Raw genomic sequence first — 219,784 nt, forward strand, 5'->3', positions numbered from 1 at the left:
CCATCGCGCGCTCGGTGATCTCCAGACATACCGAGCCGCTGTCGATGCCGAACTCGTCGATGACGTCGGCGACGGTGCGGACGAAGCCGCGGCTCACCAGCTGAGCCGGCGAGACATTGATACGCAAACAGGTGCTCTGGCCCAACCCGCGCGCCCGCCACCGGCTGAAGTCGGCGCAGGCGTTGCGCATTACCCATCGACCCAGTTCGCCGGCCAAATTCATGGATTCCGCTACACCGATGAACGCATCCGGTAGGAGCAGCCCGCGGTTGGGGTGGCGCCACCGGACCAGGGCCTCGGCCGCCACGATCGCACCGCTCCAAAGGTCGACCTCGGGCAGGTAATGAAGCACGAGCGAATCGTCGTCGATGTCGCCCTGCAGGTGGAGTTCGATGTCATTGCGCAGCGCGTTCTCGGCGGACACGTAGCCCTTGGACACTGCGATGTCGTTACCGCCGGCCCGCTTGGCCATCAAGACGGCTTCGTCTGCGCGGGCGAGCAGGCCGGTGGTGTCGTCGTGGCCGGGCAGTCCAACCGCCACCCCGATGCTGACGGTGGAGGTGATGCTGTCACCGGCGATGGCCAGCCGATAGCACAGCATCGTCCGAAGTCGGCGCGCCAGCGCTTCGGCGGTCTCGGTTGACATTGACCGTTCCGGGACGATCACGAACTCGTCGCCGCCCAGCCGGGCGATCATGTTGCGGCGGCCCGCGCTGGCACGCAGCCGTTCAGCGAACACCTGGATGTACCAGTCCCCGGCGCTGTGGCCGAAGCGGTCGTTGATCGATTTCAGCCGGTCGAGGTCGAGATAGAGCACGGCGACGGGCCCTTGACCTCGGGTCGCGAGCCGATCGGAAAGGTGCGCAATCAGGGCTCGCCGATTGTGCAGCCCGGTCAAGTCGTCATGACCGGCGAGGTAATGCAGCCGCTCCTCGGCGGACACACGGGCTTGAAGATGCGCGAACAGCGAGGCGACCGCCTCCAGCGTGTCGATCTCTTCGGGCTTCCAATTGCTGCGGCCGAACTTGACGAACGCCAGCATGCCGGTGGTCACCTGGCCGGAAATCAGCGGTGCGCATGCCACCGTAGGCGGAGCGACATGGCGGCTTCCCGCGATACGGTAAGCCCGCGCCTTTTGATCCGGCTCGATCACCACTGGTTTTTTGCCGTCTTCACAGAGCGCGAAGATGGGGTCGGCACTGTTGAAGGGGACGACGGCCAGCGGGTCGTGATCGGTTACCGGTCGCGGCGGCCATTCGGCGACCAATTCCGAAACTCGGAGTTCGTGATCGTTGTGCCGCAGGAAGCTGGCGTCCACGTCGAGCTTGCGAACAAGGTGAGCTAGCACCTGCTCAGTGACTTCGCGCACGTTGGCAGCGGTCGCCATCATCAGCCGGGCGGCAACGGATGTGACCAGGCTGCGCCCCACGCGTCCTCCTACCGATATGGCGCGCTGCGTGACGGTGGCCGCCACACCTGGTCGCCTGAGAGCTATTGCGCGCCTGTCTAATTAGTGATCTAAGACAAGCTTCGAGTGGCGCCACATGTCAATTAACTAGCGCGTTTATAAAACCACAAGCCCCCGGTTAGCTCAATGCCTCGAAGCTGGCGCTGTAAAAAGCCGTTCTGGTGCCGGACGTTTCACGTCGGCTAGGGTTGTCCTCCGCAATTGCACGGAGGACCGCAGCAGATGTCCATTGTCGACCCGGCCAAGCGGCGGCTCGCGCCCTTGGCAAAGGTAATAGCGCCGTGCCGGTTCGGGCGCCGCAAATACGCCATCTTGCAACCCCTTAGCCAACGCGACCCGAAAATGCAGCGGTGCAGTCGCTGTGCGACCCCAAACGCGGCTCGACGATCTGGGCTTGCGCAACGTCGGACTCATCAAGATCGACGTCAACTCGTTTTTTTCCTGCCGGAGTGATCTGGGTCACGCGATGTCACGTTCGCTGCCCCGGCGGTGTCTCAAGGGCACAACCCGCGAAAAGGAGACAGCTATGAGCGAGCAGCGCACCCACGTCGTCGTGGTCGGCGGCGGATACGCCGGATCACTGGCAGCCAACCACCTGCGGATGCGAGCCGATGTCGACATCACACTGGTCAATCCGCGCCCGATGTTCGTCGAGCGGATCCGACTGCACCAACTCGTCGCCGGCACGCATGCCGCCACGGTCGACTACGGCACCATGCTGGGCGAGGACATCCAACTGGTCGTCGACACCGCCGAGCGGATCGACACCGCTGATTCCACACTGGCGTTGGCCTCGGGCGCCACACTCGACTTCGACTACCTGATCTATGCCGTCGGCAGCACCACCGCCGCTCCTGAATTCGCTTATGCGGTCGGTGAATTCGAGCACGCCGAGCGGTTACGTGGTGCCCTGGCAGCGCTGGGTCCGCAAGCCCCGGTCACCGTTGTCGGTGGTGGATTGACCGGCATCGAAACAGCTTCCGAACTGGTTGAACAGGGCCGGCGCGTGACACTGGTTTGTGGCGGCGTGTTGGGGCCGTCACTGGCCCGCGTCGGCCGGCGCTCGGTAGCCAAGGCGCTGGCGCGATTCGGCGTCGAGGTACTGGAGACGGCCGTCGTGGCCGAAGTACGGCCGAATGCGGTGGTGCTGACCGACGGTGCCGTTTTGCCCAGCGCAGTCACGGTATGGACGGCCGGCTTCGGGGTACCAAACCTGGCCGCCCGCAGCGGCCTTCGCACCGACGGGTTGGGCCGGTTACTCACCGACGAGACGCTGACCAGCGTCGACGACATCCGCATCGTGGCGGCTGGAGACTCCGCCGCGCCGTCGGGCGCGCCGCTGCGGATGAGCTGCCAGGCCGCGATCCCCCTTGGCGCCCAAGCGGCCAACACCGTCCTGAGCCGCATCGCCGGCACCGAGCCCGCGCCCGTGAATCAGGCGTTCACCGGACAGTGCATCAGCCTCGGCCGGTCCTATGCCACTGTCCAATTGGCCCGCCCCGACGACGCCCCGATCAACGTCGCGATCGGCGGGCGGTTCGGCGCGCCGATCAAGGAAGCGGTCTGCAAGGGCACAGTTTGGGGCATTCGCCGCGAGGCCGCAAAGCCCGGCTGGTACCGCTGGCTCAAGGGCGGCAAGCGCCCGCAGCGGATCGCGGATGCGGCGGTCACGGTATCGTGACCGCCGCGCCCAGCGAACACGCCGAACGGTTCACCCTGCTGCGGCCGTTGCTGTTCACCATCGCCTACGAAATCCTCGGCAGTGCAACCGAATCCGACGATGTCCTACAGGACAGCTATTTACGATGGGCCGACGTCGACTTGTCGACCGTGCGCGATACGAAGTCCTATCTGGCCCGGCTTGTCACCCGGCAGGCGCTCAATGCGCTGCGGGCCGGTGCCCGGCGCCGCGAGGATTACGTCGGCCCCTGGCTACCCGAGCCACTGTTGCTCGACGAACAGGATCCATCGGCCGACGTGGTGCTGGCCGAATCGGTGTCAATGGCGATGCTGGTGCTGCTGGAGACACTGACGCCCGACGAACGCGCGGTGTTCGTGCTGCGGGAGGTGTTCGGCTTCGACTACGCCGAAATCGCCGACGCGGTCGGCAAACCCACGCCGACCGTGCGACAGATCGCCCACCGGGCCCGCGAACACGTGCAGGCCCGGCGCCGGCGCTTCACTCCGGTCGATCCGGAGCAGAATGCGCGCATCACCGCGGAGTTCATGGCGGCGGCCTCCACCGGTGACGTCACAGCCGTGATGTCGATGCTGGCGCCCGACGTGACCTGGACCGCTGACAGTGGTGGCAAAGCCAGCGCGGCGCGCCGCCCGGTGGTCGGCGCCGAGAAGGTCGCCAGGGCGGTCGTCGGTTTGGTGGGCCGGGGCATGCAGGTTCCCGATGTCCGGGTCCAAACGGTGGTGTGCAACGCCGCGCCCGCGGTGCTGCTCTACCGCGCCGGCCAGCTGGAGGGCGTGTTCACCGTCGAAATCATCGACGGCAAGATCACCAACTTCTATGCGATGCGCAACCCCGACAAGCTGACCAGGCTGACGACCCCACAGGAGATCAGCCGCGGCTGAGCGTCTGCAAAGCTGGGTTGGTGCGAATCGACCGGCTCGGCGATCTCGGCGGCGCCGCCGCTGTGCTGCGTGCCGTCGGTGCGGCCGCGCGGCGGCGCGGTCTTCCGCCGCCGGCCGCGCTGACCGGCGACTGGTTCGGCGCGCAGGCAGTCATCGCACCCAGCGTGTCGGTGCAACCGGTCGACGCCGCCGACGCCTTCGCCGTCCGCCCGGGTTCCGGCACCGGCGCGGTGGGCGGGGGCTGGGTGGGCTACCTGTCCTACCCCGATCCCGGCGCCGACGGGCAACCGCCCCGGATTCCCGAAGCGGCTGGCGGGTGGACCGACTGCGTGTTGCGCTATGACCGCGGCGGGCGGTGGTGGTACGAGAGCCTGTCGGGTGCGGCGATGCCGGGATGGTTGGCGGAGGCACTGGCCACGCCGGCGCCGGCACGGACGTGCCGGATCGATTGGGACGCCGGCGACCGGACCGCCCACCGCGCCGGAGTGCTGGCCTGCTTGGAGGCCATCCGCGCCGGGGAGGTTTACCAGGCGTGTGTGTGCACGCAGTTCACCGGCGCCGTCAGCGGGGCGCCGCTGGACTTTTTCGTCAACGCCGTCGAGCAGATGGACCCGGCCCGGGCGGCCTATCTCGCCGGGCCGTGGGGCGCCGTGGCGTCGCTGTCACCGGAGTTGTTCCTGTGCCGGCGCGGTGCCGTCGTGACCTCCAGTCCGATCAAGGGCACGTTGCCATTGGACGCGCGTCCGTCGGCGCTGCGGGCTTCGGTCAAGGACGTGGCCGAAAACATCATGATCGTCGATCTGGTTCGCAACGACCTGGGCCGGGTGGCTGTCACCGGAACGGTCACGGTGCCCGAGCTGCTGGTGGTGCGGCCCGCCCCGGGCGTCTGGCATCTGGTGTCCACGGTCGCGGCATTGGTGCCCGTCGACCTGCCGACATCGGCACTGCTGGACGCGACCTTCCCGCCCGCCTCAGTCACCGGGACTCCGAAACTGCGGGCCCGTCAGCTGATTTCGCAGTGGGAATCATCGCGACGGGGAGTCTATTGCGGCACAGTGGGTTTGGCATCACCGGTCGCCGGTTGTGAGCTCAACGTAGCCATCCGGACCGTCGAGTTCGATGCCTTCGGCAACGCGGTGTTGGGGTCGGGCGGTGGCATCACCGCTGATTCCGACGCCGACGGGGAATGGGACGAGTGCCTGCACAAAGCGGCGCCGATCCTGTCAGCTTCTCGACCGCAGGACCGCGTCGTAGAGCTCACGCCGTGACACCGACGTATCGCCGATTACCTGCGCACACGCATCTTTGACGCGAATCCCTTGGCGCGTCAGGTTTTCCACCTCAGCCACTAGAGCTGTCATGTCTGCCCGCGGCTGTGCACCGGCCAGCACTACGGTGATCTCGCCCAGCACGCCGTCGGCCGCCCAGGCCGCCAGCTCGGCCAGCGTCCCGCGCACTACTTCCTCGTGCACCTTGGTCAGCTCGCGGCACACCGCCGCGCGCCGTGTCTCGCCGAGCTGTTCCACGGCGTCGTGCAGACAGGCGGCCAGTCGGCGCGGCGACTCGAAGAACACGCAGGTACGCCGCTCCTGCCCCAGCGACGCCAACCAGGATCGGCGCGCCGACTGCTTACGCGGTGCGAACCCTTCGAAGCAGAACTTGTCCGACGGCAGCCCCGACACCGCCAGCGCGGTGGTCACCGCCGACGGCCCGGGCAGACACGTCACCTCCAGGCGGGCGTCGACACACGCCGCCACCAACCGGTAGCCCGGGTCGCTGATCACCGGCATCCCCGCGTCGCTGACCACCAGCACCGTCGCGCCGGCGGTGATCTCGTCGACCAGCGCGGGCACCCGGGTGTCCTCGTTCTGGTCGTAGAGGCTGACCACCTTGCCGGCGATGCGGACCTCGAGCGCGCTGGCCAGCGTCCGCACCCGCCGGGTGTCCTCGGCGGCCACCACGTCGGCAGACCCCAGGGCGGCGATCAGCCGCGGCGAGGCATCCGACGGCTGGCCCAGCGGGGTGGCGCCCAGCAATAGTCGGCCAGCGGTCATGGGCCACAGCCTACGATCGTTGTGATGACCGCCCCGCCCGTCGACGTCGCCGCCGAGCGGACAGTTCCCGTCATCAGCCCCGGCCCGCTGATGCCGGTGGCCGATTTCGGGCCCGTCGACCGCCTGTACGGCTGGGCGGTGACGGGAGCAATTACCGCGCTGGCGGCGGTGACGCGTTTTGTGAACCTGGGCTCACCGACCGATGCCGGCACCCCGATCTTCGACGAGAAGCACTACGCGCCGCAGGGCTGGCAGATGCTGCACAACCACGGCGTCGAGGACAACCCTGGGTTTGGCTTGGTCGTTCATCCGCCGGTCGGCAAGCAACTGATTGCGCTCGGTGAGGCCGTCTTCGGCTACAACGGGGTGGGTTGGCGGTTCACCGGGGCCTTGCTCGGCGTGATTCTGGTGGCGTTGGTGGTGCGGATCGTGCGTCGGATCAGCCGTTCGACGTTGGTCGGCGGAATCGCCGGATTGCTGCTTATCGCCGATGGTGTCAGCTTCGTGGCGTCTCGGACCGCACTGCTGGACGGCTTTCTGGCGTTCTTCGTGGTCGCGGCCTTCGGCGCGTTGATCGTCGACCGTGACCAGGTTCGCGAACGTATGCACATCGTTTTGCTCGAGGGCCGCAGCACCGAGACGATGTGGGGGCCGCGGCTGGGGGTGCGGTGGTGGCGGTTCGGTGCCGGCGTGCTACTCGGATTGGCTTGTGCCACAAAGTGGTCGGGTCTGTACTTTGTGATGTTCCTCGGGTTGATGTCGTTGGCGTTCGACGTCGCCGCACGCCGCGCCTATCGGGTGCCGAGGCCGTGGCTCGGGGTTTTGCGCCGCGACTCGGCGCCCACGGCATATGCGCTGCTGCTCATTCCGTTCGCGGTGTACTTAGCTTCCTATGGGCCGTGGTTTGCCTCCGAGACCGCGATCAATCGCCACGAAGTCGGCCAGTCGATTGGCCCCGAGGCATCCTTCCCGATGCCGGATGCCATTCGCTCGCTGTGGCATTACACGTTCAAGGCCTACCAATTCCATTCCGGGCTGACGAATTCCGCTGGGAACTACCACCCGTGGGAATCCAAACCGTGGGCCTGGCCGATGTCGCTGCGACCGGTGCTCTACGCCATCGACCAACAGAACGTCCCCGGTTGCGGCGCGCAGTCGTGTGTCAAGGCGGTGATGCTGGTCGGTACCCCCGCGATGTGGTGGCTTTCGGTGCCCGTGCTCTTTTATGCGGCGTGGCGAATGCTGGTGCGGCGAGACTGGCGCTATGCCGCGGTACTGGTCGGCTACTGCGCGGGCTGGCTGCCGTGGTTCGCCGACATCGACCGGCAGATGTATTTCTTCTATGCCGCCACGATGGCGCCGTTTCTGGTCATGGCTATCGCATTGGTGCTCGGCGACATCCTGTACAAACCTCGCCAAGGTCCCGAGCGACGCGTGCTCGGCCTGATCGTCGTATCGGCTTACGTGGCTTTGGTGCTCACCAACTTCGCGTGGCTATTTCCCGTGCTCACCGGTCAGCCGATTTCGCAGTCCACCTGGAACATGGAGATCTGGCTGCCCAGCTGGCGTTAGTGGTCTTTCCCGCGAGCCAGAAGCCACGGCTGCTAATTGGCGTTATCCACAGCCTTAGCTTCTGTTTGGCGGCTCGGCGTCGGTAACCGGGGCCATGATCACGCGCATGAGTGCACCCTTCATTGGAAGTGAAGCGTTGGGCAGCGGCTCACTAACCCGCGGCGAATTGCGCTGGAACTACCGGCCCATCTTTCCGGATATCTACGTCCCGAAAGAAATGTGTCGATCGTTAGAGGACATGGCGGCCGGCGCATGGCTGTGGTCGGGCCGTCGGGCCGTGATCACCGGGCGCGCGGCGGCCGCCCTGCACGGGGCGAGATGGGTTGATGAGCACGCGCCGGTCGAATTGCTTTGGCGGAACAACCATTACCCTCCCGGCACTATCGCTCGAGCCGAGCGATTCCAACCCGACGAGGTGACGTCTATTAGAGGCTTGACAGTTGCCACGCCGGCGAGAGCCGGCTACGACCTGGCTCGATACCTTCGGCGCACCATGGCTGTCGCCCACCTTGACGCGCTGGCCCGCGCAACAGGCATCACCCAAGCAGACCTGATGGACCTGATCCATCGCTATTCCGGTGCACGTGGGAACAAACGCGCGCGACCACTGATCAGCCTGATGGACGCCGGTGCTGAATCACCAAAGGAATCTTGGCTGCGGCTACTGCTGATCGATGCTGGACTCCCCCGGCCTAAAACGCAGATTCGAGTGTCCGATGGCCACGCCGTCGCCTATCTCGACATGGGTTGGGAAGAGCCGATGGTGGCCCTCGAATACGACGGTGACCACCATCGCACAGACCGACAGCAATATGTGAAGGACATCCGGCGAGCGGAGATGTGCGGCGGCCTAGGTTGGCGCGTGATCAAAGTGATCAACGAGGATCGGTCTTACGGCATCATCGAGCGGGCACGGAACGCGCTTGCCTGCCGCGGGTATCCGCTGCCGCCGCGAAACAGAAGCCAGGGTCGCGAAGCGGCCTGAATCACAGCCGTGACTTCTGTTTCGCGGACAACGAGATCAGAGCGGGTCGCGGGCGACGGGGCAGGACATACAGCGCGGCCCGCCGCGCCCGGTGCCCAACTCGGAGGCGGCGATGGTGAGCACCTCAATCCCCGCCTCCTCGAGGCGGGCATTGGTCCGCACGTTGCGCTCATAGGCGACGACGACACCGGGCGCCAGCGCCAACGTGTTGTTGCCGTCGTCCCATTGTTCGCGTTCGGCGATAACGGGATCCAGGCCGGTGTCAATGACCCGCAGCTTGTCGATGCGCATCGCCGCAGCAGCAGCATCGACGAACGGGGCCTCGTCGGAGATCTTCACGCCGTCAGGTGTGCGGGCAATGGTGAACGCCGCCAACGTGTCGACGATGTTGGCATACATCACCACCGCATCGGTGTCGACCATGGTGCAGACCGTGTCGAGGTGCATCTGTGCACGCTTCTGCTCGATCGGTACCGCCAGCACGACCTCGGCGAGATCATCGTCGAACAGGCTGCGCGCCAACGCTTCAGCACCTGCCGGCGTGGTCCGCTCCCCTACTCCGACCGCGACGACACCCGGGGCCAACAGCAGCACGTCGCCGCCTTCGACGGGCGCGGTGTGCGATTCGTAGGCCCGCCGCACCCCGGTGAACCGCGGGTGGTGGGCATAGATCAGGTCCGTCAACGACGCTTCGCGGGCCCGCGCCGGTAGCGCCAACGACGGGATGACCACCCGCGGCCCGATGAAGATCGACGAATCGCGGGTGAACACCAGATTGGGCAACGGCTCGATGACGTAGTCGGCGCCGTGATGCATCAGGCGTACCAGCGACACGTCCGACCGGGTATCCGGCGGCAGCTCGGCAAAGGTCATACCGGCCATCAACACATGGGCCAACGCCGCCGGCTCCAGTCCGCGCAGATAAGCTGAAAGCTCTTGCACCAGCGGCAATCCCAGCCGTCGTGCGTCAACGGCAGCGGCGATCCCCTGCATCCGGGCAGCACCACTTTGCAGAGCTTCGGTGAGCAGATCGGCCAGCAGCACCACTTCGACACCCCGCGACCGCAGCAGCTCGGCGAACGCGTCGTGCTCTTCTTGTGCACGTGCGACCCAGGGCAGCCCGTCGAACAGCAGCCTGTCGTTGTTGCCCGGCGTGAGCCGACGCAGTTCGGCACCCGGCCGGTGCAGGATGACCGTCTGCAGCGTCCCTGTCTCCGAATTGCAGCCCAGCTGGCCGGCACTCACAGTTAGCACCGTAACGCCTGACCTCACCTCAAGTATTGTTTAGGTATATGGATGCCCACGAGCTCCTTCCCGGCGAACTGGCCGCCCGGGCAGGCGTCGCAATCTCGGCTCTGCACTTCTACGAGCGGCAGGGACTGATCACCAGCCGTCGCACCTCGGGCAATCAGCGGCGCTATGGCCGGGAGACCCTGCGGCGCGTCGCATTCATCCGGATGTCGCAACGACTGGGCATCCCGCTGGCCCGGGTGCGAGAGGCACTGGCCACGCTGCCCACCGATCGCGTGCCCACCAGCAAGGACTGGGCGCGACTGTCGGCCGGGTGGCGCGCCGACCTCGACGACCGGATCCTGCACCTGCAGCGGTTGCGCGACAATCTCGCCGACTGCATCGGATGCGGTTGCCTGAGCCTGCGCAGTTGTGCACTGTCCAACCCTGGCGACGTGCTCGCCGAACAAGGCCCCGGCCCGGTCCGCCTGCAGTAGGCTTCGAACGTGCGTGCGATAAACTGGTAGCCGTGGCGATACCGGTACAGGAGTCGCTGTTCGACTGCAACGAGCGCAGAGCGCTCGGCGATGGCGCCTGGATCGACATTCGGTCCGGCTGGCTAACCGATGCCGATGCTCTGTTCGACGAGCTGATGAGCGCTGTGCCGTGGCGCGCCGAACGGCGCCGGATGTACGACCACGTGCTCGACGTGCCGCGACTGGTCAGCTTTCACGACCTGGCCGTCGAGGATCCGCCGCATCCGTCATTGGCGAAGCTGCGGCGCCGGCTCAACGACATCTACGCCGGCGAGTTGGGCGAGCCGTTCACCACGGTCGGGCTGTGCCTATACCGCGACGGGTCCGACAGCGTTGCCTGGCACGGTGACACCATCGGGCGCAGCAGCGCTGAGGACACGATGGTGGCGATCGTCAGCCTCGGCGCGATCCGCACATTCGCGTTGCGGCCACGTGGCGGCGGGCCGTCACTGCGGTTGCCGCAGGGCCATGGCGATCTGCTGGTCATGGGCGGATCATGCCAACGGACCTGGGAGCACTCGGTGCCCAAGACGTCGGGCTGCGCGGGCCCGCGAATCAGTATCCAGTTTCGGCCCCGCGACGTGCGCTAGGTCAACTCCGGACGGCGGCAACCGCTTTGACCAGCAGGTCACGGGCTCGCGAGGTGTCGACGGGAGCGACCGGCTTGTCCGGCACCACCAACGGGTTGGCGGTCACGATGACCTGGTAGTCGCCGAAATGCGCCGAGTAGTTATACAGCTCGCCGGTGCGCGCCTGCCCGTCGGTCATGGTTTGGACCTTGCGGTGCACCCCCAAGGTGCGTGTCCCGTCGATCTGCGGCACGTCGACGACCTCGACGAAACCGTGCACCGGGCCGCCGAAGAATTCGATTTTCGTGCAGTTTCTCCCCGGGTCGTTGAACGGCAGAGCTTGAGATGTCTGTAAGGCGATAGTGATGAACCGGTTGCCGCTGCCCTCGGCCGACACCGCAGCCATGTTGCCCTGCACCCCCGACGGCATCTGTTGGCCTACCACGAATTTCGCGCAGTCTGCAGGTTTGAACTGCAGTCCCTCGGGCAGCTTGTGCGAGGACAGCAGCTTGGGGTCGATCCCCGTCTTGGGAATGTCTTTGACGCGGAAATCAGGGCCGAAGCTCGACTTCACTGCGGATACCTTGGTGATGTCGGCGGAAACGGGGGCGTGGGAAGCGCAGGCAGCCAGCCAGCACACGCATCCGATTGCAATCGCCCAGCGCATCACCGTGGCAATCTAACTCACCGCGATCAGCTGCGTAACGCGGACACCGTCTTCACCAGCAGCTCGGCAGCTGTCTGCGGTGTCAGCGATGGATGCGGCGAGCCCGGGTCGGTGACCACCGCGGCGAATGCGTAGTAGTCCCCGAGATATGCGGTGAAGGTCGTTGTCCCGGAGCTGATTTCATTGCCACCTTCGACCGATGTCGTGGTCTCGGTAGCCATGCCGAGAGTCGCGGCGCCGTCGATGTCAGGCGCCGCGATGAGGTGTACTCGCGCGCTGGCGCGCCGGTGAGCCATGGTCCATTGCGGGCAGTCGGCCATTAGCGCGCGATCCAGCTGCACCGGTGCGGCGGTGACCACCGCGTAGATGATGCCGCCGGCGCCGGAACCCGACACGCCTTGCGAGGATTGGAAGTGACCGTCGACCGGGTCTGCCAGCGCGGCGCAGCGCGGCGGATCGGCAGTCCACTCGCCGGCCAGGCCCCAGATGGCCGGTGGTGCGGCGATATCCGAAACGCCACGCACTTCGTAGCCGGGCGGCAGCTCCCGGCCCACCCGTTTGATATTGGCGGGACGAACCGGGTGAGTCGACGTGCTCGCCGGCGGTGCCGGCCCGGGCCCTGGCGAGTGGGCGCAGGCGGCGGTCAATGCGGCCGCCGCCGCAGCGATCCACACTCGCCGCATGCGACGTTGATACCAGAGCCGAGAAGATATGGTTCGGCCATGTGCACCCGCGTCTTATGGAACACCAACGACCTCGCCGTGTTGACCGGACGCAGTATGGATTGGCCGGAGTCAACCCAGCCGCTGATCGTGGCGTTCCCCCGCGGGCGGCAGCGAGACGGCGGCGCGCTGGCCGGCACGACGATCGTCGACGAGAACGCGCTGCGCTGGACCAGCCGCTACGGCAGCGTGGTCAGCACGGTCTATGGCATCGGCAGTATCGACGGCGTCAACGAGCGTGGGCTCGGTGCGCATGGGCTGTATCTGAAGTCGACCAGCTTCGGCCAGCGGGATACGTCCCGACCGGGGTTGCAGACGGGCTTGTGGGTGCAGTATCTACTCGACCAGGCCGCCACCGTCGTCGAGGCGCTGAGCTTGATGGACGGTGTTCAACTGGTCATGGTCGGTGCCCACGGCCGCGACGCCACCATCCACCTCGCTATCGAGGACGCGTCGGGCGACTCGGCGATCATCGAGTTCGCCGACGGTACGCAGGTCGTGCACCACGGCCGGCAGTACACCTTGATGACCAATGACCCAAGTTACGACGAGCAGCTGGCCCTGCTTGGCAAGCAGGACTTTTCCCATCCCAGTCGGGATATGCCGCTGCCCGGCAACGTCAACCCGGTCGACCGCTTTCAACGTGCCGCCTATTACTCGGCGCTGTTACCCGAACCGGAAAGCCAACGCCAGGCAGTGGCGTCCGTGATGGCGATCATGCGGAACGTCTCCGTGCCCTTCGGCGCGCCCTACGGCGAGTTCGGCGTCTACAACACCGAATACCGCACGGTCACCGATCACACCCACAGAATGTATGTCTTCGAACTGTCCACCAGCCCTAACACCATCTGGGTCGAACTGGACGGACTTGACTTGACCGCCGATGCCGAGCCGCAAGCGATTGATCCCTACGACCACTCACTGATCGGCAACGTCACTGCGCATTTCATCCCGCACCAGTTACCGTTTTGATTTTCAGCCGACAGCCCTGATCACTTGGCGGGCAACGCGTTTGAGGTGACTGATCATGTCGCATTCAAGTGGCAGGTCGCTCGGATCGGGTACCTCGAAGACGGTGGTGACGACGCCGACGTCGTCGCGTTCCCAAAATGCGCCGTAGCGGTCGATGATGCTCCGCATCGGCAAGTTGTCGGAAAGCACTCGCGCGGTGAATTTCTCGATTCCAGCGACGTGCGCGGCAACCGATAACGCCGCGATCAAAAACGTGCCGATGCCGCGCCCCTGGTAAGCGTCGGCCACGGTGAACGCGATCTCCGCGACGACGGAATCGTGGTTGTCACGGACGAAGCGGGCGTCGGCGACGGGATGGCCCTCGGCGTCCGTGATCACCCACACGAAATGGTCGACGTAGTCGACCTCGGCCAGGTAGTCCATCAGCCCCGGGCTGGGAATCCGAGGCGACATGAACCTGCGGTACAGCGTCTCGCTGGAGAACCGGACGTGTCCTTGCATGGTCCTTTCGCTATCCCCGGGCAGCACGGGCCGAAGCAGAAGTTCCGTGCCGTCCGGGACCTGGATTCGCAGCGGCGTGATGAATGCGGCCAGCCGCTGGCGCACGGTGCGGACCAGTCGCTCCATGACACCGGGAATGTGCACCATTCGAACGAACGCATCGTTGTCGCCGATCCAACCGGTCAGCGCTTCGGTTGCGGTCACGGTGGCCGTGCGAGGGATGTCACGCAGCAGGGCGATTTCGCCCACGATCATGCCGGCGGAGACCTCCTCGACGGTGGTGACGCCGTCGTCCCCGACATGCTTGACCTCAACGGCACCGGTGGAGATCAACAGAAACGAGACCGCCTGCTCTCCTTGCTGCATGAGCACCTGGTTGGCGGCGGCGCGCAGGGGCTGCAGGCTGGCGGCTAACGGCATCAAGTTCTCGGTTGGGCAGCCCGCGAAGACCTCCATGGCAGCGAGTTCGTCGGCGCGCAACGCCGTCGCCTCGGTCGCCATGAACTGTCGCCCCCTATCCGGTGCGCCAGTTCGCACACCCCTGGTCGCAGCGCGATTGTTGCCCAGGTTATGGCGCGGGTTCGGGCCGCGGCAAGGACCGATAACCTTTAACGGTGCTGGACGAAAAGCTGCACGACGTCTACGACGAAGTGCTACGCCGTGACGCGGGCGAGACGGAATTTCACCAAGCTGTCTACGAGATCCTCAGCAGCCTGGGGCCGGTGGTGGCCAAGCACCCGCAGTACGCCGACGCTGCCGTCATCCGGCGGATGTGCGAGCCGGAACGGCAGATCATCTTCCGCGTTCCCTGGGCCGACGACGCCGGCGTCGTGCAGATCAACCGCGGCTTTCGGGTCGAGTTCAACTCCGCGCTCGGCCCCTACAAGGGCGGGTTGCGCTTTCATCCGTCGGTCTACCTGGGAATCATCAAGTTCCTCGGATTCGAGCAGACCTTCAAAAACGCACTGACCGGCATGCCGATCGGCGGCGGTAAGGGCGGGTCGGACTTCGACCCCAAGGGCCGCTCGGACGCGGAAATCATGCGCTTTTGCCAATCGTTCATGACCGAGCTCTACCGGCACATCGGCGAATACACCGACGTCCCGGCCGGTGACATCGGGGTCGGCGGCCGCGAACTCGGTTACTTGTTCGGCCAGTACAAGCGCATCACCAACCGCTACGAATCCGGCACCTTCACCGGTAAAGGCGTGACCTGGGGCGGTTCGCAGGTCCGCACCGAGGCCACCGGCTACGGCACCGCATTTTTCATCGACGAGGTGCTCAAAGCGGCCAATCAATCCTTCGACGGCAAGCAGGTGGTGGTGTCGGGGTCGGGCAACGTCGCAATCTATGGGATCGAGAAGATCCATCAACTCGGCGGCAATGTGATCGCCTGCGGGGATTCCTCCGGGTACATCGTCGACCACAAGGGCATCGACCTCGAGCTGCTCAAGGACGTCAAAGAAGTGCGCCGGGAGCGGATCAGTGCCTATGCCGAGTCCCGCGGCGGCGAGTCACACTTCATCGGCGGCGGTTCGGTGTGGGAGGTACCGTGCGACATCGCCGTGCCCAGCGCTACCCAGAATGAGCTCAACGGATCGGATGCCGCCCGCCTGATCAAAGGCGGCTGCCGCATCGTTGCCGAAGGCGCCAACATGCCCTGCACTCCGGACGCGGTCAAACTCTTCGCCGAAGCCGGGGTGGTTTTCGCGCCCGGAAAGGCGGCCAACGCCGGCGGGGTGGCCACCAGCGCGCTGGAAATGCAGCAAAACGCGTCGCGCGACTCGTGGACGTTCGAAGACACCGAACAACGCCTGGCCGAGATCATGCGCCGCATCCACGACCGTTGCCTGGCCACCGCCGATGAATACGGCAAGCCCGGCGACTATGTGGCCGGAGCCAACATCGCCGGCTTCACCCAGGTTGCCGACGCTATGTTGGCGCTCGGCCTGATCTGATGGACGTCAGCGACGATCCGATCGGAGCGACCCGCGATCTGCTGACTCTGCCCGCGTCCGAGCGCCATGGTTTCCTCGACGTGTTGGGGGAATCGACGGCGGCCCCGGTGCCCACGTTTGCCCAGCGGGCGATGAACAGCCCCTTGGTCGCGACGGTGTATGAACGACTGTGGCGGCCGGTGTCGTTCTATGTCGCCAGCGGGATCACCACCGGCGCCGAGCAACGCCGCGCGGCCGCGGCGTTGCAGTTGTCCTCGGCGACTAGGCTGCTCGACGTTGCCTGCGGCCCAGGCAATTTCACCGGTGAACTGGCGAGGCGACTGCCCGCCGGTGGCCTTGCCGTGGGGTTCGACATCTCCGAGCCGATGCTGAGCCGCGCGGTGCTCGACAACCGCGGGCCGGGCACCTGCTATGTCCGCGGCGATGCCCGCACGTTGCCGTTCGCTGACGAAACGTTCGACGCTGTCTGTTGTTTCGGTGCGCTGTACTTGATGCCCGAACCGTTTCGAGTCGCCGAGGAGATGCTGCGAGTGTTGCGGCCGGGCGGACGGATCGCAATCCTCACCAGCTATGCCGGGCAAGTAGCACCGCTCCGGAATGCCTTGGGGGCGGGCGCCCGCGTGATCGGGGTGCGCATGTTCGACCGCGACGAGTTCGTCGACTTTTTCACCACGGCCGGGCTGGTCGACGTCGAGCAGCAGACTCAGCGGGCGCTGCAATTCGTGACGGCAACTAAACCCGCGTAATGCTGGCCGACTAAGGAGATCTCATGCCCGGAATCACCGCAATGGCTCTGGCCGGCGCTCCCGTCGTCGGGGGTGCGCTGCTCGGCCTGGTGGCCGGCAACCTGCGCCCACCTGATCTTCGTGCCAGCATCAAAAGCGATCTGGAATTGCTCAAACTGCTGCCGCCGGAAGATGACGAGCGACGCGTCGAGTTGCAACGCGTCATCAACATGCGCATTGACGATCTGGTTACCAGTGTCGACCGCAACCGCGAGATCCGAGACTTGGCAACGTCGTACCAGGGCAATTGGCGCGACATCGTGGTCTTTGTCTGCGCCGTACTGTTCACTTTCGTGTGGTGGAACGTCAGCCACAGCCGCGACAACTGGCTGGTGACGTTTGTCGCGCTCATCGTGTTGTCGATCTTGGCGGCGATTTATGCTGCGCGCGGGATTGTCCGAGGTATCGCCACTTACCTGCACTCACGCCGGGGCCGCGTCAGCGGATGACGAGGCGTGCCGTAGAGGATGATGACGCCGTGATCTATAACAGGGACCGCACCGCGCTGGTCGTGATTGATCCGTACAACGATTTCATTTCCGAGGGCGGCAAAGTATGGGATCGCCTCCGGGGTGTTGCTGAAGCTAACCAGTGCGTGCCGCACATGAGTCAAGTCCTCGAAGCCGCGCGCACCGCTGACATCCGCGTCTTCTATGCGCTTCATCACCGGTATCGCCCTGGCGATTACGAGGACTGGGCGTACATTGCACCGATTCAGAAAGCAGCGTGGTCGCGAAAAAGCTTCGAATACGGGACTTGGGGTGGTCAGATCCGCGAGGAGTTCGAACCCCGTCCGTCCGATATTGTTGTCCAAGAACATTGGTGCTCCAGCGGTTTCGCCAACACCGATCTGGATCTTCTCCTCAAAAGGCACGGCATTCATCAGCTGATCATGATGGGGCTCATCGCGCATACCTGCCTCGAGGCGACGGTGCGGTACGGCGCTGAACTGGGCTACCAAGTCACCGTGGTCAAGGACGCGACCGCGAGCTACTCCGATACGGAGATGCATGCGGCCCTAGAAGTCAACATTCCCAATTACTCCACCGACGAAATCGTCGAGGCGCTGTCGTCACTGCCCGCGTAGTCGCTTTTCATTGACGGCCGTCATTGACGGCCGTCAGCGACGGGTATACGGTGCCCAGATGCGGTCGCTGCACGCCGCCCCGGAATCAAGTTCACCGGCTGGTGGCGTAAGAGAAGCCCGACGGCTCGAAACCCGGGCGCGTCTGTTCGACGCCGCGCTGGCCGAAATCGGCCGCTCGGGCTTGGCGGCCGCAGACGTCACTGCCATCGCCAACACGGCCGGCGTGGTGCGCGGAACGTTTTACTTCCACTTCCCGACCAAGGAACACGTCCTCGTCGAACTGGAACGAAACGAACAGGCCCAGATCGTCACCGAACTGCGCGACGCGTTGACCGACGACGACGACTTGATGTCAGTACTTCTACAGCTGGTGCGTCACGTCCTGGCAGCAGAACGCCGCTTGGGACCCGTCGTCTTTCGCGACATGTTGGGTTTGCACTTCTCATCGACGCGGCCCGTGGAAGACGAAGTGGCAGAGCACCCGTTGGCGCAGTTCGTGATCGGGGCGATCACCGCAGCGCAACAAGTGGGACGGGTTCCCTCGGATGCGCACGCCAATGAACTTGGCGTGTTCTTCCTGGCCGGACTCTTCGCGCTACTCGCAGCTGGCGTACAGGACTCTGCGACGGCGGATGCCGTGCTGAGCCGTTATGTGACAACGATCGTCAAAGGAATGGAGACACGATGACCACCACAGGTATCGAGGGCTACCGGGACTTCCTGCGCAGGCGCGACGGAGAAGCTGACCTGCTCAATAGACGCTTGGAAAACCGCGAACAGTTCTTCAGGCACCTTGAAACCCATCCGGTACGTTCGGGCCATCCCGCAGACCGCGCGACCTTCCTGCGCAACCTGCGCCGTCGAAAACCCGAACCGGGCTTGGACCGCAAGATGCTGTTCCTGTTGGCCACCGCCAAACTGAACCAAGCTGAGCGGTTCGGCGTAGGGCTTGGCGAAACCTACGGAATGAACAGCAACGAGGACCTGCCGCCCGAGCGGGTGTATCTCGAACTCGAAGAGCATTACCACACCCGGCTTCTCGCATACGTGTTGGACGTTTTCGACCTGACGTTCCAAGTGGTCCCGCCGCCGTTCGTGATGCGCCAATTCGTCAAGACTGGCGTCTTTCTCCCTGAGCGGCTTGGGATCTTGTTCGTCGGCGCGGCCGAGATGGCCGGGTGCGTGATGTTCGACGAACTGCGCCGCGCCGGTCTCGAACTATTCGCCGACGAGCCGGAAGTCTGCGAACGCGTCGAGCGCCTCTACAGCGAAATCCTCATCGACGAAGTAGGTCACGTCGGCTACTGCGCCTCACGATGCACTACCGCTGAGCGAGCGATCATGCGTCGGGTCTATCCACTGATCGGACGCCTGGTTGCGCGCCAGACCGCTGAAATCAACCTTCTCGTCGATCCCACGACACTCCGCGCTCGCCTCGATCGACCGTTTAATGTCGACGAACTCACCGCCGGACTGCACAACGAAACGTACCTCGTCGCCCATCCCTGACCCGTCGCGCAGCCTCAGTCATACGCAAGCTGTAGGCGCTCCAGGCGTCGCACCAGAAGACTCGGGAGCCACGTCCCGACATCGGCGGCCGCGATATTCGACGTCCGTTCGAGGAGCTGCGCGAGCACGATTCTCGCCTCCAGTCGGGCGAGCGCCGCGCCGACGCAGAAGTGGATCCCCTTGCCGAAACTGATGTGCCCCTTCCCCGCAGGCCGGTCAAGTCGAAACTGACCGGGATCGTCGAAGTGTGACGGGTCGCGGTTGGCCGCTCCCCACAGCAGCAGGAGTCGCGAGCCCGCGGGCAGTTCGACGCCGCACAGTTCGGTGTCGTTGACGACATGTCGGTAGTGACCCCGAAAAGGTGGTTCATAGCGCAGCACCTCTTCGAGAAACATCCCGAGCTGTTCGGGTTGATCGCGCACCTGCCACTGGATGTCCGGTTGCGTCGCCAGAACCCATGCGGCAGAACCGATCAGAGAAGCCGTAGATTCGCCGCCTGCACTGAAGAGGATGATCATCATGGCCACCGCCGCCAAGTCGTCCAGTTCGCCGGCGGCGCAGGCGTTGGCGAGGTCGCCCAGCAGATTGTCGTGTGGATTGGCCACCGCCTGCTGGAACTGTTCGGTGATGTAGCCGCTGAGTTCCATCACGGCGGCGGCCGCGGCATCCAGCTGTTCCTGGGAGACCAGTCCTTCGACTACTTGGGTCGCCGAGTAACCCCATTGGATGAGCTTGTCGACATCGGCGGCGGGAACCCCCCCGATGATTCTGCCGACGATCATCATCGGTAGCCGGTTCGCCATCGCGCTCATCCATTCGATACGTCCGTGCTCCGCACGGGTATTCCAGATCTCAGCGGCGGTATCGGCGATGAACGGTTCGAAGGCGCGGATGCGCTTGGCTGCGAGTTGCGGCAGCAGTAACTTCCGATGCACCGAGTGGGCAGGTTCGTCAGCAGTGGCCAATGCCTGGGAGGGTCCGCCAAGTTCCCCGACGTGGAACGCGGTGACGGAGCTTCCGGGCTGATACATCATCGTCGCGGTCAGGTTGGACGAGAAGTCGTCGCAGCGCGTAACCGCCTCGTTGACGGCGTCCCAACTACTCACGGCGTAAAAGCCCGACGCTCCGATCCGATGGACATGCCCGGTCTCGTGCATCTGCTCGTAGAGCTGGTGCGGGTTCTGGATGAATTGGTCGTCAAACAGCGCGAGGCCGAGGCCACCGTCCAGCGATGTCATTCCTCAACGCTGAGCGACAACGGCGTACCGCGTCAATCGGAGTCCATGAAGTTGCGAACCGCGGTGCAGGGCTCGCGTTAGGGCTGTCTCATCAGAGCCGAGCTACCAGTAGAAATGGCTGAGACATAGTGGCAGGATTGTCTCAGACTTGAGAACACATGTACTTCATGGCGCACGGAGGTGGGCGGCGATGGTTCGCGATGACTGGGTTGTCGGTGGCGACCGCCGAGCGGCAGCGGCCGATCGCATTTACGCTGCTGCCACCGATCTCGTAATACGAGAAGGCCTGGATGCGTTCGACATCGACACCTTGGCCAACCGGGTCCACTGTTCACGAGCCACCATCTATCGCTACGCGGGAGGCAAAGCTCAAATCCGCGACGCTGTGCTGATCCGCCTTTCAGCGCGGATCATTGAGACGGTTCGGCGTGCCGTCGATGGGCTGAGTGGTCCGGAGCGGGTCATCACCGCTGTCACCGTAGCGCTCCAGCAGATCAGGTCTGACCCGCTACGGCGCCTGATGGCAACTCCAGGCAGCCGCCCGGATCTAGACGAGTTGCATTCATCGCCGGTGCTCAGTCACCTTGCCGCCGAGCTCACCGGAATCACCGACGACGATCCGCAAGCGGCGCAGTGGATCGTCCGGGTGGTGCTGTCGCTGGCCTACTGGCCGATCGCAAGCCGTCGCGCGGAACAACAGGTGCTGCAGCGTTTCGTGTCTCCCGCCTTCACCTGATGAACGAGTCTCGAAGACGCGCAGCCAACGGGGGTCGAAAGTAACAACGGATCATCAGGGAGGCGCTAGGGGCCTGGCCATTCATAGCGACTGACGTCATCCCTTAGTTACGCCCATACGCCGCGGTTGTTTAGTGGGCGACGGACGTCGGCTCATTATCGTGAGAGCATTCCTTCCGTATTCGCGTATTTCTTCGGGAATTAATTGCCACGACCGGTGGCTTGGATCTTTCAGCTCTGCGGCAAGTAGCTGTATTCGACCTCTGTCACTGCCACGTTCGAGCCGTTCAACCTCACGCGACGGATCTTCGACTGTGCATGACAACAATGCGGCATCGTCCACGTGCCGATCACGGTCACGCGAGTCCTCCTTGTAGGCAGCACTTTTCAAGACCAATGCGCCAAGCGCATCAGGAATACTGAACGTTAGGTTGTTCTCGCCTTCGCGCTCAATCGTACAGTCCACAGTGTTTCGTAGTGCCGAGGTACCGCCCGGAACTTGGAATACCTGGTGCCCGAGCACTTTCGGTACATAATCTGGCGCGAGATGATCCGCAACCATCACGTCAACGCGATCAGCGTGCCCGCGCGCAAATCGATGTACTGGGTTCGCTTTCCGAAGTGGAAGTTGCATTTCGTAGCCGAGGCCCTCAAGAGCCTTCCTCGCGTCGGGGAAGGTGATTGCACCGGTCTCGATATGCAGGATCATGTCAATGTCCGTTGTCGTTCTCTGAACGGCAAGGCCCGCATGGGCAACATGCAACTGAACCATGAGGCCGCCAATTAGCGTCCATCGATCGCCTGGAATGACCCCAACCAACTCGACTGCTTGCGGCCACGGAGGACCCCAACCGCCCGCCGGCATCGGTATCGACCATTGCGGACGGTCAGGGGGAGTCGCCATGGGCGCTATGCCGCCACAGCGGCAATCAGAGCGCCTGCTTCTTGCAATCCCGCGACGCTTTCTCGTGTATTAAGAGAGCCTGCCAGATCCAAAAAGACTGCCGCACGGGGAGTGATGCCGTCTTCAAACGCATCCTCGACGCTCACGCCCCGTAGGGTCACGTTTCCCGAAGGATCCTCGACCAGCCCGAATTTTTCCTGCAGGATTTCCAACTCCGACAGCGGTATATAGCCGTCGAGATGTCGTGTCGCCCTGGTCAGTCCCAATATCCCCAGCTGTGCGTCATTCAAAGCTGAGCTACCCGTGGGAATTACGTACGACCCAAGGTCATCGAGCATGGATTCCCGACCGCGAAAACGCCTTACCCAGGCGCGATGCGCCGCAAGGTGGTCAAGGTCTTCGACCGTGACCCGCCGAAGTCGATGCATTAATCGCGTTCGCTCCGGCGACGACAGCCAACCCGCCTCTTTCCCCGACAAAAGGTTGAGAGCTGCCCAAACGACTCTCTCTGACCAGGGCCTTCCCTGGCGTCTACGACCGCGCGCTAGCCGATGCACTTCCGCTGCGTCGAGCACCAAAGTCCTGCCCATGTAACGCGAACCCTGAATCCGGCCTTCAGCAGCCAACCGACGCACTTCACGCGTCGACACACCCAGGATCTCGGATGCGACATGCGAGGTTATGTCAGTCATACACATATGATCCTTTATCGGATGATATGTGTCAATAATACGATGTCAGGCTATGTGAAATCGACCGGGCGGCCCTGGGGCCGGCATCTTAAACCGCTCGGGCGTGACGGCTGCGCCGTCTCGAGGCGCTCGGGCCGACGCACCTCCACCTACGACGAGGGCCTCCACGGTGTCGTTTTAGGACCCGTTGCGGCGTCGAACCGTTCCAACAAATCCGGACTGAATATCGCATTGCTCTCTGTGGGGGCCTATTAGAGCGTGAGGCACGTTTTAGGAGGACGTGGCCCAAGCGTGCAACCCATTCGTTAAGGCCGCAACTCAATTCCACAGTGCATCACGCGCTGCGGACGATTGAAGTTCCCTAACGGCCCGTATGCGCCCTGAACTGCTGAAACTCGGTGGAGCTAAGGGGAATCGAACCCCTGACCTACTCGATGCGAACGAGTCGCGCTACCAACTGCGCCATAGCCCCTGACCGCTAGCAGGCTACCAGTCGCCAATCGACTGGCCGAATTGTTACTGGCCGACCGCTCGCGGCAGATCGCGGTGCCAGCCGTAATCACGCGCGTAAGGCGCATAGTCGAGATGCTCGAAGATCGGGTCCTCGTCGTCGATCTCCAGCACGACCGCGCCCGGGCGTCGTAGCCGCGACGGCACCACGTCGAATTCCCGGTCGTAGGTGTTCTCGACGCCGAGCCGCGACCGCGCCATCCGCTGCGTCCGCCGGCGCCGCACCCGTGCCTCGATGCGGGTCTGGCGGCGCAGATACGCCAAATACAGCATCGTCACTGCGCCGGTCGATCCGCAGACCCACCACGCCGACGGCGTCAACATGAACGCCGCGGCAGCCGAGGCCGCCAGCATCAGCGCCATCGCCACCAGCATCCGCTTACGGAAGGCGTACTTGCGGGCGCTGACCGCCGCGGCCTTCCTCGCGTCGTAGCCGTGTCGCCGCGAGATCGCCGCGGTCGCTCTGGTTTCCGGCTCCTCGGCCACCGGTATTCCGGAGGTGTCGGCGACGTATTCGTACTCGTCGTCCTGGCCGTCCTCGTCGTCGTCGTATTCGGCGATCGCGTCCGCGACGACGGGCTCGTCTTCCTCGTCGACTACAACGTCGTCCTCGGAGACCTCGGTCTCCACCAGTTCGGATTCGGCTTCGACAACCACAGCCGCCGGCGCCGCGACAACAATTTCCGCCGTCGGCGACTCGTCCACGTCGTCATCGAGGTCGTCGAACGCGTCTTCCTCGGGCTGCCAATCGGGGTCACTGCGATGGCCCGCCGCCGGCCCGCCGCGCCTGAGCAGGCGCGCGGCCGTGCCACTGTTGAGCACACGGGTCGCCAATGCCACATCGCTGGTCCGTCGCACGGCGTCGCGTTTGCTGACCAGCATCGGGACCAGCACGAACAACCAGAGCACTACTAGCGAAATCCACAGCAGAGATTGCGGGATGCTTGGCATGGTGACCTGTCCTTTCCACGCCAGAATGGGCCGGTAGCCAGCGCGGCCTGTAAAGCGCGCCGAGCACAATTACACACCTGTAATTTGGCTGTGACAAGCACCAAACGCCACAAATGTCACATCTGTAACACATTGGTGGCAAAGTTTGGTGCGGGAGCCGAGCGGACTAAGCCCACCCGGCGTGCCCCCCGCGCACCAGGGTCGACGTCACCGATCCGTACACCTCTTCGGCGGTGAGCGCTACCAGCACATGGTCGCGCCAGGCACCGTCAACCTGGAGATACCGCCGCAGAAGTCCCTCCTCGCGGAAGCCGACCTTGGCCAGCACTGCCCGGCTCGCCACGTTCTCCGGGCGCACAGTGGCCTCCACACGATGCAGCCCCACCGGGCCGAAGCAGTGGTCAAGCCCCAGCGCCAGCGCCCCGGTGGCGACACCGGCGCCGGTCGCCTTACTGGACACCCAGTAGCCGATCCACGCCGAGCGCAACGCGCCGTGCGTGACGTTGCCGATGGTCAGCTGTCCACAAAACTGCCCGTCCAGCTCAATCACATAGGGCAGCATGCGGCCTTTGCGAGCTTCCGAGCGCAGGCTCGAACACACCGCCGGCCACGACGAAACCCCATGCCGTACAGACCAATCCGCCTCGGTGCTGGGCTCCCATGGTTCCAAGTGGGCACGATCGGCCAATCGGATACGGCTCCATTGCGCGGCGTCGCGCATCCGCACCGGACGCAGCCGGATCACCCCGGCCGCCACTCGCAGCGGGCCAACCACCATCGGCCAGCCGGGATGCTGGGAGCCGGAACGCCACAGGTTCACGAGGGACTGCCGCCGTGTCTCAGCCACGTTGAGCCAGGAACGCAACATCGACGATCTCGCCGGTTCGAATCTGCTCGGCCTCGCCGGGAACCACGACCAGGCAGTTGGCTTCCGCCAGCGTCGCCAACAGGTGCGACGAGGCGCCCGGTGCGCCACCCAGCGCCTGGACCAGGTATTCACCGGTGTCCTGGTCCCGCATCAACTGGCCGCGCAGATAGCCTTTGCGCCCCGGCACCGAGGTGATCGGTGACAGCGTCCGGGCCTGTACGACCCGCCGCATCGGCTGCCGCTTGCCCAGCGACAACCGGATCAACGGGCGGACCATCACCTCGAAGACCACCAGCGCACTGACCGGATTGGCCGGCAACAGGAAAGTCGGTATTCCTTCGCGGCCCAACTGACCGAAACCTTGTACAGATCCGGGGTGCATCGCGACCCGGGTGACTTCCATCTCGCCGAGCCGGCACAGCACCGAGCGCACCGCCTCGGCGGCCGCGCCGCCCACCGCGCCGGCGATCACCAAAATCTCAGCGCGGTTGATCTGGCCTTCGACGACATCGCGCAGTTCGCCGGGATCGTTGTTGACGATCCCGACTCGGTTCACCTCCGCGCCCGCGTCGCGACCGGCCGCCGCCAGGGCATAAGAGTTGACGTCGTAGACCTGCCCGTTGCCCGGAGTGCGCGAGATGTCGACCAGCTCACCGCCGACGGCCATCACCGACAACCGGGGCCGCGGATGCACCAGCACCCGCTCCCGCCCGACCGCGGCCAGCAGCCCGACCTGGGCGGCGCCGATGATCGTCCCGGCCCGGACCGCGACGTCGCCTGGTTGCACATCGTCGCCGGTGCGCCGCACGTAGGCCCCCGAGCGCACACCGCGCAGCACCCGCACCCGCGACTCCCCGCCGTCGGTCCAGCGCAACGGCAACACCGCGTCGGCCAAGGTCGGCAACGGGGCCCCGGTCTGCACCCGCGCGGCCTGCCGCGGCTGCAGCCGGCTGGGCGTGCGCGCGCCGGCCTCGATGGCCGCCATCACCGGGAGCGTCACGTCGCCGCGGGCGTCCTCGTCGTGACCGTTATCGGTATCACCGACGCCGAGCACGTCGACGCTGCGTACCGCATAGCCGTCGATCGCGGCTTGGTCGAAGCCGGGCAGCGGGCGCTCGGTCACTACCTCTTCGGCGCACATCAGTCCCTGCGCCTCGGCGATCGCCACGCGCACCGGTCTCGGTGCCACCGCGGCAGCCGACACCCGGGCCTGCTGCTCTTCCACCGAACGCACAGCGCGCCTTTCTGCCGTCGAGTCTCTGCCAGTCAGGCCCGACCCGATTGCCCGGGGCTATCCCTCGGGCAGGCCCAATCGCGCCACCAACCACCGCCGCAAGTCCGGGCCATAGTCAGCGCGGTCCAACGCAAAGTCAACCGCAGCCTTGAGGTAGCCGCCGGGATTTCCCAGGTCGTGTCGAGAGCCGCGATGCACGACGACGTGGACCGGATGCCCTTCGGTGATCAGCAACGCGATCGCATCGGTGAGCTGCACCTCGCCGCCCGCGCCGCGGTCGATGCGACGCAACGCATCGAACACCGCGCGGTCCAGGACGTAGCGGCCGGCCGCCGCAAACATCGACGGAGCATTCTCGGGCTTGGGCTTTTCCACCATGCCGTTGACCTTGAGGACGTCTTTGTCGGCCCCGGGAACCGGCTCGACATCGAACACCCCATAGGCGCTGATCTCTTCACGGCTGACCTCGATGGCGCACAACACCGTGCCGCCTTGCTCGGCCCGCACCTTGGACATGGTTTCCAGCACGCCCGTCGGTAGCACCAGGTCGTCGGGGAGCAACACGGCCACCGCGTCCTCGTCGTCCGAGAGCGTCGACTCCACGCAGGCGATCGCATGCCCCAGTCCCAGCGGCTCGGCCTGCACCACGGACTCGACCTTGATCAGCCCCGGCGCCCGCCGCACCTTGGCCAGCATCGCCTTTTTGCCGCGGGCCTCCAGGGTTCCTTCGAGCACCAGGTCTTCGACGAAATGCGCGACGACGCCGTCCTTGCCCTCCGACGTGATGATCACCAGCCGTTCGGCGCCGGCATCAGCTGCCTCGGCGGCGACCAGCTCGATGCCCGGAGTATCGACCACGGGCAGCAGCTCCTTGGGCACCGTCTTGGTGGCAGGCAGGAAGCGGGTGCCCAGGCCGGCAGCCGGAACAATTGCCGTGCGCGGAACGCGGATCTGTGCGCGTGACATCGTTCACACGATAACCATGTGAGGATGTGGCGCGCCGGAAGGTCGGGCTGTCATCGTTGATGCCATGGGCACCGCCGGCAAAGCCGCATTGCGACAACAGCTGTTGGCCGCCCGGCGCTCGGTTGCCGACGACGTCCGCGCCGACGAGGCGCGGGCGCTGAACGAGCATTTGAGCGGGCTGAATTCGGGCGTGAGCAGCGACAGCACGGTCTGCGCCTATGCCCCGGTCGGCGCCGAACCCGGGTCGATCGACATGCTGAACGTGTTGCTGCGCCGAGCCGGACGAGTGCTGCTGCCCGTTGCCCGCACTGCCGGCGACGACACGCCGTTGGCGTTGCAGTGGGGCGAGTACCAACCGGGGCGGCTGGTGGCGGGACGGTTCGGACTGCTCGAACCCGCCGAGCCGTGGCTGCCGCCCGCGGCCCTGGGGGAAGCTGCTCTGGTGCTGGTTCCGGCGCTGGCGGTCGATCGCGCGGGAGTGCGGCTGGGCCGTGGTGGCGGGTTCTACGACCGCTCGCTGCAACACCGCGATTCGCAGGCACGTGTGGTCGCGGTGGTCCGCGATGACGAACTCCGCGACGAGCTGCCCTGCGAGCCCCACGACGTGCGGATGACCCATGCGCTCACGCCGCAGGGCGGGTTTCTCGCTCTGGACACCAGTCGGGAATCATGCCGCGCCGATGGCGGTTCTAGCACTTGACACGGTAGAGTGCTAACGAATCTGATACCCCGGAGGTTTCTGTGCCGACTTACAGCTACGCGTGCACTGAGTGCGGCAACCGCTTCGACGTGGTTCAGGCCTTCACCGACGACGCCCTGACGACCTGCCGGGAGTGCTCCGGCCGGCTGCGCAAGGTGTTCAATTCCGTCGGCGTGGTGTTCAAAGGCAGCGGTTTCTACCGCACCGACAGCCGCGAGTCGACGAAGAGTTCGACCAATGGCTCCAGCAAGTCCGAGTCCTCGTCGAGTTCCAGCGACAAGTCGAGTTCCAGCGACAAGTCCTCGTCGAGCGGTGGCAAAGAGACGTCAACCAGCTCGTCGACGTCAAAGACATCGGACTCCGCGAAGTCTGCCGCGGCCAGCTGACAGTTATCCACAACCGGGTTTTTCTCGACCACACTCAACGTCCGGCCCGCTTAGCGTGGCGCCATGGGCGAATCGCTGAATCCGTCGCTGGCAGACCGCGTCTCGCAGTGGATACGCCCGGACTGGACGCGAACGGTGCTGGCCCGGCGGATCGCGGCCGGCGGGCTCGTCGTGTTGGCCGGTGTCGCGGCGTTTCGGCCCGATCCTGACGGCGACCGCACCGAGGTGGTGGTCGCGGTGCGCGACCTCAGACCGGGTGCGGAGTTGACCACTGAAGATGTTAAGCTCGAAAAACGTTTGGCGGCAACGATTCCCGACGGCTCACAAGACAACCTGGGAACAGTTGTCGGTGCGACGTTGGCCGGGCCTGCGCGTCGGGGAGAGGTGCTCACCGACGTGCGGGTGCTGAACAGCCGGCTGGCCGAGTCCACCGCGGGGCCGCAGGCGCGGATGGTGCCGCTGCATCCGGCCGACAGCGCACTGATCGACCTGGTGCGACCCGGGGACGTCGTCGACATCGTGGCCGCACCTAACGACGGCGTCACCGACTCGCACAGCAATCCTCGGCTCATCGCCAGCGACGCCATCGTCGTCCTGGTTTCCGCTAAGCAGAAAGCGCCGTCCGACGACCGGGTGGTGCTGGTGGCGCTACCGGCCGCCGCGGCCACCGCGGTGGCCGGCGCTGCGCTGGTTCAGACCGTGACACTGACCCTGCATTGAGCGCGTGGGAGGTGTCAGGCGGCCGCCGGCTGCTCGCTGGCGCAGTACTTGCACTTCTGCGCGGCCTCGGGGATGTCCGACATGCACTGCGGGCAAGCCTTGGTGGCGGGCTCGTCTCCGAACACCGTGACTCCGCGGCGTTTCTGAATGTGCTTGTACGGCAAGACAATCACGAAGTACACCACTGCCATGAAGACGATGAAATAGATGATCGCCGAAATGAAGGCACCGAAGTCGATGAACGTCGCCTTGTTTCCGGGGTCGCCGAGTTGCACACCCAACCCCAGGGTTGCATTGGGCTGCGCGGCAGCGACGAGCGGATTGATCACGCTGTCGGTGAAGGCCTTGACCAGATTTGAGAACGCCAGAGCCACCACCAAGCCGACGGCCACGGTGATCACGTCACCGCGCATCACGAAATCTCTGAAACCTTTGAACACCAGAGCCAACCTCCCGTCACAGGAATCATCGGAGCGACGCGAGGCCGCCCGAAAAAACCGTATGACGCAGAAGAGGCGATTGTGGGCGTTGCGCGCAATTAGTCATCGAGGATTGACCGCGCCGTGACCATCAATTGTGATGGGGCGGCACGTTCTCCTGAAGCCAGCGCTCGCGCTCTTCGGCGTCCCGAACATCGTCCGGATCGCGCTCGTCTGTGGTTTCGCTCATATCTCCAGACTCGACAGCTGACCGATGATCTGCGCCGCCAGCGGGTTCAGTGTCGCCATCCCGTCGCGCACTGCAGATCGCGAGCCGGCAAGGTTAACCACCAACGTGCTGCCCGAGATGCCGGCCAGACCGCGCGACAACCCGGCCTCGACGACGCCCGCCGACAATCCGGAGGCGCGAATCGCTTCGGCGATACCGAGGAGTTCGCGATCGAGGATCTCCCGAGTTGCCTCCGGAGCGACGTCACGTGGGGTCACGCCGGTACCGCCGACCGACACCACCAAATCCACCCCGCCGATCACGGCGGTGTTCAGCGCGTTGCGGATCTCCACTTCGTCGGCCGCGACGGCCACCACACCGTCGACGACGAACCCGGCCTCCGTGAGCAACTCGGTGACCAGCGGTCCGCTGTGGTCCTCTTCATCCCCGTGCGCCGTGCGGTCGTCGACCACGACGACAAGTGCCCGGCCTACCAAGTCCGCACGCTGTTCCATGGCTGCAACCGTATATCCGTGATCTGACCCGGGCGCGGCGACTCTCATCACCGATCCGCCTTGCCCAAAGTGACCTGCACTGTCCGGGTGTCACCCGACGGATCCAAAAACGTCAGGGTCACCTTGTCCCCCGGCGCCTTGGACCGCACCGCGGCCACCAGACCGTCGGCACTGTTGATCGTGCGGTCGTTGACCTTGGTGACCACTACCCCGCTGGGCAGGCCCGCGGCTGCCGCCGCACCACCGGGCACCACGTCGACAACCTTGGCGCCGTGGGCGCCCTTGTCGTTCATGACCTGGACACCCAGCGACGCGTGGGAGGCCGTGCCGCTGCGGATCAGCTCGTCGGCTATCCGCTTGGCCTGGTCGATCGGAATCGCGAAGCCGAGACCGATCGAACCGCTCTGCGCATCGGCGGAGTCGCCGCCGAGGGTGGCGATCGCCGAGTTGACACCGATCAGATCACCATTCATGTTGACCAGGGCGCCGCCGGAGTTGCCAGGGTTGATCGCCGCATCGGTCTGGATGGCGTCCAGCACCGTGTTCTGGTTGCCGGTGTCCCCGGTGGTCGACACCGGACGGTTCAGCGCGCTGACGATCCCGGTGGTGACCGTGCCCTCCAGGCCCAGCGGTGACCCGACCGCGATCACCGGCTGACCGACGCGCAGGTCAGCCGACGAGCCGATGCTGATCGGGGCCAACCCGGAGACGTCTTGTACCCGCACCACTGCGATATCGGTGGTGGGATCCGCCCCGACCACGGTAAACGATGCGGTGCGCCCGTCGGAAAAGGTCACCGTCGTTTTCGGCGCCTCGCCAGGGGGCGTCTCGCCACGGGCGCCCTTGCCGGCAGCGGCGACGACGTGGTTATTGGTCAGGATCAGCCCGTCAGCCGACAAGATGATGCCCGACCCCTCTTCGGACTGGCGCCCCAGATCCGTCTCCAGCATCACCACGCTGGGAACAACCTTGGTGGCCACCTGCTCCACGCTGCCTGCCGGCAAGTTAGCGGCCGGCACGCTGGGCGCGGGCCCGCCCCGGATGGTCGTGGTGCTGTGGGCGCCGCCGTGTCCGCTGTGTTCGACCACCGACGCCGCCGCACCACCGATGCCCGCCGAAACCACTGCAATAGCCAGCGCGCCGGCAGCTAATAGGCCTGCGCGCGAACGCTTTTGGGATGGAATGATCGGCGGGGGGGTGGCCGGGCCGGGCTGGCCGGCACCGAACGGCGGGTAGGGCTGGCGGTAGCCCTGCTGCTGGGCGTAACGCCAGTCGTATTGCTGGCCATACGTTTGCTGCTGGCCCGGAACGGAATAGGCTGGCGCCGCATGCTGATCGGACACCGGGCGGTATCCGGGCTGCTGTGGTGGCGAATACCTCGGGTGATTCGTCATGCGCTAGGTCGCTCTTCCTTCTAAAGATCAGTTCGGGCTCAACGGTAACTGCAACTACCTTGCCTGCGTGGACTGAGATTCCACTGAGACAACGTTCGCTGGGCCTTCAGAGTTTCCCCCATTTTGGCCCGCGCTAACATCCGGCTCCGGATAGGGCATAACCGGCAGCGGACGTCCGGGCAGCAACACGTATATCGAGGTCCCCGGCGGCTGGCCGCCGGGCACGGTGTCCTCTACGCGCAGCGCTCCACCGTGTTTGAGCACCACCTGCTTGACGATCGCCAGTCCCAGGCCGGAACCGGGCATCGCCCGCGCGGCCGCGGAACGGAAGAACCGTTCGAACACCAGTTGGCGTTCCTCCGGCGGAATGCCCGGGCCGTTGTCGGCGACCACCAGCTCGGCATGCGCGGGATCCAGTTGGGTCATCCGGACGGTGACCCGTCCGCCCGACGGACTCCATTTGGCGGCGTTGTCCATCAGATTGAGCACCGCGCGGGACAGGCCGGCAAGGTCACCGTAGACCTGCCACCCGATCACCTGTGCCTCGAAGTCGATGTCGTTGCGACGCCGCCGGACCCGCTCCAGGCTGCGGTCGATGACCTCACCCATGTCGACCGGCTCGTGCACGACCTCACCGGCATCGTCTCTGGTCAAGTCCACCAAATCGCCTATCAGCGTGGACAATTCCTCGATCTGGGCGATCACATCGGCGCGCAGGTCGATCATTTCCTGCTCCGGCAACCGCGGTGCGCCGGGCTGCATCGACGCCATCAGCAACTCGACGTTGGTGCGCAGCGACGTCAGCGGCGTCCGCAGTTCATGACCGGCATCTGTGACCAGCTGGGCCTGCCGCTCCCGCGACTCGGCCAGTGCCCGCAACATCAGGTTGAATGCCTCGGTCAGCCTGGCCAACTCGTCGCTGCCGAATACCGGGATGGGTCGTAGGTCGTCGGTACGGGCCACCCGCTCGGCGGCCTCGGTGAGCCGGCCTACCGGGCGCAGCCCGGCGCGGGTGACCATGCCCCCGGCCACCGCGGCCACCACGACGCCCACCCCGCCGACAATCAGCAGCACCCAGCGCAGTTTCATCATGACCGCATCGGTGGGCGCCAGGCTCTTGGAGATCAGGAGCGACGCGCCGTTTGGCAGGTGAATGGCCAGCACCCGCTGATCGGCCGCCGTGCGCCGGGACATGAACAAGTCACCGCGGATGACTGCCTTTTCCGGGTTGCCGACCGGCAGCGTCTGGCCTTCCTGGTTAGCGGTGTAGATCGATCGGCCCGGATTGATCAACATCGCGTTGACATCCGAATATGCAGTACCCTCAATGGCTTTGCCGGGGTCGGCGGACAGCGACCCGCTTGCGATCAGCAGTTGCGCCCGGCTCTGCAGTTGGTCGTCGATGTCTTTGTAGAGCGCTGCCGAAATCACCGCGTACACCGCGACGGCCATTAACACGACCACCATCGCGACCATCGACATCGCCAGGAGCATCACCCGCCATCGCAACGACAACGAGGGGGTCGCTCGCAGCGGAGCGCGCCTGCCGAACATAGACATCAGGGAGGCGTTTCGCGGAGCACGTAACCCACTCCGCGAACGGTGTGGATCAACCGCGGCTCGCCGTCGGCTTCGGTTTTACGGCGCAGATACCCGACGTAGACCTCCAGCGCGTTGCCCGAGGTGGGAAAGTCGAAGCCCCATACTTCCTCGAGGATGCGACTGCGGGTGAGCACGCGCCGCGGGTTGGCGATCAGCATCTCCAACAGCGCGAATTCGGTGCGGGTCAGGCTGATCTGGCGTTGCCCGCGAGTGACTTCACGGGTCGCCGGGTCGAGAGTCAGATCGGAGAACGTCATAGCCACCGACTCGGCGGAATCCTCGGGCTGGGTGCGGCGCAACAGCGCCCGCATCCGGGCCAGCAACTCTTCAAGCGCGAACGGCTTCGGTAGATAGTCGTCGGCGCCGGCATCCAGGCCGGCTACCCGCTCGGAGATCGCGTCGCGGGCGGTCAACACCAGGATGGGCAGATCATCGCCGGTGCTGCGCAACTGACGGCACACTTCCAGACCATCCAGCCGCGGCATCATGACGTCCAGCACCACGGCGTCGGGCCGGTCGGTGGTGATCATGTCGAGCGCCTCGACGCCGTCTTGAGCCAGCGTCACCGAGTAGCCGTTGAACGACAGCGAGCGCCGCAGCGACTCACGCACCGCACGATCGTCGTCGACGACAAGAATCCGCACGGCCACCAGTTTTAACCAATCGCCTGAGAGCGACCTAAGAGGTCCGCGGCCTTACTGCAATGCGCGCAGCCGCGTCACACTCGACGGGCTAAGTCAGCGCCGGTCGAGGTCGATGAGACCGAGCCGGGCGGCCTTGAGCAGCCGACGCGGCACCTTATGCCGTTGACCGGCCACCGTCACGCCGACGAGTTCGGGCTTGGCGGCCTTCCACTGGGCGCGCCGGCTTCGGGTGTTCGCACGCGACATCCTGCGCTTGGGCACAGCCATAATCGAGCCTTACTCCTGGTAGGGGGGTCGCCGCGCAAACAGATCGACAGCGACGATTGCTCCTCAGAATAGTCGGTGACCTGTTGAGCACCCAAATCGGGTGATCGGGCGGGCATCCTTGACGTATTGCCTGCCCCAACGGCTAACCTACCGGTTGCGAGGTTCCGGGATCGTCGTGCGCGCTGCCTGTGCGGTGGAGTTTGCTGCGGGTCGGTTGCGGGCTAGGCCGACCCGGCGTAGGGGGCGGTGGTTCAGGGTTCATATCGCGGCCATCGATCAGCCATTGCTCGGAGACATCGCACATCGCGGCGATCTGCTCGAGAATGAATCTCTTGGGTGGCGTGCCGACGTCGTTGCACCAACGCGAGACGGTTTGGCGGCTCACTTCGAATTTGCTCATCAGCTCCGTGTGGCTTAGCCCAGCATCGCTAAGTGCCATGCGAAGACGCCAGCCGAGGGTAACCGGGGGCACCCTCTTGAAGTTAACTTGGTGAGTCATAACCACAGTATGTGCATTTGTCCGTCATGCGTCAATACTTCGCGACACGCGCACAGTCGTCTCTAAGTAACGCTTGACCGTCATGAGTCAATGACGCATGATGATGCGGTGAGCCACAGTGATGAACTTCTCACTAGCACTCAAGCAGGTCTCATCCTCGGTAAATCCGGTCGAACAGTCGTCCGCATGGCCGAAAAAGACTTGATCAAGACCGCTGGAAAACTACCCGGCGACAACGGTGCATACCTCTTCCGCCGCGGCGACGTCGAAGCCCTACTGACCCAAGAGGCCACCGCGTGATGACGGCTGAGCCGCGCGCAGCCGGCTACCGCATCGTCGGCGACGACAACAGCCACGGCCAACGCGTCATCGCCGTCACCGCCGACGACATCGAAATCTGCGGCTCATTCAAACTGGCCCGCCTCAACGACTGGCACCTTTACGTCTCCAAGCTCGTCGCCGACACTCTGGACCTCACCCAGCCACACAACGCGCACATCTGTTCCCGCGACGACGCGATCCGCTGGGTCGACATCCTCGCCGCCCTCTACATGCAGGCGGTACGACCGTGATCACCTGGATAGTCCTACCGGTTTACGCCGCGGCAGCAATCCTCAACCTCGTCATCTGGTGTATCGGCGGCGACATGCGAAACGGCTCAATCACCGTGCTTTTCGTCGCTGTGAGCTTCTACGAACTGGCTTGCCGCAACTACCGCAAGATCATCGCGCAGCACCACTGTCCGCCACCGATCAAGCTCGACGACCTGTTTCTAATGCAGGAAAGGGAGTGGGCGCGTAGAGGATCGACGCAGCTAACGCTCCATGATGTGCCCGAGGGAAGTCATCGTAGGTGGGAATCATGACGCTACTTCGTCTCCTCGGTGCCGCGATCAACTACCTGTGGCCGATCGAAACTCAGCCGAGCTTGTCTGATTTCGATGAGGAAGCCGCAGCCAAATACCTGGCGGATCCGGATTGCTCACTGGGCGGCGACGACGATTCGACCATCGCGCGCATAGCAGCCATCGTCGAAGACATCCGAAACCTCCTGTACTACCAGCACTCCCTCGTCACCGGTGAGGCCGCACCGGCTCGCGGCCCCGTGACGGGGGAACGCCCCGGGGCTGATGTCAGCGGCCCCCCCGACGCGCCAGCCCCGGGGCACCCACTCGACGGCCGCCACGACCTAGCAGCCGCCGCGCGTAGCGTGCGCGCCTGGGCCGACGGCATCACCTGCCTCAACCCCGACGGTAACCGCATGCTCGCCGACCGTCTCACCCTCGCCTCAGAACTCACCCGCCCATAACAAAAAGCGGCCCGCACCGTTGTGTGCGATGCGGGCCAACGACAAAGGAGAACAGTTCCCGTGTCACAGCAGAGAATAGCTGACCACATCCGCAAATGGCTGCACCTACCCACACTCCCCACCCCGGACGGCGTCCTCTACCCCCAGCATGATGGCGACACCGCGCAACTCGCTGAACTGAGCGATCGCCTATTCGCCACCGCCGCACAACATCACAGCGCGCCACATTTCCTGGCCGCTGGCGAGCTGCAACGCCAAGCCATCCACGCCATGGGTATGACGGCGGCGCAGCTGCTGGAGTTGCAGCGGCCCTGGCCCGATCCGATAGCCGACTTGCTGGCGCAGTGGCCGACGCGCATTGTCGTCGAGGTGGTGTCATGAACGCGGCGCCGCTACGACTCGTGTGGACACCCGATGATGCGCGCGAGCTCGCCGCCCGCGCCGCACAATTCCCCACCGAGCCCGCGGCGCCCCAAGCCGCGGCGCGGTGTCCCGTGGTGGGTTTACGCCAGCACGTTCGGATTCCTGCTGGGCTTCGCTCTCTACTACTCGGTGCCGATGCGATGACCCGCCGTCAAGCTCAAGCCCTCATCCTCACCGTCATCAGCTACGCCGCCATGCTGATCGTCCTCGCCTGGGCCGTCACCCGATGAGCGCACTACCCGGCCGCCCACAAGCCAGCCATGCGCTGGCCCTGCTCCGCACAGATGACGAGTGGCGCGAAAACGCGTTATGCACCGAAGTCTCACCCGAACTGTTCTTTCCGAACAAAGGCGAACTCGACCTCTCCCGCGAAGCCAAACGCATCTGCGCCCAATGCGATGTCCGCACCGAATGCCTCGAATACGCGCTGAACAACGGTGAGCGCTACGGAGTTTGGGGCGGCATGTCCGAACGGCAACGCCGCGAACTCGAACAACGCCGCCGCACAAAGGTGTTCGCATCATGACGACCGCCGAACTCGGGCAAGAAGCCGTCGACGTCGCGAGCCCCGAAGACGACGACCTCCGCTTGTGGTCAGTCACCACCATCATCGGCGTACTCGACAAACCCGCACTGCTCTACTGGGCAGCCGAACAAACCGCCAACGCCGCCATCGACAACCTCGCCACGTGGCAAGCAATGCTTGAGGATCGCGGTCGGCGGGAAGCTGTAAAGTGGTTGAGGGACGCAAGATTCCGCATGCCGAAAACCCTGCTTAGTGCAACCGCTTTGGGAACTGTCACACACAAGGTGTGTGACACATACGCGCTCACCGGGAAGCGGCCCGATCGTGACTTCGTTGCCGATCTCGTCGCGCACGAGGGCGGCCCGCAGTGCGACATCGACCACGAGACCAACGTTGTCGGACGAATGCTCAACCAGTTCGACGGTTGGCTGCAGCGCTTCACCCCGGAATACCAGGCCACCGAGGTGTGCGTCTACTGCCCCGAATACGGATACGCCGGGCAAGCCGATGCGTTTCTCACCATCGATGGATGCCGGTTCATCACTGATTACAAGACCTCACGCGGTTCGGTCGATGGTCAAGGCCGACCGAAAACTCCGTACCCCGAGCAGGTCGGATTGCAGCTGGCGTTCTACCGATGGGCGGACTTTGCGGCGGTCTGGCGTCCCCGCCGATATGAGAAGTGGCGCCGCCGTTACTACCTGCTCGGCGCGGCCGAACGCGAATTGGCCGTGCCGGTCCCCGAAGTGGACACCGGACTGGTCATACAGATTACGCCCGAGTCATGCGAGGCATATCCGATGAACTGCGACCAAGAGGTGCACACTGCGGCGCTGTACTGCCTGGAGAACTTTCGATGGGTCCAAGAGACATCGAAGAACATCATGGGACATCCACTTGTCGAGGTGCAGTCATGATGTGCAAGTGGGATGGTTGCGCAGAACCGAAAGGTGCTGGTCGAGGCCGACGCTATTGTGAAGTGCACCAAGCCGAGTCACGCACCCGGCGTCGTACCGCCGCTAGTGAGCGGCTAAAAGCCTGGCGCAAGAAGAATTACGCGCACAATCGACTCACCGATCGTGTGCGCGTCTACGGGTTGACCAAGGACGAATTTCTTGAACTGCTCGAATTTCAGGACGGCCGCTGCGCTATCTGCCGCAAATTCGGCGGACTTAAACTCCACGTCGACCACGACCACGCGACAGGCATTGTGCGCGGTTTGTTGTGCTGGAGTTGCAACCAACTCTTGAAGCACGCGCGTGATCGCGCATTCATCCTGGATGCCGCCGCGTCCTACCTCGCACACCCAATCACTGTCCAAGCCAACGAATTGGTGCACGGGGAGGTCTCAGCATGATCATCGACCTTCAACGGCGTCTCGCCGAAGTGGGCCGTATCCGTATCGGCCAACAAGTACCAGTCGGCAACGGCAGCAGAAAGACCCGGCCCGCGAAGCTGACGACCTTTCGGCTCACCAGCCCCGATCGCAACCGTATCCAGCAGGCCGCGGTCCTCTACGGCGGCAGCCCATCCGAGTGGGAAGCACCCGCCGGCAACCAGTGGGAAGTCATCACTGAGACCGACGCGCTGAACGTGATTGTGCCGCCCTCGGATATGGCGTTCAGTCAATGGTTCGAACTGTGGTCCGGTGGCGGCTGCCAGCGCCGCTGCGACGGCCGCAACGAATCCCTCAGCGAGGGCCCTTGCGTCTGCGACCCCGACAAGCGCGAGTGCACCATCCACACCCGGCTATCCGTCATGCTCCGCGACCTGCCGGGCCTCGGCGTCTGGCGCATCGACACCAGCGGCTACTACGCCGCCGTCGAACTCCAAGGCGCCGTCGAGATCGTGCAACTCGCCGCTGGGCGCGGCCAGATGCTGCCCGCCCGACTCCGACTCGAGCAGCGAATGATCAAGCGCGCCGGCCAAACCACCAAACGGTTCGCCGTCCCGGTCCTCGACATAGAGGTCTCCCCCGCGCAGCTGCTCGGCGGCCAGGCCCCGGCGATGCTCGGCGATGGCACGCCGGGAACGATCGCGATCGAACCACCCCGCCGCGAAATCGACGCCTCTGCGCCGCTCACGCCCGTACCCGAGACAGTGCCCGAAGCGCCCGCCCCGTCGGTGGCCGAGCAAGCGTCCGCGGTCAAGGAACGTAAGCCACGCAAGGGGGCCGCACAGCCGGTCGCACGCGCCGGGATCAAGCCCCGCACTGCGCAGCAAGCCGCTGCCGGCGCACGGCCGCAACGCGACGACATCCCACCGCCACCGGAACCGACCGAACCCGCACCGCCACCGTCGCCGTCCGATCCGGATCCGCAGCCACAGCAGACCGCGCCGGGCGAGCCCGAGCCAGAAGCATCCGCCGCGCAAAACCGGAAGATGCACGCACTTTTCCGCGACGCAAAGATCGACGACCGCGACGACCGGCTCGCCGTCACCAGCCACATCCTCGGCTACGAACTCGACACCAGCGCCCACCTGATGGTCTCCGAGGCGTCGAAGCTGATCGAGACACTGCAGAACTGGCTCGACGGCCACGACGGCGCCGGCAACGCAGCCAACATCGACGACAAAGTGCGAGAAATCCTCAACGCCGCCACCCTCGCAGCCGAATCAACCACCAGCGCAACAGAACACGCAACAGAACAGGAGCCGTCGTCGTGACCGCCACCATCGCCAGCACCTGCCTCGTCGAACTGCTCACCGACGCGTTGCAAACCGCCGACACCGACCCAGACTCAGCCGGCATGGCGACAGCCGCAGTCCACATCGCCACACACCGCGCCGCCCACGGCGACGAACCCGGACTCACCGATCTGCTGGCAGCCACCAGCACAGACCGGTTCGTCATCGGCCACTCATGGATCTGCGTCGATGGCCAGATCATCCCGAGCGCGTGGCCTGTCGACTCAATCAAAACGGTTATCACCATCTGCAAGCAACTGATTGTGACGCGCGGCAAGGAACATACTGTCGACGTCGAGGTCGTCGAAGTGATTCCTGATGGCGAACCGTCCGGCGACGAGAAGGCAGAGCACCCCGGCTATGTCGTCACCCTCCGCGAGACGCCAGCACTTTTCGACACCGACACCGAATTCACCTTCCACGCCGACCACGAATCGAAGTTCCCTCTTGCCACCGTGCGCAAGGTGCTCGACGGCGACGCAGATCCCACCTCGAACTACGAGGATGGCCCCGAAACGCAGTGGACCGCGCGCGTTCTCGCACCGCTCACCGCGGTCGCGAAACGCCGCAAAGCGCCGATGCGGTTCTTCCGCTCGCCTGACCGACGACCACAAGTTGTGCAGATCGGGCCATTCTGGCTTGGCGCAGCGATACCGGCGACAGTACTCCCAGGTGAAGGCCTGACCGAACCGAGTATCGACCCACTGCTGCCAGTCGCCGCGGCGGTCAGCGAATCATGACCGCCAACATCGGGGAAGTCAAGGAGTACCCCATGCCAAAGAAACTCACCGAGCTCACCGCCGCACAACGCGAACGAATGGCATCCTTCGCCCAGGAATGGATCGAATACGGCTGCCGCACAACACCACTCACCGAAGAAGAATGGGCCGTATGGGAAGCCGGCGCACGCAAGTGCTACGAATACGCCAGCATTCCATGGCCCGGCGTCGTTGTCCGAGTCTCATCACCGATTGTCGGTGCATTCGCGGCTCCAATCGCCGGGCAAATCCTCGACGAACTCGCTAAAAGGAAAGGGGCCTCGGTCGGGGCCTCGGTCGGGGCCTCGGTCGGGGACTCGGTCTGGGACTCGGTCTGGGACTCGGTCAGGGACTCGGTCGGGGCCTCGGTCGGGGCCTCGGTCGGGGACTCGGTCTGGGACTCGGTCGGGGACTCGGTCAGGGACTCGGTCGGGGCCTCGGTCGGGGCCTCGGTCGGGGCCTCGGTCGGGGCCTCGGTCTGGGACTCGGTCGGGGCCTCGGTCGGGGACTCGGTCTGGGACTCGGTCGGGGCCTCGGTCAGGGACTCGGTCTGGGCCTCGGTCGGGGACTCGGTCTGGGACTCGGTCAGGGACTCGGTCAGGGCCTCGGTCGGGGACTCCTGGTCGCGTTACTTCTCGCGACATGGCTGGGCCGACTGGAATGCATTTGTCGCTTACTTCCGCGATGTCGTCGAACTACAACTCGATCAAGATATTTGGGACAGAGCACGCGCGTGCGAAGATGCTATGTCGGCTGGCTACTGGTGGCCCACGCGCGCCTTCGTCATGGTGTGTGACCTGCCCAGTGAGCTACACCTTGAATCGGCTGGCGGTCGAACACGGCTGCACTGCGAAACCGGTCCAGCCATTATGTGGCCCGACGGCTGGGGAGTCTATTCCTGGCACGGCACACGCGTACCGGCTGATCTGATCGAAACCGGTTGGGACATCGACCGGATCATGAACGAACGCAACACCGAGGTCCGCCGCTGCGCAATCGAACGCATGGGCTGGGACCAATTCGTCGACACCGCTGGCCTCGAGCTGGTTGATCAAGTCGACGATCCCGGCAACCCCGGGCAGACGCTGAGACTGTTCGACGTACCTGCCAATGTGCTGGACCTTCCGGTGCGCGTGCTGGTCGCCGTGAACGCAACATCAGAACGTGACGGCCGCCGCCACACCTTCGGACTAACAACTCCCGTCGAGTTCGACACCGCCCTGTCAGCCGCGGCATGGACGTTCGGCCTGTCCGAATCGGAATACAAACAACTGGCACGCGCAACCTAGCGAGCCGGAAACCAAGAAAGGAAACACGGAGATATGGCAACTACCACGGAGCTGATGGACGCCACCGGCGTGCAGGTGCTCACTGAGCAGGATTTCGATGTCGAGATCCCGGTGCTGGCTGGTGTGCAGCGTCAGGGCGACGTTCTGGTTCGCCCCGACCGGCTACAAGCGAAAACCCCTGTGCCGCAAACTGGGACCCCGGTAGTCCGCGGGGAGAACGGTGGCAACACCCACGCTATCTATGCCGCCGACGGCCCGGTCTTCTGCGATGTCGTCGCCGCGACGTCCACGCGTGATCTGCGGGTCGCCGTGCTGTCGGTGCCCGAAGGTTCGACCGCGTACCTGGGTCATCCGGAGCACGGCTATATGGGTATCGCGCCCGGTGATTACGAGATTCGGCGGCAGCGTGAGATGGCCGAAGAAATCCGGATGATCGCCGACTAGTCGCGGTGGCTGGTTTGGATTGGTTGGGTGACCGCGGCGACCCGAGGGTTGTCGCGGCGCTCAACCACAACTGCCCGATCTGTCATGTGGCGCCGGGGGTGGATTGCCGGCACCCGTGGGAAACCTCCGAGCCGCTCGGCCGGGTGGTCTACCAAGCGCGGGTTGAGCCAGACACCGATCATCTGCCGCTCCCGAAAGTCCGCGGATGACCGTCGACAAGATCCTGTCCGCCGCTGATGACATCGCCGCCCAAGCGCAGCGCGTCGAAACGCTCCAGGCCGCAGTCGACGAAATCCGGGAGCTCACCCAGCGCTACCCGTACAGCGACATGCGGCGGCGCGTCGTCGCCATCCTGGAACGGCGGGGACTGTGAAGCCCTGTCGCAACTACGGACCCACCGGCTACTGTACCGGCGGCCGACACAACCAATGCCCCTACGCGCCCGGCGGGGCGTGTGAGGGCGGCATATGGATGCCTGAGTGCTACATCACGGTCCCTCCGAAGGGCGGCCGGCGCGGCACCAAGCCGTGGCAAGGCGCGTTCCTGGACGGCATCTGCGCCACGTTGGAAGGCGTCGGGATTCTCCAGGTCGTCCGGCCGTCGCACCGCTCGGTATGCGGTTGCCAATGCCATGACGGCCACACGTTCACTGCGCAGCTGGAGCTGTTCGAGGCCGCATCATGACCGGCCAACTCACCATGTTGTCGACGTGTGTGGTTCCTGGCTGCCCCAACCCTGTTGCCGCCGTCGGAGAGCCTTGCGGCGACTGCCGGCGTGTGTTCGGGCCGATGCTGCGTCACAACCCCGACGTTCCACCTCTGACAGCTGAGCAGATCACTGAACGCGACACCTACGTCCACCGAGCTTACGCGGTCCAGCGACAGATCAAGCCCGCGTCCGGGGAGATCGACTGATGGCTGACCGCAGACCCCCTGGCTTCAACGTCGATCTGGACTTCTACGACTCATCTGAAGTCCTATCGATCCCACGCAAAATCCGCGCCGCCGCTATCGGCGTATGGACCCTCGCCGGCTCCTACTCAGCAAAGAAACTCAGCGACGGTTATGTGTCGGCTGAGAAGCTCCGCGAACTCGGTTGCACCCCCACAATCCGCGCGGCGCTCATGGCGACACGACCCGAACCGTTATGGGTAGATGGCGAACACGTAGGCGACATCCGATTCACACGTTGGACGAAGTGGCAGCGTACGTCCGGCGAGGTTAAGGCTTACCGGGAGGCTGAAGCGGAACGCAAACGAATCGCACGTAGTTCGAACAAACCGGCCACGAACAGCGGAAACGTTAATTTGTCCAGGCGGACAATCAGCGGACAAACGACGGATGTCCGCCCGGACGGTCGCAACCCCCGCGGACGCGCGCGCGCCCGTCAGACTGAGACAGAGACTAAGACAGAGAACTTTGGTTACGTTCCTGAGTCAGCTACAGAAAGCAACGCGCGCGACGCAATCGCCGCCACACCAGCAGCCGACCTCGTCCGCAAAACCATCCCCAGCGAAATCAACTCGGCAACGCAAACCGCGCTGCGAATAACCGCTGGCACACTCCTGCGCGAGGGCACACCCACCGACGTCGTCGAACAAGCCCTCCGCGACTGGGCCACCAAAACCGGCATCGGCCCCGGAATCCTGCCGTCGCTCGCCGCCGATGTCATCAAACGCCGCAACGGCCACACCCGAGACCCCAACAGCGGCAGCAAGCTTCGCTCCTACGCCGAACTCGCCCAAGCCGAACGCGCCCGCGAAAACGCCCAACTCGCAAACCACAACCCACCCAAGGAACTCCAATGACCAGCCGAGCCGATGCAATCGAAGTCATGACCATCGTCGCTGCCTGCCACCGGCGTACCGCCCCCCGAATGGACGACGAACAGGCAACCCTCGCGACAGCCTCAGTGTGGGCCGACCTGTTCAGCGAATACCGACTCGAGCTCACCGATTTGATCGCCGCGGTCAAGAAACGCGCGCTCACCCATGCTGACGCACCCGAACCGGCGGAGATCATCGCCTTCGCCCGCGAGATCCGCCGCGACCGAACCGAACGCGAATCCGACGCCGAACGCCAGGCACGCGAAAACCGCCGTGACGCCGAACTCGACTGCGCCACCCTGCAAGCAATCACCAACCGGGCGGGCTTCGCCGTCGGAAAGTCGATCAACGATGCCTGAACTCGACCCCGGCTACGCCCAACGCCAAGCCGAACGCGAACGCGCCTACAACGAGGCCTGCGCCGAGTACCGCCGCACCGATCCAATTGCACGCCAAGCCGCCACGGCAAAATGCACACTCTGCGACGAAGACGGCTACCGACCCAACGGACTGATCTGCGACCACGTCGACCGCACCGAAACCCACAAGCGCGGCATCGCAGCCTGCCGAGCCGCGCTCACCAAGCCTAAAGGCGACAACCAATGACTTGCCCCCGCATCACTCCCGACCTGCTCGCCTACGCTGACCAACTTGAAGCCGCCAACAGCGACATCCTGGACGCACTGATCAACGAGCTCGGCGCCCAACCGCGTTACCACGGACCTATCGGCATGCTCGGCCTAGCTCATACCATCCGCGAACACACCAACCAACTTGCAACAGAACAACCGGAATACGCGCCGTTCGAACTGCTCGCGCTCGCAGTCCGCCGCCTGGCGGTGGCACAGTGACCGCCAACCCCCGCATCGGTCTAGACGAAGACGGAACCCTCGACGACTTCGTCGCCACCGACGTCAAAGCCATCCACTTCGAAGCTCTCGACGACACCGCCTGGTACGCCACCATCGAACTGCACACCGGCGAGATTTGGCAGCTGAACTTCGGCGCCCACAACTCCCGCGCGCGCGGCTACTCCAGAGCAGAGCAAGTCCAATGACCGCACCCCAGATCGCCACCTCCGTCGAATTCTTCGTCCCAGGCAACCCCAGACCCCAGGGGTCCAAACGCCACGTCGGTCGCGGAATACTCGTCGAATCATCCAAAGACGTCGGCCCGTGGCGTGAACGCGTCGCAATCGCCGCGCACAACGCCATGCTCGACAACGGCGCAACAATCGCCACCACCGCTGTCTCTGTCCTGCTGAACTTCGTCATGCCCAGACCTAAAAGCGCCCCGAAACGATCCACACCGCCAGCGTCGAAACGACCCGACATCGACAAACTCACCCGGGCCTGCCTCGACGCCATCACCGGCATCCTCATCACCGACGACGCCCTAGTCGTCAACCTCCACGCCTACAAACGCCTCGCCGAAATCGGCGAAACACCCGGAGTGGAAATCCGCGTGGATGCCACATGAGTTGCCCACGCCTGGCGCCTGAGCTACTGGCGTGCCGCATGAGCATCGAAATCCGGTACCGCACCGAAGGCGACTGCGACTGCCCCACACCGAAGCCAATCGGGTACGAACGCACCTGCCGACACTGGTATGAATGCGATTGGGGCATCTTCAACAAGCCGACCCCACCCGCGGACTCCAGCACCTCATGATCGTCACAGGCGACTACATCCGACAATTGCTGGAATCAGGCCCCCGGCCCGGCCCGCGCGGCGGAACACACAGCGCTACCGTCGACGACCAACGCATCTTCGCCCACTGTGACTACGACGGTCACCGCACAACCTGGGAGCTGTTCGACGCCCACTTCGTAGACGGCCAAGGCCCCGACGACCTCATGGTCGGAAGGTGGCCCGACTGATGATCCAATGCCAGCACTGCAAATCCCGCACCCAGCTCTACCTCTGCGACAACTGCCAAATCCAACTCGCCAACATGCTCGACGAAATCCCCTGGCTCCTCGACGAACTTGACGCCCGAATCCAAAAACTCGACCGCATCCCACACGGCACCGTCGGCCGAACCCGCAGACCCAACGAACTCGACATCATCGACTTCGACGCCGCCGAAACCGCCCGCAACGTCCGAAAGCTTCTACTCCGCTGGGTCGAAACCATCGCCCAGCGCCACACCGGCAGAACGCCACCCGGACTGTCCACCGTCACAACCAAACACCTAGCCCGCTGGCTACGAGTCAACGTCGGCGCCATCGCCCGCCTCAACCTCGCCAACAAACACGGCCGCCACCAGCTCTACCACGACATCAACAAACTCGTCGGCAGCGACCAAAAAGGCGGCCAACTCATCGGCGCCATCAACCGCCACGAACGCCACTTCGCCGGCCCCTGCCCAACCATCCGCAACTACAACCACCACGGCGAACCCATCGAATGCGCCACCATCCTCTACGCCGACATCGACGACCGCACAGTGACATGCCCAACCTGCAAACAACCCATCGACGTCGAAAAAAACCGACTCAAAACCGCCGTCGACCGAGACCTCCTACCCGAACCCAAACTCCTCGAGGTACTCGACAACCTCGGAGAACCCATCTCACGCGTCAAGTTCTACGACTGGATCAAACAAGGGCGCATCCAGCCACGCGGCTGGATCCACGACGGCAAGATCGTCAAGTTCCGCATCCGCCGCGGCGACCCAGCCGTCTACAGCCTCCGACGCGCCCGCCGACTACGCCAACGCACCGAGTCCACCGCTTCCGAACACGCAGCAGAGCCCGCGGACCACGCGGGCCGCCCGGTCCACCGTCAACGACTGCGCTGACCCCAGTGATTAGCTGGCACCACGACACACCGCGAATCCCATCACTTGCACGCACCCCACTGACCAGGGCATACTTCGAATTGACTGTGCAACCCCCATGCCTGAACACGATTCAGACCTGGGGGTTCTCACATTCCAGACCATTTGCCAACTGAAAGAAACACGGATGCCGCCCCGACGTAAATCCTCACCCCCAGCTACAGCCACACCACCAGGCCCCACGCAGCTCGAGGTCCGCGTCAACGGCAAAATCGTGTTCCTCCAGCGTGTCTACAGCTACAGCATCGACCAAGACACCGACCAAATCGCCGTCTACGGCTCACTGACACCCGAACCACCCCACACCAAGCCCGCGGCCACTCAGGACACTGAGAAAAGCGCTGAGCGCCCCGAATAGCCCCGCCTGCGATGATCGTCGACTCCGACACCCGCATCACCATCAACAGCGCACCGATCCTCACCGTCAACGAAGACGACGACGGCAACACCTGGGAACACAACGTCACCGCCGCACGCTGGGCCCCCACCACCGGCTGGACCTACCCATGACCACCAGACCTGCTGATCCGCCAGCAGTCGAATCTAGATGCCTGTCATGGGGATCCTCAGAGCACCTCTGCATCAGCGAGCGTGGACACGACGACGATTGGCACACATGCGGCTGCGGCGTCCAGTGGCCAGCTGAAAGCCTGGAAGGTCGAGGGGCATGACCACCCCCAACGAACTCATCTACTTCACCACCACCGGCCACTGGTACGACATCGAAGCCCCATCCACCAGCGGCAACACCAACACTCCCCAATTCGTCGTCATCAGCGCATTCGTCACCTTCACACCTAGGCTCAAACCCGGCACCGTCGTCTACGTCCCCAACCTCGACCTCGGCAACGACACCAGCGCCAACACCGGCCTGGCCATCGCCCCCATCACCGGACGCATCCTGCAAGGCGAACTGCAAACCATCAACCGCGAAGACACCCCCGACCTGCAGCTGCTGGCCAACAGCCCCATCCTCGGCCTCGACCAACTCATCTACGACGTGTCCTTCAGCAACGTCGTCTACGCCAGCGCCGGTCGAACCATCACCAACTTCGCCTTCACAGCACCCACCGACGCCAGCACTGTGGACCTCACAGACCCAGCACTGCAGCGCCTGACCTACGACCCCACCGCATACGCCCGATGAGCGAGCTACGCAGCGGCCGGCGCTACCGCAAGATGAGCAAAGACTTCATCGCACGCTGCCGCGCAATCAACGCACCCTGTTGGCTATGCGGCGAACCCATCGACTACACGACACCAGGCCGCACCAAACACGGACCCGAACTCGACCACGTACGACCGACATCCACCCATCCGCACCTGGTATACGAACCCTCCAACTGGCGAATCGCACACGCAACATGCAACCACAGCCGCGGCGCGAAAAGCCCAGCAGCACATAGGATCTCACACACCAAACGTGTTGCAACACAAGCGAATTGGGCGCCGACGGTATGGTGACCATGCGTGAAATGCATTGTGTTGCAACAGGATTGGATGTTTGCTAGGATCGACCGTGCGATCTTGATTGATCATGATTCAGCAAACGGCCCACACGGTCAAAAACGGTTCTGACCAGGGGGGATGCAAATCCCAGCAAACCCCGAAACGGACGAGCCTTCGGCTGCGGCAATTTTTCGCACAGCAAACACGATGTAGCACGGTCACTCTGCGTTGGAATGTTGCCGGTTGACGCCGAAACGACCCTGACCTGCGGTTATATGCTAGTGGAATGTTAGCTGTACAGCAAAGCTTCAGCCACCAGCAAACAAGATCGCCGTTTGCTGTGTTGGCGTTGAATAGTCGTTGACCTGCGAAGATGTGGCTGGTATTGCAGTCGGTTAGTTTGCTCGCTGGGGTGTTTGCTGTGTAGCTAACTTCAAAACATCAAGATCAGCAGGCCGTCGAAAGGCGCCAAACCTATTGCACGACAACGCTTTAACGTCAAATCATGACGCTGAAAAGCGTTGTAAATGAACCTATTTGAACCGATGCGCGTGTCGTGCATCGCGTTGAGACACAACAACTTTCGAGACAACCATGCCAGCTAAACATGGAACGCGCAGAACATACATTGACGGTTGCCGCTGTGATCCCTGCAAAGCGGCTAACCGTGATTACCAGCGGGAACGCCGCTCGCGACTCGCGAAAGGTGGCCCGGTTCGGTCGGTGCCCGCGCCGGTCGTGTCGCTAGCACAGCCTGTGTCAGGCGCTGTTGTCCAGGCCGGCCGCGTCGAGACCGCGGTGGAGTCCGAGCTCGAGGGCCTAGCGATGGCTGAACTACGTCCTGGTTTGAAGGCGGCGGCGTTGGCGCTGGCCAGGGTATTGGACAACCCGAATGCTGTGGTGCAGCATCCCGGCGCGTCGAAAGAGCTGCGTGCGACGTTGGATGCGCTGCACAAGGGTGCTGATGCGCGGAAGTCGCGGTTGGCGTCGGTGCGGGCGATGACGAAGCCCGGCTCGGCCACAGGATGACCGTCCTTGGCATCGAGACGCCGCGGATCTTCACGCCGCCGCGCCGCGAACTCACCCCCGAGACGACCCACGGCTTCGCGTGTATCGCGTTCGCGGAGGAAGTGCTCGAGGTCAAGCTGTTCCCCTGGCAGAAGTGGCTGCTGCTACACGCCCTGGAGCTCGACGACGACGGCCTGTACCGCTTCCGCACGGTGGTGTGCGAGGTTGCGCGTCAGAACGGCAAGACGCTGGTGATGCTGATCCTGGCGTTGTGGCACATCTACGCGCTGGATTCGCGCACGGTGATCGGCACCGCGCAGGATTTGACGCGCTCGGAGAAGTCGTGGGCTGAGGCCGTCGAATGGGCGGTGGAGAACGATGAGCTGGCGCCGCTGATCGAGGACGTCAAGCGCGGTCACCCGAAGGTGCTCACGTTGATCACGGGTTGTGAGTATCGGGTGGCGGCTGCGAGCCGCCGCGGCGGCCGTGGTTTCACCGGTGATCTGATCCTGTTGGACGAGCTGCGTGAGCATCAGTCGTGGGATTCGTGGGCGTCGGTGACGAACACGATGAACGCGCGGCCGAAAGCGCAAGCGTGGGCGTTCTCCAACGCCGGCGACTCATTGAGCGTGGTGCTGCGGTATCTGCGGGCCTGTGCTCATCGCGATCTGGGCTGGCCGGACGGCGACGCCGACGCTGAAGTGCTCGGCGAGGTCGAGGACGGTCTGGAGATCGACGAGTCCGGTAGTTCGCTGGGCTGGTTCGAGTGGTCAGCACCGCCGGCCGCAACGCGCGGCGACCGGGTCGCGTGGGCGCAGGCTAATCCGTCGCTCAACCACGTCGAGACAACGGAGAACTGCATCACTGAGCGGGCGTTAGGCGCGGCGCTGCGCACGTCGCCGCCGCATGTGTTCGACATGGAGTGCATGTGCCGCTGGGTGTCCCTGGCCGATGGTGGACCGTTTCCCGAGGGGACGTGGGCGGACACCCAGGATGCGGCTGCGCGGCCGGCGCAGGGCGCCAAGTCGGCCATTTGTGTCGAGGTTTCGGACAGCCACCGTAACCGGGAGCGAAGCTATGTGGCTCGGGCGGCGCTCGACGACAGCAGTGAGCCAGTGGTTGGGATTTGGGCGGACCAGCAGGGCTCAGATTGGGTGGTTCCGTGGCTGCAGGCCAACCGTGACGGCTATGCGGTGGTCGTCCTGCGGTCGGGCACGGGGACACCATCTTTGTCGCTTCTGGATGAGATAGAGGCGGCCGGGCTGCCGCTGGAGAAGTGGGGCGCCGCCGACGTGTCTGCGGCGCATGGCCAGATGTTCGACGCGGTGCGCGACAAGCAAGTGCGTCATTTGCCGCATCCCGGTTTGGATATGGCGGCGACGTCGGCAGCGATCCGGGTGCAGTCCGGTGGTGGCTGGATCATCGACGCCGGCAAGTCACCGAGCGACACCGCACCGCTGATGGCCACGCTGGGCGCGGTGTGGGGGTTGGGGCATCTGCCCGACGACCGACCATCGATCTATTCGGGCGCCGACGGCGCCGACGTCCTCGTCTTGTGAAGGAAACCGTTTGTTCACACACAAGTCTGTGCTCGACAAGGCGCTGCGGCGCCGCGTAGCGGTCAACTTCATCGACAGCGACGCCGTCTTCACGGGGCGCCTGGCCGACTACGACGACGCCACTTTCGTGCTCGAGCAGTGTGAGACGTGGCCGGCGCCGGGTGAGACCGCGCAGCCGATCAAGGGACGCCAGTACGTCGACCGTATCCACGTCTTCTTGCAGGAACTGCCGACGTAATGCCGATCTTGGAGAACGGGACCAACATGCCGTTGGCCCCCCAGGCTTTCGCGGAGACCGCGCCGCAGTTCTGGCCGTCGTACTACGTGCCCAAGCTGGGCATGACGCTAGAGACAGCGTTCGCGTCGTATGGGCAGTTGTATCGCACGCAGCCGTGGGTTTACACCGCGGTCAACAAGGTCTCCAGCAGCATCGCTCGGCTGGGCGTGAATGTGTGGGACGAGTCTCCGTCGTCGGGGCAGGAACTCGATTTGGATGGGCCGTTCGCGGAGCTGATGGCCGACCCCTGCCCCCATTTGGATTCGTACTCGTTCTGGGCATGGACGACCTCAACGATCGAGGTCTACGGCGAAACCTACTGGATCAAGCTACGGGAGGGCCGCGGTAACCGGATCACCGGCTTCGTGCCCATGCATCCGTCGCTGGTGCAGATCTTCCGCGACACCGGCGGTGAAGAGGCCTACCGGTTCATGGGACGCCCGGGTGAGGTGTTCAGCCGAAACGACGTGGTCTGTTTCCGGTTGTTCAACCCCGACAACGTGATGCGCGGCATGTCGCGGCTGGAACCGTTGCGGCTGACGCTCTACAACGAGGACTCCAGCCGGCGGGCGATGGCATCGGCGTGGAAAAACGGCGCCCGACCATCCGGTGTGCTCACCAGTGAACGCGAGCTCGGCACGCTTGGCCGCGAACGGCTCAAGATGGCGTTTCAGTCCGAGCATCAAGGCACAGGGAACTGGGGTCGCGTGCCGGTGCTTGAGGACGGTGTCACATTCACGGCGATGCAGCTCAACGCCGAAGAGATGGCCTACATCGAGGGCCGCAAGCTCTCGCGTGAAGAGGTCGCCGCGGTGATGGACCTGCCGCCGACCGCGATCCAGATCCTGGATCACGCCACATTTTCGAACGTGACCGAGAACATGCGCTCGCTGTATCGGGACAGCATGGCGCCGCGGGTGGAGTTCATCGAGTCCTGTGTGAATTGGCAAGTGGGGCGGGAGTTTTACGGGCCGAAGGTGATGAAGTTCGCCGTCGCCGAGGTGCTGCGGGGAGCGTTCGAGCAGCGCGCTGAGGCGATGGCCAAGCTGGTGTCGGCCGGTGTCTACAAGCCGGCCGAGGCGCGTCAGTTGTTCGATCTCAACGACGCTGGTCCTGACGCCGACAAGCTGTATGCGAACCAGGCTTTAGTGCCGCTGGGCGCGAACCCGAACGTGGACAGCGACGGCGGCGCCGCACCGGATGTCGATGCCGGTGAGTTGACGCATGTGCCCGCGCTCAACGGCTCGGGCGGCACCGACGTGCCGGCACCCTCGGCGGCCGCTCAGAAGTACATCCGTGACATCGGCGGCTACGTCGGCAGCGGCAAATCGCTTCAGCAGGCAGTGCGGATGCTGCTCGAAAAGCACCCAGCTGATGAGGAATTCATCCGCCAGGCGTGCGCCTACCTCATCGAAAGGCAACTCTAAATGGACGTGATCACCAAGAGTGCGACAGTCACTCCGGTCGAATCCGACCATCCCAACGGCGAGTTCGAGGTCATTTTGTCGACCGAGACCCGCGATCGCGACGACGAAAATCTCTGGGCTGACGAGTGGAAGCAGCCGTTGCCCGAGCGCATCCACATCGACGGCGATCATGTCCGCAGCCTCGAAAAGACCGTCGGCAGCGCGGTGCCGCGTCTCGAGGGCAACAAGCTAGTCGGCAAGGGCACCTACGCCGGGACCGAATACGCGCAGATGGTGCGACAGCTCGTCAACGAAGGCCACATCAACTCGGTATCCGTCACCTACACCGAGCGTAAAGCGCAGAAGGACGGCAAGTCCGAACGCGAGCTACTGAACGCCGCTTTCGTCGCCGTCCCCGCCAATCCCGAGGCGAAGGTGTTGGCATCGAAATCGGCCAAGCCCAACCCAGTACCGGACGCCCTGAACCTCATCGAGCTGCTCAGCGACAAGGCCGGTGAAGGCGGGTTCGGGGCCAGCGGCAACGACCCTGATGTCAAGCACGACCAGATGGTTCAGGCCATGCACGACGCCGCCTGCCATCTAGGTGCGCAGTGTCGCAACGAGATCGAAGCCGATCCCGGCACCGCAGACGGCGCCAACAAGAGATACGAGCTTGGCGAGGGTGCATCGGCTATTCAGGTTCTGGGTTCTAAAGAACCACATGCCGTGCTCGCCCATGTGGGTACGCACTCAAAGCTGTTCACCGATGAAGAACTTCAGGATGGAACTGTCCTGAAGTGGATCAACGAGACTTCCAGCCATGAGGCTGGATCGCCGCAGGAATCCACCGAGGAATCGACCGCAACGACCGCCGACAAGGCCGCCGACGCCGCCGACGAATCCGCAGACCATGTGGCAAAAGAAGCCCTAGCGCAAAAATCGCGGGCTCTCCAATTCCTGATGAACAAAACCACTTTCAAGGAGTAATCCCATGCCCACTAAGGGTGCATTGGCGCAGCAGAACGAAGAGCTGCGCGCCGCAGTCAAAGAAAAGACCGCACTGTTCGAGAAGGGCGAGATCTCGGTCGACGAGTTCAAGTCGTTCCTGGACACCGCCGAGAAGGACAACGAGAAGCTGGCCACAGCCCAGAAGGCCTACCAGCGTGCGCTCGGGTTCACCGGATCGGCCGGCCCGAACGACGACGGCCAGCCCCCGGCCGCCGAAACACCCACCCATTTCAAGCAATACCAGGAAGGGTTCGCGCGCATCAAAGAAGCCGCGGCCACCGAAACTCGGCACCGCGAACAGGTGGCGTTCGAGTTCGGCTTCAAGAGCGCGCGCGACGAAGCGCGGATGAAAGCCCAAGGTGTCACCGGGCTTTCCGGTGAGCAGACGACCGGCACCACCGTGCCCTCACCGCTGGGCGCCGGGGACTACTTCCTCGGTGGTACTGCGGGTCCGTTCGTCGTGCCCGAGTTCCAGCCCGGCATCGTCGAGCTGCGGTTCTACGAGAACGTCATCGCGTCGCTGATCCCCAGCTACGCGGTGGACTCGCCGGTGTTCACCTACGTGCGTGAGGCGACGTGGAACAACAACGCCGCAGCCACCTGGGAAGGCCAAACCAAGCCGACCTCGACTCACTCGCTGACTCGCTACACCGAGCAGGTCGGCAAGATCGCCAACCTCGAGCGGGTCACCGACGAGCTGATCCAGGACGCCGGCTACGTCTGGTCGCTGATCCAACAGCGCCTGGTCCAAGGTGTTCAGCGCAAGGAAGAGATCGAAATCCTTGCCGGTGTCGGCATGCCCGGCGTCAACGGGCTGCTGAACCGCACGGGCGGATTCACCGCGCCGCAGACCGTCAGCGCGGTCACCAACCTGGTCGTTCCGACCTCCGGAACCCCAGGTGTCGGCGCTGGCGTCGACACGGTCGCGTCGGTCACGCCCGGCCGCGCGGTCGTCGGCACCGGTTCCAGCGGCACCGCGCCGACCGGAATCCAAATCGCCGAAGGCATCTTGGATGCGCTGGTCGACATCCGCCGGCTGACGTTCTTCGAACCCGACGCCGTCGTGATGAACCCGCTCGACTTCCTGACCATCAGGAAAGCCGTCGACCAGAACGGCCAGTACCTCGGTGGCTCGTTCTTCGGCCGCAACTACGGCTACCCGCAAGGCGAGCAAACCCCCGGATCGACCGGTGTGTTCGAGCTCTGGGGCAAGCGCGTGGTCACCACACCTGCCATGCCCGAGGGCTTGGTTCTGGTCGGCGACTTCGGCGAGTACAACTACGTGCTACGCCGCGGCGGTCTACGGGTCGACGTCACCAACACCAACGGGACGGATTTTGAACAGAACCTTTGGACGGCCCGCGGCGAGGAGCGCATCGGCCTTGTGGTCGAGCGTCCCGAGCTTTTCGAGCTGATCCAGCTGCAGGACGCGGCGTAAGTCCACAGCTCCCATTCGAAGTCAGGCCGGGCCCGCGCGCCCATCGCGGGCCCGGCCTGACTTCACCAACCCATGAGGAGAAACGATGGGTCACACCGAGAAAATCTCCGACTACGAAATGGAGCGGGCTTCGACGCACGTTCCGGCGCCCGACGGCGTCGACATCGAGGTGTCAGCCGCGAAAAGCAACGCCCCGAAACAGCACATGTCGCAGAGCGAGATCAGGATGCCCGACGACGATGTGACGACGTCGAAGGTGATCGAACCGGAGAAGAAGGCTCCGGCGAAGAAGTCGACGGCGCGGACAAAGAGCAAGTCCAAGAGTGAGTAATGAGCCGTTCGTCCCGGCCGATATCCCACCGGACACTGACCGCTACGTGTATCGGCCGGTGACGAAGTTCCGCGGCGATGCAGGCGAGGGTGTGCCTGCGGTGTTCAGCGAGATGACGCAGATCGAGATCAGCCAGCCATGACGAACCCGGTGGCGCCGGATCTGCTTTCGGCTGATGATCTGACGCCGTTTCAGTCCAGCGATCCGACGTTTTTCCTGGCGGCTGCCGGTGAAACGATCCGCAACTTCTGCCAGTGGCACATTGCGCCGTCGATCACGGTGACTGATTCGGTTGAGGTCAAGCCGGATGGCACGATCATGCTGCCGTCGCTGTATGTGACTGATGTGGCATCGATTACGTTGCGCGGCCTGCAGCTTGACCCGACGAGTTACCACTGGCATCAGGCCGGCTACATCAAGCGGCAGCGCACGCAGTTCTTTCAGTGGCCGTTGTGGCCGCTGGAGTCTGATGAGCCGTTCCGGGAATATCCAAGCCCGCTGGCCCAGCACGCGGATGTGACGTACACGCATGGCTATCCGGAGTTGCCGGCCACGGTGAAAGCGGTCGGGTTGGAGTTGGCCAGCCGGGCGATGGAGTTGCCCTCGGGTGTAGCCACTCAGATCGCGGCGGGCCCGCAGACGATCAGCCTTGGCGCGCTGGGGATTGTGCTGACTGATGAGCAGCGGCGCCGGCTGGGCCCGTACACACTCGTCAGGTTCTGACTCATGGAGTTGTCGGTTCTGCCTGCCACGATCACCGTCAAGCACCAGGTCTACACGTTCGACGGTGACACCGATGCGCGCGGCAACCCGACCGGAGCACTCGCGGACCCCGTGGAGCGGCAGGTAATCGGTTTCTATCGGCTGCACTGGGCCGATCCGCACCCGGACCCGATCAGCGTCGACTTCCTATCCCGCACGATCGCCGATCTGGTGATGCTCGTACCCGGTTCCGACGCGCAGCTGTACAACAAGCTCGATCGGGTGTTGGCGTTCGACGGGGACGAGTGGCTGGCCTACCAGGTCCAGAACCAACCGATCTCATGGTCAGCCGGATTCACCTGGCAGCGCTACGCATCGCTTCTGGCCGGGGAGATCCACATCCGAAGGGTGGAGTAAGCCGTGCCTGATGATCCGCAGTGGCCCGGGATGACCGATGAGCAGATGCGGCAGCTGCGCCACTCACCGGGCGTGGTCGCCAAGATCACCGCACTTGCCAATCAACTGTGTGATGCGGCGAATGCGATGGATCCGACGCCGCCGAACACCAAAAAGGAGCACGGCCCGAACTTCGCGGTGACGGTGCAGGACGATCCAGGCACGCAACGCCCGCGGGCGTATGTGCGGCCGGTCGGTAAGACCGGGTTGCGGGTTGAGGGTGGTCATTCGGTGCTGTTGAAGGCGATCGGATCAGTGAGCGGTCAATGACTTTCGGTCCGACCGTTGACCCGGTCCTCTTACCGCCGAAGATCGAAGTGCTGGGCGTTCAGTATCTGAAGATCCCGATGACACCGACGCGGATAGGCACACGGCTGCCGGACCCCGAGGACGACGCCGACACCGTCAACGGCTTCCTCCGCGTCGAGGCCGGCGGAGGATCTAAAGTCAACCGCTTTCAGTACGACATGCAGTGCATCCTGCATGGCTACAGCCCCGATGAGGACCAGGCCAACGACATTACCAACAAGGCGATCGCGCTCATGTCAGCGGCGCGCGGGCAAACCGTCACCGCCGATGACGTCGACTGGTACGTGGTCGGTGTATTCGGAATTGTTGTCGCGCACCGCCTTACAGACCCCGATGTGATCTTGCCGCGCTACAGGTCAATGGTGACTTGGCGCGTGGCAGGACAACCGTGGAACCCATAACCACAAGGAGAAAAGGTACAAGCTATGACTGGTGGCATCGATGTCGCTCAGATCGCGGCACCATCACCCAACATTCAGGGTGGATTCTGGCGCGCGCCGCTAGGCACCGCGCTGCCCACCGACACCACCACCGAGCTCGATCCGGCGAACATTTCGCTGGGCTACATCGACGACGACGGTGTCACGCTGAACATCGACCGGCCCAACACCAAGCAATTCGCGTGGGGCGGCCAACTGGTCGCATCATTGCAGCAGCACTACGCGACCACGTTCACGTTCAAGCTGTACCAAGTGCTCGATCCTGACGTACTCAAAGCGGTGCACTCGGACGGCAACGTGACGGTGACGCCGGCAACATCGACGACGGGCACGATCACCAAGGTGACGATGAACGCCACCTTGAACGTCAACTCCACCTGGACAATCGAGGCGTTCTATCAGCAGGCGACGATACGGCTCGCGCTGCCCAACGCCCGCGTCACTCAGGTGGGCCACTACCAGCTCACACACAAGACGCTGGCCGTCTACCCGGTCACGCTGGAGGCGTTCCCGGACAACAACGGCAACTTCGTCTATCAGATCAGCGATGACGGGATCCTCGCGGCATGACGACAGCCACGAAGCCCAAGCCGGCAACGAACGGGAAGGAAGACACCGGGCCCGATGAGACGCCCGCGCCTGAGGTGAAAGCTCCAGGCTTCACCTACATCCCGAAGGCCGGCGGCGAACCGATCACCTTCCCCAGCGCAGCAGCGTTGTGGGAAACCGTAGACGGTGTGAACCCGGTCAAGTTCCTGTGGCGGATCCGCAGGCTGAACGAGCCATACCAGACGTTCGCGTTCATGGAGCGCGCCAAGGTCAGCGACGAGATGGCCGAACGAGTGCTCGATCTGCCCGACAAGGAACGCAAAGAGTTCTTCCAAAGCTGGTTCCGCAGCGCGGAAGAACCAGAAGTAGGGCTACCCCCGGAATCCTGACGCTGGTCGGCGTCATCGGCTTCCACTGGCACGCCCTCCAGCGAGACCTTCTGGATCTGGGACCAGGGTTTCATGCAGCCGACATGTTCACCCCCAAATTGACTGCCAGCGAAATTGTTTCGATCATCGTGGGCGCCCAGCCCGGGACCGCGGTCTATCACTCGATCAACAAGGGTTGGACGACCACCGATCATCTGCTGGCGACGATGAGTGAATACCAGGCCGGGCTGGTGTCGTTGCCGCAGCGGTTCTCCCGCCCGGGCGTGGCTGATGTGCGGCCGGGCAAGATGCCCGACATTCGTGATCCGAACACCAACAGGCTGGCGTTTGACTCCATGACTATTGACGAATTCGAGGCGCGGCGTAAAGCGCGTCTCAAGGGAGCGTGATGGCTGACGGCGATATCAATCTGGCGACGCTCTGGGTTCCAGTCGTACCCTCCACGGAGGGTGTGGGTCCGGCGCTGGAGGAGGCCGGTAAGGAAGCCAAGGGCCGCTTCGGTGAAGCGGTTAAGGATATCGGCAAGTCGATCACCGATGATTTGTCGCAGGCTGGTTCGAAAGCCAAGGACACGTTTTCTGGTATCGGCACGGCCATCCATGACACGTTCGCCAAAGCCGGATCTGATGGTGGCAAAGCACTTTCAGACAATTTCAAGTCATCGTCGTCGATCCTTGAGGATTTCGCCGAGGGACTCGGCACCGAGGTGGGAACTGCGCTTGGCCGCAATCTTGGTGATGCACTTCGGTCGATCCCTGGTGTGTCCGGCGCGATCGAGACTGCTCAGAACTGGGGTCAGGTTTGGATCGGCGCTTCGGGGCGGGCCCGTGAGGGAATCACGAGTGTCCACGATGCACTTACTTCGCTGCGAGGCGGCGATGTTCAAGGCGCGCTGAGCGCGGTCTCCGCTTCGCTGGGACATATCGACGATCTAGGCAAGGCGTTCGGGGTCGACATCTCCGGCTGGTCTAGCCCGCTGCAAGACACCGTGAGCAAGATGAGTGGCGCAAAGGACCAGATACACGGATTTGCAGACATCGCCAGTGGACTACCAGGAAAGTTCGGCAAGGTCGGCGAATCTATTGCCGCGCTGGCCGGTCCGCTTGGCGCCGCCGTTGTTCTCGGCAAGCAGCTCGCGGATTTCCTTGAGCCTTATATTGAGAAGGCGCCAGGTTATGGTTTTGGCGAAAGGTTTCTGGAGCATTTTGGTTTGCACGCGCCTGGTGCTCAGCATTGGGACCAGCCGCCTGCACCGACGCCGAGTGTCCCACCGAATCCGGCTGATGGCGGCAGTTTTCTGCCATCGCTGCCAAGCACCCTCACAGGTGGTCCTAGCGCGGGCGCGCCGGCGCCATTTGCGCCGATGGATACCGGCGGCGCGCCGGGGAGTAGCGGTAGTGGCGGCGCGTCGAATTTCGACAAGAGCTGGTATCCGCAGGCATCCGGATCATCGGCTTCGGGCCTGGCGCCGGTCGCCGCGCCGGCCGCTGCGTCGTCCGGCGGAACGAACTGGGATGCGCTAGCGCAAGCCGAATCCAGCGGCAATTGGGCCAACGCGGACACTGGCGGCACCGGGCATTACGGGGGGTTGCAGTTTGATCTGCCTACGTGGAGAGATTTCGGCGGCACCGAGTTTGCGCCGCGCCCCGACATGGCTACTCGGGACCAGCAGATTACGGTTGCGAATCGCGTACCGGTCAGTCAACGGCCGCAGCGGTGGGCTCAGACGTGGTGGACCCAGAGCGGCAGCGGTAGTGGTGGGGGCGGTAGGAGCGTCGGCGGCGGTGGCACGCCAAGTATCGCTAGCAGCTTCGCAGCATCATCTGGCGGAATGTCGGACTTCGGCGCCGCCGCCGGTAACCCGACGATCGCACCACCGGACGAAAACTCCATCCGGACCTGGGTGCAACAGAACTTCGGCATCCCCAACACCCTAGGCACCGGATCGTGGGAGAACGCCGCACACGACTACGACGGTGGCTGGCATCACCGCGGACTGGGTGGCTCAACAGTCAAGAGCGGCTACGGTTTCGACTTCCACGGCACCCCGCAACAGATGTCGGCACTCGCGAACTGGGTCGCACAAAACTACTCGCAAGACACACTCGAATTGATCTATGGCGGTGCAGGTTTCGACCGTAGCCGCGAGATCAAAAACGCCAAATTCGGAGACGTTTACGGCCCAGGGCTTAACGCCGAGCATACCGATCACGTCCACTGGGCCATGTCTCGTATGCCAGGCGCCATGTCTGGCGGCATGTCAGGTATGGGCGGCAACATGCCGGTCGGTACCGAGCACGATCCGATCTACGTCACGCAAGCTGCCGGCGGCACGAGCGGCGGAAGCCCGTTTCAGAATCAGGGTCAGCAGCTCGGCCAGGGCTTGGTCAGCGGTGTGCTGCAGATGTTCGGTCTGGATGGCAGCGTGTTCGGTGGCAAATCCCCACTGGACTGGGGTGCGGTGAAGCTCGGCGGTCGTGTCGCCAACACCCTGTTCGGGATGGCCCGCAACATGAGCGGCGCCGGACCAATGGGCATACCAGGGATGCCCGGTGGGGGCGGTGGACTACTCGGAGGGCTTGGCGGCCTGATTCCAAGCCCCGCCGCGATTTCGGCGGCCGCCAAACCCGCCGGCGGATCGATCGGCGTCGGCGCCGCAACCGGCACCGGACCACAAAACCTGCACATCGACAACTCTATGAACGTCACAGGAAACACCGTCGGCAACACCTCCGACCTCGTACAGCAGTTCCATTGGCAGCAAAACGCCACCGTCCCAGGATCATCGGGCCGAACCCAGACCATACTTTCAGGGGTGCCGTAAACCATGACAGCACCCATCAACCCTGTCCCGCTGGGCAACACCGCCCAATACATGCGCCCCGACGTCCTGGCCAACTACCAGAACTTCTACGCCGTGCCCCTCCCGTTACGCGGACTGGACACCACCGTCGTGCACCTGGCCCCCAACGGGAACATCACCCATCTATCGGGGTCTCTGGCCGGCAACGAAGGCGTGTGGCTCGGGCAGAACCTGCAAGGCGAACACCAGCTTCCCTTTGAGCAGGTCGTCTTGGAGTCCGCTTTCCAGTGGGGCGCAACGATTCAACGCACCAACTACACCAAACGCATGATCAACCTGCGCATTGTCATCGCGGCCCCCAGCGAATACCAATACCTGCTGTGCGACAACCGCTGGTGGGAAGGGCAAGACGAAACCAAGGACGGCTGGCTGGGCATCTTCACCCGCTGGGGCGGCTGGCGGTGGGTTCCGGTGCGGCCATACAAGACCGTTGACACCACCCAAAGCATGGATCCGCAAGCGTACGGAAACAACGCCGCGCAATGGGATCTCATCTGGATCTGCCAACGCCCCTGGTTCTCCAAACCCACCCTGTTCGACACGTGGTCAGCCCAAGGACTGACCAAGAACAAAGCTGGCTACTACACCGGCACCATCACGTTAGCCAATCAGGCCGACATGCAAACCTACGTCCAGTATTTGGTTAACGCGCCCGGCGGGGGCGATTGCATGGTGCAGGACAATAACTCCTCACGCATGGTGACCCCACCGAAACTGCTCGATTCCGACGGTCCCGGGCTCATCGACTCAGACCCGCACGAACGCACCCTCACCGCCGCTAACGACGCGTTCGACAGCGACTACTACCAGTTGGCGAAAGCGTCGAACGTGCTGAACTTCTTCCTGACCAATCAGAAACCCAGCGCGAAGCATTGGTGGCAGCGGGGATATATCCGCTTCATCTACAACGTCCCGCCGGAAACGATTGTGCAGTTCAACGTCGCGCACACCAACCCGAACGCCACCATCACCGTCATGCTGCCGCAAAGGTACAAGCGCTCGAGATGACTGACCTGTCCCACCTGTTCGGCACACCCAGCAACGTCGAACTGGCGCAGCTCAACATGAAAGCTAAAGAGCTGTCGTTCAACTCAAGCGTCGACCCGGTGTTGGGCACGGTCGGCTCCCATGGCTGCCCCGACCCGGCGAAAGACCCGATGGCGTGTTACCGCTACCTCGACGGGATGCGCGACATCATCCGCCAGGCCGCTAACCAGCAGCCGCTGATCCGGCTCGCGGACAAGAACCTGAACGTGGTCGCCGAAATCACCGGCGAAGTATCAGCCAGCGTCGAAGAACTGATGGCCGACAGCGGCCAAGCCACCGTCGTCATCCGCTACGACCACTGGATCGAAGACTATGTAGTTAACGGAACCACCATCTCCGAAGACCTGCACCTGCTGATCGATCCGATACCGACGCAGCAGGACTGGCGGGTGCGGTGGGGCGGCAAAATCAAGGAAATCTCGTTGGTGAACAACGAAGATGGCACGAGCACGATCACGTTCCTGGCGTTGTCGCACCGCGAGCACATGAAACATCTGCTTTACGGTGCGGCGCCGTTCTTCCCGCCGGAATTCCAGTTCCCGCGGATGTGGATCCTGCCCGGGCCAATGCGCTCGGTGTTTTTCATCACCGGCATGATCAACCTTGCCCGATTGTTCTTTCCCGGGCTGAACATCATCACGAACATCTTCAACCCGGGCGCGTGGCTGTACTACCTCGACCCGAACAACTGGAAGAACTTCAACCCGCTGTCCTGGCCGATCCAGTGCGCGTTCGTCGATCCCATCACCGACACGTCAATGTGGACCGTGCTGGCCGCGACATGGACGGACTGGCATTCCACCACACAGGATTTGCTGTTCAACGCCGGCTGTATCGTGCGCGCCTACACCTGGCTGACCACTGACAAAGACAGTCCGCATACGGCGTTGTCGGATCTGCTGGAAACCGGCAGCGCTGACGAGCTCGCCGCAATCACAGGGTTGAGCGTGGAGGAGTTATATCAGCAGGCCCAGGGCAACATCTCCAACCTCGCGCGACCAACCCGTAACTGCGTCATCCTGGACTGCCAGGACAAGTCGGGCCGCATCGGTCCCACCGGAACAGCGCTGGACGGTTTGCTTGAGCTGATCGGGATCACGCTCGACGACATGATCACCGAAGTGATTTTGGATCAGCAGTCGATGCAGGTTCTGGACGGTGAAACCGTCATCGACACCACGCAGATCAACATGTTCTTCTCCAGCCTTCTGGGTGTGAAGATCCCACCGCCGAATGTGATTTGGCGTGAGGGCCAGTTCACCGGCATGGTGCATCGCGAAGTGAACCTGCACAAAGGCCCCCCGGTGACGATGATGACTGGGGGGCGTTCGCCCAGCATTATCAATGAGCTCCAGACCTTCGGTATCCGCTATGCCCTGGCTGAATTATCGATGGTGCCAACGCTTGCCGGGGCCGCCGGCGCGTTCGCACCCGTCACCCTCAACCAGCAGATACCGGCCACCCCAGGACTGGACAACCTCTACAACGGGGAACTCGACAACATCCTGTTCGCGTGGGAGCGCTACACTTCCCCGGTCCGTGAACTGCACTCCGGCGAACTGGCGTACCAGGAATACATCGAGCGTGGTACTTCCAGCGCCTACACACTTGCCGCATGGCTGAATCTGGCTGAGGCGAAATGGAAAACCGCCGCCTACTACGGATTCCAATCCAAAGCACTCAACGGCCACCCATGGGTGTACGGTGTGGACTTCTCTCTCGGGGAACGTGTCGGGTTCGAGATGGATGGCATCATCTTCGTTGACCAGATGGCTGCGGTGCAGTGGCAGTACGACCGCACCACACCCAATTTCCTTTTCGTGTCGGTCGGCGATGACCGCAACAAGCACGACCCTTTGGCGATGGCCGCGCAAACCCTGCAAGGCGTCTACGCGCTCGTCGGCGCCTATCTCGGGGAAGGCACCTTCTTTGGATAGCAAGAGCGGCAGCCCGTTTCCGCGCAAGATGCCGCAACTATCTGATGAGCAGCGCGCGGAGCTGAAAGGCATCGTCAAGCAGGTGATCCGGGAAAAGATCGCCCAACGCGAGGATCTGCGTGACCAGGCTGCGGTGATGCGGCAGATATGGGCGGCGATCGTGGCGTCACCGACCTGGTCGATCGTGTGCGCCGAGAAACCCCCAGACACGCCGTCGGAGGCAGACGAAATGTGGACCCTGACACCGGAAATTAGACGGCCATGACCGCCCCGCAGATCAACACGCTCGAGTATCTGCGTCACGCGCTCGCCGACCAGCAGAACACCGCAGTCGTTTCGCAGAACGCCGACGGAACACTGTCCATCACCCTCGATATCGGCCCGGGCCCCACCGAGATCAACTTGGAGCCGCTGCAAGGCCCGACGGGGGCGCCCGGGCTGCCGCAGTTCCCGCTGATGCCGATGCCCGATATCTACACTGATCCCAAGGATTTGCCGTTCGACCTGACGAACACGCCGGCTGATATCGGCAAGTATTGGCTGATCACCCAATCCGATGCCAACGGTGTGATCTTGTCGGCGGCCTACATCTGGTTCGGCACCGAATACCGGATCCTGCCGTTCGGTGTGCAAGGCCCACCGGGACCGTACGGGGTGATCCGGCCCTACGTGAACCTGCTTGAGCCGGACAACACGTCAACGATGACCTGGACCGGTGGCGGCACCACCGTCGATCCGTATCTGCAGACGTTCAACCTGTCGATCCCCGAAGGGCCGATGGGTGAATCGTACCCGCTGTTCAACATGCCCGACGTGTCCCACGAGCGGCCACCGCTGACCGGCCAGTTCCTGGCACACAACGGCGACACCATCGACCACAACGGTGACACGCTGCCGGTGTGGGCGGCCGCCAGCGTCGGCGACATCATCCCGCAGCCCTACATCGTGCCGTCGTCGGCGTTCTCAAGCTACTCCGGGGTGTCGTTCGACCACCCGGTGATGATCGTGACATTCCCTATTCCGCCGTGCCCGTTCCCGTGGAAGCCGTTGGTGTGGGGGCAGATCGAAATGCACGGCAACAAGTGGTTTCAGATCCTGCCCGACGAGATCGGCATTCTGGTGTTGCTGGGTGACCCGGACCCCGAAGTCGGCACACCGGTTGCTCGCGGGTTCGGCAACGCGCCGCGCGGGGTGGTGACGGTGATCCCGCACTGCTCCTACCCGCAATACCCCGAAGGACCAGACGGGCCGCAATCACCGGAAGGGTCGGACAGTATCGCGATGACGCCGTGGAACGACGTCGGCGCGGTGCCCGCCAACCACACCGGCAACGAAGCCACGTTGTATGTGGTGTTGGTCAACGAGGGCAAAGCAGCGGGCCGGCGGGCCCGGTTCGACTTCAACGCTTCGGGGTCGTCGCTGTTCGTGATGGCGTGCCCCATGACCGCCCAGGACCAGTTGTCGCCGCCGCAGTACGGGGCGTTGACGACGCGCACCAAACTGACCGGCCTCGTCGCGACGCCGCAATAAGGAGCCCTGAATTGTGACTGCCCCTATCGGTTCGGTTGTCTACCTGCAAAGCGTGGCAGCCAACCTGCACATCTACGCCGTCGTCACCGACGGGTCGACACCGAACCTGAACCGGATCACGGTCAACGTCAACGCCGACGAGGCCACAGCGGTGGTACCGGGACTGATCGGTAAAACCGGTCCGACGGGGGCGCCGCAGTTCGTGCTGGACTTCCAACCCGACGTCTACGACAGCCCCGCCGACCTGCCGGACACCCTGAACAACAGCGATTTCGGAAAGTATTGGCTCGTCGAACAACTCGACCAGAACGAAAACGTGGTGTCCGCGGCAGCCTACGTGTGGTGGGGTTCGTATTTTCGGGTGTTGCCGTTCGGGACGCAAGGACCGATCGGCCCGGTTCCGGTGGTCACGCCGGAAGTGATTCTGCTGGACCCGGATATGCCGTCGTATGTGGAGAACACCGGCACGATATCCAACCCGCAGTGGACGTTCTATTTAGCGGTGCCGCAAGGCCCTCCGGGTCCGTCGGCCACGTTGGCCGGCTGCCCCGACGTGGACGAATCCACACCGCCTGAGATCGGGCAGGTGTTGGGCTTCAACGGCCGCTACCACGAGGGCTTGCCGGTGTATCAGCCGATGAGTGTCGGCGCGATGTCGCCGATGCCCTACACCGTGCCCGAGTCGTCGTTCCAGGCGTATTCGGGTGTGGCATCAGCCGCGCACACCGTGTGCACGTTTCAGGTTCCGCCGAATGCGTGGCCGTGGAAACCATTGGTGTGGGGGCATTTGCAGCTCGCCGGCGGGATCGGGGTGGCGTTCGGCAACAACATGGTCGGCGTCGAAGTTTTGTTGGGGGATCCGCAGACCGGCCAGCTGGTCGCGTCCGGGTACGGCAACGCGCTGGGCGCCACCGTGACCATCACCCCGCAAACCTCCGTGCCGGCCACATCGTCGAACACCAGCGGCGCGTCCACCGCGATGACGCCCGCTAACTCGGTGGCGTTGGTGCCCGCCAACCACACCGGCAACGCCGGAACTCTCTACGTCAACCTGACGACCAAGGGCATGGCGTCGAAAGTCAAGTTCAACCCCGACAACAACCAGCTTTTCGTGCTGGCCTGCCCGGTCACCAGTGTCGGGGCGATCACCACAGCGATCACCGGGCCGCTGTCGACGACGACAGGACTGACGGCATGGCAAGTCTCGATGGGCTGACCAAGGCAGAGTTGATCGCGCTCGTCGAGGACATGCGCGACGACTGGCGCACGATGAACGACTTCATGAACACCACCGCGACCGCATTCGGGTGGTGCGACGAATACGAGGAACGGATCTACAAGTACAACGATTCGTTCAAGGTAATGGCTGTGGTCGGCAGAGTGCCTGAAGGGAAACGGGTTTCGGTGCGCAACGCCTACGCCGCCCGCCGTTTGGCGATGGGGCATGTCATCAACACGCTGGCCGATCACGGCATCACACTGCCCGACGATGCCCTGTGCGGGGTGGTGCGCGACCACAAAGCGCTGGCGGCCGCGCACGAAAACATCACCCGACGACTCACCCCACCAAAGAAGCAATAAGGAGCCAATTGTGGCAAACGTCGACAACACCAACGACCTGGTCGTCACCTACGTCACCGGGCTCGGCAACTGGATAGGGCTGGCCACCGGCAATCCCGGCAACACCAACAGCCCCGCCAACGAAGCCACCGGCGGCTCCCCCGTCTACACCCGGCAGGAAACCGACTGGGTCATCTCAGGTTCGACCGCGATCGGATCACCGGTCACATTCAACGTCGGTCCCGGCACCTACAACTACATGATCATGTGCTCCGCTTCTAGCGGCACCAACATGGTCGACTGGGTGCCGATCACCCCGCAGGTCGCCCAAGTGCAGACCACCGTCACCATCACCCCCCTCTACACCGCCAGCTAAAGTGCCGCGCTCAGTTCAGGCGTTCCGCCAGAACGCCAAGCTCACCCACTCGCCGAACAACACCATGGCCGGCGACCCCACCGCCGCGGTCGACGACGGCTCCGACTACTTCAAAGTCCCGTCGTTCCTCGACATCTGCAACCCGGTCACGCAGAACAATCAGAACCCGTTCATGGCCGGGTTGAACACGATGGGGGATGGCACCAACAGCAGCGGCGTCCCGGGGCAGACCGGCAACATTCTGTCGGGATTGCAGATTTTCTCCGACACACTGTGCGGGATGGCACTCGGTGGCGGGTCAGCGAGCGAAGTGCTCAACATGGCCCGCCAACTGCGGGCGGCCGGCGGCGACCTCGGTGAAACCATCGACGGAATCCGGAAACTGCGCGCCACGGTGGGATTGGGGACGTCGCCGCAAAGCGTGCTCGCCGGTGTGCAGGACACCTCCAATGCGGTCAATTCGCACCCGTTCACCGGTGGCCTGCTGTCGATGGGCGGCTCGTCGTCGGGTAACCAGTTCATTGACGCGCTGAACGGTTTGACGTCGTTTCTGGGGGCGTTGTGCAGCATCGGCACCGGCTCGGGTGATGTGTCGGCCACGACACCGGACAGTGTCGTTGCCTCGGCTCAGTCGATCGCTTCCAACGCGCATTTTCTGCTCAGTGGCCGCTTCAAGTTCAACGCGAACGGCAACGACCTGTTCGACGCGGGAGCCCGCGCGTTGCGGCGTAACACAGCTTTGCATTTCGGGAATCAGTCACTGTCCACTGCGCAGTCGGTGGCGCTGCAGCAGCAAAACCTGCTCGTCTCCGACGATTTCAGCGCATCAACCACTGTCGTCGGCGACGCCCACTGGACGTGGGATGGCACCGACGGCTCCCCGGGCACCGCGGTGCTGGGTTGCGCATCGGTCACCTGTGACGGTACGCAGCCGCCGCTGGTGTCCAGCGAAATCCCTGTGGTGGCTGGTGAAGAGATCGAAGTGGCCTGCGAGATCAGGTGGTCGGGCCTGACCTACACCGGTGACAGTCCTCTGGTGTTGGCGGTTGAAAAGTATCGGCTGATGAAAGACCCCGCGGGTAGCGGCCAGAATGTGTACACCGATATCGGCTGGTATGAGGTGTACACGGTGCCGTCACCGGCCGCGGCTTCGAGTGGTTGGGTGGGGGTTGCGGGCACTTACACCGTGGAGACCGGGGTGGATCAGCTGCGGTTCCGGTTGCAGGCCAAGCAGAATGCGACCGCCGGCACTGTGAAGTTTGATGCGGCAGTGTTTTTGAAGCTGTCGCTGATCGGCTCGGAATGTGTTCCGTTCACCGGGGAAACCGTCGACAACATCGTCACCAAACTCTACGGCGTTCAAGGAACCGGGTTTTCGCAGAACGCTGCCGCGGTCGCGCTCGCGAACACGGCGTCGTCGTTGTCGTCGGTGAATTCACGGCTGGCCGCGCTGGAAGCTGAGGGGCATACGGGCGCGTTGGCGGGGGATGATTTCAACTGGACCGGGCAACTCACTGCCAACGCGAACTGGGGTGGGGTGTATAGCCAAGCGGGGTTCGGCACGTATCAGGCCAACGGATTGACTGCGGCCTTCGTGGAGACCGCCGGCTACGCCCACACCGGCATCAATGATTGCCGGTTCAACTGGATCGGGACCGATTCGGTGTCGGAGACCGATTATCAGCTGGTGCAGTGCGTGATCAACTCCCCACCGGACTCTAACGACAAGGCGACCGCCTACCTGTATCTGTTTGGCCGCATCTCGTCGGACTGGGAGAACTACATCCTGCTCAAGATCGGTGGCGACGGAACCTACCAGGTGATCCGCGCCGTGGCGGGGGTTGAGACGGTGATGGACAGCGGAACCTGCGCAGTGCCCGGAAACGGCAGCACCATCACCTTGTACTGCGGAGACGCCCCCACCGCGGCGCTGCGGAAGTTCACCGCGAAGATCGGCTCCCAGACGATCTCGAGTTTCACCGAGTCGGGCAGCGCGTCACAGGTCGGAACGGCATACCGCGGGTGGGGATTCGGTGGCCTGTACAACAAATACGCGCTGTTTGCACCGTTCCAGGGTGTCCATTCGGTGTTGCCGCCGAGTGTGGATCAGTGGCTGGCGATGGATCAATGAGCGACGAGACGCCGCCGGTCGGCAATTTGGGGGATCGGATCAAGGCGCGCCGCGCCGCCCGGGTCGCTGAGATCACCGCCCGTCACGGCGTCAACAAGGATCAGGTGCTCGACGAGCTGAAAGCCTATGTGGACGAGCAGATCGCCGCACTGGCCGCGGCTAACTGGTTGAAGGTGCGGTGACTGAGCCGGGGGCGGTGATTCCGCCGCAGCCCGGCTGGTGGGTGCGCACCGACCCGGTCGGGGTGAACACCGCATCGACCTTCGAGTGGGATGCGGCGGCGGCAGGCGCCATCGGGCACGGCGGCATCACCTCCGGGAGTTACGGCTGGGCCACCGTCGATGCGGTCGGCGGGGTGGCCCGGGTCGGACACGGCTCCGGTAGCTATGGCTGGTCGTCGACGGCGGCCGCCGCCCCGCACCGCGGCGCCGGGTCGGGGAACTACGGCTGGCTGTCGAGCGCATCGGGAGTCACGCCACACGCCGGGCACAGCAGCGGCGGATATGGCTGGTCGTCGAGCGCGACCGGGGTGCGGCCCGCGTTCACCCCGTTCAACGAGGAAAACACCACCCGCAGCAACCAGCCGCTTCCGGTCGGAACGTCGGGCGTATGGGTGACGTTGATCGGTGCCGGCGGTGCGGGCGGCAACGGTCAAGTGACCACCGCGAACCAGCCCGGCGGCGGCGGCGGCGGCGGCGGCGCCCGAGTCGACCGTGTGTTTGTGCCGACCGCGTCGCTCGGGTCAACATACTCTACCGTTGTCGGGACTGGCGGCGTTAACGCGGCAGGTACAGCATCAATGTTCTCATCGGGGGCGGTGTCACTGTCGGCTGGCGGCGGAAACGCCGGCGCAGCAGCATCCTCGGGTGGTAGCGGCGGATCGGGCGGGACTGCCGGCGCTTCGGGAATCACCGCCCCGACACATAGCGGCACGGCCGGCGGCAACTCAAACACTGCCGGAACAAGCGACACCAGCAACAATGTCGGCTGCGGCGGCGCAGGAGGCTGCGTCGCCAACAACGTGACTGCCGGTAATGCTGGCGGCAGTTCCAGCACCGTGTCGGGCGGTGCAGGCGGCGCCGCCGGCGGCGGCGCAGGCGGAACACCATCTGATGCCGCGCCCGGTAACGGCGGCGCAGGCGGCGGCGGCGGCGGCGGCAACAACTACGCCGCCGCGGGTAACGGCGGCGCAGGCGGCAAATACGGCGGCGGCGGCGGCGGCGGCGGCGCCGCCCGAACAGGCGGCACAGCAGGTGCAGGCGGCGGCGGCGGCGGCGGATACGTCCTCTTGGAATGGGTCTAAAGGAATCGAAGGGAAACCAGGAAACAATGGCCGGTCTCGTCACAGTCACACGTAAAACCGAAACCATCCAGGCATACCAACTCACCTCAGCAGACGACATGCTCGCCGCCCTGAAATACATTGCCGCAGGCGGCTACTCAGGCAGCATCACACTCTCCACACCCGACGGAACAAACCAAGTGTGGCGACTGCAAATCCAGAACTCCACGAAAAACGTTTCCCAATTCGCCGGCATCAACGATTACATCGTGATCGAAAACAATGCGATCGCCAGCGTCGTGCCCGCCGCCCAGTTCACCAACATGTACCAAACCGCCTAACCAGAAAGACACACGATGCCTCTCAACAACGCCGCAATGGTCGTCGGCGCCAACGCCATCCGCGCAGCCGCACCCTACGGCCAACTACACTCCGCAGCCGCAGGCGCCAGCTATACCAGCAACATCACCACCGCCCCCCGCCAACCCGTCAACTGGGGAACACCCACCGGCGCAGGCAGCTTCGGCCTCGCATCCCAAATCAACTTCTCCGGCGGCGCCAACAACGGACCCGTCTACAGCATCACCCTATGGTCCGCGAACAGCGGCGGCACCTGCTACGGAGAATTCCCCCTGACCGGAGACTCCACCTTCAGCTCCACCGGAACCTACTCCGTCACCGCCATCGACCTCACCGGAACAGCGAGCTAACCGAGCGGAAGGTCACGTAGATGGCTTTAGCTCTCGCCCTCACAGCGGGCGCACTGGTCGGCATCGCACTTGGTGGCGCCGCCCTCATCCTCACCATCGAAATACTCGACGGCCGACAGGAATTCGCGTGGTAGACACAGCCGCCGCCGACGCCTTGCAAGCACTCGAAACCCTCCGCACCGCCATCACCACCCTCATCTGCGAACGCGAACAACTCCGCGCCGAACGCGACGCACTCATCCGCGAACGCAACCAAGCCGGCTGGTAACCCCGCCGCCAACAACCCCCCATGAACACCCTTGAAAGGGGCCAGCTTCGCCATGCACACAATCGACGTCCACCGCTTCGAACAAGCCGACCCACGGCTAGGCCGCCACGTCCGCCACGACTCCCGCTCACTGGACTACGAATTCGTGCCGCGCAACGCCACACCATCACATAAGTCCACGTTCTGGAAATCGCCATATATCCCGCTGAACCAAGGATCACTCGGAAGCTGCGTCGGCAACGCCGTCGCTGGCGTCCTCAACACGTCGTTGATGACGAAAACCCGAAAACTGACCCACCACAACCGCAAGTTCTACGAAGCCGACGCCATCCACATCTACTCCACGGCAACGACTTACGACTCCGACCCGCAGAACTATCCCCCCACAGACACCGGCTCTGACGGCGTCAGCGGAGCCAAAGCAGGCATCGCACTAGGTTACCTCGACTCATACACCCACACATTCTCCTTCTCCGCAGCCCAGACAGCTGCAGAACAAACCCCATTTATCCAAGGCACCATCTGGACCAAGACAATGTTCACCCCAACCAACGGACTAGTTTCCATTGGGCCACTGCGTGATTCAAACATCGCAGGCGGTCACGAATATGAGGGTGCGGGGATAGATTGGACAGAAGAAGTCTTCATCTATCGCAACAGCTGGGGCGATCAAGACGACTGGCCTGGCTGTAAACCCGGCGGCTATTTCGCTATCACATTCGATGATGTGCAGAAGCTTTTAGACATGCAAGGCGACGTCACCGTGCTCCACGGAAAGACCGGCTGATGTACACCTACACCGCCTGGGGGCTCGACAGTGCGCGCGACCCGCTCGGCATCGTCGACGGCGACACCATGCACGTCGGGATAGACCTCGGTCTCGACGTCGCCATCCACATCACGCTGCGCCTGTACGGAATCAACGCACCCGAAATGGGCACCACTGAAGGTAAAACCGCCAAGCAGTGGGCTATCGGCTGGTTCCAAACCCAACCGTGACCGCCGCACAGTACGCCCCTGCAGTCCTGCAAGCCGGCCGCGATCTCGGCATCACCCCGCGTGGGATCGTCATCGGATTCGCCACCGTCTACGTCGAATCCAACTGGACGATGTACGCCAACGCGGCCGTGCCCGAGTCGATGAGCATCCCGCACGAGGCCGTTGGCTCCGACGGGCATTCGGTCGGCCTGTTCCAGCAGCAGGTCGTCGACTCAGGTAACGGATGGTGGTGGGGCGACGCCGCCACCTGCATGGACCCATACAAGTCAGCGCAGCTGTTCTTTTCGCGGCTCGCCAACCTCGACTACAACAACACCGCCAACAGCCCCGGCTCCTATGCGCAGGCGGTCCAGCAGTCCGCCTACCCCGACCGCTACGACCAGCGCATGGCCGACGCCCAAACGCTCTACAACCAGATCAGCTCCGGAGGCACCGTGACCACTCCCGTTGACCCGAACCGCCCCGACTTCAACGAGTTCCCGAACTGGTGCGACAACAACGAAGACCGCCAGAACACCACCATTGACCTGTTCCTGCTGCACACGCAGGAGGGCTCGGAAACCGACGACAACGCGGCCCTGGACCTGTCGAACTTCTGCATCTCCACCACCGGCACCGACAACCCCGTCAGCTACCACTACGCGGTCCGCCAGGCCAGTGACGGCGGCGTCACGGTGGTCGACATGGTGGACACCGACTTGGCGTGCTGGGCGGTCGGCAACTCGAACCTGCGCTCGATCAACCTGTGCTTCGCCGGGACCGACGCCGCCTGGTCGCGTGAACAGTGGATGACCCAGGCCAAGGCCATCGACGTGGCCGCGTATTTGTGTGTGCAGGATTGCGACAAGTACGGCATCACCCCGAAGGTCATTGCTCCGCCATACAGTTCGCCGCCGCCCGGGATCAGTGATCACCGGTACTGCACGCAGTACCTCAAAGACGGCAACACGCACACCGACGTCGGCGACAACTTCCCCTGGGACGTGTTCGCCGCGGCGGTCGCCAAATACGCCGGCACCGCTTCCCCCACACCAGATACATCGCCGGCGGCCGCGGCGCCGGACTACACGGTGCTGGTTTACGAGCAGATGTGCGGCCCAATCGATCCCGATACCGGCTACGGAATCGGCTGGCCGCAGCTGGCCGGCGATCCCGACGCGCTCGCTGAATTGCAGCAGAAAGTCGACGCCGGCACACCGCTGTATCTGGTCGACGCGCTGGCTGCCCAGCGGTGGGGCATCAAACCCACTCCGAAACCGACGAAGACGACGCGCAAGGCCACCGCCAAGCGCACAGCACGGAAGGCGGCCCGCTGATGGCTACCGACAACAACGGCCAGTGGATCGGATTGGGGCTCGGCGACGTCGATCCCATCGTCCTGGCCCTCAAGCAGTTCTTCCTCCGAAAGTTCGCCAAGACGGCCGCTCCCCTTCAGGCGAGTGTCACCGCGGGAGGCACGGCAGCGCAGACCTACGACCAGACGATGGTCGACTTCGTGACCCGGATGCAGACCGCATACGGCGCGAACACCGCTGTCAACCCGGGCCTGGCGATCAGCGGGATCATCAACTACGCCTGGAAGATCCGTTCCGGGTTCCTGCCGCCGCCAAAGATCACCATCCTGACCGCCCAAGGCACCGGCGTCGACATGTGGAATCAGATGTCTCCGCAGCCCTTCGGCGCCGCACAGTACGTCAAGCAGAAGTACCCGGACCGGGTTGTCGTCCAGCCGGTCGGCAATTACCCGGCCAGCATCAACAACCCGTGGATGGGGACATCGGTGCAGATGGGCGTCGACTCGGCGGTGGCGCTGCTCGGCGGCGCCCCGCCCATCGACCCCGGTGACCCGGTCTATCCGACTGGCCCGATCTTCGGGTGGTGGTACAGCCAATCGGCCATTCTCGGATCGCACTTGTGGCGCGACGAGACACTGAATCCTGCTGGGCGACTGCATCATCGGCTCAATGATTGGATCGGCGTCAACACCTACGGCAACCCCTGCAGGTGTCCAGGCAAGGCGAATGGCAACATTCGCGCCCGGTGGGGCCTGCCAGGCAAACTCGACGGCGTCACCACGGGCGGAATCGCCGGCCCCGACTGCCTCACCGCCGACCAAACGCCCGACTGGTGGATGGACTACGTCTGGCTCGGCGACGACGACGGCCACACCGAGCTCTACACCAACTGCCCGACAGGCGATGATCCCTGGCGCCGCGAAGCCGCGCCCGGCCGCGTCGGCCTGCTGATCTACGACTTCATCCAGACGGGCACCTTCATCGACTTCATCGAAATCGCCGAGGCACTAGCAACCCCGGTGGCGATGGTCGAGGAAATCTACAACGGACTCACCTTCGCCCTGAAAGGGCCCAACGCCGATCACTTCGCCTACAACTGGCTCGACTCAATCCTCTACGCGCAGTGGGTCGTCGAGACCTGGACCACCAACTACATCAACTCCGGCGGAGCGGTAACTGCGCCACCGGTGCTCGTTCCGGCCGTGCCCAGCGCGGCCTGACAAACAAACGCCAACCCGTTACGAGAGGACAACTGACCATGGCTAAGAAAATCGTTCACATCGACAAGAATCAAGCCCCCAAGGTCGCGTCGCTCCTCGGCGACACCGCGGTGGCGAAGGTGCCGGTGAAGGTGGTCGCAGAGACCGAAGGCCCGGTGACGTTCGTCCAGAAACTGCAGGGCTACTACAAGGGCTTGATCGCCGCGATCGGCTCACTGCTGATCATCATCAACGAGGTCACACCACTGCTGAACTTTCTGCCCGGCCAGGACAAACACTACGTCGACGTCGCTATCGCCGTGTTGACGACAGCTGCGACGTTCCTCAAGAGCAACGAACACTGGCTTGATGACCTGTGAGTTACCGGGGTGAATGCCGATAGATTCCTCGATGGGCTGACCCGCTTCGTGCTCGGGCCTAAGCGGCTCGACCACGAACCGCTGTACTCGTGCACACATGCCGGCGTCATCGCCTCCACATCGGTTGGGGCGCTGTCTGGATCAACCGTCGACCCGGTCCTGCTGACCCTCGACACCACCGCCCAGCGGGCGCTGCTGGTCTGCCTGTTCGTTGGGTCAGCGGTGTGCTTGTACGGCATCGCGATGGGCACACCATTCGACCTATGGCGCCAAGCCAACCGTGTTGTCCGGCAATTGGTGGGCAAGCCGCAGTTGCCGGTCCTTGACTTGCGCCGCTGCTACCGCGTCGGTATCTGCGGCATACCAGCGGTCATGGCCGGACTAATCGCTTACGCCGACATCATCGCCACCCACGCCCACGACTGGGCCAGCGCAGCCGGCGTCTTCCTGATCGGCTTCAACGCCCTCGGCATGTTCTTTCAGTTCCTGCGGTTTCTGATGGAAATCCGGCGCATCAACAGGACCCTGCCGATCCTGATGAAGTTCGAGGCTGAGCACCGCAAGTTGGAGAAAACCATCCGTCAACACATCAATGCGCGGTGGCGGCGGTGAAAGCCGACGACCTGGTGCTGACGTTGTTCGCGTCGAGCTCCCCGCTGACTGCGATCCTGTGGGGCGCAGCGTATTACAAGCAGAACAAGCGGAAGAAGGAGCTGGAGAATCTGCGCACCGAACAAGAACTCCAGCACGAATACCGCCTCGACGAGAACACACGCAACACCCTGGTCCAGGAAGCCGCGAACCTGCAGGAGGATCGGGAGCAGCGGCGAGAAGAGTGGTGGTCCAACCAAATCGATTTGTTGCGGCGTGAAATCGAAAGTGAACGGCAGCTTTCCAACATGCGGTTCCGGCGGCTCAACCAACTGGAAGCGTGGGCGACCCAGCATGTGATCTGGGACCGCAAAGCATGGTCACGAATCGCGGAGATAGATCCGGGTTTCGAGATGCCACCCGAACTACCCGACGAATCTCACCCCTGAAACCAACCCCTCTGGTCCGTTGAGCTCACCGAAGCCGAGCTCCGACCAGAGGGGGTTTTCCTTCATTCCCAGTGCAGTTCGCCGTGCTGGTGGTGTCCATCATGCCCTAACTTCAGCCCGCATACATACGCGGTACCGAATGCGACATAGGCGCGACCGCAGCGGGGTAACGTGAAGGTGACGGCGCCATCCTCATCGACGGGTGAGGTTGCGACGATGCGGCCATCATCGCTGAATAGCGAGGCGTAATAGTCGCCCATAAGTTCTCCTTATGTAATCCTGCGCTTGCGCGCCATCTCGGCCAGATCGGCGTTCAATTGCCTACGCTCGGCGTCACTGAGTAGGTCGCTCAGATCGGCGGGTAATTGAACAGTCACCGAATCGTGCTTCAACTCGGGTAGCACATCCGATTTTCCCCAGTGCTCGGCTTTGACCTGTGCCAAATTGCCTTGGATGCGGCATGTTACGCTGAGTTGCCGCCCACAGCACGGACAGTCGGTGAAATAATGCGCGTACGCGCCACCTTCGATTAGTGTGGAAGTGCCCATCCCTATGTCGCCTTGAGGAGTTGTGCGGCGGGACCGGCGACGTGCTCCTCAACGGCTCGCTTCGCTTCCGCAACGGTGCGATACCAGCCGATGCCCTGGCCGAATCTGGCTTGCCAGGAGGGCAGTCAGCGGTGTTTTTTACGACATAGCCGATACGTCGGTCGCCATCAAACGTAGCGCCAACCGGAGTGCGTGCCGTCGTGCATGTTGCGTTGTGTCGGGCTGCCGGATGCCCTCGCGGAAAAGCACCGACTGCCGGATCAGCTCTGCGCCGTATTCGTCGGGCGGAATCTTGCCGTCGTCGGGATGCCAGTGTGAACCGGGTTGTGTCAGTTCCATCCACAAGTCTGATGCGGTCGGACGTTCGACACTAAGAACGTCGAGGTAGTAGCGAGAATTGGTCACCAAGAAGCTAAACCTGCAATTGTCGGTCTCGGTACTGCCGCGAATCGCGAGCGGGGTGATGTCCTCGTCAGCACCGTCGTTGAACGTCCACGTCGCAAGTTTGGGATTGTCCGAGTCGTCAACCTCGACCGTATAAAGGTTGTCGTGGCCGACTGGCCGCGTAACGGACAGCGGGAGTCGCCACCAGTGCGCGGATTTTGGAATCTCGGGCGCGGCTGTCAGTGCAACCGCCATGTAAGCCCTGCTCATCCGTTACTCCTGTCGAATGCCGATAGCATCGTTTTTTGTCGTCCAGTCAGGCGGCTAGTCGTCGACTGGCTCAACGATGATGGTGCTCTGGTCGACGGGGTGCGAAACTCCCTCAATGCTGCCACGCAGGATCTCCTCGGCCTCTTCACGCGAGTCGGCCTTCACCATGACGGTAAAGCGAAATGATTTCATTGCTGCACTTCCTGACGTAAGGAGTTGGACATCATCCAACGGAGCCGATTCAACTGTTCTGGCAGCACCGCTTGGACGGTCCACAACGATTGATCGGTGAGCATGTCCAATGCGGTGACAATTTCGCCAGCGAGGAATCGGCTCAGGATGTCCTGCGGCCCGCAGTACGGGACCATATCGGGATTCTCGCGCTTCGCGGCATAGTACGAATCCAGCGCGTCACGCGCGGCCTGGTCCGCAGCTTGATCCGTCATCCTGTTGCCGCTGGTGGTAAACAATGCCATTACGATCTTCCTCCGCCCTTATGCCAGGTTCGGTATCTGCTGATCAAGATCCGGGCAATACGCATCCCGCGCAGCATTCTTGAAATCAATCATCGGCAACCCGGGCGTCACGTTCTGCGCCAACAACTCCTCACGAACCTTGATCATCCCCGCCGCCAGCGGCGGCATACCACCCCACGCGATCCGCGGCAGGTTCCGCAGATCACATGTCTCATGCGCGACACCGATCAATACGCCACGATCCCCGGGCACATGGTGGGCATCCAACGCCGCAACGAACTGATCATCAGCGCTGTCAGCGTGCGCAACCGGGACTGCGAGGGACAGTGCGCAGATGATGAGTCCTGCAACGAGCTTCATGCCTATCTCTCTCAATTGCGTTGTGGGCAATAGATACTGGTCGCGATATCGACGTATTCGGCTTCCGCGGCCCAATTCGCATTCTCGTTGTGGCGGCTGCCGTTCAGTACGGCCGCGACAACCTCGCCGCGGCTATAGCCCTGGTCGAACAGAGCACATACCTGATGGGCGGCGCGGAGACTGTTCTGCGGATCGGATGATGTCATGCCGTGCGCCGCGAGGGTGGCGAAATACTGCGTGTCCTTATCAGGGGGCGGGGGCGGTGGGATCGCCACGATGGGCGGCGGGGGCGCCGCGGTTGGCGGTGCGGCGATCGACGGCGGCGGCGGTGCAGGTTTGCCAGGCGCAGCACTCGTAGCCGGAGCGGGTCGCTCTGGTTGCGCGCTGTCACGCTGCCAGAAAAACACTGAGACCCCCATAGCCGCCACAGCCACCAGCAGCGCCGCGCCGGCGGCAAGCCAACGCGCCCGGCCACCATTTCGGTGCTCGAGCTCGCTGTCATCGTCATCGGAAACCGACCACGCCAGATCCGGTGTCGGCCCCGTCCCGGTTTCGATCAACTCGGTAACGTCTTCACGCGCGGCAGCCTGCGTTTCGTCGCCGTCGTCCGCCCCCGGCACGGATGCGGTGTCATCGCCACCGTCCATGACGCCAATGTAGTCGCGCTCAACGAGCACACCGCACGAATCGTTCATGGTTGTCCTGCTGCTTCCGATACCGACCGCACATCGCGGCGCGAGACCGCGGTGTAACGCTGCGTCGTCGCGACCGAGGCGTGTCCAAGCGCCTCTTGGACCGCCCGTAAGTCTTTCGTCCCGGCATACCCGCGTGAGGCATAGCGGTGGCGCAGCTTGTGCAGCGTCCAGCCCGGTGGCATCAGACGGCTGATGATCGTGCCCACCCATCCAGGGCTGATGTGGCCGTCGACCTGGCCGGGGAAGAGATATCCGCGGGCCTGTTGGTAGGTGCGGATCTGCGCGGCCAGCGAATCAGTCAGGCCGACGACCCGCTGCCGACCGCCCTTGCCGCGGACCAGGAGCGCCCAACCATGCCCATCGTGGAGAAGATCATCGCAATGAACGGCGGCGACCTCGGCACGTCGGAGTCCAGCCTCACCTGCCAGCCGGGCCATGAGCCGTTCCCGCGCAGGGGCGGCTGCGAGCAACTCGGCCCAGATCTCGTCGGGCGTGGGCCGGGGCCGTGGCGGCTCGGAAGCCACCTTCGGCATGGCTGCCGCCGGATTGGTCTCGGTGATTCCGGTTTTCATGGCCCAGTCGTAGAAGCTGACCAGCGATGAGCGCACGCTTTTGCGGTGTTCGGCCGACCAGGGTCGTTCGCTGCAGAGGATGACGAGCTTGTTCAGGGTTAGCTCGCGGGGATGAGTGGTACCCGAGCGACGGGCGATAGAGCGCAGGTGATCGGAGCGCAGCCGGATGGTGGCTTCACGTTTCCCCGCAACACGCAGCCACGTTACCCACGCGGATAGAGCGTCCTCCCAGGGCTGCGGCAGCGGAGGATCCCTCCTGCACACGTGACAAATTATTGCAACTCGCGGTTGTAAAAACCCCGGATTTGCTCTGACGGTTAGTCGATGCGCGGGCGCGTTCATGCTGCTACTAAAGTTCGAATCAGGCCACCTACCGGTTGGTTGGTACGTTGGCTCCTTAGTCGCCGGGGAGGGAGGACGCGCGTGATGCGTGCCAGCGACGATGCAGAGCGAAGCGATGAGGAGGAGCGGCACCCATGAGCCCTGCGGTCCGAATCGGGAACTGCTCGGGGTTCTACGGCGACCGGCTTTCGGCGATGCGCGAGATGCTCACCGGCGGCGACTTGGACTACCTGACCGGTGACTATCTGGCCGAACTGACCATGCTGATCCTGGGTCGGGACCGGATGAAGCATCCCGAGCGCGGCTACGCCAAGACTTTCCTCACCCAACTCGAGGAGTGCCTGGGGCTGGCCCACGACCGCGGCGTACGGATCGTGGCCAACGCCGGCGGCCTCAACCCTGCCGGCCTGGCTGACGCGGTGCGGGAACTGGCCGGGCGGCTGGGGCTCCCGACGCGGGTGGCACACGTCGAGGGCGATGACCTGCAGCCGCGCGCCGACGAGCTCGGGCTGGGCACGCCACTGACTGCCAACGCGTACCTGGGCGCCTGGGGCATCGTCGACTGCCTGCACAGCGGCGCCGACGTGGTCGTCACCGGGCGGGTCACCGACGCGTCGGTGATCGTGGGTCCCGCGGCTGCGCATTTCGGCTGGACGCGCAGCGACTACAACCAGTTGGCCGGAGCGGTGGTGGCCGGCCACGTCATCGAATGCGGCATCCAGGCCACCGGCGGCAACTATTCGTTCTTCACCGAGGTGCCCGACCTGACCTATGCCGGCTTCCCGCTGGCCGAGATTTTCCCCGACGGCTCCTCGGTGATCACCAAGCATCCCGGCACGGGAGGGCTGGTCAGCGTCGACACGGTGACCGCCCAACTGCTCTACGAAGTCACCGGCGCCCGCTACGCCAACCCGGACGTCACCGCCCGGATGGACACCGTCGCGTTGTCCGAAGACGGCCCGGACCGGGTGCGGATCAGCGATGTGGCCGGCGAGCCGCCACCGTCGACGCTGAAAGTGTCGCTGAACAGCATCGGCGGATTCCGCAACGCGATGACGTTCGTGCTGACCGGGCTGGACATCGAGGCCAAAGCCGCGCTGGTGCGACGGCAGCTGGAGGCCGGGCTCCCGGTCAAGCCCGCGGAGCTGGAGTGGACGCTGGCCCGCACCGACCACGCCGATGCCGACACCGAGGAAGCTGCCAGCGCGCTGCTGCGCTGCGTGGTCCGCGATCCCGACCCGGCGAACGTCGGACGCCAATTCTCTTCGGCCGCAGTTGAGCTCGCGTTGGCCAGCTATCCCGGGTTCACGGTGACCGCCCCGCCCGGAGAAGGTCAGGTCTACGGCGTGTTCACGGCCGGTTACGTAGAAGCGACCAAGGTGCCGCACGTCGCAGTGCACGCTGATGGCAGCCGGCTCGAGATTCCCTGCGCCACTGAGACTCTCGAGTTGGCTCCGGCCGATCCGCCTGAGTTGCCCGAGCCACTGCCGGCGGGGCCGGCCCGCCGACTGCCGCTGGGTGTCGTGGCGGGCGCGCGCAGCGGCGACAAGGGCGGGTCGGCCAACGTCGGGGTATGGGTGCGTACCGATGAGCAGTGGCGCTGGCTGGCCCACACGTTGACCGTCGACAAGCTGCGGGAATTGCTGCCCGAAACGGCCGATCTGCCGGTCACCCGGCACGTGCTGCCCAACCTGCGCGCGGTGAACTTCGTCATCGACGACATCCTCGGTCAGGGCGTCGCCTACCAGGCTCGTTTCGATCCGCAGGCCAAGGGGCTGGGCGAATGGTTGCGCAGCCGCCATGTCGAGATTCCAGAAAGGCTGCTGTGAACATCTGGACCACACCCGAGCGCGACCAACTGCGTAAGACCGTCCGCTCGTTCGCCGAGCGGGAGATCCTGCCGCACGTCGACGAGTGGGAGCGGGTCGGCGAGCTGCCGCGCGACCTGCACCGCCACGCCGGAGAGGCCGGGCTGCTGGGAGCGGGATTCCCCGAAGCGGTCGGCGGTGGCGGCGGCGACGGCGCCGACTCACTGATCATCTGCGAAGAACTGCACGAGGCCGGCGTGCCCGGCGGGGTGTTCGCGTCGCTGTTCACCTGTGGGATCGCGGTACCGCACATGATCGCGTCGGGCGATCAGCGGCTCATCGACACATTCGTGCGCCCCACGCTGCGCGGTGAGAAGATCGGCGCGCTGGCCATCACCGAGCCCGGCGGCGGTTCTGACGTCGGGCACCTACGGACCGCCGCGGTCCGGGACGGCGATGACTACATCGTCAACGGCGCCAAGACCTACATCACCTCCGGGGTTCGGGCCGACTACGTGGTGTCTGCGGTGCGCACCGGCGGTCCGGGCGCCGCGGGAGTGTCGCTGTTGGTGGTGGAAAAAGGCACGCCGGGTTTTGACGTCACCCGCAAGCTGGACAAGATGGGCTGGCGCTCCTCGGACACCGCGGAGCTGTCCTATGTTGACGCACGGGTGCCGGCGGCCAACCTGGTGGCCGTCGAGAACAGCGGCTTCGCCCAGATCGCCCTGGCATTCGTGTCCGAACGCGTAGGGCTTGCCGCGCAAGCTTATTCGAGCGCACAGCGCTGCCTGGAGCTGACGCTTCAATGGTGTCGCGACCGGGAAACCTTCGGCCGGCCGCTGATCTCGCGGCAGACCGTACAGAACACGCTCGCCGAGATGGCCCGTCGTATCGACGTGGCCCGCGTCTATACCCGCAATGTGGTGGAACGTCAGCTCGCCGGTGAGACCAACCTGATCGCGCAGGTGTGCTTCGCCAAGAACACCGCGGTGGAAGCCGGCGAATGGGTCGCCCACCAAGCCGTCCAACTGTTCGGCGGGATGGGATACATGGCCGAGTCCGAAATCGAACGCCAATATCGCGATATGCGAATTATCGGCATTGGCGGCGGAACCACCGAAATCCTGACCGCACTGGCAGCCAAAACCCTTGGATACCAATCATGACGGTCCTTCAGTCAATACTGGATCCCTCCGCACCCACGTACACCGAGGCGGCGGCGTCGTTGTCCACCAAGCTGGACGAGATCGACGCTGAACTCGCCAAAGCGCTGGGCGGCGGCGGGGCGAAATACGTCGAGCGCCACCATGCCCGGGGCAAGCTCACCGCGCGGGAACGCATCGAGCTGCTCGTCGACCCGGATTCGCCGTTTCTCGAGTTGAGCCCGCTGGCGGCGTGGGGAAGCAACTTCCAGATCGGGGCCAGCCTGGTGGTCGGCATCGGCGCGGTCTCCGGGGTGGAGTGCATGATCGTCGCCAATGACCCCACCGTCAAAGGTGGCACCAGCAACCCGTGGACACTGCGAAAGATACTCCGGGCCAACCAGATCGCGTTCCAGAACCGGCTGCCGGTCATCTCGCTGGTGGAGTCCGGCGGCGCGGACCTGCCCACCCAGAAGGAGATCTTCATCCCGGGCGGGCAGATGTTCCGCGACTTGACCCGCCTCTCGGCCGCCGGAATACCGACGATTGCCTTGGTTTTCGGCAACTCCACCGCGGGCGGGGCCTACATCCCCGGTATGTCCGATCACGTGGTGATGATCAAAGAGCGCTCGAAGGTCTTTCTGGCCGGCCCGCCGCTGGTCAAGATGGCCACCGGCGAGGAATCCGACGACGAGTCACTGGGCGGCGCCGAAATGCATGCCCGCATTTCGGGATTGGCAGACTATTTCGCCGTCGACGAGCTCGACGCGATTCGGCTCGGTCGCCGCATCGTGGCGCGGCTGAACTGGGTCAAGCAGGGTCCCGCGCCGAAGCCGGTGACCGAGCCGTTGTTCGACCCCGAAGAGCTGATCGGTATCGTCCCGTCGGACCTGCGCATCCCGTTCGATCCGCGGGAAGTGATCGCCCGCATTGTCGACGGCTCCGAATTCGACGAGTTCAAGCCGATGTACGGCTCGTCGCTGGTGACGGGCTGGGCGCAACTCCACGGGTACCCGCTGGGCATCCTGGCCAATGCCCGAGGCGTGTTGTTTTCCGAGGAGTCGCAGAAGGCCACCCAGTTCATCCAGCTGGCCAACCGCTCCGACACGCCATTGCTGTTCTTGCACAACACCACCGGCTACATGGTGGGCAAGGACTATGAAGAGGGCGGAATGATCAAGCACGGCTCGATGATGATCAATGCCGTGTCGAACTCGACGGTGCCGCACATTTCGCTGCTGATCGGCGCGTCGTACGGTGCCGGGCACTACGGGATGTGCGGTCGGGCTTACGACCCGAGATTCCTGTTCGCTTGGCCCAGCGCCAAATCGGCGGTGATGGGCGGCGCCCAACTGGCCGGGGTGCTGTCGATCGTGAGCCGGGCCGCCGCCGAAGCCCGCGGCCAGCAGGTCGACGAACAGGCCGACGCCGCGATGCGGGCCGCCGTCGAGGGCCAGATCGAAGCCGAGTCGCTGCCCATGGTGCTATCCGGGATGCTGTACGACGACGGAGTGATCGACCCGCGCGACACCCGCACGGTGTTGGGAATATGTTTGTCCGCCATCGCCAATGGCCCGATCAAGGGGACGTCGAACTTCGGCGTCTTCCGGATGTGATGCCCATGATTACCCGAGTATTGGTGGCAAACCGCGGCGAGATCGCGCGGCGGGTGTTCGCCACCTGCCGTCGACTGGGCCTGAGCACCGTCGCCGTCTACACCGACCCCGATGCCAACGCACCGCACGTCTGGCAGGCCGACGCAAAGGTGCGGCTGCCCAAGACCAACGACTACCTGTCCGTCGATGCGCTGATCGCGGCGGCCCGCGCCGCCGGCGCCGATGCAGTCCATCCCGGTTACGGGTTCCTGTCGGAGAACGCAGATTTCGCGACCGCTGTGCAGAACGCCGGTCTGACCTGGATCGGGCCGCCGGTGGCGGCGGTACAGGCGATGGGATCCAAGATCGAGGCTAAGAAGATGATGGCCGCCGCGGGAGTGCCGGTCCTCGACGAGCTCGACCCGGACACCGTGACGCCGCAGCAGCTGCCGGTGCTGGTCAAAGCATCGGCAGGTGGCGGCGGACGCGGTATGCGGGTGGTCAACGACCTGGCAGACCTCCGAGACCAAGTCGCGGCCGCCAGCCGGGAAGCGCAATCGGCGTTCGGCGACCCTACGGTGTTCTGCGAGCGCTACCTGCCGACCGGACACCACGTCGAGGTCCAAGTGCTCGCCGACGCCCACGGCACCGTATGGGCTGTGGGTGAACGCGAATGCTCGATCCAGCGCCGGCATCAGAAGATCATCGAGGAGGCACCCTCACCGCTGGTCGATCGCACGCCGGGTATGCGCGCCAAGCTTTTCGACGCCGCCCGGCTGGCTGCCGAGGCGATCGGCTATACCGGCGCCGGAACCGTCGAGTTCTTGGCTGACGACGAGGGCGAGTTCTACTTCCTGGAAATGAACACCCGACTACAGGTCGAACACCCGGTCACCGAGGAGACGACCGGCCTCGACCTGGTCGAACTTCAGCTCGCGGTGGCCGACGGTTTCCGCCTGGACGCGGAACCCCCTGCTGCGCGAGGACATTCGATTGAAGCGCGGCTCTACGCCGAAGATCCGGCCCGGGGCTGGCAGCCGCAAGCCGGTGAGGTGCAGCGCATCGACGTCGCCGGCACCCGGGCCGAATTCGAGACGCTCGGCTCGCGCACCGGGATCCGGCTGGATTCCGGGATTGTCGACGGGTCGGTGGTGTCCATCCACTACGACCCGATGTTGGCCAAGGTCATCTCCTACGCTCCGACCCGCCGCCAGGCCGCGCTGGTGCTCGCCGACGCACTGGCCCGCGCCCACCTGCACGGGGTACGCACCAACCGCGATCTGCTGGTCAACGTGCTGCGCCATCCGGCGTTCCTCGACGGTGCCACTGACACAGCGTTTTTCGACACTCACGGCCTGGACGAGCTGTCGGCACCACTGGCCGATGCGATGGGCATTCGGCTGTCTGCTGTGGCGGCCGCTCTTGCCGACGCTGCGCACAACCGCTCGACGGCGGTGGTTCTCGGCTCGATTCCCAGCGGCTGGCGCAACCTGGCGTCGGGCCACCAGGCCAAGTCCTACCTCGATGACAGCGGCGAGGAGCACCGAATTGAATACCGGTTCAGCAGAATCGGTTTGGAGCTCGCCGACGAGGTGCATCTGATCTCGTCCACCCCGCATGAGGTCGTGCTGGCTGACAGAGCAGGGGTGGCGCGCAATTTTGCTGTCGCCCGCTACGGCGATGACGTCTATGTCGACTCGCCGCACGGGCCGGTGCACCTGGTCGCGCTGCCGCGCTTTCCCGAGCCCGGCTCGGCCGTCGAGCAGGGCTCACTGGTTGCACCGATGCCGGGCAACGTCATTCGGGTCGGTGCCCAAGTCGGCGACCCCGTGACCGAAGGACAGCCACTGATCTGGCTGGAAGCCATGAAGATGGAACACACCATCACCTCTCCCACCGACGGCGTGCTCGCCGAACTCGATGTCCAGCCTGGCCAGCAGGTCGAGGTGGGTGCCGTCTTGGCGCGCGTCGACGCAACCGAAAACCCAGAAGGAGACCCGCAATCGTGACCGACACCAGCTTCATCGAGAGCGAGGAACGCCAGGCGCTACGCCAGGCGGTGGCGGCGATGACGGCCAACTACGGCCAGGACTACTACCTGGAGAAGGCCCGCGCCCAGCAGCACACCGACGAATTGTGGAACGAGGCAGGCAAACTCGGCTTCCTCGGGGTCAACCTGCCCGAGCAGTACGGCGGCGGCGGCGCCGGGATGTACGAGCTGTCGCTGGTGATGGAAGAGATGGCGACCCACGGCTGCGCGCTGCTGATGATGGTGGTGTCGCCGGCAATCAACGGCACCATCATCGCCAAGTTCGGCACCGACGAGCAGAAGCAATGCTGGCTGCCGGGCATCGCCGACGGGTCGATCACGATGGCGTTCGCCATCACCGAGCCGGACGCCGGATCCAACTCGCACAAGATCACCACCACCGCGCGTCGTGACGGCAGCGACTGGATTCTGTCCGGGCAGAAGGTTTTCATCTCCGGCGTCGACCAGGCCCAGCTGGTGCTGGTCGTCGGGCGCACCGAGGAAACCAAAACCGGCAAGCTGCGTCCGGCGCTGTTCGTGGTGCCCACCGACGCACCCGGCTTCAACTACACCCCGATCGAGATGGAACTGATCAGCCCCGAACGTCAATTTCAGGTGTTCATCGACGAGGTGCGGTTGCCGTCCGATGCGTTGGTGGGATCCGAAGACGCCGCGATCGCTCAACTGTTCGCCGGGCTGAACCCGGAGCGGATCATGGGCGCGGCCAGCGCAGTGGGCATGGGCCGATTCGCGATCAACAAGGCCGCTGACTACGTCAAGACCCGCAAGGTGTGGGGCACCCCGATCGGGGCACACCAGGGGCTCTCACATCCATTGGCGCAGAACCACATTGAGATCGAGCTGGCCAAGCTGATGATGCAGAAGGCCGCGACCCTTTACGACAGCGGCGACGACATCGGCGCGGCCGAATCGGCCAATATGGCCAAATACGCCGCCGGCGAGGCGTCGACGCGAGCAGTCGACCAGGCCGTGCAGTCGCTGGGCGGCAACGGGCTGACCAAGGAATACGGCATCGCCGCGGCGCTGACCGCATCGCGGTTGTCGCGGATCGCGCCGGTGAGCCGGGAAATGGTGCTCAACTTCGTCGCGCAGACGTCGCTGGGTCTGCCGCGCTCGTACTGATGGACAGGCTGGTCGAGTATGCCGCCGACGGGCACGTCGCGCGGCTGACGCTGAACTCTCCACACAACCGCAACGCGTTGTCGACGGCGCTGGTCAACCAGTTGCACGAGGGCCTGCGCGAGGCCGAGGCCGATCCGGCAATACGGGCGATAGTGCTCGGCCACACCGGCGGGACGTTTTGTGCCGGCGCGGATCTGAGCCAGGCGTCCGGCGGCGATCCCCGTGGCGATCGCGAGCGCGGCGAAGCCGGGCGAAGCGGGTCGCCACTATCGGCATTCGACGCGGCCGCCGATCGGGCCCGCGAACTCACGGCGCTGCTACGCGCGATCGTGGCGTCACCTCTGCCGGTGATCGGGGCGATCGACGGCCACGTCCGGGCCGGCGGCTTCGGCTTGGTAGGCGCTTGCGACATCGCGGTGGCCGGGCCGCGCAGCACGTTCGCGCTGACCGAAGCCCGGATCGGGGTCGCGCCGGCGATCATCTCGCTGACATTGCTGCCGAAAATGTCGGCGCGTGCCGCGGCCCGGTACTACCTGACCGGCGAGAAGTTCGACGCCGGCGAAGCTGCCGCGATCGGGTTGGTCACGATGGCCGTCGACGACGTCGACGCCGCGGTGGCGTCGCTCGTCGCCACTGTGGCGCTGGGGTCTCCGCAGGGCCTGGCCGCATCAAAGGCGCTGACCACGGCTGGTGTTCTGGCGGGCTTCGACCGCGACGCCGAGCGGCTTACGACGGACTCCGCACAACTGTTCGTCTCCGAGGAAGCCCGCGAAGGCATGCTCGCCTTCCTGCAGAAACGCCCGCCCCGGTGGGCGACCAACGACGATGCGGGCAGCTGAGCGGCCCGCGACCGCGCCAAGCCACTTTGGCGAAGTTGCCTTGCAGCAAAAATTCTTCGTCGTAGGCTCATAAGTGATGAGCAATTCAGCGCAGCCAGGCGCGCGCGGCGAGCGGAGCGGTCTGCCGCGCGCCGCTGAAACCGACCGCATCCAGGTCGCCCAGTTGCTCACCGAAGCCGCAGCTCAGGGTCGGCTGCAGATGAGCGACTACGAAGATCGGCTCACCAAGGCGTACGCGGCCAAGACATACGCAGAATTGGACCGCCTGCACTCCGACTTAGTCGGATCGTCGGTGAGTCCGTGCCGAGGCGGCGATTGCCAACCCGCGCCGTCCACGCTGCTGCTGGCGATCATGAGCGCGTTCGAGCGCCGCGGCCGGTGGAACGTGCCCAAGAAGTTGACGACGTTCGCGCTGTGGGGCGGTGGAGTGGTCGATCTGCGCTACGCCGACTTCACCTCCACCGAGGTGGAGATCCGCGCCTACTCGATCATGGGCGGGCAAACAATCCTGTTGCCGCCGGAAGTCAACGTCGATATCCACGGGCACGGCGTGATGGGTGGATTCGATCAGAAGGTCAGCGGCGACGGATCACCCGGTGCCCCGACGGTCAAGGTTCGCGGCTTCTCGCTGTGGGGCGGTGTGGGCATCAAGCGGAAGAACCGTAAAGCTCAGCGCTAGTGCTGAGCAGGGTTACCGCCGTCGCCTGGACCGTAGGTAGTCACCCACCACTGCGGCGCCCAGCCCGTCGAGGTCGGGCACCACGACCCGGCCCTCCACCCGTCGCGCCACCTGGTCGATGAACCGGGCCAAGCCAGGATCGCTGCCCAGTCGGAAGATCGTCACCTGCGCGCCCAGCCGGGCCAAGTCGTCGAATCCGCGCACGGTGTGGGCGATGGTCCGCGGGTGGGGCGGATAGTCGAAAAATACTGCCGCGCCCTCCCCGTCGATTCCCTCCAGATGGGCGGTCGGCTCGCCGTCGGTGACCACCAGCACGACCGGCTGCGCGTTGGGATGGCGGCGCAGATGCTGACCGGCCAGCGCCAATGCGTGGTGCAGGTTGGTGCCCTGCTCATAGACACCCTCCAGGCCCATCAGCTCGGCCGGAGTCATCGTTCGTGCGTAGCGGCCAAAGGCGATGATCTGCAACGCATCCGAGCGGAACCGAGTGCCGACCAGATGGTTGAGCGCCAGTGCCGTTCGCTTCATCGGCAACCACCGGTTCTCCATCACCATCGAAAACGAGGTGTCGACCAGCAGCGCGACCGCGGCTTGCGTGCGGGTCTCGGTCTCGGAGACCTCGACGTCGTCCACGGTGATCCGGATCGGCCCATCGGCGGTTGCGGTGCCGGCTTGCCGCAGCACCGCGTTGGTCAGCGTGCGGGTGACATTCCACGGCTCGGTGTCACCGAACTGCCACGGCCGGGTCGCGCCGGTCAGTTCGCCGGCCGCGCCGGCACGCCGGTGATCCCGCTCGCCGCGCCGGCTGGAAAGCTGTTCTGCCACATCGCGTAACGCTGTCTCGCCCAGTCGCCGCATCGCCTTGGGCGAGAGCCGCCACTGGCCGTCCGAACCGCGATCGAAGAAGCCCTGGTTGACCAGCGCGCGTTCCAGCTCGGCGAGCGTTTGCGCGTCGATGGCCGACTGGTCGCCGAGCTGGCGGGCCAGCGCATCGAGGTCGACATCGTCCATCGTCGCGCCCGGGTAGCTCTGCGACAGCTGCTCGGCCAGTTGTTCCAGCTCGGCAATGTCGGCCAACGCCTGCGCGCCCTCCCCCATGCCCAGTGGGTTGTCGCCGGAGAACTCCGACGACCCAGTCCAGTCCTCGCCCGGACGGGCTGCCTGCAGGTGCATGTCCAGCCGGTCCAGCGCCTGCATCAATGCCGGCGATCCGAATGCCTGCTGCGCCAACGCATCCAACTCGGCACGCTGCTCCGCGCTGAGACTGTTGCGGAACCGCTGCGCGGCGGCGGCCCGCTTGGCCAGCGAGTCGAGCAGCTCATCGACGTTGCGCGGGTTCTCCGGGAAGAACTCGCCGTGCTTGTTCATGAAGTCTTGAAAATCCTGCTGGGTGTCCGCGCCCCGGGCGTGCTTGTCGAGCAGGTTGTTCAGGTCGTCGAGCATCTCGGTGACGCGCTGACGGTCCTCGTCGGTAGCGCCCTCCAATGCCTGCTTCATCCCGGCGAAGCGCTGGTCGAGCATCTCACGGCCGAGCAGATCCTTGATCTGCTCGTACTTTTCGCGAGCCTCACCGCTGCGCCAGTTGTACTCGGAGAGCTCTTGGACGGCTTTCGCCGGCGACGGCGAAAGCGCCTCGAGCTGCAGCTCGCCGAAGCGTGCGTCGTCGTCGAGGGCGCGGGCCAATGCTTTGCGCTCGGCCAGCACCGCCTCGTCGAGAAGCTTCTTGATCTCCTGCAATGTGCCGTCTAAATTGTTCTGGCGCAACAAGTCCCGTCGGCGTCGGTTGGCTTCGGCAGCCAGCCGGTCGGCCCCAGGCAGATTCTTGGTGCCCCGCCGCAGCAGCTCGGACAACGCCCGGCGTGGCGAGGTGCCTGCCATCACGTCTTGCCCGATCTGCTCCAGCGCCTCGCGCAGGTCCACCGGCGGAGCAAGGGGGTCCGGCCCACCGGTGTAGGCCGAGTACCGCGACGAATGGCCTCTAGCCATAGACGGTTTCGCCTTCGCCGGATGCCTTATCGATGCGCTTGGCCAAATACAATGCCTCCAAGGCCAATTCGAGCGCTGCGGCACGCTCACCCTCGGATTCCGCGCCCAGCCGCTTGGCGACCGCGTCGATCACCGGCAAATCGGGCAGCGCCGCTAACACGTTCTTGGCCGACACCCGCTCACCCGTCGTCACCGCCGAACCACCCTCGACCGCGGCCACCAACGGGCCGACGTCGATGCCGCCGAGCGCGCGCGACGCGGTGTCGGCGGTGGCGCGGCGCAACAGGTGTTCCAGCACGGCCTGTTCGCGGCCTTCCTCGCCGGACTCGAACTCCAATTTGCCGCGCAGCACGTCGATCACCGTGCCGAGATCCACCACCCGGGCCACCGGGTCCGTCTCACCCAGCACCGCGCCGCGATGGCGAGCGGCGGCAGCCACTGTCTCGGCCGCCGCGATCGCGAACCGCGCCGAGACGCCGGAGCGCTGATCGACCGAGTGGGATTCGCGCAGGTAGCGGGCGAACCGCGCGATCACCTGCGTCAGATGGTCGGGCACCTGGGCACTCAGGTGCGCCTCCTGCACGATGACGCCCACTTCGGCGTCGAGCTCCAGCGGATAGTGCGTGCGGATCTCCGCGCCGAACCGGTCCTTGAGCGGGGTGATGATCCGGCCGCGGTTGGTGTAGTCCTCCGGGTTGGCGCTGGCCACCACCAGTACATCCAGCGGCAGCCGCAGCGTGTAGCCACGCACTTGGATGTCGCGCTCCTCCATCACGTTGAGCATCGACACCTGGATGCGCTCGGCCAGGTCGGGCAGCTCGTTGACCGCGACAATGCCGCGGTGCGCCCGGGGGATCAGGCCGTAGGCGATGGTCTCGGGGTCACCGAGGCTGCGTCCCTCGGCGACCTTGATCGGGTCGATGTCGCCGACCAGGTCGGCCACGCTGGTGTCCGGGGTGGCCAGCTTCTCGGTGTAGCGCTCGCTGCGGTGTCGCCACTCCACCGGCAGGTCGTCGCCCAGGGTGGCGGCGCGCCGGATCGACTCCGGGGTGATCGGCGAGTACGGATGCTCACCGAGTTCGGCGTCCCCGATCACCGGTGTCCACTCGTCGAGCAACCCCACCAGCGCCCGTAGCAGCCGCGTCTTGCCCTGGCCACGTTCGCCGAGCAGGACGAAGTCATGGCCGGCGATCAGCGCGCGTTCCAGCTGCGGCAACACGGTGTCGTCAAAGCCCAGGATCCCCGGCCAGATGTCGTCACCCTCGGCCAGCGCGGTGAGCAGATTTTCCCGTATTTCCTGTTTGACTCCCCGCTCGCGGTGCCCGCCGGCGCGCAGTTCGCCGACGGTGCGGGGCAGATGGGTCGGTGCGGTCACCACTCCACGCTACGACGGCGCCGCGACGAGCGACATGGCACGTCGAATCCCGCCGTTTTGTCGGACCTCCCCAGCTACCCGATACCCTTGGTCCCGTGAACCTGCTGGATTGGCGTGATCGTCCCGCGACCGCGCACTTCGGGCCGGCCTGCTGGCAGCAGAGCCTGCTTGCCCTGTTGACGGCGATCTTCGTCCGGCCAGTGCTGACGGTCATGACTGTCGTGGGCATGATCGTCAACCGCTTCCGCCCGGATGCGCTGCAGCGCGCCCGCCTCGACGTCATCGACAAGCCGCTGCGGGTGATTCCGCCGCTGCCGGACACCGAAGTCACTGCGGTGCGGCTGCCGCACTGCTCGGCCGAGTGGGTCGTCGCTGACTCGGCACGGGGCTCTGAGCGGGTCATCGTCTACTTCCACGGCTCGGCGCTGGTCACCCTGGGCCTGAATTCACACCGCCGCTTCGTCAGCAAGCTGTCAGCTGCCACCGGCGCCCAGGTGTTCAATGTGGGCTATCGGCTGGCCCCGCAGGTTGGCATTGAAGACGCGGTGTCTGACGGGCTCGACGCCTACCGGTACGTGCTATCCCGCGGATTTTCCGCGGAACACGTTGTGGTGGCCGGAGATTCGGCCGGCGGATTGATGGCCGCCCAGACCGCGCTGGCGGCCAGGGACGCCGGGCTGCCGGTGCCGGCCGGGCAGGCGCTGCTGTCACCGCTGACGTCGTCGGACATGGAGTTGAAATACCGCGCCCTCAAGAACCACCGCGACGTGATGTTTCCGTTCATGACGGTCAAGTTCATCTACGACGTGTTCGCCACCGTCAACGGCACCCGCCCGCTACCGGTAATGCCGCCGGAAGCAGACCTGCGCGGGCTCGGCCCGTGCCTGCTGCAAGTCGGCACCCACGAGATGCTGCTCAACGACGCCCGGACCCTGGCCGAGCGGTTGCGGGCAGCCGAGGTGCCGGTGTGGCTGCAGGAGTGGCACAAGTCCATGCACATGTTCCAGCTCAGCTTCGACGTCAACCCCGACGCCCGCCGCGCGGTCGAAGAGGTCGCCGGATTCATCCGCTACGTGACGACCGTCCCGGACGAAGCCAGCGCCTAAGCCCCCGCCCCCCGCGCCGAGTGGCCAGTTATTGCACGGGTTTTGGCGATTCGTGTGTCATAAGTGGCCAGCCGGCGGCCAAGCTAGTGCGCGAAGTGCCGCGCGCCAGTCAGATACAGCGTCACGCCGGCTTTGGCCGCGGCGGCGGTCACCTCGTCGTCGCGAACCGAGCCGCCAGGATGGACGATCGCCGTGACCCCTGCGGCGGCCAGCGTCTCCAGCCCGTCCGGGAACGGGAAGAACGCGTCGGAAGCTGCGACCGCACCCTGCACCCGCTCCCCGCCGCGCTCGACAGCCAACCGGGCCGCGTCGACGCGGTTGACCTGACCCATACCCACACCGATCGTGGCCCCGTCGGCGGCGACCACGATCGCATTGGACTTCACCGCGCGACAGGTACGCCACGCAAACACTAAGTCTTCCAACGTTGCTGGGCCGGCCGGCGAGCCGGCTGCCAGCGTCCAGTTGGCCGGGTTGTCCCCCGCCGCGTCGAGGCGGTCACGTTGCTGCATCAGCAGTCCGCCGCTGACCTGCCGCACCTCGGTGCCGCCGCCAAGCGGCTCGGAAGCTACCAGCACCCGGATGTTCTTCTTGCGCGCCAGCACGTCGACGGCACCGGGCGCATAGGCCGGCGCCACAATCACTTCCGTGAAAATGGTGCTGACGAATTCGGCCATCTCGACGCTGACTTCGGTGTTGGCCGCGATCACTCCACCGAACGCGCTGAGTGGGTCGCACTCATGGGCTTTGCGATGCGCGTCGGCGACCGAAACCGAGGAAATCGCGATCCCGCACGGGTTGGCGTGTTTGATAATCGCTACACAGGTCTGCTCATGGTCGAACGCCGCCCGCCAGGCGGCATCAGCGTCGGTGAAGTTGTTGTAGGACATCTCTTTTCCGTGCAGCTGGTCGGCTTGCGCCAGCCCGGGCCAGCCACCGTCATCGGTGTAGAGCGCCGCCTGCTGATGCGGGTTCTCGCCGTACCGCAGCAATGTCGAGCGCCGCCACGACCCGGCGAACCACTCCGGGAAAGACGTCTGTGGCCGCTCAGGCGCCAGCGTCGACTCCATCCAGCTGGCGACCGCGATGTCGTAGTCGGCGGTATGCCGGAATGCCAAGGACGCCAACTTCTTCCGCTCGGCGAGAGTGAATCCGCCGTTGGTCACCGCGGCGAGCACGCCGTCATAGCCGAGGGGGTCGACGACTACTGCGACGCTGGGATGATTCTTGGCTGCGGCCCGCACCATTGACGGTCCGCCGATATCGATCTGTTCGACGCATTCGTCGACGCCGGCACCGGAGTCCACCGTCTCGCCGAACGGATACAGATTGACCACCACCAGCTCGAAGGCGGCGATCCCAAGCTGCTCGAGGGCCGCGACGTGCTCCGGCTTGCGCAGGTCGGCGAGCAACCCGGCATGCACATGCGGGTGCAGGGTTTTGACCCGGCCGTCCAACACCTCCGGAAAGCCAGTGACATCCTCCACCGGTGTGACCGGAATACCCTTGTCTGCAATCGTTTTCGCCGTCGAGCCGGTCGAGACGATGTCGACGCCGGCGGCGTGCAGACCGCGGGCCAGGTCGATCAGTCCTGTCTTGTCGTAGACGCTGATCAATGCGCGACGGACCGGCCGTCTCCCGTCGTTGCTCACCCGATAATCGCCTTTCGTCCGCTCCACGTCACGCCGCCGGTTGCCACCGCGGCCACCACGTCCACCAACAGCTGCCGCTCGGTCACCTTGATTCTCTCGTGCAGGGTCTGCTCGTCGTCACCGTCGAGCACCGCAACGGCTTGCTGAGCAAGTATCGGCCCGGTGTCGGTGCCGGCGTCGACCAGGTGCACCGTACAGCCGGTGATCTTCACCCCGTAGTCCAGCGCGTCGGCGACCCCGTGCGCACCGGGAAACGCCGGCAGCAGGGTCGGGTGCGAGTTGACGATGCGGCCCGAAAACCGTGAAAGAAACTGCGGTCCAAGGATCTTCATGAATCCGGCGGAGATGATCAGGTCGGGCGAATGCGCTTTGGTGGCTTCGGTGAGCGCGGCGTCCCAAGCGTCACGGTCCGGGCAGTCCTTGAGCCGGGCGGTGAAGATCGGCAGCGCCGCTGCGGTGGCGACCTCGGCGGCCCGGCACGCACGATCCACCCCGACAGCGACCACTCGGGCGGGGTAGTTTCCGACGGCGGCGCCGAGCAGTGACTCGAGCAGCGAACCGGTACCCGACGCCAGAACCACCAGCCGTGCCGGCGCGCTGGGAGGCACATGGAGTGGTTGCTGCACAGGCTGAGCGTAGCTGGACAACCGAGCCTCAGGCCGGGTCTGGCGGCAGGTCGCCCGTATCGGTCGGTGTTTCGGGCTCGTCGGCGGCGGATTCGACGACGGAATCAACCTGCGCCTGGTCCGGCAGGTCTGGTCGGTCGTCGGGCTCGGCGGCAGGCGGTACGGTTTTGGGTCTCCGAGGCCGGTCGTCGGGCTCGGCGGTAGACGGTACGGTTTTGGGCTTGCGGGGCCGGCGGCTGACCCCGCCGGCCATCACCACCGTGATCAATCCCACGATCGCAAACCAGAGGAATACCGCGACGGCGAAGGTGGCCTGGTCGACGCCGACAGCGCCGAAGTTGCCCAACTGCCCACTGCCCGCGTAACCCAGCAGTGCCATCGTCAGCGCCGCGAGCACAGCTGCAACCAACAACTTGGCCACTGCCGCCAACGCCGGAAGCGGGCGGCGTGCGCATTGCTGGCCGACCGCCACGCCGGAGGATGCACCAATGATCAGCAGCGCGACCCACGCCGGCCCCAACGGCGGGGTGGGAGCCGCAGCCAGAACCGGCAGGGCGGGGATGTCGCCACCGAACACGGTGAACGAGCTGAACGTCGCGAATCCCAGATGGACACTGGATCCGACCGCGACTGCGGCGGTCCCGACGATGACGTTGGGCACATACAACACCGACAGCGCGGTCAGACTGAACTGGCCGAATATCGAATCGGTGATCGCATAAAGGTCGTGCATCGTTCCCCAGTGCACGATCAGCGAGCCGGCCGTCACCACCCCGGATAGACCCAGCAACGCCAGCATGCCCGCGACCGCGCCGCGCAGCGAATCAAACAGCCAGTGGGGCAACGACGAAACAGCCAAGGCCCGGCGGCCCACCCGGGAACCGACCCCGATCGTCGCGCCGATGCCGTGCACCACCAGCACGCTTACGAACGCCCGCAGCGCGCTCGGCGTTTGCAGTTCGGTGATCACCGAGGCGGCATCGTGGATGACGGCCAACGAGATTGCCGCGATCAGCAGCGGCCCGCCCAGCGCTGACGCCACTATCCAGCGGATAACGAACCACGACGCCGTGCCGGCCGTGGCTTGCGCCGTGGTGCGGGCAGCACCCCACACCATCAGCAGCACCGGCAACAACGGCATCACACCGAGTTCACGGCCGCCGATCGAGATCGGCACCTGGTGAACGCCCAGCCACATGCTCGCGATGGCGCCCAACGCGCCCGTCATGTCGCTGTTGGCCATCAGCAACTGCAGCAACGTCACCGCGGCGATGATGACCAGTGCCATCACAGCCGGGCCGAACGCCACCCGCAACAGGTCACGGGCCTGGCGGGCGCCCGCCGCTGGATTGTCAGCCACCCACGTCACTCTTCGCGCACGTTGCTAACCAGCTGCGCTCGTCGTCGTCGCGCTGTCGATCACCACATACTCCCGGTGGCGACCCGCTGCGCCCGTCAGGACTGAGACGGGCCTGATGACGGAGACTGCGGTTGCTGTCCCTGACCGTACGACTGCTGGCTCTGTCCCGAACCGCTTTGGCTGCCGGAGCTCCCCTGACTTGAACTCTGGGACCCCGAACCGCTCGACGGCGGTTGGCCGTAGCTGGGGAAGCCCGTGGGCGGCGTGGCCGGCCCGTGTTGGGAGCCCTGCTGCGAAGACTGCTGCTGCTGTTGCGGGCCGGTCTGCTGGCCAACTGTGCTGAAACCGCCGGTCGACGGCGACGACGGGTAGCCGCCGTACTGCGATCCGTAGCCCTGGGGCGACTGCGGGCTGTGCTGCTGCTGGTAGTGGCCCTGCTGCTGGCCGTAGTAACCGGACTGTCCGCCGTACTGGCCGTAGTGACCGCCGTACTGGTCGTACTTGGGTCGCGGCGCAGGCGGGGTGATGACGCCCGCTTCCAGCAGGAGCGCGACGACCGCGACGATCGCCTGGATCACGCCGCAGGCCAGGATGAACCACAGCGCCCAGGCGGCCGACACACCGCTCGGCGTGCTGAGCGTCTCTTTGATCGCCGTGAGCGCGCCCAACACCGCAATCGCCGCGACCACCGCCGCGTAGTTCTTGGCCTTGGGCACCAAACTGACAGCGGCGAGCAGCGCGGCCACCAGCGCCGCGAGGATCCCGATTCCGATGTCGCCGGAAACCGGTACAGCCGGACCGACGTCGGAGTCGACATTGAACATCGTGCCGAAGCTCGCCAAGTAGCTCGCCAAGCCGAGGGCCGCCACCGCGATGGTCAGGTAAAGGCCCAAACTGCTCGCGTGGTCATCGGATTTCGTGAACGACGGTGTGGATGCCCCGTAGGAGCCCTGTGACTGAGCGGGCGGATATCCGGGACTGCCGGGCGAGTAGGTCATGGCTTCTCCTGTGCTTCCAGTGCTGTTCCGGCCCCACTGTCGTGCGGCGCTTGTAACTGCCACGCGCCGCTCCCCGCGGCGCTACGTCGGACCGCTCCATGAACGCCGTGACGGCTGGCGCGGCGTTGCGACGCGATTCGATCATCCACGCTAGCGCACCGACTGGTGAAGGCGCTGCGCCCCTCGCGTGTCAATCTGTCACCCCCGCGGTTGCCCGCTGGATTGGAACACGTTCTAATTCAGGCATGGATTACGGGCTTGTGCTATTCACCAGTGACCGTGGTATCTCCCCGGCCGCGGCCGCCACCCTCGCTGAAAATCATGGCTTCCACACCTTCTACGTCCCGGAACACACGCACATCCCGATCAAGCGCGAGGCGGCACACCCGACCACCGGCGACGAGTCGTTGCCCGACGACCGCTACATGCGCACATTGGATCCGTGGGTGAGTTTGGGCGCGGCGTGCGCGGTCACTTCACGGGTCCGGTTGTCCACAGCGGTGGCGCTGCCGGTGGAACACGATCCGATCACGCTGGCCAAATCTATTGCCACCCTGGACCATCTGTCCGGCGGCCGGGTGAGCCTCGGCGTGGGATTCGGCTGGAACACCGACGAACTCGCCGACCATGGTGTGCCGCCCGGCCGGCGCCGCACGATGCTGCGCGAGTACCTCGAGGCGATGCGGGCGTTGTGGACCGAGGAGGAAGCCGCCTATCAGGGTGAGTTCGTCAACTTCGGGCCCAGTTGGGCCTGGCCCAAGCCGGTGCAGTCGCATATCCCGGTGCTGGTGGGTGCGGCTGGCACTGAGAAGAACTTCAAGTGGATCGCGCGCAGCGCCGACGGCTGGATCACCACCCCACGGGACTTCGACATCGACGAGCCGGTGAAGCTGTTGCAGGACACCTGGGCGGCCGCGGGCCGCGACGGGGCGCCGCAGATTGTGGCGCTGGACTTCAAGCCGGTGCCCGAGAAGTTGGCCCACTGGGCCGAACTGGGCGTCACCGAGGTGCTGTTCGGCTTGCCGGACCGTTCCGAAGACGAGGTGGCCGCCTACGTAGAGCGGTTGGCCGGGAAGCTGGCCGCTTCCGTTTAGTGCGAGCGTGCGTGTCCCCGGTCGACACGCCGCGGCGAATCCCGGGAACATGCACGCTCGCGGAAAAGAGTTAGGCGAGTGTGCAGCGATTGCCGTAATCGAACGCGCGCACCGAAACCGACTGTCCGAGCGGGTCGCCGTCGGTGAGCAGCGCGATCAAGTCGTCGTCCTCGGTGGTGGCCAAAAACCGGCTGTCGTTGGCGGTTAAGCGGCCGATGACGATCCCGGTCAACCGGCCCTTGTCGCGCCGGACCGTGTAGGTCTCGACGGTGCCGGCCCCCTCGGCCTGCTCGGTCACCGCCACCGTGGGCGCTGCGGCGATCTGTGCCTGCAGCTGCGCGCTGCCATCGGTCTTCCATCCCACCGGGGTGGTCGAGTAGACCCCGACCGAGTACTTGCTCATGATGCCGCCATTGGCGCCGACCAGACCGAATTGCCCTGGCCGACTGCGCATCTGCGCGACGGTCTCGGCCACACCGTGCATCGAGTAGTTGTTGCCGGCCCCGCCGAAGAACGGCAGGCCGCCGGTGAGGGTCAGCCCGCGCGGATCGTCGGGTGCAATGCCTATCCCGTCGCAGATGTTGAATACCGGCACCGGGAAGCAGCTGTACAAATCGAACGTGGCGATGTCGTCGATGCCGATGCCGGCGACCGCCAGCGCTTCGCGCACCGCCATCACCGCCGACGGGGCATGCCCGAGATCGGGCCGATCCAGCAGGCTCTGTTCTTCCATATCGGCATGGCCGTGCAGGTAGACCCAGTTCTCTTCGGGCACACCGAGTTTGCGCGCGGCCTCCACCGACATCAACAGTGCGGCCGCACCCTGGTTGACCTGGTCACGGGCGACGAGCAGCCGCGGATACGGCTCGGAGATCATCCGGTTGCTCTCGGTGACGGTGATCAGTTCCTCGACATCGCGCTGCACCGGCGCAGCGGCGAACGGATTGTCGGCAGCGACATTGGAAAACGGCGCGAACAACTCACCCATTCGTCGCAAATAGTCGGCCGGTCCCAGTCCCGTCCTGGCCCGTCGCGCATTCTCCAGCAACGCATACTGAGTGGGCGCATCCACCAAGCCGTGCACCACCGTGTAGCGGCTAATGAGTCCCTCGATGCCGTAGCCGCGGTCTTCCAACGAGCCCTCGACCGTTTCGGTGAAATCCGGGCGGTTGTCGGCCGAGGCGAAGTAGCGCGTCGTCGACGTCGCGTCCGACCCGAAGATCAACACGACCTCGGCCTGGCCGGCGGCGATCCCGCCGGCCAATTCGGTGATCAGGTGCTGCGGGCCTTGCCCGCCCACCACCTCCAGAATCGCCCGGGCCGGGTCGGCGCCGATCCGATTGGCCACCGAGCGTGGGTAGTTGTTCGACTTGCCCAACACCGGCTGAGCCGGTCCGGAGATCTCGAACTGGCGCACGCCCGCGACGGTGTCGATCGCCGCGGCCACCTTGGCGACGTCGGCGCCGCAATCGTCCAGCGCGGCGCGGGCCCCGGCGGCGGCCAGCTCCACGGCTGACATCGCGCGGTAGTACGAGTCGTCGATCCGTTCGGCGGCTTGCCCGACACCGACGACGACGGGAGTCCGCGGGTCGATAGTCAACCGGACCTACATACTCTGCAGGATCTGCCGGGCCAGCGCCGCGGTCTCGGATGGCGTTTTTCCGACCTTGACGCCGGCCGCCTCCAGGGCTTCCTTCTTGGCGGCCGCGGTGCCCGACGAACCGGACACGATGGCACCGGCGTGCCCCATCGTCTTGCCCTCGGGTGCGGTAAACCCGGCGACGTAGCCGACGACGGGCTTGGAGACGTTGGCCTTGATGTAGTCGGCGGCGCGTTCCTCGGCGTCGCCGCCGATCTCGCCGATCATCACGATGACCTTGGTCTCCGGATCCTTCTCGAACGCCTCGATGGCGTCGATGTGAGTGGTGCCGATCACCGGGTCGCCGCCGATGCCGATCGCGGTGGAAAACCCGAAGTCACGCAGCTCGAACATCATCTGATAGGTCAACGTGCCCGACTTCGACACCAGGCCGATCGGACCGGGCCCACTGATGTTGGCCGGCGTGATCCCAACCAACGCCTGGCCGGGGGTGATGATCCCGGGACAGTTCGGGCCGATGATCCGGGTCTTGTTGCCCTTGCTCACGTTATAGGCCCAGGCATATGCGCTGTCCTGCACCGGAATTCCCTCGGTGATGACGACCAGCAGCGGAATCTCGGCGTCGACGGCCTCGATGATCGCGTCCTTGGCGAACTTGGGCGGCACGAAGATGATCGAGACGTCGGCGCCGGTCTCTTTCATGGCCTCCGCGACACAGCCGAAGACCGGCAGCTTGATGACCCTGCCGCCTTTGTCCTCATGGGTGACGGTGGTGCCGGCCTTACGGGCGTTGACACCACCGACGATCTGGGTGCCGGCCCGCAGCATCCGGGCCGTGTGCACGGTGGCCTCGCTGCCGGTGATGCCCTGAACGATGACCTTGTTGTCTGCGGTCAAAAAGATAGCCATGTCGTGTGGTCCTTTCAGCTCGCCAGCTCGGCGGCTTTGTCGGCGGCCTCATCCATCGTGGCCACCAGCGTCACCAGCGGGTGGTTGGCCTCGGCCAGGATGCGCCGGCCCTCCTCGACGTTGTTGCCGTCGAGCCGAACCACCAGCGGCTTGGTGGCGGCGTTACCCAGCATCTGCAGCGCCGACACGATGCCACTGGCCACCGCATCGCATGCGGTGATCCCACCGAAGACATTGACGAACACGCTCTTGACCTGCGGGTCACCCAGGATGACGTCCAGGCCGGCCGCCATCACCTCAGCGGACGCGCCGCCGCCGATGTCCAGGAAGTTCGCCGGCTTCACGCCGCCGTGCTTCTCGCCGGCATAAGCGGCTACGTCCAGCGTCGACATCACCAAGCCGGCGCCGTTTCCGATGATCCCAATCTGTCCGTCCAGCTTGACGTAGTTGAGGTCGTGCTCCTTGGCCTTCAGCTCCAGCGGGTCAGTGGCGTCGCGGTCCTCGAACTCAGCATGCCCGGGCTGGCGGAAGTCGGCGTTGCCGTCGAGCGTCACCTTGCCGTCCAGCGCCAGGATCTGATCGTCGGGGGTGCGCACCAGCGGGTTGACCTCGACCAGGGTGGCGTCCTCGGCGACGAAACACTCCCAGAGCTTCTGGATAGTGACTGCGGCGGCATCGAGAACCTCGGCCGGCAGATGACCCTGCTCGGCGATCGAGCGTGCGAACGCCAGATCGACGCCCTTGACCGCGTCGACGGGCACCTTGGCCAGCCGCTCGGGCTTGGTCGCGGCCACTTCCTCGATCTCCATACCGCCCTCCACCGAGCACATCGCCAGGTAGGTGCGGTTGGCCCGGTCGAGCAGGAAGGAGATGTAGTACTCCTCGGCAATATCGCTGGCCTCCGAGACCAGCAACTTCTTCACGATGTGGCCCTTGATGTCCAGACCGAGGATGTTGTTGGCGTGGGTGTAGGCGTCCTCGGGCGTCGCGGCGTACTTCACGCCGCCGGCCTTACCGCGACCACCGGTCTTGACTTGCGCTTTGACCATCACCGGGCGACCAATTTCCTGCGCGATCGCTTTCGCGTCGTCGGCGTCGGCGGTGACCCGGCCGGGCGTGGTGGGCACGTTGTGCTTGGCGAACAATTCCTTCGCCTGGTATTCGAAAAGATCCATGGGCTCACTTCTATGTGTCGGCCTTTGTGTCCACGGGTCGGGTTTCCCGAACCCCGCTTGCGGGAACTGTATCGACAGGGCCGGAAGGTTCCATCGTCGGCATCCGCCGATGTGGTAGATCTCACCGCGCGGGTTGCGTGATTCAAGTCACAATCCCGGGCGGATCTTTGGCGCGGGATTGCCAGCTCTGCCGGTCTGCGGTTAACGTCTCAGGGTCCAGATAACGTTATGGTTACGACCCGAGGGACATTCCAGGTTGACCCAGCACCTTTCCGCCCGGTCTCCTGCCTTAGGAGACTCCCGCGGATCAAGCGACCGCTGGTCAGATTTCGACCGCAACGAAGTCACCGACATCATCCCGTTCAACGAGTTCGGGGAACTCGACAACCTCGATGACCTGGACTTCTGTGACAACAGCGTCTTCGACACCGAAGCAGCGGTGCTGCGGGCACCCGAGTTGGACGACCTCGACGACACCGACGATCTGATCCCGCTACAACTGGCCCGCCCCAGCAGGCACCGGTCGACGCCGGACGAGGCCCGCACCGACCGCCACCGGTTCGAGCTACGCAGTCATCCCAATGGAATCGACGGCACCGACCAGCCCTGGCGGCGCGGGCAGCACCGCAAGCAGCCGAGCAGTGCGGTGCGCGGCCGGGTGTTGATCACCGCGATGGCCGCCGGGGCCGCTGCTGCGGCCGCGCACTCTGCGACGCATCCGTCCGACACTGCCAACGCCGAAACCGTCCTGGCCGCCGACGCCTCAGCGATCAACGGCGGGCCGATCACCACCTCGCCGCGGGGCATGCAAATGGTCACCGTGCAACCTGCTGCCAGCGCAGCGGTGCACAACGCGGAATTGGCCAAGGGCGTCGCGTTTGCGGCCGAACGCGCACAACGCGAGGCCCGACTGCAGCAGCCGCTGTACGTCATGCCGACCAAGGGCCTATTCACCTCCAATTTCGGCTACCGGTGGGGAGTGCTGCACGCCGGTATCGACATCGCGAACTCGATCGGGACCCCGATCGTGGCGGTGTCCGACGGGATCGTCATCGACGCCGGCCCAACTGCCGGCTACGGACAATGGGTCAAACTGCGCCACGCCGACGGGACGGTGACGCTCTACGGTCACGTCAACACCACCACCGTCAGTGTCGGTGAACGGGTGATGGCCGGCGATCAGATTGCCACGATGGGCAACCGCGGCAATTCCACCGGACCGCACCTGCATTTCGAGGTGTTGCTGGGCGGCTCGGACCGGGTGGACCCGGTGCCGTGGCTAGCCAAGCGGGGCCTCAGCCTCGGCAGCTTCGCCGGTTGATCGGTGGCCAAGCCGGTGGCCAAGCCGATCCGGCGATAGTGCGCCTACCATCGATCTGATGGTCCTGTTCGCGACGGCGACGCTGCGAACGCCGCCACGGCCACACCGCCACCCGAGGACACCACAGGAAGGCCTGAGGTGACAACATCCCACGACGAAGCGCCCCGGACTCGCATCATCCGCCGAGCGCCCACCACGCCGCTCCCGGCGATAGCAGACGATGCCCGCACCACCCACATCCCGCGCCAACCCCCGACCCCCAGCGGCTACCCCGCCCAGCGCCCCGGCGCCGGCACCCAGACTGGGGAGGTACCAGCCAGCCGGGTAGCCATCGCAGCTGCCGCCGTCAGCATCGTCAGCGGCTGGGCCACGTCGGTGGTGGCCACCGAATTGATCGCGGGCTGGTGGCAATCCGATCGGTTGTTTTGCGTCGCGGTCGCGTTTCTCGCCTTGGTGTTCGCGCTGGCCACCGTGTCGGGCGTGATCATGCTGTTGCGGCGGCGGACGCTCGGCCGCCACCTCATCGTGGCCGGCGCCGTGGTCGCGGTGCTGACGTATCTCGGCATCTTCATCGCCGGCGCGCACGTCGCGTGGATTGTGCACACGCTGTGGGTGCTGCCGGTCGCCAGCGCGGTGTTGGCAATGCACCCGGAAACCAAACGCTGGCTGCCTCAGCGTTAGCCCGCGCGGGCTTAAAGCTTGGTGACCGGGGCGTGGTTGTGCATCAGCTTGACTCGGCCCGAGCTGCCGAAGTCGATCAGCGACATCGCCGATTCCCCGACCCCGGAGACTTCCTCCACCCGGCCCAATCCGTACTTGTCGTGCGATACCCGGTCACCGGGCTGCAACACCAGCGGCGGGCGTTTGCTCGACGACGCGCGGGCCGGTGACGGCCTCGCCGGCCCGAACCGGCCGGCGCCGCTCACCGGTGCGCTGAACGTCGGCGCGGGGTCGGTGCGCCGCCAGTCGATGAGGTCCTCCGGGATCTCGCGCAAGAACCGCGACTCGGGGTTGAGCATCGGCTGTCCCCACGACGAGCGGACCTTTGCCCGGCTCAGATAAAGCCGCTGCCGTGCCCGGGTGATACCGACATAAGCCAGCCGCCGCTCCTCGCAGAGCTCGGTTGGATCGCCCAATGCCCGCATATGCGGGAACATCCCGTCCTCCCACCCGGTCACGAACACGACCGGAAACTCCAGCCCTTTGGCGGTATGCAGCGTCATCAACGTCACCACGCCGGCGGTATGTTCGGGGATCTCGTCGGCATCGGCGACCAGCGAAACCCGTTCCAGAAATTGCGCCAGCACACCGGTGTCGGGCACGTCTTCGTCGTCGGGAGCATCCTCGAGTGCCGCGGCGTTGGCCAAATCGGTCGCGAACTCGTGTGCGACGCTGACGAGTTCGTTGAGGTTGTCCAGTCGGGCAAGATCTTGTGGGTCGCTGGAGGATTCCAGCTCCGTGCGGTAGCCGGTGCGGTCCAGCACCGCCTCGACCAGCTCGCCCAGATCACCATCAAGGTGGCCCCGCAGCTCGTCGAGCATGTCGACAAAGCCCTTGATCGCATTGACCGCACGGGAATTGAGCATCGGAACTTTGCCGTCCGCGGCGGCCTGCAGCGCGTCGGCAAAAGTAGCCCCGGTGTTCTCGGCGTACACAGCCACACAGGCCTCGGCGCGGTCACCGATCCCCCGGCGCGGTGTGTTGAGAATACGGCGCAGGCTCACCGCGTCGCCCGGGTTGTCCAGCACCCGCAGGTAGGCGACGATGTCGCGGATCTCTCTGCGCTCGTAAAACCGCACTCCGCCAACGACTTTGTACGGGATCCCGGCCCGGATGAACACCTCTTCGAGTGACCGCGACGAGTTGTTGGTCCGGTAGAAAACCGCCACATCGTTGTAGGTGATCTCACCGTTCTGCGCCAGCGCGTCGATTTCCTCGGCGACAAAGCGTGCCTCGTCGTGTTCGTTGTCGGCGACATAGCCGACGATCAGCTCGCCCTCGCCGGCGTCGGTCCACAGCCGCTTCTCGCGGCGCCCGGCGTTCCGCGCGATCACCGAGTTCGCCGCTGACAGGATGTTCTGCGTCGAGCGGTAATTCTGTTCCAGCAGAATCGTTGTGGCGTTCGGGTAGTCGCGTTCGAAATCTTCGATATTGCGGATCGTGGCACCGCGGAAGGCGTAGATCGACTGGTCGGCGTCGCCGACTACGCAAAGCTCTGCGGGCGGCACGTCGTCGTCGGTACCGTGTCCGGCGAGTTCACGCACCAGCACGTATTGCGCGTGGTTGGTGTCCTGGTATTCGTCGACCAGGATGTGCCGGAACCGCCTGCGGTAATGCTGAGCGATCTGCGGGAAGGCTTGCAGCACTGCGACGGTCTCCCCGATTAAATCGTCGAAGTCCAGCGCATTGGCCGCCCGCAGCCGGTGCTGGTATTCGGAGTAGACGGCGGCCACGGTGCGGGCCAGGTCGTCGGATTCCTCGGAGAGATCCGACAGCGCCCGTTGCGGGTCGATCAGCTCATTTTTCAGGTTGGAGATGGCGTTGGCCAGCAGCCGCGGCGAATACCGCTTGATGTCCAGCCCCATGTCCTTGCCGATCATCTGCAGCAGCCGCCGCGAATCGTCGGCATCGTAGATCGAGAAGTTGGAATTCAGGCCGGGGACCAGCGCGGCCTGGTTGCGCAGGATCCGCACGCAGGTCGAATGGAACGTCGACACCCACATCGAGCGGGCGCGCGGGCCGACCAGCTGGATCACCCGCTCGCGCATCTCGGCGGCGGCCTTGTTGGTGAAGGTGATGGCCAGAACCTGACCAGGGCCGACGTCGCGGGCGGCCATCAGGTAGGCGATCCGTCGCGTCAAGACGGCGGTCTTGCCGGATCCTGCGCCCGCGACGATCAGCAACGGCGAACCTTCGTGCAGCACGGCCTGGCGCTGCTGCGGGTTGAGCCCGTCGAGGAGTTGGTCTGCTTCGGCGTCGGCAACGTGCGCGGTCATATGCGTCCAAACTTACCGCCGTTCGGTGACACCTTTTGCGCTGGCACGACCGTTAGTGGCACACTTCAATTCGTGCTCTACACGCAGCATCGATTTTTCTACGGGTACCGGACAGCGGTGCCCGTGGTCTAGCTGCTTCCCAGAGCCCCGCGGTCCGCATCTGCGATCCGGGGCTCGTCTGTTGTGTGAGGCCCGGACACGGATGAGATCAGAAGCCACCAACAGCGAGAATGCGGAGTCACAACCCATGACTACAGACACCGAGCAGCTTTCCGATATCGATGAGCTGCGGCATGAGATCGACCGCCTGGATGCCGAGATCCTGGCCGCGGTCAAGCGTCGCACCGAGGTCTCCCAGGCGATCGGCAAAGTCCGGATGGCCTCCGGCGGGACGCGCTTGGTGCACAGTCGCGAGATGAAAGTCATCGAGCGGTACAGCGAGCTCGGTCCCGACGGCAAGGACCTGGCCATGCTGCTGCTGCGGATGGGCCGCGGACGGCTCGGCCACTAGAGGCTTTAGTCATCTCATGCCTGTGGGTCATGTCACCGGTCGGGCCCCTAAGAATTAACGCCGCCAAATCCTAAGCTTTTTGATGCGCCCCGTCGGGCTCTTGAATCGGCGGAGCGTTGCGACGAGCGAAGGAAGTTCCGATGGCCAGCTACACCTCCGACACCATCGTTGGCGACATCGTTACCGCGGATCCCTCCCGCACTCGGATTCTGGAACGCTTCGGTATCGATTACTGCTGTAACGGCCAACGGCCGCTGGGTGACGCGTGTACCGCAGCACAGATCGATGCGGGTGAACTCCTCGCCGCGTTGAACGCCGAAGAGCCCGGCCCGCGGGCCGGTTGGGCAGATCTCGATGATCCGGCATTGATCGAGCACATTCTCGCCAGCCACCACCGGTTCCTCTGGGAGGAGTTTCCGCGGATGTCGGCACTGGTGGACAAGGTGGCAACGGTCCATGGCCCAAACCACGCCGAGTTGGCCCGGGTGCGAGAAGCATTCGACGAGCTACGCCATAAGGTCGAGCCGCACCTGCGCACCGAGGAGACGGCATTGTTCCCGGAAATCCTTGCGCGCAACGGGGCCGGCGGTCCCATCTCGCAGGAGCTGCACGCCGCGTTGAACGAGAATATGAAGCAACATGACCGCGCCGGTGAGCTGCTCGCCGAGTTGCGGCAACTCACCAGCGGTTACACCGTTCCGCCTGACGCTTGTCCCACCTACACGGCCATGCTGGCGGGCCTGGAAGAAATCGAATCCGACTTACACATGCACGTTCACAAGGAGAACAACGTGCTGTTTGCCCGCGTGCTCGCCAACAGTTGACCGAGTCACGCCTTGACCGGCCCGACTAGGGTCGAAATATGATTGCCGCTATCCCTGACATCACCGCCACTCCGGCCTGGAAAGCGCTGCGCGGACACCACGACCAGATCAAAGACCGCCACCTGCGCGAGCTCTTCGCCGACGACCCCGACCGTGGCCGCGAACTGACGGTCACCGTCGGTGACCTCTATATCGACTACAGCAAGCACCGCGTCACCCGCGAGACGCTCACCCTGCTGGCCGACCTGGCCCGGGCGGCCGGACTCGAGCAGCGCCGCGACGAGATGTTCGCTGGCAAGCACATCAACACATCGGAAAACCGGGCGGTGCTGCACACCGCGCTGCGGCTGCCGCGTGACGCCAAACTGACCGTCGACGGGCAGAACGTCGTCGAAGACGTGCACGCCGTGCTCGACGCGATGGGTGATTTCACCGACCGGCTGCGCAGCGGCGAGTGGACCGGTGCGACCGGTAAACGGATCAGCACGGTGGTCAACATCGGCATCGGCGGCTCGGACCTCGGACCGGTGATGGTGTACCAGGCGCTGCGCCACTACGCCGACGCGGGCATCTCGGCGCGGTTCGTCTCCAACGTCGATCCGGCCGACCTTGTCGCGACATTGGCTGATTTGGACCCGGCCACAACACTTTTCATCGTTGCCTCCAAGACGTTTTCCACCCTGGAGACACTGACTAACGCGACCGCGGCGCGGCGCTGGCTGACCGATGCGCTCGGCGACGACGCGGTGGCACAGCATTTCGTCGCGGTGTCCACAAATAAGGAACGTGTGTCGGACTTCGGCATCGACACCGACAACATGTTCGGCTTCTGGGACTGGGTCGGCGGACGGTATTCGGTCGATTCGGCGATCGGGCTGTCGGTGATGGCCGCAATCGGCCGAGAAGCCTTCGCCGACTTCCTGTCCGGATTCCACATCGTCGACGAGCATTTCAAGACCGCTCCACTGGAATCCAATGCGCCGGCGCTGCTCGGCTTGATCGAGCTGTGGTACTCCAACTTCTTCGATGCGCAGTCGCGGGCGGTGTTGCCGTATTCCAACGACCTGGCGCGCTTCGCGGCCTATCTGCAGCAGCTGACCATGGAGTCCAACGGCAAGTCGACCCGCGCCGACGGCACGCCCGTCGTCACCGACACCGGCGAAATCTATTGGGGCGAGCCGGGAACCAACGGGCAACACGCCTTCTACCAATTGTTACACCAGGGCACCCGGTTGGTGCCCGCGGATTTCATCGGGTTTTCCCAACCGCTCGACGATTTGCCGACCGCCGACGGCGACGGCAGCATGCACGACTTGTTGATGAGCAACTTCTTCGCCCAAACCCAGGTGTTGGCGTTCGGCAAGACCGCCGACGAGATCGCGGCCGAGGGAACACCACCGGAGGTGGTGCCGCACAAAGTCATGCCCGGCAACCGGCCGACCACGTCGATTCTGGCGAGCCGGCTCACCCCATCGGTGCTCGGGCAGTTGATCGCGCTCTACGAGCACCAGGTGTTCACCGAGGGGGTGGTGTGGGGCATCGACTCCTTCGACCAGTGGGGTGTGGAGTTGGGCAAGACTCAGGCCAAGGAGCTGTTGCCGGTGCTGGCCGACGACGCCTCGCCGGATAAGCAGTCGGACAGCTCGACCGACGCGCTGGTGCGCCGCTACCGCACCGAAAGAGGCCGTACGGCCTGACATTTCGTCACCGCGACGGGACCACAACCTCGGAACCGAATCTCCGTACGAAGGTGCGCAGCCGTTCCACGGTCGCGGTGTGCGGATCGCTGAGGTGCAGCTGCAACAGCTCGCGGCCAGAAGCGTGCAGGATCCGAGCGGTGTATTCGGGGTCATGCAGATGGGGATTGATGCGCAGCAATTCCTTGACAAAGAACTCACGTACGACGGCCTCGGATTGAGCCAGCCGGGCATATAACTCCGGCGGCGCGCCCTGCGGTGGGAACAAAAACAGCCGCCACGTCGCCGGGTGGGCGTCCACGGCGGCCAGCACACCATCGAACGCGAGCACCAGCGACTGATCTTCGCCGGCAACATCCAATCCGGAGATCGCTTCGGTGAACTGCGCGCCGGCGCGTGCTGCCTCACGGTCGATCAACTCGACGAACAGCCCCGCCAGGTCGCCAAACTTCTGATAGATCAACGACCGATTGATGCCGGCCTGCTCCGCGATGCGGTTCGGCGTTGCCGCGTGAAACCCTTCGGCGTCGACGATCGCGTGGGCGACGTCGAGGATCTGCGCGCGCCGCCCCTCGGCGGTCATGCGCCGCTTCGGGCTGGTCACAGTCACACTTGACAGCATAACTAACAACTTGTGAGTATTACTCACTAAGTGTTAGTTAGCCGGAGGCAGTGATGGTCACGTACTACCCCGAACTCGCGAAGCGAGTCCGAAGCCAGCGCGATTTGCAGCCCGACCTTTATGGAGACTTCGACTTCGAGCAGCAGCCGGATCGCCTGGCGACCGAGCCGGACGTCGACTCGGCCCTGCCCACCTGGGTCGCCGACCGCGCACCGATCCTGGAAGACGACCGCGTTCTGGAATTGATCAGCACGGCCACCCTGCTCGGCGACGTCGTCGCCGATCCCTACGCGGCGCTGATGGCCACGCACAGCGTCACACAGCTGATCGACATGCTCAAAAGGGCGTGCCGCGAGGGCATCGACGCGGTGCCCGAGGCGCCGCCCGAGCTCGCATCGTTCATCGCCGCGATGGAGGCCACCCCGGAGTGGATCGACTTCGACCAGGTACGCGAAGGCGCCCGGCAGGAGCGCATCCCCGCGGCGCTGCTGGCCCCCTTCATCACGCGCGGGGCCTTCATCGCGACCTTCACCAACACCTATGCCGCGCTGCCGATGGCCCTGACCGGTGCGCTCTCGGGCAAGCGGGCCGCCCGGCGAGTCAACGAGACGGCCAGTTTCTTCGCCGTCACCACCCTGCCCGGCGCGCTGGACCGTTATGGCCCGGGCTTCGAAGCCGCCGCGATGGTCCGGTTGATGCACTCGATGGTCCGCTACAACGCGCTGAAGAAATCCGACAAGTGGGATGTCGGCATCTACGGCATGCCGATACCGCAGGTCGACCAGATGCCCGCGGGAATGATTGGCCAATACCTGTTGGCCCGCAAGGCGCGTCAGCAGGGCCGGACGAAGTTCACCACGCAAGAGCGCGCCGCCGTCGAATTCGCCAGGTATCGCTGCTTTCTGCTCGGTCTGCCGCCCGAACTCCTGCCCTCCGAACCCGCCGACATCATGCACGTCATGCACGCACGCTCGGCGCTGCTGCGCGACGGATTCGACGACATCTGCCGCGAACTGGTCAGCGGCACCATGGCGGCCTATCTGCGCCCCGACACCACGCTATTCGACCGGTGCGCCGAGGCAGTCGAGAAGAGCTTTTCCAAGCTCACGTTCGTCCGCACGTTCTGCGGTGGTGACCGCGACATCGCCGAAGCCATGGGCGTATCGATGGGGCCGACCGACCTCATGCGCGTCGCCCTCACCGCGCCGTTCATCATCGGGCGTTTCACCGCCGTGAGTCAGGCCAGCCGCATCCCCGTGCTTCGAGAAATCACCGACGCATATGTCATCGGACTCCTCAAGCTTCGGCTGGCGACCTACGGTAAGCCCGAATTCACCACCGACGCAGCGCATTACACGCCAGTCCCGTAGTGGGGTCTGCTCGCCAGCTAAGCGAAACGGTTGGTCAGCTGCGGCGGCAACACTCGCATCAATTGAACCAGCGGTGCCCACGGCCAGGCCGGGACGACGGCGCGGCCAGACTCGCGTTCGATGGCGGCGACCATTGCCTTCACCCCGGTCTCGTTGTCGACCATCAACATGGTGCTCGCCGACTTAGCCGTCATCTCCGACTCGATGTAGCCGGGCTCCAACACGGTGACCCTGATCGGGCCCTTGCCGTACTCGGCGCGCAGTGATTCGCCCAGCGACGTCACCCCGGCCTTGCTGGCCGCATAGGCCGCCTTGACGCCGGGCACCCCCTTGTTGCCGAGCACCGACGAGATCAGCACCAGGTGCCCCGAGCCGGTTTGCTTGAACATCTCCAGCGCGGTTTCGATCTGCACGAGCGCTGCCACCAGGTTGGTCTCGATGGTCGCCTTGTTGGCCCACAGCTTGCCCGAGCCCAGCGGCGCGCCCTTACCGATGCCGGCGTTGACGATGATGCGGTCGATGCCGCCGAGCTCGTCGGACAGCTCGCCGAATACTTTGGGGACCTGCTCGTGGTCGTTGACGTCCAGCGCGGCGACAGCCACCGTGATGCCCGGATGTTGTTGGGTCAGTTCGGCTTTGAGCTCGTCCAGCCGGTCGGTGCGACGGGCGCACAGCGCCAGGTCGCGGCCCTTGGCGGCAAAAGCGCGGGCCATCCCGGCGCCCAGGCCCGAGCTTGCGCCGGTGATGAGGATCTTCTGTCGAGGCATTGCAACACCCTAATGGGTGCCCCTCGAACGTCGAGTTGTCGGGCCAAATCACTGGTGGGCCACGCAACAAGTCGACGCTGGCGCAGCGCAATTATTTCAAGAGCCGCGACATCCGCCGGTCGGCCAACACCTTGCCGCCGGTCTGGCAGGTCGGGCAGTACTGAAACGACTTGTCCGCAAACGACACTTCGCGCACGGTGTCCCCGCACACCGGGCACGGCATCCCGGTGCGCGCATGCACCCGCAGCCCGGAACGCTTCTCGCCCTTCAACGTCGCGGCCTGTTGGCCGACCGAGCGGGACACCGCGTCGGTGAGCACCGACACCATCGCCTCGTGCAGTGCAGCCAGTTGACCGTCCGAGAGTTTGCCGGCGGTGGCGAACGGCGAGATCTTGGCGACGTGCAGGATTTCGTCGCTGTAGGCATTGCCGATGCCGGCGATCACCTTCTGATCGGTGATGACGGTCTTGATCCGGCCGGTGTTGCCCGCCAGCAACTCGGCCAGCTCCTCGACGCCGACCTGCAGTGCGTCCGGCCCGAGCACGCTGATCCCCGGCACTGCCATCGGGTCATCGACGAGCCACACCGCCAACCGTTTCTGGGTGCCGGCCTCGGTGAGGTCGAACCCGGGCGCTTCGCCGGGCACCCCGAGATGAACCCGCAGCGCGATCGGGCCCTTGCCCGGCCGCAGCGGCGCACCGGCCAACTTGTCGGACCAGCGCAACCAGCCCGCCCGGGACAGGTGCGCGATCAGAAACAGGTCGCCGACCTGCAGGCCCAGGTATTTGCCCCAGCGGTGCGCCCCGGTGACGGGTTGGCCGGGCAGCGTGCCCACCGGCGGGTCGAAGGTCTTGAGCACCGAAAACGCCACGACATCGACCCGGCCGATCGTCAAGCCGACGGCGTGTTGGCGCAGGTAGTCCGCGAGCGCTTCGACCTCGGGAAGTTCAGGCATGCGTCCAGTGTGCCGGTCACACCCGAGTGATGCGCCGGGCGTCGCGCACCACCAGGGACAGCAGCCAGCTCACGATCGACAACACGATCGCAGCCCAGATGGCGGTCCACCAGAAGTGGTCGATTTGCAAGCCCCAGTGCGTGGTGTGCTCGGTGATTCCGGCGGTGATCCACAGCATCAACGCATTGATCACGATGTGGATCAACCCGAGCGTCAGGATGTACAGCGGAATCGACAGGATCTGCACGATCGGTTTGATGATCGCGTTGACCAGGCCGAAGATCACCGCGACGATGAAGACGATCCCGATCCGCTGCATCGGTGTTCCGCCACCGACGAACCTGATCCCGTCGACGACAAGCGTGACTACCCACAACGCGAAGCCGGTCACCGCAGCACGAAACAGAAATGGACCCATGGCGAGGAACCTACTCCGCAGTGCGCAATAAATAGGTATCCATAATCCAGCCGTGGCGGGCCCGAGCCGCGGCGCGCAGCGACGCGATCCGCTCGCCGTCCTCGCCGACCGTGCCCGCCACCAGCAGCTCATCTTCCGTGCCCAGATAGGCACCCCACCAGATCCGGGTGGCTGGCGGACAGCCGAGAAACGAGCAGTCACCGTCGAGCATGACGACCGCCGCCCCGGACAGCCCATGAGCGCGAAGCTGTCGGCCGGTGGTGATCAGCACGGGTTCGCCGACGTCGTTGAGCGGAATGCGGTGTCGTGCCGTCAGCGCCTGCACGGCGGTGATGCCCGGGATGACGTCGTAGGTGATGTCGACCTCGGCAGCGACCGTGTCCAGGATGCGCAGCGTGCTGTCGTAGAGCGACGGGTCACCCCAGGCCAGCAATGCACCCACGTCGCCGGGACCGAGTTCGTCGGCGATCGCGGCCGACCAGAGCCGCGCGCGAGCCGCGTGCCAGTCCGACACCGCGCCCCGGTAATCACCGTCCGCGGAACGCGTGGGGTCGGGTAACTCGACGAATCGATACCCCGGCTCGCGGATGAACCGTGCGCAGATCTCTCGACGCAACCCCACCAGATCGCTTTTGGCAGAACCCTTGTCCATTGCGAAGAACACTTGAGTGTCGTTGAGTGCCTCGATCGCCTGCATCGTCAGATAACCGGGATCTCCCGCGCCGATCCCGATGACATGAATGCGTCGATGGCTCATTGCCGGGAAAGCCTAGCCGCAATGAATAGCCGAGACCGTAAGTACCCGGTACCGTAGGTATTGACATCTTGGGCCGGTTCTTCCTACCGTCGGAGCAGCTGATGAAGGGACGTCGACGATGACTACTGCCGTCAAGGGGCCCGGTCGCGAGGAATTCTCCGAGCGGCTGCTCAAAGGCTCGGTCAAGAAGTCCTATGCGCCCGTGGTCGACATCGACTGGGACGCCCCGCTGGACCCGGACAAGTTCTACCTTCCGCCGAAAATCGTGTCGCTCTACGGCACGCCGATGTGGGAGGAGATGACTCGCGCCCAGCGCATCGAGCTGTCCCGCCAGGAACTGGTCAACACGCTGTCGGCGGGCATCTGGTTTGAGAACATGCTCAACCAGGCCTTGCTGCGCAAGCTCATTCACGCGGATCCGACCACCCGGTCCTCGCACTACGCGCTCACCGAACTGGGTGACGAAACCCGCCACATGGTGATGTTCGGCAAGGCCATCGAGCGGGTGGGTGCCAGGCCGGTGCGTCCCCGGTCCTACCAGCGGATGGTGATCAACATCCTGCCGCTGTTCTTCCGCGGACCGGTGCTGTGGGTGGCGGCGTTGATCGGCGAAGAGATTTTCGACTCACTGCAGCGGCAGATGATGGACGACCCCGAGTTGCAGCCGATGATCCAGCGGCTGATGCGAATTCACGTTACCGAGGAAGCCCGCCACATCCAGTTCGCGCGCGACGGACTGCGCAAGCGGGTGCCGCACATGGGGCGGCTCAACCGGTGGCTGGTTGCCAACGTCAACGGCCTGGGCGGGTGGTTCTTCCGTTACCTGTTCACCAACCCGGTTCCCTACGCGAGGGCAGGCCTGGACGCGCGACGGGCGCGGATCACCGCGCGAAACAGCCCGCACCGTCACGAGATTCAGGTCGCCGGCTTCGCCCCGTTGGCGGCGTTTCTGACCGAAGTGGGCCTGATGGGCCGGATCGCGCGCCGCGGATGGACGCGCAGCAACTTCCTGTGATCGACAAGATCGTCGTCGGTGACGCAACGGCCGCCGCGAAACTGCGCAACGCCGGTATCGCCGATTTCACGCTCGTCGACAGTCAAGTAGTCAGCTCGGTATTCGACGACGACACCGCCACCTGGACACTGACCACCAGTGGCGGCGAGACGTACGACGGCCGGGTTGTCGTAGCCTGCGCGTCGCCGTTTATCCCGTGGATTCCGGACCTGCCCGGGCGCAACGACTTTGGCGGACAGGCATTCGCGGCGGCTGCAGGCAATACTCAATTCGACCCGGACGGCAAACGGGTGGCGATAATCGGCGCCGACTCCGCCGCCGGGCGCTGGATCAGCCGGCTGGCCACATCTGCGGCGTCGGTCGAGGTTTTCCCCCATCCACCGCGGCGGATCGTCCGCACGCGCCGCCGGCGATGGCGGCGCCGGCACACGTCGGTCGAACCGGTGCGTTCGCCCATTGACGTGATCACCGCGTCGGGCATCCGCACCTGTGACGGTGCCCACCATGACGTGGACGCGATCATCTACGGCACCGGTTTCACGGTTTCCCCGCAACTTCCGAAAGACACGCTGGTCGGGGCCGACGGGCTCAGCATTCAACAAGCGTGGCAGGACGGCATGGAGCCCTACCTCGGCGTCGCTATGCACGGGTTTCCCAACTACTTCCTGGCCATCGCACCCGAGACTGGGCGCCACGTCACGGAATGCCTGCAATTGATGAACCGCGGCGGCAGTACCCGCATCGAGGTGCGCCGCAGCAGCGCGCAGACCTTCAACGAACACGTCAACATGGGCCGTCCACGGTATTGCCTCACAGCATCGGCATTCGACCTGTCATCCGGCATGCAGCTCCACGACGAGACCTATGCCGGCCCCGCGACGCTGACAGTTGCCGGCGCCGACCGCGAGGTACGCGTCCACCTGACCGGCCACATGGATCCGATCGACGGTCAATACCATTGGCAGGGAACCATTCTCGACCAATTGCCGCCACTTCTCAGACACACACGGACGGTGACCCTGGCGGTCGGCGAACGCAGCGTGTCCGCACGCATCACCGAAGAAACACCGCAGGGTGGCTACTCGATCGCGGGCGTGGGCGCGCCACCATTCCCGTTGGCGGACATCGAACTCGCTCATCCCCGGTAGACGCGCGTAGTCTGGTCAGATCCCCCGATAACAGGGTTGTCTCTGAATGTCTGTGGGTAACCCCAAAACGGTGGGGAGCGCTATGGCAGTCGAAAACAACACCCTCAACGTGGTCGCGGTCGGCGCCTCAGCCGGCGGGGTGGAAGCACTCACCCAGTTTGCCGCCGGCCTGCCGCCCGACCTACCCTATGCGGTGTTGGTGGCCCTGCACATGCCCGCCGGCGCGCCCAGCGTTTTGGCCCGCATCCTGGACCGCAACGGCCCATTGCCGGCGATACAGGCTGTCGATGGCGCGCCCTTGGAATCCGGGACCATCTCGGTCGCGGTGCCAAATCGACATTTGCTGGTGCACGACAACCGAATTGCCTTGTCAGAGGGACCCACCGAGAACGGTCACCGCCCCGCGATCAACGCGTTGTTCAGGTCGGTGGCGCTGGCCTACAGCCAACGCGGAGTCGGCGTGCTGCTGTCCGGTGTACTCGATGACGGTACGCTAGGAGCGGCCGCCATCCGGTCTCGCGGCGGCGCCACCATCGCCCAAGCCCCCTCCGATGCGTTGTTTCCCGCCATGCCACTGAACGCCATCGACGCCGGGGTGATTGATCACGAGGTGGCTGCCGCCGAAGTGGGCGGGCTGCTCAAGCAGTTGGCCGATCGAGTATTCGAGGAGCGCGAGATGGAGTCCGACGCGCGCATGGAGTTGGAAAACCGAATCGCCATGGCCCGGCGATTCTCGACCGAATTCGACACCGAGTCCTTGGGACCGCCGTCCGGCTACACGTGCCCGGATTGCAATGGTTCGCTGATCGCGGTCAGCGAAGGAAATTACCGCTGCCATGTCGGTCACGCGTGGACAGCTGACTCGTTGCTGCGGGCCCGCGACGACGAGGTCGAGAGCGCGATGTGGATTGCCATGCGCAGCCTGCAGGAGAAAGCCAAGCTGTCCCGCCGGCTGGCCGACCAGGTCAATCCGGGAATGCTCAGCGAGCGGTATCAAGCAATCGCCGACGAAGCAGAGCATGCGATGTCGGTCCTGGGCAGCCGGCTATCGGACGCGTACAGCAAACAGGATGAGACCAGTGGCTAGGCACACCAGTGAGCTGGCCGTTTCCGCTGACATCGTGGGGACGGCCTGTCTGCTCACCGTCGACGGTGTCCTGGATAGCACGACCTACCTGAAACTGCGCGACACCATCATCAAGGCGGCGCTGGACGAGCCGCCGGTGGTCCTCGTCGACGTCAACGCGCTCGACGTTCCGGCGCCCTCCGCGTGGTCGGTGTTCACCAGCGCGCGCTGGCATGTGTCCACCTGGCCGGATGTTCCAATCGTTCTGGTGTGTGCGGACACTGGCCGACGAACCACCATCTCGCAGGCCGGTGTGACGCGCTACGTGCCGGTACACGCCTGCGTCGAAGCAGCGTTGAACGCTCTGCCCGCCGATGGGCAGCGGTCCAGGCGGCGGGCTCAAGTGGAGTTGCCCGCTTCGCTCGCCAGTTTGCGGCGGGCGCGCGAACTGGTCGGCGATTATCTGGCCGCCTGGTCGCAGATCGAACTGGTTCCGGTAGCCACCGTGGTGGTGAACGTGCTCGTCGAGAACGTGTTGCAACACACCGTCAGCGCGCCGGTCCTAGTGCTGGAAGCCAACGGCACCGCGGTCACGGTCTCGGTGCAAGATTGCAGCTCCACACCGGCCGTCCGACGCGAGGACCCGTTTCGCGGCGGCGAGCGAGTGTCGGGCCTGGCCATCGTCGCCGCGGTCTCCCGCGCGTGGGGCAGCATTCCGACTCCGTCGGGAAAGACGGTGTGGGCGGTGGTGGGTCCGGAAAACCAGCTCTAAGCGCCGCCCGCGACGATGCGGGCCGGGCAGGCCACGTGCCGAGTAGTGTTCAGGTTCGCCACGCTTTATCGGCAGACGGGACCAGATGGACACGAAGACCGACGAATCATTCGAAGCACTGCTGCGCTACCTGCGGGATTCACGGGGGTTCGACTTCACCGGATACAAACGCGCCACATTGATGCGGCGGGTGCGTCACCGGATGGCCCAGTCTGGCCATGAAACCTTCGAAGAGTATCTCGACGTGCTGCAGGCCAGTTCCGACGAATTCTCGGCGCTGTTCAACACCATCCTGATCAACGTCACGGCGTTTTTCCGCGACCCGGACGCCTGGGAATACATCGCGACCGATGTCATCCCGCGAATTCTTGCCGAGCGCGGCCCCGACGACCCGATCCGGGTCTGGAGCGCCGGCTGCGCCTCCGGTCAGGAGGCCTACACGCTGGCAATGCTGCTGGCCGAAACCCTCGGAGCCGACAACTTCCGGCAGCGGGTGAAGATCTATGCGACCGATGTCGACGAGGAGGCGCTGACCGAGGCTCGAGCTGCCAGCTACGATGCCAAAGCCATCGAGTCGGTACCGGAGAAGTTCCTGGGCAAGTATTTCGAACAACTCAACGGCCGCTACACCTTTCACAAAGATCTGCGCCGAGCGGTGATCTTCGGCCGAAACGACCTGGTCAAGGACGCGCCCATCTCCCGGGTGGACCTGCTGGTGTGCCGCAACACGTTGATGTACATGAATGCGGAAACCCAACGAAATGTCCTGGGACGCTTGCATTTCGCGCTGGCTGCACAGGGCACCCTGTTTCTCGGACATGCCGAGATGTTGTTGAGCCATGCGGACCGGTTCGCTCCGCTGAACCTCAAACATCGGATCTTCAAGAAAGCACCGGGATCACACAGCGGACTGGACCGATACGACCCGGCGACCACGATGTATGACCGGCGCGGAGAACTGCCGGGCCTGACCACCGTGCGGGACTTGGCTTTTCGCGCGAACCCCGTTGCGCAGCTGGTGGTGACCGGCGAAGACACCGTGGCGATGATCAACCAGCAAGCCGAGACCATGTTCGGGCTGTCGGCCCGCGACATCGGCCGCCTACTGCGCGACCTGGAGGTCTCCTATCGCCCGGTGGAGTTGCGCGCCTATTTGGAACAAGCGAAGGTCGAGCGCCGGTCGGCGCGGATCCCCGACGTCAAATGGCAACGGCCGGGCATGGAAACCGTGTGGTTCGAGATCCACGTCAATCCGCTGGTCGACGCCGAAAACGGGCTACTGGGCGTATCGATCGTCTTCTTCGACGTCACCGCTACCCGGGCGCTGTTGGACAAGGTGGTCCAAACCAATCGTCAGCTCGAGGCCGCCTACGAGGAACTGCAGTCCACCAACGAAGAACTCGAAACCACCAACGAAGAACTGCAGTCGACGGTCGAGGAGCTCGAGACCACCAACGAAGAACTGCAGTCCACCAACGAAGAACTCGAAACGATGAACGAGGAGCTGCAGTCCACCAACGACGAGCTGCACACCATCAACGATGCGCTGCGCGAACGCAGCGTCGAACTCGACGACGCCCGTACTTTCCTGGACTCCCTGGTCAATTCGGTTCATCTCGGCATGGTGGTGGTCGATCGAGAGATGCGGGTGGTGGTGTGGAACCGCGGCTGCGAGGAGCTCTGGGGCCTGCGCACCGACGAGACCACGGGTCAGGTCCTGACCAGCCTCGACATCGGACTGCCGATGGACACTGTGCGGCCGTTGATCGGCAACGCTTTCGTGGACCCGGACAATCCGGGCGAGTCGGTGGTCGAGGCGGTCAATCGCCGCGGCCGACCCACGCAAGTCCGAATAACCTGCACCGGCTTTCAAGCCGCCGAGGGCGGCGTCAACGGCGCGCTGCTGTTGATGGACGCGCAATCCTGACACGGCCGGTTCACGAATTACCGCGGTGGTTGCGCAAGTCGTCGAATTCGGCCTTGACGATGTGGTAGCACTCGCATGCCGTTCGCTCCAACCCATCGCGGTCGACGATGCTGATGACGCCGCGCCGGTAGCGGATGAGTTGCTGAGCCTGAATTCGTTGCGCGGTATCCGAAACGGTGGGCCGGTGTACGCCCAGCATCTGGGCGAGGAACTCCTGGGTGAGCGAGAACTCGTCACGCCCAACCCGGTCTCCTGTGGTCAGCAACCAGCGGGCCATCCGAGCCTCGGTGGCATGACTGCGGTTGCAGACCACGTTCTGGGAGACCTGCACCATCGTCGCCTGCGTGAAGCGGTTCAGCAGGGCGTGCAGTTGACCGTCGCGGCTGAGGCCCCGCCGAAACTCTTCGACGCCAATCACCGCTGTGTCGCCCGGAACCTGGCAAAACGCCGACTGCGGACTACTGGTGGCGCCGAGGTATACCGGCAGCCCCACCATTCCCTCGTGACCAATGGTGGCGACCTCGAGCTGGACCTTCCCATCGGCCACCGCCACCAGCGAGTACACCGAGGTCAGCGGAAAAAAGATGTCGGTGATCGGCTTTCCCGGCTGGTAGGCCGGGCGTTTGATCTCGCTCTGCTCCAGCCGCAGGTGCGGCTTCAACTGGGCGAATTCGGGTTCGGGCAGTTGGGCCAGAATCGCATTGCGCCGAACGTCGTCCTCGGTCATGGGCGCCACCCTCGATTGGTTACTTCCGGCGGGTACCCGATCTGACAGCGATTATGTCGGGAACCAGACATAGCGACTACTCTGATGGAGATGATTCCGGCCCACTGCGCTACGACGTTGAACTTCGGGCGTGTCGTCGTCGTCGCCTCGCTGGGCGGGATACAAGCGCTTACAACCGTCCTGGCCGGGCTCCCGGCGACCTATTCCGTCCCGATCGCTGTAGTGCAACACCGCCGCCGCACCCAGGCCGCTGATCTGCTTGTCCCGATTCTGGCCCGTCGCACGAACCTGCCGGTCCGGGGCGCCGAAGCCGGTTGTGCAGCCGATCAATTCGGCATCACCGTGATGCCGGCCGAGACCACTGCGACGATCGATGACACGGGCCGGTGGTTACTTGCCGACCACACCGACGGCACCTGGCCGGGCAACGCGTTGCTGATCAGTTCGGCGCAGACCACGCCCACCGTCGCCGTCATCCTGACCGGGTCGCTGACCGACGGAGCCAACGGATGTTGTGCGGTCAAGCGGGGCGGCGGGCGGGTGCTCGTGCAGGACCCGGCCACGGCGCGGGCACCGAGTATGCCCGCCAATGCGATCGCGACCGGCTGCGCCGATTTCGTCTTACCTCCGGAGCGGCTGGCATCAGCCCTGCTGGCTCTCACCACCGCGCCTGGTGCAGCGGAGCTGCTCACGGTGCCGCTGCCACCGTGGGCCCGGCTCAGTTCCTGACGAGCTACTCCAAGTGCTGCTGCTCGACGGCTGCGTCGTCGTGGGCCGCCGCCGCGGTGCGGTGTACTTCGGCCGCGTCCTGATGGGCCTCGCCGCTGCCATCACCGGCGAGCATGGCGGCCTGCTCGTGTGCCGCGGCGGCGCGCCGGTGTGCCGCGCTCGCCTCGAGGTGTCTTTCCGCGGCGTCCCGATGCGCACGTCTGGCTCGTTCCAGTGACTCCTCGGCGTGTAGCCGCGCCTGCTCGGCAGTGTCGCCGTCGGCCGGCAAACCCGACGCGAGCTCTGCTCTGCGCTTTTGCAGCTCGCCGGCCCGCCGTCGTGCCGCCTCGGCGCGTGCCGCCGCACGATCCCGATGTGACGGCTCCTGCTCGGTTGCCGTCATGGGCTGGGGTGTTCTGACTCGACGAGTTGGCGGGCCACCGCGACCAGGGGGGTGTTCGAACTCTGCGACAGTCGCTTGAGCAATTCGAATGCCTGCACCGCGTCAATCGTGAACCGCTCCATGATCATGCCCTTGGCCTGGCCGATGATGTCGCGCGACGCCAACGCGCTGCGGAACTGCTCGTCCCGGCGCATCAGATTCCAGGCCAAGGCGGTGTGCGTGGCTACGACCAACCCGAGCTCGGCTGCGTCGTCGTCGAACACATCGGGCTGCTCCGCGTAGAAGTTCAACGCTCCCATCGTCTGGTGGTTGGCGAACAACTGAAACGACATGATCGACCGGATTGGCGTTTCCTGGGCAGCCTCGCGGCAATATGCCGGCCAACGCTGTTCCAGCGCCAGGTCCTTGATCCGGATCATGTGCTGTTCCCAGGCCGCCGACAGACACGGGCCCTGATCATGGTGCTGCTGGATCTCGTCGAGCAACACCGGATATGGGCCCGTCGCCGACGCCGTGCGTACTTTGCCGTCACGGGATGCGATCGTGATGCCGGCATATTGCGCTCCGGGTACGGATTTGACAGCGCTTTCCGTGAGATCATCGAGCAGCGCGTCAACATCGGTCCGCTGCTCTTGAAGGACCTGAACCAGATCCGCGACTTCACGGAGAAGGTCACCCCGGTGGCTCGCCATCATGCTGATGTTAGCTCCGATCGCTTACTTCGATCGCGATCCAGTCATTTTCCCGCCGTCCGGCAAACGAGGCAACCTAGTATTCGGTTGGCGTCTTACGAATCCCAGGACTGGAGGCGGTGTGCGGTTCAGCTATGCCGAGGCGATGACCGATCCGACGTTTTACATCCCGTTGGCAAAGGCGGCCGAGGCAGCCGGATATGCCAGCATGACCATTCCGGACAGCATCGCCTATCCCTACGAGTCCGACTCGACGTACCCGTATACGCCCGACGGCAACCGCGAGTTCCTGGACGGCAAGGCGTTCATCGAGACGTTCGTGCTGACCGCCGCGCTGGGTGCGGTGACGACGATACTGAGGTTCAACTTCTTCGTGCTCAAGCTACCGATCCGGCCGCCGGCTCTGGTGGCCAAGCAGGCCGGCTCGCTGGCGGCGCTGATCGGCAACCGGGTAGGTCTGGGTGTGGGCACCAGCCCGTGGCCCGACGATTACGAGTTGATGGGTGTCCCGTTCGCCAAGCGCGGCAAGCGCATTGACGAATGCATCGAGATCGTGCGCGGACTCACCACCGGCGACTACTTCGAATTCCACGGCGAGTTCTACGACATCCCCAAGACCAAGATGACCCCGGCACCCACCAAGCCGATCCCGATCCTGATCGGCGGGCACGCCGATGCCGCCCTGCGGCGGGCGGCACGCGCTGACGGCTGGATGCACGGCGGCGGTGACTCGGCGGACCTCGACGAGTTGATTGTGCGGCTCAAGCGGTTTCGCGACGAACAAGGCAACGACGGTCCGTTTGAGATCCATGCGATCTCGGCCGATGGGTTCACCGTCGACGGCATCAAACGGTTGGAGGACAAGGGTGTCACCGACGTCATCGTCGGCTTCCGCGTCCCCTACATCAAGGGACCCGACACCGAGCCGCTGGATGCCAAGATCCGCAACCTGGAGAAGTTCGCTGAGAAAGTGATAGCGAAAGTCTGACTGTTACAGCGGATCCCAATTCGCGGTCCGCTTCTCGCGGTGTGCCCTGGCTGCCTCGACCGGATTGTTGGTGAAGCCACTGATGATCTGGGTGCGGTTCTCGATTTCCTTGGCGTGCCGCAAGCTGGGTGCGTCCAGGGCGGCGTTCAGCCCGATCTTGGTCTGCCACACCCCGTAGGCATTGTTCGCGGCGATCGAGCGCGCCATGCCCAGCGCTGCATCGGTCAGCTCGTCTGGCGCCACCACCTGGTGGACCAAAGTGATCCGATATGCCTCGGCCGCATCGATGATTCGGCCGGTCAACATCAGTTCACGGGCCACGCCTGCCCCGACGATCTTGGGCAGCAGATAACTGGTGCCCATGTCCATCGAGGAGAATCCGGCTTTGATGAAGACGGACCCGAACCGGGCCTGATCGGATGCGATCCGGATGTCGCAATGTAGCGCGTAGGCCAATCCGCCGCCGACGGCCGCCCCGTTGACCGCGGCGATCACCGGGATCGGCAATTCGTAGAGCCGAGTCAGTTGATCAGCAAGCCGGACTTGGCCGTCGTAGCTGGTCTTGAAGTCGGCCACTGCCGGCGCTGTCCAGGGCTCGCCCGTGCCGCTGAGGTCGGCGCCGGCGCAAAAGCCGCGTCCGGCACCGGTCAGGATCGCCGCCCGGTACTCGCCCGCGCTGAGTTGGTCCAGCGCGTCGTCTACACCGTCGAGCAGTGACCCGTCGATCGCGTTGAGGCGTTCCGGCCGGTTCAGTGTGATGCAGGCGATGTCGTCCTCGAGGCGTTCCAATTCCACAGCAGCCATACCGGAACCGTAGGCAAGAGGGGTAACTCGTCGAGCAACCGGGTACACAGGGGCCAATCGCTGAGCCACAAGCGATGTCTTCGTAGCGCTCTGCCTCATCATGCGCGTCGACCAGGGGGGTCCTGATGGACACGACATATCTGCACTTGGACAATGGTGTCGGCAAGCAACCGCACCAGATCGCTCAGCCACTCGCCGGTGATTGGTCAGCGCAGCTGGGCTGGTTCCGGTTCTACTTCGACGACGACCGGTGGGTCTGGTCGCCGCAGGTCGAGCGGATGCACGGCTATAAACCCGGCACCACCGTGCCGACTACCCTGCTGTTGCTCTCGCATGTTCACCTCGACGACTATCAGAGGGTGGCGGCCACGCTCTACGATGCGCGCCGCAAGCATCACCCGTTCAGCTCGCACCACCGCATCATCGACACCCGCCATCACACGCAGGACGTCGTCATGGTCGGTGCGCCGTTCTACTCCGCCGACCAAACGCTCCTGGGCGCGCATGGTTTCTGGCTGGATGCAACACCGCTGACGCAAGCCCGCGCGGACAACCCGGTAGCCAGGGCCGCTGACAAAGACCGTGCCGAGCATCGACAACGCCGGATCCGTACTGCCACGCAGTGCTGAGTCAGCTGTGTTTGGCGAACCACTCGGCCTGCATGGCCAGTAGTGCCATCGCCTCCAATTCCGGTGTGCCCGGGTCGAGTTCGCGATAGCGTTGATAGACGTTGACGACGAGGCGTTCGGCGTCCAGCCAGGTCGCGTACTCGCCGAGGTCAATGGCGTCCGCCGCCTCCGCGAACGGCAAGCCGTTGCGCCACGCCGCCTCGGCCTGCTCGTTGACGTGAACGAGATACCCGCGCACTGCGCGGATACCGTCGAGGTCGGTGACCGGCCCGTGGCCCGGGACGACCATCGCCGGGTCTAGGGCGATCATCGCGTCGCAAGCCGCCACCCAGTTGGTGATCGGACCCGCCCACACGATCGGCGTGCAGCCGATGAACAGCAGATCACCGGCGAACAGCACGCCGGCGTCGGGCACATGCACGACCGAGTCGGCTGCGGTGTGGGCAGGTCCCAGGTTCAGCAGCCGCACTTCACGTCCGCCGACCTCGACGGTGAGCTCGTCGTCGAAGGTCTGGTCGGCATTCCTCAGCCGGATTCCGCTGAAGTCGAAGGGCCCGAAGCGGTCTCGCAGATACCGTGTTGCGATCGGACCCAGGTCGGCGGTTTGGGTCATCGCCAGCATTTCGGGGGCCATCCCGTGTGCGATCTCCTCGGCGGTGCCCTTGGCGGCGATGATCCGCACCGAGTGGTACAGCAGTTGGTTGCCGTGGGTGTGGTCGCCGTTGGAATGGGTGATCAGCGCGTCGGTGATCGGCGCCTCATCGGTGACCGGCTTCATCGCGGCCAGCATTTCGCGAGTCAGCGGCAGGTCGAAGAGAGTGTCGACGAGCAGCGATGCGCCGCTGCCGGCAACCAATCCGGCGTTGCTCCAGCCGTATCCGCCGTCCGGCAGCGTCCATGCCCACACCCGCGGCGCGACTTCGTGCAGTCCGCGGGTATAGGGCACCTTCGCGGGCGCCCGGTTGACGCGTGTGCTGGCCGTGGCCTGCGGGTTGGGCCGTGGCGGCAGTCGGTGCGGTGCGGGGGTGTGGCGGACGGTTTGGCGAGTTTCGCCGAGCCCCTGGACTTTCAGCGTGACGACATCGCCGTCGTGCAACCAGCCGGGGAACGATTCTGGGTTCGCCGGGTCGAGATGCTCGACGAGAGTACACGTCGGAACGGTGCCGGAGCCGAAAACATCACCGGGAACCAGGGTTACGCCGCGCGAGGCGTAGGAGATCACTTCACCGAAGCTCCAGTCCATCGAGCCTGTCGAGCCCGAACCGATCACCGTGTCGTTGACCATTGCGGCGACGTCAAGGCTGAGTTTGCCGTCGCGGCGGTAGGGCTGCAGTTCGTCGGCTGTGACCAGGTAGGGGCCTAATGTCACGCCGCTGTCTTTGCCCTTGGCCTGACCGATGCCCAGTTGGCCTTCCAACTGCTGCAGGTCGCGCGCCGACCAGTCGTTGAAGATCATGTAGCCGATGATCGCCTGCTCCGCCTCGTCGACCGACAAGTCTTTGCCTGCGCTGCCGATTACTGCCGCGATCTCCAATTCGAAGTCTTGCCAGGCACTCCCGGGCGCCGTGGGAGCGTCTTCATACGGTCCAAGAACCGTCGACGGACAGGCGAAGTAGAACGCCGGGATGCGGTACCAGGTGTCTTTGAGTACCCGGCCGCCGCCCATCGCGGCCTGACAGTTGCGCATGTGGTCCAAAAAGCACAGCGAATCCCGGATCGACGGCGGGCGCGGGATCGGCGCCAGCAGCGTCACCTCGTTCAACCGCACCACGGTGTGCGGCGACCGCAACACCGCCTGGCCCGCTTCGTGCAATCCGGCGGCGCCTCGCCCGATCAGCTCGAGCAACGTCGCGCCCGGCGGCATCACGTGGATCGCATCACCGCAGAGCAACCCGGTGCGTTCGTCGTCGTCATCTCGATAGGTCACCCACCGCATGTTGATTCGCCCGCTATTGCGCCGTTGCGCGGTTGTTGAGCCGATCCGGCAGGAAGGAATCCAGCTTCCCGTGCTTTTGCGCGTCGACCATATTGGCCGCCACTTCGCGCAGTTTGATATTCCGGTCCTGAGATATTCGGCGCAACTGCCCGAATGCCGTGTTGGCGTCGCAGGAGAATCGCCGCATCAAGATGCCCTGCGCCTGGCCGATGGCTTCGCGGGTCGCCAGGGCACCGTGCAAGTGCTCGATCAGCTGGCGGGCGTCGTCGTACAACGACGCATTGTCAAACGCGGTGCCGGCGTGCAGGGCGAACAACAACACCAAGTCCAGTGCCTGATCGGTGAACTTATGCGGGCGGCGGGAAAACAAGGTGAACCCCACCAGCGGCTGGCGTCGCACCGGCATCGGCAGCGCCAGGCAGCTCTGGAAACCGGCTTCGCGCATCCGGTCGGCAAAGCCCGGCCAACGCTGCTCGGTGTCCGCGTCGTCGACCCGGCGCGGCTCGCGATAGCGCACTGCTTCGAGGATCGGTCCAGGCCACGGAGTTGCTTCGGACAGCGAGTGGCACAGCGACGTGGCCTCGCCACCGGCAACCGTCTCCAGCTTTTCCTCGACGCCGACGGTGATCGTCACGTGGTCACACCCCGGAATGGTGCGCACCGCACGCCCCACCAGCCGCTCGAGCACCATGGTCACGTTCTCGTCCTCGCTCAGCCGGCCGACCTCAGCCAGCTCGTGTGCCAGCGAATACACCTGATCGTCCACGCTGCACCTCCCGAGACATCGCTTTAGACAGACCACCGTGTTCGTGCTAGAAATGCAAGATCAGTCTGTCTTCGACAGGGCAGGGCAGCGCCAAATCACACCAGAGCATTCTGGAGCTGCCTTATGTGCACTGTCATCGAAGAACTATCGGATACCGCCGCCCGGCTGCAGGTCAACTTCGCACACCACGGTTCTGCCGTGATCGTCCACGCCAGCGGTGAAGTAGACGCCTACACCTTGCCGGTCTGGCGCCGAGCGACGCTGGAGGCAGCCGCCCACGTCAGCTCGCCGGGGCCAGTGGTCGCTGACATCAGCCAGCTGGACTTCATCTCCTGGGGCGGACTGCGGACCCTGGCGGACGAGGCGGCGGAGTGCCGGCGGCGCGGAACCGAGTTGGTTGTGGTGAGCCAGTCCGCGATCGTGCACCGCATGACCGCGGCGGCCAAACTGCAGGACCTGCTTACGGTCCGCTCGAGCGTCGAGGCTGCGCTGCGCACCGTCGGGTAGTCATTCCCGCACCACCTCGTCCGGTGACTTGTCGGGCCGCAGACCGCGCCAGCTGGGTTGACGCAGCCGACCGTCCGATGTCCATTCGCTGTAGCGGACCTCCCCGACCAGCGTCGGCTCGACGAACGTCACGCCTTTGGCGTCGCGAGTGGGAAGCCGTGTGTTGAACGGAGTTTCGTCGGTGCGCAGCGGCGCCAACGTTTTCTTCAGATTGGTCAGGGCGTGTTCGGTGAAACCGGTGCCGACCTTCCCGGCGAAGTGCAGCCCGTCGTCGGCGGGTATGCCCATCAGCAGGGAACCGATGCCGCTGGTGCGTCCGCCCTCGCCGGCACGCCAGCCGCCGATGACGACTTCCTGGGTGTTCCAGTGCTTGTCTTTGATCCACGACGACGAGCGACGGCCCGGCTGGTAGGTGGAATCGTGCTTTTTGGCGACGACGCCCTCCCAGCGATGTTTGCGCGAATATTCCAGCGCGTGATCACCATCGCCGGGCAGCAAGTCTGGAACGATGAGATTGGTGCCGGTGGCCAGCGTTTCCAGCAGGCGGCGGCGATCGCGGTATTTGGCGCGCAGCAGCGACCGACCGTCCAGATACAACAGGTCGAATGCCCAATATTGGATGCGGGTGGCGCGGACCCGGTTCTGCATTTCGGAGAAACTCGGCACGCCGTCTTCGTCAAGCGCGACAACTTCCCCGTCCAGGACCATCCGATGGTCTGTGAAATCGGCTGCCAGTGAATGTAATTGAGGATATTCCTTGGTGACTTCGCGTCCACGGCGTGATCGCAGCCGAACGGTGCCGTGGTCAGCGTCGACGAGTAACCGGTAGCCGTCCCACTTGCCTTCGAACGCCCACTGCGACGCCTTCAGATTGGCCACCGAGCCCTCGGTGGCGAGCATCGGGCTCAGCTCGTCGAGTTCGAAGGCCTTCTGGTCTTTCATCCGGTGCGCCAGCCACTGATCGCCGTTGGTTTGAATCAGGGCGTAGCGACCCGAGATTCGGCTGCCGTGCAGTGTGACGATGACTTCATCGTCGCGAAACTTCTCGGTCTCGTAGGTGCCGGCGTCCCAGATGATCACCTTGCCGCCGCCGTACTCGCCTTTGGGGATCGTGCCCTCGAAGGTGGCGTACTCCAGCGGATGGTCCTCGGTGTGCACCGCCAGATGATTGACCGACGGGGTATCAGGCAAGTTCTTGGGTACCGCCCAGGACACCAGCACACCGTCGCGCTCCAACCGAAAGTCGTAATGCAGCCGACGGGCGTGGTGCTCCTGGATGACAAAGGTATTGCCCTGTCCGACAGCCGGCTTCTCGCTGGGCACCGGCTCCGGTGTTTTCGACGCGTCGCGCATACTGCGGTATTTGGTCAGTCGGTCCGGGGTGATGTCGGCGTCCAGCGGCGCCAGCAGATCGCCGTCGCGCTCGACCCGTGCCAGCACCTCGTCGTATCGGAGCTGGCGAAGTTTCTTGTCGCCGAGTTCCTCCCAGCTGCGCGGCGCCGCGACCGTGGGATGATCGCGGCCGCGCAGCGAATACGGCGCGATCGTGGTCTTGGAGCCGTTGTTCTGGCTCCAATCCAGGAACACCTTGCCGGCCCGCAAGCTCTTGGTCATCGTCGCGGTGACCAGCTTCGGCATCGACTTCTCCAGCTGCTGCGCAATACGTTTGGCTACTACCACGGCTCCGCGGCTGCTCACCGGCTTGTCCAGCGGGGCATAGAGATGCAGTCCCTTGCTGCCGCTGGTGAGGGGGAACGCCGTGAGGCCGATATCGGCGATCACGTCGCGCACCGCGCGGGCCACCTCGGCGAGTTGGGCCATGGTCACGCCTTCACCGGGATCGAGGTCGAACACCAATCGCGTTGCAGGCCCGGGCTTGAGTTCTTCCCCCCTGCGTGTCCACTCCGCGGCGAAGCGCCACTGCGGCACGTGGACTTCCAGCGCAGCCTGCTGTGCGATCCAGGCCAATCCGGTCGAGCTGTCGATGATCGGATAGGTCGTCGTTCCCGACTTGTGCACCACACTTCCGCGAGGCAGCCAGTCGGGCGCCGACGACGCCAGCTGCTTTTCAAAGAATGACGGCTCGTCGACACCATTGGGCCAGCGCTTGCGGGTGGCCGCGCGACCGGCGATGTGCGGCACCATCACCTCGGCGATGCCGGTGTAATAGTCGAACACTTCGGCTTTAGTGGTGCCGGTGGCGGGATAGAGCACCTTGTCGGGATTGGTCAGCTTCACCCGCGGCGCCATAGCAGCCAACCTACGCTGTGTGGCCTATTTCACCATGCCAGTTAATCGGCTGCTGAGGGCAGCAATGTCGGGTGCGACGATGCCTTGCTCGCTTAACGATTTCCGCCACGACGGGTACGTTCGGCGACCTATGGGTTACGCAAACTCTCTTACAGAAGTCGTCACCCAGGGCCACACCACTGGGGTTCCGCTGAGTGACGCCACATTGCCACTGCATTCGTCACGGATCGACGTGCCGACCTACGACAGGTCGGCCCTTCAGCCAGGCGTCGTTCATATCGGAGCAGGCAACTTTCACCGTGCGCACCAGGCCGTCTACTTCGACGACCTTGCACGCTCGGGTATTTCCGATGAATGGGGCGTCACCGGCGTCAGTCTTCGCTCGCGCGACGTCAAGGACTTGCTGTCCGCCCAGGACGGCCTCTATACCGTCGTGCAGCGCGGCCATGACCACCAAACGGCCCGCGTGGTCGGCTCAATCGCCGCCTACCACTACGCACCGAACGACGGCGATGCGGTCCGTGCCGCGCTAACTGATCCTCAAACCCGCATCGTCAGCCTGACAATTACCGGCAACGGGTACTTCCTGGATCCGGTGACCGGCGAATTCGACGCTGCCAGCCCCGACGTGCGCGCCGACCTTGTCGCCGGCTCGGATTGCTATGTCACCGCGTGGGGCTACCTGGCCGAGGCGCTTGACCGGCGCCGCCGCGCCGGCATCGCCCCGTTCACGGTGCTCTGCTGTGACAACATTCCCGACAACACCCAAGCGGCGCGGACTGCACTGGTCTCATTCGCCGCATTGAAAGACGCCGAGCTCGCCCGCTGGATTGACAGAAATGTCGCATTCCCGTCGACCATGGTCGACCGCATCACCCCTGCGACGTCAAACTCGGAGCGCCAATTCGTTGAGCAGACATTCGGCATCGCCGACAAGTGGCCGGTGCTGACCGAACCGCATAGCCAATGGGTCATCGAGGACACCTTCAGCTACGGCCGCCCGCCGCTCGATGCGGTCGGCGCCCAGTTCGTGACGGATGTCAGCGACCACAAGCTGGTCAAGACCCGTCTGCTCAACGGAACTCATATCGCGATCGGGTGTTTGGCCACACTGGCCGGCTACCAACGCACCGACGCGGCGATGCGTAACCCCGTCATCGTCGATTACGTCGAGCAGCTCTTGCGCAACGAAATTCAGCCACTGCTACCGGCGGTGCCCGGGATGAACACCCCCGGCTATCGGGCCACGTTGCTCACTCGGCTTAGCAATCCCCGGATGAGCGACCAGTTGTCGCGACTCGCGCGTCGGGGATCAGAGAAGATCGCGTCGTTCCTGCTGCCGTCTCTGCAGGAGGCGATGGAGCAGGGCAGACCGCACACTCTGCTGCTGTTGGCGGTGGCCGGGTGGGCCCGGTATGTGCGCGGCTACGACCTCACGGGTCGCACAATTCGCATCGAAGATCCGCAGGCTGAACTGCTGACCAACTTGGCGACTTGCGGCGGGAACAACCCTGATCCGCTGCTGGGGCACGAGATCTTCGCCGAATTACGGGTGATTCCTGGTTTTACGGAGCGGCTGGGCGAGATGATTACCGACATCGACGAGCATGGTGTGATCCCCACACTGCGCCGAGCGTTACGGGATAATACGCGGGAGTTGGTGTTGCAATGAACCTGCCGCTGACGTTCGTCCGCCAATTCGACCCGACACCAATCACCACCTTGCTCTGCGACGCCGACGACAACCTTTTCCCTTCGGAGAAACCGGCATTCGCGGCCTCGGTTGAGGTGATCAATCGGTTCCTGGCCAGATTCGACGTACCGGCTCCCTTCACCGCAGAGCAACTGCGCAAGCAGGCTGTCGGAAAGAACTTCCGCAGCACCGCGCTCGACCTGGCCGTGCAGTCCGGAGTGTCCGTCGATCCTGACGAACTCGAGCAATGGGTGCGTCAAGAACGCGAACAGGTCACCGCACACTTGGCTGCCACCCTCACGCCAGATCCGCAAGTGCTGGTTCCCTTGCAGGCGCTGGCGTCGCGGTATGCGCTGGCAGCGGTCAGTTCCAGTGCGACCAAGCGGCTGGATGCCTGCTTCGCCGCCACCGACCTCGATCCGCTCATGCCGGCGGCACTGCGCTTCAGTGCAGAAGACTCCCTTCCGGTGCCGACCAGCAAGCCCGACCCCGCGGTGTATCTGCATGCCGGCCAGGTGATGGACGTCGAGGCGCACGAGGGTCTGGCCATCGAAGATTCCGTGGCCGGTGTCACCTCCGCGGTTGCAGCCGGCTACCTCACCGTCGGTAACCTGATGTTCGTATCAGATGACGAACGCCCTTGCCGCAGTGAGGAATTGATTGAAGCTGGCGCGGTCGCGATTACCGACTCGTGGCAGGCTCTCGCTGATGTCCTCATGTTGTCGCCCGTGACAGGTGGAAGTTTCACCGCTTAGGAGTTGGGCAACCATGCCTAACGTGACGAACCTCAACAATGCAGCGCTGACAAAGCTGCCGATCGCGACGCCGAACTATGACCGCAGCAGCATCAGCGTCGGTATCGCGCACATCGGGGCCGGTCACTTTCACCGCGCGCACCAGGCCTTCTACATCGACCGGTTGCTGCAGCAAGGCCTGGCGCAGGAGTGGGGCATCTGCGGAGTGGGCGTACTGCCCTCCGACTGGCCAATGCGCGACGTCCTGCGTGACCAGGACGGGCTCTACACGCTGGTTCAAGAAAGCCCCGACGGACGTAGGGACGCACAGGTAATCGGCTCGATCATCGACTATCGCTACGCTCCGGACGATCCGGAGGCAGCGCTCGAGGTGCTGGCCGCAGCATCGACCCGGATCATTTCGCTGACCATCACCGAGGGTGGTTACCGCGATCCCGAAGGACCCGCGTTCGCCTTGATCACCGAGGCTCTGGCCAAGCGCCGTGACCGCGGGATCGCCGCACCGACAATTCTGTCCTGCGACAACATCGAGAGCAATGGTTTGGTCGCGCGGCGGGTCGTGCTCGCGAATGCCGAGCGGCGGGATCCGGAGCTGGCCGAGTGGGTGGCGGAACATGCCCGGTTCCCGAGTTCGATGGTGGACCGGATCACCCCCTACACCACGCCGGAGATGACCGCGGCGATCCAGCGTGACCTCGGTGTCGCCGACCGGTGGCCGGTGCTGACCGAGGAGTTCGCCGCGTGGGTCATCGAAGATTGCTTCGGTGACGGCAGGCCGCCGTTGGAAGAGGCGGGCGTGCTGATGGTCGACGATGTCGTCCCCTACGAAATGATGAAACTGCGACTGCTCAACGCGGGTCATCAAAGCCTGTGCTACTTCGCGCACCTGTGCGGCTTCGAGTTCGTTCACGACGCAGCACGTGATCCGTTGTTCAGCGAATTTCTGCGCCGCTACTTTGATTCCGAGGCCATCCCGACATTGGCGCCGGTACCCGGCATCGATCTGCACGACTACAGCCGCACACTGATCGAGCGGTTCGCCAACTCAGGCGTGAGCGACACTGTTGCCCGGCTGTGCGCCTACTCGTCGGATCGCATTCCGAAATGGCTGTTTCCCGTCATCTGTGACAATTTGGCCAACGAGGGGCCGGTGCGGCTGGCGGCGGCAACGGTGGCCAGCTGGGCCCGCTATGCGGAGGGCGTCGACGAGCGTGGTGCGCCGATCGACGTGGTGGACCAGCTGGCCGACTCGCTGGTGCCGATTGCCCAGTCACAACACGAGAATCCCACCGCGTTCATCGACACCGTCTTGTTCGGGGATCTGGTCTGCCAGCCCCGCTTCGTCGCGGCATACCGCTGGGCGCTGGATTCGTTGCATCGCAAGGGAGCTCGGGCGACGCTGGAGGAGCTGCTGCAGTGAGCCGCGCGCTGGTGATCGGCGAGTCCTTGATCGATATCGTCGGGCCCGGTGAGCACGTCGGCGGCAGCCCGCTCAATGTCGCCGTCGGACTAGGCCGGCTGGATCGTGGCGTCGATCTGCTGACTCATATCGGTGACGACGTATACGGCCAGCGCATCGCGGAGCACCTGAAGATGGCTGGGACGCAACTGGTCCCAGGAAGCGCCACGGCCGCGCGAACACCGACCGCACGGGTCACGGTGGACGAGAAGGGGTCGGCCGACTACGTATTCGATCTAGCGTGGGAGCTGTCGGGCACACCGGAAGTGACTCCCCCACTCGTCGTCCACACCGGATCGATCGCCGCGGTACACGAGCCGGGTTGCCTGGCGGTCGCGGCGCTCGTCGACACGTATCGCGTGTCGGCCACGGTGACCTTCGATCCCAACGTGCGGCCGGCGTTGATTGTCGACCGCGACCTGGCCCGTGAACGGATCGAGCGTCTCGTCGAGCGCAGTGATGTCGTCAAGGTCAGCGAGGAGGATCTGCGTTGGATCGATCCCGACCGCCCGCCCGACGTGGTTGCCCGGAGCTGGCTGGCGTCGGGGCCTTCGATCGTCGCGATGACCATGGCTGAGCGAGGCGCTGCGGGGTTCTGCGCCGGTGGCGAGGTGCGGGTCCCGGCCAAGGCCGTGCAGGTGGTCGACACCGTCGGCGCCGGTGACGCGTTCATGGTCGGCCTCATTGATGCGCTCTGGACGATGGGTCTGCTCGGCGCTGATCGCCGCGACGAATTGCGCCGAATCGGGCCTGATGCGCTGACCGCCATACTGCAGGCAGGCGCATTGTTGTCGGCGTTGACAATCGCCCGGGCCGGCGCTGACCTGCCCGATCGAGCCGCCAGAGATGGCGCGGCAACCCAACGCGACTGAATTGCGCTAGCGAGCGCCGCTGCCGGTTACCGTATCGGTTACCCGAGAAGGCGAGGGTATGCCGATGCGCGTTGGTCTGCTGTCACGCATCGGCGCTATGCCGACCGACACCAATGAAACAGCGTTGCAAAAGCGTCTCGCGGTCATACTGTTCGCGGGAACGTTGCCGTTCACAGTGTCGTGGAGCGCAATCTACCTGCTGGTGCACGCCCCACTCGCTGCGGCGATTCCGGCGTTCTATTCGGTCGTCACGGTGGTGAACACCGGCTTTTTTGCCTGGACGCGCAATCTGGCGTTCTACCGCTTCACCCAGCTGCTGCTGGTGTTGATCCTGCCGTGGCTGGTGACGCTCGCGCTGGGCGGCTTCCGTCAATCCAGCGTCGTGATCGTCTGGGCCGCACTTTGTCCGGTGGGATCGCTTCTGCTGGAAGAACTCCGGCGCACGCTGCGCTGGATCGTGGGCTTCGTCGCGCTGCTGGTCATAACCGCACTGCTGCAGCCGCGTCTGACGCCCGCGGCCTTGCCCGAGGCCTTCGTCACCTGGTTCTTCGTGCTCAACGTCGGAACCGTGATCACGGTCGTGTTCGGCCTGCTGTACTACTTCGTCGGCCGCCGCAACTTCTTCCAGGAAACATCGGAAATGCTGCTGCTCAACATCCTGCCGAAGGAGATCTCCGAGGCGCTGAAGACCGAACCGCGCGCGGTCGCCGCCGACTACGACAGCGCCAGCATCTTGTTCGCCGACATCGTCGAGTTCACCCCGATGGCAGCGACCATGGCGCCGCTGCACTTGGTCGACCTGCTCAACGAGGTGTTCCAGTGCTTCGACGCCCTCGTCGACAAATACGGCCTAGAGAAGATCAAGACGATCGGCGACTGCTACATGGTCGCCGCCGGTGTGCCGCGCCCGCGCGCCGATCACGCGCAGGCCCTCGTCGACTTCGCACTCGACATGCAGGCCGAGATCGGCCGGCGCACGTTTGGCGGGCGAAAACTCGCGTTCCGCATCGGCGTCAACTCCGGACCGATCGTCGCCGGTGTTATCGGCCGCAAGAAGTTCAGCTACGACCTCTGGGGCGAGACCGTCAACATGGCAAGCCGGATGGAATCGCACGGCCAAAGCGGCATCATCCAGATCACTCGCAACACCTTCGAACTCGTCTGCGACGAATTCGATTGCAAGGCCCTGGGGATCATCGAGGTCAAAGGAGCCGGGCACGTCGAAGCCTGGCAAGTGACCGGACGCAGGCCGCCGGGCGAGCCAACCGGATGCTAACGCCCGTGTTACGCGCTTACCCGGTTGCTGGGGTGGGCATACTGTCGGGTATGCGTTCCATCTGGAAGGGTTCCATCGCCTTCGGCCTGGTGAACGTTCCGGTCAAGGTGTACAGCGCCACCGAAGACCACGACATCAAGTTCCATCAGGTGCATGCCAAAGATAACGGCCGCATCCGCTACAAGCGGGTGTGCGAGGTGTGCGGCGAGGTCGTCGAGTACCGCGATATCGCGCGGGCATATCAATCCGACGATGGCCAGATGGTGGTGATCACCGACGACGACATCGCGACGCTGCCCGAGGAGCGCAGCCGCGAGATCGAGGTGCTGGAGTTCGTTCCGGCCAGCGACCTGGATCCGATGATGTATGACCGTAGCTACTTTTTGGAGCCGGATTCAAAGTCGGCGAAGTCCTATGTGCTGCTGGCCAAGACGCTGGCCGAGACTGATCGGGTCGCGATCGTGCATTTCGCGCTGCGCAACAAGACCCGGCTTGCGGCGTTGCGGGTCAAGGATTTCAGCAAGCGCGACGTGATGGTGATCCACACCTTGCTGTGGCCCGACGAGATTCGCGACCCCGATTTCCCAGTGCTGGACAAGAAGGTCGACATCAAGCCTGCCGAACTGAAGATGGCCGGGCAGGTAGTGGAGTCGATGGCCGATGAATTCAATCCGGACCGCTACCACGACGACTACCAGGAGCAGCTGCACGAGCTGGTCCAAGCCAAACTCGAAGGCGGCGAGGCGTTTACCACCGAGGAGCAACCCAAGGAGCTGGACGAGACCGAGGACGTCTCCGATCTGCTGGCCAAGCTGGAGGCCAGTGTGAAGGCGCGGTCCGGTGACGGAAAGGCTCCGGCCAAGAAGGCGCCGGCGAAGAAAAGTGCAGCCAAAAAGGCGCCGGCTAAGAAGACGCCCGCCAAAAGGACTGCGGCTAAGAAGTCGTCGGCCAAGAAGACTCCGGCTAAGTCAGGGTCCAAGTCCTAACGGGAGAGCGACAAGTCGGTCACCTACCCCCTTCCCGCAGCGCGTTCGGGTCATGATCGCGGCGTCGGCACTTCTCGGGTCAGATTGGCGGTGGTTCAACCCGTTCGATCGTCTTGCTGCGGTCAATCGCCCGGTCGAAAGAGGCGATCTTGATGACCCCGGTACTTTCCGCACACGCGACGAGGTATGCCTCCGCGAAATCAATCCGGTCAGTCTCGTAGACCTCGATTGACCGCAAAAGAAGCGCCGGGTCCACGCAAACAATGGAATCGAATGCGATGAGCGACCTCATCGCTTCAGCGACTTGTTCGCGTGGCGCTTGGTAGAAGGACTCCAACACGTACACCGTCTCGGCGATGATGAGGTCGGTCAGCAGTAACTCGCGCTCGGTCCCGAGGTAAGCAGTCGCCCGCGCCGCCATCTCAGGCGGATCGCCGGTGAGGTGGCGGATAAGGACGTTGGTATCAATGATCGCGGTCAACGGCGGTCGGCAGTTCGAGCGGCTCTGGTACGGCGGATCACCTCGTCCCAGGCGACATTGCGGTTCGCCGCCGGTACGCGGAACGTTTCGGCAAGCGTGAGAAAGTGCGGCGTACGGGCCAGCACCGCTCGACTGCCTTCCACCCGGAAGATCACCTGGTCGCCTTCCTTCAAGCCCAGCGCATCCCGCACTGCCTTGGGGACCGTCATCTGACCCTTCGACGTCAGTTTGGCGGCAACGTCCATGACAACTCCTTACCATTTACCAGACGTAAGGATACGCGCGTCAACGGACGTCGACGATAGAACGCCGGTGAATTGACACGCGTGGCGCTACAGCCATTGAACGCGGTGCACGGCCACTAGAACGTGTTTCAAAAATGCGGTTCCGCGACGACCGGCGCCTGTTACGGTGACGGCCGTGATACTCGACAATTTCCGGCTTGACGACAAAGTCGCCGTGGTGACCGGCGCCGGCCGCGGCCTTGGCGCAGCCATCGCCCTCGCTTTCGCCGACGTCGGCGCCGACGTCGTCATCGCCTCGCGGACTCCAGCTGAACTAGAGGCCGTCGCAGAAAAGGTCCGCGCCGCCGGCCGACGCGCCCACGTCGTCACCGGGGATCTGGCCCATCCGGAGGTGACCGCGGAACTGGCCAACAAGGCCGTCGAGGCCTTCGGTCGGTTGGATGTCGTCGTCAACAATGTCGGCGGCACGATGCCCAACGCGCTGTTGAGCACCTCGACCAAAGACCTCAAAGACGCATTCACGTTCAACGTCGGCACCGCTCATGCATTGACTGCTGCAGCGGTGCCCTTGATGCTTGAGCACGCCGACGGCGGCAGCATCATCAACATCACCTCGACGATGGGGCGGGTGGCCGGACGCGGCTTCGCCGCCTACGGCACCGCTAAAGCCGCCCTCGCCCACTACACACGGCTGGCTGCGCTGGATTTGTGCCCGCGGATCCGGGTCAACGCCATCGCCCCCGGCTCGATCGCCACCTCGGCGCTAGACATCGTCGCCTCCAACGACGAACTGCGCGCACCGATGGAAAAGGCGACGCCGCTACGCCGCCTCGGTGAGCCGGACGAGATCGCGGCCGCAGCAGTATATTTGGCCTCTCCCGCCGGCGCCTATCTGACCGGCAAGGTACTCGAAGTCGACGGCGGAATCACCTTCCCCAACCTCGACCTACCTATCCCGGACCTGTGACATGACGATTCGCGTCGCTCAAATCGGCACCGGCAATGTCGGGATCCACGCCTTGAGGGCATTAATCACCAATCCACAGTTCGACCTCACCGGCGTGTGGGTGTCGTCGGAGGCAAAAGCCGGTAAGGACGCCGGCGAGCTTGCCGGCCTTGATGTCTCGACCGGTGTCACCGCCACCACCGACTTGGACGAGGTGCTGGCCACCGGGCCGGAGTGCGCGGTTTACACCGCTATGGCCGACAACCGAATCGCCGAAGCGCTCGAGGACTACCGACGAATCCTGGCCGCCGGCATCAACGTCGTCGGCAGCAGCGCAGTGTTCCTGCAGTATCCATGGCAGGTTCTTCCCCAAGAGATGCTCACGCCGTTGGAAGATGCTGCTCGGGAAGGTAATTCGAGTCTGTACGTCAACGGCATCGACCCAGGCTTCGCCAATGACCTGCTGCCGCTGGCGCTGGCCGGCACCTGCCAGAACATTCAACAGGTGCGGTGCATGGAGATCGTCGACTACGCCACCTATGACAGTGCGACCGTGATGGTCGACGTTATGGGGTTTGGCAAGCCGATCGACGAGACCCCGATGCTCCTGCAGCCCGGTGTGCTCAGCCTCGCCTGGGGATCGGTGGTGCGTCAGCTTGCCGCGGGGCTGGGCGTCGAACTCGACGAGGTCACCGAGCGATACGAGCGCCAACCCGCGCCGGAGGACTTCGAGATCGCCGCGGGGCACATCGCCAAGGGCAGCGCGGCGGCGCTGCGGTTCGAGGTGCTCGGGATGGTCGACGGATCGCCCGCGGTCGTCCTCGAACACGTCACCCGGCTCCGCGACGATCTGTGCCCCGATTGGCCGCAGCCCGCCCAGCCGGGCGGCTGCTACCGCATCGAGATCACCGGCGAGCCGTCATACGCCGTGGATGTCTGCTTGAGCAGCCGCAACGGCGACCACAACCATGCCGGCCTGGTCGCCACCGCGATGCGAGTCGTCAATGCAATCCCCGCGGTGGTGGCCGCACCGCCCGGCATCCGGACCACCCTGGATCTGCCGCTGGTCACGGGACGGGGCCTCTACACGGCAGGCTGAATGTTTCGGCTACCCTAACTTTCTTATTCGCATGCCGAAAGTGAGTTAGGTGGCGCACGACACCCAGACCCAGCGCACAACGGGTTGGTATCTGCTCGGGCCGGCGTTCGTCGCCGCCATCGCCTATGTCGATCCGGGCAACGTGGCGGCCAACGTCAGCGCCGGAGCGCAGTTCGGCTTCCTGTTGCTGTGGGTCATCGTCGCTGCGAACGTCATGGCGGGGCTGGTGCAGTATCTGTCCGCCAAGCTCGGCCTAGTCACCGGGTGCACGCTGCCGGAGGCAGTCGGGGGGCAGCTGAACCGCCCGGCCCGGCTGACCTACTGGGTGCAAGCCGAAGTCGTGGCGATGGCCACCGACGTCGCCGAAGTGATCGGCGGAGCCGTCGCGCTGCACATCCTGTTCCGCCTACCGATGCTGCTCGGCGGGCTGATCACCGGCGTGGTGTCGTTGCTGCTGCTGGGGATACAAGATCGCCGCGGTCAACGGCTCTTCGAGCATGTCATCACCGGGATGCTGGTGGTCATCGCGATCGGCTTCACGGCCAGCTTCTTCGTCGCCACACCGCCGCCCGACGAGGTGGTCGGCGGCCTGCTGCCACAGTTCCGCGGCACCGAAAGCGTGCTGCTGGCCGCCGCCATGCTCGGTGCCACGGTCATGCCGCACGCTGTCTATCTGCATTCCGGGCTGGCCCGCGACCGCCACGGGCATCCCGATCCCGGACCTCGCCGACGCCGACTGTTGCGAGTCACCCGGTGGGACGTCGGGCTGGCGATGGTTGTCGCCGGCGGCGTGAACGGGGCGATGCTGCTCGTGGCTGCGCTCAACATGCAGGGCCGCCATACCGGTTCCATCGAGGACGCCTACGCTGCCGTCCGCGACACCGTCAACCCGACGATCGCAGTGTTCTTCGCGATCGGGCTGCTGGCCTCTGGGTTGGCCTCGTCATCGGTGGGCGCCTATGCCGGCGCGATGATCATGCAGGGTTTGCTGCACCGCTCGGTGCCGATGCTGGCCCGCCGGCTGGTCACGCTGACGCCCGCGTTGGTGATCTTGGCGTGCGGTTTGGATCCCACCCGCACGCTGGTGTTGTCACAGGTCGTGCTGTCGTTCGGCATCCCCTTTGCGCTGCTTCCCCTGGTTCGCCTGACCAGCAACCGCACCATGATGGGTGTCGACGTCAACCACCGCCTCACCACCGCTGTTGGCTGGGCGGTCGGCGTGCTGATTAGTGTGCTTAATGTGGTCCTTATCTATCTGACCGTGAAGGGCTGATGCCCGACCGGCGTCATGCCTACTTCGCGTACGGGTCGAACCTGTGCGTTGAGCAGATGGCGCGGCGGTGTCCCGAGGCCGCAGACCCACGCCCAGCGGTGTTGCGCAATCACGACTGGCTGATCAATCAACGCGGCGTGGCCACCGTCGAACCGTTTGCCGACACTGCGGTGCACGGCGTCATCTGGCAGATCTCCGATCATGACCTGGCCACCCTGGACAGTGCCGAAGGTGTGCCAGTCCGCTATCGGCGCGACCGGCTGGCCGTTCACACCGACAACGGGCCGTCACCCGCCTGGGTCTACATCGACCATCGCGTCAATCCGGGTGCGCCGCGGCCTGGTTACCTCGAGCGCATCATCGACGGTGCGCTCCACCACCAGCTCCCGCAGCGTTGGATCGACTTCCTGCGCCGGTGGGATCCCGCCCACTGGCACCGACCGCTAACTGCCCCGAATTCACCTGCACCGCAAACATTTTCAGAACTGCTCTCGGATAGCGGGGTGATCGAGGACAGTCGGCTGCGGTCACGTTTCGGCTTTCTCGCCATTCATGGCGGCGGGCTGGAACAGATGACCGATGTGATCGCCGAACGTGCTGCCGAGGCGGCCGACGCATCGGTATATCTGGTGCGTCATCCCGACCATTACCCCCACCACCTGTCATCGGCACGCTTCTGCACCGGCGAGTCGGCTCGTCTCGCGAAGTTCCTCGATCACGTCGACGTCACGGTGTCGCTGCATGGCTATGGGCGAATCGGGCGCAGCACCCAGCTACTGGCCGGTGGCCGCAACCGCGCACTGGCCACCCACGTGGCCGGGCACATCGATCTGCCCGGCTATCAGGTAATCACCGACCTCGACAAGATTCCCCTGGAGTTGCGTGGCCTGCATCCAGACAACCCGGTCAACCGCACACGTCGCAGCGGGACGCAGCTGGAATTGCCTCCGCGGGTCAGGGGCCTCAGCCCGCGCAGCCCGCTGCCGGCTGAGGACGGGTTGTCACCGGTAACCTCGGCTCTGGTGCAGGGGCTGGTGGCGGCGGCTCGCTCCTGGAAATAGAACGGAGATTTTTGGTGGGCAACGACTTTCGTTTTTCGATCGGTATCCATGCGGTCAAGTCCCGCGCCGCACTGATCGATAAGGCGCGACGGTTGGAGGGTTACGGGTTTGATGTGCTGCATCTGCCCGATCACCTCGGTGCGCCGGCGCCGTTTCCCGCGCTGACCGCGATCGCTGCGGCCACCACGACGGTCCGGCTGGGCACCTATGTGCTCAATGCGTGCTTTTACAAGCCGGCCCTGCTGGCCCGCGACGTCGGCGCAGTCGATCTGCTCAGCGACGGACGGTTCGAGGCCGGGCTCGGCGCCGGTTATGCGCGTGAGGAATTCGAAGCCGCCGAGCTGCCCTACCCCAGCGCCGGACGTCGTGTCGACTACCTCGAGCACGTCACCGCGTACCTCAAGAAGCACCTGTCGAGCGTGCCGATCCTGATCGCCGGCAACGGTGATCGATTGCTGACAGTGGCGGCCCGGCACGCCGACATCATCGGGCTGACCGGGGCGAACCCGGGTGCGGTCGACGATCCGCTGGCCGAGCGCATCGATTTCGTTCGCGCCGCTGCCGGTGACCGATTCGAGCAGCTCGAGTTGAACCTGGCGATCACCGCAGTGCCGACTGATAACTCGGGGATGCCCGATCTGTCCTTGACCCGTAGGTATGCGCCGACGCTGTCGGACGAGGAGATATTGGCGCTGCCCGCCGTGTTGAGCGGATCCCCGCGCGACATGGCCGACAAGTTGCGCGGATTCCGCGACACCTACGGGCTGACGTCGTTCACCGTGCAGGAGAACCACGCCGACGGCTTCGCCAAGGTGATTGCAGAGCTGCGCTGAGCACTGGCGGTAAGCTGCCAGCCGATCCGCCCCAGTAGCTCAGGGGATAGAGCAACCGCCTCCTAAGCGGTAGGTCGCAGGTTCGAATCCTGCCTGGGGCACTAATCGCCGTGTACTACCTCGGGTGATGTTCAACGAAGAGAGGATCTCGAGCGGCGTGAACGCCCAGACTTTCTGCTTGGTGAAGCCCGCATGAGCGCCGACGTGACCGAGGCGCCGACTGACGCCCTGCCTGCCCCGGTCCAGGCGGTGCGGGAGCGGTTGCCGCTGTGGATCCACCGGCTGGCGGTGCCGGTGATCCTGGCGTGGGTGGCGGTCACGGTGCTGCTCAATGTCGTCGTCCCCCAGTTAGAAGTCGTGGGACAGATGCGCACGGTGTCGATGAATCCCCAGGACGCGCCGTCGATGATCGCGATCAAGCGCGTCGGCAAGGTCTTCAAAGAGTTCGATTCCGACAGTTCGGCGATGATCGTGCTGGAGGGTCAGCAGCCACTGGGCGACGCGGCCCATGAGTACTACAACCAATTGGTCGCCCAACTGCGGGCAGACACCAAACACGTCCAGAACGTCCAGGACTTCTGGAGCGATCCGCTGACCGCGGCGGGTTCGCAAAGCCCCGACGGTCTGGCTGCCTACGTCCAGGTCTATCTCGCCGGCAACCAAGGTGAGAGCCTGGCCAACGAATCGGTCAAGGCCGTCCAGGACATCATCAAGAAGACGCCCGCGCCGCCCGGCGTCGACGCCTACGTGACCGGCGATGCCCCACTGCAGGCTGACCAGAACATTGCCGGGGACCGCAGCCTCCAGTTGATCACCGGGCTCACCTTCCTGGTGATCACCAGCATGCTGCTGTACTTCTACCGGTCGGTCATCACGGTGCTGTTAATGCTGGCGACGGTCTTCTTGAACCTCGCGGCCACCCGCGGCTTCGTGGCATTCCTGGCCTACCACAATCTCATTGGGCTTTCGACCTTCGCGACCAATCTGCTGGTGATGTTGGCGATCGCCGCGTCGACCGACTACGCGATCTTCCTGATCGGCCGATATCAAGAAGCGCGGAGCGCCGGCGAGGATCGGGAGAACGCGTTCTACACGATGTATCGCGGAACCAGCCATGTGATCTTGGGCTCGGGGCTGACGATCGCCGGCGCAACGTTCTGCCTGCGCTTCACCCGGATGCCCTACTTCCAAACCCTCGGCGTCCCGTTGGCCATCGGGATGCTCGTGACTGTCGCCGCCGCGATGACCCTGGGTGCCGCTGTCGTGGTGATCGGCAGTCGGTTCGGTCTGCTGGAACCCAAGCGGGCCATGCGGATTCGGGGTTGGCGCAAAATCGGCGCGGCCGTCGTGCGCTGGCCGGGGCCGGTGTTGGTCGCGACGATAGCCGTCGCACTGGTCGGGCTGATCACGTTGCCCGGCTACAAAGCCGGCTATAACGATCGCAAATACCTGCCGGCCGATATCCCGGCCAATGAGGGGTATGCGGCCGCGGACCGGCATTTCTCCCAGGCCCGGATGAACCCGGATCTGTTGCTGGTCGAAACCGACCACGACATGCGCAACCCGGCCGACTTTTTGGTGATCGACAAGGTGGCCAAGGCCGTCTTTCGCACTTCAGGCATCGGGCGGGTGCAGGCCATCACCCGGCCCCTGGGGACCCCGATCAATCACGCGTCGATCCCGTTTGCGATCAGCATGCAGGGCACCACTCAGCAACTGAACATGCAGTACATGCAAGATCGCATGAAAGACATGTTGGTGATGGGTGAGGACATGGCGCGCACCATCACCAGCATGGAACAGATGCTCGAGATCACCCGGGGCATGGCCGAGACCACTCACAGCATGGTCACCAAGATGCATGACATGGAAGCCCATATCCAGGACTTGCGGGTGCACATGGCCGATTTCGAAGACATGTGGCGCCCGTTCCGCAGTTACTTCTATTGGGAAAAGCACTGTTTCGACATTCCGATCTGCTGGTCGCTGCGCTCGGTGTTGGAAGCCTTCGACAGCGTCGACATCATGACCGATGACATTCAGAATCTGATGCCCGACATGGACCGCCTCGACACGCTGATCCCGCAGATGCTCACGGTGATGCCGCCGATGATCGAAACCATGAAAAGCATGCGGGTCATGCAGCTGACCATGCAGCAGACCATGGGTGGGCTGCAGGATCAGATGGCAGAAATGATGAAGAACCAGTCGGCGATGGGCCACGCCTTCGACGAGGCCAAAAACGACGACTCTTTCTATTTGCCCCCCGAAGCGTTCGACAACCCCGATTTCAAACGCGGCCTCAAGATGTTCCTGTCCCCCGATGGCCATGCGGTGCGGATGATCATCTCCCACGAAGGCGAACCGATGTCAACGGAGGGCATCTCGCGCGTCGAGCCGGTCAAACATGCCGTGCACGAGGCCATCAAAGGCACCCCGTTAGAAGGCTCCAAAATTTACCTCGGTGGTGCAGCGGCCATGTACAAGGACCTCGCCACGGGCACCAGCTATGACCTGCTCATCGTCGGGATCGCGTCGCTGTGCCTGATTTTCATCATCATGTTGATCATCACCCGAAGCGTCATCGCCGCCGCGGTCATCGTGGGCACCGTGACACTGTCGCTGGGCAGTGCCTTCGGCCTGTCGGTGCTGATCTGGCAGCACCTCATCGGACTCGAACTGGATTGGTGGGTGCTGCCGATGGCGCTCATCATCCTGTTGGCGGTGGGGTCGGACTACAACCTGCTGCTGGTGGCGCGGTTCAAAGAGGAGATTCACGCCGGACTGAACACCGGCATCATCCGGGCGATGGGCGGCAGCGGCTCCGTGGTCACCTCGGCCGGCCTGGTGTTCGCGTTCACGATGTCCTCGATGGTGGTCAGCGAGTTGCGCGGCCTCGGCCAGGTCGGCACCACGATCGGCCTGGGCCTGTTGTTCGACACGTTGGTGGTGCGCTCGTTTATGACGCCGTCGATCGCCGCACTGCTGGGCCGCTGGTTTTGGTGGCCGCAACGGGTGCGCACCCGGCCGGAACCCAAAAGCTTTCTGCCACAGCACTATCGGGCCTGAAGGCGGCCAGCGGGGGTCATCACGAGGGTCGATGACCTGCAGCGTGGTCCCGGCCAGCCACCGGCGGCCATGTTTGTCAATCGCCGCCAGCGGCAATGTTCTTGCAACAGGCGGGTATGTCGGTCGACCGGCGCATCCGCTCAGGTCTCGTCGGTTCAGCCGAGAGCCGACGAGACCGTCTCCTCCGCCACCCCAGCGCGCCCGGTGTCCGTCAACGGGCTTACGTCACTCTCTTAGTTGTAGTAACGTGCGGGCATGGACCCGGGCCTGTGGATTCTCGGTGGCTACCAAAGCGACTTCGCACGCAACCTCACCAAGGAAGGTCGCGACTTTGCTGACCTGACCAGCGAAGTTGTCGACGCCACGCTCGCTGCGGCCAGGGTGGATGGGTCCGAAATCGGCGTGGTCCACGTCGGCAACGCATTCGGGGAGATGTTTGCCGCACAGGCTCACCTCGGCGCGATGCCGGCCAGCGTGTGCGAGTCGCTGTGGGACGTGCCGGCCTCCCGGCACGAAGCCGCCTGCGCATCGGGCAGCGTGGCGACGCTGACGGCGATCGCCGATCTGCGCGCGGGAAATTACGACACGGCGCTGGTCATCGGCGTCGAGTTGGAGAAGACCGTCCCCGGCGACGTCGCCGCCCAGCACCTGGGCGCCGCCGCCTGGACCGGACACGAAGGGGCCGGGGCGAAGTTTCTGTGGCCGTCGATGTTCGCTCAGGTCGCCGACGAGTATGACCGCCGCTACGGCTTGGACGACACCCATCTGCGCGCGATCGCAGAACTCAACTTCGCCAACGCGCGCCGAAACCCCAATGCGCAAACCCGCGATTGGACGGTCCCCGACCCGATCAGCGACGACGACGCCAGCAATCCCGTCATCGAGGGCCGGCTGCGACGGTTCGACTGCAGCCAGATGACCGACGGCGGAGCAGGACTGGTTCTGGTCACCGATCGCTACCTGCGTGCGCATCCCAACGCGCGTCCCCTCGGCCGCATCGTCGGATGGGGGCATCGCACCGTTGGGCTGGGCCTGCGGCAAAAGCTGGTCCATGCAGCCGAAAACCCCTACGTGCTACCGCATGTACGGGCGGCCGCACTGGATGCGTTCGGCCGCGCTGCGGTATCGCTCGAGGACCTCGATGGCATCGAGGTGCACGACTGCTTCACACCGAGCGAATACCTGGCCATCGACCACATCGGCCTGGCCGGACCCGGCGAGTCGTGGAAGGCCATCGAAAACGGCGAACTCGAAATCGGCGGCCGACTGCCGGTCAATCCCAGCGGCGGGCTGATCGGCGGCGGACATCCCGTCGGCGCATCCGGGATACGGATGCTCGTCGACGCGGCCAAGCAGGTCAGCGGGACAGCCGGCGATTATCAGGTCGAGAACGCGAAAACCTTCGCCACCTTGAACTTTGGCGGTAGCACCGCGACCACGGTCAGCTTCGTCGTCAGTGCGGCAGCAGGCTGATCACGTGGACGTCGAGATCGTCGGCAAATTCCTTTCCACGCTGCCCGAGGACGACGACCACCCGTACCGGACGGGCCCGTGGCGGCCCCAGAGCACCGAATGGGATGCCGACGACCTCACCGCTGTCGAGGGTGAAATCCCCGCCGATCTCGACGGTGTTTATCTGCGCAACACCGAAAATCCGTTGCATCCGGCGCTGAAGACATATCACCCGTTCGACGGCGACGGGATGCTGCACGTCGTCGGCTTCCGCGACGGAAAGGCCTTCTACCGCAACCGCTTCATCCGCACCGATGGCTTCCTAGCCGAAAACGACGCCGGCGGACCGTTGTGGCCAGGCCTGGCCGAGCCGCCGACGCTGGCCCGACGCGACGACGGGTGGGGCGCCCGGGGCAGAATGAAGGACGCGTCGAGCACCGACGTCATCGTGCACCGGGGAACTGCGCTGACCAGCTTTTACCAGTGTGGTGATCTGTATCGGGCCGACCCATACTCCGCCGAAACCCTGGGTAAAGCACAGTGGAACGGCCATTTTCCGTTCGACTGGGGAGTGTCGGCACATCCCAAGGTCGACGCCAAGACCGGCGAACTTCTGTTCTTCAACTACGGCAAGCGCGCACCGTACATGCACTACGGGGTCGTCGACGCGGACAACAACCTGGTGCACTATGTCGATGTTCCGTTACCGGGCCCGCGGCTGCCCCACGACATGGCATTCACCGAAAACTATCTCATCCTCAACGATTTTCCGCTGTTCTGGGAGCCCGAGCTGCTGGCCCGCGACCTCCACGTGGCGCGGTTCCATCGCGAGATGCCGTCGCGGTTCGGGGTGCTGCCGCGCCGTGGACAGACTGCTGACATTCGATGGTTCGAAGCCGAGCCCACGTTCGTGCTGCATTTCGTCAACGCCTACGAAGACGGCGACGACATTGTGCTGGACGGCTTCTTCCAGGCCGACCCCGAGCCGGCCGACACCGGCACCGGCACCAAATGGCAACGGGCCTTCCGCTTCCTGGCCCTCGATCGCATGCAGGCACGGCTGCACCGGTGGCGGCTCAACCTGGTGACCGGCTCAGTGCGAGAAGAACAGCTGTCGGAGACCATCACCGAATTCGGCATGATCAATGCCGACTACGCCGCCCGCGACTACCGCCATGTCTACGCCGCCACCGGTAAGCCCGGCTGGTTCCTGTTCGACGGGCTGGTCAAACACGACGTGCTCACCGGCCGCGAGCAGCGCTATGCGTTTGGTGACGGCATCTTCGGAAGCGAAACCGCGATGGCGCCGCGCCCAGGTGGTGGCAGTGAAGACGACGGCTATTTGGTCACGCTGATCACCGATATGACCGCCAATGCCTCCTACTGTTTGGTGTTCGATGCCGCACAGCTCAGCGATGGGCCGGTATGCAAACTCCTGCTGCCGGAGCGCATTTCCAGTGGTACCCATTCCACGTGGGCGCCCGGGCCGCAGCTGCGGCGCTGGGATTCCGTCGACTCGGCAGCCGAAGCGATCGGACTGTAGGTGCCGACCGCACTAACTCCCGGAGGCACCAACGCGGTGGGCCGGATCCTGGGGTTGCTCGGCGACGAATGGACGCTGCTGATCATCCAGCAGGCGCTATTGGGAGCGACCCGCTACGGCGAGTTCATGGCGCGATTGCCAATCTCCAATTCGGTTCTCACCAACCGGCTGCGGACGCTGACGCAGAGCGGGCTGTTGAACCGGATGGACTACCAGACGCGTCCGGTCCGCGCCGAATATCGGCTCACCGAACGCGGCCGGTCGTTGTGGCCGGTGCTGCTGTCGATTTGGGAGTGGGAGCGACGCTGGGCTCCCGAGCACACCCCTCGGCTTCCCGACATGCGCCACCACGTCTGCGGCGCTGATTTCGCGCCGTTGTTGATGTGCCGGTCATGCGCCGAGGTAGTGACTGAGAAGCAGCTGGCGGTCCGCTGGGGGCCCAGCGGCTCGTGGCCGCGGTCGGTGCCCGAGGCGGTGACCCGTCGCCGAACGGCTGCCGGCAGCGGACAGGCTCAGGCGGGACTGTTTCCCGAGACCATGAGCGTATTCGGAAACCGTTGGTCGGCAGCATTATTGGTGTGCACATTCTTGGGAGCCACCCGCTACACCGACTTTCAGTGCCAGCTCGGGGCGCCGCCCACCCTGCTGGCCGGCCGACTCCAGACATTCTGCGCAACCGGTGTGCTGACGACGTCGCGGCAGGACGGCCCGCACAACGCTCGCTACCAACTCACCGAAAAGGGACGAGCCTTCTTCCCGGTGCTGATCACCGCACTGCAATACGGGCAGCAGTGGTTTCACGCACCCGAGGGTCCGGCGGTGCTGCTGACCCACCGCGCTTGCGGCGCGGCGTTCACCGGCGAGTTGAACTGCGACCAGTGTGCCCAGCGGCTGGCAGGTGCACAGATCAGCGCGGTCGAAGCCTCCGGGCGCGGTAGAACGACGACGCCAATGCCCACACTGAACACATGACCGCGCCCGCAGCGCCGACGAAACCGACATACAAGCCGTAGGCCGCCGATACCGGCGGACTGACATTCACGTCGTAGTACCACATCGTCAACGCCACAATCAACAGCGAAAGGATCAGCGCGGCAACCGATGCCAACTTGACCGACAGGCCGCGGCCGACCATCGCGCCGGCCACCAGCAGCGTCGACGAGAGCAAGACGATCAGCTGTCCCGTCCCGAACCCGCGCGGCAGGTCCAGGCTTCCCATGCTGCCACCGATGGCGTTCGCCCGGCCGCCGCCGTTGACACCCGTCGCCAACCACGGCAGCCATGTGCTGATCGATACCACCGCCGCGAACAGCGCAACCAGCCAACCGGGATGCAGGCGGCGGGACATACTGCGACAGTAGCGCGCACTTTAGGCTAGATGCATGACCGAGTTGCCCGATTGGGCACGCCAGCTGGACCTGACGCCCAACCCCGAGGGCGGCTGGTTCCGGCAGACCTGGCGCAGCGACGTCACGGTCGGACAATCTGCACTACCACCGGACTACACCGGGCCCCGCAGCGCCGGAACAGCGATCTTGCTGCTGCTGATGCCGGGCCAGCAGTCCGCATGGCACACGGTGCGCAGCGCCGAATTGTGGCTGCATCATCGCGGCAGTCCGCTGCTGCTCGACATCGGAGTCGAACGACACAGCAGCACAACACATGTGCTCGGTAGCGACATCCTGGCCGGTGAGCAACCCCAGCTGCTGGTGCCGCCGCGGTACTGGCAGCGGGCTCGACCGCGCGACGACGAGCCCAGCCTGGTCAGCTGCGTCGTTGTGCCCGGTTTCGACTACGCCGATTTTGGTCTCGGCGCAGATTAATCCTGCAGCGAGGACAGGTTGAACACCGCACCCGTGGGGTCGGTCGCCGCAGCCAGCCGCCCATAGGGGGTGTCCTCGGCGGCCTGCAGGACCGTGCCGCCGTTGTCGGCGATCACCTGCAGCGTCTTGTCGACATCCTCGGCGCCGAAGAACGTCGTCCAGTGGGACGGGACGCCGTCGGGCAGACAGCTGCTGCCGTCCATCAGCCCGAGCAACTGCTGATCGCCGAACCATGCCGTGGTGTAACGGAATTCATCGGTGTCGGAGATCTGCTCGGTCCGCCAACAGAGTATCTCGCGGTAGAAGTCGACTGCGGCGCCGTAGTCACGTGTCGTCAGCTGGTGCCAGACCGGTGCGCCGGCTTCACCGACCACCTCGAAACCGACGTGCTCCGCCGGCTGCCACAAGCCAAACGCTGCACCGGACGGGTCGATGGCCATGCTCATCGTTCCCTTGGCCGGTATCTCCATCGGCCCAAGGCACGACGAGCCGCCGGCTGCAGTCAACGCGGCCACGGTGGCGTTGACGTCAGCCGTGTGAAAGTAAGTGGTCCAGGCGTCAGGGCCCTGCGATTCCGGATTGTTGGCCATCAGCCCGGCAACCGGCCGCCCGGCGGTGGTGACGTTGATGTAACCGCCGTATTCGGGGCCCGCCGATTCGAAGGACCAGCCGAACACCGCGCCATAGAAGTCTTGGGCGCGATCCAGGTCTGACGACATCAGGTCGATCCAGGTGGGCGCGCCCAGCGGCGCGCCGTGACGAATGGGCACGATGGTCTCCTTCGGTGCGGTCTAGCCCCGTACGGGGTTCACCAGTACCGACTACCGCTGGCGCCGAAACTCATCGCGGCGCGCATCCAACCGGCTCACGCCGGGGCGAACACCGTGACGAACTTCTGCAATGACTCGCGGATATCGCCCTTGAGTGCACCCGCGACCACCATCCCGATTGGACCGAACAGTGCCGGACCGCCCAGATGCACATCGAAACTCACGACCGAGCCGTCACCCTTGGGTTTGACTTTGGCGAGCAGCTTGACCTTCACGCCGCCGACGCCCTGGCCGTTGAGGGTCATGGCCTCCGGTGGCTTGTAATGCACGATCGTCCATTTGATCCGGTTGGGCATGCCCTTGACTTCGACGATCGACTCGATGACCGTGCCCTTTTCCAGGGTCTCAGGAAGTTTGCTGCGCCAGACCCGGTGGATGGTCAGCCAATCCTTGAAGCGGGAGAGGTCGGAGGCATGTCCCCAGGCCTGTTCGGGCGGCAGGGGTACGTCGATGGAGCCGGAAAGTTTTGCCATGACTAATTCTGCGGGTCGCCTTTGTCGACGGCCTTTTTGGCAGCGTCCTGCACCTTGTCGACGGTGTCCTTGTATTTGCCTTGCGTCTTGTTGTCGACGAAATCACCTGCTTTGTCGATCGCCTGATCAACCTTGTCGGCGTTCTGCGACAACAGATCCTTGGCCTTGTCCAGGAATCCCATGAGTCCCTCCCTTCCGCTGCTGAGCCTATCGTCCGGCTATTCGTATCGTGGGCCGCTACTGCCACAACTGCCGGCGTTCGCCCAGGGCAAAGCCCTGAATCCACCACACCGCCTCGACCGCCGCCGCACCGAGCACACCGATGCCCATGGCCGTCGACGTGATAACCAGGTTCGAGGGATCCAGCAGGAATTTCTCCTGTGCCAGCGGCAGACTGAGGATCACCGCATAGGCCAGCCCCGATGCGACTACCAGCGCTAACCGCCACCACTGATAGGGGCGCGCCACCACGGCCAGCACCCAGATCGCGGTCATCAGCAACGTGATCAGCGCACCCGTCGACGCCTGGGTCTGCTGCTCCGGTCCGGCGGCGCGGCCCTGATAGGCGGCCAGGTACGAGATGAAGGTGGCGATGCCGACGACGAGGCCGAAGGGCAGCGCAGACGTCATGACTCTGCGGACAAAGCCGGGGTGTGCCCGCTCGTTGTTGGGCGCCAGCGACAGGATGAACGCCGGGACGCCGATGGTGAACCAGGCCGCGATCGTCACATGGATGGGCTGAAAGGGATACAGCAACGGATCGGCGCCGAATAGTTTCGAACTCAGCCCGGCAATACCCACCAACAGCGCCAGCAATACCGAGTACACCGTTTTGGTCAAGAACAGATTCGCGACCCGCTCGATGTTGCCGATCACCCGGCGCCCCTCACCGACGACGTAGGGCAGCGTGGCGAACTTGTTGTCCAGCAACACGATCTGTGCCACCGCGCGCGACGCCGGACTGCCCGAGCCCATCGCGACGCCGATGTCGGCGTCTTTGAGCGCCAGCACATCGTTGACTCCGTCGCCCGTCATCGCCACCGCGTGCCCGTGCGCCTGCAGCGCATGCACGATCGCCCGCTTCTGGTCGGGGCGCACCCGGCCGAACGTGGTGTACTGCTCCAGCGTGTCGGCCAACTCGGCCGACTCGGTGGGCAATCGTCGCGCATCCATGGTTGCCCCGTGCAGGCCAAGCTTGTCGGCGACCGCGCCGACCGACACCGCGTTGTCGCCGGAAATGACTTTGATCGACACCTGCTGTGCGGCAAAATATTCCAGTGTCTTGCGGGCGTCGGGGCGCACCTTCTGCTCGAGAACGACCAGCGCGACCGGCGTCACCCGGCCGGGCGCATCCGGGTGCTCGACGGATAAATCACTGGACCCCAGCAGCAGGACGCGCAGCCCCCGCGCGCCGATCTGTTCGGCCTGCTTGGCGACCGCCGACGTCGGATCGGCCAGCACATCGGGGGCACCGATCACCCAGTTGCCGTGTTCGCGGTAGGAGGCGCCGCTCCACTTGGTCGCCGACTTGAACGGCGCCATCGCGGTCGCTACCCAGCCGGGCGGCCGGTTATAGGCGCTGCCGATGGCCTGCATGCTGGCATTCGGCCGGGCGTCGGCGACAGCCAGCGAAGCCAGCACATCGGTGATGTGATCGCGGTGTCGGCTCGAATCAGCGACCTCGACGACCGCCGAGACCCGCATGCCGTTTTCGGTCAGCGTGCCGGTCTTGTCCGCGCAGACCACGTCGACTCGGGCCAGACCTTCGATGGCGGGCAATTCCTGCACCAGGCACTGCCGCTGACCGAGTCGAATGACGCCGACCGCGAACGCAATCGAGGTCATCAGCACCAGCCCTTCGGGCACCATCGGCACCAGCGCGCCGACCATCCGCAGCACCGACTCCCGCCAGCCCGCGTGCGTGGTGAACAGTTGGCTGTAGATCGTCAGCAGACCGGCGGGCACCAATAGGTAGGTGATGAACTTCAGGATTTTATTGATGCCGATGCGCAGTTCGGACTTCACCAGCGTGAACTTGCTGGCTTCCTCGGCCAATCTGGCCGCATAGGCTTCCCGACCCACCTTGGTGGCGCGGTATGCGCCGATGCCGGCGACGACGAAACTCCCGGACATGACCGGATCGCCGGCACTCTTGCCGATGGCGTCAGCCTCGCCGGTGAGCAGCGACTCGTCGATTTCGAGGCTGGCTGCCTCCACCAGTTCACCGTCGACGACGACCTGGTCACCGGGACCCAGCTCGATGATGTCGTCGAGCACCACCTCGTTGGCGAGTACCTCGCGAATCCCAGATTGCCGCCGCACCACCGGTGTTGATTGACCGACAATCGCGAGCTTGTCCAGCGTCTGCTTGGCCCGGATCTCCTGAACCATGCCGACGATGCTGTTGGCGACGATGAGCAAGCCGAACATGCCATTGATCACCGAACCGGTCGCCAACACGATGACCAACAGCACGCTCAAAATCGCATTGATCCGGGTGAAGACGTTGGCGCGGATGATCTCTGGCACGCTGCGCGTGGCGCGCGCGGGGACGTCGTTGCTCTTACCGTCTGCTACCCGCTGCGCCACCTCGGCGTCGGACAGGCCAGCGCTCAGCGAGGTGGTCATCGGCTCAAAGCCGCCACCATGGGTCGAATTCCGCCGGCAGCTTCGGATCCAGGCGCTGGCCGGGCTTGGGCACCACCACTCGGACGTCGGAGGCCTCGGCCGCGGCCAGCAGTCGCTCGATCGGCTCGGCCCACGGGTGTGGCGCCAGCCGGAAGGTGCACCAATGGATTGGCACCAACAGTCGGCCACCGATGTCCTGGTGCGCCCGGACCGCCTCCTCGGGGTTCATGTGGATGTCCGGCCAGGCCTTGTTGTAGGCACCCACCGGCATCAGCGTGACGTCGAACGGTCCGTGGTCGGCGCCGATCTCCCCGAAGCTCGTGGTGTACCCGGAGTCACCGGCGAAAAACGCGCGATGGCTCGGACCGATGATCGCCCAGGACGACCACAGCGTGGTGTTGCGGTTCAGGAAGCGCCCGGAGAAATGGCGCGCCGGTGTGCAAATCAGGGTGAGCTCGTCGATCTGGGTGCTTTCGTTCCAGTCGAGCTCGATGACGCGCTGGTCGGGAATCCCCCATTCGCGCAGGTGCGCGCCGACGCCGAGTGGGACGACAAACGGTGCCCGCTGGCTACGGGCCAACGCCACGATGGTGTCGATGTCCAGATGGTCGTAGTGGTCGTGGCTGATCACTATGGCGTCGAGAGCCGGCAGTCCGTCCAACTCCCCCGGCGGCGGGTGCATCCGCTGCGGGCCGACGACATCGGACGGTGAGCAGCGCTCACTCCACACCGGATCGGTCAGCACGCGATAGCCGTCGATATCGAGCACCGCGGTGGCATGCCCGTACCAGCAAACCTCCAGAGCACTGGAGTTGCTGTCGCAGCCCGGCGGCGATTCCACCGGAATCGGCGCCGGGGGCCGGGAGGCGGCGCGTCCGCCGAGGACCTCACGCAGGACCAGCCGTTGTTGTTCGCGATCCATGCTGAACAGGGACGCCGGTTCGAGGTTGGTGAAGACACCGTCGTGGAAATTGGGTGAGCGATCGGCGACTGCACGAATTTTGGCCGGCCCGGCGCCGAGCGCGGCAGGTGCGCCGTGCACCGCGCGCAGCACCCACCCGCCGCCGGCCAGCGTCACCGTGCCGGCGGCCAGTCGCAGCGCTCCGCGCAGCATCGGTCAGGCCCCCTGGAACTTCGGTGGCCGCTTCTGCACCCGAGCGACCTGCGCTTCGATCACGTCCTGACTGCCCCACGCCTTGTCGAAGAGCTCTTTGTGGACCGAACTCGCCTCCTCGATGGCGTCGTCATTGAGCACCCGCTTGGCGTGCTGCAGCGCCAGCGGCGCTAAACCCGCGATCTCGGCAGCCCACTCTTGCGCCTCGGTCAGCGTTCCGATCCGGTTGGCCATACCGGTCTGGAACGCGACGTCGGCGGTCAGCTTTTCCGCCGACAGCAGCATCGCCCGTGCACGGCCATGGCCGACCAGCGATGCCAGTCGGCGGATACTCCAGTTATCCAGCGCCAGGCCGTATTTCGACGTGGGAAATTGGAAGAACGCTTCGGGTGCCACCACCCGCAGGTCGCATTGCATCGCCAGCTGCAGTCCGGCGCCGATCGCCGGGCCGTTGATCGCCCCGATAATCGGCATCGGCGCCGCATCCAACACTTTGTGCAGCTCGACGAGCCGGTCCGGGTAGTCGGCGGCGAACGCGTCGCCGCTCAAGTCCGCGCCGGCGCAGAACACGGTGCCTTGCCCGGTCAGCACGATCGCGCGGACGTTCTCCCCCGATGCCTTCTCCACCGCCTCGCGCAACTCCTCGACAAGCTGGGAGTTCAGCGCGTTACGCCGTTCGGGTCGCTGCAACTCGATGGTCATGACGAGTTCGACCTGGGTGACACCGATCATTCGCCCAGACTATTAGCCTCTCCTCGTGAGCCGGATCGGGACCGCCGAAGTGCGCGACGCCGTGCTCGACGACGGATCCTTCACCAGCTGGGACGACACGCCGCTGACCGTGCCGACCAACGAGTCGTACGCACGCGAGCTGGCGAAGGCCCGGGCCGCGACCGGGCGTGACGAGTCGGTACTGACCGGCGAGGGCCGGGTGTTCGGTCGGCGGGTGGCTGTGGTGATCGGCGAGTTCGGCTTCCTGGGTGGCTCCATCGGCGTCGCCGCGGCTGAGCGAATCACGACCGCGGTAGAGCGTGCGACCGCCGAGCGGCTGGCGCTGGTGGCATCACCGAGCTCCGGGGGAACCCGGATGCAGGAGGGCACCGTCGCATTCCTCCAGATGGTGAAGATCGCCGCGGCCGTCACCTTGCACAAGCAAGCGAACCTGCCCTACCTGGTGTATCTGCGGCACCCGACAACCGGCGGGGTGTTCGCGTCATGGGGTTCGCTGGGGCATGTGACCCTCGCCCAGCCCCGAGCGCTGGTGGGCTTTTTGGGCCCACGCGTCTACGAGCAGCTCTATGGCGAACCGTTCCCGGCCGGTATCCAGACCGCCGAGAACCTGCTGCGCCATGGGGTGATCGACGGCGTCATACCGATCGCGGAGCTCCGAGAAACGCTGGACCGCACGTTGACGGTGGTCGCCGACGATCCCGAGCTGCCACCGGCGCCGACGCCGGTCGAGGAAGTGCCCGACGTCGAGGCGTGGGATTCGGTGGTCGCATCACGACGCCCCGACCGCCCCGGGGTCAAGCATCTGCTGCGGCACGGCGCCACCGACCTGGTGCTGTTGTCCGGCACGGGCCAGGGCGAGGCGGCGACCACGCTGTTGGCGCTGGCCCGCTTCGCCGGCCAGCCTGCAGTGGTCCTCGGCCAGCAGCGCATCGTAGGCGGGATCGTGGGCCCCGCGGCGCTGCGTGAGGCTCGCCGGGGCATGGCTCTGGCCGCCGAACTGCGCCTGCCGCTGGTCCTGGTCATCGACACCGCCGGACCGGCGCTGTCGGCCGAGGCCGAAGAGGATGGGCTGGCCGGTGAGATCGCCCGATGCCTATCCGATCTGGTCACGCTGGACACCCCAACGGTGTCGGTGCTGTTGGGGCAGGGCAGCGGCGGGCCGGCGCTGGCGATGGTGCCCGCCGACCGGGTCCTGGCCGCACGCCACGGCTGGCTGGCGCCGCTGCCGCCGGAAGGTGCCAGCGCGATCGTCTTCCGCGACACCGCCCATGCTGCTGAACTGGCTGCCGCACAAGGGATCCGGTCGGCCGATTTGTTGGCGTCGGGGATCGTCGACGTGGTGGTGCCCGAATACCCCGATGCCGCCGACGAGCCCGTCGAGTTCTCCCAGCGCCTCTCCCGCATGATCGCCGCCGAGCTTCATGCCCTGCGCGGGGTACCGGACGCCGAGCGCACGGCGGCGCGGTTGCGGCGCTACCGGCGCATCGGGCTGCGCTGATCCGGAGGTGCCCCGCTTTATGCCGCCGCGTCGGAATCCGCCGCGCCGAACTGGGTCTCGTACAACTCCGCGTACCGCCCGGCACGGCGCAGCAGCTGCTCGTGGGTGCCACGCTCCACGATCCGGCCCTCCTCCACGACGAGGATTTGATCGGCGGCCCGCACGGTGGACAGCCGGTGCGCGATGACGATGGACGTCCGGCCGGCCAGGGCTTCTGAAAGCGCTTGCTGCACAGCCGCTTCCGATGACGAATCCAGCGAGGCCGTCGCCTCGTCGAGGATGACCACTCGCGGGTTTCCCAGCAGCAGCCTGGCGATCGTCAGCCGCTGCCGCTGACCGCCGGAAACCCGATAGCCACGTTCGCCGACCACAGTGTCCAGCGCGTCGGGCATCTCGGCGACGACATCGGCCACCCGCGCGCGTCGCAGTGCCTGCCACAGCTGGTCGTCAGTGGCGTGCGGCGCGGCCAGCCGCAAATTGGACCGGATGGACTCGTGAAACAAATGACCGTCCTGGGTGACCAGCCCGACCGACTCGCGCAGTGATGCGGTGGTCAGGTCGCGGACGTCGACCCCCGACAGGCGCACTGCGCCGGAGTCGACGTCGTAGAGCCGGGCCAGCAGGGCGGCGATCGTCGACTTGCCGGCGCCGGACGACCCCACCAGCGCCACCATCTGTCCGGGCGCGGCGGTGAACGAAATGCCATGCAGCACTTCCGCTCCCCCGCGATCGTCGAGAGTCGCCACTTCCTCCAGCGAGGCCAGCGACACCTTGTCCGCCGGCGGGTAGGCGAACCGCGCGTCGTCGAACTGCACCGAGATGCCGCCGTCGGGTACCGGCACGGCGTCGGGCCGCTCGCTGATCAGCGGCTGCAAATCGAGCACCTCGAAGACCCGCTCGAAGCTGACCAGCGCACTCGCGATCTCCACCCGGGCATTGACCAACGCGGTCAGCGGAGCGTACAGCCGAGTCAGCAGCAGTGCCAGCGACACGATGGCGCCGGCCTGCAAGTGGCCGCCGATGGCCAGCACACCGCCCAACCCGTACACCAGCGCCAGCGCCAACGCCGACATCAGCGTCAGCGAGTTCATGAACACCGACTGCAGCATCGAGGACTTCACCCCGATGTCGCGCACCCGAGAGGCACGCAGCGCGAACTCGTGCGACTCGCGGTCGGGGCGACCGAAGAGCTTGACCAAGGTGGCGCCGGGCGCGGAGAACCGCTCGGTCATCTGGCTGTTCATCGTGGCGTTGTAGGCGGCGCGTTCCCGGCTCAGCCGCGCCATCGTGGTGCCGATGCGCCGGGCCGGAACGACGAACAGCGGTACCAGCAGCAGCGACAACAGGGTGATCTGCCAGGAGATGCCGGCCATCACCACCAGTGTCAGCGTCAGCGTCACCAGGTTGGACACCACGCCGGAGAGCGTGTCGGAGAATGCGCGCTGGGCGCCCATCACGTCGCTGCTCAGCCGACTGACCAGTGCACCGGTGCGAGTGCGGGTGAAAAACGCCACCGGCATGCGCTGCACGTGGTCGAACACCGCGGTGCGCAGGTCCAGGATCAGGCCCTCCCCGATCAGCGCCGACAGCCAGCGGGTCAGCAGTGATACCACCGCCTCGGCGACGGCGACCGCCGCGATCACCGATGCCAGCAGCACCACCGCCTCGGCGTGCGCCCCCGTGACGATCTCGTCGACCACCTTGCCGGCCAGCACCGGCGTCGCCACGGTCAGCAACGCGCTGACCACGCTGACCGCCACAAAGAAACCCAACCTGCGATGATGGTGCCCGGCGAAGCGCCAGATCCGCCCGACCAACCCCCGGCCCACCAGGATGCGAAGCTCGCCCGACCTCGCGTGCATCTGGCGATACAGCGTGCGGCTCGCTACCGATTCCATGCTCATGCGCTTGACCGTAAAACCTCAACAAAGGATGAGGTCAATCGACGCGCTGGGACGCGGGCGGATCCTCCCACAGCCCGGCGTCTCGATCAGGCAAGATGGGCGCATGGACACTGGTGCGACCTCACCCCGGGTTTTGGTCGTCGACGACGACTCCGACGTGCTGGCCTCGCTGGAACGGGGCCTTCGGCTGTCCGGTTTCGAGGTGTCGACCGCGGTCGACGGCGCCGAGGCGCTGCGCAGTGCCACTGAGACCCGGCCGGATGCGATTGTGCTCGACATCAACATGCCGGTGCTGGACGGCGTCAGCGTGGTCACCGCGCTGCGGGCCATGGACAACGACGTGCCGGTTTGTGTGCTGTCGGCGCGCAGTTCGGTCGACGACCGGGTGATGGGCCTGGAGGCCGGCGCTGACGATTACCTGGTCAAGCCGTTCGTGTTGGCCGAGTTGGTAGCGCGGGTCAAAGCGCTGCTGCGGCGCCGCGGATCCACCGCAACGTCCTCGTCGGAAACCATCACGGTGGGCCCGCTGGAGGTCGACATCCCCGGCCGGCGGGCACGCGTCAACGGTGTCGACGTCGACCTGACCAAACGGGAATTCGACCTGCTCGCGGTGCTGGCCGAGCACAAGACCGCGGTGCTGTCGCGCGCTCAACTGCTGGAGCTGGTGTGGGGCTACGACTTCGCCGCGGACACCAACGTGGTCGATGTGTTCATCGGCTACCTGCGCCGGAAGCTGGAGGCCGGCGGCGGCCCGCGGCTGCTGCACACCGTACGCGGAGTGGGATTCGTACTGCGCATGCAGTGACCAGGCGGCCATGAACTTCTTGTCCCGGATCCTTACCCGTACGCCCTCGCTACGTACCCGGGTGGTGATCGCGACCGCGATCGGTGCGGCGATCCCAGTGCTCATCGTCGGCACCGTGGTGTGGGTCGGCATCACCGGCGACAGCAAGGAGCGGCTGGACCGCCGACTCGACGAGGCGGCAGGTTTCGCAATTCCCTTCCTGCCCCGCGGCCTCGACGAGATTCCGCGATCGCCGAATGACCAGAACACGGTGATCACCGTGCGCAAAGGCGCACAAGTGACGTCCAACGCAAACATCACGCTGCCGGAGTTGCCCGTCGGGTACGCAGACACCTACGTCGACGGCGTGCGCTACCGGGTACGCACCGTCGAAATCCCGGCGCCGCAACCGGTTTCGGTGGAGGTAGGAGCCACCTACGACGACACCATCCTGCGCACCAACAACCGGCACCGGCGAGTGATACTGATCTGTGGCTTAGCGATTGGCGCGGCAGCGGTATTCGCTTGGCTGCTGGCCGCATTCGCGGTACGACCGTTCAAACGGCTGGCCCAGCAGACCCGGGCGATCGACGCCGGCGACGAAGCGCCGCAGGTGAAAGTCCGCGGCGCGACCGAGGCAGTGGAAATCGCCGAGGCGATGCGGGGCATGCTGCAGCGAATCTGGAACGAGCAGGACCGCACCAAAGACGCACTGGCGTCGGCCCGCGACTTCGCGGCGGTGTCGTCGCATGAACTGCGCACTCCGCTAACCGCGATGCGCACCAACCTCGAGGTGCTCTCGACGCTGGATCTGCCCGACGACCAACGCAAGGAAGTGCTCAACGACGTGATCCGCACGCAGTCGCGCATTGAGGCCACCCTGAGCGCGCTGGAGCGGTTGGCCCAGGGTGAGTTGTCGACGTCGGATGATCATGTGCCAGTCGACATCACCGAGTTGCTGGATCGCGCAGCCCACGACGCCATGCGGGTCTACCCCGATCTCGATGTCTCCCTGGTCCCGTCGCCGACTTGCATCATCGTCGGGCTGCCGGCCGGGTTGCGGCTGGCCGTCGACAACGCGATCGCGAACGCGGTCAAACATGGCGGCGCCAGCCGGGTTCAGCTGTCGGCGGTCAGCTCGCGAGCCGGCGTTGAAATCGCCGTCGACGACAACGGCAGCGGGGTGCCCGAGGAGGAACGTCAGGTGGTGTTCGAGCGGTTCTCGCGCGGCTCGACGGCCTCGCATTCGGGCTCGGGTCTGGGCCTGGCGCTGGTGGCTCAGCAGGCTCAATTACATGGCGGCACCGCGTCTCTGGAGAACAGCCCGCTAGGCGGAGCGCGGCTGCTGCTGCGGCTCCCCCCGCCACGCTAGGAGTCCTCGGTCTCTTCGGCTTCGGTGGTCGACGAGCCAACCGGCACTTCAGGTTTGACCCGCCGAATCATCAGAGCGAAGGTCAGCACCAACCCGAGCACGAAAGCCAGCACCATCAACCACCAGTTCGGGTCTGTCATGGCGCTCCTATCTCACGCGAACCGGGCATCTCCGCGAGGGCCTGCTCTTCACTGGTGCGCTTGACCGACACCACGGTGATCGCCCAGGCGACCCCCGAACCCACCACGAAAGCCAAGAGGTACCAGAGCCATTGGATGACGAAGTCCATATCGGATTCTCCTCAGCGGCCGCGATCTCAGCGCGGTCCGGTCGGCATGACGGGACCGCTGGTTTCCATCTCATTGACGAGATTCAGGTTGGGCCAGGCGTCTTCGGCTGCCTGCTCGACCGCATCCTCCTGATCGGCCGATGCGGCGGTCCCAGTTAGCGTGATGGTGTCACCCTCGACGGCCAGGCTGAAATCGGGAATCGCCGCTGCCGCGTTGAAAACCGGCCCCGCATCCGAGAAATCGAGCGAGTTGACGTCGGGGTTGATGCCGAGATAGTCGATGACGTTGGCATTCGAACCGACCGATGCGATCACCGCGTCCAGCAGCGCCGCCTTGGCTTTGGCATCGGGAAATTCGCCGCGCAGCGTGATGTCGTTGCCCGTCCGGATGATCGACACCGGCGCCAACGTTATCGGCGGAATGGTCGGTGTATTCGGCAGGGCGCCCGGCTGCGACGGCGGGCTCAGCGTCGGCAGCGCTCCGGGCGATTCGTTGGTCTCCGAGCGGGTTCGATCCAGCAAGCCGTAGCCGATCACTCCCAAGAGCAGCGGAATCACGACCAACCCAATCAGCCACGGGACACCAGGAGATCGTCGGTAGAACTTCGAAGCTGCCCGCCGCTCGGGGGTTTTGGGTGCTTCGCCGGAATCCGCCATCGGCCCTCCACGGTCGAGTTCTTGTTCGGGCGATTTGAAGCCTAAGCCTGCGGGCTATCGGGTGGCGAGTAGGTCGATGACGAAGATCAGCGTTTTACCTGACAGCTGGTGCCCCGAACCGGCCGGGCCATAGGCCTGTGCGGGCGGGATAACCAGTTGGCGCCGGCCGCCGACCTTCATTCCGGGGATGCCGTCCTGCCAGCCCTGGATCAGGCCACGCAGCGGGAATTCGATGGACTCGCCGCGACTCCACGAACTGTCGAATTCCTCGCCGGTGTCGTACTCCACCCCCACGTAGTGGACCTCGACGGTGCCGCCCGGGACGGCTTCGGGCCCGTCGCCGACCACCAGGTCTTGGATGACCAATTCAGCGGGCGCCGGACCTGTCGGGAATTCGATCTCTGGTTTCTGTGTCACCGGGCCACCATAGCCTCGGAGCCGCGGCAGCCGGTCAGCTACCGCGCGTCGATGGTGGCGTAATTCCGCTCGGTGTAGCCGGTGTAGATCTGGCGCGGACGGCCGATCTTGCTGTCGCCCTCGTCGTGCATCTCGCGCCAGTGCGCGATCCAGCCCGGCAGCCGCCCAAGCGCGAACAGCACGGTGAACATCCGCGTCGGGAAACCCAGCGCCCGGTAGATCAGCCCGGTGTAGAAGTCGACGTTGGGGTACAGCTTGCGCTCGACGAAGTAGTCGTCGGTCAGTGCGGCCTCTTCGAGTTCCTTGGCGATGTTCAGCAGGTCGTCGTCGCCGCCGAGCTTGGCGAGGATCTTGTCGGCCTGTTCCTTGACGATGCGCGCCCGTGGGTCGTAGTTCTTGTAGACGCGGTGGCCGAATCCCATCAGCTTGACGCCTTCTTCGCGGTTCTTGACCTTGCGGACGAACTCGCCGACGTTGTCGTCGCTTTCGCGGATCTGCTCGAGCATCTCCAGCACCGCCTGGTTGGCGCCGCCGTGCAGCGGCCCCCACAGCGCATTGATGCCGCCCGAGATCGAGGTGAACAGGTTGGCCCGCGACGAGCCCACCAACCGCACCGTCGACGTCGAACAGTTCTGTTCATGGTCGGCGTGCAGGATGAACAACATGTCCAGCGCCCGAACGATCTCGGGGTCCGGGTGGTAGGGCTCAGCGGGCAACCCGAACGTCATCCGCAGGAAGTTCTCCACCAGCGTCTGTGAGTTGTCCGGGTAGAGGAACGGCTGGCCGACCGATTTCTTGAACGCGTAGGCGGCGATGGTCGGCAGCTTGGCCAGCAACCGGATCGTGGAGACCTCCACCTGGTCGCCGTCCATCGGGTCCAGTGAATCCGGGTAGTAGGCGGAGAGCGCGTTGACCACACTGGAGAGCACCGGCATCGGGTGGGCGTTGGGCGGGAAGCCGTCGAAGAACCGCTTCAGATCCTCGTGCAACATGGTGTGCCGCTGGATACGACGGGTGAACTGATCCAGTTCGTCCTTGGTCGGCAATTCCCCGTAGATCAGCAGATAACTGACCTCGATGAACGTCGACTTCTCGGCGAGCTGCTCGATCGGGTAGCCCCGGTAGCGCAGGATCCCGGCCTCGCCGTCGATATAGGTGATCGCGCTCTTGGTGGAAGCGGTGTTCATGAAGCCACTGTCGAAGGTGGTGTACCCCGTCTTGGCCAGCAGCGAGCCGAGCGCAATACCGTCGGCCCCCTCGGTGGCGTGTGTGATCTCCAGGTCCAACTCACCCCCCGGGTACCGAAGAGTGGCGGTGTCGTCGGTTGCGGCCACAAGAACCCCTTTGCGCGTTTCTGATGCTGCCTAGGTTGCGTATAGCTGAAGGTAGTCGTTATTGCGACGGCGCGCCCGCCCGGGGGCGGAGTGCGCGACGGGTCGATGGTCAGGTAGAGCCCCGGCGCGCCGCCGCGCTCGGTGCGCGGTAGCGGACGAACGCCGGGGCGGCCAGCGCGGCGACCACGATACCCGCGACCACCAGCGCACCTCCGCCCGCGGCGGTGGCCGATGTGCCGATCATTTCGGCCGCGGCGCCGTGCACCGCGTCGGCCAATCTGGGCCCGCCGGCAACCACCACGATGAACACTCCCTGCAGGCGCCCGCGCAGGTCGTCGGAGGCGGCCTCTTGCAGAATCGTCGAACGGAAGGCGGCCGACACCATATCCGCGGCACCGCCAAGGGCCAGAAACGCCAGCGCCGCCCACAGCAGCGACCCGGCCCGACCGTGTGCCGCGCCGCTGACCACTCCGAAGCCGACCATCGCCATCCCCCATACCGCGATCGCGGCGACGGTTACCAAGCCTTGGCGCCCGACGCGTGGCAACCAGCCGGAGAACACGCCGCCTGCCACCGCGCCGACCCCCATCGCGGCTGCCAACAATGCCATCGCGGTTCCGCCCTCGACCGGCCCGCCGAAGCTCTCGTGGGCCATCTGCGGGAACAACGCCCGCGGCATGCCCAGGATCATCGCGATCAGGTCCACCACAAAGGACATCAGCACCACGGTGTTGCCGGCGAGGTAGCGAAACCCGGCCAGCACCGCGCTAAAACCCCACCGCGACGAGGCGGCCCGCGGTTCGATCACCGGCATCGGCGTCAGCCGAAGCGTCGCCCAGATCGGCGCCAAACAGGTCAGCGTGTCAATCAGATACAGCGTCGACAGGTCAACCCAGTTCAGCATCAATCCGGCCAACAGCGGGCCGACGATCACGCCGAACGACGTCACGGTCATGTTCAGCGAATTGGCGGCCGGCAGTTGGTGGCCGGGCAGCATTCGCGGAATGGCCGCCGAGCGGGTTGGCGAGTTGACCGCATAGAACGCCTGCTGCACTGCCAACAGGCCCAGCACCACCCACACGTCGTCGACCGACACCGCAGCCTGCAACCACAGCAGCAGCGAGGACACCGCCAGTCCGCACGAGGCGATGATCAGCAGGATGCGCCGGTCCATGGCGTCGGCCCAGGCGCCGCCCAGCAGACCGAAGACGATCAGCGGAACCAGCGCGAAAATTCCGGAAAGCCCGACATATGCCGAATTGCGGGTGAGCGCATAGATTTGCACCGGCACTGCGAAGATCGTCAGGTTCGCGCCGATCACGGTGACGATTCCTGACAGCCACAGCCGGCGGAAATCCGCGGTCCGCAGCGGTGCGGTGTCGGCGATAAGCCCCACCGGGCTAAGTCCGCTTGTGCGGCGAACGTGCGCAGTTGCACGCATCCGCGCGGCGTGTTGCGTACAAACACGCACGCTCGCAGCGTTGGCTCCTCAAGGCTGCAGGCGTTCGACAAGCCCGCCGATCACGCGAATTCGGTTGTGCACCCGGTTTTCTCGACCCTGCCAGAATTCGACCACATCGGGCGCGATGCGGTAGCCACCCCAAGCCGGCGGGACCGGGATGTCCTCGGTGTCGGCGAAGCGCACGGTCACCTCGGCGAGCTGGTCGAGCAGCGCGGCACGCGACGCGATCGGCTGTGACTGCTGCGATGCCCATGCGCCCAGCTGTGAACCGCGGGGTCGTTTCGACCAGTAGTCCTGCGTCGTCTGCGGATCCACCTTGGTGACCGGGCCGCGGATGTGGAATTGCCGGCCCAGCTGATACCACGGGAACGTCGCCGACGCGTAGGGCGTTGCGGCAAGTTCGGCACCTTTGGCCGAGTCGTAGTTGGTGTAGAAGGTGATGCCGTCCTCGTCGACGTGCTTGCACAGCACCGACCGGCTGACCGGCCTCCCGGACTCGACGGTGGCCAACACCATGGCGTTGGGCTCGGAAATCCCCGCGCGTTCGGCGTCGTCGATCCACTTGCAGAACAACGCAAGCCATCCCTCGTCGAGCCATTTCTCGTCGAGGTCGCCGCTGCCGTCTTTCTCTGACCCGTATTCCACTCGCATTGCCGCCAGGTGCTCGTTGTCTAGACCTGCCACCGGTCAACGCTACCGCCCGGCTAACCGCCGCTTGATTACCGGCCGGTAGCAACGAGCCCGGAGCAGGGTGCGAGAATTCACCTATGACTGTGATCCCGGAGAATTTCGTCGCCGGCCTCGATGGCGTGGTGGCATTCACTACCGAGATTGCCGAGCCGGACAAGGACGGCGGCGCCCTGCGCTATCGCGGCGTGGACATCGAAGATCTGGTGAGCCGACAGGTCACCTTCGGTGATGCGTGGGCTCTGCTGGTCGACGGTAAGTTCGGTCACGGCCTGCCGCCGGCCGAACCGTTCCCGCTGCCGATCCACACCGGCGACGTGCGGGTCGACGTACAGGCAGGCCTGGCGATGCTGGCACCGATCTGGGGATACCAGCCACTGCTCGACATCGACGACGACACCGCCCGCGCCCAGCTCGCGCGGGCCTCGGTGATGGCGCTGTCCTACGTCGCCCAATCGGCCCGCGGTATCTACCAGCCCGCGGTGCCGCAGCGTGTTATTGACGAATGCTCGACGGTCACAGCGCGTTTCATGACGCGGTGGCAGGGCGAACCGGACCCCCGGCACGTCGAGGCCATTGACGCCTACTGGGTGTCGGCCGCCGAGCACGGAATGAACGCCTCGACGTTCACCGCACGGGTGATCGCCTCGACAGGTGCGGACGTGGCCGCCGCGCTGTCAGGAGCGATCGGGGCGATGAGCGGCCCGCTGCACGGCGGCGCGCCGGCTCGGGTGCTGCCCATGCTCGAAGAGGTCGAGCAGACCGACGACGCACGTGGACTGGTCAAGGGCATCCTGGACCGCGGCGAAAAGCTGATGGGATTCGGTCACCGCGTCTACCGTGCCGAGGATCCGCGGGCCCGGGTGTTGCGCGCAACCGCGAAGCGATTGGGTGCGCCGCGCTACGAGGTGGCGTTGGCGGTGGAGCAGGCGGCGCTGTCCGAACTGCGGGAGCGCCGGCCAGACCGCGCGATCGAGACCAATGTCGAGTTCTGGGCGGCAGTGATCCTGGACTTCGCCCGCGTGCCGGCCAACATGATGCCGGCGATGTTCACCTGCGGTCGCACCGCCGGATGGTGTGCTCATATTCTCGAGCAGAAGAGGCTGGGCAAGCTGGTCCGCCCGTCGGCCATCTATGTTGGCCCGGAGCCGCGCAGCCCGGAATCCGTCGAGGGCTGGGGCCAGGTACCCGACGCCTCATAGTCCGCTGCGATGACATTGCGGCGCCGCCGGAGTCAATATTGGTGAGCCCGTCCGGGCGACCCCACTGACGACTCAGGAGGCCATCGTGTCGATCACCATCGAACCCGCACTGTCCCCACACCTTGTCGTTGACGACGCCGCCGCGGCGATCGACTTCTACGTCAAGGCTTTCGACGCTGTCGAGTTGGGTCGAGTACCCGGCCCCGAGGGCAAACTGATCCATGCCGCGCTGCGCATCAACGGGTTCCTGGTCATGCTGGCCGACGACTTCCCGGAGGCCAGCGGCGGCACGTCGATGACCCCGAGGTCATTGGGTGGAACCCCGGTCACCATCCACCTGACGGTGACCGACGTCGACACGAAATTCCAGCGCGCGTTGGACGCCGGGGCGACGGTGGTGATGCCGCTGGAGGATCAGTTCTGGGGCGATCGCTATGGGGTGGTCGCCGATCCGTTCGGTCACCACTGGTCGCTCGGACAGCCGGTGCGAGAGGTCAGCATGGACGAAATCGCCGCTGCGGTTGGTGAGCCCTGATATTCGCCTAGGAAATCCGGTCCAGCAGCGCATCGAGCAACCGTCGGCCAACTGATGGTCTGGGCGCGGTCGCCGCGATCGCGAGCATGTCGTCGACGGCGGTGAACTTGTCGCGCGGCCGCTCGTCGGCGGCGCCGCGCGCGACCTCGGCGGCGTCGATGGCGTGCCAGCCCGCGGCGTCGATAACCTCGGGCCGGCGCTCGTGCACCAGTCTGGCCAGGACCCGCGGCCCGGCTTGTGGATCGGCGAGCAGGCCGTCGTTGAAGTCGGCGACCAACGCCTGCACGGTGTGCAGAGAGCAGGACTTGTTGGTGCCGATGAACCCGGTCGGTCCGCGTTTGATCCACCCGGCCACGTATGCGCCGGTCACCGGTTGTCCCGAGTCCGGATCGACGACGCGGCCCCCGTCGTTCGGCACTACGCCGGCGGCATCGTCGAACGGCAGGTCACGAATCGCATTGCCGTGATAGCCAATTGACGTCAGGAGCAGCCCAGCGTCCAATTGGCGCACCTCGTCGGTGCCGGTGACCGTGAACTCCACGCCGCTGACGCGCTGCTCGCCGAGGACGCGCGCCGGGGTGAGCTGATAGGCCAGCCGGATCCGCGGTCTCGACGGCACCGCTGAGGCGTCGCCGAGTTTGGTGAGGATCTCCAGTTTCTGCCTGGTCGATTTGTCGGAGACGGACGCGAGGTCGCGGCGCACCAACTCGTGGTCGGCGGAGTCGAGCACCACGTCGGCGGTGGTGGTCAACCCGATCAGCTCCGGCAGCGTGAACGCCGACTGTGCGGGGCCGCGCCGAGCCGCGATCACCACCTCCCGCACCCGCGACGCACGTAGCACCTCCAGCGCGTGGTCGGAGATATCGGTGCTGGCCAGCTGATCGGGATCGGCGGTGAGAACGCGGGCGACATCGAGCGCAACGTTGCCGTTGCCGACGATGACTACTCGCTCATGGCTCAAATCGACTGGCAGATCAGTGAAATCGGGATGGCCGTTGTACCACGCCACCATCTCCGTCGCGGTGCCCGTGCCGTTGAGGCCCATCCCGCCGATGTCGAGTCGTCGATCATTCGGCGCACCAACGGCATACACCACGGCGTGGTGATGAGCCAACAGATCTGCGTGGCTCAGGTGCCTGCCAACTTCCACGTTGAGAAAGAACTGGAAGCCTCGACGATCGGCGACCTGGTCGAACAGCCGAGTTACCCGCTTGGTGCTTTGGTGATCGGGTGCCACTCCGGCACGGACCAAACCGTAAGGGGTAGGCAGCTTTTCGAAAACGTTGACCCGCACCCCGGGCTGGCTGAGCAGCTCGTCGGCCGCGTACATCGCCGCCGGCCCGGAGCCGACGATCGCCACGGTCAGCGGGCAGCCGCGGGCATGCACCTCCGACGCCGGAATAACCGGGGCCAGCTTCGAAGTCGGCGGCAGCTTCACATCGGCGGGCCGTTCCGGGTAGAACGACGAGTTGATCTCGATGAATGGCAGTTGCTTAGGCTCCAGCCGGCTATCGGGCGCAATGGCTCCCACCGGACAGGCGCTCACGCAGGCTCCGCAGTCGACGCAGGCCACCGGGTCGATGTAGAGCATCTCGGAGGTGGCGAAACCCGGCTCGTCCGGTGTGGGGTGGATGCAGTTCACCGGACAAGCGAAGACACAGGACCCGTCGTTGCAGCACGACTGGGTAATAACGTGCGGCATGAATCAACCGGGACTGTCAGGCAGCCGGCACCGCGGCCAAATGCTGGCGCGCTGGTTCGCTGCGGTAGCGCGACGGCTTGCCGTTGATCTTGCAGATCCGCCATATCAACTTGGCGACCGGGTTCATCAACCCGGTGTCGTGACACAGCATCCGCACATCGCCGAACATGTCGCGCAGCATCTGCTGCGACTCCGGCGAGCGGAAGAACACCTCCTTGCGCACCCGGCGGGGAATGTCGAACTCACGCCAGAAAGCCTTCGGCGGAACCACGATCGCCGAGCACAGAATCCGCATGGTCACCGGGACAAACAATGACAGCCAGAACCGCTTGCGGCGCGGCAGGTCCGGGACACGCTTGCGCAGGTACTCGTGGGCAAACGAGATGTGGCGAGCCTCTTCGGCGACGTGAATCGCCATCACCCGTTCCATGATCGGATGCAGCTCCTTGCCCTCGCGCAGCACGTTCTTCTGCGTGTGGTCGATGGGCTCCTCGCCCGCCAGGATGCCGAACCAGAACGGGATCGGCAGCGGGCCGGCCACCAACGGGATCAATGGCTGAACCCATTTCAGCAGCCGCGGCATGCCAGGCACGTCGGCCCCGATGTGGTTCACCATCTCCTGGAACATCATGGTGTGGTTGCACTCTTCGACCGCTTCGTGCAGGCAGTACCGATACTCCGGCGAGCCGTTCGGGACCCAGAAGGCGTACTCCATCAGGCCGCGAATCAGGATCGATTCGAAGTGCAGGCCGACCTTGGCGACGTTCGCCTGCCGCCACATGCCGATCTGGATCTGGCGTTCGTCGGACTGCGCCTGATACCAGGGGTGGCGGCCCAACGGATCAGTCGCTGGCAGTTTCCAGCGCGGGTCGTTGTCGGTGACCGCGAACTCGGGTGACTTCCAGTCGATGTCGGTATAGGGGTTGAAGTTGCGCCGCACCGACCCCTCGGACAGCGTGTTCAGCATGTCCACGTACTGCTGGTCATCCTGGACGTCCATGTTGCGGCGCCAGCGCCGTACCATCTTCGTCCGAGCCATCTTCTGAGCCATCCCCGGTCTCTCCTGATGAGGTTTACATTTGGACGTCTTATGTCTAGACAGTACCGGAGGTATCGCAAACTTTCTAGACCTACGCGGCCACTGTGGTGCAGCGGCGAACGACGACCGTGATGTGGTCTGGGTCACATAGCCGGAGTCATTAGCCTGGTGACCATGGCTGAGGCATTGACAATTCCCGACGGCATCAAACCCGGCGACGGCCGATTCGGGTCGGGCCCCTCCAAGGTGCGCCCCGAGCAGCTGCAGGCGCTTGCCACCAGCGCCGCCGGGCTTTTCGGAACCTCGCACCGGCAGGCACCGGTGAAGGATCTGGTCGGCCGCGTACGCACCGGCTTGCGCGACTTTTTCTCGGTGCCCGACGGGTACGAAGTCATCCTGGGCAACGGTGGCGCCACCGCGTTCTGGGACGCCGCGGCGTTCGGACTGATCGACAAGCGGTCGCTGCACCTGTCCTACGGCGAGTTCAGCTCGAAGTTCGCTTCGGCGGTCACCAAGAATCCGTTCATCGGGGAGCCGATCGTCGTCAAATCCGAGCCCGGTAGCGCACCAGAGCCGCAGAGCGACCCGTCGGTCGACGTGATCGCCTGGGCACACAACGAGACCTCGACCGGCGTGGCGGTGCCGGTGCGGCGTCCCACCGGCTCGGGTGACGCGCTGGTCGCCATCGACGCCACCTCCGGCGCCGGCGGGCTGCCGGTCGACATCACCGAGACCGACGCCTACTACTTCGCGCCGCAGAAGAACTTCGCCAGCGATGGTGGTTTGTGGCTGGCGATTCTGAGCCCGGCGGCGCTGAACCGCGTCGAGACCATCGCAGCATCCGGACGCTGGGTGCCCGATTTCTTGTCGCTGCCGATCGCGGTGGAGAACAGCCTGAAGAACCAGACCTACAACACCCCGGCGATCGGAACGCTGGTGCTGCTGGCCGAGCAGATCGACTGGCTGTTGGCCAATGGCGGGCTGGATTGGGCAGTCAAGCGGACTGCGGACTCGTCGCAGCGGCTGTACGGATGGGCCCAGGAGCGGCCGTACACAACGCCGTTCGTTGCCGAGCCGGGGCTGCGTTCGCAGGTGGTCGGCACCATCGACTTCAGCGACGACGTGGATGCCGCGGCCGTCGCGAAGGTGCTACGGGCCAACGGCATCGTCGACACCGAGCCGTACCGCAAATTGGGCCGCAACCAGTTGCGCGTCGCGATGTTCCCCGCCGTGGAGCCCGACGACGTCAGTGCCCTCACCGAATGCGTCGACTGGGTCGTCGAACGGCTCTGAGCCGGGCGGCGTGTCAAAACGGTAACGGTCGGTCGCTGCACTAAAGTGCGCACCAATCGGGTCGGATGCAACGGCTCGGAGGAGGTCGCCATGCGGGAACTCAAAGTCGTCGGACTCGACGTCGATGGCAACCACATCATCTGCGAGAGCGACAACCCGGCCGACACGTTCACCCTGCGGCTCGACGACCGGTTGCGGTCCGCGGTGCGCGGTGACGGGGCACGGGTGGGGCAAACTCAGATCGAGATTGAGGTCACCAGCATGCTGCGTCCCAAGGAGATTCAGGCCCGTATCCGTGCCGGCGCGTCCGTCGAGCAGGTAGCCGCGGCCGCCGGTGTGGACGTCGCGCGGGTCGAGCGGTTCGCTCACCCAGTGCTGCTGGAACGTTCGCGCGCCGCTGAGCTGGCGACTGCCGCACATCCCGTCCTGGCCGACGGTCCCGCCGTGCTGACACTGCTGGAGACCATCACCGCCGCACTGGTGGCGCGCGGCCTCAACCCGGATGCCACCACGTGGGACGCCTGGCGCAACGAGGACGGACGCTGGACGGTGCAGTTGGGCTGGAAGGCCGGGCGCTCCGATAACCTGGCGCATTTCCGCTTCGTCCCGGGTGCCCATGGCGGAACTGTTACCGCACTCGACGACACGGCCAGTGAGCTGATTGACCCAGACTTCGACCGCCCACTGCGGCCGCTGGCACCGGTCGCCGAGTTGGACTTCGACGAACCGGAACCGCCGACCGCAGAAGACACTGCACCGGAGCCGCCGAGCGAGCCGGCACGCGGACGTCGCGGCAAGCCGCCGGTCCCGGCGTGGGAGGACGTGCTACTGGGGGTCCGCTCCGGCGGGCAACGCTGAGCTGCGCTACGTCCCCAATAGCGCCAGCGTCAGCAGGGCCAACCACGCGCCCGTGACGCCCACTCCTGCGCCCAACACGAACCAACGCAACACCGGCGTGCACCGCCACCCCCACAGGGTGGGTGCTAGACCTCCAGCCGCGACGACGTTGAGCCCGACCGCCAGTAACGGATGCACGCGGACCAACCCCAGACTGAGCACCACGATCGCGACTGCAGTTACTGCGGCGACAAAGCCGGCCACCGTCAAACCCGTTGCCCACGGGGTGGTTTCGTCAGACACCAGCCGAGCCTAACCCGATTGCTCGCGTGCACGTTCGTAGAAGGCGAGCGCCGCCGCGGTTGCGACATTGAGCGAGTCGGTGCCGCGCGACATCGGAATGCGCACCCGCAAATCGCTTGCCTGCATCGCGGCACGACTCAGTCCGTGTCCTTCGGCGCCCACCAGCACTGCCACCGGTTCGTCACGCACCATGCGCATCGCCGCCGGCAGCGTCTTGGTATCGCGGCCGGGCGTCATGGCAAGTAGCCGAAAACCTTTTTGCCGCAGGATGTGTAAGTCGTCAGGCCACTCGGCTACCCGGGCATACGGCACCAACAGCGCGTGGCCCATCGATACCCGCACCGCGCGCCGGTACAGCGGATCGGCGCATCCCGCACCGAACACCACCGCGTCCACGCCGAGCCCGGCCGCGTTGCGAAAGATAGACCCCAGGTTCTCGTGGTCGTTGACGCCCTCGAGCACCGCAACGGTCCGCGCTCCGTCGAGAATCTGCGCGACACTCGGATCCGGCACCCGACGCGCGGCGGCCAGCACCCCGCGGTTCAGGTGAAAGCCGACCACCTGGGCCATCACTTCCACGCGAACCCGGTAGTACGGGGCGGTACTGCCGGCAAGGTCCGACCTGAGCTCGGCGAGCCTGCGATCGGTGCCCAGAAACGCCAGCGGCGTGAACCGCGATGCCAACATGCGCTGCACCACCAGCACACCCTCGGCGATGACCAGACCTTTACCGGTCGGAAGGTCGGGACGACGATCGATGCTGTTCAGATCCCGGAAGTTGTCGAGCCGCGGATCGCCGGGATCGTCGACATCGCAGACCACGACGTGGTCTGTGCTCACGGACTTTCGTCGACCAGCGCCAAGATGAGGTCCGCGGCGCTGCGCAGCGTGTCACGCTCGGCAGCGGCCAGACCCGCCAACCGCTGAGCGAGCCACTCCTGGCTGGCCCGATATTCGGCCTCCAGCAGTTCAGTGCCGGCTTCGGACACCGAAACCAGCACCTGCCGACCATCGTCGGGGTGTGCGACGCGGTCGACGAACCCCAGATCGGCCAGTGACGCGATCACTCGGGTCATCGAAGGTGGCCGGACCCGTTCACGACAGGCCAACGTGCCGGGCGTCATCGGACCGTCTTTGGCCAACGTCGACAACGCCGACAGTTGCGACAGCGACACCGGGGACTGCGGGCGCCGAAACCGCAGCTGCCGGGCCAGCCGCATGACGGCCAACGACAAGTCGCTGGCCAGCCGCGTATCGCCGTTGATCACAGCGCGAAGGTTACGACACAACGTCCGTTCGTAAACAGCGAATCACCCACACATCCGGCGTCGGGCCGGGTTTGATGGGCCGCTTGCCGCCGGGTTAGCGTGATCTCGATGTCCGTCGAGCCAAGACAAAGCCCCAAGCCGCCACGTCTGCCGGTGGCGTTGCTCGACGTGTGGCCCGTCATCGCGGTGGGCGCGCTGGCCTGGCTGATTGCTGCGGCGGCTGCGTTCATCGTGCCGAGCCTGGAAAACTGGCGACCGGTGACGCTGGCGGGGTTGGGTGTCGGGCTGCTGGGCACCGCGATATTCCTCTGGCAGCGTGACGCTGCTCGCCGCGGCGCGCGCGGCGCACAGATCGGGTTCGAATCCCAACTCGATCGGGTCCAGAGCGACTTTCACCCGACGAGCGAAGACCACTAACAGGAGGACAGTTCAATGGCAGCGCCGCTATTGCAAGCACAAGTCGACATCAAAGCGCCGGTGGCCAAAGTCTGGTCGTTGGTATCGGATTTCCGCCGGATGCCGCAGTGGAGTCCGCAGTGCCGCTGGATGAAGCAGCTCGGCCCGCTACGCGAGGGCACCCGGACCTTCAACCTCAACCGCCGCAACTTCCTGTTCTGGCCCACGACGTGCACCGTCACCGAGGTCATCCCCGAGGAGAAAGTGGCGTTCAAGGTCAACGCCAACGGCACCATCTGGAGCTACGAGCTGCAAGCGATCCCCGAGGGCACCCGACTGGTCGAGAGCCGGCACGCCGAAAACGGGGTCAAGGCGATCTCCACTTTGACGGTGAACGCGCTGATGGGTGGGTCGGACAACTTCGACCGGGAACTGGTGGAGGGAATGAACGCCTCGCTGGCCAACATCAAAGCCGCCGCCGAGAACGGTTAAGACTCCGCGGGCTTGTCGGTGGGTTTCTCGGCGACGTCGAGCACCCCGTCGTCGTACGGCTCGTAGGCCGGCGAGCCGCTGCCCGCCGGAGCCGGCGTGTCGGAATGCGCGCCGCACCCGTACTCGTAGTCGACGACGTGACCATCGGCGGACATCTCATTGCCGCAGACGCCGAACATCGCGCCCAGCGACCCCGCCAACGGCAAGAAGAAGCCACAGTCGCGGCACACTCGTTTCGTCGACCGCGCCATCGGCGAGCCGGGGCCATAGTCGCCGTCGTGCCAGCGCCCGGCCGCCTGCGAGCGGCCCCAGGCACCCATCACCCGCCGCCGTCCTAATCCAACGTCGGCGGCGACATCGTCGACCTGCGGGTCGCCGCTGGCCAGGTAGCCCGGCACCAGTCGCGGGTCGTCGGGCAGCGGTGCGAGTAGATCTCCCGGTCCTAGGTCACCCGGTCGCACCCGTTGATCCCACGGCACCCAGTCCGGTGCCAGCAGCGCCGTGGGGCCCGGAACCAGCACGACCTCGCTGATGGTGGCGTGGCCGGCGCCGGGATAGGCGGCGACGACGACGGCCCATTGCCAGCCCTGATAGCCAGGCAGGTGGGCCAAAAAGCGGTGGGTGGCCGCAGTTGGGCCCTCGTAGCCGACGCCCAGGTATTCCCCGACCACGTCGGCACCACTGAACTCGACCACGGCCGTCCGAGCCTGGTCGACGGCACCCGTGAGGACCGCGGCCAACGCCGGCGGCCACTCGGCCGTTGCCGTCGCCGCCGACTCCCCTGTGGGCCCGGTCACGCTGTCCGCTGTCTCCATACTTCTTCAATACTGCCGCAGGTCCGTAGCGGCCAGCCACACCGGTCGCCTACGCGCTTGATCATCCGCGATGAGCGAGAATTGATTCGTGGCGCAACGGCGGCGTGATCACCCGACCGAGCATCCCGGGATGGCCAACTATCCGACGGCCGACCCGGTATATCGTCGACCGCGCGCCACGATGCCCAGCGCCAACCGCTACCTCCCGCCGCTGAATCGTCAGCCGGACCCTGGCCGGCACAGCGACGCGCCGCGTGCCGTTCCCACCGCCGAGCGGATCACCGTCACCCGCGCCGCGGCGCAGCGCAGTCGTGAAATGGGTTCGCGGATGTACGGTTTGGTGCAGCGGGCCGCGACCGCAGACGGCGCCGACAAGTCCGGTCTGACGGCGTTGACCTGGCCCGTGGTCGCGAATTTCGCGGTTGACTCCGCGATGGCGGTGGCGCTGGCCAACACGCTGTTCTTCGCGGCGGCCACCGGGGAGAGCAAGGACAGAGTCGCGCTGTATCTGCTCATCACGATCGCGCCGTTCGCGGTGATCGCCCCGCTGATCGGTCCGGCGCTGGACCGGCTGCAGCACGGCCGTCGCGTCGCGCTGGCGCTGTCGTTCGTGCTGCGTACCGCACTGGCCGTGGTACTGATCACCAACTACGACGGCGCCACCGGCAGCTTTCCGTCCTGGGTGCTCTACCCGTGCGCGCTGGCCATGATGGTGCTGTCCAAATCGTTTTCGGTGCTGCGCAGCGCGGTGACGCCGCGGGTGATGCCGCCGACGATCGATTTGGTGCGGGTCAACTCCCGGCTGACCACCTTCGGGCTGCTGGGCGGCACCATTGTCGGCGGCGGTATCGCCGCCGGCGTGGAGTACGTGTTCGACCACCTGTTTGCGCTGCCCGGCGCGTTGTTCGTCATCATCGCCGTCACGGTGGTCGGTGCGTTTCTTTCGATGCGGATTCCGCGTTGGGTCGAGGTGACCGCGGGCGAGGTCCCCACCACCTACCGCTACCGGCAGTCGCGTCGACGGGGGCACCTCCCGCGTGCGGGGGATTGGCCCGAAGAGGTTCGCCGGGCCAGCGGGGCGATTCGACAGCCGTTGGGCCGCAATATCATCACTGCTTTATGGGGCAATTGCACCATCAAAGTCATGGTCGGGTTCTTGTTCTTGTATCCCGCCTTCGTCGCCAAAGCGCACGACGTCAGCGGGTGGGTGCAGTTGGGCATGCTGGGTCTGATCGGCGCGGCGGCCGGGATCGGCAACTTCGCGGGCAACTTCGCCAGCGCACGCCTGCAACTGGGCAGGCCCGCGGTGCTGGTGGTGCGGTGCACCGTGGCGGTGACGGCGGCGGCGCTGGCCGCGGCGATCGCCGGCAGCCTCGTTGCGGCCACCGTCGCCACCTTGGTCACGTCCGGGTCAAGTGCGATCGCCAAAGCCGCACTGGATGCCTCATTGCAAAACGATCTGCCTGAAGAGTCGCGCGCCTCGGCGTTCGGACGCTCGGAGTCGACGCTGCAGTTGGCTTGGGTGCTCGGCGGCGCGCTGGGCGTGCTGGTGTACACCGAGTTGTGGGTCGGGTTCAGCGCGGTGGGCGCATTGCTGATCCCGGGTTTGGCGCAGACCATCCTCAGCTTCCACGGCGACTCGTTGATACCAGGCTTCGGCGGTAACCGGCCCGTCATGGTCGAACAGCAGGGCCACCGCCGCGACGACGCCGCCGCGGTGCTGCGCAAGTGAAACGCCCTGTCGCGGTGCTGGTCGCCGTCGTGGTGGTGCTTGCTGCGGCCGGCGCCGGGTTCGGCGCCTGGCTGCTGGTGCGCGGGCACGGCCCGTCGCGGCCCGAGATCAGCGCGTATTCGCACGGTCATCTGACTCGGGTCGGGCCATACCTGTATTGCAATGTGCTGGACCTCAACGATTGTCAGACGCCGGGTGCACAAGGCGAGTTGCCGGTGAATGACCGCGATCCGGTGCAGCTTTCGGTGCCGACGGCGATCGGCCGGGCGCCCTGGCGGCTGTTGCGGGTGTATGAGGATCCGGCCAAAACCACGACCACCGTGTTCCGGCCGGACAGCCGGCTGGCGGTCACCATCGCCACCGTCGACCCCCAGCGCGGCCGGCTGAGCGGGATCGTCGTCCAGTTGATGACGCTGGTGGTCGATCCGGCCGGCGACTTGCACGATGTCCCGCACGCCGAGTGGTCGGTGCGCCTGGTCTTCTGACGCCGAGCGTCGAGTTGTTGGGTGAAATTGCGTGATTCTGCCCAACAACTCGACGCTGGTCCGCAGGTGTCGGTACCGACGGGCATCGTTTGCGCATGGCAACCGTGGATTGGCCCTTTCGAGGCAACGAAGCTCTGGCCGCGGGAATCGTCACACCGCATCAGCTGCGAACCGAGTTCGAAAGCGTGCACCGGAATGTGTACATCCTGCGCGGACAGCCGCTGACACCGGTAACCCGCGCGGTCGCGGCCTGGCTGTGGTCGGGGCGCGCCGCGACCGTGGCGGGGCTATCCGCCGCGGCCCTGCACCGAACAGCGTGGATCGACGCATGGCTGCCTGCCGAGCTGAATCGCCGCAGTCGCGACAAGACGCACGGCATTGTCCTGCACAGCGACACGCTGTGGGACGACGAGTGGTGTGTGCGAGACGGTATCCGGTTAACGACTCCAGCCCGTACGGCATTCGACCTCGGGCGGCGAAACGGGTTCGCTGCGGCGGTGATTCGGCTTGACGCGCTCGCGCATGCCACCGGGTTGAAGGTGGCCGACGTGGAGCCGCTGGCGGACCGTCATCGCGGGGCGCGTGGGCTGGTGCAGCTGCGCCGGGTGTTGTCGGTAATCGACAGCGGTGCCGAATCGCCGTACGAGACGAAGACCCGGCTGCTGCTCCTGGCGAACGGCCTGCCGCGGCCGCAGACCCAGATCGAGGTGCTCAGTGAATGGGGCGCGGTGGTGGCGCTCATCGACATGGGTTGGCAAGAATGGAAGGTCGGCGTGGAGTTCGACGGCGCCCACCACTGGACCGATCCGGCGCAGCGGACCTACGACATCGATCGACTCGCCGAACTAGAGGCCCGCGGATGGATCATCATCCGGGTGAGCGCAGACCTGCTGCGGTACCGTCCGGAAGTTCTCATCGCGCGGATACTTCGGGCGCTGCGCGCCGCCGGCTGCTCCATTTGAGATGTCGAACGTCGAGTTGTTGGGCCAAATCGCGCAATTTCGCGCAACAACTCGACGCTCGGCGTTAGTGGTTTTGCGGCACCCTCTCGCCCTCCACCGGCGGGCCCGGCGGGGTGCCATCACCGAAGGGCATGCCGCCCAGTGCTTCTCGTCCATGTGGAGTCAGCCAGTTAGCCAAGTCCGGGCCCTTGGGCACGATGCGGGTGGGGTTGATGTCGGCGTGCACGATGTAGTAGTGCTGTTTGATCTGCACGAAGTCGACAGTGTCGCCGAAACCCGGCGTTTGGAACAGATCACGCGCATAGGCCCACAGCACCGGCATCTCGGACAACTTGGATCGATTGCATTTGAAATGCCCGTGATAGACCGGGTCGAAGCGGGCCAACGTGGTGAACAGCCGCACATCGGCTTCGGTGATGGTGTCGCCCACCAGATATCGCTGCCCACTGAGCCGCTCGCTCACCCAGTCCAGCGCGGTGAACAATCGGTCGTAGGCCGCGTCGTAGGCCTGCTGTGAGCCGGCGAATCCACACCGATAGACCCCGTTGTTGATCTCGGTGTAAATCCGTCGGGCCACCTCGTCGATCTCGGCACGCAGCGGCTCCGGGTAGAGCTCGGGCGCGCCGTCACGCTGGTAGGCCGTCCATTCGGTCGAGAAGTCCACGGTCATCTGCGCGAAATCGTTGGTGACCACCGCGCCGGTAGGCACGTCGACCATCGCCGGGACCGTGATGCCTTTCGGGTAGTCGGGAAACCGCTTGAAATAGGCGTCCTGCAAACGAGGAATCTTCAGCACCGGGTCGACGCCGCCGGGGTCGAGGTCGAAAGTCCAACTGCGCTCGTCATGGGTAGGGCCGCAGAATCCAATGGAGATAACCTTTTCCAGCCCCAGCAGCCGCCGGACGATGATCGCGCGGTTGGCCCACGGGCACGCGCGGGCGACGATCAAGCGGTATCGGCCCGGTTCGACGGGGTACCCGTCCCGGCCGTCTGCGGTGATGCGGGTCTCGATGTAGTTGGTGTCGCGGGTGTACTCACCCGCCCCGGCGACATAGGAAGCCATGCTCTCAGGAGTCCGATACGGTGAGGACCCGCCGGGACATGTCCTCCTCGGTGGACGCACCCGGTTCCCATTGGGCGATCCATGGCCCGGTGCCCTCCGACGGGTCCAAGATTCCGGCTTCCAGCCACGTGTAGCGTCCGCTCAGTACCTCCTCGGCCAACCGAACGTCGGTGCTGTCCGTGTTGGACCACAAGGCGCCGAACAGTGCCTCGACCCGCAAGGTGGCCTGTTGGCAGAACGCGTCGGCAAGCTCGTAGGCCTGCTGGCCCTCGGCTCGGTCCGCAACCCGCTGCGCTTCGGCCCGCACACATGCCGCCGACATGGCGAACAACTCCGCCCCGATATCCACGATGCGGCCGAGGAATCCTTGTTTTTGCTCCAAAGCAGCTTGCCAGCGCGCCATTCCGTAGAACGTGTTGCGGGCGAGCTTTCGCGCCGAGCGCTCGACAAACCGCATATGAGTCGCCAGCTTGCCGAACTCACGATAGGTGGTCGGCAGTTGCCCTTCACCGAATGCCAGTTGCGGCAACCATTTTGCGTAGAATCCACTGGCGCCTGCTGCGGCCTTGGCCTTCTGCCGCATGTCGGCTTTGGGATTCGCCAGATCCCCGGCCGTACTCAGGTGGGTGTCGACCGCCTCGCGGGCGATCAGCAGCCGCATGATCTCGCTGGATCCTTCGAAGATGCGGTTGATCCGCAAGTCGCGCACCAACTGCTCCACCGGAACCGCACGCTCTCCGCGCGCGGCCAGCGACTCGGCGGTCTCGTAGCCGCGCCCGCCGCGGATCTGCAGCAGTTCGTCGGCGATCACGTCGGCCATCTCGCTGGACCACAACTTCGCCAGCGCCGCCTCGATTCGAATGTCGTTGCGGTCTTCGTCGGCCATCTGCGCGGACAGCTCGAGCACCGCTTCGAGCGCGTAAGTGGTTGCGGCGATAAACGAGATCTTGCCCGCGACCGCCGCGTGCTTGCCGACCGGTTTGCCCCACTGGACGCGTTCGCACGACCACTCCCGAGCGATCTTCAGCGACCATTTGGCGGCGCCGGCCGCCATTGCCGGGATGGACAGCCGACCGGCGTTCAATGTGGTCAGCGCGATCCTTAGCCCGTCGCCTTCTCGACCGATCAGGTTTTCCCGGGGGACGCGAACCTTATGCATGCGAGTCAGGCCGTTTTCGATGCCGCGCAGCCCCATGAACTTGTTGCGCCGCTCGACGGTGATGCCCGGCGAATCTGCCTCGACGACAAATGCGCTGACTCCTCCGCGGTGCCCGTCGCTCTTGGGCACTCGAGCCATCACCACCAGCAGATCGGCGACCACACCGTTGGTCGTCCATAACTTCACGCCGTCGAGTTCGTACGCCTGCCCGTCGTCGACCGGTGTCGCCGTCGAGGCCAGCCGGGCGGGGTCGGAGCCCACATCGGGCTCGGTGAGCAGAAACGCCGATATCCCTCCGGCCGCGCACCGCGGCAGGAACTTCCGCTTCTGTTCTTCGGTGCCGGCCAGTTTCAGTGGTTCGGGTACCCCGATCGACTGATGCGCCGACAGCAGTGCACCAAGGCTGGGGTTGACCGTCGCAACCATGACCAATGCGCGGTTGTAAGCGACCTGCGACATCTTCAGGCCGCCGTATTCGGAGGGGATTTTCATGCCAAAACAGCCGAGTTCGGCAAGACCCTTGACGTACTCGTCGGGAATCTGGGCATCTCGCTCGATGACGCTGCCGTCGACGCCTTCGAGAAACTCCCGCAGCTTGGCCAGGAACTCTTCGGTACGGGCGGCGTCCTCGTCGGCCGGTCGGGGAAACGGGTGAATCAGCTCTAACGGGAAGCGACCGAGAAATAACTCTTTCGCGAACGACGGTTTATCCCAACCGCTTTCGCGAGACTCCTCGGCTACGGCTCTCGCTTGCTCCTCGCTGACCTGTGCCTGCTGCGCCATCGGACACTCCTGGGGTTACGACCATTGTTACGCGTCAGTAACCAGTGTTGCCCGCGGCGCACTTCCGTACACCATCTTTTAGGAGAATCGCAGTCGCGACTCAGCCGTCCAGCTCCCGGGCCACAGCTTTGACCACCTCGGAAACCCGACGGGCTGTCTTTCGGTCCGGGTAGCGGCCTTTGCGCAGTTCGGGCTGCACCGTGCTTTCCAGCAAGGTGATCATGTCCTCCACCATGCCGTGCAGCTCGTCGGGGCTGTGCTTGTGTTCGGCCGGACCGTCGCGGCGAGTACGTGACAGGCTGGGTGGCGGATCAATCAGCTTGAGACTCAATGCCTGTGGCCCGCGACGACCAGAAGCCACGCCGAACTCGACGCGCTGCCCGGCCTTGAGGTCCTCGACGCCCGCGGGTAACGCCGACGAACGCACGTAGACGTCTTCGCCATCCTCCTGTGACAGGAAGCCAAATCCCTTCGCGGCGTCGTACCACTTCACCTTGCCAGTCGGCACTGGTCTCACCTGCTTGTCTAACGAAATCTCTAGAATGGCCAACACAATGAAGCGTCCCGCCTGCGCAGGACGCAATGACTGCTGATCCTACTCGGACGCGGGCTGCCCAAGCACCCCCGTTACTTGTGGGCGCGGTGGCGACCCTCAGCGCCCGGCTGAGCCGCGCTGGCGGTCGCCACTGGGTAGGCTGGCACTACCGCTGGAGGTGATATGCGCCTGATCCTGAACGTCATCTGGCTGATCTTCGGCGGCCTTTGGCTGGCCGCCGGCTATCTACTGGCGGCCGTCGTCTGCTTTTTGCTCATCATCACCATCCCGTTCGGCTTCGCCGCCCTGCGTATCGCGCTGTATGCACTGTGGCCATTCGGCCGCACGATCGTTGAAAAGCCGGGCGCCGGGACCGGAGCGCTGATCGGGAACGTCATCTGGGTGCTGGTATGCGGCATCGCGCTGACGATCATCCATGTGACAACCGCGATCGCGCAGGCGGCGACAATCATCGGTATTCCGCTGGCGCTGGCCAACCTCAAGTTGATCCCGGTGTCGCTGGTGCCGCTGGGCAAAGAGATTGTGCCGGTCAATTCGCGCACTCGGCCCGAGTCGGTGCTGGCATGACGTTGATCGCACTCGGCGTGCCTACGGTGCGCCGCCCCGATGATGACCCGAGCCGCCACGGGCCCGCCCCGGCCACTGGGCCGTTGGTCGACACTTTCGGGCGGGTTGCCACCGACCTGCGGGTCTCGTTGACCGACCGCTGCAATCTGCGCTGCACCTACTGCATGCCCGCAGAGGGGCTGGACTGGCTACCGGGCGAGCAGCTACTCAAGCCCGACGAACTGGCGCGGTTGCTGAGCATCGCCGTGACCCGGCTCGGGATCACCAGCGTGCGATTCACCGGCGGTGAGCCGTTGTTGGCCCGTCATCTCGAAGAAGTGGTGGCCGCGGTAGCGGCATTGCGGCCACGTCCGGAAATCTCGCTGACCACCAACGGTCTGGGCCTGGACCGGCGAGCCGCCGCGCTCGCCAAGGCCGGCCTGGACCGGGTCAACGTGTCGCTGGACACGGTGGATCGCGCCCACTTTGCCGCCATCACCCGGCGCGACCGGCTCGACGACGTGCTGGCCGGGCTGGCCGCGGCCAAAGAAGCCGGCTTCGATCCCGTCAAGGTCAACGCCGTACTCGATCCCACCACCGGGCGAGCGGACGTCGTGGAGCTGCTGCGGTTCTGCCTCGAGCACGGGTACCAATTGCGAGTCATCGAGCAGATGCCGCTCGATGCCGGCCACCAGTGGCGCCGCGGGGAGGTGCTGAGCGCCGACGACGTGCTGGCGGCGTTGCGGCCGCATTTCCGGCTGCGACCCGACCCGGCACCACGCGGGTCGGCGCCGGCCGAGCTGTGGCTGGTGGACGAGGGTCCGGGCACGCCGGCCGGAAAGGTCGGCGTCATCGCCTCGGTATCGCACCCGTTCTGTTCGACGTGTGATCGGGTGCGGTTGACCGCCGACGGCCAAATCCGCAACTGCCTGTTCGCCAAGCAGGAGACCGACGTGCGTAATCTGCTGCGCAGCGGCGCCGACGATGACGCGATCGAAGCAGCGTGGCGCACGGCGATGTGGGCCAAAGCTGCCGGGCACGGCATCAACGACCCCGACTTCATTCAGCCGGACCGCCCGATGAGTGCGATCGGCGGCTGACCCGTGGCTCAACCGTCCGACGCGCTCACAGAGCTACCGGTCACGGTCCGCTATTTCGCAGCGGCACGGGCTGCGGCCGGCGTCGAGTCGGAAACCATCGCGGTGCGGGCCGGCGCCACGGTGGCGGAACTCGTCGCCGACCTCGCCGGGCGCGATGCACGCCTGGCGACGGTGCTGTTGCGATGCTCCTATTTATGCGACGGAATCGCGGTCAAGGACGACGCGACCGTGCTGCGAGCCGGCGACACGATCGACGTTTTACCGCCCTTCGCCGGTGGCTAACCGCGTGATTTGCGTCACATAACGGTTTGATTACGGCGCGGCCACAGGCTGATTGCGACCGGTCGTGACCTGCGCAAACTAACCGCGTTCCTGGCGTTTCAGCGGTGTGCCGCAACGGAAATCGCCGAATTCAGTGAGACGTGACTCTCTCGGCGCAACCCGCTACCGTCGTGCGCGGGCTTGGCGCGTCTACTGGACCGCTGGGCCTACCTCGCCTGTCGCGCCGAGCTCCATCCAGCAGACGAGGGCCAACGACAACCCGTGGATGGAGGCGGGGGACCCACCGGTCCGCCGAAATCGGACTGGAGCCTCATCAAGGCTCCTTGGGGTGAAGCCGCCGCCGTTTCCGCGGACACGGCAGTGGCCGGGCGACCTCTCCTAGCCCGAACCCGACAGCTGACCTCGTGGGCGCATACAGAGAGGACATCACCGGCGTATGAGTGGACGGCATCGTAAGCCCACGACATCTGGCGTCAGCGTCGCCAAGCTCGCCTTTACCGGCGCCGTGATCGGAGGCGGCAGCATCGCCCTCGCCGGCCACGCCGCGGCGGCGACCGACGGCGAATGGGACCAGGTAGCCCGCTGCGAGTCCGGCGGCAACTGGGCGATCAACACCGGCAACGGGTACCAGGGTGGGCTGCAGTTCAACCGAGGCACCTGGGCCGCTCATGGCGGCGGCGAGTTCGCCCCGTCGGCCCATTTGGCCAGCAAGGAGCAGCAGATCGCGGTCGCCGAGCGGGTGTTGGCGACTCAGGGTCGCGGCGCCTGGCCGGCATGCGGTCGCGGGTTGTCGGCCGCCACACCGCGCAACGTCGTTGCCGACGAGTCGGCGAACGCGCCCGAAGACGACCCGGCGGCCAACGGTGAACCGGCGGCGCTCGACGCCCCGCTGCCGCCGCCCGGCGAAGAACCGGCTCCGCCCGTCGAGTTGGTGGCCGTCGACGAGCCGGCACCGCCGGCAGAACCCGCGGCGTTCGACGAGGCGCCGATCGACGAACCGGCACCGCCGGTTGACGAGCCCGCCCCGGTGGTCGAGGCCGTGGCAGACGAAGCGCCGATCGACGAGCCGGCACCGCCGGTTGAGACCATCGCGCTCGACGAGGCGCCGCCCGCCGACGCCCCAGAGGACGTCCGGCAGGCCCAAGCGGTCGCGAGTTGGACCATCGTCGAGGACGCACCGCTCGCGCCCGCCCCGGAACCGCCTGCCGCCGCACCGCAGAACCTGGACGTCGGCTACCTCGCGGATCTGTGGCAAGCCATCCAGGCGGAGGACGTCAACGGCAACGACGCACTGACCGCGCTCGGCCAGCAGCCTGCGACCACGCCGGCTCCGTAAGCCTGGCTTAGGCCGAGCCCACCCACTCGTCGGTGCCGTCGGCGAAGAACTGGTGCTTCCACACCGGTAGCCGCGCCTTGATGGTGTCCACCAGATGCGCGCAGGTCTCGAATGCCGCACGGCGATGATCGGAGGCCACCGCCGCCACCAGCGCCGCATCACCGATCTGCAGCACACCGACGCGGTGACTGGCCGCGATCGCCCGCACCCCGCGGCACTGCTCGGCAACTTCGGCCAACACGTCGGCCATGACCTGCTCGGCCGACGGGTGTGCGGAATATTCCAGCCGCAGCACGCCGCGTCCGCCGTCGTGGTCGCGGATCATCCCGACGAACCCTACGACCGCGCCGGCGGCCTGATGCCCCACTAAATCTTCGTGTTCGGCCAGCAGGATCGGCTGCTCGGTCAGCGCAGCCCGCAGAACCTCAGCGCGGGTCATCGCGGATGGTCCCCGCCGGCGAGTTGGTCCAGCGCATGATCCAGCACGCCGTCGAGCACGCCGAGCCCGTCGCGCACTCCGCCGGTCGAACCGGGCAGGTTGACGACGAGGGTCCGGCCGGCCACCCCGCACACCCCGCGGGAGAGCACCGAGGTCGGCACCTTCGGCAAGCCCGAGCTCCGGATCGCATCGGCCAGTCCGGGAATCTCGTAGTCGAGCACTGCTGTCGTTTGAGCCGGCGTGTCGTCGCTGGGTGAAATGCCGGTGCCACCCGAGGTGATGACGACGTCGACACCCTCACCGACGGCATCGCGGAGGGCCTTCCCGACCGGGTCACCGTCGGGTACCACCAGCGGCTCGGACGGCGAAAATCCGCGTTGCCCAAGCCATTCGGTGATGATGGGCCCGCACCGGTCGTCGTAGACGCCGGCCGATGCGCGAGTGGAGGCGATGATGACGCGTCCCGATCGGGCGGCCATCACCGCACCCAGGTCCCGTGCCGGCCGCCGTCCTTGCGCAGTACCCGGATGTCGTCGATGCGAGCGGCCGGGTCCACCGCTTTGATCATGTCGTAGAGCGTCAGGCCGGCCACGCTGACGGCGGTCAGCGCTTCCATCTCCACGCCCGTGCGGTCGGTGCTGCGCACCGTTGCGGTGATGTCGATTGCTGACTCGCCGACGGTGAAGTCGACCTCGACACCGGTCAGCGCGAGTTGGTGGCACAGCGGAATCAGGTCGCTGGTGTGCTTCGCGGCCAGGATGCCCGCCACTCGCGCGGTGGCCAGCGCATCGCCTTTGGGCAGCCCGCCCGCCGAGATCAGCGACACCACCTCCGCGGAAGTGTGGAAGGTGCCGGCGGCGACGGCGGTGCGCTTGGTGGCTCCTTTTTCGGTGACGTCGACCATGTGCGCGGCACCTCGCTCGTCGATGTGCGAGAGCGGGCCCGAAGCTGCAGCGCCAGACATCGACCGCCTACCGGTTGACGTCAGTGACCGGGTGTACGTAGGGCAGGTCGTCGGAGGGCAGCGGAAAGACCAGATCACCGAACGGCGAGAGCGCGCCGACTCGGTCGGTCGCCAGTTCGCTCACGGCGTGATCGTCGGGGTCGGTCGTCGGCCAGCCCTTGTCGACGTACCGCGTCTTTTGCGCCTTTTTGTCACCGTTATCAGCCACGAGGTCCATTCTGACAGGTCGCCCACCGAGGGACCTGCCGAGTAGCCAGTTAATGCACCCAATCGAGGCGACTCGGCCGTCACGCTTCGCATTAGCCGACTGCTTTACGCTGGTCAGCAATGACCGAACATACCCCGAGCATCGCGTTGGGGTCCTGGCTGGCCGACTTGCCCGACGAGCGGCTGATCCGCCTACTGGAGCTGCGGCCCGACCTCGCGCAGCCGCCGCCCGGCAGTATCGCGGCCCTGGCCGCCCGGGCTCAGGCGCGTCAATCGGTGCGGGCTGCCACCGACGAGCTGGACTTCCTGCGGCTGGCAGTGCTTGATGCGCTGCTGGTGCTGCATGCCGACACCACGCCGGTGCCGGTCGCCAAGCTGCTCGCCATGATCGGTGATCGGGTGCCCGAGGCCAACGTCGTCGCCGCCCTCGACGACCTCAAAGAGCGCGCCCTGGCCTGGGGTGACGCCGAGGTTCGGGTGGCCGCCGACGCCGCCGCCGGACTGCCCTGGCATGCCGGGCAAGCAATCTTGGAGGACGAGCCGCGCACCCGGGAACAGATCGTCGCGCTGCTGGACGAACTCGACGACTCAGTCTTGAGCGTGTTGGAGAAGCTGTTGGAGGGCTCCCCACTGGGGCGTACCCGCGACGCCGCACCCGGCGCTGCCCCGGACCGCCCGGTGCCGCAACTGCTGGCCACGGGCCTGTTGCGCCGAGTCGACGCCGAGACGGTGATCCTGCCGCGCCAAGTCGGACACGTGCTGCGTGGCGAGGATCCCGGGCCGGTGCAGCTGACGGCGCCGGATCCGGTCGCGGCCACCACCACAGCTACCGATGCCGATGCTGCCGCCGCCGGAGCCGTCATCGATTTACTGCGCGAACTCGAAGCTCTGCTGCAAACCCTCAGCGTTGCACCGGTTGCCGAGCTGCGCAGTGGCGGTCTGGGGATACGTGACGTCCGACGGCTGGCCAAAGTCACCGGGATCGACGAGGCCCGGCTGGGTCTGATTCTCGAACTGGCGGCGGCGGCCGGCCTGGTCGCGAGTGGCACGCCGGATCCACCGCCCGAGGATGGTGAGGGCCCGTTTTGGGCGCCGACGGTCGCGGCTGACCGGTTCGCCGAGACATCCACCGCTGAGCGATGGCAGCTGCTGGCCAACACCTGGCTGGACCTCCCCAGGCGTCCCGCGTTGATCGGCACGCACGATCCGACAGCCAAACCCTATGGCGCCCTTTCGGATTCGATCTACTCGACGGCAGCACCGCTGGATCGCCGCCTGCTGTTGGACATGCTGACCGAACTGCCCCCCGGCGCCCGCGTCGACAAGACATCCGCGTCGGCGGCGCTGGTGTGGCGCCGGCCGCGATGGGCCAAGCGACTGCAGCCGGGCCCGGTCGCCGACCTGCTGGACGAGGCGCATGTCCTCGGGCTGGTCGGCCGCGGCGCGATCAGCACCCCGGGCCGCGCGCTGCTGGATCAGGGCGAGCATGCCGCAGTGCTCGACGCGATGAACCGCGCGCTACCCCCGCCGATCGACCACTTCCTGGTCCAGGCCGACCTGACCGTGGTGGTGCCCGGACCGCTGGAACGAAACCTCGCGGAGGAACTATCCGCGGTCGCCACCGTTGAATCGGCCGGCGCGGCGATGGTTTACCGGGTCACCGAACAGTCGATCCGGCACGCGCTCGATGTCGGCAAAACAGCCGACGAGCTGCACGGGCTATTCAAGACATACTCCAAAACACCGGTGCCACAGGCACTTACCTACCTCATCGACGATGTGGCCCGTCGGCACGGACAGCTGCGAATCGGTATGGCGGCCTCCTTCGTCCGTTGCGAAGACCCGACGCTGCTGGCCCAGGCGGTGGCGGCACCCGCGACCGAACAGCTGGGGCTGCGGGTGCTGGCGTCGACCGTGGCCATCTCTCAGGCACCGATCGCCGAGGTGCTGGCGGCTCTGCGCAACGCGGGTTTCGCCCCGGCCGCAGAGGACTCCACCGGCACCATCGTCGACATCCGGGCCCGCGGCGCTCGGGTGCCCACGCCACAGCTGCGCCGCATGCATCGCGCGATCCCTCGACCCAGCAGCGACACGCTCAGCGCAGTGGTCGCCGTGCTGCGCAAGGTCAGCGCGGCGCCATTTGCCAACGTACGGATCGACCCGGCGGTCGCGATGTCGTTGTTGCAACGTGCCGCGCGGGACGGCATCACGGTGGTGATCGGTTATGTCGACGCCGCCGGGGTGGCCACTCAGCGGGTGGTTACACCGGTCGCGGTGGTGGGCGGTCAGTTGGTGGCGTTCGATGCGACGTCCGGGCAGGCCCGTGAGTTCGCTATCCATCGCATCACTACCGTGTCGGCCGAGTCGGGATAATCGACGGTATGCCGCCGGCGACGATGCAGGGCATAAAAGCGATGCGGGGGTACCTCCCGCTTGCGGGGGAGAGGAGCGGCGCTTGTGACCGACGGGCCCTTGATCGTGCAGTCCGACAAGACGGTGCTGCTCGAAGTTGACCATGAGCTGGCCGGCGCTGCACGCGCGGCGATCGCACCGTTCGCGGAACTGGAACGCGCCCCTGAGCATGTGCACACCTACCGCATCACCCCGCTGGCGCTGTGGAACGCCCGGGCCGCCGGCCACGACGCCGAGCAGGTGGTCGACGCATTGGTCAGCTACTCGCGTTACGCGGTGCCGCAGCCGCTGCTGGTCGACATCGTCGACACCATGGCCCGCTACGGGCGGCTGCAGCTGGTCAAGCACCCCGCGCACGGCCTGACACTGGTCAGCTACGATCGCGCGGTGCTCGCAGAGGTGCTGCGGCACAAGAAGATCGCACCGATGCTCGGCGCCCGCATCGACGACGACACCGTCGTCGTGCATCCCAGCGAACGCGGCCGGGTCAAGCAAATGCTGCTCAAGATCGGCTGGCCGGCCGAAGATCTGGCCGGCTACGTCGACGGCGAAGCCCACCCGATCAGCCTGCGCCAGGACGACTGGCATCTGCGGGACTACCAGGAGATGGCGACCGAGTCGTTCTGGTCGGGCGGCTCAGGTGTAGTGGTGCTGCCGTGCGGGGCGGGTAAGACGCTGGTCGGCGCGGCTGCGATGGCGAAAGCCAGTGCGACGACACTGATCCTGGTGACCAACACCGTCGCCGGTCGGCAGTGGAAGCGCGAGCTGATTGCCCGCACGTCGCTCACCGAAGAAGAGATCGGCGAATACTCCGGTGAGCGCAAAGAGATTCGCCCGGTCACCATCGCCACCTACCAGGTGATCACCCGGCGCACCAAGGGTGAATACCGCCACCTGGAGTTGTTCGACAGCCGCGACTGGGGACTGATCATCTACGACGAGGTGCATCTGCTGCCCGCGCCAGTGTTCCGGATGACCGCCGATCTGCAATCGCGTCGCCGGCTTGGCTTGACCGCCACCCTGATTCGCGAGGACGGCCGCGAAGGCGATGTGTTCAGCTTGATCGGCCCGAAACGCTATGACGCGCCGTGGAAAGATATCGAAGCGCAGGGCTGGATCGCGCCGGCCGAGTGCGTCGAGGTCCGAGTGACGCTGACCGATAGTGAGCGGATGACCTACGCCACCGCAGAACCCGACGAACGCTATCGCCTCTGCTCGACCGCGCATTCGAAGATCGCGGTGGTCCGTTCGATTCTGAGTCGACACCCCGGCGAGCAGACGCTGGTCATCGGCGCCTACCTCGATCAGCTCGACGAACTGGGCACCGTGCTCGACGCCCCGGTGATCCAGGGATCCACGAAGACCGCCGAACGCGAGGCATTGTTCGACGCGTTTCGCCGCGGCGAGATCACCACCCTGGTGGTGTCCAAGGTGGCCAACTTCTCCATCGACTTGCCCGAAGCCGCAGTGGCGGTCCAGGTTTCGGGGACGTTTGGTTCACGCCAGGAGGAGGCGCAGCGCCTGGGCCGGTTGCTGCGCCCCAAGGCCGACGGCGGTGGCGCGATCTTCTATTCGGTGGTGGCCCGGGACAGCCAGGACGCCGAATACGCCGCGCACCGGCAGCGGTTCCTCGCCGAGCAGGGCTACGGGTACATCATCCGCGACGCCGACGATCTGCTCGGCCCGGCGATTTAGCGTCCGTCCACCTCTAGAGCGTCAGGATCGTCGCCGAGGCGGTGCCGGGCGCGCCGTACACCTGCGCCAAGCCGACGCGGGGGTTGCCGGGAACCTGCCGCTCGCCGGCCTCGCCGCGCAGCTGCCGCACCAGTTCGTGCACCTGCCGCAATCCCGAGGCGCCGATCGGCTCACCGTTGGCGATCAGACCGCCGTCGGTGTTGACCGGAATCGAGCCGTGAATCTCGGTGGCACCGTCGGCCACCAGCTTCTCTTGCTCGCCGTCGGCGCACAGCCCCGTTTCGGCCATGTGGATGACCTCGGCGCCGGCGTCGGTGTCCTGCAGTTGGGCAATGTCGACGTCCTCGGGACCGATGCCGGCAGCGTCGTAAGCGGCTCTGGCCGCATACACCGTCGGCGACGCGTCCTCGTCCAGCGGCGCCGACGTGGCGTGCACTTCGTAGGCGCCGAACCGCCGGGTGCGGATCTCACTGGCTTGCACGTACACCGGCTTGTCGGTGAACTTGCGCGCAATGTCGCTGCGACACATGATCACCGCGGCCGCGCCCTCGTCGGGCGCGCAGAACATGTACTGCGTCAACGGGTAGTTGAGCACGGCCGAGTTGAGGATCTCCTCCTCCGGGATCGGCTTGCGGCGGAAAGCATTCGGGTTCATCGCGCCATTGCGGAAGTTTTTGGCGGCTACTTTGGCCAGCGTGCCTTGCGAGATGTTGTGGTCGTGAATGTACTTGTTGGCCTTCATTCCGAAGAACTTGGTGGTGACGAACTGCCCGTTCTCCGCATACCACTGCGGCAACGCCAGCTTGGCCGGGTCGTCGGTGAACGCGCCGCGCGGGTGCTTATCCAAGCCGATAGCGATGCCGATGTCGTACTTGCCCAACCGAATGGTGTCGGCGGTCTGCTGGATGGCGCTGGCAGCAGTGGCACAGGCGTTGAACACGTTGGTGAACGTGATACCGGTCAGGCCGACCAGGCGGGTCACCGCGTCCGGGTTGGATACTTCGTAGCTGCCGCCAAAGCCGAATTGGATGTCCTTCCAGTCCAGACCGGCATCGGCCAGTGCGGCCTGAATCGCGTCGGCGCCCATCTGCATCGCGGTCTTGTCGAATCGGCCGAACGGGTGCAGACCCACTCCGATGATGGCTACGTCGTTCATCGCTTGACTTTCTGATCAGGCCGGCTGGAAGGCGAACGTCACGACCTCGTTGCCCTCCTCGTCGGTGGTAAACGGCACCATGGTCAGCTCGACGTCCATGCCGAACTGCAGCTTGTCCGGATCGTTTTCGGTCAGGCGGCCCTCGACGCGGATCACGTCGCCGAGTTGCACCAAGCCGACCCCGAAGGGAGTGAAGGCCTTCCCCGTCGGTCCCGCATAGGGAGGCCCCGGGGGAAAACCCTGGGTGGTCCAGGCCACCAGGGTTCCGCGGCGGGGGAGCAACAGCTCGGACATTGCGGCGCCGCTGCACCGCGGGCACCGCTGCTGCACCGGGAACGTGGTGGCCCCGCAGCCGTCGCATTGGCTGCCGATCAATTGCGGACTGTCGTCAGGCCAGGTCGAGATGTCGGGCGCCAGTGCCTTCTGCATCGAACGATCCTCCTAGTACGACACGAGAATAATGCTGACTAGACGGTACAACAACGTTCGATTAAAGCGGAAATCACATTCTCCTAGCTCAGGGCCGGGATCACCTCACGCTCGAAGAGGTCGAGGCCCGAGCGGTCATAGGCCGCCTCGGGGAAGTAACAGATCACGTATTGGCAGCCGAGGTCGCGCAGGCGCTCGAGTCGCTCGACGACTTGCTCGGTTGTGCCGGTCGCCGACTCGGGTCCGCTGGTGCCGGCGATCATCGAATCCGCCGCAGCTTCGGGTACGTAGCCGGCCAACCGGTCGCGGACCCGGCTCAGCCGGTCATTGACCTCGGCCTCGGTGGCGCCGACGACGGTGTTGAGGTTGGCCGAGCGCACGATGGCATCGAAATCAGTACCCACGTCGCGACAATGCTGCGCCAGCATGTCGGATTTGTGAGCGAAGGCCTCGGGCTCGGGCGTGAAGTTGGTGTACTGCGCATACTTAGCGGCGATGCGCAGCGTCACCTTCTCGCCGCCCCCGGCGATCCACAACGGAATGCCGCTGGCCTGCAAGGGCTTGGGCGCGACGATTGCGCCGTCGACCTGGTAATGCTCGCCATCGAAGCTGACTGTGCCGTCCCGCCAGGCGTCGCGCATGATCTGGACGCCTTCGTCGAGCCGTCCCAGTCGTTTGCCCGCAGACGGGAACCCGTAACCGTAAGCGCGCCACTCGTGTTCGTACCAGCCGCCGCCGATACCCATTTGGATCCGGCCTCCGGAGATGATGTCGGCGGTGGCGGCCACCTTGGCCAGATAGACCGGATTGCGGTAGCTGATCGCCGTGCACATCTGGCCGAGTTTGATGCGTGATGTCGTCGCCGCGTAGGCCGACATCAACGACCATGCCTCGTGGGTGGCTTCGCCGGTGGGCATCGGCACAGTGTGGAAGTGGTCGTACACCCACAACGAATCCCATGCGCTGTCGTCGGCGTAGCCGGCCAGCTCGCGCATCACCGCCCAGTGCTTGTCGGGTTCGATGCCGACCAGATCCAATCGCCAGCCCTGCGGAATGAAAAGCCCAAAGCGCATAACTTGGGACTTTAACCCCGCATCAGATGCCCAGGGCGGCGAGCGCCCCGTCGACCGACGCGGCCCGCGCCTTGTCCAGCGGCGCATCGATGAAGTGCATGCAGCAATCCTGCAGACCGCCGAACGCGATCACCGCACGGGCGGCTTGTTCCAGGGTCGGCGCTGGTCCGAACACCAGCCTGCCGAGTCGTTCGCGCCAGGCCAGCACCTTCTCGATCAAGTCCAGGTCCTCGAGGATCGCGAATTCGGCAAGGACCACGACGAGGTCCCGCCGATGCCGGTAATGGAAGTCGAAGTACCCCTCGAGCAACTCGCGCACATCGGTGTGACCACGCTGCTCTTGCTCGACGACGAACTGCTCGCCGTCGTCGATCAGCGGTTGGACAATGCTGCGTACCAGTTCTTCTCGTGACGGAAAGTGGTAGTACAACGCCGGTTTCGTGATTCCCAGCTTGTCGGCGATGTCTTGCAAGCTGGTCCGTTGCACGCCTTGTTGCACGAACAGTTCCCGCGCGGCGTCTTGGATGCGCTCGCGGGTATCGGAGCGCGGCCTGGTCACCGTGCCAGTTTAACTGACTTACCGGTAGGTAAGCGACCATGATAGGCTTACCTATCGGTAAGTAAGGAGGTGCGAGATGCGGGTACTGATCTCGGGCGCGAGCATCGCCGGACCGGTGCTGGCGTTTTGGCTGGACCGGTATGGATTCGACGTGACCGTCGTCGAGCGCGCGCCGACCTTGCGCAAAACCGGTGGCCATGCCGTCGATTTGTTCCGCCCGGCGATGGAAATCTCGGCCAAGATGGGCGTGCTCCCCCGCATCGAGGCGCACGCCACCGACACGACGCGGCTGAGTATCTACCGCGGCGACGCCGAGCGACCGATCCGCGTCGACCTCGCCAAGATCTACCGCGCCGCCTCCGACCGGCATGTCGAGGTCATGCGCGACGACCTCAGCGAAATCTATTACGACGCCACCGATGTGGAGTACCTGTTCGGTGACTCGATCACGGCCATCTCCCCCGACGGCGAGGTGACATTCGAGCACGCGGCTCCCCGCAGGTTCGACGTCGTGGTCGGCGCCGACGGGTTGCATTCCAATGTGCGGCGGCTGGCGTTCGGTGACGACGCCGGTTTCACTCAGCACCTCGGGGGTTACCTGGCAGTCGCGTCGGCACCGAAATCGCTGGTGCCCGATGGCGAGATGGTCGGTCAGGTCGACATCGGCCGCATCGCGGGGATCTACAGCGCACAGCATCTGGACGACGCGCGGGTGCTGTTCATGTTCCACAGCCCTGAACTCCAATACCACCATCGAGACGTACTGCGGCAGAAGGACATACTGCGCGACGCGTTCACCGGAATGGCGCCGCGGGTGGACGGCTGGCTCGAACAGCTCGACACGACGCCGGCGTTCTACTTCGACGCGATCACCCAACTGCAACTCGAGCGCTGGTCGCGCGGGCGAGTCACGCTGGTCGGCGACGCCGGCTACTGCCCGGGGCCGGCGGTGGGCGGCAGCACCAGCCTCGCAGTGATCGGCGCGTACGTCTTGGCCGGCGAATTGGCCCGCGCGGGCGGCGATCACCCGGCGGCGTTCGCAGCCTACGAACAACAGATGCGCGAACCGGTGCGCCGCAGCCGTGCGTTCGCACGCAAAGCCGCGAAAACCGTCGTCCCAGGCTCGACGGCCGCGCTGTGGGCGGTGACGCGGGGTGCGCAACTGGTGTCGGCGCTGCCCACCCCGCTCACCCGGGCGGTCGCGGAGCTCAACACCAAGGGTGTACGCATGCACGACTCGATACCGGTGCCCGATTACGGTGCAAGCGTTTGGCAACATTGACGCATGGAACTTACCGGTATCGGGGTATGGAGTAGTCAACTGCGATACGGCGATCCAGCCGAATCCGCCGAAGCAGCAATCGAATTAGAGGAGCTCGGCTTCGAAGCGCTGTGGATTCCCGATGTCGGCGGGCCGGTGTTGGAGGCGGTGGGTAACCTGCTGGCCGCAACCAAGCGGACGGTGATCGCCACCGGGATTCTGAACCTGTGGATGCACTCACCGGACGATGTCGCGGCCGGCTATGCCGATTTGGCCGCCGCTCATGGTGACCGTTTCCTGCTGGGAATCGGTGTCAGCCACGCCCCGCTGATCGACTCTCGCGAGCCGGGCAAATACCGCAAGCCGCTGGCGGCGACGGCGTCGTTCCTGGACGGCTTGGATGCCGCGCAGCATCCGGTGCCGGCCGGACAACGGGTGCTGGCCGCGCTCGGCCCGAAAATGCTGGCCTTGGCGGCGAGCCGCGCCCGCGGCGCCCACCCGTACCTGGTCACCCCGGAGCACACCGCGGCCGCCCGCGCGGTTCTGGGCGAAGGTCCGCTGCTGCTGCCGGAGCAGACCGTGATCTTGACCGGCAGCGCCGATGAGGCGCGCGCCATCGGAACTGATTGGCTGCGCTCGTATTTGGCGTTGCCGAACTACGCCAACAACCTGCTGCGCAGCGGCTTCTCGCCAGACGATTTGGCGCAGGTCAGTGATCGGCTCTTCGACGCGGTCATTGTCTGGGGCGACGAGGACACCATCATGCGCCGGGTGGCCGAACATCAGGCCGCCGGCGCCGACCATGTCTGCCTACAGGTGCTGCTGGCTGACCCGACCGTCTTCCCGCGTGAGCAGTGGCGCCGCCTCGCTGTCGCCTGCCGCGGCTAGCCTGGCGTACATGCCGCTCTCTGATGACGAACGCGAACATTTTCTGGCCGAGCCGCATATCGCCGCGTTGTCGGTGAGTGCGGGCGATAATCGCGGACCGTTGACGGTGCCGATCTGGTATCACTATGCGCCGGGCGCCCAGCCGTGGGTGCTGACCGGAGCGGGGTCACGCAAGGCGCGGCTCATCGAAGCGGCCGGCTACTTCTCGTTGATGGTCGAACGGCTCGAGCCGACGGTGCGCTACGTCGCGGTCGACGGGCCGGTCAGCCGAATCGAGCCGGGCACTGACGATCAACTCGTCGAACTGGCCCGCCGCTACCTGGCACCAGAACGCGTCGACGCCTATTTGGACTACGCCCGCAACGAACTGGGTGAGAATGTCGTCATCTACCTGCAACCGCAGCACTGGCTGTCCGCTGACCTTGGGGAGCTGTGAGGTTATGGCATCGAGGCACCGGCTGTTTCGGGTCTTCTACCGACTCGGTTTCACGCCGTGGGACGGTCATCCGCAGTCGCCGACGCTGCGCGGACTCGTCGAGGGAAGCAATGCATTGCCACCCGGGTCAGCGCTGGACCTCGGGTGTGGCACCGGAGACGCGTCGATTTATCTGGCGCAACACGGATGGCAAGTCACCGGAGCGGATTTCGTACCGAAGGCCCTCGACGAGGCCCGCGCAAAAGCCCGCGCCGCCGACGTCACGGTCGATTTCGTCCACGCCGATGTCACGCACCTCAGTCACTCCGGGATCGGAGCCGACTTTCAGATGATCGTGGACAACGGCTGCTTCCACGGCATGAGCGACGGCGATCGTGACCTTTACGTCCAAGAGGTCAGCGCGATCGCCGCCCCGGGCGCGCGGCTGTTCATGATCGCCTTTCAGCCCAGTGGCCGCTTCGGGCCGCAAGGAGTCGATCAAGCCGAGATCGAGCGCCGCTTCACGCCCGCATGGACGCTGCTGTCCGCCGCCGATGAACCGCGGTGGACATCTCAAAACAGATTCGCAGCGCGGTTTACGGCGCGCAGCTACGTTCTACAGCGCCAGTAGCCGCGTTACGTCAACGACTTCGGCGGGGTGAACCGGTCGCCGTACTTGGCGGCCAGCTCGCGGGCGCGGGCGACGAAGCCGTCCTTACCGCCCGGGTAGCCGACGATGTACTGCGCGGTGCCACCGGTCCACGGCGGGAACCCGATGCCCATGATCGAGCCGATGTTGGCGTCGGCCGTCGACGTCAATACACCCTCGTCAAGGCACTTCTGGGTTTCCAGGGCCTCGGCGAACAACATCCGGTCGATCATGTCCTGCAGCGGCGGCTGCGAGCTGCCGGAGTTGAACGTCTCGCGCAGGCCCGGCCACAACCCGGTCCGCTTGCCGTCGACGTATTCGTAGAACCCGGCGCCCTTGAGCCGGCTGGGCCGCTCGAGCTCGATCATCTTCTCGACGACGGCTTCCGCCGGGTGCGGCTCATAGCTGCCGCCGGCATCCTCGACACCCTTGCGGGTGGCGACGGCGATCTTGTGCATCAGCTCCAAGTTGAGCTCGTCGGACAGCTGCAGCGGCGGGGCCGGGTAGCCGGCCTGGCTGCCCGCGTGCTCAATCGAAGCCGGCTCCACGCCCTCGCCGAGCATCGCCAGCGCCTCGTTGACGAAGGTGCCGATCACGCGGGAGGTGTAGAAGCCGCGGCTGTCGTTGACCACGATCGGGGTCTTGCCGATGGCCAGCGTGTAGTCGAACACCCGGGCCAGCGCTTCGTCAGAAGTCTTCTCGCCCTTGATGATTTCCACCAGCGGCATCTTGTCGACCGGCGAGAAGAAGTGGATCCCGATGAAGTCCTCTTGCCGCTTGACCCCGGTCGCCAGACCGGTGATCGGCAACGTGGAGGTGTTGGATCCCAGCAGCGCGTTGGGCTCGACGACGTCTTCGATCTCCTGGAACACCTTGTGCTTGAGTTCCTGGTTCTCGAACACCGCCTCGATCACGAAGTCGACGCCGGCCAGGTCGGAAGCCTCACCGGTGGGGGTGATCCGGTCCAGCAGCGCCTTGGACTTTTCCTCGGTGGTCTTGCCACGCTCGAGCGCCTTGGCTTCCAGCTTTTCCGAGTAGCCCTTGCCTTTAGCGGCGGCTTCCGCACTCACATCTTTGAGCACCACGTCGTAGCCGGCTTTGGCCGAGACGTAGGCGATGCCGGCGCCCATCATGCCGGCACCCAGCACGCCGATCTTCTTGATCGGGATCTGACCGATGCCATCCGGCCGCGAGCCGCCGCCGTTGATGTGCTGCAAGTCGAAGAAGAACGCCTGGATCATGTTCTTGGCCACCTGGCCGGTGACCAGCGAGGCAAAGTAGCGGCTCTCGATGCGGCTGGCGGTGTCGAAGTCGACCTGCGCGCCCTCCACTGCGGCCGACAGGATCGCGCGCGGTGCGGGCATCGGCGCGCCCTTGAGCTGCTTGCGCAGGTTCGACGGGAACGACGGCAGGATGGCGGCCAGCGACGGCGACGCCGGGGTGCCGCCGGGCATCTTGTAGCCCTTGACGTCCCACGGTTGGGTGTGGCTGTCGGGGTTGGCCTTGATCCACGCCTTGGCGGCGGGTACGAGCTCCTCGACGCTGCCCAGCACCTCGTCGACCAGACCCATGTCCTTGGCCTTGGCCGGCTTGAACCGGGTGCCCTGAGCGAGCACGTTGACGAACGCGTTCTGGATACCCAGCATCCGCACGGTGCGGGTCACGCCGCCGCCACCGGGCAACAGCCCCAGTGTCGCCTCGGGCAAGCCGATCTGGCTGCCTTTGACGTCGGCGGCGATGCGGTGGTGACATGCCAGCGCGATCTCCAGACCCCCGCCCAGCGCGGCGCCGTTGATGGCGGCGACGACGGGCTTGCCGAACGTCTCCAGGGTGCGCAGGTCTTTCTTGACCCGTTCGACCGTGTCGAACGCCTGCCCGGCGTCTTCCGGACCGAGGTTGATCATGCCCTTGAGGTCACCGCCGGCGAAGAAGGTCTTCTTCGCGCTGGTGATGACCACGCCGCTGATCGAATCCGCCTCCGCGACAAGGCGTTCAACGGCCTTGCTCATCGACTCGGCGTAGTGCTCGTTCATCACGTTGGCCGACCCGGTCGGGTCGTCCAGGGTCAGCGTGACGATGCCGTCGGCGTCCTTGTCCCACTGAATCGTGTTCTCAGGCATGTGCGTTAAACCCTCTCGATGATCGTCGCGACGCCCATGCCGCCGCCGATGCACAACGTGACCAATGCGCGCCGGGCGTTGCGGCGCTCCAGTTCGTCGACCATGGTGCCGAGGATCATCGCGCCGGTGGCACCCAACGGGTGGCCCATCGCGATCGCGCCACCGTTGACGTTGAGCTTCTCGTCGGGGATGTTCAGGTCCGTCTGGAACTTCAACACCACCGAGGCGAACGCCTCGTTGAGCTCGAACAGGTCGATGTCGTCGACGGTCAGTCCGGCCCGGTCGAGCACCTTACGGGTGGCCGGGGTCGGACCGGTCAGCATGATCGTCGGCTCGGAGCCGCTGGTGGCGGTCGCGACGATGCGCGCCCGCGGGGTCAAACCCTGCGACTGGCCGGCCTTTTCGCTACCGACCAGCACCAGCGCGGCGCCGTCGACGATGCCCGAGCTGTTGCCGCCGGTGTGCACGTGGTCGATCTTCTCCACCCAGTGGTACTTCTGCAGCGCCACGTCGTCGAAGCCGCCCAGCGCCGCGACGTCCTTGAAGGCGGGCTTGAGCTTGGCCAGGCCCTCCATCGTGGTGTCGGGCCGCATGTGCTCGTCGTGGTCGAGGATCAGCAGGCCGTTCTGGTCGCGGACCGGCACCACCGACTTGGCGAAGTAGCCGCCCGACCATGCCTCGGCCGCTTTCTCCTGGCTGCGCAGCGCGTAGGCGTCGACGTCTTCGCGCGAGAATCCCTCGATGGTCGCGATCAGGTCGGCGCCGATGCCCTGCGGCACGAAGCCCAGGTCGTAGTTGGTGGCCGGGTCCAACGCCCAGGCGCCGCCGTCGGAGCCCATCGGCACCCGGCTCATCGACTCCACTCCGCCGGCCAGCACCAGGTCGTCCCAGCCGGAGCGCACCTTCTGGGCGGCGGTGTTGACCGCCTCCAGGCCCGATGCGCAGAACCGGTTGAGCTGCACACCGCCGGTGGTGTCGGGCAGGCCCGCGGCCAGCACCGCGGTGCGGGCGATGTCGCCGCCCTGGTCGCCGACCGGCGAGACGACGCCGAGGATCATGTCGCTGATCAGGTTCTCGTCGAGGTCAGGAAAGCGGTTGCGCAGCTCGTCGACCAGGCCAACGACCAGGTTCAGCGGCTTGACCTCGTTCAGCGACCCGTTGCGCTGCTTGCCGCGCGGGGTGCGGATGGCTTCGTATACGAAGGCTTCTTCGGACATGGCTGATTCCTCTTCAACACGTGGGTTTCGGATCCGTCCATCGGGGACGCTAGTCCTCTGTCGACCAGCCTAACAGCCCGGCCGATCAACCTGTTGGTTGGGAGCTCCTTGGCCGCCGAACGTGAAGCCAAGTTCACGCTCACCGCCGAGCGTGAAAGTAAGTTCACGTTCGACGTCCTAGGCTCGATCACCATGACGGTGTCGCGGCTGCGGCCGTATGCGACGACGGTGTTCGCCGAGATGTCGGCGCTGGCCGCGCGCATCGGCGCGGTGAATCTCGGGCAGGGCTTTCCTGACGAGGACGGGCCGCCGGCAATGCTCAAGGCCGCTCAGGACGCCATCGCCGACGGCGTCAACCAGTACCCCCCGGGCCTGGGCATCGCACCGCTGCGAGAAGCCGTCGCCGCGCAACGCAAGCGGCATTTCGGCATCGACTACGACCCGGACAGCGAGGTGCTGGTCACCGTCGGTGCCACCGAGGCCATCGCGTCGGCGGTGCTGGGCTTGGTCGAACCCGGCGCCGAGGTGATCCTGATCCAGCCGTTCTACGACTCGTACTCGCCGGTGGTGGCCATGGCCGGAGCACAGCGGGTCGTGGTGCCACTGGTGCCCGAAGGTCGGGGCTTCGCCCTCGACATCGAGGCGCTGCGGGCGGCGGTGACACCGCGGACCAAGGCGCTGATCGTCAACTCGCCGCACAACCCGACCGGCATGGTGCTGACCGAGGCCGAGCTGACGGCGATCGCGGAAATCGCGAGCCAAGCCGATCTGCTGGTGATCACCGACGAGGTCTACGAGCACCTCGTCTACGACGGCCGGCGGCATCTACCACTGGCCGGCTTCGACGGGATGGCCGAGCGCACGATCACCATCTCCAGCGCCGCCAAGATGTTCAATTGCACTGGATGGAAGATCGGATGGGCATGTGGCCCAGCCGAACTCATCATCGGGCTGCGCGCGGCCAAACAGTACTTGAGCTACGTCGGCGGCGCACCGTTTCAACCGGCGGTGGCCCACGCGCTGAACACCGAAGAGGCCTGGGTGGCCGCGCTGCGGGCCTCGTTTCAGCAACGACGCGACCGGCTCGCCGACGGGCTGACGGAGATCGGCTTCGAGGTACACGACAGCTCGGGCACCTACTTTCTGTGTGCCGACCCGCGGCCGCTCGGCTACGACGACAGCGCGGAGTTCTGCGCGGCGCTACCGGAGCAGGTCGGCGTGGCCGCGATCCCGATGTCGGCGTTCTGCGACCCGGACGTCGGCAAGGTGTGGAATCACCTGGTGCGCTTCACCTTTGCCAAACGCGACGACACTCTCGACGAGGCGATCCGCCGACTGGCGGCGCTGCGGGACGGGCCGCCTATTTCGGTTGGCGTGCGCCCTTGATACCCAAGACTTGTTGACGCAGACCCTCGGTCGCCGTGCGCAACACGATGTTGCTGGCCCGCTTGACGAGGAACTCGGGCACCGGCCCTGACGGTTCAACGGTGATGTCGAAACGCACTCGCGTCTTGTCGACACCTTCACGCATGAGGCGGTACTCGACATGCTGTCCGCGTTGCTGAAAGGTCTCTTCGGCATCCCACACCACCCAGTCGGGTCCCCAGTGATACTCCAGAATCTCCTTGTCGACCAGGCCGAAGATCTTGACGGTCGCTCGCACATGATGCGGCCGACCGTCCTCGTAGCGGTCGAGCACGTCGATCCGTTTGTGCACGGTTGACCACGACGTCAAAGTGCTGACGTCGGCAAGCGCCGCCATCACGACATCCGGCGGCGCATCGATGATGATTTCTCGCGACACTTGTACAGCCACCGGCGCGTCCCTCAGCCCGGTTGATCCGAGCGGTCCACGCCCATGACCCGCCTGCGCAGCCCCTCGGTGGCGGCGTTGAGGATTCTCTTGCGAGCCCGGTTGATCAGAAACTCCGGCAGCGGCGCCGACGGCTCCATGGTGATGTCGAACCGCACGCGGGTTTTGTCGTCGCCTTCGCGCTGCAACGTGTACTCGACGTGCTGCGCATGTTGCTGACCCGTTCTGTACGCATCCCAGACCAGCCAGTCGGGGCCCCAGTGGTATTCGAGTACTTCCTTGTCGACGATGCCGACCACCTTGACGGTGACCTTTACGTGGTGCGGCCGACCGTCGGGATAACAGTCCAGCACCTCGGCACGTTTGTGAACCGAGGACCAGGACGGCACCGAGCCAATGTCAGCTAGCGCGTCGAGGATCGCATCCGGCGGCGCGTCGATGACGATTTCGCGTGATGCTCGTACGGCCACTGGCACCAAGCTTATAACCGGCCCGGGCTAGTCACCGGGATTACCAGCCGATGTCGGCCAGTGCCGTCGTGCCGGCCGGCGGCGGCCCGACCGGACCCGCCGGCGTGCGGGAAAACCGTGGCGCCGGGGCGGCCTGCTCGACGCCGTGAGAATTGATCACTGTGTCGCGTGCGGTCATGTGTGCATCGGCGGCCGCTCCGGCCATCCCCCTGCAAGCTGCGGTACCCCCGCGCGGTCGCGCGTCTTCGCTGTGCCGCCGAAAACACTACAAGCAGCCATTGGTCACACTCAGCACCTGCTCACGCAAACCCTCGGTCGTCGCACCAGCGTGCACGTATTGTCCAGTGCACCTGAACCAGGACAATGCGAGATTCGTGGACATTGAGTGACGTTGCAGCGGCGGGCGGGCCGCGGGCTCGGCGTCGGGATCGGGGCCGGAGGCCCCAGTGGTTTGTGCGGAGGTTCACGGTGGTCAGACGACGATGGAACGAATCGGACGAGGCCAAGAGCATCTACGTCAAGGAGCTATTTTCGGCGCTGGCGAAGCGCTACGACGTGATGACCGATGTGTGGACGTTGGGGCTTCATCGCGTGTGGAAGCGGCAGGCCATGGAGCTTTGCGCCCTCCGGCCCGGCGAACGCGTGCTGGATGTTGCGACCGGGACGGGCGATCTGGCGTTCGTGGAGGCGGCGGCGGTCGGGCCGGAAGGCGAGGTCGCGGGCGTCGACTCCTGCACGGCGATGCTTGAGGTCGCTCGGCGGCGGCAGCGCGGGGCCGTCGACTTCCAGGAGGGCGACGCCATGGACCTGCGGTTCCCGGATGCGTCGTTCGACGTGGTCACGATCGGCTTCGGGCTGCGCAACGTTGCCGACCGCGGTCAGGCGCTGCGTGAGTTCCGGCGCGTCCTGCGGCCGGACGGCCGGCTGATGGTGCTCGATTTCAGCACGCCGAATTCGAAGACGCTGAAAGCCGTTCACGACTTTCTCTACTTCGTCGCGATGGAGAGGGTTGGCTGGGCCGTGGCCTGGCATCGCGACGCCCATCATTACACCGCCGATTCGATCCGAACCTGGTTGTCGCGGGAGGAGCTGAGCAAGATGATGCTGGAAGCGGGCTTCGATGATGCACGCTACATCTCGCTGAGCACCGGGTTCGCAACGGTCCATTTCGGTTTGCGCGCGGCCAAGCCGCCAGGCCTCCGGCGCGACGACGACGGCGAGTTGTCCCTGCAAGGCTTTCTCGACTCAGGTGCGCTCAATCAGCACCACCATGCCGAGGGTGGAGATACTGGCGACGCGGCCGGGGCCTAACGACACGACCTGGCATGTCAGCCCGACTGTGGTCTGCCGGCGGGACGATCTGGTGGCGGGCGCATGGAGCGGCGCTTGCGGTTCTGACGATGCTCTATGCGGGGCCTTGGCACCTTGGCTGTCGCTCGGGAAAGCGGTGTTCGACGCGGGACTTGCGCTGCAGACCGGAAGTTTGGGATGGGTCGCCCTGTTGCGGAACAAAAAGCCGATCTGTTCCGAAGATGCCCGAATCCGGGCTCTTTCGACTCATCCGCCAACCGAATGGGACCGCTTCTCAAAAGTACTAGGTGCGACCTTTCCTTACGGTGAGCACCCTCTTGCGCAGACCGTCGGTGGCGGTTTCCATGCCGCCTTTCATGGTGCGTTTGAGCAGAAATCCCGGAATCGGCACGGACGGATCCACGTCCATGTCGAATCTGACCTTGGTCTTGTCGCCCTGGGGGGTCAGTGTGTACTTGGCGTCCTGGGCCTTCAACTGTCCCGCGGACACCAATGTCCAACTGACGCTATCGGCTGTCCAGGTGTACTCGACGACCTGCTCATCGGTGAGGCCGGCGGCCTTGATTTTCATCTTCACCCGACGCGGCCGCCCGTTGTCGTGGGTCTCGAGTATCTCGGCGCTCTGGTATTGGGGCGACCACGCCGGCGTGTTCTCGACGTCGGCGATGACGTCGAGGATCTCCTCCGGGCTCGCTTCGATCACCACTTCGCGGGAATCCTTCACTGCCATGGCCCGCACGATAGCGATGCGGCGCCTTCCCGGTGGTGTTTTCGGCGCAGCGTAGCGTCGGTCTGGTGAGTGCCTACACTGTCGGTGATTACCTGCTGGACCGCCTCGCCGAACTGGGCGTTGCGCATGTCTTCGGTGTTCCCGGCGACTACAACCTCGAATTCCTCGACCACGTCGTTGCCCATCCCGACCTTCGGTGGGTCGGCAATGCCAACGAGCTCAATGCCGGCTATGCCGCCGACGGCTATGGTCGGCTCCGCGGAATGGCAGCTGTGGTAACGACGTTCGGGGTCGGTGAGTTGTCGGTAGCCAATGCGATCGCCGGCAGCTACGCCGAACACGTTCCGGTGGTGCACATCGTGGGCGGCCCGTCGAAAGACGCTCAGGGCACCCGGCGGGCACTTCATCATTCGCTCGGCGACGGTGATTTCGAGCATTTCCTGCGGATCAGCCGGGAAATCACCTGCGCGCAAGCCAGTCTCATGCCCGCAACGGCAACCCGCGAAATCGACCGGGTGCTGTCGGAAGTCCGCGAGCAGAAGCGGCCCGGCTACCTGCTGCTGCCCACCGATGTGGCGCGTTTCGAAACCGAGCCGCCCGCTGCGCCGTTGCCGCGTTACACCGGGGGCACCAGCCCGCGAGCGCTGTCGCTGTTCGCCGATGCCGCAACCGAACTGATCGCTGAGCACCAGCTCACGGTCCTGGCGGACTTCCTCGTGCATCGACTGCATGCGGTCGACGAACTCGAGGCGCTGCTGGCCGCCGACGTGGTGCCGCATGCCACGCTGATGTGGGGCAAAAGCCTGGTCGACGAGAGCTCGCCCAACTTTTTGGGCATCTATGCCGGCGCGGCCAGCGCTGAGCCGGTACGCCGTGCGATCGAAGAGGCGCCGGTTTTGGTCACCGCGGGCGTGGTGTTCACCGACATGGTCAGCGGGTTCTTCAGCCAGCGCATCGACCCGGCGCGCACCATCGATATCAGCGGGCAACAAAGCACCGTCGGCACACGGGTTTTCGCTCCGGTGGAGTTGTCAGCGGCGTTGGAGGCACTCACTGAAATCCTGGCCCGACGTGCCGTGCGCTCGCCGGCGGTCGTGGCCACGTCCGACGACGTCAGCCGGGATCCACCGGAGCGAAGCCAGCCGCTGAGCCAGGAGGTTTTGTGGGACAGGCTGTGTGAGGCGCTCACGCCGGGCAATGTTGTGCTCGCCGATCAGGGCACCTCGTTCTACGGTATGGCAGCACACCGGCTTCCGCGCGGGGTGACCTTTATCGGTCAGCCGCTTTGGGGGTCGATCGGTTACACGCTGCCCGCGACGCTCGGCGCGGGGCTCGCCCATCCGGATCGCCGGCCGGTGCTGCTGATCGGTGACGGCGCAGCCCAGCTCACCGTGCAGGAGCTCGGCGTCTTCTCCCGCGAGAAGCTGTCACCGGTGGTCGTGGTGGTCAACAACGACGGCTACACCGTCGAACGGGCGATTCATGGAAAGACGGCCCCCTACAACGACATTGTGCGCTGGGACTGGTCGGGAGTCGCGGCCGCGTTGGGCGTGACCAACCACCTGGCATTTCGGGCGGAAACCTACGGCGAACTCGACGACGCCCTGACCGCCGCCGCCGAGCATCAAGACCAGATGGTGCTCGTCGAAGCCGTCGTCCCGCGCTTCGACATTCCTGAACTGCTCACCGAACTGGCGCGGCCCACCTCGCCCGACGGCAGCGCGCGACGCTAGCGCGCGTCTCTAACGGCGGTCGCAAGCCACTCCGTCTCGGGTGCTGCCGGCCGCTTCCAAAATGGCACGCAGGGTGTGCCGGCAGCGGCGGCAGTCGGCACCCACGCCGCACACCTCGGCGATCTCCTTGGTCGTCGAGGCTCCGTCGGCGACCACCTCGGCCACCATCTGGCTGGTGACGCCGTTGCACAGGCAGACGAACATACCGCGGCCCGCTCAGTCCTCGATCCGCATCATGTCCATGAACCTGCCCACGAACAACGGCGGGTAGGGTCCCATCCCGGGACGGATCATCCACTGCGCGGCGGCGTCCGGATGCTCGATCCAGTTCCGCACACTGTCCTCGTCGTCGAGTTCCTGCAGGATCATCACTTCCTGCCCGTCGTCGAAAGCCCGGAAAAGCCACGTCTTCCGAATGCCCGCAGCGGTGAACTCGTCGAGCGCGCGATGTACTTCCAGGCTCATCGCCTGCACGTCATCGACGGCTGCAATCGCGGCGACGACCACCCCGGGTGCCCGCGGTTTCGCCGGTGGGGAGGACTCGAACCGTTCGACGACCTCCCCGGCGAAGACCGCTGGAATGTCTTCGACGCCCACGGCATCGAACCAGTCGAAGAAGACCCGCGACCTCAGCAGCTCCACGATCGGCTCTCGGCTGCGCACACCGATCATCACCAGTACGCGCCCGTAGTCGTGGGTGGACTTGTAGACCAGCACATGGTGTGCGCCGATGTCCGCGAGCGCGGCTTTGCGGCGCTGCAGCAGCGGCCACACCCGGTCGGGATTCGGCACTCGGTAATCCGATGCAATCACCATCGAATGCGGGTGCGGCTCGACGGCGCTCACCGAAGTTTGTCCTTCATCACCTTGCCGGTGGCGTTCAGCGGCAGCTCGTCGAGGAACTCGACGTATCGCGGCGCTTTGAAGCCGGCCATCCGCTGCCGGGACCAGGCGATCAAATCACCTTCGGACACCGGTGTTTTCGGCACCACGAAGGCTTTGCCCACCTGGCCGAGTCGCTCGTCGGGAACACCGATCACAGCGGCCTGGGCAACTGCGGGGTGTTCCAGCAGGAAGCCCTCGATCTCGGCCGGGTAGGCGTTGAACCCGCCCACGATGAACATGTCCTTCTTGCGCCCGTCGATCCGTAGCCGACCCGCCGCGTCAAGCGTACCCATATCGCCGGTGTGCAACCATCCTTCGGCGTCGATTGCCTGGGCGGTCGCGGCGGGCTCGTCCAGATAGCCCTGCATGACGCCGTAGCCGCGGGCCAGCACCTCGCCGTCGTCGGCGATGCGCACCTCAACTCCCTCGCAGGGCAGACCCGCAGTTGTGGCCACCGCCTCGAAGGAATCACCGGGCCGGGACAAGGTGACGTTGCCGGCCTCGGTCAGGCCGTAACCGGTCATCAACGTCTGGAAAGGCAGTTCACCGTGTATCCGCCGGACCAGTTCGACAGGGATGTCCGCAGCGCCGGTCACGCCCGCCCGTAGCGTCGACAGCTTGGCCTTGTCGGGGACTGTGAGCAACGAGTGGTACAGCGTCGGCGGCCCGGGCAGCATCGTAATGCGTTCGCGTTCAACCAGATCCACTACCGTGGCGATGTCGAAGACCGCGACCGGAAGCATCGTTGCGCCGCGGAGGAAAGACGCGATGAGACCCGCTTTCAAGCCGAACGTGTGAAAGTACGGGTTGATCATCAAGTAGCGGTCGCCTTCACGCAGATCTGCGAGTGTGGCCCACTCTTCGTACATCCGCAGCGTCTGTTGATGATTCATCATCGCGCCCTTCGGGCGACCGGTCGTGCCCGACGTGAAGATGATGTCGGCAATATCGGTGCCGCTCACCGCCCGCTCGAACGGAGACCCATGGGACAGCACGTCGGATTTCAGATCGACGACCGGTATCCCCGCCGGCACGGTGTAGTCCTGCCCCAGAAAGCCTTTCTGAACCAGGACGGCCCTGGCTTGGCTGCGGACGATGATGTCGCCGGCCTCTTCGGCCTTGAACCTCGTGTTGATCGGCACCAGGACGCCACCGGCGGTGAGAAGTCCGAACGCCGCGATGATCCATTCCGCGCAGTTCGGTGCCCAGATGGCCACTCGATCGCCCTCGCTAATACCGATGTCAGCGAAAGCGCCTGCTGCGCGGCGGATTCGATCGACAACCTGGGTGAATGACAAGCGCAGCGGACCGTCGACAATCGCTTCCGCGTCGCCGAACCGGTCCGCCGCACTCAAGACCATCTCGGGGATGGTCCGCCACGGTCGATTGGCCGGCGTCACACCGTGACGAGACGACCGAGGTTGCCGCCCATGATCTTTGCCTGGTCCTCAGCGGGCAGGTGTGACAGCGCGTTGACGTAGTAGGTCGGCTCGGCCAGCCCTTCTGGATGCGGCCAGTCCGAGCCGTAGAGCACCTGATCCACACCGACGAGGTTGACTAGATCGTCGATGCCGTCCTCGAAGAACGGGCTGACGTGAATGCGGTTCTTGACCATCTCCACGGGATCGCTCGGGAAAGCTTCGGGGGCCTTGCGGAAGACCTCGGCCAAGCCGTCCAGCAACGGGGTCATCCACTTCGAACCGGCCTCGACGATTGCGACCTTCAGCTTCGGGTGGCGGTAGAGCGCGCCGTGAATCACCCACGACCCCACCGAGTCCTGGATCGGTCGCCACTCGTTGAGGATGCCCATCGCGTTGGTCTGGAACGGCAGCATCTCCTGGTCGGCACCGTCCCATTCGGAGGTGTACCGGGAGTAGCCACTGTCGCTGGAGTGCATCCCGACCAGCACGTCGTGCTCGACGACCCGCTCCCAGAACGGGTCGAACTCGGGCAGCGCGAACGACCGGGGGCCGCGGAAGCCGGGGACCGGCGCCGGGCGGACCAAAATACAGCGGGCACCGCGCTTAACCACCCACTCCAGCTCCTCGATCGCCTTCTCCACGATCGGCAGGGTGATGACCGGGGTGGTGAAGATCCGGTTCTCGTAGTTGAAGCCCCACACCTCATCGAGCCACTGGTTCAGCGCATGGATCAGGACGTGGATGGCGACCGGGTCGTCGCGCAGCCGCTCCTCGATCAAGCTGGCCAGCGTCGGGAACATCAGGGTGCGGTCCAGGCCCAGCTCGTTCATCTTCTCCAGGCGCGGGCCGGGCTCGAAGAAGGCCGGGATCGCGCGCATCGGCTCCCCGAACAGCTCGCGCTTGCTCTTCCCGTCCGGGTTGCCGTACTTGAAGTACTCCTCCCAGGCGCCCGGCCGGGCGACGACCTCAAAGGTCGGGTTGGGAATGTAGTTGCTGATCACGCCGCGCAGCGCGATCTTGGTGCGACCGTTGATCTGCACGTACTGGACGAAGTCCTTGTACTCCTTGGGCAGGAACTTGGTCAACGCCTCCGGTGGCTCGTACAGATGGTTATCCGCGTCAAAGATCGGAAACGGGACGTCTTCCCGATGCGACAACTGCCCCATGAAATCCTCCTTCGCAGTTTGCGAGAATACTATTCTCACCCAGAGGTTAGCGCAATCCGTTTGGGTCACTATCCCGAGGACCGGCGCCGTCCGCTCCGGGACGCTCTAGTCCAGTTGATCCGGTTCGGCGGTGGGCAACGCGGTCGCGCTGCTATTCTCCGCACCGGAGAACGGCAATATCGCGCGATGGAGAGCGGCGGATGCTGGACGTCGAGATCGACCAGGGGCTGGCGGTGCTCACCATCGACCGCCCACACGCCCGCAACGCCATTGCGCTGGAAACCATGGACCAGTTCGACAAGGCGCTCGACGCTGCCGAGGGATCGAGCGCGCTGGTCATCACCGGCGCGGGTGACCGCGCCTTCGTGTCCGGCGGCGACCTCAAAGAACTCAGCGCAATCCGGACCGAGGACGAAGCGGCGGCGATGGCGCGGCGCATGCGATCGATCTGCGATCGGCTGGCGAACTTTCCAGCGCCGGTGATCGCTGCGCTGAACGGTCACGCGCTCGGCGGTGGCGCCGAGGTCGCCGTCGCCGCCGATATCCGACTGGCCGCCGACGACATCAAGATCGGGTTCAACCAGGTGACGTTGGAGATCATGCCGGCCTGGGGCGGCGCGGAAAGGCTGGCCGCGCTGGTCGGTAAGAGCCGAGCGCTGCTACTGGCCGGGACCGGGACGGTCCTCGACGCCGCCGAAGCCGAACGCATCGGATTGGTCGATCGGGTGTTGCCGCGGTCCACTTTCGACCATGATTGGCGGATGATCGCCCGCGCATTGGCCAGCCGTCCGGCCGGTGAGATCAAGCGTGTGGTGCGCGGCGTTTCGGTTGACGAAGCGGTGCAGGCCTTCGCGCGGCTGTGGGTGAGCGACGCGCACTGGCAGGCCGCCGATCGAGTGATGAACCGCGGCAACAACTCCCGGTCCGGAGGTGCGACGTGACAGCCAGCGGCAGGGCACTCACGGTAGCGGTGGTCCTATTGGCAGCGACAGCCTTGGCCGCGCCGTCGCACGCCGACGACGCCGTTGTCATGCATCACGTCAAATACACCGTCTCGGCGGCCAACCCGATCTACACCGACATCTACTACCTGGATCACGAACCGGCGATCTTCTCCGACTACAGCCACGACCCCTACCAATTCGTGCCCAACGTCAAAGTCGACATCGCCCCGGGCCACCCATGGAGCTTCGAGCTGGACCTGGCAAACCCTGACCAGTGGGCGATGGTCACAGCCAGCACCGGTACCGAACCCGGCACACCGCAACTGCACTGCGATCTGACGGTCGACGGCACCGTCGTGGTGTCCAACGACGGCCCCAAGGGTGTGCTCTGCTCGCTGCGTCACTGGTGAGCCGTTCCGGGATCACCTTCCAGCCGATGTAGATAGCGCTCGACGAACGCCACGGTCTCGGCATGGCCTGCCGACATGCCCAGCGCTTGTTCCATCACCAGCACCCGGGAGACGCTGGTGATCAGGACCGACCACACCAGCGGTGGCACCTCGGCGGGGTCCATCCCGTAGCGCTCCAGCACCACCGATACCGCCTTGTGCTGCTCCTCACGGAAACGCTCAGCGTAGTATGCGATTTCAGCTTTGAGCGCCTTGCGATGATTGGCCAGCGCGACATATTCCATCGTCACCGCGGTAGCCGCTGGATCGAGACTGAACCGCCACAACGCCCACAGTGGTTGCGGCGACTGCAGCGCCTGCGCGTGCAACTCGAGGCCTTCTTCCCCGCGACGGCGAAACGCCGCCAAGAACAGGTCGTCCATCGTGCGGAAGTAATAGTGGACGAGTTGCGGTTTCAGCCCCGCCTTCTCGGCGACGCGGCGGGAAGTGACTGCGGCATAGCCTTCCTCGAGCATCAGCTCCTCCGCCGCGTCGAACAGCACCCCGCGGTTCTTCGCGTCGGGCGCCCCGATTCTGCGTGCGGACGTCATTCGTTGCTCCGAGCTCTCCCCGATGTCCCTGTTGAACACGCCGATCGTAGCGCCGACCCGGCGCTGCACCTTGACCACGACGTTAGCCCCATGCTAAGCAGGTGCTCAGCACTTTCGAGGATCTCGTACGCGGGCGGCGCCATGTCTCGCCGCCGACAGACAGCCCAAGCCTGGAGGAGACGCGTAACCACATGACTACCTTCGAATCGATCGACTTCTTCACCGACGCGTCTCTGGTCCCCGATCCGTACGCCTACTTCGACTACCTACGCGATCAGAACCCTGTGCTTCGGCTGCCGCACCACAACGTCGTCGCCGTCACCGGCTGGGAAGAGGCCAACGCGGTCTACAAGGATCCCGACACGTTCTCGAACTGCGTAGCGCTCGGCGGCCCGTTCCCGCCGTTGCCGTTCGAAGTTGACTGCGACGATCTCAGTTCCCTGATCGACGCTCACCGCGACCAGTTTCCGATGTTCGAGCACATGGTCACCATGGACCCACCGGACCACACCCGCGCCCGGTCGCTGCTGAGCCGGCTATTGACGCCGAGCCGGCTCAAGGAGAACGAGGACTTCATGTGGCGGCTCGCCGACCGCCAGCTCGAGGAATTCCTCGACGAGGGCGAGTGCGAGTTCATCGCCGAATACTCCAAGCCCTTCGCCACTTTGGTGATCGCCGATCTGCTCGGCGTCCCGGAAGAAGACCACAAGGAATTCCGCACGATCCTGGGCGCTGATCGTCCCGGCGCGCGAGTGGGGGCACTCGACCACGAATCGGTGGGCGTCAACCCGCTGGAGTGGCTCGACGACAAGTTCTGCTCCTATATCGAAGACCGGCGTAGCGCGCCGCGCGATGACGTGCTGACCGCGTTGGCGACGGCGAAGTACCCCGATGGATCGACACCCGAGATCATCGAGGTGAGCCGTTCGGCCACCTTCTTGTTCGCCGCCGGCCAGGAGACCACCGCCAAGCTGCTCTCCGCGGCGCTGCAGGTGCTCGGCGACCGGCCCGATGTCCAGGAGCAGCTGCGGAAAGACCGCAGCCTGATTCCGGGATTCATCGAGGAATCCCTGCGGATGGAGAGTCCGGTCAAAAGCGACTCGCGGCTGGCGCGCAAGCCCGCCACCGTCGCCGGTGTCGACATCCCCACCGGCACGATCGTGATGATCCTGCCGGGCGCAGTCAACCGCGATCCGCGCCGGTTCGACAACCCGCACGAATTCCAGCTCGACCGCAAGAATGTGCGTGAGCACATGGCTTTCGCCCGAGGGGTGCATTCTTGCCCGGGTGCGCCGCTCGCCCGGGTGGAGGGCAGAGTGTCGATCGAGCGCATCTTGGACCGGATGCCCGAGCTGCGCATCAACGACGTCAAACACGGACCGGCGGGCGATCGGCGCTACGCCTACGAGCCGACGTATATCCTGCGGGGCCTTAGCGAGCTGCACCTGACCTTCGCTGCCGTGGGGTGAGCGCCGCAGACCGAACGATTGTCATTACGGGCACCGACGACGGCATCGGCGCTGCAGCGGCGTGTCGGTTGAGTCGAAGCGTTGAAAGCGTCGTCATGGTGGGCCGGTCGCAAATCAAAACCCGGTCTTGGCATCAAAATTGGACGGCGACAGCTTCGTGGCGGACTTCACCGATCTGTCTCGAGTGCGTTCGTTGGCGCAGGATTCGCGTTCGCGGTATCCGCGCATTGACGTCCTGGCGAAACAATGGCGGCGACATGAGCAGCAAGCTGCACGTGACGGTCGACGGGTCTGAGCAGCCCTGCCAGGTCAACTAACCCTGGCGCCGTTTCTCTTGACCACCTGCTGTTTGATGTACTGTGAATCGCCCTGGTTTTCCCGGAGGCTCGGGTTATTGGATTCCCACCAGGGGTTGGTCGGTCCGTGGTGCATCGTAGAACGCGGCCTCAAACTCGGTCGGCGGAACGTCGTTGAGGTAGCCGTGCAGTCGGCTGGTGTTGTGCCAGTGCACCCATCCCAGGGTCGCCAGTTCGACGTCGTCGACGGTCTTCCAGGGACCGGTGCGGGTCGGCCCATAGATCAGTTCGGCTTTGTAGTAGCCATTGACCGTCTCCGCCAGAGCATTATCGTAGCTATCCCCGATCGTGCCGATTGTCGGCGGCCACGGAAAACTGCCCAGTGACGGCCATGTAATTGCCCGCTGGCGGTCATGAGAATTGCCCGCTGGCGGTCATGAGATCTGCCCAACGGATTTGTTGTTCGTCCCCCGCGCGCCTTGCGGGTGTGGGACCCCTCCTCGGGTGCGCTGAACGGCGCCAACCGTTGTTCAGTTCCCGAGGAGGGGATGAGTGAAGTCTGCCGAGGAGATCATGGAAATTTTGGAAGCTTACGATTTGACGGGCTCGTTGCGTGATGCCGCCGAGCTGGCGGGGTGTTCGCATCACACGGTGGCGTCGTTGGTGGCCGCGCGGGAGCGGGGTGAGTTGACCCCGGGACGCGCTGAGCGTCGGGACATGCTGGTGGATCCGTATCGGGAGAAACTGGAGGAGTGGGTGGACCGTTCGCGTGGCAAGGTCCGCGCGGATGTGGCCCACGAGAAGCTGATCGGCTTGGGTTTCACGGGTTCGGAGCGCACGACGCGGCGGGCGGTCGCCGAGGCCAAGGCGGCCTATTGGGCAGGGCGCCGGCGAGTGCACAGGCCCTGGGTGGCCGAGCCGGGGATGTGGTTTCAGTACGACTTTGGTGATGGCCCGCGAGTGAATGGTGTTGGTACGCAGTTGTTTTGCGCGTGGCTGGCGTGGTGCCGGTTTAGGGTCGTGCTGGCGTTGTTAGATAAAACGCTGCCGTCGGTGATGGCCGCGATCGATCAGACGCTGCGCCTGTTTGCTGGGGTGCCGACCTACGGGCTGACCGACAACGAGAAGACCGTGACCAGCGAGCACGTGGCCGGGATACCGGTGCGCAATGCGCAGATGCTCGAGTTCTGCAAGCACTATGGTTTGACGATCGCCACGTGCGTGCCGGCCGATCCGGCCAGCAAGGGCGGCAGCGAGAACGCGGTGAAGATCGCCAAAGCGGACCTGGTGCCGACCGAGACGAATTTGCTTGCTGAGTACGGCAGCTTCGCCGAGCTGCAGAGCGCCTGTGCCGAGTTCTGCGGGCAGGTCAACAACCGCGTGCACCGGGTGACCCGGCGCATCCCCGCGGAAATGTTGGTCGAGGAACGCGCCCGGTTGCACCCGCTGCCTGAGCATCCCTATACCGCCGCGTTCGGGGTGACCCGTACGGTGCCGGCCAACACCGCGATGATCGCGTTCGAGTACGGCCAGTACTCGGTGCCGCACATCTTGTGCGGGCAGACGGTGTGGGTGCGCCGCCACGGGGAGCAGATCGTGGTGGTGCATGTCGGTGCTGCCGGTCCAGTCGAGGTCGCCCGCCACGAGCAGACCACGCCGGGATCCCCGCGGATCGCCGATGCGCATTTCCCGCCGCAAGCCGAAGGGCCGTTAGGGCGGACTCCACGTCCGAAAACTGTTGCCGAGAAACAGTTCTTGGCTCTGGGCGAAGGCGCGGGGTTGTGGTTGACCGAGGCGGCCGCCGCGGGGTGTTCCCGCATTAGGGCCAAGATGGCCGAGGCGGTCGAGCTGGCCGCACTCCACGACTCCACCACGGTGGACCGCGCGCTCGGCCAAGCCGCCACCGCGGGCCGCTTCGGTCACGGCGATTTGGCCGCCATCGTGGCCCACCAAGCCGGCGACCCCGACACCACCACCCACACCGAACCGGCGCGGGCCAGCGAGCACAACAGCCTGGCCCAGGGCACCGGCAGCTGGGCCCGGCTTGGTGAGCAGGAGGCGAACTAACGATGGCCTAGC

244 protein-coding genes, 2 tRNA genes, 4 pseudogenes and 1 riboswitch (1 of these 251 running past the window's edge) are annotated in these 219,784 nt (G+C 65.0%); of the genes and pseudogenes, 153 read left to right on the forward strand and 97 right to left on the reverse strand.

All coding sequences use genetic code 11. From position 1 onward, the window contains the following. A protein-coding gene (locus AC5Y49_RS10790) for a putative bifunctional diguanylate cyclase/phosphodiesterase (RefSeq protein WP_499886779.1) crosses the window boundary here: on the reverse strand, positions 1-1,429 show its 5' portion. It extends 419 nt beyond the left edge of the window; 1,429 of the gene's 1,848 nt are visible here — the first part of the coding sequence; it begins with the start codon at positions 1,427-1,429; its stop codon lies off the left edge, out of view. 565 nt (positions 1,430-1,994) lie between these two features. Between AC5Y49_RS10790 and AC5Y49_RS10795 the strand changes: the two genes are divergently transcribed. The 3 genes from AC5Y49_RS10795 to AC5Y49_RS10805 are packed head-to-tail and all read left to right on the forward strand — an operon-like array spanning position 1,995 to position 5,319. Beyond that, the gene (locus tag AC5Y49_RS10795) at positions 1,995-3,149 is read left to right on the forward strand and encodes an NAD(P)/FAD-dependent oxidoreductase (protein ID WP_499886781.1); all 1,155 of its coding nucleotides are present in this window, start codon (positions 1,995-1,997) and stop codon (positions 3,147-3,149) included. After that, positions 3,143-4,051, forward strand: a complete 909-nt coding sequence (locus AC5Y49_RS10800; protein ID WP_499887253.1) for an RNA polymerase sigma-70 factor — start codon at positions 3,143-3,145, stop codon at positions 4,049-4,051. The genes AC5Y49_RS10795 and AC5Y49_RS10800 overlap by 7 nt, the downstream gene beginning before the upstream one ends. A gap of 20 nt (positions 4,052-4,071) precedes the next feature. Further along, entirely contained in the window at positions 4,072-5,319 is a 1,248-nt protein-coding gene (locus AC5Y49_RS10805; RefSeq protein WP_499886783.1) for an aminodeoxychorismate synthase component I, read from the forward strand. Here the strand turns inward: AC5Y49_RS10805 and rsmI are convergent. Continuing rightward, positions 5,275-6,105 carry a 16S rRNA (cytidine(1402)-2'-O)-methyltransferase gene (gene rsmI / locus AC5Y49_RS10810; RefSeq protein ID WP_499886785.1) on the reverse strand — a complete coding sequence of 277 codons (831 nt, stop codon included), beginning with the start codon at positions 6,103-6,105 and terminating at the stop codon, positions 5,275-5,277. The genes AC5Y49_RS10805 and rsmI overlap by 45 nt on opposite strands. A 24-nt stretch (positions 6,106-6,129) precedes the next feature. Between rsmI and AC5Y49_RS10815 the strand changes: the two genes are divergently transcribed. Then, positions 6,130-7,677, forward strand: a complete 1,548-nt coding sequence (locus AC5Y49_RS10815) for a dolichyl-phosphate-mannose--protein mannosyltransferase (protein WP_499886787.1) — start codon at positions 6,130-6,132, stop codon at positions 7,675-7,677. Positions 7,678-7,783: 106 nt separating this feature from the next. After that, complete coding sequence (locus tag AC5Y49_RS10820) at positions 7,784-8,662, forward strand: type IV toxin-antitoxin system AbiEi family antitoxin (protein ID WP_499886789.1); 879 nt, start codon at positions 7,784-7,786, stop codon at positions 8,660-8,662. Between the two features lie 36 nt (positions 8,663-8,698). On the opposite strand, the gene arcA is transcribed toward AC5Y49_RS10820, so the two are convergent. Continuing rightward, the gene (gene arcA / locus AC5Y49_RS10825) at positions 8,699-9,907 is read right to left on the reverse strand and encodes an arginine deiminase (protein WP_499886791.1); all 1,209 of its coding nucleotides are present in this window, start codon (positions 9,905-9,907) and stop codon (positions 8,699-8,701) included. A gap of 47 nt (positions 9,908-9,954) precedes the next feature. Here arcA and soxR point away from each other — a divergent pair, with 47 nt between their 5' ends. Together soxR and AC5Y49_RS10835 are read left to right on the forward strand one after the other, a co-directional pair. Next, entirely contained in the window at positions 9,955-10,389 is a 435-nt protein-coding gene (soxR, locus tag AC5Y49_RS10830; RefSeq protein ID WP_499886793.1) for a redox-sensitive transcriptional activator SoxR, read from the forward strand. A gap of 32 nt (positions 10,390-10,421) precedes the next feature. After that, on the forward strand, positions 10,422-11,018 hold the full coding sequence (locus tag AC5Y49_RS10835) for an alpha-ketoglutarate-dependent dioxygenase AlkB (protein ID WP_499886795.1): 597 nt from the start codon (positions 10,422-10,424) through the stop codon (positions 11,016-11,018). A 1-nt stretch (position 11,019) separates the two neighbouring features. On the opposite strand, the gene AC5Y49_RS10840 is transcribed toward AC5Y49_RS10835, so the two are convergent. Both AC5Y49_RS10840 and AC5Y49_RS10845 read right to left on the reverse strand, forming a co-directional pair. Further along, complete coding sequence (locus AC5Y49_RS10840; protein WP_499887254.1) at positions 11,020-11,664, reverse strand: DUF5642 family protein; 645 nt, start codon at positions 11,662-11,664, stop codon at positions 11,020-11,022. A 26-nt stretch (positions 11,665-11,690) separates the two neighbouring features. After that, positions 11,691-12,347 carry a DUF5642 family protein gene (locus AC5Y49_RS10845; RefSeq protein WP_499886797.1) on the reverse strand — a complete coding sequence of 219 codons (657 nt, stop codon included), beginning with the start codon at positions 12,345-12,347 and terminating at the stop codon, positions 11,691-11,693. A gap of 39 nt (positions 12,348-12,386) precedes the next feature. Here AC5Y49_RS10845 and AC5Y49_RS10850 point away from each other — a divergent pair, with 39 nt between their 5' ends. Continuing rightward, the gene (locus AC5Y49_RS10850; RefSeq protein ID WP_499886799.1) at positions 12,387-13,358 is read left to right on the forward strand and encodes a linear amide C-N hydrolase; all 972 of its coding nucleotides are present in this window, start codon (positions 12,387-12,389) and stop codon (positions 13,356-13,358) included. Positions 13,359-13,361: 3 nt separating this feature from the next. Here the strand turns inward: AC5Y49_RS10850 and pat are convergent, their stop codons facing one another. Continuing rightward, positions 13,362-14,360 (reverse strand): acetyltransferase Pat, encoded by a 999-nt coding sequence (gene pat, locus AC5Y49_RS10855; RefSeq protein WP_499886801.1) that lies wholly within the window; start codon positions 14,358-14,360, stop codon positions 13,362-13,364. 113 nt (positions 14,361-14,473) lie between these two features. Between pat and gdhA the strand changes: the two genes are divergently transcribed. Genes gdhA through AC5Y49_RS10885 form a run of 6 tightly spaced genes read left to right on the forward strand, consistent with a single transcriptional unit; the run spans position 14,474 to position 19,198 of the window. After that, positions 14,474-15,817: an NADP-specific glutamate dehydrogenase gene (gene gdhA, locus AC5Y49_RS10860; RefSeq protein WP_499886803.1), complete on the forward strand. Its 1,344-nt coding sequence runs from the start codon at positions 14,474-14,476 to the stop codon at positions 15,815-15,817. Continuing rightward, entirely contained in the window at positions 15,817-16,563 is a 747-nt protein-coding gene (locus AC5Y49_RS10865) for a class I SAM-dependent methyltransferase (RefSeq protein WP_499886805.1), read from the forward strand. Before gdhA ends, AC5Y49_RS10865 begins: the two co-directional genes overlap by 1 nt. A gap of 23 nt (positions 16,564-16,586) precedes the next feature. Continuing rightward, the gene (locus AC5Y49_RS10870) at positions 16,587-17,051 is read left to right on the forward strand and encodes a hypothetical protein (protein WP_499886806.1); all 465 of its coding nucleotides are present in this window, start codon (positions 16,587-16,589) and stop codon (positions 17,049-17,051) included. A 29-nt stretch (positions 17,052-17,080) separates the two neighbouring features. Beyond that, positions 17,081-17,689: a cysteine hydrolase family protein gene (locus tag AC5Y49_RS10875; protein ID WP_499886808.1), complete on the forward strand. Its 609-nt coding sequence runs from the start codon at positions 17,081-17,083 to the stop codon at positions 17,687-17,689. Positions 17,690-17,747: 58 nt separating this feature from the next. Beyond that, positions 17,748-18,377, forward strand: a complete 630-nt coding sequence (locus AC5Y49_RS10880; RefSeq protein ID WP_499886810.1) for a TetR/AcrR family transcriptional regulator — start codon at positions 17,748-17,750, stop codon at positions 18,375-18,377. Beyond that, entirely contained in the window at positions 18,374-19,198 is an 825-nt protein-coding gene (locus AC5Y49_RS10885; protein WP_499886812.1) for a hypothetical protein, read from the forward strand. The genes AC5Y49_RS10880 and AC5Y49_RS10885 overlap by 4 nt, the downstream gene beginning before the upstream one ends. Before the next feature lie 14 nt (positions 19,199-19,212). On the opposite strand, the gene AC5Y49_RS10890 is transcribed toward AC5Y49_RS10885, so the two are convergent. Further along, positions 19,213-20,436 (reverse strand): cytochrome P450, encoded by a 1,224-nt coding sequence (locus tag AC5Y49_RS10890; protein ID WP_499886814.1) that lies wholly within the window; start codon positions 20,434-20,436, stop codon positions 19,213-19,215. A 190-nt stretch (positions 20,437-20,626) separates the two neighbouring features. On the opposite strand from AC5Y49_RS10890, the gene AC5Y49_RS10895 reads away from it, so the two are divergent. After that, positions 20,627-21,172 (forward strand): TetR/AcrR family transcriptional regulator, encoded by a 546-nt coding sequence (locus tag AC5Y49_RS10895; RefSeq protein ID WP_499886815.1) that lies wholly within the window; start codon positions 20,627-20,629, stop codon positions 21,170-21,172. A gap of 546 nt (positions 21,173-21,718) precedes the next feature. Continuing rightward, positions 21,719-21,958: a hypothetical protein gene (locus AC5Y49_RS10900; RefSeq protein ID WP_499886817.1), complete on the forward strand. Its 240-nt coding sequence runs from the start codon at positions 21,719-21,721 to the stop codon at positions 21,956-21,958. A 122-nt stretch (positions 21,959-22,080) separates the two neighbouring features. On the opposite strand, the gene AC5Y49_RS10905 is transcribed toward AC5Y49_RS10900, so the two are convergent. The 6 genes from AC5Y49_RS10905 to AC5Y49_RS10930 form a co-directional block, all read right to left on the reverse strand. Continuing rightward, on the reverse strand, positions 22,081-22,767 hold the full coding sequence (locus AC5Y49_RS10905; RefSeq protein ID WP_499886819.1) for a hypothetical protein: 687 nt from the start codon (positions 22,765-22,767) through the stop codon (positions 22,081-22,083). 399 nt (positions 22,768-23,166) lie between these two features. Further along, positions 23,167-23,239, reverse strand: a tRNA-Ala gene (locus tag AC5Y49_RS10910). A 44-nt stretch (positions 23,240-23,283) separates the two neighbouring features. After that, positions 23,284-24,228 (reverse strand): divisome protein SepX/GlpR, encoded by a 945-nt coding sequence (gene sepX, locus AC5Y49_RS10915; RefSeq protein ID WP_499886821.1) that lies wholly within the window; start codon positions 24,226-24,228, stop codon positions 23,284-23,286. 166 nt (positions 24,229-24,394) lie between these two features. Then, the gene (locus AC5Y49_RS10920) at positions 24,395-25,048 is read right to left on the reverse strand and encodes a GNAT family N-acetyltransferase (RefSeq protein WP_499886823.1); all 654 of its coding nucleotides are present in this window, start codon (positions 25,046-25,048) and stop codon (positions 24,395-24,397) included. A 19-nt stretch (positions 25,049-25,067) separates the two neighbouring features. Then, positions 25,068-26,330 carry a molybdotransferase-like divisome protein Glp gene (gene glp, locus AC5Y49_RS10925; protein ID WP_499886825.1) on the reverse strand — a complete coding sequence of 421 codons (1,263 nt, stop codon included), beginning with the start codon at positions 26,328-26,330 and terminating at the stop codon, positions 25,068-25,070. A gap of 57 nt (positions 26,331-26,387) precedes the next feature. Next, positions 26,388-27,296: a UTP--glucose-1-phosphate uridylyltransferase gene (locus tag AC5Y49_RS10930; protein ID WP_499886827.1), complete on the reverse strand. Its 909-nt coding sequence runs from the start codon at positions 27,294-27,296 to the stop codon at positions 26,388-26,390. A gap of 64 nt (positions 27,297-27,360) precedes the next feature. Between AC5Y49_RS10930 and AC5Y49_RS10935 the strand changes: the two genes are divergently transcribed. The 3 genes from AC5Y49_RS10935 (at position 27,361) to AC5Y49_RS10945 (ending at position 29,102) form a co-directional block, all read left to right on the forward strand. Next, the gene (locus AC5Y49_RS10935; protein WP_499886829.1) at positions 27,361-27,996 is read left to right on the forward strand and encodes a 5-formyltetrahydrofolate cyclo-ligase; all 636 of its coding nucleotides are present in this window, start codon (positions 27,361-27,363) and stop codon (positions 27,994-27,996) included. A 41-nt stretch (positions 27,997-28,037) separates the two neighbouring features. Further along, positions 28,038-28,382: an FmdB family zinc ribbon protein gene (locus AC5Y49_RS10940; RefSeq protein WP_499886831.1), complete on the forward strand. Its 345-nt coding sequence runs from the start codon at positions 28,038-28,040 to the stop codon at positions 28,380-28,382. Between the two features lie 63 nt (positions 28,383-28,445). Beyond that, positions 28,446-29,102 (forward strand): SAF domain-containing protein, encoded by a 657-nt coding sequence (locus AC5Y49_RS10945; protein ID WP_499886833.1) that lies wholly within the window; start codon positions 28,446-28,448, stop codon positions 29,100-29,102. Between the two features lie 14 nt (positions 29,103-29,116). On the opposite strand, the gene AC5Y49_RS10950 is transcribed toward AC5Y49_RS10945, so the two are convergent. The 7 genes from AC5Y49_RS10950 to AC5Y49_RS10980 all read right to left on the reverse strand — a co-directional run bounded on the left by AC5Y49_RS10950 (position 29,117) and on the right by AC5Y49_RS10980 (position 34,671). Beyond that, positions 29,117-29,542, reverse strand: coding sequence for a large conductance mechanosensitive channel protein MscL (locus AC5Y49_RS10950; RefSeq protein ID WP_499886835.1), 426 nt, complete (start codon positions 29,540-29,542; stop codon positions 29,117-29,119). Between the two features lie 225 nt (positions 29,543-29,767). Then, a complete protein-coding gene (locus AC5Y49_RS10955; protein ID WP_499886837.1) occupies positions 29,768-30,313 on the reverse strand; it encodes a MogA/MoaB family molybdenum cofactor biosynthesis protein in 546 nt (181 codons plus the stop codon). Beyond that, positions 30,313-31,659 (reverse strand): S1C family serine protease, encoded by a 1,347-nt coding sequence (locus AC5Y49_RS10960; protein ID WP_499886839.1) that lies wholly within the window; start codon positions 31,657-31,659, stop codon positions 30,313-30,315. The genes AC5Y49_RS10955 and AC5Y49_RS10960 overlap by 1 nt, the downstream gene beginning before the upstream one ends. 54 nt (positions 31,660-31,713) lie before the next feature. Beyond that, complete coding sequence (locus AC5Y49_RS10965; RefSeq protein WP_499886841.1) at positions 31,714-33,219, reverse strand: HAMP domain-containing sensor histidine kinase; 1,506 nt, start codon at positions 33,217-33,219, stop codon at positions 31,714-31,716. Further along, on the reverse strand, positions 33,219-33,905 hold the full coding sequence (locus AC5Y49_RS10970; protein ID WP_499886843.1) for a response regulator transcription factor: 687 nt from the start codon (positions 33,903-33,905) through the stop codon (positions 33,219-33,221). Before AC5Y49_RS10970 ends, AC5Y49_RS10965 begins: the two co-directional genes overlap by 1 nt. A 93-nt stretch (positions 33,906-33,998) precedes the next feature. After that, complete coding sequence (rpmF, locus tag AC5Y49_RS10975; RefSeq protein WP_085194965.1) at positions 33,999-34,172, reverse strand: 50S ribosomal protein L32; 174 nt, start codon at positions 34,170-34,172, stop codon at positions 33,999-34,001. Positions 34,173-34,314: 142 nt separating this feature from the next. Beyond that, on the reverse strand, positions 34,315-34,671 hold the full coding sequence (locus AC5Y49_RS10980; RefSeq protein WP_499886845.1) for a helix-turn-helix transcriptional regulator: 357 nt from the start codon (positions 34,669-34,671) through the stop codon (positions 34,315-34,317). A gap of 299 nt (positions 34,672-34,970) precedes the next feature. Here AC5Y49_RS10980 and AC5Y49_RS10985 point away from each other — a divergent pair, with 299 nt between their 5' ends. The 63 genes from AC5Y49_RS10985 (at position 34,971) to AC5Y49_RS11295 (ending at position 76,711) form a co-directional block, all read left to right on the forward strand. After that, entirely contained in the window at positions 34,971-35,243 is a 273-nt protein-coding gene (locus AC5Y49_RS10985) for a hypothetical protein (protein WP_499886846.1), read from the forward strand. Continuing rightward, positions 35,240-35,536, forward strand: a complete 297-nt coding sequence (locus AC5Y49_RS10990; protein ID WP_499886848.1) for a hypothetical protein — start codon at positions 35,240-35,242, stop codon at positions 35,534-35,536. Before AC5Y49_RS10985 ends, AC5Y49_RS10990 begins: the two co-directional genes overlap by 4 nt. Beyond that, complete coding sequence (locus AC5Y49_RS10995) at positions 35,533-35,979, forward strand: hypothetical protein (RefSeq protein ID WP_499886850.1); 447 nt, start codon at positions 35,533-35,535, stop codon at positions 35,977-35,979. The genes AC5Y49_RS10990 and AC5Y49_RS10995 overlap by 4 nt, the downstream gene beginning before the upstream one ends. A gap of 60 nt (positions 35,980-36,039) precedes the next feature. Further along, on the forward strand, positions 36,040-36,360 hold the full coding sequence (locus tag AC5Y49_RS11000) for a hypothetical protein (RefSeq protein ID WP_499886851.1): 321 nt from the start codon (positions 36,040-36,042) through the stop codon (positions 36,358-36,360). Further along, on the forward strand, positions 36,357-36,632 hold the full coding sequence (locus tag AC5Y49_RS11005) for a hypothetical protein (RefSeq protein WP_499886852.1): 276 nt from the start codon (positions 36,357-36,359) through the stop codon (positions 36,630-36,632). Before AC5Y49_RS11000 ends, AC5Y49_RS11005 begins: the two co-directional genes overlap by 4 nt. Then, the gene (locus AC5Y49_RS11010) at positions 36,629-36,928 is read left to right on the forward strand and encodes a WhiB family transcriptional regulator (protein ID WP_499886853.1); all 300 of its coding nucleotides are present in this window, start codon (positions 36,629-36,631) and stop codon (positions 36,926-36,928) included. The genes AC5Y49_RS11005 and AC5Y49_RS11010 overlap by 4 nt, the downstream gene beginning before the upstream one ends. Beyond that, positions 36,925-37,845 (forward strand): hypothetical protein, encoded by a 921-nt coding sequence (locus AC5Y49_RS11015; RefSeq protein WP_499886855.1) that lies wholly within the window; start codon positions 36,925-36,927, stop codon positions 37,843-37,845. The genes AC5Y49_RS11010 and AC5Y49_RS11015 overlap by 4 nt, the downstream gene beginning before the upstream one ends. After that, positions 37,845-38,285 (forward strand): endonuclease VII domain-containing protein, encoded by a 441-nt coding sequence (locus AC5Y49_RS11020; protein ID WP_499887256.1) that lies wholly within the window; start codon positions 37,845-37,847, stop codon positions 38,283-38,285. The genes AC5Y49_RS11015 and AC5Y49_RS11020 overlap by 1 nt, the downstream gene beginning before the upstream one ends. Beyond that, positions 38,282-39,595: a recombination directionality factor gene (locus AC5Y49_RS11025; protein WP_499886857.1), complete on the forward strand. Its 1,314-nt coding sequence runs from the start codon at positions 38,282-38,284 to the stop codon at positions 39,593-39,595. Before AC5Y49_RS11020 ends, AC5Y49_RS11025 begins: the two co-directional genes overlap by 4 nt. After that, on the forward strand, positions 39,592-40,356 hold the full coding sequence (locus AC5Y49_RS11030; RefSeq protein WP_499886859.1) for a hypothetical protein: 765 nt from the start codon (positions 39,592-39,594) through the stop codon (positions 40,354-40,356). The genes AC5Y49_RS11025 and AC5Y49_RS11030 overlap by 4 nt, the downstream gene beginning before the upstream one ends. 32 nt (positions 40,357-40,388) lie before the next feature. Further along, positions 40,389-41,663, forward strand: a complete 1,275-nt coding sequence (locus tag AC5Y49_RS11035; protein ID WP_499886860.1) for a DUF6745 domain-containing protein — start codon at positions 40,389-40,391, stop codon at positions 41,661-41,663. 33 nt (positions 41,664-41,696) lie between these two features. Further along, complete coding sequence (locus AC5Y49_RS11040; protein WP_499886862.1) at positions 41,697-42,107, forward strand: DUF8820 family protein; 411 nt, start codon at positions 41,697-41,699, stop codon at positions 42,105-42,107. Between the two features lie 5 nt (positions 42,108-42,112). Continuing rightward, positions 42,113-42,316 carry a hypothetical protein gene (locus tag AC5Y49_RS11045; protein WP_499886864.1) on the forward strand — a complete coding sequence of 68 codons (204 nt, stop codon included), beginning with the start codon at positions 42,113-42,115 and terminating at the stop codon, positions 42,314-42,316. Then, positions 42,313-42,480, forward strand: a complete 168-nt coding sequence (locus AC5Y49_RS11050) for a hypothetical protein (protein ID WP_499886866.1) — start codon at positions 42,313-42,315, stop codon at positions 42,478-42,480. The genes AC5Y49_RS11045 and AC5Y49_RS11050 overlap by 4 nt, the downstream gene beginning before the upstream one ends. 98 nt (positions 42,481-42,578) lie before the next feature. Further along, a complete protein-coding gene (locus AC5Y49_RS11055) occupies positions 42,579-42,791 on the forward strand; it encodes a hypothetical protein (protein WP_499886868.1) in 213 nt (70 codons plus the stop codon). Then, entirely contained in the window at positions 42,788-43,021 is a 234-nt protein-coding gene (locus AC5Y49_RS11060; RefSeq protein WP_499886870.1) for a hypothetical protein, read from the forward strand. The genes AC5Y49_RS11055 and AC5Y49_RS11060 overlap by 4 nt, the downstream gene beginning before the upstream one ends. Beyond that, positions 43,021-43,914, forward strand: coding sequence for a hypothetical protein (locus AC5Y49_RS11065; protein ID WP_499886872.1), 894 nt, complete (start codon positions 43,021-43,023; stop codon positions 43,912-43,914). Before AC5Y49_RS11060 ends, AC5Y49_RS11065 begins: the two co-directional genes overlap by 1 nt. After that, complete coding sequence (locus AC5Y49_RS11070; protein WP_499886874.1) at positions 43,911-44,291, forward strand: hypothetical protein; 381 nt, start codon at positions 43,911-43,913, stop codon at positions 44,289-44,291. The genes AC5Y49_RS11065 and AC5Y49_RS11070 overlap by 4 nt, the downstream gene beginning before the upstream one ends. Further along, entirely contained in the window at positions 44,284-44,538 is a 255-nt protein-coding gene (locus AC5Y49_RS11075; protein WP_499886876.1) for a hypothetical protein, read from the forward strand. The genes AC5Y49_RS11070 and AC5Y49_RS11075 overlap by 8 nt, the downstream gene beginning before the upstream one ends. Continuing rightward, positions 44,535-44,783: a hypothetical protein gene (locus AC5Y49_RS11080; RefSeq protein ID WP_499886878.1), complete on the forward strand. Its 249-nt coding sequence runs from the start codon at positions 44,535-44,537 to the stop codon at positions 44,781-44,783. Before AC5Y49_RS11075 ends, AC5Y49_RS11080 begins: the two co-directional genes overlap by 4 nt. Continuing rightward, entirely contained in the window at positions 44,780-44,989 is a 210-nt protein-coding gene (locus AC5Y49_RS11085) for a hypothetical protein (RefSeq protein ID WP_499886880.1), read from the forward strand. Before AC5Y49_RS11080 ends, AC5Y49_RS11085 begins: the two co-directional genes overlap by 4 nt. Then, a complete protein-coding gene (locus tag AC5Y49_RS11090; RefSeq protein ID WP_499886882.1) occupies positions 44,986-45,411 on the forward strand; it encodes a RusA family crossover junction endodeoxyribonuclease in 426 nt (141 codons plus the stop codon). Before AC5Y49_RS11085 ends, AC5Y49_RS11090 begins: the two co-directional genes overlap by 4 nt. Before the next feature lie 133 nt (positions 45,412-45,544). Next, complete coding sequence (locus AC5Y49_RS11095; protein ID WP_499886884.1) at positions 45,545-45,811, forward strand: hypothetical protein; 267 nt, start codon at positions 45,545-45,547, stop codon at positions 45,809-45,811. After that, a complete protein-coding gene (locus AC5Y49_RS11100; protein WP_499886886.1) occupies positions 45,799-46,734 on the forward strand; it encodes a DUF1922 domain-containing protein in 936 nt (311 codons plus the stop codon). Before AC5Y49_RS11095 ends, AC5Y49_RS11100 begins: the two co-directional genes overlap by 13 nt. A 253-nt stretch (positions 46,735-46,987) precedes the next feature. Next, entirely contained in the window at positions 46,988-47,131 is a 144-nt protein-coding gene (locus tag AC5Y49_RS11105; RefSeq protein ID WP_499886888.1) for a hypothetical protein, read from the forward strand. 11 nt (positions 47,132-47,142) lie between these two features. After that, positions 47,143-47,283: a hypothetical protein gene (locus AC5Y49_RS11110; protein WP_499886890.1), complete on the forward strand. Its 141-nt coding sequence runs from the start codon at positions 47,143-47,145 to the stop codon at positions 47,281-47,283. Positions 47,284-47,440: 157 nt separating this feature from the next. Further along, positions 47,441-47,920: a hypothetical protein gene (locus AC5Y49_RS11115; RefSeq protein ID WP_499886892.1), complete on the forward strand. Its 480-nt coding sequence runs from the start codon at positions 47,441-47,443 to the stop codon at positions 47,918-47,920. 1,058 nt (positions 47,921-48,978) lie between these two features. Further along, positions 48,979-49,251 carry a hypothetical protein gene (locus tag AC5Y49_RS11120; RefSeq protein ID WP_499886894.1) on the forward strand — a complete coding sequence of 91 codons (273 nt, stop codon included), beginning with the start codon at positions 48,979-48,981 and terminating at the stop codon, positions 49,249-49,251. Then, complete coding sequence (locus AC5Y49_RS11125) at positions 49,248-50,789, forward strand: terminase large subunit domain-containing protein (protein WP_499886896.1); 1,542 nt, start codon at positions 49,248-49,250, stop codon at positions 50,787-50,789. Before AC5Y49_RS11120 ends, AC5Y49_RS11125 begins: the two co-directional genes overlap by 4 nt. Positions 50,790-50,799: 10 nt before the next feature. Continuing rightward, entirely contained in the window at positions 50,800-51,027 is a 228-nt protein-coding gene (locus tag AC5Y49_RS11130) for a hypothetical protein (protein WP_499886898.1), read from the forward strand. Further along, positions 51,027-52,493, forward strand: coding sequence for a phage portal protein (locus AC5Y49_RS11135; RefSeq protein ID WP_499886899.1), 1,467 nt, complete (start codon positions 51,027-51,029; stop codon positions 52,491-52,493). Before AC5Y49_RS11130 ends, AC5Y49_RS11135 begins: the two co-directional genes overlap by 1 nt. Before the next feature lie 138 nt (positions 52,494-52,631). After that, positions 52,632-53,459 carry an HK97 family phage prohead protease gene (locus tag AC5Y49_RS11140; protein WP_499886901.1) on the forward strand — a complete coding sequence of 276 codons (828 nt, stop codon included), beginning with the start codon at positions 52,632-52,634 and terminating at the stop codon, positions 53,457-53,459. 4 nt (positions 53,460-53,463) lie between these two features. Beyond that, complete coding sequence (locus AC5Y49_RS11145) at positions 53,464-54,918, forward strand: phage major capsid protein (RefSeq protein WP_499886903.1); 1,455 nt, start codon at positions 53,464-53,466, stop codon at positions 54,916-54,918. Between the two features lie 85 nt (positions 54,919-55,003). Continuing rightward, a complete protein-coding gene (locus AC5Y49_RS11150; RefSeq protein ID WP_499886904.1) occupies positions 55,004-55,249 on the forward strand; it encodes a hypothetical protein in 246 nt (81 codons plus the stop codon). After that, a complete protein-coding gene (locus tag AC5Y49_RS11155) occupies positions 55,242-55,391 on the forward strand; it encodes a hypothetical protein (protein WP_499886906.1) in 150 nt (49 codons plus the stop codon). Before AC5Y49_RS11150 ends, AC5Y49_RS11155 begins: the two co-directional genes overlap by 8 nt. Beyond that, the gene (locus tag AC5Y49_RS11160) at positions 55,388-55,972 is read left to right on the forward strand and encodes a hypothetical protein (RefSeq protein ID WP_499886907.1); all 585 of its coding nucleotides are present in this window, start codon (positions 55,388-55,390) and stop codon (positions 55,970-55,972) included. Before AC5Y49_RS11155 ends, AC5Y49_RS11160 begins: the two co-directional genes overlap by 4 nt. A 3-nt stretch (positions 55,973-55,975) precedes the next feature. Further along, positions 55,976-56,368 (forward strand): hypothetical protein, encoded by a 393-nt coding sequence (locus tag AC5Y49_RS11165; protein ID WP_499886909.1) that lies wholly within the window; start codon positions 55,976-55,978, stop codon positions 56,366-56,368. A gap of 3 nt (positions 56,369-56,371) precedes the next feature. Then, a complete protein-coding gene (locus AC5Y49_RS11170) occupies positions 56,372-56,677 on the forward strand; it encodes a hypothetical protein (protein ID WP_499886911.1) in 306 nt (101 codons plus the stop codon). Positions 56,678-56,724: 47 nt separating this feature from the next. Continuing rightward, complete coding sequence (locus tag AC5Y49_RS11175; protein ID WP_499886913.1) at positions 56,725-57,117, forward strand: hypothetical protein; 393 nt, start codon at positions 56,725-56,727, stop codon at positions 57,115-57,117. A gap of 24 nt (positions 57,118-57,141) precedes the next feature. Next, the gene (locus AC5Y49_RS11180) at positions 57,142-57,726 is read left to right on the forward strand and encodes a phage tail tube protein (protein WP_499886915.1); all 585 of its coding nucleotides are present in this window, start codon (positions 57,142-57,144) and stop codon (positions 57,724-57,726) included. Further along, a complete protein-coding gene (locus AC5Y49_RS11185; protein WP_499886917.1) occupies positions 57,723-58,094 on the forward strand; it encodes a hypothetical protein in 372 nt (123 codons plus the stop codon). Before AC5Y49_RS11180 ends, AC5Y49_RS11185 begins: the two co-directional genes overlap by 4 nt. Positions 58,095-58,177: 83 nt before the next feature. Then, a complete protein-coding gene (locus AC5Y49_RS11190; RefSeq protein ID WP_499886919.1) occupies positions 58,178-58,483 on the forward strand; it encodes a hypothetical protein in 306 nt (101 codons plus the stop codon). After that, complete coding sequence (locus AC5Y49_RS11195; RefSeq protein WP_499886921.1) at positions 58,483-60,918, forward strand: transglycosylase family protein; 2,436 nt, start codon at positions 58,483-58,485, stop codon at positions 60,916-60,918. Before AC5Y49_RS11190 ends, AC5Y49_RS11195 begins: the two co-directional genes overlap by 1 nt. A gap of 3 nt (positions 60,919-60,921) precedes the next feature. Then, positions 60,922-61,965 carry a hypothetical protein gene (locus AC5Y49_RS11200; protein ID WP_499886923.1) on the forward strand — a complete coding sequence of 348 codons (1,044 nt, stop codon included), beginning with the start codon at positions 60,922-60,924 and terminating at the stop codon, positions 61,963-61,965. Beyond that, the gene (locus AC5Y49_RS11205) at positions 61,962-63,941 is read left to right on the forward strand and encodes a Gp37-like protein (RefSeq protein WP_499886925.1); all 1,980 of its coding nucleotides are present in this window, start codon (positions 61,962-61,964) and stop codon (positions 63,939-63,941) included. The genes AC5Y49_RS11200 and AC5Y49_RS11205 overlap by 4 nt, the downstream gene beginning before the upstream one ends. Then, complete coding sequence (locus AC5Y49_RS11210) at positions 63,934-64,206, forward strand: hypothetical protein (protein WP_499886927.1); 273 nt, start codon at positions 63,934-63,936, stop codon at positions 64,204-64,206. The genes AC5Y49_RS11205 and AC5Y49_RS11210 overlap by 8 nt, the downstream gene beginning before the upstream one ends. Then, positions 64,203-65,471: a hypothetical protein gene (locus tag AC5Y49_RS11215; RefSeq protein ID WP_499886929.1), complete on the forward strand. Its 1,269-nt coding sequence runs from the start codon at positions 64,203-64,205 to the stop codon at positions 65,469-65,471. The genes AC5Y49_RS11210 and AC5Y49_RS11215 overlap by 4 nt, the downstream gene beginning before the upstream one ends. Before the next feature lie 13 nt (positions 65,472-65,484). After that, complete coding sequence (locus tag AC5Y49_RS11220; protein ID WP_499886931.1) at positions 65,485-66,687, forward strand: hypothetical protein; 1,203 nt, start codon at positions 65,485-65,487, stop codon at positions 66,685-66,687. After that, positions 66,666-67,052, forward strand: coding sequence for a hypothetical protein (locus tag AC5Y49_RS11225; RefSeq protein ID WP_499886934.1), 387 nt, complete (start codon positions 66,666-66,668; stop codon positions 67,050-67,052). Before AC5Y49_RS11220 ends, AC5Y49_RS11225 begins: the two co-directional genes overlap by 22 nt. A gap of 10 nt (positions 67,053-67,062) precedes the next feature. After that, positions 67,063-67,407: a hypothetical protein gene (locus AC5Y49_RS11230; protein WP_499886935.1), complete on the forward strand. Its 345-nt coding sequence runs from the start codon at positions 67,063-67,065 to the stop codon at positions 67,405-67,407. A gap of 1 nt (position 67,408) precedes the next feature. Continuing rightward, positions 67,409-69,538: a DUF7257 domain-containing protein gene (locus AC5Y49_RS11235; RefSeq protein WP_499886937.1), complete on the forward strand. Its 2,130-nt coding sequence runs from the start codon at positions 67,409-67,411 to the stop codon at positions 69,536-69,538. Continuing rightward, positions 69,535-69,720, forward strand: coding sequence for a hypothetical protein (locus AC5Y49_RS11240; protein WP_499886939.1), 186 nt, complete (start codon positions 69,535-69,537; stop codon positions 69,718-69,720). The genes AC5Y49_RS11235 and AC5Y49_RS11240 overlap by 4 nt, the downstream gene beginning before the upstream one ends. Further along, positions 69,717-70,841 (forward strand): glycine-rich domain-containing protein, encoded by a 1,125-nt coding sequence (locus AC5Y49_RS11245; protein WP_499886941.1) that lies wholly within the window; start codon positions 69,717-69,719, stop codon positions 70,839-70,841. Before AC5Y49_RS11240 ends, AC5Y49_RS11245 begins: the two co-directional genes overlap by 4 nt. Positions 70,842-70,867: 26 nt before the next feature. Then, positions 70,868-71,161 carry a hypothetical protein gene (locus tag AC5Y49_RS11250; RefSeq protein ID WP_499886947.1) on the forward strand — a complete coding sequence of 98 codons (294 nt, stop codon included), beginning with the start codon at positions 70,868-70,870 and terminating at the stop codon, positions 71,159-71,161. Positions 71,162-71,176: 15 nt separating this feature from the next. Then, positions 71,177-71,530 (forward strand): hypothetical protein, encoded by a 354-nt coding sequence (locus AC5Y49_RS11255; protein WP_499886948.1) that lies wholly within the window; start codon positions 71,177-71,179, stop codon positions 71,528-71,530. A gap of 127 nt (positions 71,531-71,657) precedes the next feature. Next, positions 71,658-71,798 carry a hypothetical protein gene (locus AC5Y49_RS11260; protein WP_499886949.1) on the forward strand — a complete coding sequence of 47 codons (141 nt, stop codon included), beginning with the start codon at positions 71,658-71,660 and terminating at the stop codon, positions 71,796-71,798. A 52-nt stretch (positions 71,799-71,850) separates the two neighbouring features. Then, a complete protein-coding gene (locus AC5Y49_RS11265) occupies positions 71,851-72,585 on the forward strand; it encodes a hypothetical protein (protein WP_499886950.1) in 735 nt (244 codons plus the stop codon). Beyond that, positions 72,585-72,797, forward strand: a complete 213-nt coding sequence (locus AC5Y49_RS11270) for a hypothetical protein (RefSeq protein ID WP_499886951.1) — start codon at positions 72,585-72,587, stop codon at positions 72,795-72,797. The genes AC5Y49_RS11265 and AC5Y49_RS11270 overlap by 1 nt, the downstream gene beginning before the upstream one ends. Next, positions 72,794-74,113, forward strand: coding sequence for an N-acetylmuramoyl-L-alanine amidase (locus AC5Y49_RS11275; RefSeq protein WP_499886953.1), 1,320 nt, complete (start codon positions 72,794-72,796; stop codon positions 74,111-74,113). Before AC5Y49_RS11270 ends, AC5Y49_RS11275 begins: the two co-directional genes overlap by 4 nt. Further along, entirely contained in the window at positions 74,113-75,312 is a 1,200-nt protein-coding gene (locus tag AC5Y49_RS11280; protein WP_499886955.1) for a hypothetical protein, read from the forward strand. The genes AC5Y49_RS11275 and AC5Y49_RS11280 overlap by 1 nt, the downstream gene beginning before the upstream one ends. Positions 75,313-75,350: 38 nt before the next feature. Then, on the forward strand, positions 75,351-75,671 hold the full coding sequence (locus AC5Y49_RS11285; protein WP_499886957.1) for a hypothetical protein: 321 nt from the start codon (positions 75,351-75,353) through the stop codon (positions 75,669-75,671). A 9-nt stretch (positions 75,672-75,680) separates the two neighbouring features. Beyond that, positions 75,681-76,283 (forward strand): hypothetical protein, encoded by a 603-nt coding sequence (locus AC5Y49_RS11290; protein ID WP_499886959.1) that lies wholly within the window; start codon positions 75,681-75,683, stop codon positions 76,281-76,283. Beyond that, positions 76,280-76,711 carry a hypothetical protein gene (locus tag AC5Y49_RS11295; RefSeq protein WP_499886961.1) on the forward strand — a complete coding sequence of 144 codons (432 nt, stop codon included), beginning with the start codon at positions 76,280-76,282 and terminating at the stop codon, positions 76,709-76,711. The genes AC5Y49_RS11290 and AC5Y49_RS11295 overlap by 4 nt, the downstream gene beginning before the upstream one ends. Before the next feature lie 62 nt (positions 76,712-76,773). Here AC5Y49_RS11295 and AC5Y49_RS11300 read toward each other — a convergent pair whose 3' ends face one another. The 8 genes from AC5Y49_RS11300 to AC5Y49_RS11335 all read right to left on the reverse strand — a co-directional run bounded on the left by AC5Y49_RS11300 (position 76,774) and on the right by AC5Y49_RS11335 (position 80,280). Then, complete coding sequence (locus tag AC5Y49_RS11300; RefSeq protein ID WP_499886963.1) at positions 76,774-76,971, reverse strand: hypothetical protein; 198 nt, start codon at positions 76,969-76,971, stop codon at positions 76,774-76,776. Between the two features lie 9 nt (positions 76,972-76,980). Then, complete coding sequence (locus AC5Y49_RS11305; protein ID WP_499886965.1) at positions 76,981-77,259, reverse strand: hypothetical protein; 279 nt, start codon at positions 77,257-77,259, stop codon at positions 76,981-76,983. A 138-nt stretch (positions 77,260-77,397) separates the two neighbouring features. After that, positions 77,398-77,913 carry a hypothetical protein gene (locus tag AC5Y49_RS11310; RefSeq protein WP_499886967.1) on the reverse strand — a complete coding sequence of 172 codons (516 nt, stop codon included), beginning with the start codon at positions 77,911-77,913 and terminating at the stop codon, positions 77,398-77,400. 54 nt (positions 77,914-77,967) lie between these two features. After that, positions 77,968-78,105 (reverse strand): hypothetical protein, encoded by a 138-nt coding sequence (locus AC5Y49_RS11315; RefSeq protein ID WP_499886968.1) that lies wholly within the window; start codon positions 78,103-78,105, stop codon positions 77,968-77,970. Further along, the gene (locus AC5Y49_RS11320) at positions 78,102-78,389 is read right to left on the reverse strand and encodes a hypothetical protein (protein ID WP_499886970.1); all 288 of its coding nucleotides are present in this window, start codon (positions 78,387-78,389) and stop codon (positions 78,102-78,104) included. The genes AC5Y49_RS11315 and AC5Y49_RS11320 overlap by 4 nt, the downstream gene beginning before the upstream one ends. An 18-nt stretch (positions 78,390-78,407) precedes the next feature. Beyond that, positions 78,408-78,749, reverse strand: coding sequence for a DUF732 domain-containing protein (locus tag AC5Y49_RS11325; RefSeq protein ID WP_499886972.1), 342 nt, complete (start codon positions 78,747-78,749; stop codon positions 78,408-78,410). Positions 78,750-78,760: 11 nt separating this feature from the next. Continuing rightward, the gene (locus tag AC5Y49_RS11330) at positions 78,761-79,444 is read right to left on the reverse strand and encodes a DUF732 domain-containing protein (RefSeq protein ID WP_499886974.1); all 684 of its coding nucleotides are present in this window, start codon (positions 79,442-79,444) and stop codon (positions 78,761-78,763) included. Further along, positions 79,441-80,280, reverse strand: a complete 840-nt coding sequence (locus AC5Y49_RS11335) for a tyrosine-type recombinase/integrase (RefSeq protein WP_499886976.1) — start codon at positions 80,278-80,280, stop codon at positions 79,441-79,443. Before AC5Y49_RS11335 ends, AC5Y49_RS11330 begins: the two co-directional genes overlap by 4 nt. A gap of 212 nt (positions 80,281-80,492) precedes the next feature. Between AC5Y49_RS11335 and AC5Y49_RS11340 the strand changes: the two genes are divergently transcribed. The 7 genes and pseudogenes from AC5Y49_RS11340 (at position 80,493) to AC5Y49_RS11370 (ending at position 89,593) form a co-directional block, all read left to right on the forward strand. Beyond that, positions 80,493-82,187: an acyclic terpene utilization AtuA family protein gene (locus AC5Y49_RS11340; protein ID WP_499886977.1), complete on the forward strand. Its 1,695-nt coding sequence runs from the start codon at positions 80,493-80,495 to the stop codon at positions 82,185-82,187. Next, complete coding sequence (locus tag AC5Y49_RS11345) at positions 82,184-83,332, forward strand: acyl-CoA dehydrogenase family protein (RefSeq protein WP_499886978.1); 1,149 nt, start codon at positions 82,184-82,186, stop codon at positions 83,330-83,332. The genes AC5Y49_RS11340 and AC5Y49_RS11345 overlap by 4 nt, the downstream gene beginning before the upstream one ends. Then, positions 83,329-84,924, forward strand: a complete 1,596-nt coding sequence (locus AC5Y49_RS11350) for an acyl-CoA carboxylase subunit beta (protein ID WP_499886980.1) — start codon at positions 83,329-83,331, stop codon at positions 84,922-84,924. The genes AC5Y49_RS11345 and AC5Y49_RS11350 overlap by 4 nt, the downstream gene beginning before the upstream one ends. Before the next feature lie 5 nt (positions 84,925-84,929). After that, positions 84,930-86,912 (forward strand): acetyl/propionyl/methylcrotonyl-CoA carboxylase subunit alpha, encoded by a 1,983-nt coding sequence (locus tag AC5Y49_RS11355; protein WP_499886982.1) that lies wholly within the window; start codon positions 84,930-84,932, stop codon positions 86,910-86,912. Further along, entirely contained in the window at positions 86,909-88,075 is a 1,167-nt protein-coding gene (locus AC5Y49_RS11360) for an acyl-CoA dehydrogenase family protein (RefSeq protein WP_499886984.1), read from the forward strand. The genes AC5Y49_RS11355 and AC5Y49_RS11360 overlap by 4 nt, the downstream gene beginning before the upstream one ends. Beyond that, a pseudogene (locus tag AC5Y49_RS11365) lies at positions 88,075-88,915 on the forward strand (enoyl-CoA hydratase family protein); the annotation flags it as partial. The gene AC5Y49_RS11360 and the pseudogene AC5Y49_RS11365, both read left to right, overlap by 1 nt. A 75-nt stretch (positions 88,916-88,990) precedes the next feature. Then, entirely contained in the window at positions 88,991-89,593 is a 603-nt protein-coding gene (locus AC5Y49_RS11370) for a DUF1707 SHOCT-like domain-containing protein (protein ID WP_499886987.1), read from the forward strand. A 12-nt stretch (positions 89,594-89,605) separates the two neighbouring features. Here the strand turns inward: AC5Y49_RS11370 and AC5Y49_RS11375 are convergent, their stop codons facing one another. Together AC5Y49_RS11375 and AC5Y49_RS11380 are read right to left on the reverse strand one after the other, a co-directional pair. Next, positions 89,606-91,579 (reverse strand): vWA domain-containing protein, encoded by a 1,974-nt coding sequence (locus AC5Y49_RS11375; protein ID WP_499886989.1) that lies wholly within the window; start codon positions 91,577-91,579, stop codon positions 89,606-89,608. After that, positions 91,572-92,957, reverse strand: a complete 1,386-nt coding sequence (locus AC5Y49_RS11380; protein ID WP_499886991.1) for a sigma 54-interacting transcriptional regulator — start codon at positions 92,955-92,957, stop codon at positions 91,572-91,574. The genes AC5Y49_RS11375 and AC5Y49_RS11380 overlap by 8 nt, the downstream gene beginning before the upstream one ends. 92 nt (positions 92,958-93,049) lie before the next feature. Here AC5Y49_RS11380 and AC5Y49_RS11385 point away from each other — a divergent pair, with 92 nt between their 5' ends. After that, positions 93,050-94,060 carry an alpha/beta hydrolase gene (locus AC5Y49_RS11385; RefSeq protein ID WP_499886993.1) on the forward strand — a complete coding sequence of 337 codons (1,011 nt, stop codon included), beginning with the start codon at positions 93,050-93,052 and terminating at the stop codon, positions 94,058-94,060. 83 nt (positions 94,061-94,143) lie between these two features. Here AC5Y49_RS11385 and purH read toward each other — a convergent pair whose 3' ends face one another. From purH to AC5Y49_RS11405, 4 genes are all read right to left on the reverse strand, one after another. Beyond that, positions 94,144-95,712 carry a bifunctional phosphoribosylaminoimidazolecarboxamide formyltransferase/IMP cyclohydrolase gene (gene purH, locus AC5Y49_RS11390; RefSeq protein ID WP_499886994.1) on the reverse strand — a complete coding sequence of 523 codons (1,569 nt, stop codon included), beginning with the start codon at positions 95,710-95,712 and terminating at the stop codon, positions 94,144-94,146. Then, a complete protein-coding gene (purN, locus tag AC5Y49_RS11395) occupies positions 95,709-96,338 on the reverse strand; it encodes a phosphoribosylglycinamide formyltransferase (protein ID WP_499886996.1) in 630 nt (209 codons plus the stop codon). The genes purH and purN overlap by 4 nt, the downstream gene beginning before the upstream one ends. Before the next feature lie 28 nt (positions 96,339-96,366). Further along, positions 96,367-97,698 (reverse strand): cell division protein PerM, encoded by a 1,332-nt coding sequence (locus AC5Y49_RS11400; protein WP_499886998.1) that lies wholly within the window; start codon positions 97,696-97,698, stop codon positions 96,367-96,369. Positions 97,699-97,793: 95 nt separating this feature from the next. Next, positions 97,794-98,696, reverse strand: coding sequence for a DUF5336 domain-containing protein (locus AC5Y49_RS11405; RefSeq protein ID WP_499887000.1), 903 nt, complete (start codon positions 98,694-98,696; stop codon positions 97,794-97,796). 245 nt (positions 98,697-98,941) lie between these two features. On the opposite strand from AC5Y49_RS11405, the gene AC5Y49_RS11410 reads away from it, so the two are divergent. Next, positions 98,942-99,790, forward strand: coding sequence for an LLM class F420-dependent oxidoreductase (locus AC5Y49_RS11410; RefSeq protein ID WP_499887002.1), 849 nt, complete (start codon positions 98,942-98,944; stop codon positions 99,788-99,790). Between the two features lie 70 nt (positions 99,791-99,860). Here AC5Y49_RS11410 and AC5Y49_RS11415 read toward each other — a convergent pair whose 3' ends face one another. From AC5Y49_RS11415 to sucC, 3 genes are read right to left on the reverse strand one after another with little or no spacing between them, the layout of a single operon-like run. After that, the gene (locus AC5Y49_RS11415; protein ID WP_499887004.1) at positions 99,861-101,390 is read right to left on the reverse strand and encodes an acetyl-CoA acetyltransferase; all 1,530 of its coding nucleotides are present in this window, start codon (positions 101,388-101,390) and stop codon (positions 99,861-99,863) included. Positions 101,391-101,396: 6 nt separating this feature from the next. After that, the gene (sucD, locus tag AC5Y49_RS11420; RefSeq protein ID WP_499887006.1) at positions 101,397-102,299 is read right to left on the reverse strand and encodes a succinate--CoA ligase subunit alpha; all 903 of its coding nucleotides are present in this window, start codon (positions 102,297-102,299) and stop codon (positions 101,397-101,399) included. Positions 102,300-102,313: 14 nt separating this feature from the next. Then, entirely contained in the window at positions 102,314-103,474 is a 1,161-nt protein-coding gene (sucC, locus tag AC5Y49_RS11425) for an ADP-forming succinate--CoA ligase subunit beta (protein WP_499887007.1), read from the reverse strand. 256 nt (positions 103,475-103,730) lie between these two features. On the opposite strand from sucC, the gene AC5Y49_RS11430 reads away from it, so the two are divergent. Next, positions 103,731-104,795 carry a M23 family metallopeptidase gene (locus AC5Y49_RS11430; RefSeq protein WP_499887009.1) on the forward strand — a complete coding sequence of 355 codons (1,065 nt, stop codon included), beginning with the start codon at positions 103,731-103,733 and terminating at the stop codon, positions 104,793-104,795. A 138-nt stretch (positions 104,796-104,933) separates the two neighbouring features. Next, positions 104,934-105,476, forward strand: a complete 543-nt coding sequence (locus AC5Y49_RS11435; protein WP_499887011.1) for a hypothetical protein — start codon at positions 104,934-104,936, stop codon at positions 105,474-105,476. An 11-nt stretch (positions 105,477-105,487) separates the two neighbouring features. Here AC5Y49_RS11435 and pcrA read toward each other — a convergent pair whose 3' ends face one another. Next, positions 105,488-107,791, reverse strand: coding sequence for a DNA helicase PcrA (pcrA, locus tag AC5Y49_RS11440; protein ID WP_499887013.1), 2,304 nt, complete (start codon positions 107,789-107,791; stop codon positions 105,488-105,490). A 202-nt stretch (positions 107,792-107,993) separates the two neighbouring features. On the opposite strand from pcrA, the gene AC5Y49_RS11445 reads away from it, so the two are divergent. From AC5Y49_RS11445 to pgi, 3 genes are all read left to right on the forward strand, one after another. Continuing rightward, positions 107,994-108,302 carry a chorismate mutase gene (locus AC5Y49_RS11445; protein ID WP_499887015.1) on the forward strand — a complete coding sequence of 103 codons (309 nt, stop codon included), beginning with the start codon at positions 107,994-107,996 and terminating at the stop codon, positions 108,300-108,302. A 140-nt stretch (positions 108,303-108,442) separates the two neighbouring features. Beyond that, complete coding sequence (gene ric / locus AC5Y49_RS11450; protein ID WP_499887017.1) at positions 108,443-109,126, forward strand: iron-sulfur cluster repair di-iron protein; 684 nt, start codon at positions 108,443-108,445, stop codon at positions 109,124-109,126. A gap of 38 nt (positions 109,127-109,164) precedes the next feature. Further along, positions 109,165-110,823 carry a glucose-6-phosphate isomerase gene (gene pgi / locus AC5Y49_RS11455; RefSeq protein WP_499887019.1) on the forward strand — a complete coding sequence of 553 codons (1,659 nt, stop codon included), beginning with the start codon at positions 109,165-109,167 and terminating at the stop codon, positions 110,821-110,823. Positions 110,824-110,830: 7 nt separating this feature from the next. Here the strand turns inward: pgi and AC5Y49_RS11460 are convergent, their stop codons facing one another. Continuing rightward, positions 110,831-111,406 (reverse strand): TetR/AcrR family transcriptional regulator, encoded by a 576-nt coding sequence (locus AC5Y49_RS11460; RefSeq protein ID WP_499887258.1) that lies wholly within the window; start codon positions 111,404-111,406, stop codon positions 110,831-110,833. Between the two features lie 92 nt (positions 111,407-111,498). On the opposite strand from AC5Y49_RS11460, the gene AC5Y49_RS11465 reads away from it, so the two are divergent. After that, on the forward strand, positions 111,499-112,815 hold the full coding sequence (locus AC5Y49_RS11465; protein ID WP_499887020.1) for an oxygenase MpaB family protein: 1,317 nt from the start codon (positions 111,499-111,501) through the stop codon (positions 112,813-112,815). Between the two features lie 17 nt (positions 112,816-112,832). Here the strand turns inward: AC5Y49_RS11465 and AC5Y49_RS11470 are convergent, their stop codons facing one another. From AC5Y49_RS11470 to cobF, 5 genes and pseudogenes are all read right to left on the reverse strand, one after another. Further along, a complete protein-coding gene (locus tag AC5Y49_RS11470) occupies positions 112,833-113,582 on the reverse strand; it encodes an SDR family oxidoreductase (protein WP_499887022.1) in 750 nt (249 codons plus the stop codon). Positions 113,583-113,673: 91 nt separating this feature from the next. Next, positions 113,674-114,147 carry a zinc finger domain-containing protein gene (locus tag AC5Y49_RS11475; RefSeq protein ID WP_499887260.1) on the reverse strand — a complete coding sequence of 158 codons (474 nt, stop codon included), beginning with the start codon at positions 114,145-114,147 and terminating at the stop codon, positions 113,674-113,676. Between the two features lie 153 nt (positions 114,148-114,300). Next, positions 114,301-114,537, reverse strand: a pseudogene (locus AC5Y49_RS11480) (DNA-formamidopyrimidine glycosylase family protein); the annotation flags it as partial. Between the two features lie 16 nt (positions 114,538-114,553). Then, a complete protein-coding gene (locus AC5Y49_RS11485) occupies positions 114,554-114,955 on the reverse strand; it encodes a phage holin family protein (protein WP_499887024.1) in 402 nt (133 codons plus the stop codon). Between the two features lie 10 nt (positions 114,956-114,965). Continuing rightward, positions 114,966-115,712 (reverse strand): precorrin-6A synthase (deacetylating), encoded by a 747-nt coding sequence (cobF, locus tag AC5Y49_RS11490; RefSeq protein ID WP_499887026.1) that lies wholly within the window; start codon positions 115,710-115,712, stop codon positions 114,966-114,968. Positions 115,713-115,830: 118 nt separating this feature from the next. Between cobF and AC5Y49_RS11495 the strand changes: the two genes are divergently transcribed. From AC5Y49_RS11495 to AC5Y49_RS11515, 5 genes are all read left to right on the forward strand, one after another. Then, positions 115,831-116,727, forward strand: coding sequence for an AurF N-oxygenase family protein (locus AC5Y49_RS11495; RefSeq protein ID WP_499887027.1), 897 nt, complete (start codon positions 115,831-115,833; stop codon positions 116,725-116,727). Next, entirely contained in the window at positions 116,724-117,875 is a 1,152-nt protein-coding gene (locus tag AC5Y49_RS11500) for a DUF4873 domain-containing protein (RefSeq protein ID WP_499887029.1), read from the forward strand. Before AC5Y49_RS11495 ends, AC5Y49_RS11500 begins: the two co-directional genes overlap by 4 nt. 82 nt (positions 117,876-117,957) lie before the next feature. Continuing rightward, positions 117,958-118,962 (forward strand): chemotaxis protein CheB, encoded by a 1,005-nt coding sequence (locus AC5Y49_RS11505; RefSeq protein WP_499887030.1) that lies wholly within the window; start codon positions 117,958-117,960, stop codon positions 118,960-118,962. Then, a complete protein-coding gene (locus AC5Y49_RS11510; RefSeq protein WP_499887032.1) occupies positions 118,946-119,713 on the forward strand; it encodes a sulfate transporter in 768 nt (255 codons plus the stop codon). The genes AC5Y49_RS11505 and AC5Y49_RS11510 overlap by 17 nt, the downstream gene beginning before the upstream one ends. 85 nt (positions 119,714-119,798) lie before the next feature. Then, positions 119,799-121,640 (forward strand): CheR family methyltransferase, encoded by a 1,842-nt coding sequence (locus AC5Y49_RS11515; protein ID WP_499887034.1) that lies wholly within the window; start codon positions 119,799-119,801, stop codon positions 121,638-121,640. 10 nt (positions 121,641-121,650) lie between these two features. Here AC5Y49_RS11515 and AC5Y49_RS11520 read toward each other — a convergent pair whose 3' ends face one another. Beyond that, positions 121,651-122,367: a Crp/Fnr family transcriptional regulator gene (locus AC5Y49_RS11520; RefSeq protein WP_499887035.1), complete on the reverse strand. Its 717-nt coding sequence runs from the start codon at positions 122,365-122,367 to the stop codon at positions 121,651-121,653. Between the two features lie 90 nt (positions 122,368-122,457). Here AC5Y49_RS11520 and AC5Y49_RS11525 point away from each other — a divergent pair, with 90 nt between their 5' ends. Next, a complete protein-coding gene (locus AC5Y49_RS11525; protein ID WP_499887037.1) occupies positions 122,458-123,096 on the forward strand; it encodes a chemotaxis protein CheB in 639 nt (212 codons plus the stop codon). 4 nt (positions 123,097-123,100) lie between these two features. On the opposite strand, the gene AC5Y49_RS11530 is transcribed toward AC5Y49_RS11525, so the two are convergent. Both AC5Y49_RS11530 and AC5Y49_RS11535 read right to left on the reverse strand, forming a co-directional pair. After that, positions 123,101-123,478 carry a hypothetical protein gene (locus tag AC5Y49_RS11530; RefSeq protein WP_499887039.1) on the reverse strand — a complete coding sequence of 126 codons (378 nt, stop codon included), beginning with the start codon at positions 123,476-123,478 and terminating at the stop codon, positions 123,101-123,103. Then, positions 123,475-124,173 (reverse strand): GAF and ANTAR domain-containing protein, encoded by a 699-nt coding sequence (locus AC5Y49_RS11535; RefSeq protein ID WP_499887041.1) that lies wholly within the window; start codon positions 124,171-124,173, stop codon positions 123,475-123,477. Before AC5Y49_RS11535 ends, AC5Y49_RS11530 begins: the two co-directional genes overlap by 4 nt. Positions 124,174-124,291: 118 nt before the next feature. On the opposite strand from AC5Y49_RS11535, the gene AC5Y49_RS11540 reads away from it, so the two are divergent. Then, on the forward strand, positions 124,292-125,158 hold the full coding sequence (locus AC5Y49_RS11540) for an LLM class flavin-dependent oxidoreductase (protein ID WP_499887043.1): 867 nt from the start codon (positions 124,292-124,294) through the stop codon (positions 125,156-125,158). A 3-nt stretch (positions 125,159-125,161) separates the two neighbouring features. On the opposite strand, the gene AC5Y49_RS11545 is transcribed toward AC5Y49_RS11540, so the two are convergent. Next, positions 125,162-125,962, reverse strand: coding sequence for an enoyl-CoA hydratase/isomerase family protein (locus tag AC5Y49_RS11545; protein WP_499887045.1), 801 nt, complete (start codon positions 125,960-125,962; stop codon positions 125,162-125,164). A gap of 125 nt (positions 125,963-126,087) precedes the next feature. Between AC5Y49_RS11545 and AC5Y49_RS11550 the strand changes: the two genes are divergently transcribed. Then, complete coding sequence (locus tag AC5Y49_RS11550; protein ID WP_499887047.1) at positions 126,088-126,591, forward strand: PAS domain-containing protein; 504 nt, start codon at positions 126,088-126,090, stop codon at positions 126,589-126,591. A 1-nt stretch (position 126,592) separates the two neighbouring features. Here AC5Y49_RS11550 and AC5Y49_RS11555 read toward each other — a convergent pair whose 3' ends face one another. Beyond that, positions 126,593-128,527 carry a fumarylacetoacetate hydrolase family protein gene (locus AC5Y49_RS11555; protein ID WP_499887049.1) on the reverse strand — a complete coding sequence of 645 codons (1,935 nt, stop codon included), beginning with the start codon at positions 128,525-128,527 and terminating at the stop codon, positions 126,593-126,595. Positions 128,528-128,540: 13 nt separating this feature from the next. Then, positions 128,541-129,293 carry an ANTAR domain-containing protein gene (locus AC5Y49_RS11560; RefSeq protein WP_499887051.1) on the reverse strand — a complete coding sequence of 251 codons (753 nt, stop codon included), beginning with the start codon at positions 129,291-129,293 and terminating at the stop codon, positions 128,541-128,543. A 123-nt stretch (positions 129,294-129,416) separates the two neighbouring features. On the opposite strand from AC5Y49_RS11560, the gene AC5Y49_RS11565 reads away from it, so the two are divergent. After that, complete coding sequence (locus AC5Y49_RS11565) at positions 129,417-129,800, forward strand: anti-sigma factor antagonist (RefSeq protein WP_499887053.1); 384 nt, start codon at positions 129,417-129,419, stop codon at positions 129,798-129,800. On the opposite strand, the gene AC5Y49_RS11570 is transcribed toward AC5Y49_RS11565, so the two are convergent. Then, positions 129,801-132,059 (reverse strand): ATP-dependent DNA ligase, encoded by a 2,259-nt coding sequence (locus tag AC5Y49_RS11570; RefSeq protein WP_499887055.1) that lies wholly within the window; start codon positions 132,057-132,059, stop codon positions 129,801-129,803. Between the two features lie 121 nt (positions 132,060-132,180). Between AC5Y49_RS11570 and AC5Y49_RS11575 the strand changes: the two genes are divergently transcribed. The 6 genes from AC5Y49_RS11575 to ku all read left to right on the forward strand — a co-directional run bounded on the left by AC5Y49_RS11575 (position 132,181) and on the right by ku (position 139,091). Further along, positions 132,181-133,722, forward strand: a complete 1,542-nt coding sequence (locus AC5Y49_RS11575) for a mannitol dehydrogenase family protein (protein WP_499887056.1) — start codon at positions 132,181-132,183, stop codon at positions 133,720-133,722. Continuing rightward, positions 133,719-134,498, forward strand: a complete 780-nt coding sequence (locus tag AC5Y49_RS11580; RefSeq protein ID WP_499887058.1) for an HAD family hydrolase — start codon at positions 133,719-133,721, stop codon at positions 134,496-134,498. The genes AC5Y49_RS11575 and AC5Y49_RS11580 overlap by 4 nt, the downstream gene beginning before the upstream one ends. A 13-nt stretch (positions 134,499-134,511) precedes the next feature. Further along, positions 134,512-135,918: a mannitol dehydrogenase family protein gene (locus AC5Y49_RS11585; protein ID WP_499887060.1), complete on the forward strand. Its 1,407-nt coding sequence runs from the start codon at positions 134,512-134,514 to the stop codon at positions 135,916-135,918. Further along, on the forward strand, positions 135,915-136,829 hold the full coding sequence (locus AC5Y49_RS11590) for a carbohydrate kinase family protein (protein ID WP_499887062.1): 915 nt from the start codon (positions 135,915-135,917) through the stop codon (positions 136,827-136,829). The genes AC5Y49_RS11585 and AC5Y49_RS11590 overlap by 4 nt, the downstream gene beginning before the upstream one ends. 97 nt (positions 136,830-136,926) lie before the next feature. After that, the gene (locus AC5Y49_RS11595; protein ID WP_499887064.1) at positions 136,927-138,105 is read left to right on the forward strand and encodes an adenylate/guanylate cyclase domain-containing protein; all 1,179 of its coding nucleotides are present in this window, start codon (positions 136,927-136,929) and stop codon (positions 138,103-138,105) included. Between the two features lie 50 nt (positions 138,106-138,155). Next, complete coding sequence (gene ku, locus AC5Y49_RS11600; RefSeq protein ID WP_499887066.1) at positions 138,156-139,091, forward strand: non-homologous end joining protein Ku; 936 nt, start codon at positions 138,156-138,158, stop codon at positions 139,089-139,091. Positions 139,092-139,170: 79 nt separating this feature from the next. Here ku and AC5Y49_RS11605 read toward each other — a convergent pair whose 3' ends face one another. Together AC5Y49_RS11605 and AC5Y49_RS11610 are read right to left on the reverse strand one after the other, a co-directional pair. Beyond that, a complete protein-coding gene (locus tag AC5Y49_RS11605; RefSeq protein ID WP_499887068.1) occupies positions 139,171-139,572 on the reverse strand; it encodes a type II toxin-antitoxin system VapC family toxin in 402 nt (133 codons plus the stop codon). Continuing rightward, positions 139,569-139,817 carry an AbrB/MazE/SpoVT family DNA-binding domain-containing protein gene (locus tag AC5Y49_RS11610; protein ID WP_499887070.1) on the reverse strand — a complete coding sequence of 83 codons (249 nt, stop codon included), beginning with the start codon at positions 139,815-139,817 and terminating at the stop codon, positions 139,569-139,571. Before AC5Y49_RS11610 ends, AC5Y49_RS11605 begins: the two co-directional genes overlap by 4 nt. A 175-nt stretch (positions 139,818-139,992) precedes the next feature. Between AC5Y49_RS11610 and AC5Y49_RS11615 the strand changes: the two genes are divergently transcribed. From AC5Y49_RS11615 to AC5Y49_RS11660, 10 genes are all read left to right on the forward strand, one after another. Beyond that, positions 139,993-140,784: an SDR family oxidoreductase gene (locus AC5Y49_RS11615; RefSeq protein ID WP_499887071.1), complete on the forward strand. Its 792-nt coding sequence runs from the start codon at positions 139,993-139,995 to the stop codon at positions 140,782-140,784. Position 140,785: 1 nt separating this feature from the next. Beyond that, positions 140,786-141,862, forward strand: a complete 1,077-nt coding sequence (locus AC5Y49_RS11620) for an NAD(P)H-dependent amine dehydrogenase family protein (RefSeq protein ID WP_499887072.1) — start codon at positions 140,786-140,788, stop codon at positions 141,860-141,862. A gap of 49 nt (positions 141,863-141,911) precedes the next feature. After that, complete coding sequence (locus AC5Y49_RS11625; RefSeq protein ID WP_499887073.1) at positions 141,912-143,135, forward strand: Nramp family divalent metal transporter; 1,224 nt, start codon at positions 141,912-141,914, stop codon at positions 143,133-143,135. Next, positions 143,135-144,196, forward strand: a complete 1,062-nt coding sequence (locus AC5Y49_RS11630) for a poly-gamma-glutamate hydrolase family protein (RefSeq protein ID WP_499887075.1) — start codon at positions 143,135-143,137, stop codon at positions 144,194-144,196. Before AC5Y49_RS11625 ends, AC5Y49_RS11630 begins: the two co-directional genes overlap by 1 nt. Before the next feature lie 14 nt (positions 144,197-144,210). After that, positions 144,211-145,029 carry an LLM class F420-dependent oxidoreductase gene (locus AC5Y49_RS11635; RefSeq protein WP_499887077.1) on the forward strand — a complete coding sequence of 273 codons (819 nt, stop codon included), beginning with the start codon at positions 144,211-144,213 and terminating at the stop codon, positions 145,027-145,029. A 28-nt stretch (positions 145,030-145,057) separates the two neighbouring features. Continuing rightward, a tRNA-Arg gene (locus AC5Y49_RS11640) sits at positions 145,058-145,130 on the forward strand. A 91-nt stretch (positions 145,131-145,221) separates the two neighbouring features. After that, positions 145,222-148,098, forward strand: coding sequence for an MMPL/RND family transporter (locus tag AC5Y49_RS11645; protein WP_499887079.1), 2,877 nt, complete (start codon positions 145,222-145,224; stop codon positions 148,096-148,098). A 255-nt stretch (positions 148,099-148,353) separates the two neighbouring features. Further along, positions 148,354-149,571: an acetyl-CoA acetyltransferase gene (locus AC5Y49_RS11650; RefSeq protein ID WP_499887081.1), complete on the forward strand. Its 1,218-nt coding sequence runs from the start codon at positions 148,354-148,356 to the stop codon at positions 149,569-149,571. A gap of 4 nt (positions 149,572-149,575) precedes the next feature. Further along, the gene (locus tag AC5Y49_RS11655) at positions 149,576-151,093 is read left to right on the forward strand and encodes a carotenoid oxygenase family protein (RefSeq protein ID WP_499887083.1); all 1,518 of its coding nucleotides are present in this window, start codon (positions 149,576-149,578) and stop codon (positions 151,091-151,093) included. After that, positions 151,094-152,065 (forward strand): winged helix-turn-helix transcriptional regulator, encoded by a 972-nt coding sequence (locus AC5Y49_RS11660; RefSeq protein ID WP_499887085.1) that lies wholly within the window; start codon positions 151,094-151,096, stop codon positions 152,063-152,065. Here the strand turns inward: AC5Y49_RS11660 and AC5Y49_RS11665 are convergent. Beyond that, complete coding sequence (locus tag AC5Y49_RS11665; RefSeq protein ID WP_499887087.1) at positions 152,001-152,441, reverse strand: hypothetical protein; 441 nt, start codon at positions 152,439-152,441, stop codon at positions 152,001-152,003. The two genes, AC5Y49_RS11660 and AC5Y49_RS11665, sit on opposite strands and share 65 nt — an antisense overlap. A 34-nt stretch (positions 152,442-152,475) precedes the next feature. On the opposite strand from AC5Y49_RS11665, the gene AC5Y49_RS11670 reads away from it, so the two are divergent. After that, positions 152,476-152,916 (forward strand): cupin domain-containing protein, encoded by a 441-nt coding sequence (locus AC5Y49_RS11670; RefSeq protein ID WP_499887089.1) that lies wholly within the window; start codon positions 152,476-152,478, stop codon positions 152,914-152,916. On the opposite strand, the gene AC5Y49_RS11675 is transcribed toward AC5Y49_RS11670, so the two are convergent. From AC5Y49_RS11675 to AC5Y49_RS11700, 6 genes are all read right to left on the reverse strand, one after another. After that, positions 152,913-153,686, reverse strand: coding sequence for a VOC family protein (locus AC5Y49_RS11675; RefSeq protein WP_499887091.1), 774 nt, complete (start codon positions 153,684-153,686; stop codon positions 152,913-152,915). The two genes, AC5Y49_RS11670 and AC5Y49_RS11675, sit on opposite strands and share 4 nt — an antisense overlap. 95 nt (positions 153,687-153,781) lie before the next feature. Beyond that, on the reverse strand, positions 153,782-154,219 hold the full coding sequence (locus AC5Y49_RS11680; RefSeq protein WP_499887093.1) for a type II toxin-antitoxin system Rv0910 family toxin: 438 nt from the start codon (positions 154,217-154,219) through the stop codon (positions 153,782-153,784). Between the two features lie 2 nt (positions 154,220-154,221). Beyond that, positions 154,222-154,401 carry an antitoxin gene (locus tag AC5Y49_RS11685; protein ID WP_499887094.1) on the reverse strand — a complete coding sequence of 60 codons (180 nt, stop codon included), beginning with the start codon at positions 154,399-154,401 and terminating at the stop codon, positions 154,222-154,224. Between the two features lie 55 nt (positions 154,402-154,456). Beyond that, positions 154,457-156,847 carry a cation-translocating P-type ATPase gene (locus AC5Y49_RS11690; RefSeq protein ID WP_499887096.1) on the reverse strand — a complete coding sequence of 797 codons (2,391 nt, stop codon included), beginning with the start codon at positions 156,845-156,847 and terminating at the stop codon, positions 154,457-154,459. Positions 156,848-156,851: 4 nt separating this feature from the next. After that, on the reverse strand, positions 156,852-157,961 hold the full coding sequence (locus AC5Y49_RS11695) for an MBL fold metallo-hydrolase (RefSeq protein WP_499887098.1): 1,110 nt from the start codon (positions 157,959-157,961) through the stop codon (positions 156,852-156,854). Positions 157,962-157,964: 3 nt separating this feature from the next. Then, entirely contained in the window at positions 157,965-158,693 is a 729-nt protein-coding gene (locus tag AC5Y49_RS11700) for an enoyl-CoA hydratase (protein WP_499887100.1), read from the reverse strand. A gap of 25 nt (positions 158,694-158,718) precedes the next feature. Between AC5Y49_RS11700 and AC5Y49_RS11705 the strand changes: the two genes are divergently transcribed. Then, a complete protein-coding gene (locus tag AC5Y49_RS11705) occupies positions 158,719-160,191 on the forward strand; it encodes a carboxyl transferase domain-containing protein (RefSeq protein WP_499887101.1) in 1,473 nt (490 codons plus the stop codon). A 17-nt stretch (positions 160,192-160,208) separates the two neighbouring features. Here the strand turns inward: AC5Y49_RS11705 and AC5Y49_RS11710 are convergent, their stop codons facing one another. Then, entirely contained in the window at positions 160,209-162,095 is a 1,887-nt protein-coding gene (locus AC5Y49_RS11710) for an ABC transporter ATP-binding protein (RefSeq protein WP_499887103.1), read from the reverse strand. A 103-nt stretch (positions 162,096-162,198) separates the two neighbouring features. On the opposite strand from AC5Y49_RS11710, the gene prrA reads away from it, so the two are divergent. Beyond that, positions 162,199-162,900 (forward strand): two-component system response regulator PrrA, encoded by a 702-nt coding sequence (prrA, locus tag AC5Y49_RS11715; protein WP_499887105.1) that lies wholly within the window; start codon positions 162,199-162,201, stop codon positions 162,898-162,900. Between the two features lie 10 nt (positions 162,901-162,910). Continuing rightward, the gene (locus tag AC5Y49_RS11720; RefSeq protein WP_499887106.1) at positions 162,911-164,251 is read left to right on the forward strand and encodes a sensor histidine kinase; all 1,341 of its coding nucleotides are present in this window, start codon (positions 162,911-162,913) and stop codon (positions 164,249-164,251) included. Here AC5Y49_RS11720 and arfC read toward each other — a convergent pair. The 7 genes from arfC to pdxH form a co-directional block, all read right to left on the reverse strand. Then, positions 164,248-164,391 carry a channel accessory protein ArfC gene (arfC, locus tag AC5Y49_RS11725; protein ID WP_499887107.1) on the reverse strand — a complete coding sequence of 48 codons (144 nt, stop codon included), beginning with the start codon at positions 164,389-164,391 and terminating at the stop codon, positions 164,248-164,250. The genes AC5Y49_RS11720 and arfC overlap by 4 nt on opposite strands. Then, positions 164,388-164,540 (reverse strand): channel accessory protein ArfB, encoded by a 153-nt coding sequence (gene arfB, locus AC5Y49_RS11730; RefSeq protein ID WP_499887109.1) that lies wholly within the window; start codon positions 164,538-164,540, stop codon positions 164,388-164,390. Before arfB ends, arfC begins: the two co-directional genes overlap by 4 nt. A gap of 27 nt (positions 164,541-164,567) precedes the next feature. Beyond that, on the reverse strand, positions 164,568-165,197 hold the full coding sequence (arfA, locus tag AC5Y49_RS11735) for a channel-forming protein ArfA/OmpATb (protein ID WP_499887111.1): 630 nt from the start codon (positions 165,195-165,197) through the stop codon (positions 164,568-164,570). A gap of 54 nt (positions 165,198-165,251) precedes the next feature. Next, positions 165,252-165,614: an FKBP-type peptidyl-prolyl cis-trans isomerase gene (locus tag AC5Y49_RS11740; RefSeq protein ID WP_499887113.1), complete on the reverse strand. Its 363-nt coding sequence runs from the start codon at positions 165,612-165,614 to the stop codon at positions 165,252-165,254. A gap of 38 nt (positions 165,615-165,652) precedes the next feature. Next, positions 165,653-166,948 (reverse strand): citrate synthase, encoded by a 1,296-nt coding sequence (locus tag AC5Y49_RS11745; protein WP_499887115.1) that lies wholly within the window; start codon positions 166,946-166,948, stop codon positions 165,653-165,655. 109 nt (positions 166,949-167,057) lie between these two features. Next, complete coding sequence (locus tag AC5Y49_RS11750) at positions 167,058-168,389, reverse strand: MFS transporter (protein ID WP_499887117.1); 1,332 nt, start codon at positions 168,387-168,389, stop codon at positions 167,058-167,060. A gap of 48 nt (positions 168,390-168,437) precedes the next feature. Next, the gene (gene pdxH / locus AC5Y49_RS11755; RefSeq protein WP_499887119.1) at positions 168,438-169,094 is read right to left on the reverse strand and encodes a pyridoxamine 5'-phosphate oxidase; all 657 of its coding nucleotides are present in this window, start codon (positions 169,092-169,094) and stop codon (positions 168,438-168,440) included. An 83-nt stretch (positions 169,095-169,177) separates the two neighbouring features. On the opposite strand from pdxH, the gene AC5Y49_RS11760 reads away from it, so the two are divergent. Together AC5Y49_RS11760 and AC5Y49_RS11765 are read left to right on the forward strand one after the other, a co-directional pair. Continuing rightward, positions 169,178-170,299, forward strand: coding sequence for a citrate synthase 2 (locus AC5Y49_RS11760; RefSeq protein WP_499887121.1), 1,122 nt, complete (start codon positions 169,178-169,180; stop codon positions 170,297-170,299). A gap of 85 nt (positions 170,300-170,384) precedes the next feature. Continuing rightward, positions 170,385-170,834: a VOC family protein gene (locus AC5Y49_RS11765; protein WP_499887123.1), complete on the forward strand. Its 450-nt coding sequence runs from the start codon at positions 170,385-170,387 to the stop codon at positions 170,832-170,834. A gap of 7 nt (positions 170,835-170,841) precedes the next feature. On the opposite strand, the gene AC5Y49_RS11770 is transcribed toward AC5Y49_RS11765, so the two are convergent. After that, positions 170,842-172,536, reverse strand: a complete 1,695-nt coding sequence (locus AC5Y49_RS11770) for an FAD-dependent oxidoreductase (protein WP_499887125.1) — start codon at positions 172,534-172,536, stop codon at positions 170,842-170,844. Positions 172,537-172,552: 16 nt separating this feature from the next. Further along, positions 172,553-173,575 carry an AurF N-oxygenase family protein gene (locus tag AC5Y49_RS11775; protein ID WP_499887262.1) on the reverse strand — a complete coding sequence of 341 codons (1,023 nt, stop codon included), beginning with the start codon at positions 173,573-173,575 and terminating at the stop codon, positions 172,553-172,555. 174 nt (positions 173,576-173,749) lie between these two features. On the opposite strand from AC5Y49_RS11775, the gene serC reads away from it, so the two are divergent. Together serC and sepH are read left to right on the forward strand one after the other, a co-directional pair. Further along, entirely contained in the window at positions 173,750-174,868 is a 1,119-nt protein-coding gene (gene serC, locus AC5Y49_RS11780) for a phosphoserine transaminase (RefSeq protein ID WP_499887127.1), read from the forward strand. A 90-nt stretch (positions 174,869-174,958) separates the two neighbouring features. Beyond that, the gene (gene sepH / locus AC5Y49_RS11785) at positions 174,959-175,726 is read left to right on the forward strand and encodes a septation protein SepH (RefSeq protein WP_499887129.1); all 768 of its coding nucleotides are present in this window, start codon (positions 174,959-174,961) and stop codon (positions 175,724-175,726) included. Between the two features lie 6 nt (positions 175,727-175,732). Here the strand turns inward: sepH and AC5Y49_RS11790 are convergent, their stop codons facing one another. Genes AC5Y49_RS11790 through AC5Y49_RS11800 form a run of 3 tightly spaced genes read right to left on the reverse strand, consistent with a single transcriptional unit; the run spans position 175,733 to position 177,228 of the window. Continuing rightward, entirely contained in the window at positions 175,733-176,008 is a 276-nt protein-coding gene (locus AC5Y49_RS11790; protein WP_499887131.1) for a DUF2537 domain-containing protein, read from the reverse strand. 9 nt (positions 176,009-176,017) lie between these two features. Next, entirely contained in the window at positions 176,018-176,848 is an 831-nt protein-coding gene (locus AC5Y49_RS11795; RefSeq protein ID WP_499887132.1) for a TrmH family RNA methyltransferase, read from the reverse strand. Continuing rightward, a complete protein-coding gene (locus AC5Y49_RS11800; protein WP_499887264.1) occupies positions 176,845-177,228 on the reverse strand; it encodes a MarR family transcriptional regulator in 384 nt (127 codons plus the stop codon). The genes AC5Y49_RS11795 and AC5Y49_RS11800 overlap by 4 nt, the downstream gene beginning before the upstream one ends. A 156-nt stretch (positions 177,229-177,384) precedes the next feature. Between AC5Y49_RS11800 and AC5Y49_RS11805 the strand changes: the two genes are divergently transcribed. Together AC5Y49_RS11805 and AC5Y49_RS11810 are read left to right on the forward strand one after the other, a co-directional pair. Continuing rightward, positions 177,385-177,693 (forward strand): DUF2530 domain-containing protein, encoded by a 309-nt coding sequence (locus tag AC5Y49_RS11805; RefSeq protein WP_499887134.1) that lies wholly within the window; start codon positions 177,385-177,387, stop codon positions 177,691-177,693. A gap of 15 nt (positions 177,694-177,708) precedes the next feature. Beyond that, positions 177,709-178,164, forward strand: a complete 456-nt coding sequence (locus AC5Y49_RS11810) for an SRPBCC family protein (protein ID WP_499887136.1) — start codon at positions 177,709-177,711, stop codon at positions 178,162-178,164. On the opposite strand, the gene AC5Y49_RS11815 is transcribed toward AC5Y49_RS11810, so the two are convergent. Continuing rightward, complete coding sequence (locus AC5Y49_RS11815) at positions 178,161-178,961, reverse strand: DUF3027 domain-containing protein (RefSeq protein ID WP_499887266.1); 801 nt, start codon at positions 178,959-178,961, stop codon at positions 178,161-178,163. The two genes, AC5Y49_RS11810 and AC5Y49_RS11815, sit on opposite strands and share 4 nt — an antisense overlap. 148 nt (positions 178,962-179,109) lie before the next feature. Between AC5Y49_RS11815 and AC5Y49_RS11820 the strand changes: the two genes are divergently transcribed. From AC5Y49_RS11820 to AC5Y49_RS11830, 3 genes are all read left to right on the forward strand, one after another. Next, a complete protein-coding gene (locus AC5Y49_RS11820) occupies positions 179,110-180,711 on the forward strand; it encodes an MFS transporter (protein WP_499887267.1) in 1,602 nt (533 codons plus the stop codon). Beyond that, a complete protein-coding gene (locus AC5Y49_RS11825) occupies positions 180,708-181,196 on the forward strand; it encodes a DUF2771 domain-containing protein (protein ID WP_499887138.1) in 489 nt (162 codons plus the stop codon). Before AC5Y49_RS11820 ends, AC5Y49_RS11825 begins: the two co-directional genes overlap by 4 nt. A 95-nt stretch (positions 181,197-181,291) precedes the next feature. Next, positions 181,292-182,158: a DUF559 domain-containing protein gene (locus AC5Y49_RS11830; RefSeq protein WP_499887140.1), complete on the forward strand. Its 867-nt coding sequence runs from the start codon at positions 181,292-181,294 to the stop codon at positions 182,156-182,158. A gap of 64 nt (positions 182,159-182,222) precedes the next feature. On the opposite strand, the gene AC5Y49_RS11835 is transcribed toward AC5Y49_RS11830, so the two are convergent. From AC5Y49_RS11835 to AC5Y49_RS11845, 3 genes are all read right to left on the reverse strand, one after another. Further along, positions 182,223-183,221, reverse strand: a complete 999-nt coding sequence (locus AC5Y49_RS11835) for a glutathione S-transferase family protein (RefSeq protein ID WP_499887142.1) — start codon at positions 183,219-183,221, stop codon at positions 182,223-182,225. Between the two features lie 4 nt (positions 183,222-183,225). Beyond that, entirely contained in the window at positions 183,226-185,163 is a 1,938-nt protein-coding gene (locus tag AC5Y49_RS11840) for an acyl-CoA dehydrogenase family protein (protein ID WP_499887144.1), read from the reverse strand. A 100-nt stretch (positions 185,164-185,263) separates the two neighbouring features. Next, entirely contained in the window at positions 185,264-185,671 is a 408-nt protein-coding gene (locus tag AC5Y49_RS11845; RefSeq protein WP_499887146.1) for a cold-shock protein, read from the reverse strand. A gap of 210 nt (positions 185,672-185,881) precedes the next feature. On the opposite strand from AC5Y49_RS11845, the gene AC5Y49_RS11850 reads away from it, so the two are divergent. The 4 genes from AC5Y49_RS11850 to AC5Y49_RS11865 all read left to right on the forward strand — a co-directional run bounded on the left by AC5Y49_RS11850 (position 185,882) and on the right by AC5Y49_RS11865 (position 188,983). Continuing rightward, positions 185,882-186,286 (forward strand): YccF domain-containing protein, encoded by a 405-nt coding sequence (locus AC5Y49_RS11850; RefSeq protein ID WP_499887149.1) that lies wholly within the window; start codon positions 185,882-185,884, stop codon positions 186,284-186,286. Continuing rightward, positions 186,283-187,365, forward strand: coding sequence for a GTP 3',8-cyclase MoaA (moaA, locus tag AC5Y49_RS11855; RefSeq protein ID WP_499887152.1), 1,083 nt, complete (start codon positions 186,283-186,285; stop codon positions 187,363-187,365). The genes AC5Y49_RS11850 and moaA overlap by 4 nt, the downstream gene beginning before the upstream one ends. A 3-nt stretch (positions 187,366-187,368) precedes the next feature. Next, on the forward strand, positions 187,369-187,647 hold the full coding sequence (locus tag AC5Y49_RS11860) for a MoaD/ThiS family protein (RefSeq protein WP_499887154.1): 279 nt from the start codon (positions 187,369-187,371) through the stop codon (positions 187,645-187,647). 236 nt (positions 187,648-187,883) lie between these two features. Beyond that, a riboswitch (cyclic di-AMP (ydaO/yuaA leader) is annotated at positions 187,884-188,074 on the forward strand. A gap of 9 nt (positions 188,075-188,083) precedes the next feature. Then, entirely contained in the window at positions 188,084-188,983 is a 900-nt protein-coding gene (locus tag AC5Y49_RS11865) for a transglycosylase family protein (RefSeq protein WP_499887156.1), read from the forward strand. 7 nt (positions 188,984-188,990) lie between these two features. On the opposite strand, the gene AC5Y49_RS11870 is transcribed toward AC5Y49_RS11865, so the two are convergent. Genes AC5Y49_RS11870 through AC5Y49_RS11885 form a run of 4 tightly spaced genes read right to left on the reverse strand, consistent with a single transcriptional unit; the run spans position 188,991 to position 190,603 of the window. Beyond that, complete coding sequence (locus AC5Y49_RS11870) at positions 188,991-189,422, reverse strand: molybdenum cofactor biosynthesis protein MoaE (protein WP_499887158.1); 432 nt, start codon at positions 189,420-189,422, stop codon at positions 188,991-188,993. Next, positions 189,419-189,901 carry a MogA/MoaB family molybdenum cofactor biosynthesis protein gene (locus AC5Y49_RS11875; RefSeq protein ID WP_499887159.1) on the reverse strand — a complete coding sequence of 161 codons (483 nt, stop codon included), beginning with the start codon at positions 189,899-189,901 and terminating at the stop codon, positions 189,419-189,421. The genes AC5Y49_RS11870 and AC5Y49_RS11875 overlap by 4 nt, the downstream gene beginning before the upstream one ends. Next, positions 189,901-190,386 carry a cyclic pyranopterin monophosphate synthase MoaC gene (gene moaC, locus AC5Y49_RS11880; protein ID WP_065013273.1) on the reverse strand — a complete coding sequence of 162 codons (486 nt, stop codon included), beginning with the start codon at positions 190,384-190,386 and terminating at the stop codon, positions 189,901-189,903. The genes AC5Y49_RS11875 and moaC overlap by 1 nt, the downstream gene beginning before the upstream one ends. A 7-nt stretch (positions 190,387-190,393) precedes the next feature. Continuing rightward, positions 190,394-190,603, reverse strand: a complete 210-nt coding sequence (locus AC5Y49_RS11885; protein ID WP_499887161.1) for a hypothetical protein — start codon at positions 190,601-190,603, stop codon at positions 190,394-190,396. A gap of 110 nt (positions 190,604-190,713) precedes the next feature. On the opposite strand from AC5Y49_RS11885, the gene AC5Y49_RS11890 reads away from it, so the two are divergent. Together AC5Y49_RS11890 and AC5Y49_RS11895 are read left to right on the forward strand one after the other, a co-directional pair. Continuing rightward, on the forward strand, positions 190,714-192,966 hold the full coding sequence (locus AC5Y49_RS11890; protein WP_499887163.1) for a helicase-associated domain-containing protein: 2,253 nt from the start codon (positions 190,714-190,716) through the stop codon (positions 192,964-192,966). 84 nt (positions 192,967-193,050) lie between these two features. Continuing rightward, positions 193,051-194,700 (forward strand): DNA repair helicase XPB, encoded by a 1,650-nt coding sequence (locus AC5Y49_RS11895; protein WP_499887165.1) that lies wholly within the window; start codon positions 193,051-193,053, stop codon positions 194,698-194,700. Between the two features lie 13 nt (positions 194,701-194,713). Here AC5Y49_RS11895 and AC5Y49_RS11900 read toward each other — a convergent pair whose 3' ends face one another. The 4 genes from AC5Y49_RS11900 to AC5Y49_RS11915 all read right to left on the reverse strand — a co-directional run bounded on the left by AC5Y49_RS11900 (position 194,714) and on the right by AC5Y49_RS11915 (position 197,917). After that, positions 194,714-195,856 carry a thiolase family protein gene (locus AC5Y49_RS11900; protein ID WP_499887167.1) on the reverse strand — a complete coding sequence of 381 codons (1,143 nt, stop codon included), beginning with the start codon at positions 195,854-195,856 and terminating at the stop codon, positions 194,714-194,716. A gap of 15 nt (positions 195,857-195,871) precedes the next feature. Then, entirely contained in the window at positions 195,872-196,285 is a 414-nt protein-coding gene (locus AC5Y49_RS11905; protein WP_499887169.1) for a Zn-ribbon domain-containing OB-fold protein, read from the reverse strand. 83 nt (positions 196,286-196,368) lie between these two features. After that, complete coding sequence (locus AC5Y49_RS11910) at positions 196,369-197,358, reverse strand: LLM class F420-dependent oxidoreductase (RefSeq protein WP_499887171.1); 990 nt, start codon at positions 197,356-197,358, stop codon at positions 196,369-196,371. A gap of 22 nt (positions 197,359-197,380) precedes the next feature. After that, positions 197,381-197,917, reverse strand: a complete 537-nt coding sequence (locus AC5Y49_RS11915) for a TetR/AcrR family transcriptional regulator (protein WP_499887173.1) — start codon at positions 197,915-197,917, stop codon at positions 197,381-197,383. Between the two features lie 76 nt (positions 197,918-197,993). Here AC5Y49_RS11915 and AC5Y49_RS11920 point away from each other — a divergent pair, with 76 nt between their 5' ends. From AC5Y49_RS11920 to AC5Y49_RS11935, 4 genes are read left to right on the forward strand one after another with little or no spacing between them, the layout of a single operon-like run. Further along, positions 197,994-199,199, forward strand: a complete 1,206-nt coding sequence (locus AC5Y49_RS11920; protein ID WP_499887174.1) for an FAD-dependent monooxygenase — start codon at positions 197,994-197,996, stop codon at positions 199,197-199,199. Between the two features lie 3 nt (positions 199,200-199,202). Further along, the gene (locus AC5Y49_RS11925; protein ID WP_499887176.1) at positions 199,203-200,066 is read left to right on the forward strand and encodes an LLM class F420-dependent oxidoreductase; all 864 of its coding nucleotides are present in this window, start codon (positions 199,203-199,205) and stop codon (positions 200,064-200,066) included. Between the two features lie 10 nt (positions 200,067-200,076). After that, positions 200,077-200,502: a pyridoxamine 5'-phosphate oxidase family protein gene (locus tag AC5Y49_RS11930; protein ID WP_499887178.1), complete on the forward strand. Its 426-nt coding sequence runs from the start codon at positions 200,077-200,079 to the stop codon at positions 200,500-200,502. Positions 200,503-200,506: 4 nt separating this feature from the next. Further along, complete coding sequence (locus AC5Y49_RS11935) at positions 200,507-201,112, forward strand: class I SAM-dependent methyltransferase (protein ID WP_499887180.1); 606 nt, start codon at positions 200,507-200,509, stop codon at positions 201,110-201,112. Positions 201,113-201,117: 5 nt separating this feature from the next. On the opposite strand, the gene AC5Y49_RS11940 is transcribed toward AC5Y49_RS11935, so the two are convergent. Continuing rightward, on the reverse strand, positions 201,118-203,250 hold the full coding sequence (locus AC5Y49_RS11940; RefSeq protein ID WP_499887182.1) for a 3-hydroxyacyl-CoA dehydrogenase NAD-binding domain-containing protein: 2,133 nt from the start codon (positions 203,248-203,250) through the stop codon (positions 201,118-201,120). Positions 203,251-203,255: 5 nt separating this feature from the next. After that, the gene (locus AC5Y49_RS11945; RefSeq protein WP_499887184.1) at positions 203,256-204,467 is read right to left on the reverse strand and encodes an acetyl-CoA C-acetyltransferase; all 1,212 of its coding nucleotides are present in this window, start codon (positions 204,465-204,467) and stop codon (positions 203,256-203,258) included. A gap of 192 nt (positions 204,468-204,659) precedes the next feature. Here AC5Y49_RS11945 and AC5Y49_RS11950 point away from each other — a divergent pair, with 192 nt between their 5' ends. Beyond that, positions 204,660-205,853: a pyridoxal phosphate-dependent aminotransferase gene (locus AC5Y49_RS11950; protein ID WP_499887269.1), complete on the forward strand. Its 1,194-nt coding sequence runs from the start codon at positions 204,660-204,662 to the stop codon at positions 205,851-205,853. Here the strand turns inward: AC5Y49_RS11950 and AC5Y49_RS11955 are convergent. Genes AC5Y49_RS11955 through AC5Y49_RS11965 form a run of 3 tightly spaced genes read right to left on the reverse strand, consistent with a single transcriptional unit; the run spans position 205,828 to position 206,928 of the window. Then, the gene (locus AC5Y49_RS11955) at positions 205,828-206,283 is read right to left on the reverse strand and encodes an SRPBCC family protein (RefSeq protein WP_499887186.1); all 456 of its coding nucleotides are present in this window, start codon (positions 206,281-206,283) and stop codon (positions 205,828-205,830) included. The genes AC5Y49_RS11950 and AC5Y49_RS11955 overlap by 26 nt on opposite strands. A gap of 11 nt (positions 206,284-206,294) precedes the next feature. Then, positions 206,295-206,750, reverse strand: a complete 456-nt coding sequence (locus tag AC5Y49_RS11960) for an SRPBCC family protein (protein ID WP_499887188.1) — start codon at positions 206,748-206,750, stop codon at positions 206,295-206,297. 40 nt (positions 206,751-206,790) lie between these two features. Then, positions 206,791-206,928, reverse strand: coding sequence for a hypothetical protein (locus AC5Y49_RS11965; RefSeq protein ID WP_499887190.1), 138 nt, complete (start codon positions 206,926-206,928; stop codon positions 206,791-206,793). Positions 206,929-207,218: 290 nt separating this feature from the next. Between AC5Y49_RS11965 and AC5Y49_RS11970 the strand changes: the two genes are divergently transcribed. Next, the gene (locus AC5Y49_RS11970) at positions 207,219-208,061 is read left to right on the forward strand and encodes a class I SAM-dependent methyltransferase (RefSeq protein WP_499887192.1); all 843 of its coding nucleotides are present in this window, start codon (positions 207,219-207,221) and stop codon (positions 208,059-208,061) included. Positions 208,062-208,344: 283 nt separating this feature from the next. Here AC5Y49_RS11970 and AC5Y49_RS11975 read toward each other — a convergent pair whose 3' ends face one another. Next, positions 208,345-208,791, reverse strand: a complete 447-nt coding sequence (locus AC5Y49_RS11975; protein ID WP_499887194.1) for an SRPBCC family protein — start codon at positions 208,789-208,791, stop codon at positions 208,345-208,347. Positions 208,792-208,856: 65 nt separating this feature from the next. Between AC5Y49_RS11975 and AC5Y49_RS11980 the strand changes: the two genes are divergently transcribed. Then, a complete protein-coding gene (locus AC5Y49_RS11980) occupies positions 208,857-210,524 on the forward strand; it encodes an alpha-keto acid decarboxylase family protein (RefSeq protein WP_499887196.1) in 1,668 nt (555 codons plus the stop codon). A 9-nt stretch (positions 210,525-210,533) separates the two neighbouring features. Here the strand turns inward: AC5Y49_RS11980 and AC5Y49_RS11985 are convergent, their stop codons facing one another. From AC5Y49_RS11985 to AC5Y49_RS12000, 4 genes are read right to left on the reverse strand one after another with little or no spacing between them, the layout of a single operon-like run. Next, positions 210,534-210,728 (reverse strand): (2Fe-2S)-binding protein, encoded by a 195-nt coding sequence (locus AC5Y49_RS11985; RefSeq protein WP_499887198.1) that lies wholly within the window; start codon positions 210,726-210,728, stop codon positions 210,534-210,536. Between the two features lie 12 nt (positions 210,729-210,740). Further along, positions 210,741-211,340: a fatty-acid--CoA ligase gene (locus tag AC5Y49_RS11990; protein ID WP_499887271.1), complete on the reverse strand. Its 600-nt coding sequence runs from the start codon at positions 211,338-211,340 to the stop codon at positions 210,741-210,743. 26 nt (positions 211,341-211,366) lie between these two features. Next, positions 211,367-212,770: a FadD3 family acyl-CoA ligase gene (locus tag AC5Y49_RS11995; RefSeq protein ID WP_499887273.1), complete on the reverse strand. Its 1,404-nt coding sequence runs from the start codon at positions 212,768-212,770 to the stop codon at positions 211,367-211,369. Between the two features lie 35 nt (positions 212,771-212,805). Then, a complete protein-coding gene (locus tag AC5Y49_RS12000) occupies positions 212,806-213,996 on the reverse strand; it encodes an amidohydrolase family protein (protein WP_499887200.1) in 1,191 nt (396 codons plus the stop codon). 200 nt (positions 213,997-214,196) lie between these two features. On the opposite strand from AC5Y49_RS12000, the gene AC5Y49_RS12005 reads away from it, so the two are divergent. Both AC5Y49_RS12005 and AC5Y49_RS12010 read left to right on the forward strand, forming a co-directional pair. After that, positions 214,197-214,937, forward strand: a complete 741-nt coding sequence (locus AC5Y49_RS12005; protein ID WP_499887202.1) for an enoyl-CoA hydratase/isomerase family protein — start codon at positions 214,197-214,199, stop codon at positions 214,935-214,937. An 89-nt stretch (positions 214,938-215,026) separates the two neighbouring features. After that, positions 215,027-215,350, forward strand: coding sequence for an Rv2576c family protein (locus AC5Y49_RS12010; RefSeq protein WP_499887275.1), 324 nt, complete (start codon positions 215,027-215,029; stop codon positions 215,348-215,350). On the opposite strand, the gene AC5Y49_RS12015 is transcribed toward AC5Y49_RS12010, so the two are convergent. Then, positions 215,341-215,940, reverse strand: coding sequence for a TetR/AcrR family transcriptional regulator (locus AC5Y49_RS12015; RefSeq protein WP_499887204.1), 600 nt, complete (start codon positions 215,938-215,940; stop codon positions 215,341-215,343). The genes AC5Y49_RS12010 and AC5Y49_RS12015 overlap by 10 nt on opposite strands. Positions 215,941-216,131: 191 nt before the next feature. Here AC5Y49_RS12015 and AC5Y49_RS12020 point away from each other — a divergent pair, with 191 nt between their 5' ends. Both AC5Y49_RS12020 and AC5Y49_RS12025 read left to right on the forward strand, forming a co-directional pair. Beyond that, positions 216,132-217,409 carry a cytochrome P450 gene (locus AC5Y49_RS12020; protein WP_499887206.1) on the forward strand — a complete coding sequence of 426 codons (1,278 nt, stop codon included), beginning with the start codon at positions 216,132-216,134 and terminating at the stop codon, positions 217,407-217,409. Continuing rightward, a pseudogene (locus tag AC5Y49_RS12025) lies at positions 217,406-217,752 on the forward strand (SDR family NAD(P)-dependent oxidoreductase); the annotation flags it as partial. The gene AC5Y49_RS12020 and the pseudogene AC5Y49_RS12025, both read left to right, overlap by 4 nt. A gap of 48 nt (positions 217,753-217,800) precedes the next feature. Here the strand turns inward: AC5Y49_RS12025 and AC5Y49_RS12030 are convergent. Then, positions 217,801-218,067 (reverse strand): annotated as a pseudogene (locus tag AC5Y49_RS12030) (integrase core domain-containing protein); the annotation flags it as partial. 190 nt (positions 218,068-218,257) lie between these two features. Between AC5Y49_RS12030 and istA the strand changes: the two are divergent. Next, the gene (gene istA, locus AC5Y49_RS12035) at positions 218,258-219,772 is read left to right on the forward strand and encodes an IS21 family transposase (protein WP_499887208.1); all 1,515 of its coding nucleotides are present in this window, start codon (positions 218,258-218,260) and stop codon (positions 219,770-219,772) included. Positions 219,773-219,784 lie beyond the last annotated feature (12 nt).

Source organism: Mycobacterium sp. NGS62 (assembly GCF_059812285.1).

Excerpts from the sequence above, each read along its gene's own strand:
- AC5Y49_RS11090 (WP_499886882.1), top strand. The coding sequence starts at position 44,986 with ATGACCGCACCCCAGATCGCCACCTCCGTCGAATTCTTCGTCCCAGGC.
- rpmF (WP_085194965.1), bottom strand. The coding sequence starts at position 34,172 with ATGGCTGTGCCCAAGCGCAGGATGTCGCGTGCGAACACCCGAAGCCGG.
- AC5Y49_RS11565 (WP_499887053.1), top strand. The coding sequence starts at position 129,417 with ATGTGCACTGTCATCGAAGAACTATCGGATACCGCCGCCCGGCTGCAG.
- AC5Y49_RS11125 (WP_499886896.1), top strand. The coding sequence starts at position 49,248 with ATGACCGTCCTTGGCATCGAGACGCCGCGGATCTTCACGCCGCCGCGC.
- AC5Y49_RS11300 (WP_499886963.1), bottom strand. The coding sequence starts at position 76,971 with ATGGGCGACTATTACGCCTCGCTATTCAGCGATGATGGCCGCATCGTC.
- AC5Y49_RS10865 (WP_499886805.1), top strand. The coding sequence starts at position 15,817 with ATGGACGTCAGCGACGATCCGATCGGAGCGACCCGCGATCTGCTGACT.
- AC5Y49_RS11890 (WP_499887163.1), top strand. The coding sequence starts at position 190,714 with ATGACCGAACATACCCCGAGCATCGCGTTGGGGTCCTGGCTGGCCGAC.
- AC5Y49_RS11870 (WP_499887158.1), bottom strand. The coding sequence starts at position 189,422 with ATGACCCGCGCTGAGGTTCTGCGGGCTGCGCTGACCGAGCAGCCGATC.
- AC5Y49_RS11370 (WP_499886987.1), top strand. The coding sequence starts at position 88,991 with ATGAGCAATTCAGCGCAGCCAGGCGCGCGCGGCGAGCGGAGCGGTCTG.
- ku (WP_499887066.1), top strand. The coding sequence starts at position 138,156 with ATGCGTTCCATCTGGAAGGGTTCCATCGCCTTCGGCCTGGTGAACGTT.
- AC5Y49_RS11710 (WP_499887103.1), bottom strand. The coding sequence starts at position 162,095 with ATGAGCATGGAATCGGTAGCGAGCCGCACGCTGTATCGCCAGATGCAC.
- AC5Y49_RS11285 (WP_499886957.1), top strand. The coding sequence starts at position 75,351 with ATGGCTAAGAAAATCGTTCACATCGACAAGAATCAAGCCCCCAAGGTC.
- AC5Y49_RS11460 (WP_499887258.1), bottom strand. The coding sequence starts at position 111,406 with ATGACCGCCGAGGGGCGGCGCGCGCAGATCCTCGACGTCGCCCACGCG.
- AC5Y49_RS11040 (WP_499886862.1), top strand. The coding sequence starts at position 41,697 with ATGGCAACTACCACGGAGCTGATGGACGCCACCGGCGTGCAGGTGCTC.
- AC5Y49_RS11700 (WP_499887100.1), bottom strand. The coding sequence starts at position 158,693 with ATGATCGGTGTCACCCAGGTCGAACTCGTCATGACCATCGAGTTGCAG.
- AC5Y49_RS11225 (WP_499886934.1), top strand. The coding sequence starts at position 66,666 with ATGGCAAGTCTCGATGGGCTGACCAAGGCAGAGTTGATCGCGCTCGTC.
- prrA (WP_499887105.1), top strand. The coding sequence starts at position 162,199 with ATGGACACTGGTGCGACCTCACCCCGGGTTTTGGTCGTCGACGACGAC.
- AC5Y49_RS11885 (WP_499887161.1), bottom strand. The coding sequence starts at position 190,603 with ATGGACCTCGTGGCTGATAACGGTGACAAAAAGGCGCAAAAGACGCGG.
- pcrA (WP_499887013.1), bottom strand. The coding sequence starts at position 107,791 with ATGACCGCGCACGTTGCCGACGCCGAAGCAGACCAACTCCTCGACGGG.
- AC5Y49_RS11350 (WP_499886980.1), top strand. The coding sequence starts at position 83,329 with ATGACGGTCCTTCAGTCAATACTGGATCCCTCCGCACCCACGTACACC.
- AC5Y49_RS11475 (WP_499887260.1), bottom strand. The coding sequence starts at position 114,147 with ATGGCAGTGCCGGGGATCAGCGTGCTCGGGCCGGACGCACTGCAGGTC.
- AC5Y49_RS11900 (WP_499887167.1), bottom strand. The coding sequence starts at position 195,856 with ATGAACGACGTAGCCATCATCGGAGTGGGTCTGCACCCGTTCGGCCGA.
- AC5Y49_RS10960 (WP_499886839.1), bottom strand. The coding sequence starts at position 31,659 with ATGACGAATCACCCGAGGTATTCGCCACCACAGCAGCCCGGATACCGC.
- AC5Y49_RS11645 (WP_499887079.1), top strand. The coding sequence starts at position 145,222 with ATGAGCGCCGACGTGACCGAGGCGCCGACTGACGCCCTGCCTGCCCCG.
- AC5Y49_RS11305 (WP_499886965.1), bottom strand. The coding sequence starts at position 77,259 with ATGGGCACTTCCACACTAATCGAAGGTGGCGCGTACGCGCATTATTTC.
- AC5Y49_RS11800 (WP_499887264.1), bottom strand. The coding sequence starts at position 177,228 with ATGCGGCTGGCCCGGCAGCTGCGGTTTCGGCGCCCGCAGTCCCCGGTG.
- AC5Y49_RS11545 (WP_499887045.1), bottom strand. The coding sequence starts at position 125,962 with ATGGCTGCTGTGGAATTGGAACGCCTCGAGGACGACATCGCCTGCATC.
- AC5Y49_RS11485 (WP_499887024.1), bottom strand. The coding sequence starts at position 114,955 with ATGGGTCCATTTCTGTTTCGTGCTGCGGTGACCGGCTTCGCGTTGTGG.
- sepX (WP_499886821.1), bottom strand. The coding sequence starts at position 24,228 with ATGCCAAGCATCCCGCAATCTCTGCTGTGGATTTCGCTAGTAGTGCTC.
- AC5Y49_RS11575 (WP_499887056.1), top strand. The coding sequence starts at position 132,181 with ATGGGTTACGCAAACTCTCTTACAGAAGTCGTCACCCAGGGCCACACC.
- pat (WP_499886801.1), bottom strand. The coding sequence starts at position 14,360 with ATGGCGACCGAGGCGACGGCGTTGCGCGCCGACGAACTCGCTGCCATG.
- ric (WP_499887017.1), top strand. The coding sequence starts at position 108,443 with ATGGCCAGCTACACCTCCGACACCATCGTTGGCGACATCGTTACCGCG.
- AC5Y49_RS11505 (WP_499887030.1), top strand. The coding sequence starts at position 117,958 with ATGGCAGTCGAAAACAACACCCTCAACGTGGTCGCGGTCGGCGCCTCA.
- AC5Y49_RS11355 (WP_499886982.1), top strand. The coding sequence starts at position 84,930 with ATGATTACCCGAGTATTGGTGGCAAACCGCGGCGAGATCGCGCGGCGG.
- AC5Y49_RS11865 (WP_499887156.1), top strand. The coding sequence starts at position 188,084 with ATGAGTGGACGGCATCGTAAGCCCACGACATCTGGCGTCAGCGTCGCC.
- AC5Y49_RS11910 (WP_499887171.1), bottom strand. The coding sequence starts at position 197,358 with ATGCGCTTTGGGCTTTTCATTCCGCAGGGCTGGCGATTGGATCTGGTC.
- AC5Y49_RS10795 (WP_499886781.1), top strand. The coding sequence starts at position 1,995 with ATGAGCGAGCAGCGCACCCACGTCGTCGTGGTCGGCGGCGGATACGCC.
- AC5Y49_RS11690 (WP_499887096.1), bottom strand. The coding sequence starts at position 156,847 with ATGACCACCTCGCTGAGCGCTGGCCTGTCCGACGCCGAGGTGGCGCAG.
- AC5Y49_RS11495 (WP_499887027.1), top strand. The coding sequence starts at position 115,831 with ATGACTACTGCCGTCAAGGGGCCCGGTCGCGAGGAATTCTCCGAGCGG.
- AC5Y49_RS11515 (WP_499887034.1), top strand. The coding sequence starts at position 119,799 with ATGGACACGAAGACCGACGAATCATTCGAAGCACTGCTGCGCTACCTG.
- AC5Y49_RS11185 (WP_499886917.1), top strand. The coding sequence starts at position 57,723 with ATGACGACAGCCACGAAGCCCAAGCCGGCAACGAACGGGAAGGAAGAC.
- AC5Y49_RS11200 (WP_499886923.1), top strand. The coding sequence starts at position 60,922 with ATGACAGCACCCATCAACCCTGTCCCGCTGGGCAACACCGCCCAATAC.
- AC5Y49_RS11405 (WP_499887000.1), bottom strand. The coding sequence starts at position 98,696 with ATGACCTACTCGCCCGGCAGTCCCGGATATCCGCCCGCTCAGTCACAG.
- AC5Y49_RS11810 (WP_499887136.1), top strand. The coding sequence starts at position 177,709 with ATGGCAGCGCCGCTATTGCAAGCACAAGTCGACATCAAAGCGCCGGTG.
- AC5Y49_RS10900 (WP_499886817.1), top strand. The coding sequence starts at position 21,719 with ATGATCCGCAACCATCACGTCAACGCGATCAGCGTGCCCGCGCGCAAA.
- AC5Y49_RS11930 (WP_499887178.1), top strand. The coding sequence starts at position 200,077 with ATGCCGCTCTCTGATGACGAACGCGAACATTTTCTGGCCGAGCCGCAT.
- AC5Y49_RS11820 (WP_499887267.1), top strand. The coding sequence starts at position 179,110 with ATGGCCAACTATCCGACGGCCGACCCGGTATATCGTCGACCGCGCGCC.
- AC5Y49_RS11945 (WP_499887184.1), bottom strand. The coding sequence starts at position 204,467 with ATGTCCGAAGAAGCCTTCGTATACGAAGCCATCCGCACCCCGCGCGGC.
- AC5Y49_RS11270 (WP_499886951.1), top strand. The coding sequence starts at position 72,585 with ATGTACACCTACACCGCCTGGGGGCTCGACAGTGCGCGCGACCCGCTC.
- AC5Y49_RS11015 (WP_499886855.1), top strand. The coding sequence starts at position 36,925 with ATGACGACCGCCGAACTCGGGCAAGAAGCCGTCGACGTCGCGAGCCCC.
- AC5Y49_RS11465 (WP_499887020.1), top strand. The coding sequence starts at position 111,499 with ATGGTCACGTACTACCCCGAACTCGCGAAGCGAGTCCGAAGCCAGCGC.
- AC5Y49_RS11665 (WP_499887087.1), bottom strand. The coding sequence starts at position 152,441 with ATGTCCCGCCGCCTGCATCCCGGTTGGCTGGTTGCGCTGTTCGCGGCG.
- AC5Y49_RS11935 (WP_499887180.1), top strand. The coding sequence starts at position 200,507 with ATGGCATCGAGGCACCGGCTGTTTCGGGTCTTCTACCGACTCGGTTTC.
- AC5Y49_RS10945 (WP_499886833.1), top strand. The coding sequence starts at position 28,446 with ATGGGCGAATCGCTGAATCCGTCGCTGGCAGACCGCGTCTCGCAGTGG.
- AC5Y49_RS11375 (WP_499886989.1), bottom strand. The coding sequence starts at position 91,579 with ATGGCTAGAGGCCATTCGTCGCGGTACTCGGCCTACACCGGTGGGCCG.
- AC5Y49_RS11095 (WP_499886884.1), top strand. The coding sequence starts at position 45,545 with ATGCGATTGGGGCATCTTCAACAAGCCGACCCCACCCGCGGACTCCAG.
- AC5Y49_RS11925 (WP_499887176.1), top strand. The coding sequence starts at position 199,203 with ATGGAACTTACCGGTATCGGGGTATGGAGTAGTCAACTGCGATACGGC.
- AC5Y49_RS11205 (WP_499886925.1), top strand. The coding sequence starts at position 61,962 with ATGACTGACCTGTCCCACCTGTTCGGCACACCCAGCAACGTCGAACTG.
- AC5Y49_RS10965 (WP_499886841.1), bottom strand. The coding sequence starts at position 33,219 with ATGTCTATGTTCGGCAGGCGCGCTCCGCTGCGAGCGACCCCCTCGTTG.
- AC5Y49_RS10845 (WP_499886797.1), bottom strand. The coding sequence starts at position 12,347 with ATGCGGCGAGTGTGGATCGCTGCGGCGGCGGCCGCATTGACCGCCGCC.
- sepH (WP_499887129.1), top strand. The coding sequence starts at position 174,959 with ATGCGGGAACTCAAAGTCGTCGGACTCGACGTCGATGGCAACCACATC.
- AC5Y49_RS12005 (WP_499887202.1), top strand. The coding sequence starts at position 214,197 with ATGCTGGACGTCGAGATCGACCAGGGGCTGGCGGTGCTCACCATCGAC.
- AC5Y49_RS11280 (WP_499886955.1), top strand. The coding sequence starts at position 74,113 with ATGGCTACCGACAACAACGGCCAGTGGATCGGATTGGGGCTCGGCGAC.
- AC5Y49_RS11075 (WP_499886876.1), top strand. The coding sequence starts at position 44,284 with ATGCCTGAACTCGACCCCGGCTACGCCCAACGCCAAGCCGAACGCGAA.
- serC (WP_499887127.1), top strand. The coding sequence starts at position 173,750 with ATGGCTGAGGCATTGACAATTCCCGACGGCATCAAACCCGGCGACGGC.
- AC5Y49_RS11965 (WP_499887190.1), bottom strand. The coding sequence starts at position 206,928 with ATGACCGCACGCGACACAGTGATCAATTCTCACGGCGTCGAGCAGGCC.
- AC5Y49_RS11875 (WP_499887159.1), bottom strand. The coding sequence starts at position 189,901 with ATGGCCGCCCGATCGGGACGCGTCATCATCGCCTCCACTCGCGCATCG.
- AC5Y49_RS11850 (WP_499887149.1), top strand. The coding sequence starts at position 185,882 with ATGCGCCTGATCCTGAACGTCATCTGGCTGATCTTCGGCGGCCTTTGG.
- AC5Y49_RS11150 (WP_499886904.1), top strand. The coding sequence starts at position 55,004 with ATGGGTCACACCGAGAAAATCTCCGACTACGAAATGGAGCGGGCTTCG.
- AC5Y49_RS11550 (WP_499887047.1), top strand. The coding sequence starts at position 126,088 with ATGGACACGACATATCTGCACTTGGACAATGGTGTCGGCAAGCAACCG.
- AC5Y49_RS11330 (WP_499886974.1), bottom strand. The coding sequence starts at position 79,444 with ATGAACGATTCGTGCGGTGTGCTCGTTGAGCGCGACTACATTGGCGTC.
- AC5Y49_RS11110 (WP_499886890.1), top strand. The coding sequence starts at position 47,143 with ATGATCGTCGACTCCGACACCCGCATCACCATCAACAGCGCACCGATC.
- AC5Y49_RS11190 (WP_499886919.1), top strand. The coding sequence starts at position 58,178 with ATGTTCACCCCCAAATTGACTGCCAGCGAAATTGTTTCGATCATCGTG.
- AC5Y49_RS11595 (WP_499887064.1), top strand. The coding sequence starts at position 136,927 with ATGCCGACCGACACCAATGAAACAGCGTTGCAAAAGCGTCTCGCGGTC.
- AC5Y49_RS10895 (WP_499886815.1), top strand. The coding sequence starts at position 20,627 with ATGGTTCGCGATGACTGGGTTGTCGGTGGCGACCGCCGAGCGGCAGCG.
- AC5Y49_RS10980 (WP_499886845.1), bottom strand. The coding sequence starts at position 34,671 with ATGACTCACCAAGTTAACTTCAAGAGGGTGCCCCCGGTTACCCTCGGC.
- AC5Y49_RS11520 (WP_499887035.1), bottom strand. The coding sequence starts at position 122,367 with ATGACCGAGGACGACGTTCGGCGCAATGCGATTCTGGCCCAACTGCCC.
- AC5Y49_RS11320 (WP_499886970.1), bottom strand. The coding sequence starts at position 78,389 with ATGGCATTGTTTACCACCAGCGGCAACAGGATGACGGATCAAGCTGCG.
- AC5Y49_RS11950 (WP_499887269.1), top strand. The coding sequence starts at position 204,660 with ATGACGGTGTCGCGGCTGCGGCCGTATGCGACGACGGTGTTCGCCGAG.
- AC5Y49_RS11975 (WP_499887194.1), bottom strand. The coding sequence starts at position 208,791 with ATGGCAGTGAAGGATTCCCGCGAAGTGGTGATCGAAGCGAGCCCGGAG.
- arfC (WP_499887107.1), bottom strand. The coding sequence starts at position 164,391 with ATGACAGACCCGAACTGGTGGTTGATGGTGCTGGCTTTCGTGCTCGGG.
- AC5Y49_RS11530 (WP_499887039.1), bottom strand. The coding sequence starts at position 123,478 with ATGACGGCAACCGAGCAGGAGCCGTCACATCGGGATCGTGCGGCGGCA.
- AC5Y49_RS10850 (WP_499886799.1), top strand. The coding sequence starts at position 12,387 with ATGTGCACCCGCGTCTTATGGAACACCAACGACCTCGCCGTGTTGACC.
- arfB (WP_499887109.1), bottom strand. The coding sequence starts at position 164,540 with ATGGACTTCGTCATCCAATGGCTCTGGTACCTCTTGGCTTTCGTGGTG.
- AC5Y49_RS11445 (WP_499887015.1), top strand. The coding sequence starts at position 107,994 with ATGAGATCAGAAGCCACCAACAGCGAGAATGCGGAGTCACAACCCATG.
- AC5Y49_RS11165 (WP_499886909.1), top strand. The coding sequence starts at position 55,976 with ATGGAGTTGTCGGTTCTGCCTGCCACGATCACCGTCAAGCACCAGGTC.
- AC5Y49_RS11695 (WP_499887098.1), bottom strand. The coding sequence starts at position 157,961 with ATGCTGCGCGGAGCGCTGCGACTGGCCGCCGGCACGGTGACGCTGGCC.
- AC5Y49_RS10905 (WP_499886819.1), bottom strand. The coding sequence starts at position 22,767 with ATGACTGACATAACCTCGCATGTCGCATCCGAGATCCTGGGTGTGTCG.
- AC5Y49_RS11670 (WP_499887089.1), top strand. The coding sequence starts at position 152,476 with ATGACCGAGTTGCCCGATTGGGCACGCCAGCTGGACCTGACGCCCAAC.
- AC5Y49_RS11060 (WP_499886870.1), top strand. The coding sequence starts at position 42,788 with ATGACCGGCCAACTCACCATGTTGTCGACGTGTGTGGTTCCTGGCTGC.
- AC5Y49_RS11310 (WP_499886967.1), bottom strand. The coding sequence starts at position 77,913 with ATGAGCAGGGCTTACATGGCGGTTGCACTGACAGCCGCGCCCGAGATT.
- AC5Y49_RS11760 (WP_499887121.1), top strand. The coding sequence starts at position 169,178 with ATGACTGTGATCCCGGAGAATTTCGTCGCCGGCCTCGATGGCGTGGTG.
- sucC (WP_499887007.1), bottom strand. The coding sequence starts at position 103,474 with ATGGATCTTTTCGAATACCAGGCGAAGGAATTGTTCGCCAAGCACAAC.
- AC5Y49_RS11585 (WP_499887060.1), top strand. The coding sequence starts at position 134,512 with ATGCCTAACGTGACGAACCTCAACAATGCAGCGCTGACAAAGCTGCCG.
- AC5Y49_RS11985 (WP_499887198.1), bottom strand. The coding sequence starts at position 210,728 with ATGTTCGTCTGCCTGTGCAACGGCGTCACCAGCCAGATGGTGGCCGAG.
- AC5Y49_RS12010 (WP_499887275.1), top strand. The coding sequence starts at position 215,027 with ATGCATCACGTCAAATACACCGTCTCGGCGGCCAACCCGATCTACACC.
- AC5Y49_RS11135 (WP_499886899.1), top strand. The coding sequence starts at position 51,027 with ATGCCGATCTTGGAGAACGGGACCAACATGCCGTTGGCCCCCCAGGCT.
- rsmI (WP_499886785.1), bottom strand. The coding sequence starts at position 6,105 with ATGACCGCTGGCCGACTATTGCTGGGCGCCACCCCGCTGGGCCAGCCG.
- AC5Y49_RS11840 (WP_499887144.1), bottom strand. The coding sequence starts at position 185,163 with ATGGCGCAGCAGGCACAGGTCAGCGAGGAGCAAGCGAGAGCCGTAGCC.
- AC5Y49_RS11215 (WP_499886929.1), top strand. The coding sequence starts at position 64,203 with ATGACCGCCCCGCAGATCAACACGCTCGAGTATCTGCGTCACGCGCTC.
- AC5Y49_RS12015 (WP_499887204.1), bottom strand. The coding sequence starts at position 215,940 with ATGACGTCCGCACGCAGAATCGGGGCGCCCGACGCGAAGAACCGCGGG.
- AC5Y49_RS10935 (WP_499886829.1), top strand. The coding sequence starts at position 27,361 with ATGGGCACCGCCGGCAAAGCCGCATTGCGACAACAGCTGTTGGCCGCC.
- AC5Y49_RS11255 (WP_499886948.1), top strand. The coding sequence starts at position 71,177 with ATGCCTCTCAACAACGCCGCAATGGTCGTCGGCGCCAACGCCATCCGC.
- AC5Y49_RS11535 (WP_499887041.1), bottom strand. The coding sequence starts at position 124,173 with ATGATGGCGAGCCACCGGGGTGACCTTCTCCGTGAAGTCGCGGATCTG.
- AC5Y49_RS10815 (WP_499886787.1), top strand. The coding sequence starts at position 6,130 with ATGACCGCCCCGCCCGTCGACGTCGCCGCCGAGCGGACAGTTCCCGTC.
- AC5Y49_RS11315 (WP_499886968.1), bottom strand. The coding sequence starts at position 78,105 with ATGAAATCATTTCGCTTTACCGTCATGGTGAAGGCCGACTCGCGTGAA.
- AC5Y49_RS11005 (WP_499886852.1), top strand. The coding sequence starts at position 36,357 with ATGAACGCGGCGCCGCTACGACTCGTGTGGACACCCGATGATGCGCGC.
- AC5Y49_RS11920 (WP_499887174.1), top strand. The coding sequence starts at position 197,994 with ATGCGGGTACTGATCTCGGGCGCGAGCATCGCCGGACCGGTGCTGGCG.
- AC5Y49_RS11555 (WP_499887049.1), bottom strand. The coding sequence starts at position 128,527 with ATGCGGTGGGTGACCTATCGAGATGACGACGACGAACGCACCGGGTTG.
- pgi (WP_499887019.1), top strand. The coding sequence starts at position 109,165 with ATGATTGCCGCTATCCCTGACATCACCGCCACTCCGGCCTGGAAAGCG.
- AC5Y49_RS11195 (WP_499886921.1), top strand. The coding sequence starts at position 58,483 with ATGGCTGACGGCGATATCAATCTGGCGACGCTCTGGGTTCCAGTCGTA.
- AC5Y49_RS10930 (WP_499886827.1), bottom strand. The coding sequence starts at position 27,296 with ATGTCACGCGCACAGATCCGCGTTCCGCGCACGGCAATTGTTCCGGCT.
- arfA (WP_499887111.1), bottom strand. The coding sequence starts at position 165,197 with ATGGCGGATTCCGGCGAAGCACCCAAAACCCCCGAGCGGCGGGCAGCT.
- AC5Y49_RS11035 (WP_499886860.1), top strand. The coding sequence starts at position 40,389 with ATGCCAAAGAAACTCACCGAGCTCACCGCCGCACAACGCGAACGAATG.
- AC5Y49_RS11750 (WP_499887117.1), bottom strand. The coding sequence starts at position 168,389 with ATGCGTGCAACTGCGCACGTTCGCCGCACAAGCGGACTTAGCCCGGTG.
- AC5Y49_RS11055 (WP_499886868.1), top strand. The coding sequence starts at position 42,579 with ATGCCTGAGTGCTACATCACGGTCCCTCCGAAGGGCGGCCGGCGCGGC.
- AC5Y49_RS11025 (WP_499886857.1), top strand. The coding sequence starts at position 38,282 with ATGATCATCGACCTTCAACGGCGTCTCGCCGAAGTGGGCCGTATCCGT.
- AC5Y49_RS11050 (WP_499886866.1), top strand. The coding sequence starts at position 42,313 with ATGACCGTCGACAAGATCCTGTCCGCCGCTGATGACATCGCCGCCCAA.
- AC5Y49_RS10985 (WP_499886846.1), top strand. The coding sequence starts at position 34,971 with ATGACGGCTGAGCCGCGCGCAGCCGGCTACCGCATCGTCGGCGACGAC.
- AC5Y49_RS11265 (WP_499886950.1), top strand. The coding sequence starts at position 71,851 with ATGCACACAATCGACGTCCACCGCTTCGAACAAGCCGACCCACGGCTA.
- AC5Y49_RS11525 (WP_499887037.1), top strand. The coding sequence starts at position 122,458 with ATGATTCCGGCCCACTGCGCTACGACGTTGAACTTCGGGCGTGTCGTC.
- AC5Y49_RS11805 (WP_499887134.1), top strand. The coding sequence starts at position 177,385 with ATGTCCGTCGAGCCAAGACAAAGCCCCAAGCCGCCACGTCTGCCGGTG.
- AC5Y49_RS11340 (WP_499886977.1), top strand. The coding sequence starts at position 80,493 with ATGAGCCCTGCGGTCCGAATCGGGAACTGCTCGGGGTTCTACGGCGAC.
- AC5Y49_RS11010 (WP_499886853.1), top strand. The coding sequence starts at position 36,629 with ATGAGCGCACTACCCGGCCGCCCACAAGCCAGCCATGCGCTGGCCCTG.
- AC5Y49_RS10820 (WP_499886789.1), top strand. The coding sequence starts at position 7,784 with ATGAGTGCACCCTTCATTGGAAGTGAAGCGTTGGGCAGCGGCTCACTA.
- AC5Y49_RS11685 (WP_499887094.1), bottom strand. The coding sequence starts at position 154,401 with ATGGGATTCCTGGACAAGGCCAAGGATCTGTTGTCGCAGAACGCCGAC.
- AC5Y49_RS11080 (WP_499886878.1), top strand. The coding sequence starts at position 44,535 with ATGACTTGCCCCCGCATCACTCCCGACCTGCTCGCCTACGCTGACCAA.
- AC5Y49_RS11580 (WP_499887058.1), top strand. The coding sequence starts at position 133,719 with ATGAACCTGCCGCTGACGTTCGTCCGCCAATTCGACCCGACACCAATC.
- AC5Y49_RS11995 (WP_499887273.1), bottom strand. The coding sequence starts at position 212,770 with ATGGTCTTGAGTGCGGCGGACCGGTTCGGCGACGCGGAAGCGATTGTC.
- AC5Y49_RS11410 (WP_499887002.1), top strand. The coding sequence starts at position 98,942 with ATGGATTACGGGCTTGTGCTATTCACCAGTGACCGTGGTATCTCCCCG.
- AC5Y49_RS11720 (WP_499887106.1), top strand. The coding sequence starts at position 162,911 with ATGAACTTCTTGTCCCGGATCCTTACCCGTACGCCCTCGCTACGTACC.
- AC5Y49_RS10870 (WP_499886806.1), top strand. The coding sequence starts at position 16,587 with ATGCCCGGAATCACCGCAATGGCTCTGGCCGGCGCTCCCGTCGTCGGG.
- AC5Y49_RS11070 (WP_499886874.1), top strand. The coding sequence starts at position 43,911 with ATGACCAGCCGAGCCGATGCAATCGAAGTCATGACCATCGTCGCTGCC.
- AC5Y49_RS11470 (WP_499887022.1), bottom strand. The coding sequence starts at position 113,582 with ATGCCTCGACAGAAGATCCTCATCACCGGCGCAAGCTCGGGCCTGGGC.
- AC5Y49_RS10995 (WP_499886850.1), top strand. The coding sequence starts at position 35,533 with ATGACGCTACTTCGTCTCCTCGGTGCCGCGATCAACTACCTGTGGCCG.
- AC5Y49_RS10890 (WP_499886814.1), bottom strand. The coding sequence starts at position 20,436 with ATGACATCGCTGGACGGTGGCCTCGGCCTCGCGCTGTTTGACGACCAA.
- AC5Y49_RS10955 (WP_499886837.1), bottom strand. The coding sequence starts at position 30,313 with ATGAGAGTCGCCGCGCCCGGGTCAGATCACGGATATACGGTTGCAGCC.
- AC5Y49_RS12020 (WP_499887206.1), top strand. The coding sequence starts at position 216,132 with ATGACTACCTTCGAATCGATCGACTTCTTCACCGACGCGTCTCTGGTC.
- AC5Y49_RS11065 (WP_499886872.1), top strand. The coding sequence starts at position 43,021 with ATGGCTGACCGCAGACCCCCTGGCTTCAACGTCGATCTGGACTTCTAC.
- AC5Y49_RS11830 (WP_499887140.1), top strand. The coding sequence starts at position 181,292 with ATGGCAACCGTGGATTGGCCCTTTCGAGGCAACGAAGCTCTGGCCGCG.
- AC5Y49_RS10885 (WP_499886812.1), top strand. The coding sequence starts at position 18,374 with ATGACCACCACAGGTATCGAGGGCTACCGGGACTTCCTGCGCAGGCGC.
- AC5Y49_RS11835 (WP_499887142.1), bottom strand. The coding sequence starts at position 183,221 with ATGGCTTCCTATGTCGCCGGGGCGGGTGAGTACACCCGCGACACCAAC.
- AC5Y49_RS11020 (WP_499887256.1), top strand. The coding sequence starts at position 37,845 with ATGTGCAAGTGGGATGGTTGCGCAGAACCGAAAGGTGCTGGTCGAGGC.
- AC5Y49_RS11630 (WP_499887075.1), top strand. The coding sequence starts at position 143,135 with ATGCCCGACCGGCGTCATGCCTACTTCGCGTACGGGTCGAACCTGTGC.
- AC5Y49_RS11905 (WP_499887169.1), bottom strand. The coding sequence starts at position 196,285 with ATGCAGAAGGCACTGGCGCCCGACATCTCGACCTGGCCTGACGACAGT.
- AC5Y49_RS11240 (WP_499886939.1), top strand. The coding sequence starts at position 69,535 with ATGAGCGACGAGACGCCGCCGGTCGGCAATTTGGGGGATCGGATCAAG.
- cobF (WP_499887026.1), bottom strand. The coding sequence starts at position 115,712 with ATGAGCCATCGACGCATTCATGTCATCGGGATCGGCGCGGGAGATCCC.
- AC5Y49_RS11180 (WP_499886915.1), top strand. The coding sequence starts at position 57,142 with ATGACTGGTGGCATCGATGTCGCTCAGATCGCGGCACCATCACCCAAC.
- moaC (WP_065013273.1), bottom strand. The coding sequence starts at position 190,386 with ATGTCTGGCGCTGCAGCTTCGGGCCCGCTCTCGCACATCGACGAGCGA.
- AC5Y49_RS11650 (WP_499887081.1), top strand. The coding sequence starts at position 148,354 with ATGGACCCGGGCCTGTGGATTCTCGGTGGCTACCAAAGCGACTTCGCA.
- AC5Y49_RS11620 (WP_499887072.1), top strand. The coding sequence starts at position 140,786 with ATGACGATTCGCGTCGCTCAAATCGGCACCGGCAATGTCGGGATCCAC.
- AC5Y49_RS11610 (WP_499887070.1), bottom strand. The coding sequence starts at position 139,817 with ATGGACGTTGCCGCCAAACTGACGTCGAAGGGTCAGATGACGGTCCCC.
- AC5Y49_RS11510 (WP_499887032.1), top strand. The coding sequence starts at position 118,946 with ATGAGACCAGTGGCTAGGCACACCAGTGAGCTGGCCGTTTCCGCTGAC.
- AC5Y49_RS11990 (WP_499887271.1), bottom strand. The coding sequence starts at position 211,340 with ATGGTGATTGCATCGGATTACCGAGTGCCGAATCCCGACCGGGTGTGG.
- AC5Y49_RS11770 (WP_499887125.1), bottom strand. The coding sequence starts at position 172,536 with ATGCCGCACGTTATTACCCAGTCGTGCTGCAACGACGGGTCCTGTGTC.
- AC5Y49_RS10840 (WP_499887254.1), bottom strand. The coding sequence starts at position 11,664 with ATGCGCTGGGCGATTGCAATCGGATGCGTGTGCTGGCTGGCTGCCTGC.
- AC5Y49_RS12000 (WP_499887200.1), bottom strand. The coding sequence starts at position 213,996 with ATGGGGCAGTTGTCGCATCGGGAAGACGTCCCGTTTCCGATCTTTGAC.
- AC5Y49_RS11680 (WP_499887093.1), bottom strand. The coding sequence starts at position 154,219 with ATGGCAAAACTTTCCGGCTCCATCGACGTACCCCTGCCGCCCGAACAG.
- soxR (WP_499886793.1), top strand. The coding sequence starts at position 9,955 with ATGGATGCCCACGAGCTCCTTCCCGGCGAACTGGCCGCCCGGGCAGGC.
- AC5Y49_RS11250 (WP_499886947.1), top strand. The coding sequence starts at position 70,868 with ATGGCCGGTCTCGTCACAGTCACACGTAAAACCGAAACCATCCAGGCA.
- AC5Y49_RS11325 (WP_499886972.1), bottom strand. The coding sequence starts at position 78,749 with ATGAAGCTCGTTGCAGGACTCATCATCTGCGCACTGTCCCTCGCAGTC.
- AC5Y49_RS11145 (WP_499886903.1), top strand. The coding sequence starts at position 53,464 with ATGCCCACTAAGGGTGCATTGGCGCAGCAGAACGAAGAGCTGCGCGCC.
- AC5Y49_RS11115 (WP_499886892.1), top strand. The coding sequence starts at position 47,441 with ATGACCACCCCCAACGAACTCATCTACTTCACCACCACCGGCCACTGG.
- AC5Y49_RS11160 (WP_499886907.1), top strand. The coding sequence starts at position 55,388 with ATGACGAACCCGGTGGCGCCGGATCTGCTTTCGGCTGATGATCTGACG.
- AC5Y49_RS11940 (WP_499887182.1), bottom strand. The coding sequence starts at position 203,250 with ATGCCTGAGAACACGATTCAGTGGGACAAGGACGCCGACGGCATCGTC.
- sucD (WP_499887006.1), bottom strand. The coding sequence starts at position 102,299 with ATGGCTATCTTTTTGACCGCAGACAACAAGGTCATCGTTCAGGGCATC.
- AC5Y49_RS10880 (WP_499886810.1), top strand. The coding sequence starts at position 17,748 with ATGCGGTCGCTGCACGCCGCCCCGGAATCAAGTTCACCGGCTGGTGGC.
- AC5Y49_RS11775 (WP_499887262.1), bottom strand. The coding sequence starts at position 173,575 with ATGGCTCGGACGAAGATGGTACGGCGCTGGCGCCGCAACATGGACGTC.
- moaA (WP_499887152.1), top strand. The coding sequence starts at position 186,283 with ATGACGTTGATCGCACTCGGCGTGCCTACGGTGCGCCGCCCCGATGAT.